At 63.8% G+C, this 226414-nt stretch carries 214 protein-coding genes, 2 tRNA genes, 1 other RNA gene, 1 pseudogene and 1 riboswitch (2 of these 219 only partly in view); of the genes and pseudogenes, 132 read left to right on the top strand and 86 right to left on the bottom strand.

From position 1 onward, the window contains the following. On the bottom strand, nt 1–495 hold the 5' portion of the coding sequence (gene tolQ / locus O3300_RS16520) for a protein TolQ (RefSeq protein WP_034759183.1). The gene continues 195 nt to the left of window position 1, outside the view; 495 of the gene's 690 nt are visible here — the first part of the coding sequence; its start codon is at nt 493–495; its stop codon lies beyond the left edge, outside the window. A 47-nt stretch (nt 496–542) separates the two neighbouring features. Further along, complete coding sequence (gene ybgC, locus O3300_RS16515) at nt 543–944, bottom strand: tol-pal system-associated acyl-CoA thioesterase (RefSeq protein WP_046682324.1); 402 nt, start codon at nt 942–944, stop codon at nt 543–545. A 314-nt stretch (nt 945–1258) separates the two neighbouring features. After that, nucleotides 1259–1383, top strand: a riboswitch (ZMP/ZTP riboswitch). Nucleotides 1384–1494: 111 nt separating this feature from the next. On the opposite strand from ybgC, the gene glyA reads away from it, so the two are divergent. The 11 genes from glyA (at nt 1495) to O3300_RS16460 (ending at nt 14263) form a co-directional block, all read left to right on the top strand. Further along, nucleotides 1495–2742 (top strand): serine hydroxymethyltransferase, encoded by a 1248-nt coding sequence (gene glyA / locus O3300_RS16510; protein ID WP_034786580.1) that lies wholly within the window; start codon nt 1495–1497, stop codon nt 2740–2742. 144 nt (nt 2743–2886) lie between these two features. Then, entirely contained in the window at nt 2887–3348 is a 462-nt protein-coding gene (gene nrdR / locus O3300_RS16505; RefSeq protein WP_077401309.1) for a transcriptional regulator NrdR, read from the top strand. Nucleotides 3349–3590: 242 nt separating this feature from the next. Next, the gene (gene pilV / locus O3300_RS16500; RefSeq protein WP_305053544.1) at nt 3591–4160 is read left to right on the top strand and encodes a type IV pilus modification protein PilV; all 570 of its coding nucleotides are present in this window, start codon (nt 3591–3593) and stop codon (nt 4158–4160) included. After that, nucleotides 4157–5116 carry a PilW family protein gene (locus tag O3300_RS16495; RefSeq protein ID WP_305053543.1) on the top strand — a complete coding sequence of 320 codons (960 nt, stop codon included), beginning with the start codon at nt 4157–4159 and terminating at the stop codon, nt 5114–5116. Before pilV ends, O3300_RS16495 begins: the two co-directional genes overlap by 4 nt. 98 nt (nt 5117–5214) lie before the next feature. Further along, nucleotides 5215–5778 carry a PilX N-terminal domain-containing pilus assembly protein gene (locus O3300_RS16490; RefSeq protein WP_305053542.1) on the top strand — a complete coding sequence of 188 codons (564 nt, stop codon included), beginning with the start codon at nt 5215–5217 and terminating at the stop codon, nt 5776–5778. A 92-nt stretch (nt 5779–5870) separates the two neighbouring features. Next, a complete protein-coding gene (locus O3300_RS16485) occupies nt 5871–9737 on the top strand; it encodes a PilC/PilY family type IV pilus protein (RefSeq protein ID WP_305053541.1) in 3867 nt (1288 codons plus the stop codon). 58 nt (nt 9738–9795) lie between these two features. Beyond that, on the top strand, nt 9796–10299 hold the full coding sequence (locus tag O3300_RS16480) for a type IV pilin protein (protein ID WP_305053540.1): 504 nt from the start codon (nt 9796–9798) through the stop codon (nt 10297–10299). Between the two features lie 42 nt (nt 10300–10341). Further along, nucleotides 10342–10953, top strand: a complete 612-nt coding sequence (locus O3300_RS16475; RefSeq protein WP_369812301.1) for a GspH/FimT family protein — start codon at nt 10342–10344, stop codon at nt 10951–10953. Nucleotides 10954–11029: 76 nt separating this feature from the next. Then, nucleotides 11030–12103: a bifunctional diaminohydroxyphosphoribosylaminopyrimidine deaminase/5-amino-6-(5-phosphoribosylamino)uracil reductase RibD gene (gene ribD, locus O3300_RS16470; RefSeq protein ID WP_369812300.1), complete on the top strand. Its 1074-nt coding sequence runs from the start codon at nt 11030–11032 to the stop codon at nt 12101–12103. Nucleotides 12104–12133: 30 nt separating this feature from the next. Further along, nucleotides 12134–12769: a riboflavin synthase gene (locus tag O3300_RS16465; RefSeq protein ID WP_034786589.1), complete on the top strand. Its 636-nt coding sequence runs from the start codon at nt 12134–12136 to the stop codon at nt 12767–12769. Between the two features lie 99 nt (nt 12770–12868). Beyond that, complete coding sequence (locus tag O3300_RS16460; protein ID WP_305053538.1) at nt 12869–14263, top strand: hypothetical protein; 1395 nt, start codon at nt 12869–12871, stop codon at nt 14261–14263. Here the strand turns inward: O3300_RS16460 and O3300_RS16455 are convergent. Next, complete coding sequence (locus tag O3300_RS16455) at nt 14260–14685, bottom strand: OsmC family protein (protein ID WP_099664963.1); 426 nt, start codon at nt 14683–14685, stop codon at nt 14260–14262. The two genes, O3300_RS16460 and O3300_RS16455, sit on opposite strands and share 4 nt — an antisense overlap. 432 nt (nt 14686–15117) lie before the next feature. Between O3300_RS16455 and ribBA the strand changes: the two genes are divergently transcribed. From ribBA to nusB, 3 genes are all read left to right on the top strand, one after another. Further along, nucleotides 15118–16236, top strand: a complete 1119-nt coding sequence (gene ribBA, locus O3300_RS16450) for a bifunctional 3,4-dihydroxy-2-butanone-4-phosphate synthase/GTP cyclohydrolase II (RefSeq protein ID WP_289899303.1) — start codon at nt 15118–15120, stop codon at nt 16234–16236. 176 nt (nt 16237–16412) lie between these two features. After that, nucleotides 16413–16895: a 6,7-dimethyl-8-ribityllumazine synthase gene (gene ribH, locus O3300_RS16445; RefSeq protein ID WP_034759563.1), complete on the top strand. Its 483-nt coding sequence runs from the start codon at nt 16413–16415 to the stop codon at nt 16893–16895. 188 nt (nt 16896–17083) lie between these two features. Next, a complete protein-coding gene (gene nusB, locus O3300_RS16440) occupies nt 17084–17554 on the top strand; it encodes a transcription antitermination factor NusB (protein ID WP_034786595.1) in 471 nt (156 codons plus the stop codon). Nucleotides 17555–17675: 121 nt separating this feature from the next. On the opposite strand, the gene O3300_RS16435 is transcribed toward nusB, so the two are convergent. Continuing rightward, a complete protein-coding gene (locus O3300_RS16435; RefSeq protein ID WP_180278601.1) occupies nt 17676–18593 on the bottom strand; it encodes a lytic transglycosylase domain-containing protein in 918 nt (305 codons plus the stop codon). 479 nt (nt 18594–19072) lie between these two features. Here O3300_RS16435 and ubiD point away from each other — a divergent pair, with 479 nt between their 5' ends. Further along, nucleotides 19073–20557 carry a 4-hydroxy-3-polyprenylbenzoate decarboxylase gene (gene ubiD, locus O3300_RS16430; RefSeq protein WP_305053537.1) on the top strand — a complete coding sequence of 495 codons (1485 nt, stop codon included), beginning with the start codon at nt 19073–19075 and terminating at the stop codon, nt 20555–20557. Nucleotides 20558–20679: 122 nt separating this feature from the next. After that, nucleotides 20680–20778: signal recognition particle sRNA small type (ffs, locus tag O3300_RS16425), an RNA gene on the top strand. Nucleotides 20779–20806: 28 nt separating this feature from the next. On the opposite strand, the gene O3300_RS16420 is transcribed toward ffs, so the two are convergent. Then, on the bottom strand, nt 20807–20959 hold the full coding sequence (locus O3300_RS16420) for a hypothetical protein (RefSeq protein ID WP_161789605.1): 153 nt from the start codon (nt 20957–20959) through the stop codon (nt 20807–20809). A 56-nt stretch (nt 20960–21015) separates the two neighbouring features. On the opposite strand from O3300_RS16420, the gene O3300_RS16415 reads away from it, so the two are divergent. The 5 genes from O3300_RS16415 to O3300_RS16395 all read left to right on the top strand — a co-directional run bounded on the left by O3300_RS16415 (nt 21016) and on the right by O3300_RS16395 (nt 26781). Next, nucleotides 21016–23325, top strand: coding sequence for a DNA polymerase III subunit gamma/tau (locus O3300_RS16415; protein WP_305053536.1), 2310 nt, complete (start codon nt 21016–21018; stop codon nt 23323–23325). A gap of 41 nt (nt 23326–23366) precedes the next feature. After that, entirely contained in the window at nt 23367–23693 is a 327-nt protein-coding gene (locus O3300_RS16410; RefSeq protein WP_034759121.1) for a YbaB/EbfC family nucleoid-associated protein, read from the top strand. Nucleotides 23694–23740: 47 nt separating this feature from the next. Continuing rightward, on the top strand, nt 23741–24331 hold the full coding sequence (gene recR / locus O3300_RS16405; protein ID WP_034786598.1) for a recombination mediator RecR: 591 nt from the start codon (nt 23741–23743) through the stop codon (nt 24329–24331). A gap of 7 nt (nt 24332–24338) precedes the next feature. Further along, nucleotides 24339–25559, top strand: coding sequence for a CaiB/BaiF CoA-transferase family protein (locus O3300_RS16400; protein WP_305053535.1), 1221 nt, complete (start codon nt 24339–24341; stop codon nt 25557–25559). 88 nt (nt 25560–25647) lie between these two features. Continuing rightward, nucleotides 25648–26781, top strand: a complete 1134-nt coding sequence (locus O3300_RS16395) for an esterase-like activity of phytase family protein (RefSeq protein ID WP_305053534.1) — start codon at nt 25648–25650, stop codon at nt 26779–26781. On the opposite strand, the gene O3300_RS16390 is transcribed toward O3300_RS16395, so the two are convergent. The 4 genes from O3300_RS16390 to O3300_RS16375 form a co-directional block, all read right to left on the bottom strand. Beyond that, nucleotides 26750–28909: a bifunctional diguanylate cyclase/phosphodiesterase gene (locus O3300_RS16390; protein WP_099664956.1), complete on the bottom strand. Its 2160-nt coding sequence runs from the start codon at nt 28907–28909 to the stop codon at nt 26750–26752. The genes O3300_RS16395 and O3300_RS16390 overlap by 32 nt on opposite strands. 1 nt (nt 28910) lies before the next feature. Further along, entirely contained in the window at nt 28911–31769 is a 2859-nt protein-coding gene (locus tag O3300_RS16385; RefSeq protein WP_099664955.1) for a response regulator, read from the bottom strand. Nucleotides 31770–32089: 320 nt separating this feature from the next. Next, nucleotides 32090–32290 carry a YbdD/YjiX family protein gene (locus tag O3300_RS16380; RefSeq protein ID WP_100876906.1) on the bottom strand — a complete coding sequence of 67 codons (201 nt, stop codon included), beginning with the start codon at nt 32288–32290 and terminating at the stop codon, nt 32090–32092. Continuing rightward, nucleotides 32290–34350: a carbon starvation CstA family protein gene (locus O3300_RS16375; protein WP_251350882.1), complete on the bottom strand. Its 2061-nt coding sequence runs from the start codon at nt 34348–34350 to the stop codon at nt 32290–32292. Before O3300_RS16375 ends, O3300_RS16380 begins: the two co-directional genes overlap by 1 nt. 241 nt (nt 34351–34591) lie before the next feature. Between O3300_RS16375 and O3300_RS16370 the strand changes: the two genes are divergently transcribed. From O3300_RS16370 to O3300_RS16310, 13 genes are all read left to right on the top strand, one after another. Further along, nucleotides 34592–35962 (top strand): cache domain-containing protein, encoded by a 1371-nt coding sequence (locus O3300_RS16370; protein ID WP_099664953.1) that lies wholly within the window; start codon nt 34592–34594, stop codon nt 35960–35962. Nucleotides 35963–35976: 14 nt separating this feature from the next. Next, nucleotides 35977–36606, top strand: coding sequence for a response regulator transcription factor (locus O3300_RS16365; RefSeq protein ID WP_099664952.1), 630 nt, complete (start codon nt 35977–35979; stop codon nt 36604–36606). Nucleotides 36607–36908: 302 nt separating this feature from the next. Then, nucleotides 36909–37997: an EAL and HDOD domain-containing protein gene (locus O3300_RS16360; RefSeq protein ID WP_369812296.1), complete on the top strand. Its 1089-nt coding sequence runs from the start codon at nt 36909–36911 to the stop codon at nt 37995–37997. 1 nt (nt 37998) lies between these two features. Beyond that, entirely contained in the window at nt 37999–40044 is a 2046-nt protein-coding gene (locus O3300_RS16355; RefSeq protein WP_305053532.1) for a bifunctional diguanylate cyclase/phosphodiesterase, read from the top strand. Between the two features lie 121 nt (nt 40045–40165). After that, nucleotides 40166–40255 (top strand) — tRNA-Ser (locus O3300_RS16350). Nucleotides 40256–40564: 309 nt separating this feature from the next. After that, nucleotides 40565–40747: a hypothetical protein gene (locus O3300_RS16345; protein ID WP_369812295.1), complete on the top strand. Its 183-nt coding sequence runs from the start codon at nt 40565–40567 to the stop codon at nt 40745–40747. Next, complete coding sequence (locus O3300_RS16340; RefSeq protein ID WP_305053531.1) at nt 40744–40950, top strand: hypothetical protein; 207 nt, start codon at nt 40744–40746, stop codon at nt 40948–40950. Before O3300_RS16345 ends, O3300_RS16340 begins: the two co-directional genes overlap by 4 nt. Before the next feature lie 464 nt (nt 40951–41414). After that, on the top strand, nt 41415–41831 hold the full coding sequence (locus O3300_RS16335) for a PAAR domain-containing protein (protein ID WP_099668180.1): 417 nt from the start codon (nt 41415–41417) through the stop codon (nt 41829–41831). Next, nucleotides 41828–42337 carry a DUF4123 domain-containing protein gene (locus O3300_RS16330; RefSeq protein ID WP_099664948.1) on the top strand — a complete coding sequence of 170 codons (510 nt, stop codon included), beginning with the start codon at nt 41828–41830 and terminating at the stop codon, nt 42335–42337. The genes O3300_RS16335 and O3300_RS16330 overlap by 4 nt, the downstream gene beginning before the upstream one ends. Then, on the top strand, nt 42321–42668 hold the full coding sequence (locus O3300_RS16325; RefSeq protein WP_305053530.1) for a hypothetical protein: 348 nt from the start codon (nt 42321–42323) through the stop codon (nt 42666–42668). Before O3300_RS16330 ends, O3300_RS16325 begins: the two co-directional genes overlap by 17 nt. After that, nucleotides 42668–43267, top strand: a complete 600-nt coding sequence (locus O3300_RS16320; RefSeq protein WP_099664946.1) for a Tox-REase-5 domain-containing protein — start codon at nt 42668–42670, stop codon at nt 43265–43267. Before O3300_RS16325 ends, O3300_RS16320 begins: the two co-directional genes overlap by 1 nt. 4 nt (nt 43268–43271) lie before the next feature. Then, nucleotides 43272–44009, top strand: a complete 738-nt coding sequence (locus O3300_RS16315) for an immunity 52 family protein (RefSeq protein WP_099664945.1) — start codon at nt 43272–43274, stop codon at nt 44007–44009. A 119-nt stretch (nt 44010–44128) separates the two neighbouring features. Next, nucleotides 44129–44220, top strand: a tRNA-OTHER gene (locus O3300_RS16310). A gap of 137 nt (nt 44221–44357) precedes the next feature. Here O3300_RS16310 and O3300_RS16305 read toward each other — a convergent pair. Then, the gene (locus O3300_RS16305; RefSeq protein ID WP_305053529.1) at nt 44358–45473 is read right to left on the bottom strand and encodes a DUF3667 domain-containing protein; all 1116 of its coding nucleotides are present in this window, start codon (nt 45471–45473) and stop codon (nt 44358–44360) included. 101 nt (nt 45474–45574) lie between these two features. On the opposite strand from O3300_RS16305, the gene O3300_RS16300 reads away from it, so the two are divergent. The 3 genes from O3300_RS16300 (at nt 45575) to O3300_RS16285 (ending at nt 48137) form a co-directional block, all read left to right on the top strand. Further along, nucleotides 45575–46885, top strand: coding sequence for a serine hydrolase (locus tag O3300_RS16300; RefSeq protein WP_305053528.1), 1311 nt, complete (start codon nt 45575–45577; stop codon nt 46883–46885). A 467-nt stretch (nt 46886–47352) separates the two neighbouring features. Next, nucleotides 47353–47592, top strand: coding sequence for a hypothetical protein (locus O3300_RS16290; RefSeq protein ID WP_077401383.1), 240 nt, complete (start codon nt 47353–47355; stop codon nt 47590–47592). A 152-nt stretch (nt 47593–47744) separates the two neighbouring features. Next, nucleotides 47745–48137: a GFA family protein gene (locus O3300_RS16285; RefSeq protein ID WP_305053527.1), complete on the top strand. Its 393-nt coding sequence runs from the start codon at nt 47745–47747 to the stop codon at nt 48135–48137. Between the two features lie 237 nt (nt 48138–48374). Here O3300_RS16285 and O3300_RS16280 read toward each other — a convergent pair whose 3' ends face one another. Continuing rightward, the gene (locus O3300_RS16280) at nt 48375–48752 is read right to left on the bottom strand and encodes a hypothetical protein (protein ID WP_305053526.1); all 378 of its coding nucleotides are present in this window, start codon (nt 48750–48752) and stop codon (nt 48375–48377) included. Nucleotides 48753–48921: 169 nt separating this feature from the next. On the opposite strand from O3300_RS16280, the gene O3300_RS16275 reads away from it, so the two are divergent. From O3300_RS16275 to O3300_RS16255, 5 genes are all read left to right on the top strand, one after another. Further along, nucleotides 48922–49383 (top strand): GNAT family N-acetyltransferase, encoded by a 462-nt coding sequence (locus tag O3300_RS16275; protein ID WP_305053525.1) that lies wholly within the window; start codon nt 48922–48924, stop codon nt 49381–49383. A 136-nt stretch (nt 49384–49519) separates the two neighbouring features. Next, on the top strand, nt 49520–49927 hold the full coding sequence (locus O3300_RS16270; protein ID WP_289906434.1) for a GNAT family N-acetyltransferase: 408 nt from the start codon (nt 49520–49522) through the stop codon (nt 49925–49927). Nucleotides 49928–49956: 29 nt separating this feature from the next. Then, nucleotides 49957–50415: a hypothetical protein gene (locus O3300_RS16265; protein WP_305053524.1), complete on the top strand. Its 459-nt coding sequence runs from the start codon at nt 49957–49959 to the stop codon at nt 50413–50415. 137 nt (nt 50416–50552) lie between these two features. After that, nucleotides 50553–50753 (top strand): DUF3079 domain-containing protein, encoded by a 201-nt coding sequence (locus tag O3300_RS16260; RefSeq protein WP_070255230.1) that lies wholly within the window; start codon nt 50553–50555, stop codon nt 50751–50753. A gap of 64 nt (nt 50754–50817) precedes the next feature. After that, nucleotides 50818–50988 carry a hypothetical protein gene (locus tag O3300_RS16255; RefSeq protein WP_305053523.1) on the top strand — a complete coding sequence of 57 codons (171 nt, stop codon included), beginning with the start codon at nt 50818–50820 and terminating at the stop codon, nt 50986–50988. A gap of 3 nt (nt 50989–50991) precedes the next feature. On the opposite strand, the gene O3300_RS16250 is transcribed toward O3300_RS16255, so the two are convergent. Next, nucleotides 50992–52137: an MFS transporter gene (locus O3300_RS16250; RefSeq protein WP_305053599.1), complete on the bottom strand. Its 1146-nt coding sequence runs from the start codon at nt 52135–52137 to the stop codon at nt 50992–50994. Nucleotides 52138–52394: 257 nt separating this feature from the next. Here O3300_RS16250 and O3300_RS16245 point away from each other — a divergent pair, with 257 nt between their 5' ends. Continuing rightward, nucleotides 52395–53012: a TetR/AcrR family transcriptional regulator gene (locus tag O3300_RS16245; protein WP_305053522.1), complete on the top strand. Its 618-nt coding sequence runs from the start codon at nt 52395–52397 to the stop codon at nt 53010–53012. A gap of 3 nt (nt 53013–53015) precedes the next feature. Here the strand turns inward: O3300_RS16245 and O3300_RS16240 are convergent, their stop codons facing one another. Both O3300_RS16240 and O3300_RS16235 read right to left on the bottom strand, forming a co-directional pair. Further along, nucleotides 53016–53492: a GNAT family N-acetyltransferase gene (locus O3300_RS16240; protein ID WP_305053521.1), complete on the bottom strand. Its 477-nt coding sequence runs from the start codon at nt 53490–53492 to the stop codon at nt 53016–53018. A 51-nt stretch (nt 53493–53543) separates the two neighbouring features. Next, nucleotides 53544–54203 (bottom strand): hypothetical protein, encoded by a 660-nt coding sequence (locus O3300_RS16235; protein WP_305053520.1) that lies wholly within the window; start codon nt 54201–54203, stop codon nt 53544–53546. Between the two features lie 165 nt (nt 54204–54368). Here O3300_RS16235 and O3300_RS16230 point away from each other — a divergent pair, with 165 nt between their 5' ends. Beyond that, the gene (locus tag O3300_RS16230) at nt 54369–55025 is read left to right on the top strand and encodes a tetratricopeptide repeat protein (protein ID WP_305053519.1); all 657 of its coding nucleotides are present in this window, start codon (nt 54369–54371) and stop codon (nt 55023–55025) included. On the opposite strand, the gene O3300_RS16225 is transcribed toward O3300_RS16230, so the two are convergent. The 7 genes from O3300_RS16225 to O3300_RS16195 all read right to left on the bottom strand — a co-directional run bounded on the left by O3300_RS16225 (nt 55012) and on the right by O3300_RS16195 (nt 64334). Continuing rightward, the gene (locus tag O3300_RS16225) at nt 55012–55992 is read right to left on the bottom strand and encodes a ribonuclease Z (RefSeq protein WP_305053518.1); all 981 of its coding nucleotides are present in this window, start codon (nt 55990–55992) and stop codon (nt 55012–55014) included. The two genes, O3300_RS16230 and O3300_RS16225, sit on opposite strands and share 14 nt — an antisense overlap. A 46-nt stretch (nt 55993–56038) precedes the next feature. Beyond that, complete coding sequence (locus tag O3300_RS16220; protein WP_305053517.1) at nt 56039–57532, bottom strand: amidohydrolase family protein; 1494 nt, start codon at nt 57530–57532, stop codon at nt 56039–56041. Nucleotides 57533–57686: 154 nt separating this feature from the next. After that, complete coding sequence (fdhD, locus tag O3300_RS16215) at nt 57687–58532, bottom strand: formate dehydrogenase accessory sulfurtransferase FdhD (protein WP_099664928.1); 846 nt, start codon at nt 58530–58532, stop codon at nt 57687–57689. A gap of 137 nt (nt 58533–58669) precedes the next feature. Then, nucleotides 58670–59590, bottom strand: a complete 921-nt coding sequence (locus O3300_RS16210) for a bestrophin family protein (RefSeq protein WP_305053516.1) — start codon at nt 59588–59590, stop codon at nt 58670–58672. A gap of 27 nt (nt 59591–59617) precedes the next feature. Then, nucleotides 59618–60598, bottom strand: a complete 981-nt coding sequence (locus O3300_RS16205; RefSeq protein ID WP_289919071.1) for a cytochrome d ubiquinol oxidase subunit II — start codon at nt 60596–60598, stop codon at nt 59618–59620. Between the two features lie 30 nt (nt 60599–60628). After that, nucleotides 60629–62008 carry a cytochrome ubiquinol oxidase subunit I gene (locus tag O3300_RS16200; RefSeq protein WP_305053515.1) on the bottom strand — a complete coding sequence of 460 codons (1380 nt, stop codon included), beginning with the start codon at nt 62006–62008 and terminating at the stop codon, nt 60629–60631. Between the two features lie 13 nt (nt 62009–62021). Then, nucleotides 62022–64334: an FdhF/YdeP family oxidoreductase gene (locus tag O3300_RS16195; protein ID WP_305053514.1), complete on the bottom strand. Its 2313-nt coding sequence runs from the start codon at nt 64332–64334 to the stop codon at nt 62022–62024. 166 nt (nt 64335–64500) lie between these two features. Here O3300_RS16195 and O3300_RS16190 point away from each other — a divergent pair, with 166 nt between their 5' ends. Together O3300_RS16190 and moaA are read left to right on the top strand one after the other, a co-directional pair. Next, nucleotides 64501–64785 carry a helix-turn-helix domain-containing protein gene (locus O3300_RS16190; RefSeq protein ID WP_305053513.1) on the top strand — a complete coding sequence of 95 codons (285 nt, stop codon included), beginning with the start codon at nt 64501–64503 and terminating at the stop codon, nt 64783–64785. A 103-nt stretch (nt 64786–64888) separates the two neighbouring features. Continuing rightward, entirely contained in the window at nt 64889–65971 is a 1083-nt protein-coding gene (gene moaA / locus O3300_RS16185) for a GTP 3',8-cyclase MoaA (RefSeq protein ID WP_305053512.1), read from the top strand. 18 nt (nt 65972–65989) lie between these two features. On the opposite strand, the gene O3300_RS16180 is transcribed toward moaA, so the two are convergent. Continuing rightward, on the bottom strand, nt 65990–67411 hold the full coding sequence (locus O3300_RS16180; RefSeq protein WP_305053511.1) for a PLP-dependent aminotransferase family protein: 1422 nt from the start codon (nt 67409–67411) through the stop codon (nt 65990–65992). 158 nt (nt 67412–67569) lie between these two features. Here O3300_RS16180 and O3300_RS16175 point away from each other — a divergent pair, with 158 nt between their 5' ends. Further along, nucleotides 67570–68532, top strand: coding sequence for a Dyp-type peroxidase (locus O3300_RS16175; protein ID WP_305053510.1), 963 nt, complete (start codon nt 67570–67572; stop codon nt 68530–68532). Between the two features lie 44 nt (nt 68533–68576). Then, nucleotides 68577–68960 (top strand): hypothetical protein, encoded by a 384-nt coding sequence (locus O3300_RS16170; RefSeq protein ID WP_251350810.1) that lies wholly within the window; start codon nt 68577–68579, stop codon nt 68958–68960. 72 nt (nt 68961–69032) lie between these two features. Here the strand turns inward: O3300_RS16170 and O3300_RS16165 are convergent, their stop codons facing one another. Then, nucleotides 69033–69395, bottom strand: coding sequence for a hypothetical protein (locus tag O3300_RS16165; RefSeq protein ID WP_305053509.1), 363 nt, complete (start codon nt 69393–69395; stop codon nt 69033–69035). Between the two features lie 226 nt (nt 69396–69621). Between O3300_RS16165 and msbA the strand changes: the two genes are divergently transcribed. Then, complete coding sequence (gene msbA, locus O3300_RS16160; RefSeq protein ID WP_251350808.1) at nt 69622–71457, top strand: lipid A export permease/ATP-binding protein MsbA; 1836 nt, start codon at nt 69622–69624, stop codon at nt 71455–71457. A 4-nt stretch (nt 71458–71461) separates the two neighbouring features. On the opposite strand, the gene O3300_RS16155 is transcribed toward msbA, so the two are convergent. Continuing rightward, nucleotides 71462–71869, bottom strand: coding sequence for a hypothetical protein (locus O3300_RS16155; RefSeq protein ID WP_305053508.1), 408 nt, complete (start codon nt 71867–71869; stop codon nt 71462–71464). Between the two features lie 77 nt (nt 71870–71946). On the opposite strand from O3300_RS16155, the gene O3300_RS16150 reads away from it, so the two are divergent. The 3 genes from O3300_RS16150 (at nt 71947) to O3300_RS16140 (ending at nt 74852) form a co-directional block, all read left to right on the top strand. Further along, nucleotides 71947–73074: a toxin-antitoxin system YwqK family antitoxin gene (locus O3300_RS16150; protein ID WP_305053507.1), complete on the top strand. Its 1128-nt coding sequence runs from the start codon at nt 71947–71949 to the stop codon at nt 73072–73074. A 79-nt stretch (nt 73075–73153) separates the two neighbouring features. Further along, a complete protein-coding gene (locus O3300_RS16145) occupies nt 73154–73648 on the top strand; it encodes a MarR family winged helix-turn-helix transcriptional regulator (RefSeq protein ID WP_099664914.1) in 495 nt (164 codons plus the stop codon). A gap of 76 nt (nt 73649–73724) precedes the next feature. Further along, nucleotides 73725–74852, top strand: a complete 1128-nt coding sequence (locus O3300_RS16140; RefSeq protein ID WP_305053506.1) for a toxin-antitoxin system YwqK family antitoxin — start codon at nt 73725–73727, stop codon at nt 74850–74852. Here O3300_RS16140 and O3300_RS16135 read toward each other — a convergent pair. Then, nucleotides 74849–76171, bottom strand: a complete 1323-nt coding sequence (locus O3300_RS16135) for a chloride channel protein (protein WP_305053505.1) — start codon at nt 76169–76171, stop codon at nt 74849–74851. The two genes, O3300_RS16140 and O3300_RS16135, sit on opposite strands and share 4 nt — an antisense overlap. Nucleotides 76172–76257: 86 nt before the next feature. Beyond that, complete coding sequence (locus O3300_RS16130) at nt 76258–77181, bottom strand: LysR family transcriptional regulator (protein ID WP_305053504.1); 924 nt, start codon at nt 77179–77181, stop codon at nt 76258–76260. 97 nt (nt 77182–77278) lie between these two features. On the opposite strand from O3300_RS16130, the pseudogene O3300_RS16125 reads away from it, so the two are divergent. After that, nucleotides 77279–78171: pseudogene (locus tag O3300_RS16125) on the top strand (zinc-binding alcohol dehydrogenase family protein). A gap of 19 nt (nt 78172–78190) precedes the next feature. On the opposite strand, the gene nhaR reads toward O3300_RS16125, so the two are convergent. Then, nucleotides 78191–79090 carry a transcriptional activator NhaR gene (nhaR, locus tag O3300_RS16120; protein WP_305053503.1) on the bottom strand — a complete coding sequence of 300 codons (900 nt, stop codon included), beginning with the start codon at nt 79088–79090 and terminating at the stop codon, nt 78191–78193. A gap of 159 nt (nt 79091–79249) precedes the next feature. Here nhaR and O3300_RS16115 point away from each other — a divergent pair, with 159 nt between their 5' ends. Together O3300_RS16115 and O3300_RS16110 are read left to right on the top strand one after the other, a co-directional pair. Beyond that, the gene (locus O3300_RS16115; RefSeq protein WP_034759011.1) at nt 79250–80212 is read left to right on the top strand and encodes a TerC family protein; all 963 of its coding nucleotides are present in this window, start codon (nt 79250–79252) and stop codon (nt 80210–80212) included. A gap of 69 nt (nt 80213–80281) precedes the next feature. Next, on the top strand, nt 80282–80683 hold the full coding sequence (locus O3300_RS16110; RefSeq protein ID WP_077401482.1) for a TerB family tellurite resistance protein: 402 nt from the start codon (nt 80282–80284) through the stop codon (nt 80681–80683). A gap of 6 nt (nt 80684–80689) precedes the next feature. Here the strand turns inward: O3300_RS16110 and O3300_RS16105 are convergent, their stop codons facing one another. Both O3300_RS16105 and O3300_RS16100 read right to left on the bottom strand, forming a co-directional pair. Then, the gene (locus O3300_RS16105; protein ID WP_099664910.1) at nt 80690–81043 is read right to left on the bottom strand and encodes a YnfA family protein; all 354 of its coding nucleotides are present in this window, start codon (nt 81041–81043) and stop codon (nt 80690–80692) included. Between the two features lie 45 nt (nt 81044–81088). Next, nucleotides 81089–82252 (bottom strand): sugar diacid recognition domain-containing protein, encoded by a 1164-nt coding sequence (locus O3300_RS16100; RefSeq protein WP_289912025.1) that lies wholly within the window; start codon nt 82250–82252, stop codon nt 81089–81091. Nucleotides 82253–82398: 146 nt separating this feature from the next. On the opposite strand from O3300_RS16100, the gene O3300_RS16095 reads away from it, so the two are divergent. Together O3300_RS16095 and O3300_RS16090 are read left to right on the top strand one after the other, a co-directional pair. Continuing rightward, the gene (locus O3300_RS16095) at nt 82399–83730 is read left to right on the top strand and encodes an MFS transporter (RefSeq protein WP_289906458.1); all 1332 of its coding nucleotides are present in this window, start codon (nt 82399–82401) and stop codon (nt 83728–83730) included. Between the two features lie 32 nt (nt 83731–83762). Next, nucleotides 83763–85031: a glycerate kinase gene (locus O3300_RS16090; protein ID WP_305053502.1), complete on the top strand. Its 1269-nt coding sequence runs from the start codon at nt 83763–83765 to the stop codon at nt 85029–85031. Between the two features lie 2 nt (nt 85032–85033). Here the strand turns inward: O3300_RS16090 and O3300_RS16085 are convergent, their stop codons facing one another. Then, nucleotides 85034–86047 (bottom strand): zinc-binding alcohol dehydrogenase family protein, encoded by a 1014-nt coding sequence (locus O3300_RS16085; RefSeq protein ID WP_305053501.1) that lies wholly within the window; start codon nt 86045–86047, stop codon nt 85034–85036. Between the two features lie 95 nt (nt 86048–86142). Here O3300_RS16085 and O3300_RS16080 point away from each other — a divergent pair, with 95 nt between their 5' ends. Continuing rightward, the gene (locus tag O3300_RS16080; protein ID WP_305053500.1) at nt 86143–87057 is read left to right on the top strand and encodes a LysR family transcriptional regulator; all 915 of its coding nucleotides are present in this window, start codon (nt 86143–86145) and stop codon (nt 87055–87057) included. Nucleotides 87058–87101: 44 nt separating this feature from the next. Here O3300_RS16080 and O3300_RS16075 read toward each other — a convergent pair whose 3' ends face one another. Then, the gene (locus tag O3300_RS16075) at nt 87102–87479 is read right to left on the bottom strand and encodes a cytochrome c (RefSeq protein ID WP_077401501.1); all 378 of its coding nucleotides are present in this window, start codon (nt 87477–87479) and stop codon (nt 87102–87104) included. A 249-nt stretch (nt 87480–87728) separates the two neighbouring features. Here O3300_RS16075 and O3300_RS16070 point away from each other — a divergent pair, with 249 nt between their 5' ends. The 3 genes from O3300_RS16070 (at nt 87729) to O3300_RS16060 (ending at nt 91752) form a co-directional block, all read left to right on the top strand. Continuing rightward, entirely contained in the window at nt 87729–89279 is a 1551-nt protein-coding gene (locus tag O3300_RS16070; protein WP_305053499.1) for a DUF1800 domain-containing protein, read from the top strand. A 20-nt stretch (nt 89280–89299) separates the two neighbouring features. Then, a complete protein-coding gene (locus O3300_RS16065) occupies nt 89300–90490 on the top strand; it encodes a DUF1501 domain-containing protein (RefSeq protein WP_289899257.1) in 1191 nt (396 codons plus the stop codon). A gap of 89 nt (nt 90491–90579) precedes the next feature. After that, the gene (locus O3300_RS16060; protein WP_305053498.1) at nt 90580–91752 is read left to right on the top strand and encodes an AI-2E family transporter; all 1173 of its coding nucleotides are present in this window, start codon (nt 90580–90582) and stop codon (nt 91750–91752) included. Between the two features lie 106 nt (nt 91753–91858). Here the strand turns inward: O3300_RS16060 and O3300_RS16055 are convergent, their stop codons facing one another. Next, nucleotides 91859–92083: a hypothetical protein gene (locus O3300_RS16055; RefSeq protein ID WP_010396348.1), complete on the bottom strand. Its 225-nt coding sequence runs from the start codon at nt 92081–92083 to the stop codon at nt 91859–91861. 165 nt (nt 92084–92248) lie between these two features. On the opposite strand from O3300_RS16055, the gene O3300_RS16050 reads away from it, so the two are divergent. Genes O3300_RS16050 through O3300_RS16040 form a run of 3 tightly spaced genes read left to right on the top strand, consistent with a single transcriptional unit; the run spans nt 92249 to nt 94727 of the window. After that, complete coding sequence (locus O3300_RS16050) at nt 92249–92983, top strand: phosphatase PAP2 family protein (RefSeq protein WP_305053497.1); 735 nt, start codon at nt 92249–92251, stop codon at nt 92981–92983. A 12-nt stretch (nt 92984–92995) separates the two neighbouring features. Continuing rightward, on the top strand, nt 92996–93904 hold the full coding sequence (locus O3300_RS16045; protein ID WP_289899372.1) for a diacylglycerol kinase family protein: 909 nt from the start codon (nt 92996–92998) through the stop codon (nt 93902–93904). A gap of 4 nt (nt 93905–93908) precedes the next feature. Then, the gene (locus tag O3300_RS16040) at nt 93909–94727 is read left to right on the top strand and encodes a metallophosphoesterase (RefSeq protein ID WP_305053496.1); all 819 of its coding nucleotides are present in this window, start codon (nt 93909–93911) and stop codon (nt 94725–94727) included. Nucleotides 94728–94866: 139 nt separating this feature from the next. Here the strand turns inward: O3300_RS16040 and cls are convergent, their stop codons facing one another. Both cls and O3300_RS16030 read right to left on the bottom strand, forming a co-directional pair. After that, complete coding sequence (gene cls / locus O3300_RS16035; protein WP_369812294.1) at nt 94867–96243, bottom strand: cardiolipin synthase; 1377 nt, start codon at nt 96241–96243, stop codon at nt 94867–94869. 11 nt (nt 96244–96254) lie between these two features. Continuing rightward, complete coding sequence (locus O3300_RS16030) at nt 96255–98366, bottom strand: site-specific recombinase (protein WP_305053494.1); 2112 nt, start codon at nt 98364–98366, stop codon at nt 96255–96257. 367 nt (nt 98367–98733) lie between these two features. On the opposite strand from O3300_RS16030, the gene O3300_RS16025 reads away from it, so the two are divergent. Then, a complete protein-coding gene (locus tag O3300_RS16025; RefSeq protein WP_305053493.1) occupies nt 98734–99795 on the top strand; it encodes a porin in 1062 nt (353 codons plus the stop codon). Here O3300_RS16025 and O3300_RS16020 read toward each other — a convergent pair. The 3 genes from O3300_RS16020 to O3300_RS16010 all read right to left on the bottom strand — a co-directional run bounded on the left by O3300_RS16020 (nt 99783) and on the right by O3300_RS16010 (nt 102340). After that, on the bottom strand, nt 99783–100367 hold the full coding sequence (locus tag O3300_RS16020; RefSeq protein ID WP_305053492.1) for a DUF3617 domain-containing protein: 585 nt from the start codon (nt 100365–100367) through the stop codon (nt 99783–99785). The genes O3300_RS16025 and O3300_RS16020 overlap by 13 nt on opposite strands. Before the next feature lie 67 nt (nt 100368–100434). Next, complete coding sequence (locus tag O3300_RS16015; RefSeq protein ID WP_251350785.1) at nt 100435–101982, bottom strand: TerC family protein; 1548 nt, start codon at nt 101980–101982, stop codon at nt 100435–100437. Nucleotides 101983–102064: 82 nt separating this feature from the next. Next, the gene (locus O3300_RS16010) at nt 102065–102340 is read right to left on the bottom strand and encodes a hypothetical protein (protein ID WP_251350784.1); all 276 of its coding nucleotides are present in this window, start codon (nt 102338–102340) and stop codon (nt 102065–102067) included. Nucleotides 102341–102622: 282 nt separating this feature from the next. Here O3300_RS16010 and O3300_RS16005 point away from each other — a divergent pair, with 282 nt between their 5' ends. Then, nucleotides 102623–105466, top strand: coding sequence for a pitrilysin family protein (locus tag O3300_RS16005; protein WP_305053491.1), 2844 nt, complete (start codon nt 102623–102625; stop codon nt 105464–105466). 216 nt (nt 105467–105682) lie between these two features. Here O3300_RS16005 and O3300_RS16000 read toward each other — a convergent pair whose 3' ends face one another. The 4 genes from O3300_RS16000 to O3300_RS15985 all read right to left on the bottom strand — a co-directional run bounded on the left by O3300_RS16000 (nt 105683) and on the right by O3300_RS15985 (nt 107929). Next, entirely contained in the window at nt 105683–106321 is a 639-nt protein-coding gene (locus tag O3300_RS16000) for an OmpA family protein (RefSeq protein ID WP_099668175.1), read from the bottom strand. Between the two features lie 214 nt (nt 106322–106535). Continuing rightward, nucleotides 106536–106682, bottom strand: a complete 147-nt coding sequence (locus O3300_RS15995; RefSeq protein WP_010396376.1) for a lmo0937 family membrane protein — start codon at nt 106680–106682, stop codon at nt 106536–106538. A 183-nt stretch (nt 106683–106865) separates the two neighbouring features. Continuing rightward, nucleotides 106866–107108, bottom strand: a complete 243-nt coding sequence (locus O3300_RS15990) for a hypothetical protein (RefSeq protein ID WP_099664894.1) — start codon at nt 107106–107108, stop codon at nt 106866–106868. 164 nt (nt 107109–107272) lie between these two features. Continuing rightward, the gene (locus tag O3300_RS15985; protein ID WP_251350780.1) at nt 107273–107929 is read right to left on the bottom strand and encodes a glycine zipper 2TM domain-containing protein; all 657 of its coding nucleotides are present in this window, start codon (nt 107927–107929) and stop codon (nt 107273–107275) included. 186 nt (nt 107930–108115) lie between these two features. Between O3300_RS15985 and O3300_RS15980 the strand changes: the two genes are divergently transcribed. Beyond that, nucleotides 108116–108892, top strand: a complete 777-nt coding sequence (locus tag O3300_RS15980) for a Crp/Fnr family transcriptional regulator (protein WP_099664892.1) — start codon at nt 108116–108118, stop codon at nt 108890–108892. Between the two features lie 96 nt (nt 108893–108988). Here the strand turns inward: O3300_RS15980 and O3300_RS15975 are convergent, their stop codons facing one another. Together O3300_RS15975 and O3300_RS15970 are read right to left on the bottom strand one after the other, a co-directional pair. After that, on the bottom strand, nt 108989–109207 hold the full coding sequence (locus tag O3300_RS15975) for a glycine zipper 2TM domain-containing protein (protein ID WP_010396384.1): 219 nt from the start codon (nt 109205–109207) through the stop codon (nt 108989–108991). Between the two features lie 177 nt (nt 109208–109384). Next, the gene (locus O3300_RS15970; RefSeq protein WP_305053490.1) at nt 109385–111421 is read right to left on the bottom strand and encodes an AsmA family protein; all 2037 of its coding nucleotides are present in this window, start codon (nt 111419–111421) and stop codon (nt 109385–109387) included. Nucleotides 111422–111674: 253 nt separating this feature from the next. Here O3300_RS15970 and O3300_RS15965 point away from each other — a divergent pair, with 253 nt between their 5' ends. From O3300_RS15965 to O3300_RS15930, 8 genes are all read left to right on the top strand, one after another. Beyond that, nucleotides 111675–112079, top strand: a complete 405-nt coding sequence (locus tag O3300_RS15965; protein ID WP_099664890.1) for a DUF4398 domain-containing protein — start codon at nt 111675–111677, stop codon at nt 112077–112079. A gap of 25 nt (nt 112080–112104) precedes the next feature. After that, the gene (locus tag O3300_RS15960) at nt 112105–113004 is read left to right on the top strand and encodes an OmpA family protein (protein ID WP_099664889.1); all 900 of its coding nucleotides are present in this window, start codon (nt 112105–112107) and stop codon (nt 113002–113004) included. Between the two features lie 87 nt (nt 113005–113091). Next, a complete protein-coding gene (locus tag O3300_RS15955; RefSeq protein ID WP_070224913.1) occupies nt 113092–113628 on the top strand; it encodes a ferritin-like domain-containing protein in 537 nt (178 codons plus the stop codon). Between the two features lie 58 nt (nt 113629–113686). Next, nucleotides 113687–113989: a YqjD family protein gene (locus tag O3300_RS15950; protein WP_035826246.1), complete on the top strand. Its 303-nt coding sequence runs from the start codon at nt 113687–113689 to the stop codon at nt 113987–113989. Nucleotides 113990–114007: 18 nt separating this feature from the next. Continuing rightward, nucleotides 114008–114394, top strand: a complete 387-nt coding sequence (locus O3300_RS15945; protein ID WP_034758936.1) for a phage holin family protein — start codon at nt 114008–114010, stop codon at nt 114392–114394. A 21-nt stretch (nt 114395–114415) separates the two neighbouring features. Next, on the top strand, nt 114416–114754 hold the full coding sequence (locus tag O3300_RS15940; protein ID WP_035826249.1) for a hypothetical protein: 339 nt from the start codon (nt 114416–114418) through the stop codon (nt 114752–114754). Between the two features lie 138 nt (nt 114755–114892). Then, nucleotides 114893–115861 carry an IS1595 family transposase gene (locus O3300_RS15935; protein ID WP_099664888.1) on the top strand — a complete coding sequence of 323 codons (969 nt, stop codon included), beginning with the start codon at nt 114893–114895 and terminating at the stop codon, nt 115859–115861. Nucleotides 115862–115957: 96 nt separating this feature from the next. Continuing rightward, nucleotides 115958–117112 carry a patatin-like phospholipase family protein gene (locus O3300_RS15930; RefSeq protein ID WP_305053489.1) on the top strand — a complete coding sequence of 385 codons (1155 nt, stop codon included), beginning with the start codon at nt 115958–115960 and terminating at the stop codon, nt 117110–117112. A 28-nt stretch (nt 117113–117140) separates the two neighbouring features. Here O3300_RS15930 and O3300_RS15925 read toward each other — a convergent pair whose 3' ends face one another. Genes O3300_RS15925 through O3300_RS15915 form a run of 3 tightly spaced genes read right to left on the bottom strand, consistent with a single transcriptional unit; the run spans nt 117141 to nt 118152 of the window. Next, nucleotides 117141–117443 (bottom strand): hypothetical protein, encoded by a 303-nt coding sequence (locus tag O3300_RS15925; protein WP_305053488.1) that lies wholly within the window; start codon nt 117441–117443, stop codon nt 117141–117143. Nucleotides 117444–117487: 44 nt separating this feature from the next. Beyond that, nucleotides 117488–117640, bottom strand: a complete 153-nt coding sequence (locus tag O3300_RS15920; protein ID WP_010396415.1) for a DUF3309 family protein — start codon at nt 117638–117640, stop codon at nt 117488–117490. Between the two features lie 59 nt (nt 117641–117699). After that, nucleotides 117700–118152 carry a glycine zipper 2TM domain-containing protein gene (locus O3300_RS15915; RefSeq protein ID WP_077401560.1) on the bottom strand — a complete coding sequence of 151 codons (453 nt, stop codon included), beginning with the start codon at nt 118150–118152 and terminating at the stop codon, nt 117700–117702. A gap of 265 nt (nt 118153–118417) precedes the next feature. On the opposite strand from O3300_RS15915, the gene O3300_RS15910 reads away from it, so the two are divergent. The 3 genes from O3300_RS15910 to O3300_RS15900 all read left to right on the top strand — a co-directional run bounded on the left by O3300_RS15910 (nt 118418) and on the right by O3300_RS15900 (nt 120635). Next, a complete protein-coding gene (locus O3300_RS15910; protein WP_071078642.1) occupies nt 118418–118972 on the top strand; it encodes a hypothetical protein in 555 nt (184 codons plus the stop codon). A gap of 82 nt (nt 118973–119054) precedes the next feature. Next, on the top strand, nt 119055–119366 hold the full coding sequence (locus O3300_RS15905; protein ID WP_046682432.1) for a BON domain-containing protein: 312 nt from the start codon (nt 119055–119057) through the stop codon (nt 119364–119366). 72 nt (nt 119367–119438) lie between these two features. After that, nucleotides 119439–120635 carry an AI-2E family transporter gene (locus tag O3300_RS15900; RefSeq protein WP_369812293.1) on the top strand — a complete coding sequence of 399 codons (1197 nt, stop codon included), beginning with the start codon at nt 119439–119441 and terminating at the stop codon, nt 120633–120635. Nucleotides 120636–120695: 60 nt separating this feature from the next. Here the strand turns inward: O3300_RS15900 and O3300_RS15895 are convergent, their stop codons facing one another. Both O3300_RS15895 and O3300_RS15890 read right to left on the bottom strand, forming a co-directional pair. Beyond that, nucleotides 120696–121643, bottom strand: a complete 948-nt coding sequence (locus O3300_RS15895) for a YihY/virulence factor BrkB family protein (RefSeq protein WP_251350776.1) — start codon at nt 121641–121643, stop codon at nt 120696–120698. Between the two features lie 70 nt (nt 121644–121713). Beyond that, on the bottom strand, nt 121714–122739 hold the full coding sequence (locus O3300_RS15890) for an OmpA family protein (RefSeq protein WP_099664883.1): 1026 nt from the start codon (nt 122737–122739) through the stop codon (nt 121714–121716). A 471-nt stretch (nt 122740–123210) separates the two neighbouring features. Here O3300_RS15890 and O3300_RS15885 point away from each other — a divergent pair, with 471 nt between their 5' ends. Beyond that, nucleotides 123211–128958: an alpha-2-macroglobulin gene (locus tag O3300_RS15885; RefSeq protein WP_305053487.1), complete on the top strand. Its 5748-nt coding sequence runs from the start codon at nt 123211–123213 to the stop codon at nt 128956–128958. A 5-nt stretch (nt 128959–128963) separates the two neighbouring features. Beyond that, nucleotides 128964–131072: a penicillin-binding protein 1C gene (gene pbpC / locus O3300_RS15880; protein WP_305053598.1), complete on the top strand. Its 2109-nt coding sequence runs from the start codon at nt 128964–128966 to the stop codon at nt 131070–131072. Here pbpC and O3300_RS15875 read toward each other — a convergent pair whose 3' ends face one another. The 10 genes from O3300_RS15875 to O3300_RS15830 all read right to left on the bottom strand — a co-directional run bounded on the left by O3300_RS15875 (nt 131073) and on the right by O3300_RS15830 (nt 143128). Then, nucleotides 131073–132695 (bottom strand): DUF2875 family protein, encoded by a 1623-nt coding sequence (locus tag O3300_RS15875; RefSeq protein ID WP_305053486.1) that lies wholly within the window; start codon nt 132693–132695, stop codon nt 131073–131075. It abuts the gene before it with no gap. A gap of 101 nt (nt 132696–132796) precedes the next feature. Next, nucleotides 132797–135115, bottom strand: a complete 2319-nt coding sequence (locus tag O3300_RS15870) for a DUF3274 domain-containing protein (protein ID WP_305053485.1) — start codon at nt 135113–135115, stop codon at nt 132797–132799. A 92-nt stretch (nt 135116–135207) separates the two neighbouring features. Then, nucleotides 135208–135804 carry a hypothetical protein gene (locus tag O3300_RS15865; RefSeq protein WP_305053484.1) on the bottom strand — a complete coding sequence of 199 codons (597 nt, stop codon included), beginning with the start codon at nt 135802–135804 and terminating at the stop codon, nt 135208–135210. 159 nt (nt 135805–135963) lie between these two features. Next, the gene (locus O3300_RS15860; protein WP_305053483.1) at nt 135964–136272 is read right to left on the bottom strand and encodes a hypothetical protein; all 309 of its coding nucleotides are present in this window, start codon (nt 136270–136272) and stop codon (nt 135964–135966) included. Nucleotides 136273–136376: 104 nt separating this feature from the next. Then, the gene (locus tag O3300_RS15855) at nt 136377–137723 is read right to left on the bottom strand and encodes a sigma-54 dependent transcriptional regulator (RefSeq protein ID WP_034758888.1); all 1347 of its coding nucleotides are present in this window, start codon (nt 137721–137723) and stop codon (nt 136377–136379) included. After that, a complete protein-coding gene (locus O3300_RS15850) occupies nt 137710–139617 on the bottom strand; it encodes an ATP-binding protein (RefSeq protein ID WP_099664876.1) in 1908 nt (635 codons plus the stop codon). Before O3300_RS15850 ends, O3300_RS15855 begins: the two co-directional genes overlap by 14 nt. Nucleotides 139618–139851: 234 nt before the next feature. Further along, the gene (locus O3300_RS15845; protein ID WP_077401587.1) at nt 139852–140643 is read right to left on the bottom strand and encodes an ABC transporter ATP-binding protein; all 792 of its coding nucleotides are present in this window, start codon (nt 140641–140643) and stop codon (nt 139852–139854) included. 11 nt (nt 140644–140654) lie between these two features. Further along, complete coding sequence (locus O3300_RS15840) at nt 140655–141464, bottom strand: ABC transporter permease (protein ID WP_369812242.1); 810 nt, start codon at nt 141462–141464, stop codon at nt 140655–140657. A gap of 36 nt (nt 141465–141500) precedes the next feature. Continuing rightward, entirely contained in the window at nt 141501–142502 is a 1002-nt protein-coding gene (locus O3300_RS15835; RefSeq protein ID WP_099664875.1) for an ABC transporter substrate-binding protein, read from the bottom strand. 380 nt (nt 142503–142882) lie between these two features. Then, the gene (locus O3300_RS15830) at nt 142883–143128 is read right to left on the bottom strand and encodes a hypothetical protein (protein WP_305053482.1); all 246 of its coding nucleotides are present in this window, start codon (nt 143126–143128) and stop codon (nt 142883–142885) included. A 478-nt stretch (nt 143129–143606) separates the two neighbouring features. Between O3300_RS15830 and O3300_RS15825 the strand changes: the two genes are divergently transcribed. Together O3300_RS15825 and O3300_RS15820 are read left to right on the top strand one after the other, a co-directional pair. Next, nucleotides 143607–144107, top strand: a complete 501-nt coding sequence (locus tag O3300_RS15825) for a winged helix-turn-helix domain-containing protein (RefSeq protein ID WP_010396453.1) — start codon at nt 143607–143609, stop codon at nt 144105–144107. Nucleotides 144108–144392: 285 nt separating this feature from the next. Continuing rightward, entirely contained in the window at nt 144393–145265 is an 873-nt protein-coding gene (locus tag O3300_RS15820; protein ID WP_305053481.1) for a zinc-dependent peptidase, read from the top strand. A gap of 9 nt (nt 145266–145274) precedes the next feature. Here O3300_RS15820 and O3300_RS15815 read toward each other — a convergent pair whose 3' ends face one another. Both O3300_RS15815 and O3300_RS15810 read right to left on the bottom strand, forming a co-directional pair. Beyond that, nucleotides 145275–145976 (bottom strand): LytTR family DNA-binding domain-containing protein, encoded by a 702-nt coding sequence (locus tag O3300_RS15815; RefSeq protein ID WP_305053480.1) that lies wholly within the window; start codon nt 145974–145976, stop codon nt 145275–145277. After that, a complete protein-coding gene (locus O3300_RS15810; RefSeq protein ID WP_305053479.1) occupies nt 145973–147610 on the bottom strand; it encodes a histidine kinase in 1638 nt (545 codons plus the stop codon). The genes O3300_RS15815 and O3300_RS15810 overlap by 4 nt, the downstream gene beginning before the upstream one ends. 173 nt (nt 147611–147783) lie before the next feature. Between O3300_RS15810 and O3300_RS15805 the strand changes: the two genes are divergently transcribed. The 7 genes from O3300_RS15805 to O3300_RS15775 all read left to right on the top strand — a co-directional run bounded on the left by O3300_RS15805 (nt 147784) and on the right by O3300_RS15775 (nt 154239). Continuing rightward, on the top strand, nt 147784–149910 hold the full coding sequence (locus O3300_RS15805; protein WP_305053478.1) for a serine hydrolase: 2127 nt from the start codon (nt 147784–147786) through the stop codon (nt 149908–149910). 119 nt (nt 149911–150029) lie between these two features. Continuing rightward, nucleotides 150030–150860, top strand: coding sequence for a transporter substrate-binding domain-containing protein (locus tag O3300_RS15800; protein ID WP_289911985.1), 831 nt, complete (start codon nt 150030–150032; stop codon nt 150858–150860). A 20-nt stretch (nt 150861–150880) separates the two neighbouring features. Continuing rightward, on the top strand, nt 150881–151558 hold the full coding sequence (locus tag O3300_RS15795) for an amino acid ABC transporter permease (protein ID WP_305053477.1): 678 nt from the start codon (nt 150881–150883) through the stop codon (nt 151556–151558). Beyond that, on the top strand, nt 151558–152250 hold the full coding sequence (locus O3300_RS15790) for an amino acid ABC transporter permease (protein WP_305053476.1): 693 nt from the start codon (nt 151558–151560) through the stop codon (nt 152248–152250). Before O3300_RS15795 ends, O3300_RS15790 begins: the two co-directional genes overlap by 1 nt. Beyond that, the gene (locus O3300_RS15785; RefSeq protein WP_305053475.1) at nt 152247–152990 is read left to right on the top strand and encodes an amino acid ABC transporter ATP-binding protein; all 744 of its coding nucleotides are present in this window, start codon (nt 152247–152249) and stop codon (nt 152988–152990) included. Before O3300_RS15790 ends, O3300_RS15785 begins: the two co-directional genes overlap by 4 nt. A gap of 126 nt (nt 152991–153116) precedes the next feature. Then, entirely contained in the window at nt 153117–153683 is a 567-nt protein-coding gene (locus O3300_RS15780) for a glycine zipper domain-containing protein (RefSeq protein WP_099664866.1), read from the top strand. A gap of 196 nt (nt 153684–153879) precedes the next feature. Then, nucleotides 153880–154239: a hypothetical protein gene (locus tag O3300_RS15775; RefSeq protein ID WP_305053474.1), complete on the top strand. Its 360-nt coding sequence runs from the start codon at nt 153880–153882 to the stop codon at nt 154237–154239. Between the two features lie 20 nt (nt 154240–154259). On the opposite strand, the gene O3300_RS15770 is transcribed toward O3300_RS15775, so the two are convergent. Beyond that, nucleotides 154260–155126, bottom strand: a complete 867-nt coding sequence (locus O3300_RS15770) for a universal stress protein (protein ID WP_034786273.1) — start codon at nt 155124–155126, stop codon at nt 154260–154262. A gap of 86 nt (nt 155127–155212) precedes the next feature. Continuing rightward, the gene (locus O3300_RS15765; RefSeq protein ID WP_143451346.1) at nt 155213–155533 is read right to left on the bottom strand and encodes a hypothetical protein; all 321 of its coding nucleotides are present in this window, start codon (nt 155531–155533) and stop codon (nt 155213–155215) included. A gap of 232 nt (nt 155534–155765) precedes the next feature. Here O3300_RS15765 and phbB point away from each other — a divergent pair, with 232 nt between their 5' ends. Next, entirely contained in the window at nt 155766–156512 is a 747-nt protein-coding gene (gene phbB / locus O3300_RS15760) for an acetoacetyl-CoA reductase (protein WP_305053473.1), read from the top strand. Nucleotides 156513–156699: 187 nt separating this feature from the next. Here phbB and O3300_RS15755 read toward each other — a convergent pair whose 3' ends face one another. The 6 genes from O3300_RS15755 to O3300_RS15730 form a co-directional block, all read right to left on the bottom strand. Beyond that, nucleotides 156700–157071, bottom strand: a complete 372-nt coding sequence (locus O3300_RS15755; protein WP_251350759.1) for a TraR/DksA family transcriptional regulator — start codon at nt 157069–157071, stop codon at nt 156700–156702. Nucleotides 157072–157180: 109 nt separating this feature from the next. Continuing rightward, complete coding sequence (locus O3300_RS15750; protein ID WP_289899228.1) at nt 157181–157597, bottom strand: VOC family protein; 417 nt, start codon at nt 157595–157597, stop codon at nt 157181–157183. A gap of 83 nt (nt 157598–157680) precedes the next feature. After that, on the bottom strand, nt 157681–158142 hold the full coding sequence (locus O3300_RS15745) for a hypothetical protein (protein WP_099664860.1): 462 nt from the start codon (nt 158140–158142) through the stop codon (nt 157681–157683). Beyond that, on the bottom strand, nt 158127–158945 hold the full coding sequence (locus O3300_RS15740; protein ID WP_305053472.1) for a hypothetical protein: 819 nt from the start codon (nt 158943–158945) through the stop codon (nt 158127–158129). The genes O3300_RS15745 and O3300_RS15740 overlap by 16 nt, the downstream gene beginning before the upstream one ends. Before the next feature lie 88 nt (nt 158946–159033). Then, nucleotides 159034–159834, bottom strand: coding sequence for a 2-oxo-tetronate isomerase (gene otnI, locus O3300_RS15735; protein WP_305053471.1), 801 nt, complete (start codon nt 159832–159834; stop codon nt 159034–159036). A gap of 243 nt (nt 159835–160077) precedes the next feature. Continuing rightward, on the bottom strand, nt 160078–161448 hold the full coding sequence (locus O3300_RS15730; RefSeq protein WP_099664857.1) for a DEAD/DEAH box helicase: 1371 nt from the start codon (nt 161446–161448) through the stop codon (nt 160078–160080). 291 nt (nt 161449–161739) lie between these two features. Between O3300_RS15730 and O3300_RS15725 the strand changes: the two genes are divergently transcribed. From O3300_RS15725 to O3300_RS15710, 4 genes are all read left to right on the top strand, one after another. Continuing rightward, entirely contained in the window at nt 161740–163482 is a 1743-nt protein-coding gene (locus O3300_RS15725) for a methyl-accepting chemotaxis protein (RefSeq protein ID WP_305053470.1), read from the top strand. Between the two features lie 44 nt (nt 163483–163526). Beyond that, on the top strand, nt 163527–163904 hold the full coding sequence (locus O3300_RS15720; RefSeq protein WP_251350755.1) for a BlaI/MecI/CopY family transcriptional regulator: 378 nt from the start codon (nt 163527–163529) through the stop codon (nt 163902–163904). Nucleotides 163905–163907: 3 nt separating this feature from the next. Further along, nucleotides 163908–165335, top strand: a complete 1428-nt coding sequence (locus tag O3300_RS15715; protein WP_305053469.1) for a M23/M56 family metallopeptidase — start codon at nt 163908–163910, stop codon at nt 165333–165335. Nucleotides 165336–165423: 88 nt separating this feature from the next. Beyond that, complete coding sequence (locus tag O3300_RS15710; RefSeq protein ID WP_305053468.1) at nt 165424–167559, top strand: TonB-dependent siderophore receptor; 2136 nt, start codon at nt 165424–165426, stop codon at nt 167557–167559. Nucleotides 167560–167561: 2 nt separating this feature from the next. Here O3300_RS15710 and O3300_RS15705 read toward each other — a convergent pair whose 3' ends face one another. Next, nucleotides 167562–167804, bottom strand: a complete 243-nt coding sequence (locus tag O3300_RS15705) for a hypothetical protein (RefSeq protein WP_251350752.1) — start codon at nt 167802–167804, stop codon at nt 167562–167564. Between the two features lie 215 nt (nt 167805–168019). Between O3300_RS15705 and O3300_RS15700 the strand changes: the two genes are divergently transcribed. The 4 genes from O3300_RS15700 (at nt 168020) to O3300_RS15685 (ending at nt 170956) form a co-directional block, all read left to right on the top strand. Continuing rightward, nucleotides 168020–168673 (top strand): hydrolase, encoded by a 654-nt coding sequence (locus tag O3300_RS15700; RefSeq protein WP_251350751.1) that lies wholly within the window; start codon nt 168020–168022, stop codon nt 168671–168673. Nucleotides 168674–168744: 71 nt separating this feature from the next. Further along, complete coding sequence (locus O3300_RS15695; RefSeq protein WP_305053467.1) at nt 168745–170595, top strand: amidohydrolase; 1851 nt, start codon at nt 168745–168747, stop codon at nt 170593–170595. 14 nt (nt 170596–170609) lie between these two features. Next, entirely contained in the window at nt 170610–170801 is a 192-nt protein-coding gene (locus O3300_RS15690; RefSeq protein ID WP_099664848.1) for a DUF1427 family protein, read from the top strand. Further along, nucleotides 170798–170956, top strand: a complete 159-nt coding sequence (locus tag O3300_RS15685; protein ID WP_077401676.1) for a XapX domain-containing protein — start codon at nt 170798–170800, stop codon at nt 170954–170956. The genes O3300_RS15690 and O3300_RS15685 overlap by 4 nt, the downstream gene beginning before the upstream one ends. A gap of 4 nt (nt 170957–170960) precedes the next feature. Here the strand turns inward: O3300_RS15685 and O3300_RS15680 are convergent, their stop codons facing one another. The 3 genes from O3300_RS15680 to O3300_RS15670 are packed head-to-tail and all read right to left on the bottom strand — an operon-like array spanning nt 170961 to nt 173400. Then, nucleotides 170961–172301, bottom strand: coding sequence for a VWA domain-containing protein (locus O3300_RS15680; protein ID WP_099664847.1), 1341 nt, complete (start codon nt 172299–172301; stop codon nt 170961–170963). Further along, nucleotides 172301–172912: a TadE/TadG family type IV pilus assembly protein gene (locus O3300_RS15675; protein WP_305053466.1), complete on the bottom strand. Its 612-nt coding sequence runs from the start codon at nt 172910–172912 to the stop codon at nt 172301–172303. Before O3300_RS15675 ends, O3300_RS15680 begins: the two co-directional genes overlap by 1 nt. Continuing rightward, nucleotides 172912–173400 carry a TadE family protein gene (locus O3300_RS15670; protein ID WP_099668172.1) on the bottom strand — a complete coding sequence of 163 codons (489 nt, stop codon included), beginning with the start codon at nt 173398–173400 and terminating at the stop codon, nt 172912–172914. Before O3300_RS15670 ends, O3300_RS15675 begins: the two co-directional genes overlap by 1 nt. A gap of 560 nt (nt 173401–173960) precedes the next feature. Here O3300_RS15670 and O3300_RS15665 point away from each other — a divergent pair. The 10 genes from O3300_RS15665 to O3300_RS15620 all read left to right on the top strand — a co-directional run bounded on the left by O3300_RS15665 (nt 173961) and on the right by O3300_RS15620 (nt 182949). Then, entirely contained in the window at nt 173961–174650 is a 690-nt protein-coding gene (locus tag O3300_RS15665; protein ID WP_251351860.1) for a response regulator transcription factor, read from the top strand. A 204-nt stretch (nt 174651–174854) separates the two neighbouring features. After that, nucleotides 174855–175028: a Flp family type IVb pilin gene (locus O3300_RS15660; protein ID WP_071650303.1), complete on the top strand. Its 174-nt coding sequence runs from the start codon at nt 174855–174857 to the stop codon at nt 175026–175028. Nucleotides 175029–175144: 116 nt separating this feature from the next. Continuing rightward, nucleotides 175145–175705 carry a prepilin peptidase gene (locus tag O3300_RS15655; protein WP_305053465.1) on the top strand — a complete coding sequence of 187 codons (561 nt, stop codon included), beginning with the start codon at nt 175145–175147 and terminating at the stop codon, nt 175703–175705. A 42-nt stretch (nt 175706–175747) separates the two neighbouring features. Beyond that, nucleotides 175748–176575: a Flp pilus assembly protein CpaB gene (cpaB, locus tag O3300_RS15650; RefSeq protein ID WP_305053464.1), complete on the top strand. Its 828-nt coding sequence runs from the start codon at nt 175748–175750 to the stop codon at nt 176573–176575. A gap of 31 nt (nt 176576–176606) precedes the next feature. Further along, nucleotides 176607–178118, top strand: coding sequence for a type II and III secretion system protein family protein (locus O3300_RS15645; RefSeq protein WP_305053463.1), 1512 nt, complete (start codon nt 176607–176609; stop codon nt 178116–178118). Nucleotides 178119–178127: 9 nt separating this feature from the next. Then, nucleotides 178128–178406 carry a hypothetical protein gene (locus O3300_RS15640; protein WP_305053462.1) on the top strand — a complete coding sequence of 93 codons (279 nt, stop codon included), beginning with the start codon at nt 178128–178130 and terminating at the stop codon, nt 178404–178406. Between the two features lie 37 nt (nt 178407–178443). Beyond that, on the top strand, nt 178444–179604 hold the full coding sequence (locus tag O3300_RS15635; protein WP_077401700.1) for an AAA family ATPase: 1161 nt from the start codon (nt 178444–178446) through the stop codon (nt 179602–179604). A gap of 63 nt (nt 179605–179667) precedes the next feature. Next, entirely contained in the window at nt 179668–181014 is a 1347-nt protein-coding gene (locus O3300_RS15630; RefSeq protein WP_369812245.1) for a CpaF family protein, read from the top strand. A 6-nt stretch (nt 181015–181020) separates the two neighbouring features. Continuing rightward, the gene (locus tag O3300_RS15625) at nt 181021–181989 is read left to right on the top strand and encodes a type II secretion system F family protein (RefSeq protein ID WP_305053461.1); all 969 of its coding nucleotides are present in this window, start codon (nt 181021–181023) and stop codon (nt 181987–181989) included. 18 nt (nt 181990–182007) lie between these two features. Further along, nucleotides 182008–182949, top strand: a complete 942-nt coding sequence (locus O3300_RS15620; protein WP_305053460.1) for a type II secretion system F family protein — start codon at nt 182008–182010, stop codon at nt 182947–182949. Between the two features lie 75 nt (nt 182950–183024). On the opposite strand, the gene O3300_RS15615 is transcribed toward O3300_RS15620, so the two are convergent. Further along, on the bottom strand, nt 183025–183807 hold the full coding sequence (locus tag O3300_RS15615) for an inositol monophosphatase family protein (protein WP_035826389.1): 783 nt from the start codon (nt 183805–183807) through the stop codon (nt 183025–183027). A 195-nt stretch (nt 183808–184002) separates the two neighbouring features. Between O3300_RS15615 and O3300_RS15610 the strand changes: the two genes are divergently transcribed. From O3300_RS15610 to O3300_RS15555, 12 genes are all read left to right on the top strand, one after another. Further along, complete coding sequence (locus O3300_RS15610; protein WP_070254993.1) at nt 184003–184767, top strand: RNA methyltransferase; 765 nt, start codon at nt 184003–184005, stop codon at nt 184765–184767. Continuing rightward, nucleotides 184764–185666, top strand: a complete 903-nt coding sequence (locus O3300_RS15605) for a LysR substrate-binding domain-containing protein (protein WP_305053459.1) — start codon at nt 184764–184766, stop codon at nt 185664–185666. Before O3300_RS15610 ends, O3300_RS15605 begins: the two co-directional genes overlap by 4 nt. 90 nt (nt 185667–185756) lie before the next feature. Then, complete coding sequence (locus O3300_RS15600) at nt 185757–186962, top strand: MFS transporter (protein WP_305053458.1); 1206 nt, start codon at nt 185757–185759, stop codon at nt 186960–186962. Between the two features lie 86 nt (nt 186963–187048). Continuing rightward, complete coding sequence (locus O3300_RS15595) at nt 187049–187576, top strand: hypothetical protein (protein ID WP_305053457.1); 528 nt, start codon at nt 187049–187051, stop codon at nt 187574–187576. 7 nt (nt 187577–187583) lie between these two features. Continuing rightward, on the top strand, nt 187584–189218 hold the full coding sequence (locus O3300_RS15590; RefSeq protein WP_305053456.1) for a GMC family oxidoreductase: 1635 nt from the start codon (nt 187584–187586) through the stop codon (nt 189216–189218). Continuing rightward, nucleotides 189215–190171 carry a triacylglycerol lipase gene (locus O3300_RS15585; RefSeq protein ID WP_305053455.1) on the top strand — a complete coding sequence of 319 codons (957 nt, stop codon included), beginning with the start codon at nt 189215–189217 and terminating at the stop codon, nt 190169–190171. Before O3300_RS15590 ends, O3300_RS15585 begins: the two co-directional genes overlap by 4 nt. Nucleotides 190172–190473: 302 nt before the next feature. Continuing rightward, the gene (locus tag O3300_RS15580) at nt 190474–194112 is read left to right on the top strand and encodes an EAL domain-containing protein (protein ID WP_251351850.1); all 3639 of its coding nucleotides are present in this window, start codon (nt 190474–190476) and stop codon (nt 194110–194112) included. Nucleotides 194113–194247: 135 nt separating this feature from the next. Beyond that, entirely contained in the window at nt 194248–194877 is a 630-nt protein-coding gene (locus tag O3300_RS15575) for a phasin family protein (protein ID WP_305053454.1), read from the top strand. A gap of 138 nt (nt 194878–195015) precedes the next feature. Then, nucleotides 195016–195687, top strand: coding sequence for a TetR/AcrR family transcriptional regulator (locus O3300_RS15570; RefSeq protein ID WP_034758777.1), 672 nt, complete (start codon nt 195016–195018; stop codon nt 195685–195687). Between the two features lie 41 nt (nt 195688–195728). Further along, on the top strand, nt 195729–196502 hold the full coding sequence (locus O3300_RS15565) for a hypothetical protein (RefSeq protein WP_099664834.1): 774 nt from the start codon (nt 195729–195731) through the stop codon (nt 196500–196502). 11 nt (nt 196503–196513) lie between these two features. Continuing rightward, the gene (locus O3300_RS15560; RefSeq protein ID WP_180278808.1) at nt 196514–197059 is read left to right on the top strand and encodes a TIGR00730 family Rossman fold protein; all 546 of its coding nucleotides are present in this window, start codon (nt 196514–196516) and stop codon (nt 197057–197059) included. 312 nt (nt 197060–197371) lie between these two features. Next, on the top strand, nt 197372–197965 hold the full coding sequence (locus O3300_RS15555) for a PEP-CTERM sorting domain-containing protein (protein ID WP_305053596.1): 594 nt from the start codon (nt 197372–197374) through the stop codon (nt 197963–197965). A gap of 126 nt (nt 197966–198091) precedes the next feature. On the opposite strand, the gene O3300_RS15550 is transcribed toward O3300_RS15555, so the two are convergent. From O3300_RS15550 to O3300_RS15540, 3 genes are all read right to left on the bottom strand, one after another. Further along, nucleotides 198092–198604 (bottom strand): YgjP-like metallopeptidase domain-containing protein, encoded by a 513-nt coding sequence (locus O3300_RS15550; RefSeq protein ID WP_034758768.1) that lies wholly within the window; start codon nt 198602–198604, stop codon nt 198092–198094. A 170-nt stretch (nt 198605–198774) separates the two neighbouring features. Continuing rightward, on the bottom strand, nt 198775–199191 hold the full coding sequence (locus O3300_RS15545) for a KGG domain-containing protein (protein ID WP_305053453.1): 417 nt from the start codon (nt 199189–199191) through the stop codon (nt 198775–198777). A gap of 47 nt (nt 199192–199238) precedes the next feature. After that, nucleotides 199239–199751, bottom strand: coding sequence for a phasin family protein (locus O3300_RS15540; protein WP_099664830.1), 513 nt, complete (start codon nt 199749–199751; stop codon nt 199239–199241). Nucleotides 199752–200096: 345 nt separating this feature from the next. On the opposite strand from O3300_RS15540, the gene purU reads away from it, so the two are divergent. Both purU and O3300_RS15530 read left to right on the top strand, forming a co-directional pair. Beyond that, a complete protein-coding gene (purU, locus tag O3300_RS15535; protein WP_077401742.1) occupies nt 200097–200978 on the top strand; it encodes a formyltetrahydrofolate deformylase in 882 nt (293 codons plus the stop codon). A gap of 39 nt (nt 200979–201017) precedes the next feature. Then, nucleotides 201018–201560: a YaeQ family protein gene (locus O3300_RS15530; RefSeq protein WP_070291303.1), complete on the top strand. Its 543-nt coding sequence runs from the start codon at nt 201018–201020 to the stop codon at nt 201558–201560. Between the two features lie 60 nt (nt 201561–201620). On the opposite strand, the gene O3300_RS15525 is transcribed toward O3300_RS15530, so the two are convergent. Next, on the bottom strand, nt 201621–202406 hold the full coding sequence (locus O3300_RS15525; RefSeq protein WP_099664828.1) for a head GIN domain-containing protein: 786 nt from the start codon (nt 202404–202406) through the stop codon (nt 201621–201623). A 188-nt stretch (nt 202407–202594) separates the two neighbouring features. Here O3300_RS15525 and O3300_RS15520 point away from each other — a divergent pair, with 188 nt between their 5' ends. Continuing rightward, the gene (locus tag O3300_RS15520; protein ID WP_077409040.1) at nt 202595–203230 is read left to right on the top strand and encodes an SAM-dependent methyltransferase; all 636 of its coding nucleotides are present in this window, start codon (nt 202595–202597) and stop codon (nt 203228–203230) included. Between the two features lie 62 nt (nt 203231–203292). Here O3300_RS15520 and O3300_RS15515 read toward each other — a convergent pair whose 3' ends face one another. Beyond that, on the bottom strand, nt 203293–204567 hold the full coding sequence (locus O3300_RS15515) for a cytochrome c (RefSeq protein WP_305053452.1): 1275 nt from the start codon (nt 204565–204567) through the stop codon (nt 203293–203295). After that, nucleotides 204564–205286 carry a c-type cytochrome gene (locus O3300_RS15510; protein ID WP_305053451.1) on the bottom strand — a complete coding sequence of 241 codons (723 nt, stop codon included), beginning with the start codon at nt 205284–205286 and terminating at the stop codon, nt 204564–204566. The genes O3300_RS15515 and O3300_RS15510 overlap by 4 nt, the downstream gene beginning before the upstream one ends. A gap of 153 nt (nt 205287–205439) precedes the next feature. On the opposite strand from O3300_RS15510, the gene O3300_RS15505 reads away from it, so the two are divergent. Both O3300_RS15505 and O3300_RS15500 read left to right on the top strand, forming a co-directional pair. Continuing rightward, on the top strand, nt 205440–206852 hold the full coding sequence (locus tag O3300_RS15505; RefSeq protein WP_305053450.1) for a PLP-dependent aminotransferase family protein: 1413 nt from the start codon (nt 205440–205442) through the stop codon (nt 206850–206852). Nucleotides 206853–206949: 97 nt separating this feature from the next. Further along, nucleotides 206950–207297, top strand: coding sequence for a DUF4870 domain-containing protein (locus O3300_RS15500; RefSeq protein ID WP_034786172.1), 348 nt, complete (start codon nt 206950–206952; stop codon nt 207295–207297). Nucleotides 207298–207318: 21 nt separating this feature from the next. On the opposite strand, the gene O3300_RS15495 is transcribed toward O3300_RS15500, so the two are convergent. The 3 genes from O3300_RS15495 to O3300_RS15485 are packed head-to-tail and all read right to left on the bottom strand — an operon-like array spanning nt 207319 to nt 208932. After that, entirely contained in the window at nt 207319–207744 is a 426-nt protein-coding gene (locus O3300_RS15495) for an SMI1/KNR4 family protein (RefSeq protein ID WP_305053449.1), read from the bottom strand. 21 nt (nt 207745–207765) lie between these two features. Beyond that, nucleotides 207766–208413 (bottom strand): 3'-5' exonuclease, encoded by a 648-nt coding sequence (locus O3300_RS15490; protein WP_077401767.1) that lies wholly within the window; start codon nt 208411–208413, stop codon nt 207766–207768. A gap of 9 nt (nt 208414–208422) precedes the next feature. Further along, complete coding sequence (locus tag O3300_RS15485; protein WP_034758713.1) at nt 208423–208932, bottom strand: ProQ/FINO family protein; 510 nt, start codon at nt 208930–208932, stop codon at nt 208423–208425. 566 nt (nt 208933–209498) lie between these two features. Between O3300_RS15485 and rpoD the strand changes: the two genes are divergently transcribed. Further along, complete coding sequence (gene rpoD, locus O3300_RS15480) at nt 209499–212045, top strand: RNA polymerase sigma factor RpoD (RefSeq protein ID WP_099664823.1); 2547 nt, start codon at nt 209499–209501, stop codon at nt 212043–212045. 59 nt (nt 212046–212104) lie between these two features. Here the strand turns inward: rpoD and O3300_RS15475 are convergent, their stop codons facing one another. Both O3300_RS15475 and ppc read right to left on the bottom strand, forming a co-directional pair. Next, the gene (locus O3300_RS15475) at nt 212105–213862 is read right to left on the bottom strand and encodes a PAS domain S-box protein (RefSeq protein WP_305053448.1); all 1758 of its coding nucleotides are present in this window, start codon (nt 213860–213862) and stop codon (nt 212105–212107) included. 176 nt (nt 213863–214038) lie between these two features. Next, nucleotides 214039–216879, bottom strand: a complete 2841-nt coding sequence (ppc, locus tag O3300_RS15470) for a phosphoenolpyruvate carboxylase (protein WP_305053447.1) — start codon at nt 216877–216879, stop codon at nt 214039–214041. A gap of 243 nt (nt 216880–217122) precedes the next feature. Here ppc and hemC point away from each other — a divergent pair, with 243 nt between their 5' ends. The 4 genes from hemC to O3300_RS15450 are packed head-to-tail and all read left to right on the top strand — an operon-like array spanning nt 217123 to nt 221248. Next, nucleotides 217123–218127, top strand: a complete 1005-nt coding sequence (gene hemC, locus O3300_RS15465; RefSeq protein WP_099664820.1) for a hydroxymethylbilane synthase — start codon at nt 217123–217125, stop codon at nt 218125–218127. Then, nucleotides 218120–218902 (top strand): uroporphyrinogen-III synthase, encoded by a 783-nt coding sequence (locus tag O3300_RS15460; RefSeq protein ID WP_305053446.1) that lies wholly within the window; start codon nt 218120–218122, stop codon nt 218900–218902. The genes hemC and O3300_RS15460 overlap by 8 nt, the downstream gene beginning before the upstream one ends. Beyond that, nucleotides 218899–220047: a uroporphyrinogen-III C-methyltransferase gene (locus tag O3300_RS15455; RefSeq protein ID WP_305053445.1), complete on the top strand. Its 1149-nt coding sequence runs from the start codon at nt 218899–218901 to the stop codon at nt 220045–220047. The genes O3300_RS15460 and O3300_RS15455 overlap by 4 nt, the downstream gene beginning before the upstream one ends. A gap of 4 nt (nt 220048–220051) precedes the next feature. Then, nucleotides 220052–221248, top strand: coding sequence for a heme biosynthesis protein HemY (locus O3300_RS15450; RefSeq protein WP_071653290.1), 1197 nt, complete (start codon nt 220052–220054; stop codon nt 221246–221248). Between the two features lie 87 nt (nt 221249–221335). On the opposite strand, the gene O3300_RS15445 is transcribed toward O3300_RS15450, so the two are convergent. Then, nucleotides 221336–223765, bottom strand: a complete 2430-nt coding sequence (locus tag O3300_RS15445; protein WP_305053444.1) for a membrane-bound PQQ-dependent dehydrogenase, glucose/quinate/shikimate family — start codon at nt 223763–223765, stop codon at nt 221336–221338. Nucleotides 223766–224389: 624 nt separating this feature from the next. Here O3300_RS15445 and ppa point away from each other — a divergent pair. After that, the gene (ppa, locus tag O3300_RS15440; RefSeq protein WP_034786159.1) at nt 224390–224932 is read left to right on the top strand and encodes an inorganic diphosphatase; all 543 of its coding nucleotides are present in this window, start codon (nt 224390–224392) and stop codon (nt 224930–224932) included. A 52-nt stretch (nt 224933–224984) separates the two neighbouring features. On the opposite strand, the gene O3300_RS15435 is transcribed toward ppa, so the two are convergent. Next, complete coding sequence (locus O3300_RS15435; RefSeq protein ID WP_305053595.1) at nt 224985–226118, bottom strand: GNAT family N-acetyltransferase; 1134 nt, start codon at nt 226116–226118, stop codon at nt 224985–224987. 90 nt (nt 226119–226208) lie between these two features. Between O3300_RS15435 and O3300_RS15430 the strand changes: the two genes are divergently transcribed. Further along, nucleotides 226209–226414, top strand: partial view of an NAD+ synthase gene (locus tag O3300_RS15430; RefSeq protein WP_305053443.1) — the beginning only. 1411 nt of this gene lie beyond the right edge of the window; the window shows 206 of its 1617 coding nt (coding positions 1–206); it begins with the start codon at nt 226209–226211; its stop codon lies off the right edge, out of view.

Here is a 226414-nt window from a genome sequence, read left to right as displayed (position 1 = left end):
GTTGGCCAGGCCGCGGAAGGCGTTCATGATGCCCCAGACGGTACCGAGCAGGCCGATGTACGGCGAGACGGAGCCGACGGACGCGAGGAAGGCCAGGTGCGATTCGAGCACGTCCATTTCACGCTGGAAGGCGGCGCGCATGGCGCGGCGTGCGCCGTCGAGCACGGCGCCGACGTCCAGCGCTTCGCGCGAACCGTAGGAAGCCTTGCCCTTGATGAATTCGCCCATGCCGGCGTCGAAGATGCGGGCCAGCGCGCCGCTCTGGTCGCGGTTGCCGCTGGCGTTCTGGTGCAGCGCATGCAGGTTGCCGCCGGCCCAGAAGCTGCGTTCGAATTCGATGGTTTGCTTGCGCGCCTGGCGCACGGCAAACATCTTGCGGAAAATGTAGGTCCAGCTGGTCAGGGAAATCAGCAGCAGCAGGGCCATGATCAGTTGCACGATCAAATGGGCATTGGAGATGAGCGCGAGGAAAGAAAGATCTTGTGTAACGTTCATTGGCTGGCAGTCTGTTGGGTGAATTGTCCGGAGGTGGCGGGTAGGGCTCAGGCGGCGCGCATGCGGGCCGCTACTGCATCAGGCACGGCGCGCGGGCGCAGTGCCGAATCGACGCAGCCGATCTTGACGCGGGCCGTGTTGAGCAGGCGGTCGCCGCACCAGGCTTGTTGCAGGAAAACGATGGAGGCACGCCCCATTTTTTCTATGCTTAAGGTTAATCTTACCGTGTCATCGAGCCTGGCTGGCGCATGATAGTCGGCGTTGACGCTTTTGACAACGAACATCGCGTCATGCTGTTCCAGCAATTCCTGCTGGCCCACGTCGATGGCGCGCAGCCATTCGGTGCGCGCGCGCTCGAAGAATTTCAGGTAGTTAGCGTAATAGACGATGCCGCCGGCGTCGGTGTCTTCATAGTAGACACGTACGTTCCAGGTAAAGACTGAAGGCATGTTTATTGCGCCAGTAGTGAGATTGAGCAACATTTTACGCGATTTTTCTTCTTGTGACTGTGGGCGCTTGCTGGAAAGCCATGCAAAAGCTGCATATAAGTTGCACCGCAGCATTGTAAATCCGGCGTGTGCAATGGCAAGCTTCGTAACATACGCTTACATGCCATGGCCAGGTTTAAGCCCAGCTTAAAAGCCGCGGCCATCCCCGGGGCGGCCTGTGGCCGCGCCCGGGCGGCGATGGCGCGCGGCGATTATAGCCGCACGGTTGCATTCCTTGCTCAATTTGGGTACTTAACTTACAATTTGACTTCCATTACGTCTCACGTGACTGGCGAAAAGTCGGGCGATCTCCATGAATGGCGGTCGGCAAACCGGCGAAAGGTGGGCACCCACCGGGAAACGTGAGATTTTTCATCAGCCGTTCGCCTGGGTAGCCACTATGGAAAAGCACGAAGAGGCTGCCTGTCCAATGTTGTTATTCACTTAACGCCGGCTCCCCTCATTCGATCCAACCTGCCAGTACAAGCACCCTCATACTTGGAGTTTTTACATGTTTGCAAAAGATCACAACCTCGCCAACGTCGATCCTGAATTGTTCGCCGTCATTCAAAAAGAGAACACGCGCCAGCACGACCACATCGAACTGATCGCGTCGGAAAACTACACGTCGCCAGCCGTAATGGAAGCGCAAGGCTCGCAGCTGACGAACAAGTACGCCGAAGGCTACCCGGGCAAGCGTTACTACGGCGGCTGCGAATACGTCGACGTGGCCGAGCAACTGGCCATCGACCGCGTGAAACAGCTGTTTGGCGCCGAATGCGCGAACGTGCAGCCGAACTCCGGCTCGCAGGCGAACCAGGGCGTGTTCTTCGCCATGTTGAAACCAGGCGACCTGATCATGGGTATGTCGCTGGCCGAAGGCGGTCACCTGACCCACGGCATGCCGCTGAACATGTCCGGCAAATGGTTTGACGTCGTTTCCTACGGCTTGACGGCGGAAGAAGACATCGACTACGAGGCAATGGAGCGCCTGGCCCGCGAACGCAAGCCCAAGCTGATCATCGCCGGCGCGTCGGCATTCTCGAAAAAGATCGACTTCGAACGCTTCAGCAAGATCGCCAAGGAAGTGGGCGCCTACTTCATGGTCGACATGGCCCACTACGCCGGCCTGATCGCCGCCGGCCTGTACCCGAATCCGGTGCCGTTCGCCGACTTCGTCACCTCGACCACGCACAAATCGTTGCGCGGCCCGCGCGGCGGCATCATCCTGATGAAGGCCGAACACGAAAAAGCCATCAACTCGGCCATCTTCCCAGGTATCCAGGGCGGCCCGCTGATGCACGTCATCGCCGGCAAGGCCGTCGCCTTCAAGGAAGCGCTGAGCCCTGAATTCGTCGAATACCAGAAGCAAGTGATCAAGAACGCCGACGTGCTGGCGAAAACCCTGATCAAGCGCGGCTTGCGCATCGTTTCCGGCGGCACCGAATCGCACGTCATGCTGGTCGACCTGCGCGCCAAGAACCTGACGGGCAAGGAAGCCGAAGCCATCCTCGGTTCCGCGCACATCACCTGCAACAAGAACGGCATCCCGAACGACCCGCAAAAACCCTTCGTCACCTCGGGCATCCGCCTGGGCAGCCCGGCGATGACGACGCGCGGTTTCAAGGAAGCGCAAGCGGAAGAAGTGGGCAACCTGATCGCCGACGTGCTGGACAATCCGCATGACGCCGCCACCATCGAGCGCGTGAAAGCGGCCGTGAAAGTACTGGCCGACGCGCACCCAGTGTACGCAGCATAATTATTTGTCCAGAATGTGTCATACGGAGTAAGATTCTGTATGACACATTCCAGTCGTGCCCAAGGGCGCCCGGAGTGATTCGGGCGCCCTTTGTACAAGGGCGGCGATTTCCCGTAATTATTACTATAAAGTTGTAGCCAGCCCATGAAATGTCCATTTTGCCAGCACGGCGACACCCAGGTTCTCGATACGCGCGTATCGGAGGAAGGGGATGCCATTCGGCGCCGCCGCCGCTGCGGCAAATGCGACAAGCGTTTTACCACGTACGAACGCATTGAACTTATCATGCCGGCCGTCGTCAAAAAGAATGGCAGCCGGACGGAGTTCGCTGCGGATAAGTTGCGCGGCAGTTTGATGCTGGCCTTGCGTAAGCGTCCCGTCGCGGCCGCCTCTGTGGATACGGCCATCGCGTCCATCCAGGAAAAGCTGCTCACCAGCGGCTTGCGCGAAGTCGAATCCGGCTATATCGGCGAACTCGTCATGCAGGAACTCAAGCGCCTGGACAAGATCGCCTACATCCGCTTTGCCTCCGTCTACAAGAATTTCGAAGACCTGGCCGAGTTCCAGGACGCGATCGCCGAAGTGGGCCAGGCGCGCAAGCCCTGACGCTCACCTGGATATTCACTTTGCCGGCAACGGGGCCGCTCATGCGCCCCGTGTTCACCATGCCAGCGCTTGCCTGGCAAGCGGTCTGATCAATCCCACCGCCGTTCTTCTCGACTTATCATCGTCCTGTTTGCGCTAGCGCAGACGCGGTTTTTTGCGCGCGCCTATCTTGTAGCTGGGCCGCCTGTTCCTGCGGCTCTTTCTGCGGAAGGGAGTAGCGCATGCGCAAGGACGGTCGCACTATGTTTCCTGCGGGTGGCAGCAGCCTCGTGGAAGTGCTGGTGTCGCTGCTGCTGTTGGCGCTGGGCCTGCTGGGCGCCAGCGTCCTGCAATTGAACGCCCTGCGCGCGCGCCACGAGTCGGCGCTGTTGTCGGCGGGCGTGCAACTGGCCGCCGGCATGGCCGAGCGCATGCGCGCGAACAACGTGCTCATGAATGGCCCCGATGCGGGCAATCCCTACCTGAACGTGGCCTACGCGGCGGCGGACGGCGCCGAAGCTGGCGGTGGCGCGCCGGACTGTCTTGGCGCTGCCGCCTGCAGCGCGGCCGAGCTGGCGCAATTCGACGTCGCCGAATGGAAGCAAGGGCTGCATGCGGCCTTGCCCGGCGCGCGCCTGCGCATCTGCCGCGACCTTGCCGCGTGGGACGCCGCCGCCCAGGGCTTGCAGTGGGCGTGCAGCGGCGGCAAGGGGGCGCCCATCGTTATCAAGCTGGGCTGGCGCGGCCGCCTGCCCGATGGCTCGCCCGCCGTGAATGCGGCAGGCGAGTCGCTGCCCAGGCTGGCATTCCAGCTGGGCGGGGGCGGCGCATGAACGGCGGGCATCGTGGCATGAGCCTGGTCGAATTGCTGGTGGCCCTGTCGCTCGGTGCGCTGTTGATGCTGGCCGCCAGTAGCGTGCTGCTGGCGGCCAGCGGCAGCTATGGCGACCAGTCCGCCAGCGCGCGCCTGGATGACAACGCCCGCTATGCGCTCGACGCCATCGCCCGCGCCGTGCGCCAGACGGCGTATGTGAATTGGGACAGCAGCGCCGCGCCAGTCGCCCATGCGGATTACGACAGCGCGAATATCGCCGGGCTCGACGCGCGCAGCCTGGGCAAGAACAGCGACGGCATCAGCGGCGCGCTGCCCGGCGCCCTGCATGGCAGCGACGTGCTGGCCCTGCGCTATTACGGCGTCGGCAAGGAAGAGGGCGGCGACGGTTCCGTGCTCAATTGCGCCGGCTTTGGCGTGGGCGCCGCGCAAACGGAGGCGCAGCGGGGCTGGAGCATTTTCTACGTGGCGCAGGGCGCCGATGGCGAAGGCGAGCTGCGCTGCAAGTACCGCGGCGCGAACGGCTGGGGCGCGGACGCCGTCATCCGTGGCGTCGATGTTTTCCAGGTGCTGTATGGCCTCGACACGGATACGCCGCCTGACGGCGTGGCGAACCGCTATGTCAACGCCAGCGCGCTCGACGCCTACGATGCGGCGCTGCTGCTGGAAGGGGCGGACGCGGCCGCGCGCCAGCGCGATTTTCACCGACGCACGCACTGGAAACGCGTGGCCAGCGTGCGCGTGGCGCTGTTGCTGCATGGCGAGGCGGAACAGGCCGACAAGATGGCGGAACTGGGGCCGGCGCAGTTCGACCTGTTCGGCAAGGCGTATGCCGAGGCGCATGGCGCCGGCGACACTGGCGTGCGCATTGCGCGCGCATCCTTGCCTGCCGCGACGCGTTCGCGGCTGCGGCAACTGGTGCAGACGAGCATCATGCTGCGCAACGGGCCGGCCTAGGCGGGCGGCGCGATGGCTGGCGCGGGCGTCCGCTGTTGCGTGCCTTGGCGCCCACCTCGTGCGCGATGCGGCGGCGCCACCCTCGTGTATGTGCTCTGGTGATCATCTTGTTGCTGGGCATATCGGCGGCGCAGATGGCCTTGCAGGGAGAAAAGGCGGCGCGCGGCGAGCGCGACCGGCAGATCGCGTTTCAGGCTGCGGAGGAGGCACTGGTGGATGCGCAAAACGATATCGAAGGCTTGCCCGGCGCGCCGGGACGCAGCAGCCTCTTCGCGCCAGGCAGTGCGGCCGGGTTCGCGGAGGGTTGTGGTGAGGGCGGCGCGCTGGGCCTGTGCCTGCCCGCGGCCCCGGAGGCGCCGGCCCTCTGGCTGAGTACGGACCTCGATGGCGCCGAAGCCAGCAGCCGCACCGTGCCATACGGCCAGTTTACGGGCGCCGTCATGCAGACGGGGCAGGGATTCCTGCCGTCGCGCCGGCCCCGCTACCTTATCGAACTGCTGCCGTTTCACCCGCCCGGCGCGCAGGCCACGGCAGCGGCCGGTGGTCTGGCCACGGAAAGCTATGTGTACCGCATCACGGCCATCGGTTTTGGCGCGCAGGAAAGCACGCAAGTCGTGCTGCAAAGCTATTACCGCAAACAGGCGGCGGGAGCGGGGCCATGAGGGCGCCGCGGTTCATCTTGCCACCCACTTTGCCGTCCACTTTGTGGCCTGCTTTGCGGTCTGCCCGGCGGCATGCCGGCTGCGTCTGGCTGATGCTGTTGGCCTGTCTGGCCAGCCTCTGTTGCGGCGGCGCCCTTGCCGCCGCCGTCCCGCCGGTGACGCTGGCGCGGGCCGACGCGGGCTTGCACGGCGCCAGGGTGCCGCCGAATCTGCTGCTCAACCTGTCCCTCACGCATGCGGCGGCCGCTGCCGCATATGGCGGCGAGTATGCGCCGCAGCGCGAGTACGCAGGGTATTTTCATGCGCGCATGTGCTACAGCTATCCGTATCGCAGCAAGGATGGCGTCATGCTGCCGGACTTGCGCGTAGCGACCGCTTACTTCTCCGTGCTGAAACCGGCCGATGCGCTGCACGGTTGCGGCGGCGATAGTTTCAGCGGCAACTTTCTCAACTGGGCCAGCACCAGCATGCTCGACCTCGTCCGCTATGCGCTGACGGGCGGCGACCGCGTCATCGACGAAGTGCGCAAGACGGTGCTGCAGCGCGCCCACCTGCCTGACGCCGACAGCCCCATCGACTTTTTTGCCCACCCCGTCTTTTTCCCGCGCAAGGTCTTGCAGGCCGGCGTGGTGGCGGCGACGCCATTTGCGCTGGCGCAACTGGCCATCGTGTCCTGCCGCAACCGCCTGCTGTTCGGCGACGCCAGCCTTGGCCAGTCTGCGGGCGGCACTTGCGATGCGCCTAGCCTTGCTGCTACGCACGGGGTGTTCCTCGCGCGCGTGCGCGTGTGCGACGCTGATGAGGGACCGCTGCGCGACGACTTGTGCCTGGCGTATGGCAAGAACTACAAGCCGGTGGGCGCCGTGCAGCGCCATGGCGGCAGGGTGCGCGTGGGCGTGTTTGGTCATTTGAACGGCATGCCCGCCAGCGCCGGCCCCGCGTATGGCGGCGTGCTGCGCGCGCCGCTGGCCCACGTGGGCAGGCAGCGCTGGACGGCGCCCGACTATTTGCCGCAAGACAATGCCGGCGCCGAGTGGAATCCCGCCACCGGCGTGTATCTGGCCGAAGCTGCGGCCCAGGGCGCGGGCCTTGGCGGCGGGGTGACCGCTTACATCAATGGCCTGGGCCGCGGCAATGCGGGGCATCCTGGCGCGTACGCCAGGGCGGCGCCGCTGGCCGAATTGCTGTACGAATCGCTGCGCTACCTGCAGGGACGGCAAGCGAGCGCCCCGGTGCCGCCTGCCACGGCCCCGCCTGCCATCGACGACGGCTTGCCGGTCGTGACCCAATGGAGCGACCCGCAAACGGCCAGTTGCCAGCGCCACATCGTCGTCAGCCTCGGCGATGCGGGCATGGCGGGCGACCGTTACGTGCCCGGCAATGTCCCGGTCCCTCCTGCCGCATCCGGCGACCGCGCCCGCGCGCCGGACAGTTTTGCGCCGCCGCCGTTCGATGCGATGGCCTGGACGCATGCGGTGGGCAGCCTGGAAAGCGGTGGTACGCCCGGCAATCCCGCGCCGCGGCCGGAACTGGCGGCGCTGGAATGGCTGGCCGACGGAGCGGGCGGCGCCAGCTACCATGCGGCGGGCCTGGCCTACTGGTCGCACGTGCAGGCCTTGCGTCCCGGCGGCAAGAACGACGGCGGTGCAAAGGTCGAGCACTATGCGGGCGACTTGCGCCAGGGCGACCCGGCCGGCGAATCTGCCGCCACTCCCGCCTCTACACCCTTGCTGCTGGCGTCCAAGTATGGCGGCTTTCTCGATGCGAATGGCGACGCCAACCCCTTCAAGAGCGCGACGGGCGGCGCGCTGGATGAATGGAGCCTGGATGGCCGCTGGCCCGGTCATTACTTGCCCGGCAGCGATCCGGCCGCCCTGATCGCGGGACTGCGCGCAGCCTTCGCAGCAGCCGATAAGGGCACCTTGCCGGCGGCGCTCGCAGGGCCGGCCCTGATGGCGCTGGCCACCGGCACGGAAGAGGCATACTGGTTCCAGACGCAGCTGCGCCTGGCCGACGGCGGCATGACCTTGTCGCGCACCGCGTTTGCCGTGGGAGCCGATGGCGCATTGCTTCCCGGCAAGCCATGGTGGATTGCCGGTGGACAGGACAAGCCCGTGCCGGATGGCGCGCCTGCGTCCTTGCGTCCCGTCTACACGCTCGACGCCCAGGGCAGCCTGATGCCGCTGGCCTGGAACCGCCTCGACGCAGCGCAGCGCGGCGCATTCGACAGTGGCGATGGCCGGGGCGAGGCGCGCCTGGCGTACCTGCTGGGCCAGCGCACGCACGAGGTGGGCCAGCCAGGCGGTTTCCTGCGGCGCAGGTCAGGCAGCCTGGGCGCAGCACCCTATGGCAATCTCGTGTACGTGGGCGCGCCCGGGCTGGGCATGCCGGGTACCGGCTATGGCTTGCACCGCCAGGCGCTGCTGCAGCGGCGCAAAATGCTGTACCTGGGCGCCAGCGACGGCTTGCTGCATGCCTTCGATGCGCGCACGGGCAGCGAATTGTTTGCCTATCTGCCGCAAGCGCTGCTGCACCTTGCGCCAGCCGCTGCAAGCACTCACTACAGCTCCGGCCCGCTGCTCGACGGTGCGGCGGCCACGGCGGAAGTGCTGGCGCTGGGACATTGGAAGACGGTGCTGGTGTCGGGCATGGGCGGCGGGGCGCAGGGTGTGTTTGCGCTCGACATCACCGACCCGGCGCGCTTCGGGCAAGACGGGGCGCTGTGGGAATTTACGGACCGCGACGACAGGCTGATGGGCAATGTGCGCGCGCCGCCCGCCTTCGCCCGCATCAATATGGGCGGCAAGGAGGCCGCGCCGGCCTACCGCGACTTTGCCATCGTCGCCAGCGGCTACAACAATCATGTGAACGATGGCAAGGACACGACGGCGCCCGCATCGGCCGCCGCCATCTTCCTGCTGGCGCTGGACAAGGCGCCCGGCACGCCATGGGTGTTGGGAAGTAATTACTTCCGCCTCAAGGTGCCCGTGGCCAGCGGTGGTGGGGGCGGCCATGACGCTGATGCGGACGCGAACGTTGATGCGGATGTGGACGCCATGCCCCGGGCGCTGGGTCCGCCCGCCGTGGTGCCGGGCAGCGACGGCGCGCTGGCGTATATGTATGCAGGCGATTTGCAGGGCAATATCTGGCGCCTCGACATGGCTGGCGGGCCGCCGTGGAAGGAGGGGCAGGGACGCAAGCTCGTCTTTGTCGCGCGCGATGCGCAGGGCCGGCGCCAGCCCGTGACGCAGCAACTGAGCGTGGCCTACGCGCCCGGAGGCGGCTATGTGCTGCTGTTCGGCACGGGCAAGCTGGTCGAAGCGGCCGATACCTGGCCTTCCGCCTTCCTGTCGCAATCGTTTTATGCCGTGCACGACGATGTGCGGGAATCATCTTCCACGCGCAGCCGGGCCGACCTGGAGCAGCGCAGCCTGGGCGAGGCGGCGGGCGGCGTGCGCGTCGACGGCGCCGAATTGCGCTACACGGGCAGCGACGCCATGCGCGGCTGGTACCTCGATTTCCTCAATACCGGGCAAACGGGCGAACGCAGCGTCAGCAGTCCCGTATTGGCCGCCGGCAAGGTGATCTTCAACACCGTCTTGCCGGGGCGCGACCCTTGCGCCAAGCCGGCCACGCGCCTGTACGTGCTCGATGTGCTGAGCGGTTTTGCCGCCGATGGCGCCGGTGTCGTGCAGGCGGGCGCGCAGACGGGGCGTTTGTTCGATGGCCTGGCGCGCGCGCCGCCGCTGGCGCTCGAACTGAACAGCACGGTGGGCGCCCCGACGGCGGCAGGGCGGGCCGAGGGGCGCAAGGAACTGGCCGTGCTGCAACCGGGCTTGCCCGGCGCAGGCAGCGGGGCGGCGCTCAAGGTCGTCAGCGCATCGCTGCCGGCACGGCGCCTCAGCTGGCGTGAAGTGGCGAACTGGCGCGAATTGCACGAGGCGGCCAAGAAAAAATAGGCGTGGGCAAGGCCGGCGCAGCGTATCGGCTGGCGCTTTTTGGAAAGGGGGAAATCGCATGGGGACGTTGGCAAGGCGGAACTGGTGCACTGCAAACGGAGGCGCTCCTGCTGCCAACCCGCCGGGCTTCAGCCTGATCGAACTGCTGGCCGTGCTGGCGATCGTGAGCCTGTTGCTGGCGCTGGCCGCGCCCGCTTACCACGGCCATGTCGTGCGCGCCAAGCGGGTGCAGGGGCAGGCGGCCCTGCTGCGCCTGATGCAGCAGCAGGAGCGCTATTATTCGCAAAACAATCACTATCTGGCCTTTTCCTCGGCGTCGCCCGCGCTGCAGGCGCAGCAGTTTCCCTGGTGGTCCGGCGAAGGACCGGCTGCCGGCAGCGCGTATGAAATCGAGGCGCTGGCCTGCCCCGGCGCGACTATCGGGCAATGCGTGCTGTTGCGGGCCATGCCGGGCACGGCCAAGGTCGATGCGCAATTCCAGGATGCCGATTGCGGCGTCCTGTCCTTGAACAGCACGGGCCAGCGCGGCAGCAGCGGTCCCGCCAGCCATTGCTGGCCCTAGGCCATGGTTGCGCTGGCGCGGGCACGAGGCAGGGGGGATTTACTGTCATGCCGCCTTTCGCCTTCCTGCGGCCGGCCCTGGTTTGTCCGTTCGCGCAAGCAGCCACGCCGGGCGGGGCATACCTTGCTCGAATTGCTGGCCGTGCTGGCGATTGCCGCGCTGCTGGCGGCCGCCGCCATGCCCAGTCTGCAGCAGGTGCTGGCGCGCCAGCAGGTGCGGGCGGCGGCCACGGACTTGTTCTCGGCCATCGAATTGACGCGGGCGCAGGCGATGGCGCGGGGGCAGCGCGTGCTGCTGATGCCGGCCGGGCCCGGTGGCGTGGATTGGCGCACGGGCTGGCTGGCATTCATCGACCGCAATGCCAACCTGGCGTTCGATGGCGATGACGAATTGCTGTTCCGCCAGGGGCCGCTGCCGGAGGGCATCACGGCCCAGTTCGCGTTTTCGTCGGCCACGGCGCCGTTTTATATCGCCTACAATGGCGCAGGCCGTAGTTGCAGCGCGACCAATAGCCTGGCGGCGCGCTGGGGTACCCTGTCCCTGGCTTTGGGAAAGCAGGTGCGCCATATTAAAATCAATATGCTGGGCAGGGTGCGCGTGTGCGACCCGCAGCAGCAAGCGGCCAATTGCAGCGGCGTGGCCGACAGTTCGTAATCCGACTCATCTAATCCGACTCATTTATCACTCACTATCAAAGAAGCCCGTGGAAATACTCAACGATATCGATGGCATGCGCCTGGCGCTGGAATGGGCGGCGCGCGGTTTGTACACGACCTCGCCCAATCCCCGCATCGGCTGCGTGATCGTCAAGGATGGCCAGGTGATCGGCGCCGGCGTGACGCAGGCGGCCGGGCAGGATCATGCCGAGGTGCAAGCCTTGGCCAATGCGGCGGCGCGCGGCAACGACGTGCGCGGCGCCACGGCCTATGTCACCCTGGAGCCGTGCAACCACCATGGCCGCACGCCGCCATGCTCCGATGCGCTCGTGCGCGCGGGGCTGGGCCGAGTCGTGGCCGCCATGACGGATCCGAATCCGCTGGTGGCAGGGCAGGGGCTGGCCAAGCTGGAAGCGGCCGGCATTGCCGTCACGACGGATGTGCTGGCCGACGAGGCGCATGAAATGAATATCGGTTTCTTTTCGCGCATGCAGCGCGGCAAGCCGTGGGTGCGCTTGAAAACGGCGGCCAGCCTGGACGGCATGACGGCCTTGCACAATGGCCAGAGCCAGTGGATCACGGGGCCGGCAGCGCGCGCCGACGGCCACGCCTGGCGCGCGCGCGCCTGCGCCATCCTGACGGGCATCGGCACGGTCAAGGCGGACGACCCGCAACTGAACGTGCGCGCCGTCGAGACGCCGCGCCAGCCGCGCCGCATCGTCGTCGACAGCCGGCTCGACATCAGCCTCGACGCGCGCATCCTGCAGGGCGGCGGCACGTGGATCGTGGCGGCCGTCGCCAACCCGGAGAAACAGGCGCAACTGCAGGCGCTGGGTGCCGAAGTCATCCTGTTGCCGAACGCGGCCGGCAAGGTCGACCTGGCCGCGCTGATGCTGGAACTGGGACGCCGGCAATGCAATGAAGTCCACGTCGAGGCAGGCGCCAAACTGAACGGTTCGCTGATCCGCGAAGGTTGCGTCGACGAGTTGCTGGTCTACCTGGCGCCCACCTTGCTGGGCGATGCGCAAGGCATGTTTACCTTGCCCGCCTTGACGGATATCAAGCAGCAGCGCACTTTGCAATTTCACCAGGTTCAGCAAGTGGGCGAAGATGTGCGTATCCTTGCAAGATTCGCCCAGCGTACTTAATAGATTTACACTTTTTATAAGGTTAGCTCCATGTTTACAGGAATTGTTGCCGCCATCGGCAAGATTGAAACCGTGCAACCGCTCGACGGCGGCCTCGATGCAGGCGTGCGCCTGAATATTCACGCGGGCGGTTTGCCGCTGGCCGACGTGGCCCTGGGCGATTCGATCGCCATCAATGGCGCCTGCATGACGGTGGTGGAAAAGTCGGACACGGGTTTTGCCGTCGATGTCTCGCGTGAAAGCCTCAATTGCACCGTGGGCCTCGATACCACCACGGAAGTGAACCTGGAAAAAGCCCTGACCCTGGCCGAGCGCCTGGGCGGCCATCTGGTGTCTGGCCACGTCGACGGCCTGGGCATCGTGCGCAAGTTCGAAGCCGTGGGCGAATCGTGGGAACTGGTGATCGAAGCGCCGCACGAACTGGCGAAATACCTGGCCTTCAAGGGTTCCGTCGTCGTCAATGGCGTGTCGCTGACCGTCAACCGCGTGGAGGACCTGGGCGCGGGCGCCGTCAACGGCTGCCGCTTCTCGATCAACCTGATCCCGCACACGATCGCCATGACGACCTTGAAACATTTGACGGTGGATGGCAAGGTCAACCTGGAAATCGACCTGATCGCCCGCTATGTCGAGCGCATGCTGTCGCTGGACAAGGCCGCCGCCTGATATAAGAACTGAACACGGCAACACAGCCGCCTTGCCAGGCGTGTGTTGCTTTTCTTGCAGACGCGCATACTATGAAGCTTTCCGCAGTGGAGGCTAGCCATGGACCCGATTTCGCGCGCAACCGTGCCCAACACCATCCCGGCCACGTCCCGCGTGGGCGCAACGGCAGCTCTGGCGCCGGCGCAGCCCGTGCCGGCATCCGGCGCGGCGGCTGCCCTTGCAATACTTTCCTCGACGCAGGTAGACATCTCCCCGCTGGGCCAGTTCCTGTCCGGCGTGGCCTTATCGCGCCGGCAACTGCTGGCCTTGCAGGGCGCCACGGAAGAGGCCAGGGCGGCCAATACCACCGTGAATGTCAATGACGACTTGCTGGCGCTGGCGCGGCAACTGACGGAATCGTTCGCCCAGCTGCAAACGAGCGGCATCGACGCCAGCCAGCTGGCCACGGCCGGCGACACGCCGGGCAGCCTGGCGCAGCGCTACGATTTATTGTCGGGCGACGGCACGACGGATGCAGCCACGGCGCTGGCGCAGGACGGCAGCTTGCTTACGCAAGCACAACTGGCCCGCATCGGCATCGACTTGCGCAATGAAGATGTCGATGCGGCAACGTTGCAAGCAGCGTATGCGGCCGACAGCAATGCCACCCTGGACGCATTGCAACAGGGAACGGAGGTGCTGGCGCAAGTGGGCGCCGTGCTGGCCCGGCAGCAGGGCGCACCGCTGGCGGCCGGTGTCGAAGCGGATTTGACGGGAGAAACACTGCCGTCCGGCGCCGTACAGGCGTCGCAGGCCGCGCTGCAGCCCGTCGACGCGGCGCCGCCGCAGACGGCCGCCATTGCGCAGCGGCAACTGGAACTGCAGCGGCAACTGGAAGCGGAAGAACTGAACCTGGACTTGCAGGAGCTGCGGCCCCAGCCGCCAGCGCAACAGGCCGACAATGCCGCGGACTTGCTGCAGACGCAGCGCACGGACAACCTGCGCATCGATGCCCAGCGCCTGGATGCCGAACGCATGAATACAGATCAGCAGGCGCAGCAACAGGACGCTGCGCGCGTGGATGAGCTGCGCCAGGGGCAAGTACGGCAGCAGGGCTTGCAGCAGCAGGCGCAAGCGGCGGCGGACGATGCGGTACGGGCGCAGCTGGCCGCCAGCGACGCGCAGATGGCGGCCCAGGCGGCATCCGACCGGGCCCAGTCGCTGGCGCGCGCAGCGCAGGGACAAGCCGATGCGGGCCTGGCGACGGCGCAAGCCCAGCTGGCCCAGCAAAATGCGCAGGCGCAAGAGCTGGCCGCGCAAAACGCGGGCATGGCCGTGCCGCCGCCTTCCTCGCAAGACCCGTCCGTGGCGGCGGCCATCGCCGCGTATAACCTGAACAATGCAGCCCTGAATCCCGGCTTGATGAACCGGCCACTGCCGGCCAGCGACTCGCGCCTGCCGCTGGTGGCGCCCGTCGCTGCCGTGGAGCCCGTCAAGCCCGTAACGAAAATCTAGGGCAGCAGGGTGGCGTCCAGCGTGATATTGGCTTTCAGTAGCTTCGACACGGGGCAGCCGGCCTTGGCCTTGGCCGTCAATTCCTCGAATTGAGCCTGGCTGGCGCCGGGGATTTTCGCTTTCAGGATCAAATGGACGGCCGTGATGGCAAAGCCGTCGTCCACCTTGTCGAGGGTCACTTCGGCCGTCGTTTCCATCTTTTCCGCCGTCAGGCCCGCTTCGCCGAGGATCAGCGACAGGGCCATGGTGAAGCAACCCGCGTGGGCGGCGCCGATCAGTTCCTCGGGATTCGTGCCCGGCTTGCCTTCGAAGCGGCTGGCAAAGCCATAGGGGTATTCCTGCAAGGCGCCGCTGCGCGTGCTGATGGCGCCCTTGCCATCCTTGATGCCGCCTGACCAGATGGCCGATCCGTTGGTTTTCATAGTGCCGCTCCTGTGTGGGGTGTCGCTGCGAATGGGGCGTCAGCGCCGTGGCGGTGACGGGTTGATCTTATGCTCTTTGCAAGGCCGGCGGCGCGCGTCTTGCCGCCGCCGTGTGCGCTGGATCAGGGAATTGGCGCTTTGCGGGGCAGGCGGTGGCATCCGTGCCGCAAAGCTGTCTTATTTCAGGTCTGCAAGCGCTAAATCCTTTAAAATAGCAGGTTATAAGAAAATTCCCGGAAATTCCCGGAAATTCGCGGAATTTTCGCGCTCGATATTTCAGTTTTTAGTTTCATTAACAACGCCAGGCAAAACCGTCGCGAGCGGAAGGAAGAGGTGGCTGAGAAGCGCAACCGTACGAAGGTACGGTGAGCATCGCAAGCCGCCTATACCGACGCGCAGCAGGTTTTGCCAGGTGTCTTCAGAGGATGAATAATGTCAATATCCAGCACCGAAGAGATCGTCGCTGAATTGCGCGCCGGCCGCATGGTGATACTGGTCGATGAAGAAGACCGGGAAAATGAAGGCGATCTGGTGCTTGCCGCCGATTTCGTGACGCCTGAAGCCATCAATTTCATGATCACGCATGCGCGTGGCCTGGTCTGCCTGACCCTGACGGAAGAGCGTTGCGACGAGCTGAACCTGTCGATGATGACATCGCGCAACGGCACCGCCTACGGCACCAATTTTACCGTGTCCATCGAAGCGGCCGAAGGCGTGACGACGGGCATTTCCGCCGCCGACCGCGCCAAGACCATCCAGGTCGCGGTTGCCAAGGGCACGCAGCCTAGCGATATCGTCCAGCCTGGCCATATCTTCCCGCTGAAAGCGCAAAAAGGCGGCGTGCTGATGCGCGCAGGCCATACGGAAGCCGGTTGCGACCTGACGGCCATGGCCGGCTTGACGCCCGCGTCCGTGATTTGCGAAATCATGAAGGACGACGGCACCATGGCGCGCTTGCCGGACTTGCTGTTGTTTGCCGAGCAACATGGCTTGAAAATCGGCACGATTGCCGACCTGATCCATTACCGCAGCCAGACGGAGTCCCTGGTCGAGCGCGTTGCCGAGCGCACCCTGCATACGGCGCATGGCGAATTCCGTTTGATCGCCTTCCGCGACAAGCCGAGCGCGTCGGCCCATTTGGCCCTCGTGCATGGCGACCTGGCCCCCGGCCTGGAAGCGCTGGTGCGCGTTCACCAGCCCGTTTCCCTGCTGGACGTGCTGGAAAGCGAAGCGACTACCCACTCGTGGACGGTGGCCGCCTCGATGGCCGCCATCAAGCAGGCCGAGCGGGGCGTGATGGTCTTGCTGAACTGCGGCGAGACGTCGGGCGAGCTGTTTGCCCAGTTCGCTGCGCTCGATACGCCGCAAGCCAAGCCGAAAGGCCGCGCCGCCAGCATGGACTTGCGCAGCTACGGCATCGGCGCGCAAATCCTGCGCGACCTGGGCGTGAGCAAGATGCAATTGCTGGCCAGCCCACGCAAGATGCCGTCGATGGTCGGTTTCGACCTGGAAGTAACAGGTTTTCAGTGCCACCCAGGCCAGGACACCTGACTAAATCTACTGCGCGTCGCGATTTGCGGCCTGTGATGCTCACTGTACCTTCGTACAGTTGCGCTTCTCGACCACAACTCGCTGCCGCTCGCTACGATTTTGTCAGGCGTCGATGTAGAGTAAACGATGGCGACATGTGCATGTCGCCCTGAACCACCAGATTAAAGAGGCATATGATGACCGTAGGAGCATACGAAACTAATTTTGCCGGCGAAGGTTTGCGCGTCGGTATCGTCCAGGCACGATTCAATGAAATCGTCGGTGGTGGCTTGCTGTCGGCATGCCTGGAAGAGTTGAGCAAGCTGGGCGTGGCCGATGAAGATATCCTGCACGTGACCGTGCCGGGCGCCCTGGAAATCCCACTGATTCTGCAAAAAATGGCGGAAACCGAGCAATTCGATGCCCTGATCGCACTGGGCGCCGTGATTCGCGGTGAAACCTACCACTTCGAGCTGGTATCGAACGAATCGGGCGCGGGCATCACGCGCGTCGGTCTCGATTACGGCATCCCCATCGCCAACGCAGTGTTGACGACTGAAAACGACGAGCAAGCGGAAGTACGCATGCTGGTCAAGGGAGCAGAAGCGGCACGCGTGGCAGTGGAAATGGCTAATCTGGCGCAAGCGCTGGAAGAGTTGCAGGACACCGACGAAGACTAAGCGCGTGTGATAAGAATGCCATGGCTGCGTTGCAAGGCCTCGCCGTACTTTCGTACTGTCTTCGGCCTCGCGCCTGGCCCTGACATCCTTCTCACGCACGCTTGAGCCGCGGCTGCGCTGCCTAAAAGCGCACTGCGGTGTCTCGCCGGAATTTGTAGTGAACACGTATTTAAGAACAGGTAACAATCATGACTGAGAAAAATTTGCTCGCCAATCCCAGCAAAAACCGCACGCCGCGTCACCGCGCGCGCGAGTTTGCGCTGCAGGGCTTGTACCAGTGGCTGCTGAACAATGAAGACGCGACTACCGTCGTGAACAATATTCGCGCCGCGCATGGTTTCGACAAGGCCGATGGCGATCATTTCACGGTGTTGCTGTACGGCGCCATCAAGGATTCGCTGGCGCTGCGCGAAAGCATGGCACCCTTGATCGACCGCAATATCGCGGAACTGTCGCCCATCGAACACGGCATCCTGCTGATCGGCGCTTTCGAGCTGAAGAACAACATGGAAATCCCGTACCGCGTCGTCATCAACGAAGCGGTCGAGCTGGCCAAGTCGTTTGGCGGTATCGATGGCCACAAGTATGTGAACGGCGTGCTGGATAAATTGGCAGTGAAATTCCGCGAGGAAGAAGTGGGCGCCAACAAGCGCAAGTAATATAGAGAGCAGTTCCTGCGGCCAGTGCCGCAGGGCAATAAAAAAGCCACCGGCACTTGCGTGCGGTGGCTTTTTTACTGGGTGCTGCTTTTTGGATGCCCCTGTGAGGGCTTTTAAAGGGTCACAGGCCGGCGATCTCGTTGTGGGGCAGTACTTTGATGGTGATGCCGCTTTCCGCTGCCGGCGCCTTGGCTGGCGCTGGCGTGTTCGATGCCATCACCGGCGTCGTCGTCGGCACACGCTGGCCGGCCGACACTTGTTTCAGGCGGCGGTATTCGGCCAGCACGCGCGAGCCGTAGCCCGAGTCGGTGGCGAAGTTGGCGGCGCCCACGTAGGTTTTGAGGCCCGCTTCGACGGAACCGCCACGCGTGACGTAATCCTTCAGGATCAGCGAACCGACGCGGATATTGGCGACCGGGTTCAGCGCTGCTTGCACGCCGCCCATTTCCTGGAAGCGCTCGTGGTGCACTTTCGACATGACTTGCATCAAGCCTTGCGCGCCGACGGGGCTTTCCGCGAACGGGTTCAAGCCCGATTCGATGGCCATCACGGCCAGGATCAGCAGCGGGTCCAGCTTGATTTCGCGGGCCGTCAGGTAAGCCGTCGAGACGAGCATATTGGTCGCGTCGTTGGCCACGCGGTAGCGCTTGGAGAGCCAGTTGGTAACCCATTGCTGCTGCTTTTGCGTGCCCAGCAAGGCTTTTTCTTCCTTGGTCAGCGGGGTATCGCTGGCGGCGGCCGTTTGCACGGAAGCAGGCGCTTCCATCAGTGCGGACAGGGCCGGTGCTTCAACGGCTTGCGCCTCTGCCATCGGCAGCGGGAACAGGCTGTGCGTCAGTTGCTTGCCCAGGTCAGGGCGGAACATCAGCAGGGCGATCAGTGCCAGGGCGGAAATGCCGAAGACTGTCAGTGTGTGTTGTGCCGTGGTCAAAACGCCACGTGCCGAAATGGCCTGTGCGCGGGCGCGCAAGCGCGCCAACGCTGGCTGGCCAGCCACGGTTGAAGCAGGCAATGCTGCTTCAGTGCTACGATGAGTCATAGAGTTCCCCGAAATGTCGCGTCAACAGGCAGTCCCTCCGCGGTCTCGCGGTGTTGTGGGTACTGCCAATGCCGTGCATCAGAAATATCATCGTTTCCGCCGCGTATGGATGCGTGCGAGAAACGCCGTCATTGCTTGCTTGAGCTGATCGGTCCCGTTTTTGGTATTGGATCAGTCGCAATACAACTTTTACCGGGGGTAAGGCAGACGCCTTTTGAAAACACTCCTTAAAATGTCATGTGGAGCCCCGACTCCGTGAATGAAAGAGAAACGCTAAAATCAAGCTCTGGGCCGGCGTGCTCTTTCAAGTTGGGCGAATTGTAGAAGCCGTTTTATATCAAGTCAATACTAACGAATCGTTTCTTTATTACTTTTATGTCTTACTTTTTGACTTGCATTGTGCCAAAAGCCAATAAAATCAATTACTTGGCATAGATCCTTCAGCAACGGCGTCCGACGTCAAAAAAAATTAAAAACACATGAAATATTCAGATTTGCGAGATTTTATTTCTCAACTGCAACAAATGGGTGAACTTAAGCTCATTTCGACCCCCATTTCACCGATTTTGGAGATGACGGAAGTTTGCGACCGCACCTTGCGCGCAGGCGGACCGGCCTTGCTGTTCAATAACCCGACGGGATACGACATGCCGGTGCTGGGCAATCTGTTCGGCACCACGCGTCGCGTGGCGCTGGGCATGGGCGCGGAAGATGTCAGTGAACTGCGCAAGATCGGCCATGTGCTGGCGCGGCTGAAGGAGCCGGAGCCGCCGAAGGATTTCAAGGACTTGCTGGGCCTCGGTTCCCTGGTGAAATCCGTGTGGGACATGTCGCCGAAGGAGTTGCGCGGCGCGAAGTGCCAGGAAATCGTCTGGGAAGGCAGCGACGTCGACCTGGCGCGCCTGCCGATCCAGCATTGCTGGCCCGGCGACGTCGCTCCCCTGATCACGTGGGGCCTGGTGATCACCAAGGGCCCGAACAAGAAGCGGCAAAACCTGGGCATTTACCGCCAGCAAGTGCTGGGGCGTAATAAAGTCATCATGCGCTGGCTGGCGCACCGGGGCGGGGCGCTGGACTTCCGCGAGCACGCGATCCAGAGCAAGGGCAAGCCGTATCCGATCGCCGTCGCGCTGGGCGCCGATCCCGCTACTATATTAGGGGCCGTCACGCCGGTGCCGGACAGCCTGTCCGAATACCAGTTCGCCGGCTTGCTGCGCGGCAGCCGCACGGAGCTGGTGAAAGCCATCGGCAGCGAGCTGCGCGTGCCCGCGTCCGCCGAAATCGTGCTCGAAGGCCATATCTATCCGGATGAAAACCATCCGAGCGGCTACGAGCACGCGCTGGAAGGGCCGTATGGCGACCACACGGGCTACTATAATGAGCAGGACAGTTTCCCTGTGTTTACCATCGACCGCATCACCATGCGCCGCGACCCGATCTACCACTCCACGTATACAGGCAAACCGCCGGACGAACCGGCCGTGCTGGGTCTGGCCCTGAATGAAGTGTTCGTGCCCCTGCTGCAAAAGCAGTTCAGCGAAATCACCGACTTCTATCTGCCGCCCGAAGGCTGCAGCTACCGCATGGCCGTGGTGCAGATCAAGAAACAGTACGCGGGCCACGCCAAGCGCGTGATGTTCGGCGTGTGGAGCTTCCTGCGCCAGTTCATGTATACCAAGTTCATCGTGGTGGTCGACGAAGACGTGAATATCCGCGACTGGAAAGAGGTCATCTGGGCCATCACGACGCGGGTCGACCCCATCCGCGACACGACCCTGGTCGACAACACGCCCATCGATTACCTGGACTTCGCCTCGCCGGTCAGCGGCCTGGGCAGCAAGATGGGCATCGATGCGACGAATAAATGGCCGGGCGAAACGACGCGCGAATGGGGCACGACGATCGCCATGACGCCGGAAGTGAAGGCGAAGGTGGATGGCATCTGGCAAGAGCTGGGGCTGTAGAACGGCTGGGGTCAGACCCTCAACACCGCTGACGCAATGGTCATTGCCAACTTGACCGGGGGGCTGACCCCGGATTTCAGCTTGCTTCCCCAATCGGGCGCAGGTCGGTTATAATTGTCCCCGGCGGGCCCCTGCGCATCGTGGCATGGCTAACCTGGTCAGGTCGGGAACGAAGCAGCCACGGCTATTAACCATGAGTGCCGCAGATCAGGCTCGCCTCCTTCGGGAATGTTTTATCAGGATCGACAATCAAGCTGCCATGGGCAGCTTTTTTGCTTTTACGGCGCCATTTTCTTGCCGGCCCGCAGCATTGCCGGGCTTGCCGTGTTTTCCATATTTCCAGCTGGCCATGTTATACAATTGCTGCTTTGCCGCGTTTGCCATTTTGAATGGCCCGGCCATGAGGCTTGCGCCCGCCGCGCAGGATCACCCGCAAAATCGCATGGTAAAATCTCAGCATGTCCTATCAAGTCCTCGCCCGTAAATACCGCCCCAAGAATTTCGAGACGCTCGTCGGCCAGGAGCACGTCGTGCGCGCGCTCACGCATGCCTTGCACAGCGGCCGATTGCATCACGCCTACCTGTTCACGGGCACGCGCGGCGTCGGCAAGACGACCCTGTCGCGCATCTTGGCCAAGTCGCTCAATTGCATCGGCCCCGATGGCACGGGCGGCATCACGGCCCAGCCGTGCGGCGTGTGCGAAGCGTGCACGGCGATCGACGCGGGACGCTTTGTCGACTATATAGAGATGGATGCGGCGTCGAACCGCGGCGTCGATGAAATGGCGCAGTTGCTGGAACAAGCCGTGTATGCGCCGAGCAATGCCCGCTTCAAGGTCTATATGATCGATGAGGTGCACATGCTGACGAACCACGCGTTCAATTCCATGCTGAAAACGCTGGAAGAGCCGCCCGAGCACGTCAAATTCATCCTGGCCACGACGGACCCGCAAAAGATACCCGTGACCGTGCTGTCGCGCTGCTTGCAGTTCAATCTCAAGCAGATGCCGCCCGGCCACATCATCAGCCACCTGGACAATATCCTGGGACAGGAAGGCATCGCCTTCGAACAGCCGGCCTTGCGCCTGCTGGCCCAGGGCGCCCACGGTTCCATGCGCGACGCGCTGTCGCTGACGGACCAGGCCATCGCGTATGCGGCCGGCGAAGTCACGTTAGATGCCGTGCAGGGCATGCTGGGCGCGCTCGACCAGTCGTACCTGGTGCGCCTGCTCGACGCGCTGGCGCAGCAGGATGGCGCCGATTTGCTGGCCGTGGCCGACGAAATGGCCTCGCGCAGCCTGTCCTACAACGGCGCCCTGCAGGATCTGGGCACTTTATTGCACCGCATTGCGCTGGCGCAAACCGTGCCGGCCGCCTTGCCGCAAGATTTGCCTGAATACGCGGATATCGTGCGCCTGGCTGGCGCGTTTGACGCGGAAGAAGTGCAGCTGTTTTACCAGATCGCCGTGCATGGCCGCAATGAACTGGGCCTGGCGCCCGATGAGTATGCGGGCTTTACCATGACCCTGCTGCGCATGCTGGCCTTTCGGCCCGGCATAGGCGGCGCCGATGGCGTGCCGGCGGCTCCTGCCGCGGCCACGGGCAACCGTCCCGCCGCCGTGGCCGCCGCGCGCGCCGCGGCAGGCGCATCTGCCCCGGCGGCCCGCGCCGCCACGAACAGCGTGGCCAGCCATGCCGCCGTGACCCCGCCCGCCGTCGTGGCCGCCGCTGCCGCCAGCATGGCGCGCAGCGAAGCGCCGCCGCCGCGCGCGGCTGCTCCGGCACCGGCGCCTGTCGCCGCCCCGGCACCGCCACCAGCGGCGCCGCCGGCGGCTGCTCCGGCCGCAGCTGCCCCGGCCGCATCGGGCGCCCCGATCAGTTCCGCCCGCGCCGCCATCAATGCGGCGCTGGAAGCGGCCCGCGCCGCCTCGAAAGGCCGTCCCGGCAGCGCGCCGTCGGCGCCATCGTCGGCGCCCAAGCCGGCTGCACCCGCACCGGAGCCGGTCGCCGCGGCGCCAGCCCCGGCCGCACCCGTCCAGGCCGCGCCACCGCCGCCGCCCGCCGCCGCGAAAGCGCCTGCGCCGTGGGACGATGCGCCCCCAGTTGCCGTGATGGAAGCACCGGCGGCCGCTGCGGCGCCCGTGCAGCAGGCGCGTCCTGCCGCGCCGCCGCCAGCGCAGCCGGATGACGACTTGCCGCCGTGGGTCACCGAATTTTCCGACGACAGCGCGTCCGCCGCCGTGTCGGCGCCCGCCGCGCCAAGCAGCGAGCAGCCGGCCGTCGTCATGCCGCAGCGCGCCGCCAAGCAAGCCGCGCCCAGCGGGCCGTATGTGATCACGCCCGTGCCGGGCCTGGATTGGGACGGCAACTGGCCGGCCGTGGCCGCCGTGCTGCCCTTGCGCGGCGTGGCCCAGCAGCTGGCCGTGCAGGCCGAGCTGATCGAATGCCTGCACGACGGCCACAGCACCACGTTCCGCCTGCGCGTGCCCATCGACACGTGGCGCAGTCCCGCCAACGTGGAAAAACTGGCGGCCGCACTCACCGAACGCTTCGGCCGCAAGGTCGCGGTCGACACGGAACTGGGCGCCGTCTGGTACACGGCCAGCGCGGAAGCGCAGGCTCACCGCGAGGCGTGCCAGCTGCAAGCGGAAGCAACCATCGCCAGCGATCCCTTCGTGCTCGACATGAAGCGTGTATTCGACGCTTTTGTTGTGCCGGGAACGATTACCCCTGCACCGGCCGGCTCCGCCGCGCCGACCCTGCATTGATGATTAACACACTCACAAACTGAATTGAACGGAGCATTCTCATGATGAAAAATCAACTGGCTGGCCTGATGAAGCAGGCGCAAGCAATGCAAGACAACATGAAAAAGGCCCAGGAACAACTGGCGCTGGTGGAAGTGGAAGGCCAGTCCGGCGCCGGCCTCGTGAAAATCGTCATGACGTGCAAGAACGACGTCAAGCGCGTGTCCATCGACCCGTCGCTGCTGGCTGACGACAAGGACATGCTGGAAGACCTGGTGGCCGCCGCCTTCAACGACGCCGTGCGCAAGGCGGAAGCGACGTCCGCGGAAAAAATGGCAGGCTTGACTGGCGGCATGAACTTGCCAGCCGGCTTCAAAATGCCATTCTGATGCACTGCCGCATGCGCTCGATCTATGGCACGGGGCAAGGTTGATCCATGTCCAAGTCGCTTGAATTCCTGACCGAGGCGCTGCGGCGCCTGCCCGGCGTCGGCCCCAAGTCGGCGCAGCGGATGGCATTTCATTTGTTGCAGCACGATAGGGAAGGCGCGGCCATGCTGTCGCGCGCCCTGTTCCAGGCCGTCGATGCCGTGCATCACTGCGGCCTGTGCAACACCTTTACCGAACACGAAGTGTGCGAGACCTGTCTCGACGAAGAGCGCGACAAGCGCTTGCTGTGCGTGGTGGAAACGCCTGCCGACCAGCTGATGATCGAGCAGACGCTCACCTACAAGGGCCTGTATTTCGTCCTCATGGGGAGATTGTCTCCGCTGGACGGCATCGGCCCGAAAGACATCCACCTGGAAAAATTGCTGAACCGCGCCAACGATGGCGTGGTCGGCGAAGTAGTGCTGGCCACCAATTTCACGAATGAAGGCGAAGCGACGGCCCACTACATCAGCGAAATGCTGAAGGCGCGGGGCTTGCGCGTGAGCCGTCTGGCCCGCGGCGTGCCCGTGGGCGGCGAACTGGAATACGTCGACGCGGGCACGATTGCCCGCGCGATGCTCGACCGCAGGGCAACCTGACTACAACATGACAGACGCTTCCGCATCTTCCGGCCCCCTCCAGGGCATCAAAGTCCTGGAACTGGGCACCCTGATCGCGGGGCCGTTCTGCGCCCGCATGCTGGCCGAATTCGGCGCCGACGTGATCAAGATCGAGTCGCCCGATGGCGGCGACCCCATCCGTACCTGGAGAGTGCTGAAAGACGGCACCTCGCTGTGGTGGTCGGTGCAGGCGCGCAACAAGAAAAGTTTAACGCTGAACCTGAAAACGCCCGAGGGCCGGGCCATCGCGCGCCAGCTGGCCCTGGAAGCGGACATCATCATCGAGAATTACCGCCCCGGCGTGCTGGAAAAGTGGGATCTCGGCTACGAGCAGCTCAAGCAGGTCAAACCGTCCCTCGTCATGGTGCGCCTGTCCGGCTTTGGTCAGACGGGACCGATGAAGGACTTGCCCGGCTTCGGCGCCATCGGCGAATCCATGGGCGGCTTGCGCTATGTGTCCGGCTTTGCCGACCGTCCGCCCGTGCGCGTGGGCGTGTCCATCGGCGACTCCGTGGCGGCCCTGCACGGCGTGATCGGCGCCATGATGGCGCTGCGCCACCGCGACGTGACGGGTGGCCGGGATGGCGGCGAAGGGCAGATGGTCGACGTGGCCCTGTACGAATCCGTGTTCAACCTGATGGAGTCGCTGGTGCCCGAATACGACCAGGCGGGCGTGGTGCGCGAGCGCACGGGCGGTTCCTTGCCCGGCATCGTGCCCTCGAATACCTACACGACGGGCGACGGCGAAAACATCGTCATCGCGGGCAACGGCGACGCCATCTTCAAGCGGCTGATGCTGGCCATGGGCCGCATCGACATGGCGGGCGACCTGCAGCTGGCGCGCAACGACGGCCGGGTGGCGCGCACACAGGAAATCGACGACGCCATCGGCGCCTGGTGCGCCACGCACACGATCGACAGCGCGCTGGCCGTGTTGAAGGCGGCAGACGTACCGGCCGGCAAAATCTACTCGGTGCGCGACATGCTGAGCGACCCGCAATTCCTCGCCCGCGACATGTTCGAACAGCACCATTTCGCCGACGGCACGCCCGTCAAATTGCCCGCCATCAGCCCGAAACTGTCCGCCACGCCGGGCAAGACGCAGTGGCTGGGGCCCACCCTGGGCCAGCACAACGACGAGGTGCTGGCGTCGCTCGGCTATGATGCGGCCGCCATCGCGCGGCTGAAGACCGATGGCGTGGTGTAATTCGCTATTAACCCACAGAATTAAAGCTGGGGTCAGACCCGGCGGGTCTGACCCCGGAAATTGCTTCCCGACTTATTTGATACCGATCATGCCTCCATTGTTCCGTACCGCGCTTGCCCTGGCGTCCGCCGCCATCCTCCTCTCCGCCTGCGCCAGCTTCTCTTACGACGCACCGATCGCGGGCTTGCGCCTGATCGGCGAACAGCGCATCGCCTTGAAATACCCGTTCGAGGGCACGACGGTGGGCGGCCTGTCCGGCATCGATTACGATGCGGCCAATAACAGCTGGGTGATGGAAAGCGATGACCGCTCGGAAATCAATCCGGCCCGCTTCTACCGCGCCGCGCTCGACTACGACAGCCGCGCATTTGCCGGCGTGACCTTCAACAGCGTGCATTTCTTCACGCAGCCCGATGGCAGCCGCTATCCGAACCTGGCCCATGCCAGGCTGGAGCAGGGCGACCAGGTGGCCGACATCGAAACCATCCGCGTCGATCCGCAGGATGGCAGCCTGTGGTACGGCAGCGAAGGCAACCGCAAGGTGGGTTTGCACCCGTTCGTGCGCCACGCCGATAGCGGCGGCCACTACCTGGCCACCTTGCCCACGCCCGCCATGTTCAAGGTGGCGAAGGATGAAACGGGATCGCGCAACAACATGAGCTTTGAAGCGCTGTCGTTTGCCAGCGATGGCAAGAGCTTGTGGCTGGGCATGGAAGCGGCCCTGTACCAGGATGGCCCGCTGGCCACGCCCGATAACGGCTCGGTGGTGCGCATCACGCGCCTGGACCGCGCGGGCACCGTGCTGGGCCAGTACGCGTATCCGATCGAGCCGGTGGCCTCGCGGCCCGCGCCGGGGAAGGAAGCGGACAATGGCGTGTCGGAAATCCTCGCCGTCAACGATCACCAGGTGCTGGTGGTGGAGCGGGCCGGCGTGGAACACGCCGACGGCATCTACACGAATCACGTGCGCATCTACGAAATGGATACGCAGGGCGCCACCGATATCCAGGCCATCCCGGCCCTGGCGGGTGCAAGCTACGTGCCGGCGCGCAAGCGCCTGCTGCTGGACCTGGAAAAGATCGGTTTGCCGCGGGTCGACAATATCGAAGGCATCAGCTGGGGCCCGCGCCTGGAAAACGGCCGCCGCAGCCTGGTGATGATTTCCGACGATAATTTCAACGCCCAGCAAGTCACGCAAATCCTTGCCTTCGAAGTGCTCTAGTTTCCACGCTGGCCAGCTGGCCCCGTTGCCTGGCCAGCATGGCCGTGATCGTGTCGTGCGGCGACGGGTGGCCTAAAAAATATCCCTGCGCCATGTCGCAGCCGTATTCTTCCAGCATCAGCAGCTGCTCGTCCGTTTCCACGCCCTCGGCCACCACCACCATTTTCAAGCCATGCGCCATGGCGATGATGGCGCGTGTGATGGCCGCGTTTTCCGTATCCTGCGGCAAGCCGGCGATAAAGCTCTTGTCGATTTTCAAGGCCCGCACGTCGAAGCGTTTCAGGTAATTCATGGACGAATAGCCCGTGCCGAAGTCGTCGATGGACAGGTACACGCCGATGCCGCGCAATTGCTCCAGGGTCACCATGGTGGCGCGCGCATCGTCCATCAGGGTTCCCTCCGTCAATTCCAGCTCCAGCAGGCGCGCATCGAGGCCCGTGTCGGCCAGGACCGACAGCACGATCTGCATCAGGTTTTCATCCTTGAATTGCTTGGCCGACAGGTTGACGGCCATGCGGATGGCGCGCCCGCCGTCGCTTTGCCACGCCTTGGCCTGGTTGCACGCCGTGCGCAGCACCCATTCGCCGATGGGCACGATCAACCCCGTCTCTTCGGCCAGCGGGATGAATTCCGTGGGCGAGATGATGCCCCGTTCGGGATGGCGCCAGCGCACCAGCGCTTCCACGCCGACGATCTGCGTGCTGGGCACGTCGATCTGCGGCTGGTACAGCAGGTACAGCTCGTTGTTTTGCAAGGCCTTGCGCAGCCCCACTTCCATCTTGACGTGGCTCATGATTTCCATCGTCAGCGAAGAGCTGTACAGCTTGGCGTTGTTCTTGCCGCAGTTCTTCGCGTGGTACATGGCCGTGTCCGCATATTTCAATAGCGAGTTGCAATCCTCGCCATCTTCCGGATACAGCGAGATGCCGATGCTGGCCGTGACGAAAATCTCGTGTCCTTCGATCATGAAGGGCCGGCGCATGGCTTCCTTGACGCGGTGCGCCACGTTGAGCGCGTCTTCTACCCGCTCCAGGTCGGGAATCAGGATCGTGAATTCATCGCCGCCCAGGCGCGCCAGGTTGCTGCCGCCGAAGGTGGTTTCAAACTCGTGTTCGGCGCGCAGCACCAGGTCGCTGGGGCGGATGGTTTCGCGCAGGCGCTCGGACACCACCTTGAGCAAATGGTCGCCCACGTCGTGGCCCAGGGTGTCGTTGATGCGCTTGAAGGCGTCCAGGTCCATGAACAGCACGGCGAATTTCTTGTCGTGCTCTTTCGAGCGCAGCAGTTCGCGCTCCAGGGTTTCCAGGAACGCTTGCCGGTTGGGGATGCCCGTCAGGCTGTCGCAATAGGCGAGGCGGCGGATCTGTTCTTCCGTGCGCTTGCGTTCGCTGATGTCGCGCACCAGGCCCAGCACCTCGTCGGCCCCCGTCGCCACCAGGCGCGCCTCGAAATGGCGCGTGCTGTCTTCGTGCGTGAGCGTGTAGTCGACCGAGCCGATATGCTGCGTGGCCAGCACGGCGTGCGCCTTGTCGAGCAGGCGCGCGGCGATTTCGGGCGGCAGCACGTCGCGGATATGGCTGCCCACGCAGTCGCTGAGGGAAAATCCCGCGCTGGCGTCGTGGCCCTGTTCATAGTCGAGATAAAAGCCTTCGCGGTTCAGGCGAAAGAAGGTGTCGGGGATGGCGGCCAGCACGGCGCGGTTGTGCGCGTCGGCGATGCGCAGGCGGGCGATGGCGTCGCTGGCGCGCAGCACGTACAGCACGCGGTGGCCGAGGATGGGCCAGTTGATGGGCTTGGAAATGAAGTCGGTGGCGCCTACCTCGTAGGCGCGCGTGACGGCTTCCAGCTCGTCGCCGCCCGTGACCATGATGATGGGCACCGTGCCGCCCACTTCCTGGTGGCGGATTTCGCGGCACACGGCAAAGCCGTCCATGGCGGGCATGTCGACGTCGAGCATGACCAGGTCCGGCCCGCTGTGCTTGTAGCTGGCCAGCGCCTGCACGCCGTCCTCGGCCTCGATCACGTCCAGGCCCACCTGCGTGAGCATTTGCCGCATCAGCAAGCGCATCACGGGATCGTCGTCGGCCACCAGCACCAGGCCGCGGGGAGGGGAGAGGGGCGCTGTCATGTCAGTGTTCCTTCACGAGGATGGCGTTCAGCGATTCGCGTACGGCCAGGAAGGCTTGCTGCATCTGCTGCAGCAGGGGAGCCGCGCCCTCGGTGCTGCCGGCGCGGCCCAGTTTTTCCATTTCCTTGCACAGCTGCGCCAGGCCGTCGGCGCCCACGTTGGCGCTGCCCGACTTGAGGCTGTGCGCCACCTTGCGCAGCGCTTCCGCATCCGTTTTCGCGATGGCTTCGCGCATGGCGCCCAGCTGGCGCGGCGTCTCGCCGGTGAACGCGAGGATGACCCGCTCGAGCAGCGCATCGCCATCCGTGCCGGACAGCGCGCGGATGTTTTCCAGCGCCTGCCGGTTCAGCGGCGGGGCCGATGCCGGGGATGCAGGCGCCGGCGGCGTCGCCACGGGCGGCGGCTCGGCAGGCGCCTCCTGCGGCGCTTCGCTGTGGTGCACGGTGGCCGCGCGCGGCAGGGTGATCCAGCGGGCAATCGTGTGGCCCAGGTCTTGCTGCGTAAAAGGTTTACTCAGGTAATCGTCCATGCCGGCCGCCAGGCACGCTTCGCGGTCGCCCTGCAGCGCATTGGCCGTGATGGCGACGATGGGCAGCACGCGCGCGTGGCCGCAGTGCTGTTCATGGCGGCGGATTTCCGCCGTGGCGGCAAAGCCATCCATCACGGGCATCTGGCAATCCATCAGGATCAGGTCGAAATCCTCGGCTTGCGCCGCCTGCAAGGCTTCTTCGCCGTTGCGCGCGCAGACGACATCGAGGCCCAGGCTGTCGAGCATGGCCAGCGCCACTTCCACGTTGACGGGATTGTCCTCGGCCAGCAGCACGCGGCGGCGCTGGCGCCGGCCCACCTGGCGCGCCGTGTGCGGCGGATGGATGCGCAGGCTGTCGCTGGCGCGCGGCGGCGTGACGATGCAGTCGAACAGGTCGCATTCGCGGGCCGGCTTGATCAGCTGGTAGGCCACGCCCGCCTCGCGCCGCTGCACGGGGTCGGCCGCCGCCTGTTCCGTGCTCAGCAGCAAAAGCTTGAGGTCGGCCAGCAGCGGGTCGCTCTTGATGTTGGCGGCCAGGGCCAGGCCGCTGGTGCGCGGCAATTCCATGTCGAGCAGGGCCACGGCATACGGCGTGCCCGCCTGGGCGGCCGCGCGCAGCTTGCCCAGGCAATCGCTGGCCGTGCCGGCGCTGTCGCTGACGATGTGCCAGCTGGCCAGTTGCCGCTCCAGCACGGCGCGCGTGGCGGGTGTGTGGTCGACGATCAAGGCGCGTAACCCTCGCGTGGTTTTCAGGTTGAAGGACGGGTCGTCGCTGTCGACCCGCCGCTTATCGAAATTTACTTCGAACCAGAAGATCGAGCCTTGCGTTAAAGCATTATCAACGCCGATAGTGCCGCCCATCAGCTCCACCAGCTGTTTCGAGATCGTCAGCCCCAGGCCCGTGCCGCCGTGCTTGCGCGTGGTCGAGCCGTCCGCCTGCGAGAACGATTCGAAGATACGCGTCTGCGCCTCGTTCGACACGCCGATGCCCGTGTCGTGCACCTCGAAGCGCAAGCCCACGCTGGGCGCGTCTTCGCTGCACACGGTCACTTTCACCGTGACCTTGCCCGTTTCCGTGAACTTGATGGCGTTGCCCAGCAGATTGACGATGATCTGGCGCAAACGGTTCGGGTCGCCGCAGATGGCGATCGGGATGTCGTAGGCGATGTCGAATTCCAGGCTGATGTTTTTCGCTTCCGCCTGCGGCGCGAACACGTGTTCTATATCGTCGAGCAATTCGCGGAAATTGAAGCGGATGTATTCGACGCTCAGCTTGCCCGCCTCGATCTTGGAAAAGTCGAGGATGTCGTTGATGATCACCAGCAAATTCTGTCCCGAGCGCTGCACCATGCTCGTGTAGTGGCGCTGCTGCGGGCTCAAAGGGCTGGCCAGCAGCAGTTCCGTCATGCCCAGCACGCCATTCATCGGCGTGCGGATTTCATGGCTCATGGTGGCGAGGAAGGCGCTCTTCGCCTGGCTGGCCGCCTCGGCCGCATCCTTGGCCTTTTCCAGCTGCGCCGTGCGCACGCCCACCTGGCGCTCCAGCTGGTCGCGGTAATTGGCCAGGGTGCTGTCGCGGCTGTCGATCTGCGCCAGCATGTCGTTGAAACTGTCGATCAGCACGCCCAGCTCGTCGCTGCGCTGGTGCGCGATGCGGTGGCTGTAGGTCTGGCTGCTCGACACTTTCTGCGCCGTATCGATCAGCTTGGTGATCGGTTCGGCGATCACGCTCTTGAAGCGCCGCGCGAGGAATACGGCGACCAGGAAGGACAGCACGGTGGCGCCGCCGATGGCGCTCACGTGGCGGCCGATGTCGCGCCACATGTGGTTCAGGTCCGCCTCGATCAGCACGGCGCCGATGATCTGTTGCGGCTCGCCCGGCCGGTAGACGGGGCGGTACAGGCGCATGGCGGGCGCCAGGGTCGTGCCCGAACCTTGCGTGACGGGCTGCACGGCCATGTCGGCCAGCAAGGCCGGGTCCATGTCTTCCGGCGCCGGCAGGCCGTCCGCATGCTGCGGCGCGCGGTACAGGGCGAACAGGCGCCCGCCCTTGTCGAACAGGGCTGCCTGGGCCACCTCGTTGCGCGCGGACAAGGCCGCCAGCACCTGTTCCGCCTGCCCCTGCGCCGATTTTCCCGCCAGCAAAGGCACCGCGCCAGCCGCGCCGATCACGCCCGCCAGCGACAGCAGTTGCTTGCCTTCATCATTTTTGTGGCTGAGCACGGACGTCAGCGCAAACGCCACGAACACCAGCAGCAGCGCGCAGCCCGACGACAGTACCGAGATCATGGTCAGCTTCTGGCTGATGCTGGAGCGTTGGAAATTGAACATGCGTCGCTGCTTCCCCGGTCGCCCGTTGACTGTTATTTAATTCCTATTGGAAAAATATAGACGCGAAGACACACCCTGATATTGATGTGGGTCTAATGGACGAAAGGGGAGGGGAACTTATAAGAGGGGAAATGAAAAGGGCGGTCTCACAAGACCGCCCTCAAATTATTGCTGAGCAACAACACCTGACTTAGCCGTAGCGAGCGGAAGGGAGAGGTGGCCGAGAAGCGCAACCGTACTTTGTACGGGGCCGCCGAGGCGGTGAGCATCGCAAGCCGCCTAGCCTATACCGACGCGCAGTAGGCTGGGTCAGGTGTCCGCTAACAGCAACCGCCACGCTTGCCGGCGCCGCCGTAACGCGCTTCCTGCCGTTCGCGGAAAAACTCTTCATACGTCATCATCGGCTCGCCGGGATGGGTCACTTCCCGGTGCGCCACGTAGGTGTCGTACTCGGGCAAGCCGCACATCAGCCGCATGCTTTGCCCCAGATACCGTCCAGCCTTGATGATTTCTTCTATCATCATTGCACCGTGGGCATGGCCTGGAACGGCGTTTCCTTGGTGCTCGGGCGGCTGTCGGCGCGCGCCTTCAGAATCGTGCGGATACCGAAGAACAGCACGCTGACGACGACGATGACGAAGAAGGCGGCCAGGCCGGCGTCCAGGTAGTCGTTGAAGATGATCTGTTGCATCTGCGCCACCGACTTGGCCGGTGCCAGCAGGGTGCCTTCATCCAGGGCCGCCGAGTATTTCCTGGCGTGCGCGAGGAAGCCGACGCGCGGGTTGGCGTCGAAAATCTTTTGCCAGCCCGCCGTCAGGGTGCACAGCAGCAGCCAGATGGTCGGCGTGATCGTCACCCATGCATATTGGCCACGTTTCATCTTGAACAGCACGCAGGTGCCGAGGATCAGCGCGATGGCCGCCAGCATCTGGTTGGCGATGCCGAACAGCGGCCACAGGGTGTTGATGCCGCCCAATGGATCGACCACGCCCTGGTACAGGAAGTAGCCCCAGGCCGCCACGCACAAGCCCGTGGCCAGCAGGTTGGCGATGACGTTTTCCGTCTTTTTCAGGCTAGGCACGAAGCTGCCCAGCAAGTCTTGCAGCATGAAGCGGCCGGCACGCGTGCCCGCATCGACGGCCGTCAGGATGAACAGCGCTTCGAACAGGATGGCGAAGTGGTACCAGAAGGCCATCATGGCCTTGCCGCCGATGGCGCCGGACAGAATCTGCGCCATGCCGACGGCCAGGGTTGGTGCGCCGCCGGCGCGCGAGATGATGCTGTGCTCGCCAACGTCCTTGGCCGTCTGCGTCAGCATGTCCGGCGTGACATAGAAGCCCCATTGCGAGATCGCCTGTGCGGCGGATTCTGCCGTGGTGCCGATCAGGGCGGCCGGGCTGTTCATGGCGAAATAGATGCCTGGCTCGATGGTCGAGGCGGCCACCAGGGCCATGATGGCGACGAACGATTCCATCAGCATGGCGCCATAGCCGATGAAGCGGGCGTGGCTTTCGTTTTCAATCATCTTCGGCGTGGTGCCCGAGGAAATCAGGGCGTGGAAGCCGGACACGGCGCCGCAGGCGATGGTGATGAACAGGAAGGGGAACAGATTGCCCGACCAGACGGGGCCGGAGCCGTCGATGAACTTGGTCATGGCCGGCATTTTCAGGTAAGGCGCGACGACGATGATGCCGATGGCCAGGCCGAGAATCGTGCCGATTTTCAGGAAAGTCGACAGGTAGTCGCGCGGCGCCAGCAGCAGCCACACGGGCAGCACGGAAGCGATGAAGCCGTAGCCGATCAGCATCCATGTCAGTTCCGTGCCCGTGAACGTGAACATCGGACCGAGCACCGCGTGTTCCTGCACGTACTGGCCGCCGATGATGGCCAGCATCAGCAGCACGAAGCCGATGATGGAAATCTCGCCGATGCGGCCCACGCGGATGAAGCGCGAATACACGCCCATGAACAGGGCGATGGGAATCGTCGCCATCACGGTGAAGCTGCCCCATGGGGAACCCGTCAGCGCCTTGACGACGATCAATGCCAGTACGGCCAGGATGATGACCATGATCATGAAGCAGCCCAGGAGCGCAATCATGCCGGGAATTTCGCCCAGTTCAGCCTTGATCAGGTCGCCCAGGGAGCGGCCGTCGCGGCGCATGGAAATGAACAGCACGATGAAATCCTGCACGGCGCCCGCAAACACGACGCCGGCCAGTATCCACAGCATGCCGGGCAGATAGCCCATCTGCGCGGCCAGCACGGGGCCGACCAGCGGACCGGCGCCGGCGATCGCCGCGAAATGGTGGCCGAACAGCACATATTTATTCGTCGGCACATGGTCGAGGCCATCGTTGTGCTTGAAGGCGGGCGTCATGCGGCGCGCGTCCAGGCCCAGCACCTTGTCGGCGATGAACAGGCTGTAGAAACGGTAGGCGATCAGGTAGACGCAGACGGCGGCGATGACGATCCAGATTGCGCTGATCGGTTCGCCGCGTTGCAGGGCGACGACGCCCAGGGACCCGGCGCCTGCCAGCGCAAGCGCTGCCCAGCCGAGCTGTTTGAAAATGCGGTTCATGCTTCCTCCAGAGATTGACGGGCGCTGTGCCGTGCGATGATGTGTGCTGCCGAGCCTGGTCGTTGCCAGTTTGGTATGAATTGGTGTATCTGCAGCTTATGGCGAGTATTCAGGAATCGTATAATTGCCGCAAGCGCACGACTACGCAGTAACGCTCAGTATTACTACGCAGACCGATCGCGCCGCCGCGACGTAAAATCACGCATTCCCACCAGCATCGACGCCGCCGGAGCGCCAGGCCATGAAACTCAGACAGAAAGTCATCTTCCTGGCCCTCACGCCGCTGATCCTCGCCCTGTGCGCCATCGCATTTGCCGTGCGGCACCAGGCCATCACCCTGGCCGAGCAGCAGCGCGCCACCATCCAGCAGGCGTACCTGGCCAGCAAGGAAGCCGAACTCAAGCATTACGTGACCCTGGCCAGCCATTCCATCGCTTCCCTGTACCAGTCGGGGCGCAAGGATGCCGCCACGCAAGAGGAAGCCAAGCGCATCTTGTCCGCCCTCAGCTATGGCGACGATGGCTATTTCTTCATCTATGATTTGCAGGGCAAGTCGCTGATGCATCCGCGCCAGCCCGAACTGGTGGGGCAGAATCTGTGGCAGTTGCGCGACGCCGAGGGCAATCTGACCATCCAGCGCCTGATGCAGCGGGCGAAGGGCGGCGGCGGTTTCGAGCGCTACAACTGGATCAAGCCGTCGAGCAACAAGTCCGCGCCCAAGCTCGGTTATGTGATCCTGATGCCGGAATGGGGCTGGATGATGGGTACCGGTATTTATATGGATGACGTGGACCAGGCGCTGGCCAAGGTCGATGCCCAGCAGTCGCGCAATATCCGCTCGACCATGGAATTGATCGCCGCCATCGCCATCCTCGGCTCCCTGCTGGTGGCCGCCTGCGGCCTGGTGCTGAATTTGCGCGAATTGCGGGTGGCCGACGCCAAGCTGAAAGTGCTGGCGCAGCGCGTGGTCGAGTCGCAGGAAGAGGAGCGGGCGCGGCTGTCGCGCGACTTGCATGACGGCATCAGCCAGTGGCTGGTGTCGATCAAACTGCAGATCGAGGCGGGCATCGCGCGCCTGGCCGGCAATGCCGAACAGAAAGACAAGGCGCCCGCCACGTTCGAGCGGGCCGCCGAGCAGCTGAACAAGGTGCTGGGCGAGGTGCGGCGCATTTCGCACAACCTGCGCCCGGCCATCCTCGACGACCTGGGCCTGGCCGCCGCGCTCGACCACCTGGTGCATGAATTTAACGACAGCAGCAGCGCGCAAGCCAGTTTCACGGCCAGCCCGGCGGCGGCGGGCGAGGGCTTGCCCGACATGGTCAATACCGTGTTGTTCCGCATCGCCCAGGAAGCGCTGACCAATTGCGAGCGCCATGCGCACGCCAGCGGCGTGGAAGTGAGCCTGCACGAGGCGGGCAAGGCGGTGGAATTGCGCATCCAGGATAATGGCGGCGGCTTCGATTTCGACGGCATCGCCCTGCATCCGCAGCGCGGCATCGGCTTGCGCAACATGACGGAGCGCATGGAAGCCATCGGCGGCAGCCTGCACATCACCTCGTCTCCGGCCGGCACCCTGGTGCTGGCGCGGCTCGGCCTTCCATCCACACACTAAATAGATACGCAACCATGACCGAGAAGATCAACATCCTGCTGGTGGACGACCACCCCCTCGTGCGCGACGGCTTGCGCGCGCGCCTGGAAGCGGTGGCGCATTTCGACGTGGTGGCCGAGGCGGGCGGCGCCGACGAGGCGTTGAGCCAGGCGCGCGCACACCAGGTGGACCTCGTGTTGATGGATATCAATATGCGCGGCACGAATGGCATCGAGGCGACGGCGCTGTTCAAGCAGGCGTTTCCGCAGATTGCCGTGCTGATCCTGTCCATGCACGACAAGCTCGAATACGTGTCGCAAGCGATCGCCGCCGGCGCGCGCGGCTATGTGCTCAAAGATGCCCCTGGGAAAGATATCGTCTTCGCCATCGAGACGGTGATGTCCGGCGGCATTTATTACAGCGCCGCGCTGGCGCGGCAGCTGTCGCGTCCGCAAGTGCATGATTCCTTCCTCACCACGCGCGAGCAGCAAGTGCTGCAGCATATCGCGGCGGGCCAGTCGAACAAGCAGATCGCCCGCGACCTCGACCTGAGCGTGCGCACGGTGGAGACGCACCGGCTGAACATCAAGCGCAAGCTCGGTATCGAAGGGCAGGCCGAATTGATCAAATATGCGGTCGAGCACGCGCATGGCGGCAGCGCCTGAGCAGGCGTGCGCGGTGCCGTGGTTTTGTCAAACCCGCATGACAGGCGGGTCTCCCGGTGGAATGTTTTTTTTGAATATTTATTGCCAAAATTAAACTGTTTCGTGGGTGAGATTCGGATAGAATGATTCTCGCTGTCGAAATGGCATCCCTGTCGGGCCAGGGTTGCCAATGCTGGTCAGTTTATTTACTATGGCGCCCTACCCACACTGAGATACCGATGTCAGCGTCTGAATCAAACCTGTTTCCGTTGGTGGGATTACAAGCAGTTGCCAATGCTCATAACGAGTGGGTCGCTGTCACCTTGCATGTACCGCAGGCCTCGACGGCGCCGCTGCTGGCAGCGCTGGCCGCCGCCGATGCGTATGCCTTCCTGGCGCCGCTCGACTGCATCATTCCCCTGGCCGACCCGCATGACGTGGACGAGGCCGTGCTGGCGCAACTGGCGCCGCAACGCACCATCTTCCGTTTGCCGGCCCATCTTGCCGGCGACAAGCACATCCAGAAAAAATGCCAGCAATGGCGCGATGCCGGCTATCGCCTCATTCTCGATGGCGCCGAAGCCGGTCCCGTGACGGCGGCGCAAGTCGACGCGCGCGCGCTGAGCTTTGACGCGTCCGGCGCCCGTCCGGCCCTGCACCAGTTGCTGCCCCTGGCGGGGCCGCACCTGGCCTACAACATCGCCGACGCGGGGCAGTTTGCCGCCTTGCAAGAACTTGGCGTCAGCTGGTTTGCCGGCGATTACGCGCTGCACCATGCGCGCCAGCAAAGCGAGCCGGAAGACGCCACGTCGCGGCGCCGTTTGCTGGCGCTGCTGGGCTTGCTGGCCCGCGATGCCGACGCGCACGAGCTGGAAGTGCCGCTCAAGCAAGATCCATCGCTCAGCTATCATTTATTAAAACTGGTCAATTCAGCCGCCTTCGGTTTCACGGCGCCGATTACCAGCTTCAGCCAGGCCATCACGTTGCTGGGCCGGCGCCAGCTGCAGCGCTGGCTGCAACTGCTGCTGTATGCGCGGCAACAGGACGATGGCAAGATCCACGCGCTGCTGCCGCTGGCGGCCGTGCGCGCGGCGCAGATGGAAGCGCTGTGCCAGCTGCGCGGCGGCGACCGCGACGCGCAAGACCTGGCCTTCATGGCGGGCGTGTTCTCGCTGCTCGACGTCCTGCTGGGCATGCCGATGGAAGAGATCATCGCCACCCTGAACCTGGCGCCGGAAGTGAGCGCCGCCTTGCTCGAACGCAAGGGCGAGCTGGGCACCTTGCTGGCGCTGGTCGAAAGCGCCACGCCGCCGCCCGAGGGCTTGCGCCGCGCCGGCATCGATGGAGAAACCTATTGGCGCAGCCTGCTGCAGGCCTACCAATGGGCCATCCAGGTCAGCCGGAACCTCTAGCATGACCCTGTTTCCGGTGTCGGATTTCCTCGGTGACAGCGCCGCCCTGTGCGACGCCGTCGTGCGCTTGCGCGGCCCCGCACTGGTGGCAGAGCTGGGCCGCATCGCCAGCGCCGTGATGGCCAGCCCGCACGGCCAGTTCCTGCCCGCGGCCAGCCTGGACGCCGCTGCGCCGCCCGCGCCGTTTCCCCGCGATACGCCCGCCTTGCTGCAGGAAATCAGTTTTGATGGCCACTGTTTCGGCCATTACAGCGTGGCCGGACGCAGCCTGTACAGCGACGCCGACCGCCGCCACCTGGCCAGCCTGGCATCCTTGACGGCGGGCGTCTTGCAAGTGCATTCGCTGGCGCAACGTTCCACGCACGCCTATGCGCAAGTCGAAGCCTTGCTGGCGCAGCAGACGCAAATCCTCGACCAGTTGCACGAATCCGTGCTGACGATGGACTTGACGGGCTACATCACCAGCTGGAACAAGGGCGCCGAGCGCCTGTTCGGCTACACCTCGGTGGAAGCCGTGGGGCGCAACATCCTGTTCCTGTACGACGATGAAGACACGGGTTTCCACGACGCCTTCCTGGAGCAGGGAGGACGCCTGATGGAGGTGCGTCGCCGAAAGAAGTCAGGCGAGATCTTCTGGGCCAGCCTGTCCTTGTCGCCGCTGCAAGACCTGGACGACAAGCCCATCGGACTCATCGCCTACCTGACGGACATCACGGAGCGCAAGCTGGCCGAAGAGCGCTTGCACCACCTGGCGTATTACGACCCGCTGACCAGCCTGCCCAACCGCACCTTGCTGGCCAAGCTGGTCGACCAGGCCCTCTCCGTGGCGCAGCGCAGCAAGATGCTCGGCTGCGTGCTGTTCATCGACCTGAACCGCTTTAAACTGATCAACGACACCCTGGGCCGGCGCATCGGCGACGAACTGCTGCGGCAAGTCTCGCTGCGTTTCCGCCATGCCTTGCGCGACCAGGACCTGGTGGCGCGCTTGGGCGGCGACGAGTTCGCCGTCGGCCTGTTCGACATCGGCCAGCATTTCGAGGCCAGCATGGTGGCGCAAAAGCTGTTGGGCTCGCTGGTGGAACCGTTCCTGATCGAAGGCCACGACCTGCGCGTGGGCGCCAGCATCGGCATCAGCGTGTATCCGCAGGACGGGCAGGATGCGGAAACCCTGCTGCGCCTGGCCGATATCGCCATGTACCGCGCCAAGCAGGACAGCGGCGGAGAAGGGGAAAGCGTGGCTTTCTACAGCCAGGACATGAACCTGGGCATGCAGGCGCGCATGCGCCTGGAAACAGGCTTGCGCCAGGCTTTGTCCGAGCAGCAACTGCTGCTGCACTACCAGCCGAAATACGCGCTGGGCAGCGGCCGCATCATCGGCGCCGAAGCCCTGGTGCGCTGGCACCACCCGCAGCATGGCATGATCCCGCCGGCCGAATTCATCCCCCTGGCCGAATCGACGGGCCTGGTCGTGCAAGTGGGTGAATGGGTGCTGGAAGCGGCCTGCGCCCAGGCGCAGGCATGGAAACTGGCCGGCCTGCCGCCGATCCGCCTGGCCGTGAACGTCTCCGCCCGCGAATTCACGGCAGCCTTGCCCGCAAGGGTGGCGGCGACCCTGGCCCGCTATGGCCTGGAAGCGGCCTGGCTGGAGCTGGAAATCACGGAAAGCACCCTGATGCACAACATCGAGCGCGTGATCGGCATCATGGACCGCATCACGGCCCTGGGCGTGGCCCTGTCGCTGGACGACTTCGGCACCGGCTATTCAAGCTTGTCCTATTTGAAACGCTTCCCCATCGACACCCTGAAGATCGACCGGTCTTTTACCACCGGCATCCCCACCGACGCAAGCGACTGCGCCATCGCCAGCACCATCATCAGCATCGCCCAGCAGTTGCACCACAAGGTGATCGCGGAAGGCGTGGAAACGACGGAACAGCTGGCTTTCCTGAAGAGTTCTGGCTGCGACGAGGTGCAGGGCTACCTGTTCTCGCGCCCGCTGCCGGCAGCGGAGTTCGAGAAGGCGCTGCGGGAAAACTGGGGCGTGTAGGCATTCCGTTGGCGTACCGGCGCAGCTCACTGACCCCAGAGGCCGCTTTGGGGCTTAAATGCGCCCCACCGACTACTCGCCATTGGTAAGCCACGGACCTTTATGTATAATGCTGCCATCTGGAAGCGTGGCCGAGTGGTTGAAGGCACCAGTCTTGAAAACTGGCGACGGGTTAAACTGTTCGTGAGTTCGAATCTCACCGCTTCCGCCAGGAAATAAAGAAACCGCCTTCGGGCGGTTTTTTATTGCCTGACGGAAACGAGCAGGGCGCCTGCGCGCCCTGCGTGTGAGATTCGAAGGGCTGGGCCTACCGGCCCAGCCCGCCCCGAATCCTCCACCTGCTGCCGCTGCGCGGCAGCTCCGCGCGCCGAGGGCGCGCGTTTGTGGTTCTAATTAGGTCTTCAACTGAGCCAGCTTCCCCAGCACCCAATGCATCAGTCCGTGTTCGAATAGCCGACCTGACCCTCTTGCCTCGACGACCAACTGGCCGCGCACCGCGCACCGTGCGCCGCAGCAGCTCATGGGCATCCTGCCGAACAATGCCGGCGGCTTCGGCGCCGTGGAACCGGCCGCGCGCGTCTTCGCGCGCAATGAACTGGTGCCGCTGCAGGCGCAGTTCGAAGCGATCAACGAGTGGGCTGGCGTGGAAGTGGTGCGCTTCGCCCCGTATGGCCTGGGCCTGGGCAAGGAGGGCGCAGCATGAGCGACCACATCGACAAGATCATCTTTGCCGAAGTGGCGCGCGTCCTGGCCGCTGTATGCGGCCGGCCCTCCCTGGTGACGCACGGCTGCTGCCATTACTGCGACGAGCCGCTGGCGCCCGCGCTGCTATTCTGCGATGCGGACTGCCGCGACGACTACGATAAGGAGCAGGCGGCCAAGGCACGCGCCGGCCGCCCAGGATGAGCGCTACGCCGCGATAGCTGGCGGGGCAGGGCCGCGACAGCCCAGCCGCGCCGGAGAGTCCTAGCCACTCCACAGGCCGCCCATGAGGCGGCTTTTTCACGTTCCGACGAAAGATGTTGCGCCAGAAGCAAGACCCCCCCCCCGTTTCGGCCCGGCGCGCGCAGTTGTCCCCCCTCCACACCTGCCCGCTAGTTAGGGGGCTTTTGACTCAAATGTGCGCCATGGCCGAAGGCGCATGAGGACTGGCGTGGCGGGGCGAAGAGGGGGAGTGCGATTTGACGCACTTTGAGCAGTTTTTCGTGCGGTGCGGCGTTCGAGTAGATATCGGCTTTAACGCGCTGAATCATTGAGCTTCGATTCGCGAGCCAGTTCTATGAGTTTTGAATCGTGCTTATCAGGCATATTTAAAAAGTATGCTATAAATGCAACTTATCGCGTGGCGGCATCCCATACAGGAGCATCATTTGAACAGACCCCTCATCGTCTTGGGCGACAAGACCAGTCACGGCGGCACAGTCATCAGCGCCGATCTCACCGTCGATATCAACGGCAAGTATGTCGCGCGCGTGGGTGACATGACAGTGTGTCCCAAGTGTAAGGGGGCTTTCGCCATCAAGTCAGGTCCGAGCGACCTGGTGGATGGCAGCGGCAACGGCTATGCGCGTCACATGGATATGACCGCTTGCGGTGCGAAACTGATTTCCGGCCAAATAACCACGAGCTGGTCGGACGAATCGTCAATGGGCGACCCGGCAGCCGAAGACAAGATCGCAGCTCTGGAGGCCACGCCTCAGATCGCGGCCGTCACATCGTCGGGCATCTGTCTTGATTGCCTGCTCAAGGCTGCCCACGTTGGCAGTCCCGTGGTGATCCGCGAATGACGATGCTTGACGTCAGAATTCGGTGGGAACAGCGACGCGACGCGATGCCCGAGCTACACTTATACGCCTTGGTGGATGGTGCTCAGTACCAAACCCAACGCAACAAGCGGCTACTGGCCGGCACCGGACTTTTTCCCCTATTCAGAGGCACCCCGGACGCTGCGCTCAGGCATGCCGGGCCTTGGCTGGTCGATGTGGCCAGCGTGGCGGAGTCTTTTGTCGAAGAGCTGACTGCGCTTGAGCGCGATACTCCTTCTCTGTCTTGGCTGATCTCGCCACAAGACTTGGATGGACTCGCGCAACTGTTGCAACTGAGGCTGGAGGTGCGCCTGCCGGATGGTCGTAGCGCCTTGCTGCGTTTTTGGGACCCACGCGTCTTGGCCAACCTTGCTCAGACGCTCGATGCCGGGCAGCGGGAGGAATTTTTCAGCCATATTTACGAGTGGCACCTGCTGCACAACGGGCAGCGTGTTTGGGTCGGGAGGCAACATGCTGACGCTCACTGAGGAACAGTGGCAGGCCCTGCAGCAAGGCGAAGCCCGCCAGTTCGTCTCAATGGTATGCGATGAGTTCCTTGCTAACCGGCCTGACATGCTTGTACAGCCCGGCCGGGAGGCCGTTCTGGCACGTATGCAGAATGCGCATGACTATGCTGCCCGTGTGGGTTTCACCAGTACACCGCACATTATGCGATTGATGTACCTGTCTGCTGATGCCGTACGCATTCATGATGACCCGTTGGTCAATGACTATCTATGTAAACGCGGCGCGACTCCGGAGCAGCGCCTAGATGAAATCGATGCAATTATGCGCAACAAATTACAGGGAATGAACTGATGCCAGCAATTTTCATTCCTGTCGTCATTCCTGTCGTTGAGGCCGTTGCAGTGCGTGTACTGGCTGCACTCGGTGTCGGCCTCGCCGCCGGCGCTGCGGGCGAAGCGGCGCTTGAGCAGGCACGCAAACGCCAGGAAGAGGCCGATAAGGCTAAATCAGGCGCGATTGCGCGCACGGAGGCCACAACGAAAGAAAAAGAAAAGTGCAAAGAGTGCCCGCCGGACCGTGGTGCTCTTATGCCTGTCAATCACCACATGTCGCAAAACTCGATGGAGTATCAGGCCAGAATAACGGGATTTCCTACAGGCATGGAATGGTTATTTGAAGGAAAAGACTTCGACGGCTTTAAATCTGGCATGTGCTTGTTGCAAGAGGCAAAAGCAGAATACGATCAGTTTTTTAATAGAGAAGGTGAGTTTCTATACCCCTTTCAAGAAAAAATTTTCGTTGACATGGGGAAACAGGCCCTGGCCCAATCAATAATCGTAGGCAGAAACAAACCGGCCGCATTAACGTATTACTTCCAAACCGCGATGGCTTGCAGATATATGAAGCCAAAGTTACTCAGTTTGGGAATATCCGTCCTTCACATTCCATAATATTATGACCATAATAAAAGCCGCATTCAAAAAACTGACACCCGGCACATCGTTAGCCTTCCGGTCCAATGTCGAACAGATTGGGCCTATCGTCCGATTTCTGCAAAAAACTGATCCCCTGGGAAAACAGTGGTTCCTGATGGGGGATACCGAAGAGGAGTCGCTTCGATACCCAGCTTTCGACGCCCTGGGAGAACTCACCCCTGCAGCCGAGGCGGTACTCGAAACAGAGTTTAAAGGCGACAATATTCGTTATTTTGCTGCATGGAATGGAGAACTTAAGCAAGGCGATGGAGCGACTATTACTTTTCAGTTTCACGATGAGGACTGGCCTGCCTGGAGCCTTGAGATTAATTATCAAGGCGAAGGTATTCAACGTCTTGGGGGGCTTGATGGCGTGATAGAGCTTCTCTCAATGATTGCCGGTAGTCTTCAACCTAGCATCATCAATGTCGCACGCTATCAGTATTTTGAGAAGCAGGTATTCCAGGATCGGCCTGGCGTAGGCTGGATGCTCTACCTTCCGCGCGTGCTGGCGGTCCAGCAAGTGCCAGAGGCCCGCGCGCTTGTGCCTGTGATGATCACGGACGAGAAGGATAACGATAAACAAATCGGCACCATCATTGTCAGTGTCACCGACGTGCCGTTCTCGGACGAGAACCCTGAGCACGTCAAGATAGCCAACGCCATCGAAATCCGTTTGGTCGATCAAGACTTACTACCTCCTTTCGCGGACCACTAAGCGCTGGCTGTACAGACCACACTTGCACAAAAAAACGTTTCCGCATCGTCCGTGTGGGGCGGTGAAAACAGTGCGTTGCAAGGTGGTGGAAAAACATTGCGTGCGGAACAAAATTACGCGTAAGCATTTGAACTGTATGAAGTATTTTGAAGACTTGAAAACTAGCGGCGGATTAAACTGTTCGTGAGTTCGAATCTCACCGCTTCCGCCAGGAAATAAAGAAACCGCCTTCGGGCGGTTTTTTATTGTCTGGCGGAAACGAGCAGGGCGGCGCCCTGCGTGTGAGATTCGAAGGGCTGGGCCTACCTGCCCAGCCCGCCCCGAATCCTCCCCCCTGTTTTTGTGACCCTAATGCACACTCTTCATCAACACCAGCACAATGAACACGCAAAACACGATGTTGGCCACTACCAGCAGCATGCAGGTGCGCCACAGCGCGCCCCATTTGCCCAGGTTGTAGGTGCCGCGTAGCTGCAGAAACATGTGCAGGGGCGGCGCCAGGCATACCAGCAATCCGATCAGCCAGCCCTGGTTGAGTATCGATAGCGGTATCAGCACGGTCAACAGCAAGGACATGAAGCACAGCGAGTACAGCACGAAGACCGCATGCTCGTACATGGTCACGCCAGGCTTCCAGAAAAACATCAGCCACATGAAGGGCAGCGAGATCGGGATCAGCAGGAACGAGAACTTGTAGATCGTGTTTTTGAGCTTGTAAAACGCCAACTCGGGATTCTCTGCGGCGTGATGAAAGCTTTTTTCCAGCTCCGGAAAAGTGGCGTCGGGATTGGGCGGGCTGGACGCGATCCTGGAGACAGTCTTGTCGAACCAACCGGGCTCTCTCAGCTCAACTGCCTCCTCACTGTTCACTTTTTCGGGTGATGCGACGTACAGCAGGCGTTGCTCGGCTTCGTGTTGCAGCTTGCGCGAAACGGCCAGCGCCTTCTCGACACCGGCGACCCCGGTATTGGCCTTGCGGGCCTCCTCCAGCGCCTGCTCATTGCGCTCGACGCGGAGCTTGGCGGACGCGGCGTGGTTGGTCAGCGAGGCGATATTGGCGTCGCGGCTGAGAAGCTGGCCGCTGCCGAACGAGGTGACGAAGAAGGTCAGGAAGACCATGAACAGGAACAGCGCCAGCGGCGAAACATAGTTCTTGCGCTGGCCGTCGATGTAGCGGCGCGTCAGACGGCCCGGAAAGGCCACCAGCAGCGGGAGCGTCTTCCAAGCTTTGGCGTCGAAGTGCAGGATGCCGTGCACGACTTCTTCGGCCAGGTGCAGCAGCGAATGGTGGATGTGGGCCGGCTGGCCGCAGGCCTGGCAAAATGCGCCGCCCAGCGGCGCCTGGCAGTTGGCGCAGTTCGCCAAGTGCGCGGCACTGGCCGGCTGCGGCGTTTGATCGCCCGCGATCTCGCTGGCCGTCACATCTGCCATCGGCAGGGCGCCGGCCGCTTTCTGCTCACTCATCGTGCATCTCCCACCAGGAAAATGGCTGATTGTGCAACAAGGCGCCTGTATGTTCAAGTAAATACTGGCAAAAACGGCTATCCGTTCGACCAGCCCGGTGCGTGCTAAAAAAACGACGTTTTTCTTCCGCTTGTCCGCCGAAAACGCAATTCGTCGCAAGCCGCTGGTTCTTTGCCGTCATCCTCTTTATCTTCCTTACTGAGCTGGCGCGAACGGTCGCGCTGCCGAGCCACTTTCAACGGGATATCCATATGTCGAAACTTTACTCGCGTCGCCTCGCCTCACCGCTGCTGCTGACACTGCTTTTGGTGCTGCAAGCTCCCGCCAGCCATGCTGACTCCGCCTCCACCACCGCTCCTGCAAGCGTCACTGGGGCCAGCGAAGAAGTGGCGCTGGCCGCACGTATCGACAGCGAGATCGCGCCCCTGTTCAAGGCAAACGAGCCTGGCGCCACCGTCATTGTCACGCAGGCCGGCCTTACCGTGTTTCGCAAGGCGTATGGCATGGCCGATGTGGCCAAGGGCCTGCCCATGACCCCGGACACCGTGATGCGCATCGCTTCAATCAGCAAACAGTTCACCGCCACCGGCATCCTGATGCTGGCGGATGAAGGCAAGCTGGCTTTGGACGACGACATCCAGAAGTTCCTTCCCGACTACCCCAGCGGTGGCAAGCGCATTACGATCGAGCATCTGCTGACGCATACCTCGGGCATCGCAAACTTTACCAACAAGCCGACCTTTGAGGCGGGAATGAATACGGATCAGACGGTGAGTCAGATGATAGACAGCTTCAAGAACGATGCGCTCCAGTTCGAGCCAGGCACGCGCTATGCGTACAGTAATTCGGGTTACTTCTTGCTGGGTGCAATTATCGAAAAGGTCTCAGGCCTGTCGTATGCCAAATTCGTCGAGCAGCGCATCTTCGTGCCGCTCGGTATGCACAACAGCGCGTACGAAGGCCATGAGCGTGGCAGTGCGATGCGCGCCAGGGGCTATACGCGCAGCAGTACCGGCTCCGCCTTCGAGCCAGGCAAGGCGGTCAGCATGACGCTGCCGTACGCGGCCGGAGCGCTCGTGTCCACGGTGGACGACCTGGCGCGCTGGGATGCCGCCGTCAGCGCCGGCACACTGCTTAAGCCTTCCAGCCAGCAGAAAGCGTTTACCGCCCATGTCCTGGCCGACGGCAAAAGTGTTCCCTATGGCTATGGATGGAGCGTGCGCAAGATGCGCGGCATGCCAATGCAGTCACATGGCGGCGGCATTCCCGGCTTTTCCACCTACGCATTGCGTCTGCCCGAGAAACAGCTGTATGTGGCGGTGCTGACCAATGCTGACAGGGGCCTCCCCGGGGCCGAAATGATTGCGGTGAAGGCGGCGACTATTGCAGTTGGCAATGGTTTTCCCGAGTAATTCGAGGGGGACGCACACGTGCCGCCAACCGGCGCTGCAGAGGCAGGCGGTCACCCGGTGTCAGCGATCCTGCTGCCACCGCCGCCTGCAACGCCTCCGCAACCCGCAAAAAAACGCGGCCCATTATTCCCGGCCAGGCGCGGCAAGCAGATGGTCAGGTTTCAATCTTGTATGGTTTGCAACTGGGACATTTTGTCTCAATGTATGGATATTGTTTTAAAGTAGTATGTGTCAGAACCTGCAGCAACACCATCCTTGCATGGCCGTCGCTGACGTTTTCACCTCGCTCATCCGCATTCGGCAAATCACGGCGCTCGGTGCTCTTGATATTTCATAGCTGGCTATAATGAAAGAGTCGCGCAGGATGCCCTGGGGGATGGTTTGAACCGTAGTTGCGGAAGCGGCGTTTTGGGGATGTGCTCCTCACGATAGACAGTATCAAGTAATAACACCTGGAAATACTCAAAATGATGGATTGGACCCCTATAGTCTTCGTTACGTTCAAGGCTCTCGTGCTTTGCACGGGCATGTTCTTCGCCATCAAGTGGCATTACGATCAAGGGAAGAAGGGGAAAGAGCAAGAGGCGCGCGCGGTGCTGCGCGCGGGCGGCAAGGTGGCCGCACTCTTCGTGCTCACGCTCCTGGGCCTGGGGCTCGTCACCTTTTTCGTCGTCAAGATGGTCGGTCTGGAGATGATCTGGCCCTGATGGCCAAGAATAGTCTGCCGGTATCCGGTGATGCGGCAGCAATGCCCCGCTGCGCGGCAGCCCCGCGCGCGGTGTTTTCTGAATCATGTGTGCCTTGTCTGTTTGGAAATACTGTGTAAAAATACAGTGTCAACTTTCAAAAAGGACTCCTCATGATCAAAGGCAGTTGCTGCTGTGGCTCGGTAAAGTTTGAATTGGCATCCCCCCCGGGCATGATGGGCATGTGCCACTGTTCCCGTTGTCGGAAGGCCGGAGCGAACACCCTGGCCTTCGTTGATAAAAATTCATTTACCTTGCTGGCGGGACGGGAATTCATTCAACGCTATGAGCCGGAGCCTCCGTTTACATATGCAAGAACTTTTTGCAAAAAATGCGGAACTTCTTTAGGGGAAATTGGCTCAGAGAATGATTCATTTCCCATCTCAGTCAATTGCCTGGATGATGACCCTGAGGCAAGAATACAATTCCATGTGCATGTTGGCTCCAAGCCTGCATGGTATGAGATTTGTGATAGTGCAAAACAGTTTCAGGAAAGTCCGACATAATAAGAAAAGCCAGTCATTTGACTGGCTTTTTTATCGCATGTTGTCAGGTCCGGTGCGGGAGGATTGCTTTTATTTGCCCATGGCCCTGTTGCCTTGATATCTATTTCGTGGCTTGCGTTTCAATTGAGCCGGCATCGACGACGTCCAACGCCTTTGTCCATGCGCCAATGGCGGAACTGGCCCTCGCGCCCATTCGACCTTGGCTTGCCAAGCGATCATTTATGCGCGATGCCCCCTTTATCGGCTAACTGGCACGAACACTTCCCATTTATGCTGTATCGCGGGATTGACGGTCTTGGCGCAACTCACGGCAACATTCGGCCCAGACAGGCCGTGGCTTTGCGGAACCCATTTCACGCTCAAAGCTGCCGCGCATTTTGTCACCAGAATCTTCCGGTTCGGCTCCAGGACTTGCCAACTTGTGCCATTTTTGGAGTTTTCTGCTGTAATGAACTGTACTGCGGCCTCCCTGATTTCAAACAAGCCATGGATGTCGCCGCGTGTCCGGTCTTCGTCAAGCGTGGCCGCGAGTGCCGATGAGACGCCAGCAATAAGAAAAACGGCGACGACCAAGGAAGCGTACATGCATCTATTCAAACGTAACGGTGCCAACATATTTACATTCCTTGCCAAGTCTGTTCGATATCAGATAGAGATATGAAAGGTTTTGCATTCTACAGTCTGCAATCCCGGATCCGCCGTTTTTGTTCTCCGTTGGCGAGTACGTACTTTTCGTGGCACGATGATAAGTTCATCGGCTTTTCATTCAACTGACTGAACGCACATGGCTTTTACTTTTCACCCGTTTTCCGATATTCCCCACGAAGAATGGCTCCTTCTGTTGAATCACCCGGACGTCATCCGCCATATGCCACTGGCCACCGAACGTTGGACGGATGGCGCTATTGCGGAATGGGCGAAAGGCAAGGACGCGCAGTGGCAAGCGAATGGCTATGGACCGTGGGCTATCCGGGTGGATGGCGCGTTTGCCGGCTGGGGCGGTTTTCAGAATGAAGGGGACGAAGCAGACCTGGCACTGGTATTGCTCCCCGGGTTCTGGGGACATGGGCCGGCGCTGGCGCGCCATTTCATGCACCGCCGGCTGGAACTGGGCATTGGCCCGGTCAGCATCCTGCTGCCGCCCAGCCGCACTCGCGTCAAGGGGCTGGCAAGAATCGGCTTCCTATTTGATCGCGAGGTGGAGTATGAAGGCCAACGCTTTTTGAAGTTCCGGACATCGGAATGAGCGTCACAGGCGCGGTGGGGACGGGAACAGCCTTTCTCTCCCGCAACTGGCATACTATTCAATGCATATGCGAATCTGAGTAAAGTTTGCAGAAACAAGCTATTCCCATGCGCGATCACTTTCCACTTTTGAATCCATGAAAAACAGCACTGTCGAATATCGCCATAACTTCCCCCTCGATCCGCTCGATGTCGTCCGTGTCTTCGATCAATCCGGCATCAAGCGCCCGACCGCCAATCTCCCGAGAATCGCGCGCATGTTCGCCGCGCCTTGCCTCTCGCTGTCGGCCTGGGTGGATAATGAGCTGGTGGGATTGGCCCGCTCGCTGACCGATTATGCGTATTGCTGCTATCTGTCGGACCTGGCCGTCGACCAGCGGTACCAGGGCCTGGGTATCGGCAAGGAACTTGTCAAGCGCACCCAGGCCATCATCGGCGACGACGTGTCTTTGATACTGCTCTCCGCCCCGGACGCCATGTCCTACTATCCGACGCTCGGTTTCGAGCCTGCCGGCAACGCTTACGTCATCCGGCGCAAACATTGAGCGACTGTTTTTAACAATTCCCGCAGCTGATGAAACCCGTCTATACCCTCGCTGAAGCCCTGGCAAAAGATCCCGGCCGCGTCGCCAAAACCCAGGCCCTCACCCTCGACAGTGCCAGGCCCCACATGGGCCTGAAAGGCAGGCATGGCTTGTTCGCTTCCGTAGCCTGGTGGGAAAGCATCGAGGCCCAGCGCCTCCCGACGCAAACCTTGACGGGCATCATCGAACGCACGTATTTCGCGGGCCAGGACAGCCGCCGTGGCGATCAGGTCAACAGCTTCACCTTGCGCCTGGCGAATGGCTCGACAGTGGACGAAAGCATCTACATAAACCACAAGCAAGACATCAGCCTGTTCGTGCCTGGCGCCATGGTGACGATGGTCTACGCGCAAGATGAGCTGAAGGCACAGCCGGCCGCCGACGGCGGTGTCAATGTGGCGCGTATCGTGCTGGAAGTGGCCATATCCGTCAGAAAAGATAAAGAGTAGGGGACGGGGCCATGCCGATGCTCCACGATCTGCACAAGCTTGATATTGGACAAGTTTCTAGCTGAAATTGGTTTGACCTCCCCCCGCGCCAGGTCTAGAGTCGACAAGGAACCCTCAACGGACCACGATCGCCTCCCATGGCCAAGCCCTTTCCCTTAAACCCGAAGAACCCCGAACGCATCTGCTGGGGTTGCGACAAGTATTGTCCGCCGGATGCCATGCGCTGCGGCAATGGTTCCGAACGCACGCAGCATCCGATCGAGCTGTTTGGCGAAGGCTGGAATGACTGGGGGCTGGCGGCGGCCGACAAGGCCGACAAGGACGAGAACCCGCCTTGACGGCAAGCGCAGCATGCGGCGCGCCGCTACAATCTCTTCATCGCGTCCGCGCTGAGGAGCCTCCATGCAAGAAACCCTGTCCCGCTGGCTGGCAAGCAGCGCCGGCGATGTCCGGTTCGTCGAGCACCCGCTGCGCAACACGGCCACGGTGGCGCTGCCGTATGCCACCCTGGTCCGTTTCCTCGCGCAGACGGGACACGTGCCCCTCATCATGAGTGTCCCTGCGGCTCCCTGATGCTCAATGCCCGGCCACGGGCGCGCCGCCGCTGCGCCGTCCCGGCCGGAAACCATGCGCGCGGGCAGACCAGGCGATGGCAAAGGCCAGCACCAGCAAGCTGACCATGGCCCATGGGAAGGCGCCCGCGCCCCAGGTTTCCAGCAAGGCGCCGCCTGCCACGCCCGCTGCCGCGATGGCCCCATTCCACGCCACTACATTCATCGACAAGGCCACGTCGGCGCCGCTGCCGGCCGTGTCGGCCAGCGCCGTCTGCAACAGCGTTGCCGCGCCGCCAAAAGACAAGCCCCAGACGGCCATGCCCAGGTAAATGACAATGGGAAACTGTGACGCGATGCCCAGCACGAGGGCCGTCGCGGCGAACACGGCCAGGCTGGCCAGCACGGTGGCGCGCAGGTGGCGCTCGACCAGCTTGCCCGTGATCCAGATGCCGGCCATGGCGGCGGCGCCGAAGACGAGCAAGACCAGGTCCACCCGTTCCCTCAATCCGGCCGGCGCCACGAACGGGGCGATGTAGGTATAGAGAATGTTGTGCGCCAGCATCCAGGCGATGACGACAGCGAGCACGGGGCGCACGCCCGGCGTCGTGAAGACGCGGCGCAGGGGCAGGCGTTCATGGACGGACTGGCCCGGGTAGTCCGGCACCTTCGCCAGCACCCAGGCGATCAGGATCAATGTCAGGGCGGAAATGATCCAGAACGCGGCGCGCCAGCCGACGAGCGAACCGAGCAAGGTGCCCAGCGGCACGCCCAGGGACAGGGCGACGGGCGCGCCCACCATGGCCAGCGCCAGGGCGCGGCCTTGCTGATGCGGCGCCACCATGCGCCGTGCGTAGCCCGCCAGCAAGCTCCACGCCAGTCCGGCCGCCATGCCGGCAAAGAAACGGGCCGCCAGGGTCAGCCAGTAGTGGGACGACAGCGCCGTGACGGTATTAAACACGAGAAAGCCGATGATGGTCAGCAACAGCACGTTGCGGCGGCGCCAGCCGCGCGTGGCGATGGTGAGCGGAATGGCTGCCAGCAGGGAGCCGAGGGCATAGGCCGTGACCATTTGTCCGGCCAGCGCGGCGCTGATGCCGAGTCCCGTACTGATCTGCGGCAACAAGCCGGCGGGCAAGGTTTCCGTGACGATGCAGATAAAACCCGTCATGGCCAGGGCCAGCAAGCCGGCGACGGGGAGGCGGTCGGCCAGCGCAGGGCTGGCTCCTGTGGTGAGCGTAGCGTGATTCAAAGCGAAATTTCCTTGGAAGTGTGACGAGTGGGCCGGGCGCAGGAGTGCCCCTGAGCGTCGTTGCGGTACATATGTATCGATCGGTACAAATATAGGCGATGGCGTGCCGCGTTGTCAACGACTTCTGTATCGAGTAGTATGTAAGTAGCATACGGGTAGATGAAAAGGAACGATGGATGGCGCAAATGGGACGGCCGCGCACGTTCGACCGGCAAGCGGCGGTCGAGCAGGCCATGTTTTTATTCTGGCAACAGGGATATGAATCGACGTCCTTGAGTCAGCTCAAGGCGAGCCTGGGCGGCGGCATTTCCGCGCCCAGCTTTTATGCGGCGTTCGGCTCGAAGGAAGCGTTGTTCCGCGAAGCGGCGCAATGCTATCTGGACACGTTTGCGCGCGTGACGGAATGCCTGTGGGACGATGGCTTGGCGCCGCGCGCGGCCATCGAGCTGGCCTTGCGCCAGTCGGCCAGCATGCAGTCCGATGCGGGCCACCCGCCCGGCTGCATGGTGGCGCTCGGTTGCATGAGCGCGCCGACGGCCGAGCATGCGGCCGTGGCCGCGCCCCTCACGCAATCGCGCGCCCGCACGCGTGCCGGCTTCGTGCACTGCGTCGAGCGGGGCATGGCTGGCGGCGAATTGCCTGGTGATATGGATGCCGTGGCGCTGGCGTCCGTCTTCGACAGCTTTCTGTCGGGCGTGGCTATCCAGACCCGCGATGGCGTGGGCTACGCCGTGCTGGATGGCGCCATCACGCAGATGCTGCGCGTGTGGGATGCCAGCCGCGTGCCAGGCTAGACGCTAGGCCTGGGCCGCAAAGCGAAACTCCAGCACGTCGTCGCCATATTTGTCCGTCTCGCCCGTCGAGGTCCAGCCCAGGTAGCGGTAAAAGCCGTAGGAACGCGAAGCGGGGTCGTCGGAGCAGCCGAGGAACAGTCGTTGATGACCGTGCGCGCGCAGTTCCGTCATCACCAGTTCCAGCAAGGTCTTGCCGATGCCGAGCCCCTCGAATTCCGGCAGCAGCGCCAGGACGATGATTTCGCCCGTGTCGCGCTCGCCAAAGCAGTAGCCAGCCAGCTGGCCGTCATGATGGCAGACGTGGCCAGGCAGGCTGCCCGAATGCATCATTTCCGCCCAGGTGTCGGCCGTGATGCCCACTTCCGCCAGGCGTTCCGCGGACACGGCGTTTTGCCGCGTCCTGCCCCGCAAGTCGATAAAGGCCGGAGTGTCTTCCGCCTTGGCGGGATGGAAGGTAATGGAAGCTGGATGTGTCGTCATGTCATTACTCGCTGGTGTCGTGTCTGTGGCGAAAATGAGGCTGGATAAACCTCATTCCCAGGGTTTGCGCATGGTTTGCGCATGGCGCTGCCAGTCAAAGATTTTCGTATTCTCGATTGCCTGCTGGCCGGGATTGCCGCTATCGATGATTTCATCCTTGACGATAATCAAATGGTTTTTGTCATTCAAGCGGTATTCCCGATAGCGTTCGCAATCCTGTGCGCGCCGGGCGATGGCGATTAATGTGTTGCCCCGCCACGCATAGCTGTCTTCATAAAAGCATTGCGCCGCGCAGCCGCAATTGGGAATGCCCCCTTCGATTCTTTGCTCGGCCATGTTGATGTTCAGATTCGGAATGGCTGACAAGGGTTGATTGAAACGGTATTGCTGCGCTGGCGCATCCCATAACCATACATCGGAACAGCGGATGCGTCCCTGGCTATCCGTGTATCCGGTGACCCACAGGTCGGCATGGCCGTCGAAATTCATGTCCAGCAGCAGCGCGTGCAAATTGCCCGTGCCGCTGCTGCTGCAACTGCCATTCATCCACTGCTTTCCGATTTTCAGCCGATACGTCTGTTTTTCATCGTGATTCGCATAGCGGATATCTGCGGCTTGCCGCACTTTGCCTGTCGCGGCTTTATCCAGATGCAAGGTACCAGCATAGACCGAGGTGGAAATCAGGGATAAAAGCAGAGCGATCAGTTTCATGGCGATATTTATGGTCGGGCACGAGTGCACAATGCGTGGATTACATCAGGCGGAGAATGATCATACTGCATGAATCCGGCAATGCGCCACACGATTTCCTATCGTGCATTCTGCGCGGAACAGTGCTGTGTACAATGCCAAAAAATCCCCGAATAAGGAATCTTTATGAGCCCCTCTCCTGAATCTTTGAATGAAGCGGGCATCCTCGCTTATAACGACGGTCATTATGCCGAGGCCTTCAAGCAATTCGATGCGGCGGCGCGCACGGGCGACCCGGCCGGCCAGCATTTATTGGCCAGCCTGTATTACCAGGGCCATGGCGTGACGCAGGATTTGCCGAAAGCGGTGGAATTGTTCACGGCGGCCGCGCAAGCGGGGTTCCCGCCATCGCTGGCGAATCTGGCCCTGATGTATGCGGGCGGCGATGGCGTCGCGCAAGACATGGCGCAATCGCTCGCGTATGGCCGCCAGGCGGCCGAGGCGGGCGATGGCCAGTCGCAATTCAACCTGGCGCAGGCTTACCGCAAGGGAATTGATGTACCGCAAGACTATGCCGAGGCGGCGTTCTGGTACAAGCAGGCGGCCGAAGCCGGTTCCCTGTCGGCGCAGAATGAATACGGCTTGCTGTACGCGCAGGGGCAGGGCGTGGAACTCGATTACGTGCAGGCGTATGCGTGGATCGCCATGCCGGCCGAGGCGGGCAGCGCGCAATCGATCAAGAACCGCGACCAGTTGCTGGAAATTCTCACGCCGTCACAGCAGCAGGCGGCGCGCGCGCTGGCCGCGGAGTATGCGGCGCAGTATGGCGTCAATCCCCACTGAGCGACGATTTTGCCGGCAGCTTGGTCAGCACGCCGGCCGCGTCGAGTTCATAGCTGTCGAAGTCGCGCGCGAGGAATAGTTCGCCCGAGTAATGCAGCCGCGCTTCCGTTTCCAGCTCGGCCATGCCTTCCGCATGGTGATAGCGGGCGCTGAAGTGGGTGAGGATCAGGTTCGGCAAGCGGACCGCTTCGGCGAACTGCGCCACGCGCTGCACGGAACTGTGCGTGGGGCCGGGCCCCACTTTCTGCAGCATGGCTTCCGTGTAGGTGGCTTCATGCACGAGCAGTTGCGCATCTGCGCAAGCGTCGGCCAGCAAGGCCGGCGTGTCGTTGTCGCCGCCGACCACCACCGTGGCGCGCTGCGTTTCCGTCTGGCGGAAAGCGACGGCGCGCAAGACCGTGCCATCGTCGAGCAGCGCATCCTGGCCAGCCTGCAAGAGTCCCCAGGCGGGACCGGGCGGCACGCCGGCCGCTTGCAGGGCCGCCTTGTCCAGCTTCCACCTGCTCGTTTCCAGCGCGAAACGGTAGCCGACGCTCGGTGCGCGGTGCGACAGCGCGTGGCGCGAGACGGTCAAGCCGGCTTCTTCGTGCACCACTGGCGCGCTGTCCACGTCGATGTGGATCAGCGGATACGTCAGGAACAGTTCCGTGTGCAGCAAGGTCGCGTCGATCCAGGCCTTGATGGCGGCCGGGGCGATCAGCAGCAAGGGCTTCTTGCGCCCAGTCATCGAGGCGCTGGCCAGCAAGCCCGGCAGCCCATAACTGTGGTCGCCGTGCACGTGGGTGATGCAAATGCCCACCAGGTCGTGCACGGACAGGGGCAGGCGCTGCAGCCGGTGCTGCGTGGCTTCGCCGCAATCGATCATCCACCAGTCGCGGTTGTGCGTGGTTTGCAGGGCCAGCGAGGTGACGTTGCGGTAGCGCGTGGGCACGCCGGAAGACGTGCCGAGAAAAGTCAGTTTGAACATGCGCGCATTATGCGGCAAGCCAACGCCGTTGCCAACGCGCCAGTCTTCAGCTTGCCAATGGCGCGCGCAATTTGTCCTTGTAGATGCGCCCGTTCTTCATGATCAGCAGCAGGTTTTCTTCCGGCTGGGCGAGGAAATCGAGGTTTTTCGCAGGGTCGCCATCGGCCACCAGCAAGTCGGCCAGCGCGCCCGCGGCCAGCTTGCCCAGGGTGCCCGGGTAGGGCGAGCGCTGGCCGGACAGGGCCAGCAGTTCGCCATTTTGCCCCGTCGCCTGCGCCAGCAAGGTCAAGGGGTCGTAAAAGCGCGTGAGTTTCGCCAGCTGGCGGCCTTGCGTGGGCGTGTTTTTCGCGTTGAACAGGATATCCGTGCCCCAGCCCGTCTTGATGCCGTACTTTTGCGCCAGCGCATACGCCCTCACCGTGCCTTCTGATACGATCCTCTGGCTGGCCTTGCGCGCCGCATCGGGATACACATTTGCATCCGCGTCTTGCAGGAACGGTTGCAGGCTCCACCACGTGCCCGTGTCGCGCATCAGGCGCGCGGAGTCGTCGTCCGCCAGCTGGCCGTGCTCGATGCTGCGCACGCCTGCGCGGATGGCCCGCTGTATGCCTTTCGGCGTGTAGACGTGGGTCATCACATACGTGCCCCAGTCGGCCGCCGCTTCCACGCCGGCGCGCAGTTCGCGCTCCGAATACTGCGTGCTGTCGAGCGGGTCGTACATGGAGGCGACGCCGCCGCCCGCCATCATCTTGATTTGCGTCGCGCCCAGCATCAATTGCTCGCGCACGCGGCGCAGCACTTCCGCTTCGCCATCGGCGATCATGGCCATGCCCGCCGTTTCCGCCATGCCCAGCGGCGCATTCGCCGCGCGGGGGATGTCGGAGCGCAAACGGAAGTCGCCATGGCCAGAGGTTTGCGAAATCATGGCGCCCGATGGAAAGATGCGGGGGCCGTCGACGATGCCTTCATCGATGGCGCGCTGTAATGCAAACGCGGGGCCGCCCGGATCGCGCACGGACGTAAAGCCCCGCAGCAAGGTGCGCTGCGCTTCCTGCGCCGCCACCAGGTACAGATAGCCGATATCTGACGTCATGGCCGTCACCTGGTTGATGGCGGCCAGCATGGTGTGCCAGTGGGCGTCGATCAGGCCCGGCATCACCAGCTTGCCCTGGCAATCGATCACTTGCGCGCCGTCCACCTTTTCGCCGGCCGGCAACAGGGCGGTAATGGTCGGGCCCGTCACCAGCACGTGGATGCCGGAACGGGGCGCCTTGCCCGTGCCGTCGAACAGGCGCAGATTGGTCAGCAGCAGGGGACGCTGGGGCGTTTGCGGCTGCTGGGCGATGGCGTTGCTGGTGGATAATCCGATGAAGGGCGCCAGAATGGCGGCCGCGCCGCCGAGAAATTGCCGGCGCCGCATGTCCGCCATCACCCGCTGGTGCAGGATGGTGAAGACGGTGCCGCCGCAGTCGCAGGCGCGCGGCTTCAAGCCGCCCGTTTGCCAAGTGTCCGCCAGATGCTGCTCCTGTGCCAGGGCCATCGCGTCTTCCTTTCATCGCTGCCGCGCCGTGTGCTGGCACGCGGACAAAGTTAATTAATGGAAACAATGACCATTGAAAGCCCGCAGCGATGGCAAGTCAAGCGTGCACTTGCTTTACAGCAAAGAATGCAGCATTTGCCGTTCAAGGTGCATGCTAAGGTGCATGCTGGCCGCTATCTTCGCCCGCCGTGTAATCGACAAAGCCGTCGCGCCGGCAAAAGCTGGCCAGCTGCATGCCGGCCTGGCGCGCGATGCGGATGGCCAGCGAGGTGGGCGCCGAGATGGTGGCGACGAGTCCGATATGCATGCGTGCCGACTTGCGCACCAGTTCATAGCTGGCGCGGCTGGACAGGAAGACGAAGCCGTCGTGCATGGCGATGCGGTGCAGGGCCAGGTAGCCGATAAGCTTGTCGAGGCCGTTATGCCGGCCCACGTCCTCGAACACTTTCACGATGGCGCCCTCGGCCGTGCACCAGGCGGCCGCATGCACGCCGCCCGTCTTGTGCATCAGCTCCTGGTAGGGCAGCAGTTCGCGCGCGGCGCGGCCGAGGATGGCGCTGCTGGCCACCAGCGGCGGCAGGGGACGCGTGATCTTTTCCGGCACCAGGTCCAGCAGGGCCAGGCTTTCGATGCCGCACACGCCGCAGCCCGTGCGCCCGGTCAGCGCGCGGCGGCGGGCCTTGAGCTTGATCAAATCTGGCTGCGCGATGGTCAGCCGCACTTCCGCGCTATCCTCGCCGCAGCACACGTCGAGGTCGTAGATGTCGCGCACGCTGCCGACGATGCCTTCGGTCAAGGTAAAGCCGACGGCGAATTCCTCGAGGTCGCGCGGCGTGGCCATCATCACGGCGTGGGCGATGCCGTTGTAGACGAGGGCCACGGGATACTCCTCGGCCACCATGTCGCGGCCCGCCGTGGCCACGCCCCCCTGGTGGCGCACCATGGGAACGTCCAGGTAGCCGTCGCGCTCGATGGTGGTGATGTCGATATCGCATTCCATGATTTTTTCCTCCTATACCTAACCAAACCTACTGCGCGTCGCGATTTGCGGCCTGCGATGCTCACTGTGCATTCGCACAGCTACGCTTCTCAGCCACAACTCACATCCGCTCGCTACGGTTTTGTTAGGCATATAAATTAGTTGATCTGATAGCGCGGGCAGGGCCGTATCGACGGCGGCAGCGGGTCGCCATGCAATTCCAGCAGCGAGCGTTCCGTTTCCCGCGTCATGGCGTTCAGGGCCAGGCAGTTGGGCGCCAGGCCGAACGGTTCGGCGATCTGCTGCGCGATGGCTTCCAGCGCAAACAGGGTGTAGGCGACGAAGACGGAAATGAGGGGCGTGGCCACACCGATGGCGTCCACCAGGCCCAGCGGCAACAGGAAGCAATACATGTAGACGGTGCGGTGCACCAGCACGCCGTACGGATACGGTATCGGCGTGTTCTTGATGCGCTCGCAGCCGGCCACGGTGGCGGCCAGGTCGTTGAGCTGGGTGTCGAGCATCCACAGCAGCTGCGTCTGGCCCGGCTGGCGCTGCACGGCGTCGTGCAGCATGGCGCGCACCGCATGCAGTATGGCGACGGGCTTGAAGTTGACGCCCTGCAAGCGCTGCACGTCCTCGGCCGGCAGGTAGCGCAGCAGGTCTTCCTGCGGGTCCGTCTGGCGCAACTGGTGCTTGAGCGCGTAGACGAAGGCGACCAGGCGACGCAGCAGCAACTCGTGGTCCAGGCCGCTCGTTTCCTGCGGCAGATACGTGAGCGCCTGCGAAGCGAGGGCCCGCGCGGCGATCAGCAATTGCCCCCAGATATGCCGCGCCTCGACGAAGCGCGCATAGCTGGCGTTGTTGCGAAAGCCGAGAAAGATCGCCAGGCTGATGCCGACCATGGGAAACGGCGCCGTATCGAGCGGAATCTTGACGCCGAAGATACGGCCATCCGTCAGCAAGGCCAGCGAACTGACGACCAGCATCAGCAGCAATTGCGGGATGATGGCTTGCAGCACCGAGCCATCCCAGACAAACAGCATGCGGAACCAGTTGGTGGTGGGGCGAATGATCATGATGGAAGACGCATGCTGTGATGTGAATCAATGTTTCCGGGGCACGACTTTGCCCTCGAAGACGTAATATTGGAACAGGTTGTAGCCGATCATGATCGGCAGCATCGTGCCCATGCCGATCAGCATGAAGATCAGGGTCGGTTCATCGGACGCGGCCGCCGCGATGCTCAGCTTGCCCGGCACCAGATCCGGGAAAAAGCTGATGGCCAGGCCCGCGAACGACGCCAGGAACAGCACGATGGCGCCGCGGAAGGGGCCGCGCACGCCGTTCACGTGCACGGCCCACAGGATGTAGATGAAGGCGCTGGCGGCGATGGCGGCCAGGGCCAGCAGCACGCCGAACACGCCCGGCTGCGCCCAGCGGTCGTGGCCGATGGCGCTGAAGACCATGGTGCCGGCCGACAGCACGATGGCGGCCGCGACCGTCGCCAGCACGCTGGTGGTCGCGTAGCGGCGCGCCGCCGCTTCCAGCAGGCCGCCCGTCTTCTTGATCAGATACGTGCTGCCCAGCAAGCAATAGCCGGCCACCACGCCCAGCGCCGTGCAGGCCGTGAAGACCGCACTCAGCGGGCCCGGCTGCAAGCCCGTGATGACCTCGCCCAGCACCACGCCCTGCGCCACGGCGGCCAGCAGGCTGCCCACGCCGAAGACCACGTCCCACAGGCGCTTGTTGCCGGCCGCATGGCGGAACTCGATCGAGGCGCCGCGCATGATCAGGCTGGCGATCAGCAGCATGATGGGAATGTACAGCTGTTCCAGCAAGGTGGCGTAAGCGCTGGGAAAGGCGCCGAACAGGGCGCCGCCCACCACCACCAGCCAGGTTTCGTTGGCGTCCCACACGTGGGCGATCGATTGGAAGATCAGGTTGCGTTCCTGCTCGCGGCGGGTGAACAGGCTGAGGATGCCCACGCCCAGGTCGAAGCCGTCCGTGACGACGTAAAAGATCAGCATCAGGCCGATCAAGCCGAACCAGGCATTGCCCAGCATGGCATGCGAATTCATATCCATTACATACTCCTAGTCAGATGGCGGCGCATTTCAATACCCCACGGCATGGGCGGCGTCCGGCAGCGGCAGCGCCACGTCCGGGCCTTGTTGCAGCCATTTCTTGGCGAACACAAAGAAGGTGAGGAACAGCACGACGTAAAACACGGCAAACATCAGCATGCTGCCGGCCACGGCGTGGGCCGCCACGTCGGAGACTGCGTCGCGCGTGCGCAGCAAGCCGTACACGACCCACGGCTGGCGTCCCACTTCGCGCACGATCCAGCCGCACTCGACGGCGATGTAGGGCAGCGGAATCGTCAGCACCCAGGCCAGCAGCAGCTTGCGGTTGCGCACGAACTCCTGCACCCGTCCGCCCACCTTGCGCCAGGCCACGAAGGTCCAGAACGACAGCAGCACGAACCACATGCCGATGCCGGCCATGGCGCGGAAGGCGTAGTACAGCAGCGGCAGCATGGGCGGCTGGTCTGCGCGGGCGATGTCGGCCAGGCCCGTGATCTTGCCCGTGGCGCTATGCGTGGCGATCACGCTGAGCATGCCGGGCACTTCGACGGACCAGTCATTCTTTTGCTCCGCCTGGTTGGGCCAGGCCAGCAAGGACCAGGCGGCCCCTTCGCCATCGCGGTTCGTGTGCCAGTGGCCTTCGATGGCCGCGCCCTTGGCGGGCTGGGTCTTGAAGACGTCGACGCCGCTGGAATCGCCGAGCCACACTTGCAACGGTGCGATGACCAGCAGCAACATCAGCGCCAGCTTGAACGAGCGGGCGAAGAAGGCCGGTTCGCGGCGCTTGAACATATACCAGGCGGAAATGCCGGCGATGACGAACAAGCCCGTTTCCACGGCGGCCACCCACATGTGGCCCACGGCCCAGGCCATGTCGGGATTGAAGATGGCGGCCACGTAATCGGTGACGATGATCTTGCCGTCCGCCACGCGCACGCCGGCCGGCGTCTGCATCCAGGAATTGGCGACCATGATCCAGAACGAGGAAATGCTGGACCCCAGCGCCACCATGCCGGTGGCAAACAGGTGCACGCCCTTCGGTACACGGCCCCAGCCGAACATCATGACGCCGATGAAGCCCGCTTCCAGCATGAAGGCCATGGCGCCTTCGAAGCCGAGGATGTTGCCGATGAACTGGCCGGAATGGTGCGAAAACGGCGCCCAGTTGGTGCCGAACTGGAATTCCAGGGGAATCCCGCTGACGACGCCGACGGCGAAGTTGAGCACCAGCAACTTGCTCCAGAAGCGTGCGTGGCGGTAGTAGACGGGGTCGCTGGTGCGCAGCCACAGCGCCTCGACGACGAACAGGAACAGCGACAGGCTGATCGTCAAGATGGGCCACAGGATGTGGAAGATGGCCGTCATCGCAAATTGCGCGCGCGACAGGTCCAGGGTATCGAAACCGAACATGGCGTTCTCCTGTTCAGCTGACTGCGGCCGAAGGCGACAGCAGCACGGGGATGGATTTGAAGGTCGGCGTGCGCGAACCGTAGCCGACGCTGTCGAGCGGCACCAGCGGATTGGTTTCCGGATAGTAGGCGCCGATGCAGCCGCGCGGGATGTCGTACTCGACCAGCAGGAAACGGTCGGCGCGGCGTGCTATGCCGTCGTGCCACACGCCGATCAGGTCGACCCAGTCGCCGGCCGCAAAGCCCAGCATGGCCAGGTCGTCCTTGTTGATGAAGACGACGCGGCGCTGGCCGAAGACGCCACGGTAGCGGTCGTCCATGGCGTAGATGGTCGTGTTGTACTGGTCGTGCGAACGTGTTGTCATCAGCACCATCAGGCGCTCGCCATATTGCTGGCGTGCACGGTGGATCGGCGTGTCCAGTTCCACTGCGTTGACGAGGAATTGCGCCTTGCCGCTTTCCGTCTTCCATACCCGTTCGCGCGAGGCGATTTCCAGGTGAAAACCACCCGGCTTGGCCACGCGCAAGTTGTAGTCGAAAAAGTCATCGAACACTTGCTCGATGGAATCGCGCAGCAAGGCATAGTTGCCGGAATAGCGCAGCCAGTCGATCTTCTCGCTGCCCAGGGTCGCTTGCGCCATGCCGGCCACGATGGCGATTTCCGAACGCAGATTGGGCGAGGCGGGCTGGTTCATGCCGAACGAGATATGCACCATGCTCATCGAGTCTTCCACCGTCACGCCTTGCGCCACGCCCGACTGCACGTCGATTTCCGTGCGTCCCAGGGTGGGCAGGATCAGCGCATCCTTGCCGTGCACGAGGTGGCTGCGGTTGAGCTTGGTGGCGATGTGCACGGTCAGGTCGCAGGAGCGCAGCGCGTCCCAGGTGCGCGGCGTGTCCGGCGTGGCCATGGAGAAATTGCCGCCCAGGGCGACGAACACTTTCACCTTCTTCTCCAGCATCGCTTCGATGGTGCCGACGGCGTCGTAGCCGTGGTGGCGCGGCGGCTCGAAGTTGAAGACGAGGCCCAGGCGGTCGAGGAATTCCTTGGTCGGCTGTTCCTCGATGCCCATGGTGCGGTCGCCCTGCACGTTCGAATGGCCGCGCACGGGGCACAGTCCCGCGCCCCGCTTGCCGATATTGCCGCGCATCATCATCAAGTTCGACAGGATTTGCACGGTGGCCAGCGAATTCTTGTGCTGCGTCACGCCCATGCCCCAGGTCGAAATGACGGCCTTGCCCTTGACATAGATCTGCGTCAATTCTTCGATCTTGTCGCGCGCCACGCCCGATTCGGCCAGCAGCAAGTCCCAGCTTTCCGCGCGCAGGTCGGCGGCGAAGGCGTCGAAGCCGCTCGTGTGTTCGGCGATGAAATCGCAGTCGAGCACGCGCTCCTGGCCATGGGCGATGGCTTCATCATCGAGTTCGACGACGCGCTTGGCCATGGCCTTGATCAGCGCGAAGTCGCCGCCCAGGGTGGGGCAGATGAACAGCGAGCAGATGTTCGTGCTGCCGCCCGTCAGCATTTCCAGCGGATGCTGGGGGCTGGTGAAGCGCTCCAGGCCCCGCTCGTGCAGCGGATTGATGGAAACGATGGTGGCGCCGCGGCGCGACGCTTCGCGCAATTCGCCCAGCATGCGCGGGTGGTTGGTGGCCGGGTTCTGGCCGAACAGCAGCAGGGTGTCCGCATGCTCGAAGTCGTCCAGCAGCACCGTGCCCTTGCCGATGCCGACCGTTTCCGGCAAGCCGCGGCTCGTCGCTTCGTGGCACAGGTTGGAACAGTCGGGGAAGTTGTTCGTGCCGTAGGCGCGCACGAACAGTTGATACAGGAAAGCCGCTTCGTTGCTGGCGCGGCCCGACGTGTAGAAGGCGGCCTGGTTCGGGTCGTCCAGCGCGTGCAGGTGGTGCGCCACGAGGGCGAAGGCGTTGTCCCAGGAAATGGCCTGGTATTTGTCGCTGGCCGCGTCGTACACCATGGGGTCCGTCAGGCGGCCATGTTGTTCCAGATCATAGTCCGACTGTTCCATCAATGCGGTGACCGTGTGCTCTTCAAAAAACTCGGGGCGCACGCGCTTGCTCGTCGATTCGGCGGCCACGGCCTTGACGCCGTTTTCGCAGAATTCGAACGTGGACGCGTGTTCGCGGTCGGGCCAGGCGCAGCCGGGACAGTCGAAGCCGTCGGGCTGGTTTTGCTCGAACAGCGAACGGTAATTGCCCGCGCTGACTTTTTCCTTGAACAGGTTGATGGCCACGTACTTGAGGGCACCCCAACCGGCCGCGGCATGGGTGTAGGGCGCGATGCGCGCGTCGGACTTTGGCTTGCTCATGATGACTCTCCTGGTGATATGCGATGGGACAATCACATGGTAGGGGCGGCGGCTTGCCCCGTAGGCGCACAGTTCCGGACAAAAAAACAGAGTACAGATGGCAAGATGACGATGCCGGTCGCGCCGGCGCCGGCCGTGATCTATGATGTGGACAAGGAGAAAAAACATGCACAAGGAAGACAAGGAAGACGGCATCGACGCGGCCCTGATAGCGCTGCTGGCGCTGCTGTGGGAAGCGCGGCAGGAGGCGCCGGAGAAGCCGTGGTCGCTGGCCAAGCTGGCCAAGCGGGCGGGGGTACAGATGAGCACTTTGTTGCGCCAGCTCAATGCGTTGTCCAGCGCGGGACTGGTGAGCGTGACGACGGCGGAGAGCGGCGGCGGCAGCGCGCTGCTCAGCGCGGCGGGCGCGGAACTGTGCGCCAGCGTCTTTGCTCCACCGCAAGAGGAGTAGCGGCGCGTCTGTACTCTATCGGCCGGAGCCGGACTGTACCTCTTTGCCTGCCCCCATTCGTCCTATGCTACTTCCAGACGAATGCCTATCGAGGGGAAGCACCATGAACACCATCCTGTATCCGCAGCCGGCGCTCCGGCAGCCAAGCCATATCGAACCGTGCGTGGATATGCTGGGCCGCCCCCTGACGGATTTGCGCATTTCCGTGATCGACCAGTGCAACTTCCGTTGCACCTATTGCATGCCGGCCGAGCTGTACCCCAGCGACTACCCGTTTCTTCCATCGAGCGAACGCCTGTCCTTCGCGCAGATCGAGACGATGGCGCGCGCCTTCGTGCGCCTCGGCGTCGACAAGATACGCATCACGGGCGGCGAGCCGCTGCTGCGCAAGAACCTGGAACAGCTGATCGAAGCGCTGGCGAAACTGACCACGCCGGACGGGCGCGCCGTGAGCATCGCGCTGACGACGAATGGCAGCTTGCTGGCGGCCAAGGCGCGTTCGCTCAAGGATGCGGGCCTGGAGCGGGTCACCGTGAGTCTCGACAGCCTCGATAACGGCATTTTCCAGCGCATGAATGGCGTCGACTTTCCCGTCGAAAAAGTGCTGCACGGCATTGAGGTGGCGCAAGCCGTGGGCTTGACTCCCGTGAAGGTCAACATGGTGGTGCAGAAAGGCGTCAACGACAGCCAGATCGTGCCGCTGGCGCGCCATTTCCGCCACACGGGCGTGGTGCTGCGCCTGATCGAATTCATGGACGTGGGCGGCATCGGCGCCTGGTCGCGCACGCATGTCGTCACGTCCGAGGCGGCGCGCGCGCTGATCGCCGCCGAGTTCCCCCTCGTGTCGCTGGGCGAAGGCAAGCCTGTCTCGCACGAAACGGCCAGCCGCTACCGTTATCTGGATGGCGGCGGCGAAGTGGGCTTCATTTCCAGCGTGTCGCAGCCGTTCTGCGGCGACTGCAGCCGCGTGCGCGTGTCGTCGGACGGCAAGCTGTTTACGTGCTTGTTCGCCCAGGACGGCCTCGACCTGCGGCCCCGGCTTGATTCCGCGCAAGGTCTGGAAAGCCTGCTGCGCCAGCACTGGCAGCGCCGCGGCGACCGCTATTCGGAAGTGCGCGGCGCACTGGCCCAGCTTGGCGGGCGCAAGCAGTATCCCACCGTGCGCATGTCGCTGGTGGGCGGGTGACGGGACTGCGTGAAATGCCTACAGGAATTCGGTGATGAGTTTGCCGAGAAGAATAATGGCTTGTTCCACGCCCACGCTCCACGGATAGCTGTAGTTGAGGCGGATGCAATGTTTGTAAGCCTGGCTGACGGAAAACATGCGCCCCGGACCCACGGTGATCTTGCATTCCAGCGCGCGCCGGTACAGCTGCATGGAGTCTATGTCGCCAGGCAATTCCACCCACAGCACGTAGCCGCCCTGCGGGTGCGAGATTTTCGTGCCAGCAGGAAAGAAACGCTGCACGGCGGCCGCCATGATGCGCGCCTGCTGGGCATACGCCTTGCGGGTGCGGCGCAGATGCTGTTCGTAGCCATCGTTTTGCAGGTATTCGGCGATGGCCAGCTGGGGAAACGAGGACGTGGCCAGGGTGTTGAGGAATTTGAGTTCCTCCACCTTGCCCCGGTAGCGTCCGGCCAGGGCCCAGCCCACGCGCTGCGCGGAACTGAGGCTCTTGGAAAACGAGGAGCAATGCAGCACCAGGCCCTTGCGGTCGTAGGACTTGAGCGAGGTTGGGTGGGCGTCGCCGTAATACAGCTCGTTGTAGACGCCGTTTTCGATGGCCGGCACGTCGTGCTGCTCCAGCAACTGGTACAAGGCCCGCTTGCGCTGGTCGGACATCTGGAATCCCAGCGGATTCTGGAAGTTCGGCATCACCATGACGGCGGCGATCGGCTGCCGGGCCATGATGTCGGCCAGCGCTTCGATGCTGATGCCTTCATACGGGTCGGTGGACACTTCCACCACCTTCATGCCCAGCCGTTCGACGGCCATCAGCATGGCGTAGAAGGTGGGCGACTCGACGGCGATGGTGTCGCCCGGCTTGGCCACCGCTTGCAGGCACAGGTTGATCGCTTCCGTGGCGCCCACGGTGACGATGATTTCGTCGGGATCGACGGCCAGGCCGTTTTCCATGTAGCGGCGGGCGATTTCGCGGATCAGTTGCGGGTTGCCCGGCGGCAGGTCGTCCGTCACGTTCCAGGCGCGGTTGCGGCGCGCCACCGCGCCCGCATACTGGTTGATGCGTTCCCAGGGAAACAGCGATGGGTCGGGGTAGGGCGAGCCCAGCGGGATGGCGTCATGCAAGCCGATCGAGCGCAGGGTCGACAGCACCAGGCGGCTCACGTGCACTTCCGCCGGCACGGGGCTGGGGTGCGATGCCTGCATGCAGATGGACGGCGCGGCGGTGTCGCCGGCCCGCTGGCGCACGAAGTAGCCGGACTGGGGCCGGCTTTCGATCACGCCCATGCCCTCCAGCTTGACGTAGGCGCGCAGCACCGTGGTGATGCTCAGCTTGTGCTGCTGGCTGGTCTGGCGCACGGACGGAATGCGTTCGCCGGGCAAGAGCACGCCCTTGGCCACCAGTTGCTCGATGTCGCTGACGAGCTTTTCATACAATTTCATGCAATGGTATCCATTCTTATTCTTGCTCTACGTCATTGCATTATCGTCCAATTCATGACTACCTATAGTTACAGTTATCGCATGTTGCCAAAATGAAACTGCCATCCGGCACTTCTGGTTTAAGATCCACATAGAAACGAAAAAGAGGAACCTCTGTCATGGCAATTCCACAAAGCATGCTGTCTGTCGTCGCGCGCGACGAAGTGCATTTGCAGTTCAAGGTGAAGGCCGGCGTCGACATGCGGCAGCTGTTCCAGCGGCTGGGCAAGCTGTGGGAATCCGACGTCACGGGCATCCTGGACCCCACCCTGAACCGCCACCATCAGTTGACGGGCGGCACGGCCAATGTGGTGCTGGGATTTAAGCCCGAACTGTGGCGCGCCGCGTGCCCAGGCTGCGTGCCGGACAATATGGCATCGTTCGCGCACGACCTGGTGGGCGCCAACGGCAAGACGGCGCCGGCCACCCAGCACGATTTCTGGGTCTGGATCACGCAGTCGAACGCGGCCACCCTGTACGACAGCATGCGCACGACGCTCACCTTGCTGAGTCCCTTCGCCGAGCTGGCCAGCGAACAGGTGTGTTTTCCGTATCACAACAATGTGACGTTTGACGGCTTTGCCGACGGCGTCGCCAACCCGAATCCATTCCGCGCCAACGGCGTGGCCATCATTCCGGACGGTGAAGCGGGCGCGGGCGGTTCCACCGTGTTGCTGCAGAAATGGCGCATGGACGTGGAGCGCCTGCGCGCCTTGCCCGTGCACGCGGCGGAGCAGGTGTGGGGCCGCACCAAGGCCGGCAGCCATGAATTGTCGCCGCTGCCCGTCGATTCCCACGTGGGCCGCAACCAGTTCATCCGCGATGGCGAGGAAGTCGATATCGTGCGCCGCAACGCCAATTACGCCAATGCAACCGAGGCGGGCGTCATGTTTGTCGGTTTTTGCAAGGACATCACCGTGACCATGGGCATGCTGCGGCAAATGTACGGCGTAGGCTATGATGGCGTCACCAAGACGGACCGGCTGCTGGATTTTTCCACGGCGCTGTCGTCGGCGATCTATTTCGTGCCCAGCATCGATGCCTTGCTGGCCGCGGGCATTTCGCCGGCGGACCCCGGCTGAGGGCCGCCCCGGCGGTCCCTATTTCTACTTTAAAGGAGTTTTCCATGCGTATACGTCCCGCCACACTGCTGTCCGCCCTGATCTTCGGCAGCGTCGTCTTCAGCGCTTCCGCTTCCGCCGTCGGCCTGGGTTTCCTGGCCGATACGCCGATGGCTTACCTGAACAAGAACGACAAGCCCGTCTTCGTCAAGGCCGTCACCGACGTGCTCAATGACAAGAAAGATGGCGAAACCGTGCAATGGAGCAATGAAGGCTTGCGCAATTCCGTGCGCATCGCCGCCGACATCACGGCCAGCGACACGCAAAAGACGGATGAGCAAACCTGCCGCAAGGTACAGGTGGGCTTGAGCGCCAAGGGCCAGGAACAGACCCTCAAGCTGACGGTCTGCAAGGCCGGCACGGCCGCCTGGAAAGTGAAAAAACAATAAGCACCGGCCGCCGCCCTGCCTTGCCGGGAGGACGGCGTCGCGATGACTGCCCGCAGCGTGCGCTGCGGCTGCCTAGTCGTGGTTGATGGCTGCCACCTGGTGCAAGCATGCCTCGTCGGTGAGCAAGGTGACCACCGCATTGGTTCTGGCATGGACGCGCACGCCCTTGAGCCAGTCCGGCAGGGCAAGGACGGCGCCTGCCACGATGGGCAGGATGACCTGGATCACGGACTCGCTGCCCCTGGGCGGCGTCGCCCCGAAGTCCAGGTCCTGGATGCCGTCCTGCGGCGGCTTGAGGTAGACGCGCGGTGCGAGGGGGATCGCCTGCCAGCCGCCGGAGCTGACTTCGCCGATCGCGCTCACATGCAAATGCGGGGGAAGGCTCTTGTCGATGGCGAGGTGCACGGCCTTTACTTTGTAGATGGGAACGCTCATGGTATCTCCAGGAAGGATGGGGTGCGCCGCCAGGCCCGCGGCGTGTAGGGCCAGTCCCGATGTCTCGGCATCGTTAAGCTAGCTCAGCAAGTGTAGGTCGTATTTTCACCATCACCATCTCCAATTGTCACCATGGCCAGGCGCGCAAGCCATGCTGCTCTACTTTCTTGGGGGAAAGCCACCCGCAACGGTTAGAATCACGTTTTACCTTCTTTTTCCCATCTGCATGCAGCAAAGTCGCCTCCTGTTCTTCCGCCTGGCCGGCCAGTTTCGCCGCTATGGCGCCATCGTTGCCGCCACCTTGCTGGCCGTGGGCGTGGCGTCCGCCACCGATGTGTTATTAATCAGGCAACTGCAAAACGTCGTCGACGCCATGCGCGCGACGGCCAGCACGCAGGCCGCGCCCGCGTCCGGCGTGATGGGCATGCTGCAGGGCTGGGTCGACCGTTTCTTGCCGGCACAGGCAGGGCAGGTGGACTTGTGGGTGATTCCCGCCACCATCCTGGGCCTGGCCGTGTTGCGCATGGTGTCGAGCTTTGCCGGCGATTACGGTTCCGTCTGGTTATCGAGCCGGGTGCAGGCGGATTTGCGCGAAAAGATGTTCGCCACCATCATGCGCCTGCCCAGCCGCTTTTTCGACACCACCACCACCAGCCTGACGCAGTCGCGCGTGGCCTTCGACGCCAGCCAGGTGTCGCAGGCGGGCTTGAACGTGCTCAACGTGATGGTGCGCGATTCCGTCGCCACCGTCGGCTACCTGATTTTATTGTTCAGCATCGACGTGAAACTGGCCCTGTTCTGCATGGCGTCGATGCCCATCGTGGCCATCGTCGTGACCCTGGCGGGCCGCCGCATGCGCCACCTGAGCAAGAGTTCGCAGCAAGCCGTGGGCGAGCTGACGTCCGTGCTGGACGAAAGCATCGGCGGCCAGCGCGTGGTGAAAATCTTCGGCGGCCAGGATTATGAACAGGCGCGCTTCGTCAACGTCGTCAAGCGCAACCGCCAGCTGGCCGTCAAGCATGCCGCCACCTCGGCCATGAATTCCGGCTTCATCATGATGCTCGTCGGCATTACCCTGTCGTCCGTGATCTATTTCGCCATGCTGCGCGCGCAAAGCGGCGCCATCACGCCGGGCGCCTTCGTCGCCTTCATGGGCGCGCTGATGGCGATGCAGTCGCCGATCAAGAATTTGACGAAGATCAACGAGCCGCTGCAGCGGGGCCTGGCGGCGGCCGAGTCCGTCTTCGGCTTGATCGACACGCCGCTGGAACCGGACCCGGGCACCATCGCGCCGGTCACGGTGCAGGGCAATCTGTCCTTGCAGAACGTCAACTTCCGCTACAACAGCGACGATCCCGATGCGCCCACGGCCTTGAGCGATATCACGCTCGACATCCGCGCCGGCGAAACGGTGGCCCTGGTGGGCGGCTCCGGCGGCGGCAAGACGACCTTGCTGGGCTTGCTGCCGCGCTTTTACGACGTCAGCGGCGGCCAGATCCTGCTCGATGGCGTGGACCTGCGCGATTACGCCTTGCTGGCCCTGCGGCGCCAGTTCGCCCTCGTCAGCCAGGATGTGATTTTGTTCAACGACACGATGGCGGCGAATATCGCGTATGGCGACCCGGCCCCGGACCAGGCCCGCATCGAAGCGTCGGCGCGCGCCGCGTATGCGCACGATTTCATCATGCAGTTGCCGCAAGGCTACGAAACCCAGGCGGGGCAGAACGGTTCGCGCCTGTCGGGCGGGCAACGCCAGCGCCTGGCCATCGCGCGCGCCCTGTACAAGGACGCGCCGATTCTCTTGCTGGACGAAGCGACCAGCGCGCTGGACACGGAGTCGGAACGTTCCGTGCAGGCGGCGCTGGAAGTGCTGATGCGCAACCGCACCACCATCGTCATCGCCCACCGCCTGTCGACCATCGAAAGCGCCGACCGCATCGTCGTCATGCAGGGCGGGCGCCTGGTGGAATCGGGCAGCCACGCCACCTTGCTGCAGCAGGGCGGCGCGTATGCGCGCCTGCATGCGAGCCAGTTGTCGCCCGTCAAGGATGGCGCGGCCTAGAACCTCAGAACACGTGAATTTCCTGTAATACCAGCATGGCGCCAGCCGCCGTGCCTTCCACGCGGAAGGTGGCGGTCAGGTCCGACCAGGCGCCGTTCAGTGGCAGGGCGTGGCGCGCTTCGGCGATCGCCACGCCGCCATCCTCGCTTGCCGGGCGCTCGACGCAGCGTTCGTGCGGCGCGCCGCTGGCCAGCGCCGCTGGCGTGACGCGATACACGCTGCCATCCGCATACGGCTGCGGCGAACCATAACCCTCGATCACGGCGCGCAGCAGCGCCGGCGTCCAGCCGTAATACGCGTCGTGCGCCGTGCGCGCATGGGCGCACGCGTAATCGCCGCGCGCCAGGTCGGCGATCCAGGCGTCGATGATGTCCAGTATCTGTGTGTCGCTGGGGGCGGAGGGCAAGTGCATGGATTTCTTTCGTGACGGGGAAAAACGTTGCTTTCCATTATGATGGCCGCCGCACGATAACATTGCAACGGAACACAATGCACACACGACAGAAGACACGCGTGGCCCTGGCCGCCTTGCTGGGCATGGTCCTGGCCTTGCCGCTGGCGGCACAGGCACAGCCCGCAGGGCAAACGCCGACGCCAACGCTACAGGAGGAAGACCGGACCATGTATTTGGATGAAAATTTCATGCCCAGCAATCAGCGTGGCGCCGTGTATGCGCTGCGCACGCCGCCCGTGCGCGACGAGGCGCTGGGCGCCTGGCATGTGCGGCTGGAATTTCCCGACACGCCGGGCGTGCCGGCCTTTGAAACCTATGCCACGGACCTGGACTTGAGCCAGGTCAAGTTCGTGAAGTTTCGCAAGTATTACCATGAAAATGGCCAGCTGCTGCGCGAAACCTACTTCGATGCCCAGGGCGAGGAACTGCTCGGCGGCAGCGTGTACTTCGAGAATGGCCAGGTCCAGCAGCGGGTGACCGCGTTGCCGAACGGGCGCGACAGCATCTCGGAAACGTATCACCAGAATGGCCAGCTGATGAGCCGCACGCTGTATCACGGCGACGAGATGGCCGATGGCGAGCAAGTGTCGTATGGCGCGAATGGGGCCGTCAGCAACCGCTCGTATCGACGCCATGGCCAGATGGATGGCGTGGAGGAATCGTTTTATGCGGATGGCAAGCTGTTCCGGAAGGGGCGCTACGTCGATGGCCAGCGCGAGGGCGAGTTCGTCATGTACGCGCAGGATGGCAAGGTGCTGGCCAGCACCGTGTGGGTGCACGGCCAGCCCGACGGCTGGTCGTTTGAAAGCCATGGCAATGGCGTCGTGTCGAACAAGACCCTGTACCAGAAGGGTGCCGTGCTCAGCTTGCAAACGTGGGCCCCGAATGGCCGGCCCAATTTTGCATGGCAGAAAGACGCGCAGGGGCGTGACCACGGCGACACGACGGATTGGCATGCCAACGGCGCGCGCGCCAGCGTGACCCCGTTTGTCGAAGGCCAGCGCCACGGCTTGCTGCAGGCCTGGTACGACGACGGCAGCCTGCGGCAGATCGTGCCGTACGAACACGGCAAGAAGCACGGCATCGAGCGCCACTGGGACCAGGCCGGCAAGCTGGTGCTGGAGCAGGCGTGGCAAGCCGGAGAGCCAGTTTCCATGCGCTAGGAGTCGTCCGCCTTTGCAGGTATCATGCAGGGATTCCGGCCCGCCAGCAGGCGCGAAGCCGGCAGGATAACTGGAGGCAATGGTGGTGGAAGCGGAAGTTTCGGCGATGGCCAGGGCGCAAGGCATGGCCTTGCAAAACATGCGCGTCGTCATGCGCGCGGCGCAGCGCCACTCGGCGCAAATCGAAAAGCAATGCGGCGTGTCGGGCGCGCAATTGTGGGTGATGCAGGAATTGCTGGAACGGCCGGGCTTGCGCATGGGTGAGCTGGCCAGCAAGATGTCGATCCACCAGACGACGGCCAGCAACCTGGTCGAGGCGCTGGTCAAAAAAACCTATGTGCGCAAGGCGCGCGACCAGCCAGACCAGCGCGTGGTCACCCTGACCCTGACGGCGGAAGGGCAAGCCGTCATCGCCGGTGCGCCGCAGCCGGCGCGCGGCTTGCTGCCCAGTGCGCTGGCCCAGCTGGACCCCGACAGCCTGGCGCACCTGAACCAGGGCTTGAACGCCTTGCTGGCCGTCGTCGCTCCCGATGACCGGCAGGCGGGTATGCAGCCGTTTCCGTTCACCATGTAGTCACGCGCAAGCGTGTGGCGCACCGCCCCGCTTGCCCGTATCATCGGCGCCGTCGCACCGTTGATGAAAGCATGCATTGAAGATATACACTTCCGTTTTGCTGGCCGCTGTCCTGGCCGGTTCCCCGCCCGTTTCCATGGCCAACGCCCTGGACAATGCCCCGGCCACCCCGGCCGTGGCTGCCGAACCGTCGCCGGCGTCCCTATATTTTGACGGGGATTACCAGCCTGTGGCGCCCGCCGCGGCCGTGTATGAGCAGCGCGCACCGCTGCGCCACGATGCGGCCCGCCAGGCCTGGCATTGGCAGCTGCATTTCGCGCAGCCGTCGGGCAAGCTGCACATGGATGCCTGGCTGCTGGGCACCGACGTGGCGTCGCCGCGCTACACCGGCCAGCGCAGCGTGTATTTTGCCGATGGCCAGCTGGGCCTGCAGGAAGAGCGCAACGGGGAGGGCGATTTCAATGGCGTGAACGTGGAATACTATGCAGACGGGACGGTGAAGAGCCGCAAGGCGTACCGCGACGGCGAGTACGACGGCTTGCACAGCCACTTTCATGCGAATGGCCAGCTGAGGCATGCCTTGCTGTACCAGGCGGGCCAGCCCGCCGATGGCGAATTCCTGAGCTTTGACGAGCATGGCCAGGTCAGCAACCGCGCGCATTTCGCCGATGGCGTGCTGACCGGTGAAGTGACGGCGTTTCATGCGGATGGCCGGCTGGCCGAGCGGGGACCGTATCTGGACGGCCAGCGCAACGGCTTGCACCAGGCCTGGTGGCCGGACGGCCGAGAAATGTCGCGCCTCAATTTCCTGCATGGCAAGCCGCAGGGCTGGTCGCTGCTGTATTTCGCGAATGGCCAGCTGGACCAGAAAAACCTGTTCGACGATGGCGTCATGCTGAGCACGCAAAGCTGGCGCGACGATGGCACGCCGCTGCGCCAGCGCCGGCAGGATGCGCAGGGCCGCGCGCAGGGCGAGGACAGGCAATGGCATGCGAACGGCACGCTGGCCCGGCTCGCTTCCTACCGCGATGGCGAGCCGCATGGCGCGTGGCGCGAATGGCATGCGGACGGCTCGCCCCGCCACGCCGTGGACTATGCGCGCGGGCGCAAGCAGGGCCTGGAGCGGGCCTGGGCCGGCGACGGCACGCGCACCATCTGCGAGTGGCAGGATGGCCGCCTGTTGCGCGCCTGCCGCAATTTCTAGTGCGGTGGCGCGGGCAGCCGTTGCAGCTGCAACTGCGCCAGCGCCCCGTACAGCGGTTCGCTGAGCACGCGCGACACCGTGCTGGCGACGACGGCGCAAGCCATCAGGCTGAGCACCATGCCGTGGCCGTCGACCATTTCCATGACAATGATAAACGCCGTCAGCGGCGCCTGCGTGGCGGCGGCCAGGAAGCCCACCATGCCCAGCGCGATCAGGGCGGGCGCGTGCGGGTAGTGCAGCAATTGCGCAATGTCATGCCCGATGCCGGCGCCGATGGCCAGGGAGGGCGCGAAGATGCCGGCCGGCACGCCCGACCACACGGTCAGCCACGTCGCCACATATTTGAAGGCAACGAAGGCGGGCGCCACGTCGGACGAACCTTCCAGCATGGCGCGCGTGGCCACGGTGCCGCTGCCGAACGTGGCGCCATGGCTGGCGATGCCGATGGCCGCCACCAGCACACCGCAGACGGCGGCGAACAGCACGGGCCGGCCTTTTCTCCACGCGGATAATTTCCCCAGCGGATTGCCCCGGGCGGACGCCAAGAGCAGCCGGGCGAACAGGCCGCCGGCCACGCCCGCGACCAGGGTCACCAGCAAACCCGGCAAGGCCAGCGCCAGGCCGATGGGGCCGGGGTGGATGATGCCGAAGTGGGTGGCGTTGCCGTGGATGGACACGGCCATCATGCCGGCCAGCACGATGCCGGCCACGATGAGGCCGCTGTTGCGCTGCTCGGGCGAGCGCGACAGTTCCTCGATGGCAAACATGACGCCCGCCAGCGGCGTATTGAAGGCGGCCGCGATGCCGGCCGCGCCGCCCGCCACCAGCAGGGAATGGGCGCTCACCTGCGAGTGGCGGGGCAGCCAGCGGCGCGCGGCCAGCATCACGCCGGCGGCGATTTGCACGGACGGGCCTTCGCGTCCCAGCGAGAGTCCCCCCAGCAAGCCGCCCGCCGTCAGGCCGATCTTCGCGGCGCTCAGTTTCAACGAGACAAACAGCGAGCGCTGTTCGGGCGCCACGGCCGGGTCCAGTGTCGCCATCACTTGCGGGATGCCGGAGCCAGCCGCGCCCATGGCGTAGCGGCGCGTCAGCCACACGAGCAGGGCGGCGCAGACGGGCGTCCACAGCAGGGCGAACCACCAGGCCTTGCCGTTAAAAAACAGGAACAGGTCCAGCGCTTCCTCGGCCAGCCACGTAAAGCCCACGACGACGAGACCGGCGATGGCGGCCATGCCGACGACGACGGCGCGCGACCACCACAGGCGCGGGTTGGCAAATTCATGCTTGAAGGCAGAGGGAATATCGTGCAAGTGCTTCATTGCGGCAAGTCCAGGAAGGGGCGCGCAGGGCGTCGGGAAGACTTGCCATTATAAAGATATATTTGTCCGAATGTTTTTCCTCTGCCTTATTTGTGGGCAATTGACGACAACAGCTGCGCCTCGGCCAGGAAATCGACGAGCGCCCGCACTTTTGGCGCCAGGTGCGGCCCGGACGGCCACAGCAGCCAGCAACCGTGGGCAGGATGGTCGTTGATGGCGTAATCCTTCAGCACCTCGATGAGGCTGCCGTCAGCGAGTGCCGGGCGCACATGAAAGTCGGGCAGCCAGGCGATGCCCAGGCCTTGCCGGGCAAAGTGCAGCCGCGCTTCCACATTGTTGCAGATCATGGATTGCGGCAAGTCCGGCGCAGCCTCGCCTTCGTCCTGGCGCAAGCGCCACTGCTCCACCTTGCCGCTGTGGCGGAAGCGGTAGTGCAGGCAAGCATGTTGTTGCAGCTCAAGGGGATGCTGCGGCGTGCCGTGGCGCGCCAGATAGGCGGGGGAAGCCACGAGGCAGGAGCGGAACTGGCCCAGCTTGCGCGCGGCCAGGCGCGAATCGCGCGGTGCGCCGATGCGGATGACGGCGTCGAAGCCGTCGCCGACGACGTCGGCCAGCGCGTCGGAAAAGTCCAGCTCCAGCGCGATGGCGGGGTGCTGCGCGGCAAAATCGGCCAGCGCGGGCAGGAATGCGCCGCCCAGTTCCGGCAAGCCCAGGTGCAGGCGTCCCCGCGGCGCGCGCGCTCCCGCCAGCTCTTCCTGCGCCGCCTGCATTTCCGCCAGGATGCGTTCACTGCGCGTCAAAAACAGCTGGCCTTCCGCTGTCAGGCTCAGCTGGCGCGTGCTGCGCTGGAACAGGCGCGCGCCCAGCCGCTGCTCCAGCCGGGCCAGGCTCTTGCTGACGGCCGACGGCGAAATGCCGGCCTGGCGCGCGGCGGCGACAAAGCTGCCCGCCTGGGCCAGTTGCACGAACAGGGCCACGCCGGAGAGATTATCTGTTTCCTGGTTTTGCATGATTCATGACAGTTTTGTCAGCAGTGAAACGCATTGAAGCATATTTTTCTTTGTTGCATGGCTGCTTACCATGGGCTTTTATCTACAGGGGGTGGCAATGAAGACGATCGGTTTCAACAAGGGCAGCGGCGTGGGCGACGAACATGGCTTGTTCGACGTGGAGGGGGCGATGCCCGTGCCCGGCCCGCGCGACGTGCTGGTGCGGGTGCGGGCAATGGGCGTCAACCCGCTCGACACCAAGGTGCGCGCCGGGCGGGTCACAGTGCCGGACAATGTTGTCAGCCTGGGCTGGGATGCGGCCGGCACCGTGCATGCGGTGGGCAGCGAAGTCACCCTGTTTGCGCCGGGTCAAGCCGTGTATTACGCGGGGTCGTTCGACCGCGCGGGCGCCAATGCGCAATACCATCTGGTCGATGAGCGCATCGCGGGGGCCATGCCGGCGTCGCTGGACTTTGCGCAGGCGGCCAGCGTGCCATTGGCGGCGCTGACGGCGTGGCAATTGCTGTTCGAGCGCTTTGCCATCACGCCCGGCGACATGCAGCCGCGGGGCAGCTTGCTGGTGCTGGGCGGCGCGGGCGGCGTCGGTTCCATGCTGATCCAGTTGGCGCGCCAGCTGACGGGTTTTACGGTGATCGCCACGTCGCCGCCCTGTCGCACACGGCGCAGCATGTCGCGGCGCTGGTGGAGCTGATCGCGCCGCACGGCAAGCTGGCCGTCATCGATGACCACGATGTTTTCGACGCGGCGCCGCTGAAGGGCAAGAGCATCTCGCTGCACTGGGAAATGGTGTTTACGCGGCCGTTGTTTGCCACCGACGATATGCTGGAGCAGCACCGCATTTTGCAGCGCGTGGCGCGGCTGCTGGACGACGGCGTGCTGCGCCACACGGTGCGGCAGCGCCTGTCGCCCATGGATGCGGCCACCTTGCGGCGCGCCCACGCGCTGCTGGAGCGGGGCGGGCAGCCGGGCAAGATCGTCGTAGGCGACTGAACCGGCTTGCACGGCACGCTTACACGAACAGCTCGCGCCGCGCGCTCTGGCTGATGGCGATGGTGGCCGGGTGGCTCAGGCGCCGTTCCGTGGTGATCGCATACACTTGCTCGACGAGGCTGTCGACCCGGCCCAGCGCCACCACGGCGTATTGTTCGCAGACTTGGGGCGCGATGACGGTGGGCGCGAAGAACAGGCCGGCGCCGGACTGACCGAAGGCTTTCATCATGGCGCTGTCGTCGAACTCGCCGACGATGCGCGGGTGCAGCTTGTTGTCGCCCAGCCACTGCAGCAAGCGTCCGTAGATGGCGAAGTCTTCGCCGGGCAGCAGCAGCGGCGCGCCATCGAGGCATTGCGGGAAGCTCCCCGTCAGGGTGGCGGCCAGCGCTGGCGTGCCGAACAGGGTCATGCCGCTTTCGCCCAGCAAATGGTTAAAGCCGCGCACGCTCAAGTGGGCCGGCATGGGACGGTCAGCCATGATCAGGTCGAGCCGGTGCACGGCCAGGTCCGCCAGCAGGCTGGCCAGCCGGCCTTCGCGGCAAATGATGCGCAGCGGTTCGGCCAGTCCCAGCGCCGGCGCGACGAGGCGGCAGGCGATCAGTTTTGAGACGGAATCGGCGCAACCGACGCGGAAGGTCGTCGTCGTCGTACGCGACTGGTCGCGCACGATTTCCAGCAATTCATCGCCCGTGCTGAAAATGCTTTCGGCATGGCTGAGGATGCGCCTGCCCGTGTCCGTCAATTCCAGCTGGCGCCCGCTGCGGCGGAACAGTTCCACACCCAGGGTGTCGGCAAATTCGCTGAGCTGGCCGGAAATCGATTGCGGCGTCAGGTGCAGCTGCTCGGCCGCGCGGGCGATGCTGCCCGTCTTGGCCACCATCCAGAAATAGCGCAAGTGCTTGAAGTTGAGTGTGGACATGGTGTTTCCCGGAAAATAAATACATCGAATTTTTCGATGTATTCTTAAATTATATTCGATTTGTTCGATGTTTATAAGAAGGCTATGATGGCTGCTCAATTCATGCAAGGAGAGTGCCATGGACTTCAGAATACAAACAGAGCATTGCGGAGGCCGCCGATGAACGGCCTGGAAAGTATTGCAACGGCACCCATGTGGGCCGGTTTCATCGCCTTCGTCCTGGTGATGCTGGCGCTGGACTTGTTCGTCTTCGGCGGCAACAAGGCGCACAAGGTGGGCGTCAAGGAAGCGGCGACGTGGTCGCTCGTGTGGGTCAGCCTGGCCCTGCTGTTCAACGGCGGACTGTGGTGGTATCTGAACGGCACGGCCGGTCCCGAGATCGCCAACCAGAAGGCCTTGGAATTTTTCTCCGGCTACCTGATCGAAAAAGCCTTGTCGGTCGATAACGTGTTCGTCTTTCTGCTGATCTTCAGCGCCTTCCAGGTGCCGATCCAGTACCAGCGCCGCGTGCTGATCTATGGCGTGCTGGGCGCGATCGTCATGCGCGCCGTGATGATCATGGCCGGTGCGTGGGTGGTGAGCGAGTTCAGCTGGGTGCTGTACCTGTTCGGCGCCTTCCTGCTGGTGACGGGCATGCGCATGCTGGTGGCGGCCGATGCGGAGCCGGACGTGGCGAACAACCCGGTGCTGCGCTTTGCCCGCCGCCACTTGCGGGTGGCCGATGGCGACCATGGCGAACGTTTCTTCGTGGCAAAGGGCGGTTTGCGCTATGTCACGCCGCTGTTCCTCGTGCTGATCCTGATCGAGGTGACGGACCTGGTGTTCGCGGTCGATTCGATCCCGGCGATCTTCGCCATCACGACGGACCCGTTCATCGTCTTCACGTCGAACCTGTTCGCCATCATGGGCTTGCGGGCACTGTATTTCTTGCTGGTGGATGTGGCGGACCGCTTCCACATGCTCAAGTATGGCCTGGCGATGGTGCTGGTGTTCATCGGCGCCAAGATGCTGATCATGCCGTGGTACCACGTGCCGGTGGAAGCGTCCTTGCTGGTGGTGGCGGTACTGATCGTGTCGAGCTGCGTAGCCAGCGTGTTCATCACCCGCAGCGACAAGAAGTAAATGCTGTACGGCGCGCCCCGCCTGGCGGTGGCGTGCCTTTTAATTGACTAATAGAAAGAGTAGAAAATCATGCGTACCTATGAAGCGAACAGTCCCCAGGCAGCGGGACGTATCCTGGCCCTGATGATGGTGGTCGACGGCAACCTGGCCAGCGCCGAGCTGCAAGCCATGCATCGCAGCAAGATCCTCGAGCATATCGACCTGGAGCCGGCCGCCTTCCAGCAACTGCTGCAAGACTTGTGCGACGACATGCTGACGTCGACCGTGCATGGCGCCGTGCAACTGGCCCATGGCGTGATCGACAGCCTGCTCGATGAAATCACGGACCCGGACTTGCGCCGCAAGCTGCTGCAAGCCATGTGGAAGATCGCCGATGCGGACGACTGGCTGGCCGATGGCGAAGCCGTCCTGCTGGCCCGCGCCAGCGCGGCATGGTCGGCGGAAACAAACTTCCGCGCGCATGCCGCTTGAGGAAAATCAAGCCGCTTTGTGCCCCATGGCAATGACGGCGGCGCCGGCCAGGGCCAGGCCCACGCCGGCGATGTCGGTCCAGGCGGGCGTGACGCCGTCCACCAGCCACAGCCATCCCAAGGCCGTGGCGATATAGATGGCGCCATACGTGGCATACACCCGGCCGCTGGCGGCCGGATGCAGGGTCAGCAGCCAGACGAAGATCAGCAGGCTGACGGCGGCCGGCAACAGCAGCCAGGCGCTGCCCTTGTTGCTCAGCCATAGCATGGGCAGGTAGCAACCCAGCAGTTCGGCCACGGCCGTGACGGTAAACAGCCCGAAAGTGCGGGCAAGGCTGGTCCATTCGAAGGCGTCGTTCATGCTATTCCTGTTGTGCGGTCAGCCGCCATTGTAGACGGGCCTGCGTCAATTCAGTTGCAGGGCGACATACAGCAGCAGGCGGTCATCCGTGTCGTCCAGGTCCAGCCCCGTCAGTTCGGCGATCTTTTGCAGCCGGTAATCGAGCGTGTTGCGGTGGATGTGCAGGGCCCTGGCCGTGGCCATCGGGTGGCTGTGGTGGCGGAACCAGGCGGCCAGGGTGCGCATCAGGGTGCCGGACTTGCGGTCGTGCGCCTGCAGGCGCGCCAGGGTCTGGCGCAATTGCTCCGCCTGCCAACCGGCTTGCAGGCCGGACAGCAGCACGGGCAGGCTCAGTTCCAGGTAGGAAAAAGTGGTTTGCGCGCCATCGCGGGCGCGCCCCACGCGCGCCGTCTGCTTCGCCGATTCATACGACGCCGTCGCGCCATCGAGGCCCGGCAAGGCCACGCCCATGGACAGGGTGGCGGGCGGCGTGAGCGCCTGCTGCGCCACCTGGTGCAGTTCGAGCAGGCGCTGCCTTGCCTGCGCCGCGCGCGCCTGCTGCGGGCCGCTGGCGGGAAAGGCGTCGAGCAGCACCAGTTCGCCCGGCGAGACGACGGCCATCAGCAGGGCGGGCCAGCGCGCCGACAGGTCGGACTGCACTTGCTGCAGCTGCGTCAGCACCTGGTCCAGCCGCTCGCCCGGACCTTCTCCCGCATCGGGTATTTCCAGCACGAACATGGCGCGCGGCACGCGCAAGTCCAGCGCCAGGCGCGCCGCCCACGCTTGCATGCTGGCATCGGAAATGCCCGTGCGATACACGAGCTGGAACACGAATTCCTCGCGGTAGCGCTTTTCATGCTGCAACTCGCTGACCAGCCGCGCCTGCTCCAGCATCATTTCCGCCATGGCCCGCACCAGTTCGCCGAACTGGCGCACGGCGTCCGGCTCGCCCGTCAGGCCCAGCACGCCGCAAATCTCGCCGCGCACCGTCAGGGGCAGGTTGATGCCGGCCCGCGTGCCCGGCAGCCTGGCCATGTCGGCCGCGCCGATTTCCACGCTGGCGTGCCGGGCCAGCGCCAGTTGCGCGCCCGGATGCAGGTCGCCCACGCGCTGCGGGTCGCCGCTGGCCAGGATCACGCCGCGCGCATCGATCACGTTGACGCTGAAGGGAATGATGTGCATGGTGCGCCGGACGATGTCCTGCGCCAATGGGGGATCGATGCTCGGCATGGTGTTCACCTTCTGGTTTTGTGCATTTGCATGGAATCATCGGATTCAACAATATGTTTCTTCATGCATCCGCACGATGACTGTTTCTGTGGGCAATTGTACGATGGGCTGGTCGCATCCCATAAAAAAATAGTCAGGAGACACCCATGACCACCCATCCAGGCGCCAGCCTGTCCGCCGGCGCGTCCGCGCAGGACCGCGTGCGCGAAGGCGCCTACCGCAAGGTCACCTTGCATCTGATCCCCTTCATCTTCATCTGCTACCTGTTCAATTACCTGGACCGGGTGAATGTCGGCTTTGCCAAGCTGCAAATGCTCGATGCGCTGCAGTGGAGCGAAAGCGTGTACGGCCTGGGCGCCGGCATTTTCTTCATCGGCTACGTGGCCAGCGGCGTGCCCAGCAATCTGCTGCTGCACCGCCTGGGCGCGCGCAAGGTCATCGGCACCCTGATGATCGCCTGGGGCATCGCCTCGGCCTGCCTGATGTTCGTCACCACGCCGGCCGCGTTTTACTCGCTGCGCTTCATCACGGGCGTGTTCGAGGCGGGTTTCTTCCCCGGCATCGTGCTGTACTTTACGAACTGGTATCCCGCTTCGCGCCGGGGCCGCATCATGGGCTTGTTCATGTCGGCCATTCCCATTTCCGGCTTGCTGGGCAGCCCCCTGTCGGGCTGGATGATGCAATCGTTCGCCGGCCACGGCGGCCTGGCCGGCTGGCAATGGATGTTCTTGCTGCAAGGCATCCCCACCGTGCTGCTGGGCTTTCTCGTGTATGTGCTGCTGAACGACGGCATCGCCCAGGCGAAGTGGCTGAATGCGGAAGAAAAGCAGCTGCTGCGCGCCGACCTCGACGAGGACGAACGCCAGCGCCGCAACAGCGCGAATACGGCCGACACCTTCGCCAGCGTGCTGCGCAACAAGCACGTGTGGATGCTGGGCCTCGTGTATTTCTGCATCCAGATGGGCGTGTACGCGATCAATTTCTGGCTGCCCACCATCGTCAAGTCGCTGGGTTTCGCCAGCCCCGTGGCTGTGGGCTGGGTCAGCGCCATTCCCTACCTGTGCGCCAGCATCTTCATGATCTGGGTGGGCCGTTCGGCCGACAAGCACAAGGAACGCCGCTGGCATTTGAGCGGCCCCCTGCTGATGGCGCTGTGCGGCTTGCTGCTGGCCACCCAGGCACACGGCAACGTGGTCGTCGCCCTCATCGGCCTGTCGCTGGCGACCATGGGCGCGCTGTCCGGCCTGCCCATGTTCTGGCCCTTGCCGACGGCGTTTCTCGGCAGCGCGGCGGCGGCCGGCGGCCTGGCGCTGATCAATTCGCTGGGTCAGGTAGCGGGCTTCGTCAGCCCCTTCCTCGTCGGCTGGATCAAGGATGCGACGGGCGGCACCGACGTGGCCCTGTATATTCTTTCCGCAGTCATGCTGCTGGGCGCCATACTGGTGCTGCGCGTTCCCGCGCGCATCGTGAACCGTTGAACGAAGCTGCCATCGAACCGGAGGAATTGACAATGACGACTACCCCGGCGCCGCGCGCCTTGCTGCAAGCCATGTTCCAGGCCGCCATCGAAGCGGCCCAGCCATCGCACTGCATACCGCCCCATCTGCCGCCAGCGCTCAAGGGCCGTTTGATCGTCATCGGCGCCGGCAAGGCGTCGGCCGCCATGGCGCACGCCGTGGAACGGCACTGGCCGGGGCCGCTGTCCGGGCTGGTCGTCACGCGCTACGGCTATGCCGTGCCCTGCGAACGCATCGAGATCGTGGAAGCGTCGCACCCCGTGCCGGACCAGGCCGGCATGGATGCGGCGCGCCGCATGCTGGAACTGGTCGGCAACCTGCAGGCGGACGATACGGTGCTGTGCCTGATTTCGGGCGGCGGCTCGTCCCTGCTGGCCTTGCCGCTCGATGGCATCACTTTGGCCGACAAGCAAGCCTTGAACCGCGCGCTGCTGGCGTCCGGCGCCACCATCGGCGAAATGAATTGCGTGCGCCGCCATTTGTCCGCCATCAAGGGCGGGCGCCTGGCAGCCGCCTGCCATCCGGCGCAGGTCATCACTTTGGCGATTTCCGACGTGCCCGGCGACAAGCTGGGCGACATCGCGTCCGGCCCCACGGTGGGCGACGCGACGACATGCGAGGATGCGCTGGCCATCGTGCGCCGCTATGGCATGGACTTGCCTGACAGCATACGCGCCACCTTGGAAAGCGGGCGCGGCGAATCCGTGAAACCCGATGATCCCCGCCTGGCGCGCACGCGCACGACCCTGATCGCCACGCCGCAGATGGCGCTGGAAGCGGCGGCGCAGGTGGCGCGCGCGGCCGGCGTCACGCCGTATATATTGGGCGACAGCCTGGAAGGCGAGGCGAGGGACGTGGGCAAGGTGATGGCCGGCATCGCGCTGCAAACGGCGCAGCGGGGCCAGCCGTTTCCCGCACCGTGCGTGCTGCTGTCGGGCGGCGAAACGACGGTCACCGTGCGCGGCAACGGGCGCGGCGGGCGTAACGTGGAATTCCTGCTGGCGCTGGGCATCGCGCTCGATGGCCACGCGGGCATCCACGCGCTGGCCGGCGACACGGATGGCGTCGACGGCCAGGAAGACATCGCCGGCGCGGTCCTGGCGCCGGACACCCTGCAACGGGCCTGGGCGCTGGGCATCAAGCCCCGCGACAGCCTGGACAACAACGATGGCCACGGCTTCTTCCAGGCGCTGGGAGACAGCGTGGTCACGGGCCCGACATTGACGAATGTCAATGATTTCCGGGCCATCCTGATTACCTGAATTTAGAACCCTTCCAGCACGATCTTCCCTTTTGCCGTATTGCTTTCCAACAGGGCATGCGCGCGTTTCAGGTTTTGCGCGTTGATCGTGCCGAAGCGCTCTGCCAGGGTCGTCCTGATGACGCCGGCGTCCACCAGCTGCGCCAGCTCTTCCAGTAGTTCATGCTGTTTGACCATGTCTGGCGTCTGGAACAGCGAACGGGTAAACATCAGTTCCCAGTGCAGCGACACGCTCTTGCCCTTGAACTTGCGCACGTCGATGTGCTCGGGGTCGTCGATCAGGGCGAACTTGCCTTGCGGCGCGATCAATTCCACGATCTGGTCGAAATGCCGGTCGGTCTGGTTCAGGCTGATCACATAGTCGACGGGCGGCAAACCCAGGCGCGTGATTTCCCCCGCCAGCGGCAGGCTGTGATCGATCACGTGGTGCGCGCCCAATCCCTTCACCCAGTCCGCCGTTTCCGCGCGCGAGGCCGTGCCGATGATGGTGACACCCGTCAATTGCCGCGCCAGCTGCACCAGCACGGAGCCGACGCCGCCGGCCGCGCCGATCACCAGCAGCGACTTGCCCGTCAAACTCTTGTCGCGGCTGAGCTGCAGGCGGTCGAACAGCAATTCCCAGGCCGTAATGGCCGTCAGCGGCAGGGCGGCGGCCGGAGCGAAATCGAGGCTGGCTGGCATGTGGCCGACGATGCGCTCGTCGACCAGCTGGAATTCGCTGTTGCTGCCGGGGCGGTTGATGGCGCCCGCGTACCAGACCCTGTCGCCCACATGGAACAGGGTGGCGTCGGGGCCGGCGGCCGTGACGATGCCGGCCGCATCCCAGCCCAGCACTTCCGGCTGGCCCTCTTTCGGTGCGCGGTTCTTGCGCACCTTGGTGTCGACGGGATTGACGGAAATGGCCTTGACGGCGACGAGCAGGTCGCGCCCCGTGGCGACGGGCACGGGCAGCTCGATGTCGAGCAGGGCGTCGGCGTCCGTGATGGGCAGGCTGTGGTGGTAGGCGATGGCTTTCATGTGCTTCCTCGTTGAGTGGATACCGTATGATGGTGGCAATGCCGCCCTGGAAACAGGGGGCGCGTACCGAAACACTTTCAAAGGAATGTTGAAAATTGCTGCGACTCGATGACTTGCAGGTATTTGTGCGCACGGCCGACCGGGGCAGTTTGTCGGCGGCCGCGCGCGAGATCGGCATCTCGCCCGCGCTGGCCAGCGCCGCCGTCAAGCGCCTGGAAGGCGTGTTGGGCTTGCGCCTGCTGGCCCGCACGACGCGCTCGCTGAGCCTGACGCCGGAAGGCACGCAATACCTGGAACATGCGCGGGAAGCCTTGCGCCTGCTGCGCGCAGGCCACGATGCACTGTTGGCCGGCAAGGACAGTTTCGGCGGAACCTTGAAAATTGCCATGCCCTCCGACCTGGGCCGCAACCTGATGCTGGGCTGGCTGGACGAATTTCAGCTGCGCCATCCGACACTGCATTACCAGCTCAGCGTCAGCGACCGGGTGGCCGACATGGTGCGCCAGCAAGTCGACGTGGCCATCCGCTATGGCCAGCAAGACGATTCGAGCCTGATCGCCATGCCGATCGCACCCGCCAACGACCGGGTGCTGGTGGCGTCGCCCGCCTACCTGCGCGAATACGGCCCCCTGCTGGCGCTGGAAGAGTTGTCGCAGCGCAATTGCCTGCGCTTCGCGCTGGAAGACGGCTTGCACGACCGCTGGACTTTTTACCGCCTGCCCCAGCGCGAGCAAGTGACGGTGTCCGTGAGCGGCAACCGCAGCGCCGACGACGCCGACCTGGTGCGGCGCTGGGCCGTGGCGGGACTGGGCATCGCCTATAAGTCGCGGCTCGACGTGGCGGGCGACCTGGACGCCGGCCGCCTGCAAGCGCTGTTGCCCGACGTGGCGGGCGAGGCCACGCCCTTGCACCTGGTCTGCACGCACCGGGCGCAGGTGACGCCGCTGGTGCTGCAGTTGCGCGATTTCCTGCGCGATAAATGTGCGCAGTTATTAAAACAGCATGACTGACCGGCGATCGTTCATTCGCGACGTGGCCGCCGCTTATTTCCCTGTCATCGATTTTTTAAAATCACATCGCTCATGTATTGATTCAAATCGCGAAAATCCTTTACCCGCCAGGCATATGGCGCAATCTTGACGCCATTCTCTTTCAAGGTCTTGGGAATCAGATCGCCATTCGGACGAAGGATGACCGACGATACGATCACGCCCGGATAATCCTTCAGGCGTTTTTTGAATGCGGCGGTGGTCAGGTCGGGCGTGGGCGGATTGCTTTTATTCGCCAATGGCCCCGTTCCCTTGATCTCCGCGCCATGACACACGGCACAGCGCTGTACATACAGGGTTTTTCCATTCAGATTCTCCGCCAAGGCTGACGGCGCTTGAATCAGCGATAACGTTCCTAATGCAGCGATAAATAATATTTTCATTTCTTTTTAATGTGGATGTATTGTATGGATAATGTCTGGTTCGGGAGAAAATACGCAGCTGCCATTGCAATACGCCATTCTCCCGATAACATTTTATCCGAGATGATTCATCATAATGTGCTCATGCCGGCGAGAGATTGGCTGGCAAACCATCGTGCTTGATTACAACTCGTTGCAAATGGCAATCATGCGCGGGTCAACCTGGGCGTACCCTCAAGCATTCTGCATGAAACCGCTTGAAGGACCGCCATGACCCCGCACCGACTATTGCCGACGACCTTGATTTCCCTGCTCTTGCTGGCCGGCTGCGCCGCCACCGGACCAGGACCGGCCGCCCAGGCCGATCATCGCGCGCAGAGCAGTCCCGCGCAAGACATCGCCATGCTGGAGCGGGTCAGCTGGGGCGTGAACGGGGGCAGCGTGCGCCAGGTGCAGGACAAAGGCTGGAGCGCCTGGCTGCGGACGCAGTTGCATCCAGGAAAAGCGGCCTTGCCGCCAGCCATCGCCGCGCAAATCGACGCCATGACCATCAGCCAGGTGCCGCTGGAGCAATTGGTGATTTCTATGGAGCAAAAGCGCAAGGAGTCGGCCGGCGTCATGGACGACATGGCGAAGCAGCAGGCGCAAAAGGATTACCAGCAAGAACTTAACCGCCTGGCGCGCGAAGCGGCCACGCGCTCCTTGTTGCTGGACGTGTATTCGCCGAACCAGTTGCAGCAGCAGCTGAGCTGGTTTTGGCTCAACCATTTCAGCGTGCACCAAGGCAAGCACAACTTGCGCGCCATGGTGGGCGATTACGAGGCGAACGCCATCGCGCCACACGCGCTGGGGAAATTCCGTGACTTGCTGGGCGCCACCGTCCACCATCCAGCCATGCTGCGCTACCTGGACAATGAAGCCAACGCCGCCAAGCGCATCAATGAAAACTATGCGCGCGAGCTGATGGAACTGCATACGCTGGGCGTGAACGGCGGCTATAGCCAGATGGACGTGCAGGAACTGGCGCGCATCCTGACGGGCGTGGGCGTGAACCTGGGAGCGGACACGCCGAAGGTGAAACCGGCGCTGCAGTCGCAATACGTGCGCCGGGGCTTGTTCGAGTTCAATCCCAACCGCCACGATTACGGCGACAAGCAATTCCTCGGGCAAACGGTGAAGGGCAGGGGCCTGGCGGAACTCGACGAAGCGCTGGACCGCCTGAGCCGCAGTCCCGCCACCGCGCACTTTATCAGTGGCAAGCTGGCCCAGTATTTCGTCGGCGACAACCCGCCCGCACCGCTGGTGGCGCGCATGGCGGCCACCTTCCAGCGCAGTGACGGCTTGATCGCCGACGTGCTGCAAACCATGTTCGACAGCCCCGAATTCAAGCAGTCGCTGGGCAAGAAATTCAAGGATCCCATGCATTATGTCGTATCGGCCGTGCGCCTCAGCTATGACGACAAGCCCATCCTGAATGCGGGACCCATGCTGAACTGGCTTTCGCGCATGGGCCAGCCCCTGTACGGACGCCAGACGCCCGATGGCTATCCGCTGACGGACGCTTCCTGGGCCAGTCCGGGGCAAATGACGACGCGCTTCGACATCGCCCGCACCATCGGTTCGGGCAGCGCCGGCCTGTTCAAGACGGATGGCCCGCAGCCGCAGGAAAAAGTAGCGTTCCCGCAACTGGCCAGCGCCCTGTATTACCAGTCGCTGCAGCCAGGCTTGAGCCCGGCCACGCGCCAGGCACTGGATCAGGCCGCTTCGCCGCAGGAGTGGAATACTTTTCTTCTTTCCTCGCCGGAAATGATGCACCGCTAAGTTGAAATCGGAGGATTGCCATGAATCGTCGTGACCTGTTGAAAGCCCTGGCCGCCGCACCCTTGTTCACTCACGCGGGCAGCCTGCTGGCCGCACCCGCCACGGATGCGAAGCTGCTGTTCGTCTTCCTGCGCGGCGGCTATGACGCGAATAACTTGCTGGTGCCGGTCGGCAGCGATTTTTACTACGCGGCGCGGCCGAATATCGCCATCGCGAAACCGGGCGAGGAAAACGGCGCGCTGGCCTTGAACGCCGACTGGGCCTTGCATCCGGCCTTGCGCGAGAGCATTTATCCCATGTTCACGGGCGGCGAGGCGGCCTTCATCCCGTTCGCGGGCACGACGGATTTGACGCGCAGCCATTTCGAGACGCAGGATACCATCGAGCTGGGGCAAGAGATCAACACGCGGCGCGACTTCCGTTCGGGTTTCCTGAACCGCCTCGTGCAGACCTTGAATGGCAGCAAGGCCGGCCCCGCCATCGCTTTCACCGACCAGCTGCCGCTGATCTTCCAGGGCGGCGTGCAAGTGCCGAACATGGCGCTGCGCTCCGTGGGCAAGTCCGGCATTGATGCGCGTCAAAGCCAGATCATCGCCGCCATGTACCGGGGCACGCCCCTGCAGCAACCCGTCAGCGCGGGCTTTGTCGTGCGCGACGACGTGACGAAGGAATTGACGGGGGAAATGCAGGCGGCCAACCGCAACGCCATCAGTACCAAGGGTTTTGAGCTGGAAGCGCAGCGCATCGCCCGCTTGATGAAGGACAAGTACAACCTCGGCTTCGTCGACGTGGGCGGCTGGGATACGCACGTGGGGCAGGGCGGCGCCAGCGGCTACCTGGCGGGGCGCTTCGATGAACTGGGACGGGGACTGGCCGCGTTTTCGCAGGAAATGGGCAGCGCCTGGCGCAATACCGTCGTCGTTGTCGTCAGCGAATTTGGCCGCACCTTCCGCGAAAACGGCAACCGCGGCACGGATCACGGCCACGGCAGCGTGTTCTGGGTGCTGGGTGGCGGGATCAAGGGCAAGCAGGTGGCGGGCGAGCAAGTGGCGATGTCGCAGGCAAACCTGTTCCAGAACCGCGACATGCCCGTGCTGAATGAATACCGGGCCGTACTGGGCGGCTTGCTGCGCCGTACCTTCGGCTTGACGCCGGCGCAACTCGACCACGTGTTTGCCGGCGTGAAACCGGCGGAACTGGGCCTCGTGTAAATCGGCGAATCTCCGTGTTACGCTACGCCTGCGCATGTGGCGCATAGCGAATACTGGCGGCCCATGGCGCCGGGCACGAATGGAGCAGCATGAACGATACCCAGCGCGACATTGTCAGCGCAGGCTTTTCCCTGGCCCTGATCGCCGTGACGGCCTTCGTCATGCAGCGTTTCTTTTTGCCGCTCGTGTGGGCCGGCATCCTGTGCGTGGCCACCTGGCCTTTGTATGTGCGCGTGCGCGCGGCGCTGGGCCAGCGCACCATCGTCGCGGCAGCCGTGCTGACCCTGGCGTTTGCCTGCATCTTCATCATTCCCGTGCTGTTCGGCGTGGCGCAGGCGGCGCGTGAAGTGCCCGTGCTGGCCAATTTCGTCGTGCATGCGAATGCCGACGGCTTGCCCGTGCCGGACTGGGTGGCGCATGTCCCGCTGGCCGGCAGCGCCATCGGCGACTGGTGGCAAGCCACCCTGAGCCAGCCGCATGGCCTGGGCCACTTCTTTGCGGGCAGCGCCGTGGGCGGCTTTCATTCCGCGCGCGACATGCTCAAGGTGCTGGGCGCGGACGTGTTTCACCGCCTGGTCGACTTCGGCCTGGCGTTTTTATGCCTGTTTTTCTTTTACAAGGATGGCGAAGCGCTGACGCGCCAGATCACGGCCGTCGGCAGCCATTTTTTGCGTCCCGAACGGTGGGGCCGCTATGCGCAAAAGATCCCTACGGCCATCCGCGCCACCGTCAACGGCCTGGTGCTGGTGGGCCTGGCCGAAGGCGTGCTGATCGGCATCGCCTATGCCATCGCCGGCTTGCCGTCACCGGCCCTGTGGGCGTTTGCCACGGGCATCCTGGCCATCATCCCGTTTGGTGCGCCGCTCGCGTATGGATGCGCGGCCGCCTTGCTGGTGTTTCAGGGCAATGTGGGCGCCGCCATCGGCGTGGGCGCCTGGGGCACCGTGGTGCTGTTTGTCGCCGACCACTTCGTGCGCCCTGGCATGATCGGCAACGCCACCCGCTTGCCCTTCCTGGCCGTGCTGTTCGGCATCCTGGGGGGCGTGGAAACCCTGGGCCTCGTGGGCTTGTTCATCGGCCCTGTCGTGATGGTGCTGTTTGTTACCTTGTGGTACGAAGCGAATGCGACTGACCGCGTACCGCCGGCCACCATGCCTTCCAGCACAGCTGCCGATGCAGGTGCCGACGCACTTGCCGGTACAGTTGCCGGCACTGCTGCCGAAACACCTGCCAGCCCGGCCGCGCCGGAACGCACACAGTAGTGAGGGGTCGGTCAGCGTGCTGCTGGCCGGTACTGAGGCGTTCCCGGCGTGGCCGGACGGAGCTGACTTGATAACAGGGTGCGAACACCTTGTTTTAAAGTCATTCTTAATGTGCCTTGGATAGAATAAGCAACCAACGGCGCATCAGCAGCACTTCAACATAGCCCGGCTCGATGCCCGTACCGCACTCGATCAAGGGATTGACGGTGTAGTAGCGCTTGCGGAAGTCGCGGCAGACGAGGATTTCGCGCTTGCCCATGCGGACGAGGAAAGAGCTTGGGGCGTATTCCAGGCCGAACCGTGAGCCAAAACCGCTATTCAATGTTGCCATGACAATTCCTTTGAGGGAGATGTGTTGAACGAGTCATCAGAATAGCATAACTACTGTATGAATACACAGCTACTGTATGAATAAACAGTATTTTTTTACTGGTGTGGTTTTTTTGATCAGTACCGGGAACATGAAAGAGAGATGAGTTTGCAAGAGAAAAATGACATGGGCATGACTACGGGCTGGACCACGAGACTGCGCCGCTTCGTCGAGGCGCGCCTGTCGCCCGAAGGCGAGCTGGGCCTGCATATGACGGTGGGCGTGGCCCTGATGCTCGTCGCCATCGTGGTCTTCCACGAGATCGCCGAAGCCGTCATGGGCATGCAGCAAATTACCGTGATCGACTTGCAGGTGGCGCAGTGGTTCAACCAGCATGCCGTGCCGTGGATCACCAGTTGCCTGCTGGTCGTCACGCACATGCATGGCGTGATCGGCGCCATCACCCTGGCCGTCTTGCTGGGCTGGTATCTGCACCGCAAGGGCGCCAGCTACTGGCTGTTTACCCTGGTCATTACCATGCCGGGCGTCATGTTTTTGAACCTGCTGCTAAAGTACATTTTTGTGCGCGCGCGGCCCAGCTTTGACGAGCCCATCCTGCAGACGGCCCTGAGCACGTACAGCTTTCCCAGCGGTCATACGGCCACCTCGACGGCCCTGTACGGCTTGCTGGCCGCCTACCTGATTTGCCAGACGGCGCCGGGCGCGTGGGGCAAGCGCATCGCCATCGCGCTGGGCGCCTTCCTGATGGCCTCACTCGTGGGTTTCAGCCGCATTTACCTGGGCGCGCATTACCTGAGCGATGTGCTGGCGGCCATGGCGGAAAGCTATGGCTGGCTGGCCATCTGCATCGCCGGCGTGTCGACCCTGCGCCGCCGCCGGCATATCCGGCAAACCAGATAAGGGGAAACCATCCTGAGCAAGATTGCAGTCATCATCAATGCGGGCGCCGGTTGCGGCTATGCGCCCGACTGGGCGCAGCAGCTCGAAGCGAAATTCGCCGCCGTGGGGCTCGACGCCGCCATCACCCTGGCCGCCAGCGGCGCCGACATGATCGCCACGGCCGGGCAAGCGCTGCGCGATGGCGCGCCCATCGTCGTGGCCGGTGGCGGGGACGGCACCATCAATGCTGTCGCGTCCGTCGTCGTCGGCAGCGGCACGCCGTTTGGCGTCTTGCCGCTGGGTACCCTGAACCATTTCGCCAAGGATTTGAACATTCCGCTCGAACTCGATGCGGCGATTGCCAACGTGGCGCAGGGCGTGCCGCACCAGGTCGACGTGGGTGAAGTCAATGGCCGCATCTTCCTGAACAATTCCAGCCTGGGCTTGTATCCCGACATCGTGCGCGACCGCGAAAAGCAGCAGCGCCGGCTGGGACGGGGCAAGTGGCTGGCGTTCAGCTGGGCGCTGGTGGCGGCCTTGCGCCGCTATCCCTTCCTCAGCGTGCAATTGAAACTGAAGGACGCCGTGCATGCGCGGCGCACGCCGTTTGTCTTTATCGGTAACAATGAATACCTGATGGAAGGCTTGAATATCGGCGAGCGCGAACGGCTCGATGGCGGCCAGCTGAGCCTGTACGTGGCGCAGCGTCCGGGCCGTCTGGGATTGCTGAAGCTGGCCTTGCACGCGCTGTTCGGCAAGTTGTCGCAGGCCAAGGATTTCGACGTGCTGACGGCGACCGACCTGGAAATCGCCACGAAGCACCGGCGCCTGCGCGTGGCCACGGATGGCGAAGTGACCGTCATGAATACGCCGCTGCAGTACCGCATCCGCCCCGCCGCGCTGACGGTGCTGGTGCCTGCGCCGGCACCTTCCGGGGAGTAAGGCCATGCGTACCATCGTGCATTTGTCCGACTTGCATTTTGGCAAGGTCGACGCGGACTTGCTGGCGCCCTTGCGCGCGCTCGTCGAACGCCTGGAACCGGACGTGGTGGTGGTGTCGGGCGATTTGACGCAACGGGCCCGCAGCGCCCAGTTCCAGCAAGCGCGGCAGTTTCTCGACAGCTTGCCGGGGCCGCAGATCGTGGTGCCGGGCAACCATGACGTGCCTCTGTATAACGTCGTTTCCCGCTTCCTGACGCCGCTGGTGAAATACCGGCGCCATGTGACGGACGATTTGTCGCCCGAATATGTGGACGAGGAAATCGCCGTGCTGGGCATTAATACGGCCCGCTCGCTGACCTTCAAGGATGGCCGCATCAGCCACGAGCAGATCGATTTCCTGCGCGAACGCCTGGGCCGTTTGCCGCCCGGTTTGACGCGCATCATCGTCACGCATCATCCATTTGACTTGCCCGAGCACTTCGACGACGATGATCTGGTCGACCGTGCGCCGCTGGCGCTGCAAATGTTTTCCGAATGCGGCGTGGATCTATTGCTGGCCGGGCACTTGCATGCGAGCGTGGCGGGCAACACGGCCGAGCGCTACAAGATCGCCGGCTACGCTGCCCTGATGGTGCAGGCGGGCACGGCCACGTCCACGCGGGGCAGGGGCGAATCGAATTCCTTCAACGTGCTGCGCGTGGAAAACAGTTGTATTCGCGTCGAGCGCTACAGCTGGAATGACGACAGCGCCGACTTTGAAAAAGTCAGCACGGAAGCGTTCGCGCGCCAGGGCGGCGTGTGGGCCAGCTTGCGGCCGCTGTAGCCAGAATTAATGGGGTAGGCGGCAACCGGCATCAGGAGTGGCCGGCAAAATGGCCAGGGCTAGGCGCGTTGCCGAAGACAGTACGAATAGTACGGCGAGGCAATGCAACAACGCCCTGGACTTTTTGATGGCTACTCCGCTACAGCCAGTAATTCATGAAGCGGGCCGCCCACTCCTTCATGCGGTCGGCAATCGGCCGGGTTTCCCATTTCGCCCTGGTGATCTCTTCCGAGTCGCGCAAGTCTTCCTGGAAGGCGTTTTCCATTTCGCGGCCGAAACTGTCGCCCAGCACGATCACGTTCAGTTCGCTGTTGTGCAGGAAGCTGCGCATGTCGATGTTGGTCGAGCCGACCGTCGACCAGGCGCCGTCGATGACGGCCGTCTTGGCGTGCAGCACGGCCAGTTTCAAGTGGAAGATGCGGATGCCGCCGGCCAGCAGTTGGTCGTACAGCGCATGTCCCGCATGGAATACGAGACCGCTGTCGGACACGCCCGGCAGCACCACGGTGACGTCCACGCCCCGTTTCGCGGCGGCCACCAGCGCGTCGACCGTCTGCTGGTCGGGCACGAAATAGGCGGACGTGATGTGGATGGTTTTTTTTGCTTCCTGGATGGCCAGGATATACGCCTTGTAGATTTCGAAGCCGCCGTCCGGCTCGCTGGCCACGACGCGCACCAGCTTGTCGCCCACTTCTGACAAGGTGGGAAAATAATTCGCGTCCGGCAAGTCGGCCTGGTCTTGCTGGGCCCAGGTGCGGATGAATAGCCACTGGAAGGCGGCCACGGCTGGGCCTTCCACTTTCACGTGGGTATCGCGCCAGCCCACGTCGCTCTTGTCGGCGGACTTGTTCTTGGAGCGGAACAGCGAGCTTTTCGCATAGGTGTCGCTGATGTTGACGCCGCCCGTAAATGCCGTCTTGCCATCGACGATCAGCACCTTGCGGTGGTCGCGGTTGTTGATCTTCCAGTCGTCGCCCTTGAGCTTGGCGGGATTGACGGGGTTGAAGGCCACCAGGTGCACGCCGGCCGCGCGCATGCGCTCGAAGAACGCCTGCGGCACGCCGAGGGTGCCCACGCTGTCGTAGATGACGTTGACCGTCACGCCCGCCTGCTGCTTTTCGATGAGCATGTCGGCAAACTTCAGGCCCAGCGGGTCCTGGTCGAAGATATACGTTTCCAGGTTGATGCTGTTCTTCGCTTCGCTGATGGCCTGGAACATGGCTTCCATCGTTTGCGGGCCGTCAAACAGCAGCGTCACCTTGTTGCCCTTGATCAAAGGTACGCCCGTGGCCGCCTCTTCCAGCGCGGCCTGGGCTTTCAAGTCCATGCCGGACTTCGCCCAGCGCTTGTTGAGCAGGGCGGCGCGGCTGTTGACGTTCAGCACGGCGCCCTTGCCCGTGATGACCTTGGGCTTGGCCACCGGTTCCAGGGTGGTGTTGAGATTCTTGACGTTGGGCAGCGAGGCGCATGCAGCCAGGGTCCAGCACAGCAGTAGGGCGGTGAGGCAGGGTTGCATGCGCCTGGCGGTCATTTTTGAGCCTTGGTCGTGGGTGACAGGTTTGCCGTATCATCGGCCAGTGCCAAAGGTGGCGGGTTTTTCGAGCCGAAGAAGAAGACGATGGGCGAGCGCAGGAAGCGCTTGCCCAGGATCTTCAGCAATTGCATGCCGTGCTTGAAGCGCACCTGGCGCGAACGCAGGGCCACCCACAGGGCCAGACCGAAGCTCACCAGCAGGTTGGCCGTGCCGATGGCGAAGATGCCCGACAGCGACTTGACGGCCAGTTGCCAGCTCATGTTGTGGTCCAGGCCCACCAGCGCCGTGGCGAAGTTGGCGGCCGAGAAGGTGATGTGGCGGATATCGATCGGCAAGCCGATCAGGAAACCCAGGGTGCCGATGGAACCGAGCAGGATACCGAAATAGAAGTTACCCATCAGGCCGCCCAGGTTGTTTTCCAGGTACAAACCCAGGCGCTGCAGGCGTTCCTGGCCGATGACGCGGCCCAGGCCGCGCAATTGCGCGATGCGCTGCGCCCAGCGCGTGTACAGGGCCTGGTTGTCGTAGTAGCCGGAAATCAGGCCGGCCACGAACAGGCACACGCCGGCGATCATGGCGTAAAAGATGGCGGGGCTGCCGATGGGGTCGATATCGTGCAGCAAGCGCATGGCTTTCTCGGGCGTCACCAGGTTGTGCCCGGTGATCGCCTTGTAGCCGAGCGCGATCAGCCAGGCCGTGGGGATGGCCGTGGCCAGGTTGCCCAGCACGGCCATGTTTTGCGTGCGGAACACTTTATTGATCAATTCCGCCATGCTGTCGAGGTCGATATTCCGCCCATCCTTGCTGTGCAGGCCGGCGGCGATGCGCGACGCCGTCATGGCCGGCTGCTTGGTGGCCACCGTGAAATGCAGCAAGTGGATGAACATGAAGCCGATCGAGTAATTCATGCTGAACATGAACGCTTCGACCAGCGGCGCCGAGCGCAGGTAGGACATCAATATCTTGAACAGGGCCATGAAGCCGATGATCACGCCCGCGCCCGCGGACGAGAGGAACATGGCGCCCATCTCGCGGCGGTTTTCCGCGATGTAATGCTCGCCCGTGCGGCTGGCGTTTTCCGTCACATTGCGCGCCAGCAAGTTGATATTGTCGGAAAACAGGTCGCTGACCTTGTATTTGTTGTTGTGCGCCTGAATCAGTTCCAGCGCCAGCCCGACGGCGCCCGCGCGGCGGCGGCTGACGGGTTGCGGGTGCAGCAAGTCTTGCGTGGCGTCCACCGTGATGGCGGCGATGTCCACGTTGTTCGAGGCCGGCAATTCGCCGCTCGTGTCGACGAGGAACAGCAGCTTGCGCAGGCGCTCGATGCTTTGCGCCAGCGCCACCAATAAATACGTAAGGGGGATGCTGGTGCCCTGGTACAGCGCCTTCTTGCGGATCTTGGCGATGACGGCGTCGCACTGGTCCAGCATCACCAGCAAATGGCGCGCATCCTCGATGTGCTCGAGATCGCCGTGCAGCAGATTCGTGTAGGCGTCCAGGTAGGCGTTCACTTCCGTGTTTTGCACCATGAACGGCGACTGGAACACTTCAATTTCGCTATGGAAACGCGTCAATTCCGGTTCCAGGCCCATGGCGCAGACGCGGTAGGACAGGGTGCGGATGGCGTCGAGCATGCCTGGCAGCATGATATTACCGTCGCCGACGGCCAGTTCGATGTCGTCGCTGGTGAGCACGTCGAACAGTTCCAGCCAGTCCGTGGCGGGCACGTTGCTGATCCACAAATAATCGGTCTTCAGGTACAGCACCTGGTCGAGCGCGTCGTTCAGGTATTCGTCGCCGAGGGCGGGCGGCAGCATGCGGTAGGCGATGCGGCGTTTCAATTCCGTGAAAAAGCCGCTGTTCGACAGCACGCCGATATCGGTGTACAGGCTGGCGTGGCGGCGCGCGGCCAGCACGCGCAGCACGTATTCGTGCAGGGCGCGCGCTTGCGCGGGGTTACCTTTGAGAAGCTGGCGCAGGGTGCGCACGTTGGCAATCGCGGTAGCGCTGTCGTGGGGGCGCTTGGGACGCAGTGAGTTGAATAGTTCCACCAGCAAGTTGATATTGCTGGAGTTGGGGTCAATGCGTTCGAGGATAGCTAGCATGCAGAAAAAACGGGCGAGCCGCTGTCGGTAAAACCAGTAGTGTACCGCCTGCGTCAATTCTCGCAACGTTCGCCACCGAACATTGCTTTACGGCAGGGCCTGCATTTAACGCCATTTTGCCGCAAATTGGCATAATCATGCTCACTCTTGCGTGTTGTCAGTACGCGACGTGGTTTCATGGCCTAAGCTGAAGTTTCTGTTGTACAACGCACGGATGGCTGGACAAAAAGCGAGGATAAGGTAACACTGAGATCAGACACACAGCGCATGTCCTGATCAATACCGGGAAGTTTCAATTCACGTTACCGAGATATTTATCATGCAGACCTCGTATTTTGCGCTTGCTGTGATAGGGATGGGGCCGTGGATGCTTTTTGCACCGGCCCAGGCTGCCGATGGCGCAGGCAGTGCCGCATCCACTAACGTTGCCGTGTACGGCGTGCTTGACGCGGGCATCGTGGCCGAGCGGGGCTGCGCCGCCAATTGCGCCAACACCAAGGTATCCGGCGGTGTCGCGTCCGGTTCGCGCCTGGGCGTGCAGGGCCGCGAAGCGCTGGGTAATGACGTGTCCGCCGTATTTACCCTGGAAGCGGGCGTGCAGAACGACACGGGCCAGTCGGAAGAGGGCCGTCTGTTCGGCCGCCAGGCCTACGTGGGCCTCGACAGCCGCCTGGGCGCGCTGACCCTGGGGCGCCAGTACAACCCGCACTACCTGGCCCTGACCGACGTGGCCGACCCGTTCAAGGGCGGCATGGCCGGCAGCGCCGGCAACCTGGCCGGCTACAGCGTGAAACGCTACGACAATACCGTCAAGTACGTGACGCCCGCCTTGCGCGGCGTGACTGCCAGCGCCATCTACAGCTTTGGCGAGTCGCCGTACAGCAACGCCAGCAACCGCGCGTATGGCGCCACCCTCGGCTATTCGGCCGGCGCCGTGAATGTCAGCGTGTCGCACCAGCGCAAGAATAACCTCATTCTCGCATCCGGCACCTTGCCCGCCATCGACATGTCGGCCCGCAATACCCTGATCGCGGCGAATGTCGACCTGAAAGTGGCCACCGTCTTTGCCGCCGTGGGCGTGAACAAGGGCTATGGCAGCTCGCCGTGGGACCCGAACAACGCCTACAGCGCGCTGGCCCTGTCGATGTCGTCGTCGGACAGCCGCGACACCTTGCTGGGCGTGTCCGTGCCCGTGGGCGGCTTCAAGCTGCTGGCGTCCTGGGTGCGCAAGGATGACCGCGACCTGGCCAACCGCGACGCCAGCCAGATGGCCGTCGGCCTCACGTATTCCCTGTCAAAGCGCAGCGATTTCTACGCGTCCTACGCGAAGATCCACAACAAGAACGGCGCCCGCTACACGGTGGGCAATGCCAGCGACAGCGGCCGCGGCGATGCTGCCTTCAACCTGGGCTTCCGTCACGGTTTCTGAATTGATGCCGCGGCAGGGGCCGGGGCAGGGCAGCTGGCGCCCAGCCACTTGCCGCTGCTCGTCACATTCACCTGTTCCGGCGCGCCGCGCGCGCTGGTCGTCACGGCCAGCTGCATGTTGAAAGCCTGGTCGCCCGTAAACATGACCTTGCCTTCGCCGCTCGATTTCGGGTTGGCGCAAGTGAACGATACCTGCATGCCGCCCGCGATGTCCGTGTTTTTCGACTTGCAATCGCCGGGCTGGCCCGTGGGAATCTGCTTGCGCGCCGCCATGTCCGGCGTCACGCACGCCGTCACGCGCACGGCGCCGTCGGCGCCCACGGTGGGCATGGCCATGCCGCGGCTGGCCGCCATGCTTTCCAGCTGCTTGCGTTGATCGGGAGGAAGGCTGCCCAGTTGTTGCAGCACCATGGACATGGCGTTGTCGGTGGCGGCGTCCGGCGACGCCATCTTGCTGTCGACTTGCCACAGGCCCGGCTTGATGGTGGGCGATGGCGCGGCGGCCTGGGCGCCGGCGTGGCTGCCTAAGGCGGCGCAAGCCAGCAGGGTCAGGCGTAGCAGGGATTTTTTCATCGTGGGGTCTCCGGTATGGGCAGACCCCAGCATACGGCATGGCAAGCGGGGCACGCTTGCCATTGTGTTACAAACTGTGATCGGGCTCGATGCGGCGCACGTCCACGCAGGCGATGCGGCGCTCGTCGGCCTCGATGATTTCATAGCGTAAATCATCGAGTTCCAGCACTTCGCCCACGGCCGGCATGTTCTCGAAATGCGCCAGCAGGAAGCCGGCCAGCGAGTTGTATTCGCCATCTTCGCTGACCAGGGTTTCCGTCTCGAACACTTGCTCCAGGTAATGCAGATCCGTCGCGCCATCGATGCGCCAGTGGCCGGGGCCCAGCACTTCCACGTCCGGCTGCTCGTCCTCGTCGGGGAATTCGCCGGCGATGGCTTCCAGGATGTCGATGGGTGTGAGCACACCCTGCACGGTGCCGAACTCGTCGACCACCAGCACCAGCTGGCCGCGCGAGCGCTTTAACGTTTCCATGGCTTTCAGCACGCCGGCCGCTTCCGGCACGACGACGGCTTCGCGCATGCTGTCCGGGTCGATCTTGCCGCGCGACACCAGGTCCTCGATCAGGTCCTTGCTGCGCGCGATGCCGACCACGTTGTCCAGGTCGTCATTGCAGACAGGAATCATACTGTGCGGCGTTTCGCGCAGTAATTGCAGCATCTTTTCGCTGCTGTCGTTCAGGTTGACCCACGACACGTCGCCGCGCGGCGTCATGACGGAGCGGATCGAGCGTTCGGCCAGGGTCAGCACGCCGCTGACCATGTTGCGCTCTTCCACGCCGAAGGCGGAAACGTCGGGCAGTTCCTTGACTTCGTGCTCTTCCACGGCTTCGCGGCCCTTGCGTCCGCCCAGCAGGCTCAACACGGCTTGCGCCGTGCGGTCGCGCAGCGGGGCGTTCGACTGCAGCTTGAGGAAGTTGCGGCGCGCCAGCTGATTGAAGAATTCGATGACAATCGAGAAACCGATAGCGGCGTACAAATACCCTTTCGGAATGTGGAAGCCCAGGCCTTCGGCCACCAGCGACAGGCCGATCATCAGCAGGAAGCTCAGGCACAGCACGACGACGGTGGGGTGGGCGTTGACGAAGCGCGTCAGCACTTTCGACGCGAGCATCATGACGACGATGGAAATGACGACGGCCGCCATCATCACGTACAGGTTTTCCACCATGCCGACGGCCGTGATGACGGCGTCGAGCGAAAAGACGGCGTCGAGCACGACGATCTGCGCCACCACGAGGCCGAAGCCGGCGTAGACTTTCGGGCCCGTCTGGGCGTGCGTGACCCCTTCGAGGCGCTCGTGCAGCTCGCTGGTGGCCTTGAACAGCAGGAACAGGCCGCCGACGAGCAGGATCAGGTCGCGTCCCGAAAACGAGAATGTCAGTATGGAAAACAATGGCGTGGTCAGGGTGACCAGCCAGGAAATCAGCGAGAGCAGGCCCAGGCGCATGACGAGGGCCAGGGTCAGGCCCAGCACCCTGGCCTTGTCGCGCTGGTGCGGCGGCAATTTCTCGGCCAGGATGGCGATGAAAATCAGGTTGTCGATCCCCAGTACGATTTCCAGTACGACCAGCGTCAGCAGGCCGACCCAGATTGTCGGGTCAAATAACCATTCCATGTGTATAACCTTGTAAAGTCGATCAGTGTAAAGCGTGCCTGGTGGCTAAAGCCCCGGGCGCGTGGGTGCTGCATGCATGTCTTCAGGGGCGGACGCGCGGCGGCCGGGTGGCCAGCCGCACGTCCGCTTCGGCAAGTGCGCCCGGTCCCGCTTGCCAAATGATGGCGCAAAACGGCGCCCCCTGGCGCGAGCTCGGGTACAGCGTGATGGGGTCGTTGTCGCATTCTTCGGTATCGCAGCTGTCGCCAGGCAGGCCTGCATGGAGGCTGGCGTCGGCACAATCGATGCCGAAGGCGGGCGTGGCGGCAGCGCCGGCCGCGATTGCATGCTGGAATGGGGAAGGACTGGCGTAGGCCATGCTGGCGAACGCCTGGGGTAACGCGATGAAAACAAAAAGGCAGAGCAGGACGAGAGCTCGTCTCATATACAGGCAGATAGTTCTGGAACCAGGGAGTATAACACGGGCACATAACAGCTCGATGACAGGACTTGCGTAAGTGATAAGTATGCCGTAAATTGCGAGAGCAATGATTTCCCTGGGCGGCGAAGACGCAGCGCGGGTCCATGGCAATTCTTGCGTTTGCATTCCATGGCGCCGCTTGTGCGCTTGTCTAAAACGTAGTGTTACCAGGACTCTGCCTTGAAACCCATTACCGCCCTCCTGCTTGCCGCCGGCATCCTCTCGCCTTCGTTCATCCTTGCCGCCACCCCGGTGGAAGCGGCGCCGACCCAGAAAGCCGGCAAGGCTGCGCCCAGCCGCGCCGCCGTCAAAGTCACGTCCGTCGAAGGCATCACGGAATACCGCCTGGCCAACGGCTTGCGCGTGCTGCTGTTCCCCGACGCCAGCAAGCCCACTTTGACCACCAACATCGTCTACCTGGTCGGTTCGCGCCATGAAAACTATGGCGAAACGGGCATGGCCCACTTGCTCGAGCACTTGCTGTTCAAGCCCAGCGCCAATTTCGGCGTCAAGAAGGGCACGAAAACCCCGGTCGAGATCCTGAACTCGACGGGCGCCCAGTTCAACGGCACCACCTGGTACGACCGCACCAATTACTACGCCACCTTCCCCGCCAACGACGACAACCTGCGCCAGATGCTGGCCATGGAAGCGGACCGCATGGTGAACGCGGCCATCGACCAGAACGACCTGTGGAATCCGAAGACGCAGAAGGGCGAAATGACCGTCGTGCGCAACGAGTTCGAGATGGGCGAAAGCGACCCGATCGGCGTGACGAGCGAACGCATCCAGGCCGTCGCCTACGACTGGCACAACTATGGCAAATCGACCATCGGCGCCCGTTCCGACATCGAACAGGTGAATATTCCCCGCCTGCGCGCGTTTTACCATAAATATTATCAGCCGGATAACGCCGTGCTGATGGTGGCAGGCCGCTTCGACGAAGCCAAGGTCTTGAAGCAGATCAATGAGCTGTTCGGCAAGATCCCGAAACCGACGCGCGTGATCGAGCCGACCTACACGGCCGAACCCGTGCAGGATGGCGAGCGCGCCGTGACGGTGCGCCGCAGCGGCGGCACGCAGTTCGTCGGCGCCGGCTACCACGTGGCGCCGTCCGGCAACCCGGACGCCGTCGCCATCGAGGTGCTGGGCCACGTGCTGACGGACGCGCCGGCCGGCCGCCTGCACAAGGCGCTGGTGGAAACCAAGCTGGCCAGCAAGATCGAATACAACTCCGTGAGCAACCTGGAGCCCGGCTACAACCTGTTCGGCGCGCTGGTGCCCGTCGATGGCAACCTTGATGCGGCGCAAGCTGCCATGCTGAAAGTGCTGGAAGACTTGAAATCGCAGCCGGTCACGGACGCGGAAGTGGCGCGCGTGAAACAGCAGCTGAACAAGCAGATCGAACTGGCCACCTCGAACACGGCGAGCCTGACGATCGCCCTGACGGAATCGCTGGCGGCCGGCGACTGGCGTTTGTTCTTCCTGCAGCGCGACCAGCTCGACAAGCTGACGACGGCGCAAGTGCAGGCGGCGGCCGAGAAATACCTGAAGAGCTCGAACCGCACCCTGGGCCGCTTCATCCCGACCGATGCGCCGGACCGCACCGTCGTGCCGGCCTACGCCGACGTGGCGCCGCAACTGGCCGGTTACACGGGCCGCGCCGTCGTGGCGCAGGGCGAAGCGTTCGACCCCAGCCCCGACAATATCGAAGCGCGCACCACGCGCTTCACCTTGCCGAACGGCTTGAAGGGCGCCTTGCTGCCGAAGAAAACCAAGGGCAGCACGGTCAGCGTCGTGTTGAAACTGCGGATCGGCAGCGAAGAGAGCTTGCGCGGCAAGGGGCAAGTGGGCAGCTACACGGCGAATCTGTTGTCGCGCGGCACGGACAAACTGTCGCGCCAGGAAGTGAAGGACAAGTTCGACCAGCTGGGCATGCAGGTCGCCATCACGGGCGGCGCCGAGGGCGTCACCGCCATGCTGACAGGCAAGCGCGAAAACTTGCCTGCTGCCATGGACTTGCTGGCGCAAGTGCTGCAAAAGCCGGCCTTGAACGAAACGGAATTTCTGGAATTGCAGCGCGAGCGCGTCGGCCGCGCGGAGCAGGAATTGCCTGAACCGCAACCGCTGGCCGTGAACGCCTTCCGCCGCCTGCTCGACGCCACGCCGGAAGGCCATGTGCGCCATGTGGCCACCTTGCCGGCCGAGCTGGCGCAATGGAAAGCCATCCAGGTGGCCGACGTGAAAGCCTTCCATGGCGCCTTTTATGGCGCGTCGAACGCGACTTTCGCTGCCGTGGGCGACTTCGACCCGGCCGCGCTGAAGGCGCAAGTGGCCAGCCTGTACGGCAGCTGGAAGGCGCTGCAGCCGTATGTGCGCATTCTTGACACCGTCAAGCCCGTCAGCGGCGAGAAAGTCAAATTGGAAACGCCGGACAAGGCGAACAGCGTGCTGTTCGCCATCCAGCCTATCCCCCTCAAGGATGATGCCGCCAGCTATCCCGCCTTGCTGATCGCCAATCACATGCTCGGCGGCGGCGCCTTGCGCAGCCGCCTGGCCGACCGCATCCGCCAGAAGGAAGGCCTGTCGTACGGCGTCGGCTCGCAAGTGAGCATTCCGTCGCGCGAACCGGCCGGTTACTGGATGGCGTATGCCATCAGCGCGCCGCAAAACACGGTCAAGGTGGAAGCGGCCCTGCGCGAGGAAATCGCCAAGGTGCTGGCCGACGGTTTCACGCAAGACGAATTGACGGAAGCGAAAAAGGGCTGGCTGCAATCGGAAGAAGTGGAGCGCACGCAGGATGCGGGCCTGGCGCGCGAACTGGCCGGCTATCTGGCGCAAGACCGCACCATGGCGTACAACAAGGACCTGGAAGCCAAAGTGGCCGCCTTGACCCTGGCGCAGGTGAACCAGGGCTTGCGCGACTACCTGAAGCCTTCGGCCGTGTCGATCGTGACGGCGGGCGACTTCGCCAAGGTGGCGAAAGAGGGTGAAAGCGGCGCCAAGGCAACGACGTCGAAATAAGCTGCTTCAAAATAAGCTGCTTTAAATGGAAAAAAACCGTTGGCAAGTGACCTTGCCAGCGGGTTTTTTTACGATCTTGATTTTGATGTCAACATCCCGACACCGAACAAAACCGTAGCGAGCGGAAGGGAGAGGTGGCCGAGAAGCGCAACCGTACTAAAGTACGGTGAGCATCGCAAGCCGCCTATACCGACGCGCAGTAGGTTTGGTTCGGTGTTACCCCCGTGGAGCCATTTCGGCTACGTAGATTTCCACGCGGCGATTGCGTGCGCGTCCCGAGGCATCCGCATTCGAAGCGATCGGCTCGCGGGCGCCGCGGCCTTCCGTGACGACGCGGGTCGGCGAAACGCCGCGCATGGACAGGTAGTCGCGCGTGTGGGCCGCGCGTTCCACCGACAGCGGTTCATTGATGGAATCGCTGCCCGTGCTGTCCGTATGGCCGATGATGCTGACCGTCGTGTTCGGGTTTTCATTCAGGGTGGCGGCAAAGCGGTCGAGAATCGGGCGGAAGTTGCCCTTGATGTCGGCGCGGTTGGTGTCGAAGGAAATGTCGCTTGGAATTTCCATTTTCAGGCGGTTATCGGCCGTCTGCGACACTTGCACACCAGTACCCTGTGTCGCCTGTTCCATCGCGCGCTTCTGGTTTTCCATGCGGTTCGACCAGATATTGCCGACCACGGCGCCAGCTGCCGCACCCAGCAGGGCGCCGCCGGCCGTGCGGCCGCTGCTGCCGCCACCGGTGGTGCCGCCGATCAAGGCGCCCAGGCCCGCGCCGATGCCGGCGCCCGTGGCCGTGCCACGTTGCGTCGAGGACATGTCCGCGCAGCCGGTGGCGGCCAATGCGATCACCAGCATGCCGATCAGGGATTTGGCGCCAGGGCCTTTTTTGAATGTTTCTTTCATGGATTTTCTCCTTGTTTTGTTATGGGGACATACCCAGGACTACCCGTACACGTTACTGCAAAACGACGCCGCTTGCCAGTGCGCGCACACCGTGCGAAAAATACGGCAAAAGGCGACGCCCGTTTGCACGCGCGCCGCTCTTGTCAGACCTGGCTAAGGGCCTGGGCTATAAACCGCGCCCGCTGATCAGGCGCAGCAGCACCATGATCACGGCGACCACCAGCAGGATGTGAATGAAGCCGCCAATGGTATAGGAAGTTACCAGGCCCAGCAGCCAAAGAATGATGAGTACGACGGCGATTGTATACAGCATGATGTGTCCTCCGAGAGTAATGTGTGGATGACGGCGACTGCCGTGGCCTTGCAGGCGCTGGCGCGTGGTGCCGTCATCGGTTCTTGTCATTGCGCGGCGACCGGGTCGCTGAACGCTGATGCCATGACTAAGTGTCTACTTTGTTTCCCTTGCGTTCTGTACGCTGTCGTACACAAGGCTCAACTATCGGGGGCGGTCCGCGTGTTCATCGGCCATGCCCGGCACCCACGCCAGCATGCCGGCCATGCCGACTGCGCCAGCCAGGCAGCTGACCATGCCGCCCGTGAGCAGCAGCATGACGCCGAATACGGGGCTGCCCGCCGGCGGCGCCAGGTCCAGCGCGCAAAAGCCCAGTGCGGTGGCCAGCAGGCCGCCGCCAATAAAGCCCAGCCAGATCCTGTTGCTGCCTGTCTTGTCGTCTTCCATGGCGTCTCCTTTGACATTCCGTTGAACTTTCCTGAATGCATCATCTCGCGGGACTGCAAGCTCATCTGTACGCCAGCGAACATTGCTAAAAAGAAAACGCCCGGACAAGCCGGGCGTGTGTTTAATTTACAACTAATCGCGGCAGCGGCGCCGCCGCGGTTCGCTTAGCCCATGGCGCGCAAGCCGCCGTTGACGACGCGCACGCGGTCGCCCTGGCGCCAGTTCGGCGCGGCGCTCTGGTGCACGGTGCGCGTCTTGCCGTTATCGAGGCGCACGACGATGTTGTAGCTGCGCGTGGCGCGCACGCTGCCTTCGATCTGGTTGCCGGCCACGGCGCCGCCGACGGCGCCCAGCACGGTGGCCAATTGCCTGCCGTGGCCGCCGCCCACCTGGTTGCCCAGCAAGCCGCCGACGACGGCGCCGCCGGCCGCACCCACGCCGCTGCCTTCGGCGCGCGTATTGACTTCATGGATGGCTTCGATCACGCCGCAATTGGCGCATACCTGCGGCGCCGGGGCAGCCGCGTATTGCGGCTGTGGCTGCGGCTGGCGCACGGGTTGCTGCTGTGGTTGCTGTGGCTGCTGCTGCGGTGGCAGGGCGGCCAGCGGCAAGGCGCCGGCAGGCTGCAGGTTCGCTGGCGGCTGGTTCGCCTGCAGGTTGGCCATTTGCTCGGCCGAGGTGCTGGCCGCCAGCGGCTGGGTGTCGCCCTGGGAGGAGGGCAGCCAGCCCATCAGGGCAGCCGTGCCCACGCCGCAAAACAGCAGGACGGCGACGGCGGCGGCAAGCACCAGCGGATGGAGGGATTTGGTGGTGGTAGTCATGGAAGGCTCCTTGGTTTTTTTAAAATAGTAAAAAGGGTAGTGCGTGTTTTGCGTGTTATGTGCGTCTGTTGCCAGTGTGCTGTGCCGCTTGCTCCGCTTCCGTGCGTCACCGTACATACAGGGCCGGTACTGCACCGTAGGCTAGGTAAAAATTATGTCGAGTTGTAACGACACCGAGGAAAAGCAATGCCACCAACGACTGCCAGCATGACCCTGCCCCGCGATGCAGGCCGATCCGGCCTGGGTTCGCCCGTGGGTGCGCCAGACGCCGGCAACCGCTTGCTGGCCAGCCTGCCCGAGCACGACTTGCGGCACCTGACGGCGCTGTTCGACACCGTCACGGTCGAGGTGGGCGAGGTGTTGTACGAACCGGGCCAGCCTATCGGTCACATCTATTTCCCCGGCGATTGCCTGATCTCGCTGCTGGCCGTGGCGGAAGGGCGGATGACCTTGGAAGTGGGCTCCGTCGGCCGCGAAGGCGTGCTGGGCGCGTCCGTCGCGCTCGGTCATGACCTGGCGCAAGTACGTGCCGTGGTGCAACGTTCCGGTACGGCCAGCCGCATCGCGCGCGCGGAGTTCTGCGCCGAGTTCGCCCAGCTCGAATCCCTGCAGCGTTTGCTGTACCGCTACACGGACACCTTGCTGGCGCAAGCCATCCAGATTGCCGTGTGCAGCCGCTTCCACGTGCTCGAGGCGCGCCTGGCCCGTTCGCTGCTGATCACGCGCGACCGCCTGCAGTCGGAAAAATTTCACCTTACGCATGAATTCCTTGCCCACACCCTGGGCGTGCGGCGGGTCGGCGTGACCAAGGCGGCCAGCGCGCTGCAACAGCAAAAACTCATCACCTACAGCCGCGGCAATATCGAGATCCTCGATTCGGCGGGCCTGGAAGCCGTTTCCTGCCGCTGCTACGAGCTGGTCAAGGATAGCGGCGCCATCGGCATGGCCAACGTCTTCGTCTAATTTCCTCAGAATAACTTTTCAATTTCGTCAACGGAAGCCGGACGCAAAAAAGCGGGGCGGGCGCCTGGGCACCCACCCCGCTTTTTTGATCAACGATTACTTCGGCTTGACCTGGTTGCCGATCACGCCGCCGACGGCGGCGCCGCCGACTGCGCCGACAGCGCTGCCGCCCGTCAGCACGGAGCCGGCAACGGCGCCGATGCCGGCGCCGATGGCCGTGTTCTTATCCTGGCCGGACATGTTGGCGCAAGCCGTCAGGCTCAGCAGCAGGGCGGCAACGGAAGTGGTGGCGGCGATTTTTTTAATGATTTGCATGATAGTTCTCCTATGAATTCGGACCTCGTGGCGCCGGCATGGTATGGGCCGGTGGGACTTCGTATCGCCACGTCTTGGGTGTTTCAGGCACGATCACAGAATAGATTTGCGGCAAGGCAGGGTCTGTTCGGCAACGCACATAGGGGTGTAACAATTGTAAAAGCACACACGCCGCGCTTAACGTGCCTTGCGCACGGGCTTGCCCGGCTTGGGCGCCACCGGTTTCACGCGCGCCTGGGCCAGCAAGGCCGCGCATTCGCTATCCTCGACGGGGCCGGTGTTGACCAGCGGCAGCAGCGCCGCCACGGGCGCCACCACGGCCAGCGCCAGTGCGCCGCCGGCGCGCAGGGCCAGCACGCCCTTGTCGACGCTCACGTCGGGTTTGCTGAAGGTGCCATGCACATACAGGGGCGAGCGCAGCGAAAAGATGCGCAAGCCCTTGCTGTCCGGCCGCAGGGTGAGGTCCAGCCGTTCATCGGCCAGGTTCACCGTGCCATCGATATGCAGGATGGCGTCATCCGTGTCGACGATGAACTGGCGCGTGCGCATCAGCCCCTTGGTGACGGCGAAGTCGGCCGCCATGCAGTTCAGCTTGACCTGCTTGTCGCCTGCCAGCTTGGCCAGCACGACGCTGCCGATATTCAAGCCCATTTCTTCCAATAACAGCTTGCTGATGCTGCCCCGGTTGATCAGCGCGCGCACTTCGCCGTTCGAGCTGCCCAGCAGGGTGGCGACGGAATTGCCCGTGGCCGACAGCGACGCATCGCCATTGATTTCGCCCACGCTCGCTTGCAGGGCCGGCAGGCGGGGGAACAGTTGCTGGATGTGCAGATGGCGGGCGCTGGCCTTGAGTTCGGCCGCGATGCCGTTGGCGATGACCTTGCCGCTGCCGTCGAGCTTGATCTGCGACGTCAGGGTGCCGCCGGCCACGTTGAAGTTGAGCGGCGTCAAGGACAGCACGCCGTCCGTCAGCACCACATGCGTGTCGAGCTTGCTGATTGGCAATTCGGCATCGCGCGTGATCTTCTCGGCCGTGTAGCGCACGTCGGCGTCCAGGCTGGTCCAGCGCTCCGTCTTGAAGGTTTCCACCGGCAAGACCCGGCCGGCCGGCTGCGTCGACGGCACGCCCCGTTCCTTCTTGCTGGCGCTGGAATCGGCGCCCACCAGCGGACCCAGGTCGGAAAATTGCAGCAGGCGCGAGTGGACTTCGCCCGTCAGGCGCTTGCGCGGCGTGCTGGCGGAAAAGGCCAGCTTGCCGTTGATGTCGCTGGACCCCACCTTGCCGCTGAACTGGTCGTACACCCATTCGCCGCCGCGCGGCGCCAGGGTGCCCGTCAAATGGCCTTCCGTGCTGAAGTGCGGCGTTTCCGGCAGCAGCACGCCCGTCAACGGATACAGGCGCGCCATGCTGGGTCCGGATAGCTTCAGGCGCACGTCGAGCGCGGCCAAGTCCGTCGGGCGGGTCAGTGTGCCTTCGATGGCCACGCTGCTGCCGCTGGCGCGCATGTCGGCCTGGATGGGGAAGGGCGTGCCTTGCCGCTGCAGCGACAGCACGCCGCCCGCCTTGCCGCCGCCCTTGACGGTTTCGCCGCGGTAGGTGCCGGACAGTGTCCAGGCGATGCCGTAGCGCGCATCGTCCGCGATGGTGTCGACATCGGCGCGCATCGCCGTCTTGCTGACGCCATCGTCCAGGGTCACGCTGCCCTTGCTGAAGACCACGCTTTGCAATTCCAGCTGCCATGGCGATGGCTGGTCCTGCTTGTCGAAGGTCCAGTTGTTCTTGCCATCCTTGCTGCGCAGCAAGCGCACCTGCGGCGTGTCGAAGCGCAATTGCGGGATGATGATTTTCTTGTCCAGCAGGGCCAGCGGATTGAGCGAGAACGCCAGCTGGCTCACGGTGGCCAGTTGCCTCTGCTCACCCGTGTCCGCCATGGCGCTCGGGTTGCCCAGGCGCACGTCCTTTGCCTGCAGGTGCGGCCAGGGCAGATAGTCGCGCCAGGTTTTTGGCCCCGCAGTGGCTGGCTGCTGCCACGTCAGCACCAGGTCGCCCTCGATGGCAAACGGCCGCCCCAGCGCATCGCTGGCGCGCGCATTGAGCCAGGGCTTGGCGCGGTTCCAATCCATGTTCAGCAGGACGACGGCGGCCGTGACGGGCAGGGCGATCAGCACGGCGGTACTGGCGAGGGCGATTTTTTGACGGCGGGAGAGCGGCATGAGCTGATTCTTTCTGGACAAGTAGTCACGATGCTACAGGAATCGCTCCAAAGCCGGGCCTGTTTCAGGTTTTGCTGGCGGACACGTGCGCTGGCGCACGTTGCCCATGCAAGTATTGTCGATTTCCTACCCTATGTGCGGCACCGAACGGATATGCGGGGATGCGGGGCCTATAACGTCATACATCAAACGCAGTTCCTGATTCGTTCCATGTATGACTTATATCGTTACCTCACTCTCCAGGAGAAGAAAAATGACAAACCGAGATTCCATCAAAACCCCCTTGACCGCCCTTGCTGCCTGCATCAGCGCCGTCGTCCTGATGACGGGCTGTTCCAGCCTGAAAACGCCCGCCACGGCCGATGTCGCCGTGTCGCGCGCCGCCGTCGATAACGCCGCCAGCGCCGGCGCCGCCGACCTGGCTCCCGATGAAATGCGTTCGGCCCGCGAAAAAATGCGCATGGCTAACCAGGCCTTGAAAGACCGCGACTACAAGACGGCGCGCGACCTGGCCGACCAGGCGCAAGCGGACGCCAAGCTGGCGCAAAGCAAGGCCAACTCGGCCAAGGCGACATCGGCCGCCGATGAAATCAACGAAAACATCCGCGTCATGCGCGAAGAGCTCGACCGTGCCAATCAGCAAGCCCCAAAACAATAAGCAACAACAATAACAGGACTCCATCATGAAAAAAGCCACCTACACCACCATTCCCGGCCTGCTGGCCATGGCCGCCCTGGTTGCCGCCTGCAGCTCCGCACCGACCACCACCAGCCTGCTCGACCAGACGCGCGGCGACTACATGGCGGCGCAATCGAATCCGATCGTGTCGACCTATGCGCCACGCGAATTCCGTGAAGCGAGCGCAGCCCTGGAAGCGGCAAACGCGGCCGCCACGCGCCAGGAAGATAGCGAAAAGGTCGACAAGCTGGCTTACCTGGCCAAGCAAAAGATAGCCACGGCGCAAGAAGTTGCCAAGCAAAAGGCGGCGGAAGCCGATATCGCCAACGCCGGTAAGCAGCGCGACCAGTTGCGCCTCGATGCGCGCACGCAGCAGGCTGACCAGGCCACGGCCCGCGCCCAGTCGGCGCAAGCGGATGCGGAAGCGGCCAAGGCCCAGGCGCAAGCGGCCGAAGCATCGGCCCGCGATGCGCAAGCGCGCGCCGCCGGTCTGGAAGCGCAGCTGGCCGACCTGGCCGCCAAGAAAACCGAGCGCGGCATGGTCATCACCCTGGGCGACGTGCTGTTTGGCACGGACAAGGCGAACCTGACGGCCGATGGCGCGAATACGGCGCGCAAGCTGGCCGACGTGCTGAAAAACAACCCGCAGCGCACCGTGCTGATCGAAGGCTTTACGGATAGCACGGGCGGTTCCGCGCACAACCTGGAATTGTCGCAACGCCGCGCCGAGTCCGTGCGCAATGCGCTGCTGGAGCAAGGCATCAGCCGCGACCGCATCGCCACGAAAGGCTATGGCGCCGCTTACCCGGCCGCCGGCAACGATACGGCGGCGAACCGCCAGCTGAATCGCCGGGTGGAAATTGTCCTGTCTGAGGACAACACGGCCATTCCCGCCCGCCGTTAAGCCGCGCTGACTGGCGCGGCAATAAAAAGGCAGCACCGGCCGAATGTTGGCCGGTGGATACCCATGCAAGACTTGAAAGGAAACATCATGACCCAAACATCTGTTGAGATTCCAGCTGGCATCGATACGGCCGCCATCCGCGCCGCCGCGAAAAACCTGGACGACGGCGCCGTGACGGCCGGCTACCAGGGCGACCGCCAGGAGTTGATCACCCTGTTGAATGGGGCGCTGGCCACCGAATTGGTGTGTATTGCGCGCTATAAACGCCATTACTACACCGTGAGCGGACGCGACAACGGCACCATCAAGGCCGAGTTCCTGGAACATGCGCAGCAGGAACAGGAACACGCCGACTGGCTGGCCGAGCGCATCGTGCAATTGAATGGCAAGCCAGATTTTAATCCTGCAACATTGCTTGCGCGTAGCCATGCCGAGTATGATGACTCCGAAGACGTGCAAAGCATGGTGCGTGCCAATCTGATCGCGGAACGGGTGGCGATCGAGTCGTATCGCCAGATGATCGTGAAAATCGGCGACAAAGACCCGACCACACGCCATTTGTTGATCAAAATCATGGCTGTCGAGGAAGAGCACGCCGATGATATGCGCGATCTAATGGAATAGTGTTTTTGAGTAAAGTAGGTATAGTAACTACATTCATCCACAGCTAAGGAGCTAAACCATGTTGGAAAACAATATCACCACCGTCAATAACGATGTCAAAACCCTGGTCAAGGATGCCCAGGCCCTGTTCAGCGCTGCTGCCGCCCTGACCGGCGAAAAAGCCGACGAAGTGCGCGTCAAGGGCATGAAAACCCTGGATGCCGCGCTGGCCAAGGCGCATGAAGCGCAAGCATCGGCCATCGTTGCCACCAAGCAGATGGCTGCCCAGGCAGACGGTTATGTCAAGGAAAACCCATGGCGTACCGTGGCCGTCGCCGCTGGCGTCGGCGTGCTGGTTGGCTTCATCCTGGGCCGCAAGTAATCCACTGTCAGGAGCGATATGGACAAGTCTGCTTCGTCTCACCAGGGGCCGGGATTGATCGGCTCGGTCGCCGGCCTGGCCAAAAACGCCGTCGGACTGATGTTGTCGCGGCTGGAACTGGCCACCATCGAACTGTCGGAAGTGCGCAATCACATGCTGCAGCTGATTGTCATTTTCGCGTTGGCGACCGTGGCGGGCTTGTTTGCCATTGCTTACGGCAGCGTGCTGATCGTCTTCCTGGCCTGGGATAGCCTGGGCTGGAAGATCCTGGCGATCATGACGGTCGTGTTCGTACTGCTGGCGATCGCCCTGGTCATGTATGCGCGCGCCATGTTGCGTCAAGGAAAGCTGTCCATGCCGGCCACCATGGCGGAATTGAAGGCCGACCGCGACATGCTGATGTAAGCGGCCTTACGAGGAGAATTCATGTCGGAAAACGACAAACTGGCGGCGCAAGCCGCCCGCAAGCGCCTGCTGATCGCCCAGGGTGAAATGTACCGCGTGGGCATCGTGCATGCGCGCGCCAACGTGGGCTACGCATTGCGTCCCGAATCGATGCTGCAGGGCGTGGTCGAAACGGCCGTCGGCTTTGCCGGCCACCGCGTCGAGTCCCTGCTGGCGCCGGGCGGCATGCGTTTGCAAGGCGCCATGCCTTACGTGCTGACGGCGCTGTCCTTTATCGGACGCAAGAAGCTGGTCAAGCCGGCCCTGGTCCTCGTGGCCGTGGCCGCCGTTGCCGCCAGCTGGCTGCGCCGCAAGCGCTGAACGCCAGCCGTGTTGCACAGGAACGCCGTCATCGACGGCGTTTTTTTTGGCTCTGTCCTCGGCAAGTAGGGGAAATGCCGGAATCTTCCGTTGGCTGCGCTGTCTGACTCTGCATATTCACCACGCAGGGAGCAGATCATGCAGCCAGCCGACTGGATCAGCTTTATCGCACAGTTTGCTTACCTGAACCGGCGCCAGCGGCAGGCAGGCATAACCTTGCTGCGTGGCAACGCGCCACATGACGCGACCGTCGCGCTGCTGGAAAGCGTGGCGCAGCCGCGCTTGGCCTGTCCCGCCTGCCACTCGCATCAGCTGCACCGGCATGGCCATGCGCATGGCTTGCAGCGCTACCGTTGTGTACCGTGCGGGCGCACTTTCAATGCCTTGACGGGCACGCCGCTGTCCCGCTTGCGCCATAAATCGTTGTGGATCGCCTATGCCGATTGCCTGCTCGATTCCAGGTCGGTACGCCAGGCCGCTCAGCAGTTGGGACTGCACCGCAACACCACGTTTCGCTGGCGCCACCGTTTTCTCCGCGTCGCCAGGACGGATCGGCCGCATGGCCTGCATGGCATTGCCGAGGCAGACGAGTTATATGTGCTGGAATCGGAAAAAGGATCCAGGCAGATGACGCGTCCGGCCCGCCGCCGGGGCGGCCATGCCCGCCAGCGCGGTATTTCCGGTGAGCAGGTCTGTATCCTGGTGGCGCGCGACCGTACAGGCCAGACCCTCGATTTCGTCACAGGCAAAGGGGCGTTGACGAAGGCACAGCTGCACCGCTGTTTGTTGCCCGTCATCGATAAGGATGTCCTGCTGGTAACGGATGGCCATGCCGCCTACCGGGCGTTTGCCAGGGAAGCGGGCATCAGCCACCAGGCCGTCAACTTGCGCGCCGGCATCCGTGTGCAGGGCGCCGCGCATGTGCAGAACGTCAATGCGTATCACAGCCGTCTGCGGGACTGGCTGCGGCCCTTTCGCGGCGTGGCGACGCGCTACCTGCCGAATTACCTGGGCTGGCGCTGGATACTCGACGCCAGGCGCATCCGCTCACCAGAAACGTTATTGAAAGCAACGCTGGGAGCATTCCCACATTTGACGGTGACATAGCCTTTTTTTTGCCCGTACCCAACGTCCGGCACGTGCCGGCGCAATCCCTTACAATGATTCACGCCGCACCCGCGCGGCGGACAGAGGGCCATCTCGATGACGAATTCAAAGACACCGATCAATCAGTTAAATCCCTCGCGCCTGCGCATCGTGCTGGTGCTGCAAGGCGGCGGCGCACTGGGCGCCTACCAGGCTGGCGTCTACCACGCGCTGCACGAACATGGCCTGGCGCCCGACTGGGTGGTGGGCACCTCGATCGGCGCCATCAATGCCGCCATTCTTGCCGGCAACAAGCACGAAGACCGGCTCGTGCGCTTGAAACAGTTCTGGCAGCGCGTGGCGCACCGCGACAGCATCGACATGAACCTGGTATCGGACCAGCAGCGCCGCTCGAACATCTGGCTGGCCACGCTCGATACGGTGCTGCGGGGCGTGCCCGGCTTCTTCAAGCCGCGTTCGTTCAGCATGTTTCCGGCAGGAATCGCCGTCAAGCCGGAAGAGGCCAGCTTCTATGACACCAGCGAACTGGCCAGCACCCTCGAGGATCTGGTCGATTTCGATTACCTGAACCAGCCCGGCGGCATGCGCCTGACGGTCAACGCCCTGCGGGTCAAATGCGGCAGCCTCACCAGTTTCGACAGCCAGCAGCAGCCCCTGACGGCGGACCATATCCGCGCCAGCGGCGCCTTGCCGCCCGGCTTTGCCGGCGTGCGCGTCGATGGCGACTTATATTGGGATGGCGGCCTGTACTCGAACACGCCGCTGGAAACCGTGCTCGACGACACGCCCCACGTGGACACCCTCGTCTTCATGGTCGACCTGTGGAGCTCGGAAGGACCGGAACCGACCACCCTCGACGAAGTGCAGACGCGGCAAAAGGATGTCACCTTCGCGTCGCGCTCGAAGCGGCATATCGCCGATTATGTCAATACGCATACCTTGCAGCGCAAATTGCGCGAACTGTACGCCGGGTTGCCCGACACCAAGCACAACCGCCAGCAGACGGAAGAGCTGGTCGCGCTGGGCTGCGACAGCACCATGCACATCGTGCGCCTGCCGTACGCGGGGCGCGACTGGCACATGGCGGCCAAGGACATCAATTTTTCCAAGGGCTCCATCGAGTGGCGCTGGGAGCAGGGCTACCAGGATGGCTTGCGCGCGATCAAGGCGGCCGGCTGGCTCGCCTTTGTCACGGAAGATACGCCGCTCGTGGTGCACGAACTGCCGCCCTACGAGCGCGACGCCGCCTGATCAGGCCGAGTCGCAAGAGTACGCTTCACTACTGCGGATGGGCCGCTTCGCGCAGTTTTTCCGCGTTCGCCATGTCTTGCCGGTAAGTGTCTTGCGCCTCCTTCAGGCAGGTGGCGCGCGCGGCGGACGGTTCCGAGCGGCAGGCTTTCTTGGCTTCGGCCAGGGCGGCGGCGATTTCCTTGCGCAGGGTGCGCAGCTGGGCTTGCGCCGTGCTGTCTTCCTGGTACCAGCGTTGCGGGTCGCCCGGCTGCGGCGCGGCTGTCTGGGCCAGTGCCAGCGGTGTCAGGCTGCAGGCGAACAGGGTAGCCAACAGTGTGTTGTGGATAGTCATGATATTTCCTCCTTGAAATAAAAAAGGCGCCGTAGCGCCTTTTTTTACAACCTGCCCGTCAGTAATAGCAGGATCAGTATCACTACGACGAGGCCGGCGATGCCGCTGGGGCCGTAACCCCAGTTGCGGCTATGCGGCCAGGTAGGCAGGACGCCGACCAGGGCCAGGATCAAGATGATCAGAATGATGGTGCCCATGGTATCTCCTAGTTGGTGCATGGTCCGGCGCAGGCTTGCGGGCAAGCCTGGCCAGCGGATTAATAGCGGTAGACGCGGCCGTCAACGATGCGCACGCGATTGCCTGGGCGCAAGTCATTCGCGTTGTCCTGCACCACGGTGCGGTATTCGCCGTTATCGAGGCGCACGCTGATCTGGTAGCCCTGCGCTTGCTGCCTGCGGCCTTCCACCTGGTTGCCCACGACGCCGCCGGCGACGGCGCCCGCCACGGTGGCGGCCGTGCGTCCGCCGCCCGAGCCGATGGTGTTGCCCAGCAGGGCGCCCGCGATGCCGCCCACGACGGCGCCGGCGCCGCTGGTCTGTCCGCCGCCCTGCACGAGCTGGATGGAATCGACGGTGCCGTACATGGCGGACTCAGGCTGGTTGGCTGGATAGTATGGTTGTTGTGACTGGTAAGACGGGCCGGTGGCGCAACCGCTCAGTACGGCGGTGGCGGCGAGCATCAGTGCAGCCATGGTGGCGTTGGTTTTCATTTTATTCTCCTGACGAGGTGAGGGTGTAGTGCCATCTTAGTCATGCCCCCGTCCCCGGTCTGTACGCTGCCGCACGTACTTATTTCGTGTCGAAATGGTATTTTTTACCACGGCGATCCCGCAAAACGTTGTTATTTCTCCCTGTCTGCCTCCCGCTTTCAAAATAAATTACTTGTGTACGGCAGCGTACAGAAGAGAGGCGGCGATCCACGTAAAACGGTAGTCATGCCAGGCAGACATGCTTGCTACCACCAGGGAGAAATAGATGAACAAGAATAAGCTTTTCACCGCCATCGTCGTCAGCCTGGCGTGCGCCGCCTGGGGCGGCCAGGCAGTGGCTGCCACGCCGGAAGCGAAAGCAGCGTACAAGGCGGCCAACGAGCAGGCGGGCCTCAATTACAAGCTGGCGCATGCGGAATGCGAAAAAATCACGGGCAACCCGAAGGATGTCTGCATCGCCGAAGCGAAGGCCGTGCGCGCCTACGATGAAGCCGTGGCCCAGGCGCAATACACGAATACCCTGCGTGCCTACACCAAGGCGCGCATCAAGATTGCCGATGCCAACTACGACGTCGACCTGGCGCGCTGCAATGCGCTGACGGGCAACGACAAGGATGTCTGCGTCAAGCTGGCCAAGTCCACCAAGGTGGCGGCCCTGGCCGACGCCAAGGCGGACAAGAAAGTGATCGAAGCGCGCAGCGATGCGCGCGAAGCAAAAAGAAAAGCCGAGTACAAGGTCGCGACAGAAAAATGCGATGCATTAGCCGGCGCAGCCAAGGATGACTGTATCAAGGCTGCAAAAACCCAGTTCGGCTACTGAGCTCCCTCCGGCGCGCAGTCACCAGACTGGTATAAGAAGCTCATTGTGAGCACATTGATTGACCACTCCTAAGGAAACCACCATGAAATTCACTAAATCTATCGCTACTGGCCTTTTCGTCGCTTCCCTGTTCGCCGTTGCAGGCTGCGCTTCGACCCCGACCAAGGAAGGCACGGGCGAGTACATCGACGACGCGGCCATCACCACCAAGGTGAAAGCCAGCATCTTCAACGAGCCTACCCTGAAATCGACGGAAATCAACGTTGAAACCTTCAAGGGCGTGGTTCAGCTGAGCGGCTTCGTGGCCCAGCCGTCGGATGCCGCCAAAGCAGGCGAAGTCGCCCGCGGCGTCAAGGGCGTGAAGTCGGTGAAAAACGACATCCGCGTCAAGTAATGGCCTGACCTGCCGCAGCGGCCCGCCCCACGGCTGGCCCTGCGGCCCACCACCGACCGTCGTGGGAATCGCATGCATATCCAGCCTACAGATACCCCGCCCGAGCCGGTGGCGGCCGCCTCCACCGAGCCTGCCGGGCCACCTCCCGGCGCGCCCGTGGAGAATCCGGACGCATCCCTGCGTTTGCCGCTGCATGTCAATGCGCGCGGCATGGCGCTGGGCATCATCGCCACCGTCAGCTTCATTTATGCGCTGCAGTGGGCACAGAAATTCCTCATTCCCGTCATTTTCGGCATTTTCATTGCCTATACCCTCAATCCCGTCGTCGCCTGGCTGGAAAAGCTGCGCCTGCCGCGCGCCATCGCCGCCACCGCCGTGACGGCCCTGATCCTGTTCGGCTCCATCGTCGTCGTCGAGCGCGTGCAGGGCGAATTCGAATCCATCGTGGAAGAGTTGCCGGCCGCCACGCATAAACTGTCGCGTCTGATCGCCGCCAATACGGGCGGCAAGAACAGCACCTTCCAGAAGATGCAGGCCGTGGCCAATGAAATCGAGCAAGTGGCCGCCGGCGCCGAGGCGCGCCGCAACAACCGCCGCGCCGCCGCGGCCGAGGCGCCCAACTTCAAGATCATGGACTGGGTCTGGGCCGGCTCGCTGGGCCTGGTGGGCTTCCTCAGCCAGGCCACCATGGTCATCTTCCTCGTGTTTTTCCTGCTGCTGTCGGGCGATACCTTCAAGCGCAAGCTCGTCAAGCTGACGGGGCCGTCGCTGAGCCGCAAGAAAGTCACCGTGCACATCCTGGAAGACATCAATACCTCGATCCAGAACTATATGTTCATGCTGCTCGTCACGAATGGCTTGCTGGCCGTCCTGATGTGGATCGCCCTGCGCGTGATCGGCCTGGAAAACGCGGGCGCCTGGGCCATCGTGGCCGGCTTGCTGCACATCATGCCGTATTTCGGCCCCTTGCTCATCACCATCGCCACGGGCCTGGTGGCCTTTTTGCAGTTCGAATCGCTGGAAATGGTCTTGCTGGTAACGGGCACGTCGATGGCGATTGCCACCCTGGTGGGCACCTTTGTCACTACCTGGATGACGGGGCGCATCGCCCGCATGAATCCCACGGCTGTGTTCATCAGCCTGCTGTTCTGGGGCTGGCTGTGGGGCGTCTGGGGCCTGCTGCTGGGCGTGCCCATCATCGTCATCGTGAAGGTCGTGGCCGAGCGCGTGCAGGGCATGGAAGTGGTGGCCGAGCTGCTGGGCGAATAGCTTGCGGTAACTCAAGAAAAACGGCGCCCGCGGGCGCCGTTTTGACTTGCCGCAGCCGGCTCAGGATTGGTGGCGTTTCAATATCTTGACTTGCACGTCGCCATCGTCCGTCTTCGGCATATCCTTCATGCTGCCCAGCTGCAGGGCGAACTGGCGCGTGAATTCGGCACCCAGGAAGAAGATTTGCGCCGAGTAATACACCCACAACAGCAGGGCCACGAGCGAACCGGCCGCGCCATAGCTGCTGGCCACGCCGCTATTGCCGATATACACGCCAATTGCATATTTCCCCAAGGAAAACATGAAAGCCGTGCCCACGGCGCCGATCACCACGTCGCGCCAGGACAGGCGCACGCGCGGCAGCATTTTATAGATGACGGCAAACAGGCTGGCGATGACGGCAAAGCCGATCAGGTTCGACAGGATGGTAAACAGCACGGCCGTGTCTTTCCACACGCCTTCCCAGAAATTGGCGAGGATGGCCATGGCTGCATTGACCACCAGCGACACCATCAGCAGGAAGGCCAGCACCAGCACCAGGCCGAAGGACAGCAGGCGCGTGCGCAGCATGTCCCAGGCGCCCGCTTCCTTCAGCGGCGGCACTTGCCAGATTTCATCCAGGCTGGCTTTCAGTTCGGCAAACACGCTGGTGGCGCCAAACAGCAGCAGGGCGCTGGCGATGAGGGTGGCGATGCGGCCCTGCTCATGATTCTTCGCGCCGGCCAGCACCAGCTGGATGGCTTCGGCGCCCTGCGTGCCCAGTAAGCCCTGCAATTGCCCCATCAGCTCGCCGCGCGCGGCGGCCGGACCATAGAAAAAGCCGGCGATGGCGATCACCAGCACGAGGATGGGGGCGATGGAAAACAGGGTGTAATAGGCGAGGGCGGCGCCCTTGCTCGAGGCGCGGTGTTCCAGCCATTCGGTGACGGAACAGACGATGACGCTGCGCATCTGCTTGCTGAGCGGCGCCAGGCCGGCCAGTCTGGGATAGCGGGGGGAAATATTCATGATGGCTTTCAATGCAAAAAAGGGGCGCGAGCCCCTTTTTCTATTCACGAGTGGCGTACCACTGTTGAGCTTACTGCACGCGGCGTTCGATGGTGATCTGTTCCACTTCAACGCGGCGGTTTGGTTCCAGGCACTTGATCAGGTCGGCACGTTTCTTGTTATCGCAGGTGACGACAGGATTGGTGGAGCCCTTGCCTTCGGCCGTCAGGCGGTTGGCGGCGACACCGTGAGCGACCAGGTATTCCTTGACTGCATCAGCGCGCTGCTGCGACAGTTTCAGGTTGTACTTGGGCGAACCGATGCGGTCGGCATAACCGCTGATGACGACGTTGTTGACGTCCGGCGCTGCGTTCAGCACGCGGGCGATTTCGTCGAGCTTGGTCTGTGTCGGACCCAGCTTGGCGCTGTCGAACGCGAACAGTTCCGTTGCCGCCATCGTCACTTTTTCAAAGCGTGGCGGCGGTGGTGGCGGCGGTGGCGGCACGACCACGACGACTTCTTCACGCACTGGCGGCGGTGGCGGTGGTGGCGGCGGTGCAGGCGGTTTGTCGAACGCGTAGTTCAGGCCCACGGTGACATAGTAATTGTTGGACTTGCTGCTCGGGTCGAAGGTGTTGCCGCGCAGGAAGCCGTGCACATTGCGCACGTCAGCCTGGACGGACAACTGATCCGTGATGCTGGACTGGAAACCCAGACCCACGCTGGCGTATGGCGAGCTCTTGCTGCGTTCACCGAAGGCGGAGCTGGTGTCCTTGTCGCGCTGCATGCCGGCACCGACCAGCAGGAAGGGACGGAAGGCTTTGCGCGAGAACATGTACAGGCCGTCTACGCCCAGCGTATTTTGCTGGTAGCGCTGACCGCCATCCTTGGAGCGGGCATACGTGGTGCCCAGCTGGATATCCCAGTCCGGCGAAACGGGTTTACCGAAACGCAAGCCCGCGCCATAGCCGGTTTTATCCGTGGCGAAGTCGGAATCTGGTTTGAGTGCGTTGATGCTAGGTTGAATGTACCAGGAGGGATTGATTTCCTGGGCCTGTGCGCCGAGGGCGGAGCACAGTACTGCGGCGGCGACGGCGATTTTTTTTAGATTATTCACAAGTAACTCCCAACGTTGATAAGAGATTTTCTCTACTGCATCAATGCGACAACTGCCAGACATGCTATTGCTAGAGGTAGACAACAATTCCAGGTGCGCTTTCTTGCGATAAATGCACTGCTGTTGGACTAGAGAATACGGTTGCAGGTTCAAGTGGTCGGTGCGTTGGCGCACAAAGCATTGTTGTATATCAATGGTGTTGCAGATTCACGACAAAGACTTCGGTGTTGAAAAAAACTAATTCGCCTCGGGAAACTTTTGCAATCACGGCCACTTCCTGGCGCCGCGACCAGAGGCAATCGTACGACTTGTTACCAGCGTGCCACTGTATATTAGCAACAATGATGAGCTTGATAACTAATATTACATTGATGTTGTATTCCTGCCGCGTTCTGTTGCCTTGCCGGGCTTCTTTCAGGCAACTTTTACGCGCCGCAGCCAGCTCCGCCACTTTTCATCAAGGAGTCACCCGTGCCTGATCACCCCCGTGTTGTTTCTTCCCCGCTGTCTGGCAAACTGGGTCCGCTATGTCTGCTGGGTCTGCTGCTGTCGCCGGGTCTGGCCATGCCGGCCTGGGCCGATAGCGGCGTGTCCCTGTTTTCGCCCAGCGGCACGGTCAAGGCCGTGCGCCAGGTGCGGGCCCAGTTCGCCACGCCGATGGTGCCGTTCGGCGACATGGGCTTGCCCGCGCCGTTCGCCATCGATTGCGGCAAGGCCGAGCCTGCCGTCGTGGCGGGCGCGGGACGCTGGGCCGACGAGCGCAACTGGAACTACGATTTCGAGCGCGACTTGCCGGCCGGCGTGGCGTGCAGCTTCACCTTGAAAGCGGGGTTGAAGGACGTGGCGGGCCAGGCCTTGCAGGGCACTGGCGCTTACCGCTTTTCCACGGGCGGGCCGGCCATCGTCGAGGCCGTACCATATGACGGCCAGCCGTATATCGATGAAAACCAGGTCTTCGTGCTGGGCCTGGACGCCGCGCCGAACGAGGCCAGCGTGGCCGCCAACGCGTATTGCCGCGCCGATGGCATCAATGAAAAGATTCCCGTGCGCTTGCTCAAAGGCAAGGAACTGGAGCAGGTATTGACCCTGCGCAAGAGTTTTCTCGACCGTTACCTGACCGTGTACTTCAAGAAGCGGGGCACGCTGTGGAAGGTGGGCATGCCCGTCGCCAGCAAGGGCGCGCCGCCGCTGCCCGTCACCGTGCTGCAATGCAAGCGCAGCTTCCCCGCCAACACCAAGGTGTCGCTCGTGTGGGGCGAGGGCATTGCCAGCGCCAGCGGCATCGCCACGGACAAGGCGCAAACCCTGCAGTTCAAGACGCGGCCCGACTTCACGGCCAAGTTCAGCTGCGAGCGCAGCAATCCGAAGGAGCAGTGCATTCCCTTCCTGCCCATGCGCGTGCAGTTTTCCGCGCCCGTGAGCGCGGCGCAGGTGCGCGCCATGACCCTGAAGGGCGGCGGCAAGACGTATGCGCCGACGATTTCAAAAGACGAGGAAAAGGCGGAATTCCTGTACGGCGCCACCTTCAACGGTCCGTTTCCCGTGCAAGCCAGCTTCGTGCTGAATTTGCCGCCGAAATTGACGGATGACGCGGGCCGCGCCTTGCTCAACCGCGCGCGCTTCCCCATGACGGTGCGCACGGGCGAACAGCCGCCGCTGCTCAAATTCCCGGCCCCGTTCGGCATCATCGAAGCGAAGGGCGACGGCTTGCTGCCCGTGACGGTGCGCAATATCGAGCCCGTGCTGTCTGGCAAGGAAATCGCCCAGCCAGCCGCCGCCACGGGCGCCACCTTGCGCGTGCCCGACAATGACGACAAGTTCATCATCGAGTGGATGCAGCGCCTAGCCGGCAATGGCGACGGGGGCGAATACTGGCAGCCGTACGCCCAATATGCGGGCAACATGAGCAAATCCGTGTTGGCGGACGCGGCCGGTACGCGCCCCATCAGCCTGCCGCGCCCCGATGGCAAGAAAACCTTTGAAGTGATCGGCATCCCGTTGCAGAAGCCGGGCTTTTACGTGGTGGAGCTGGCCAGCCCCATCCTGGGCAAAGTGCTGCTGGGCAAACCGACGACGGCCTACATCCGCACGGCCGCGCTGGTGACCAACCTGGCGGCCCACTTCAAGCATGGCGCGCAATCGTCGCTCGTGTGGGTGACGTCGCTGGACAAGGGCGCGCCTGTTGCTAAAGCGCAAGTGGCCGTGCGCGACTGCGCCGGCAAGCTGCTGTGGCAAGGCGCCACGGGTGCGGACGGCGTGGCGCACATCCCCGGCGAGCTGGCCAATTCCAGCTGCAAGAACAATGGCCGCTACTTTATCAGTGCGCGCAGCGGCGGCGACATGACGTTCACCCTGTCGGACTGGGTGGGCGGCATCGAAGCCTGGCGCTTCAATTTGCCCACGGACGACACGCGCGCCGACAACACCCTGCTGGCCACGGTATTCGACCGCACCTTGCTGCGCGCCGGCGAAACCGTGCACATGAAGCATTTCATCCGCAAGCACACGGGCGAAGGCATGAGCCTGGTCGACAAGAACAATGGCCCCGGCAGCGCGACGTCCATCGTCATCACGCACCAGGGCAGCGACCAGAACTACCAGTTGCCCCTGCGCTGGTCTGCCGGCGGCACGGCGGAAAGCGACTGGCTCATTCCCGCCGACGCCAAGCAGGGCGAGTACAGCGTGACGATGGCGGGCCGTCCTTCCGGCAGTTTCCGCGTAGAAGCGTTCCGCGTGCCGACCATGAAAGCCGTGCTGCAGGGACCGAAAGCCCCCGCCGTGCAGGCGAAGCAGCTGGCCCTGGATGCGCAAATCACGTATCTGGCCGGCGGCGCCGCCACGAATGCGCCCGTCAAGCTGCGCACGGTGCTGCAAGACAAGAGCGTGACGTTTGCCGACTATCCCGATTACAGCTTCAGCAATGGCGACGTGAAGGAAGGCCTGGTGAAACAGGGCACGGGCTACGACGACGATGAGGGCGAATGGCAGGACGAAGGCCATGGCGCAGCCGGCGCCGGCGCGGCGGCCGCGCGCACGCAAAGCTTGACCCTGGACAAGGCGGGCGGCGCGCGCATCGTCATCGACCAGCTGCCGCAGCTGTCCACGCCGCGCGACCTGGTGGCGGAAATGGCCTTCCAGGATGCGAATGGCGAGACGGCCTCGGTGGCTGCGCGGGTGCCGCTGTGGCCGTCCAACTATGTGATCGGTATCAAGCCCGACGCCTGGGCCCTGAGCAAGGATGCGTTCAAGTTCACGGTGGCCGTGCTGGGCACCAATGGCAAGCCCGTGGCGAACGCCCCGGTCGCCGTGGACTTCTTCCAGCGCAACAGCTATTCGCACCGCCGGCGCCTGATCGGCGGCTTCTACGCGTATGAAAACAGCAGCGAAGTGGTCAAGCTGGGCCCCGCGTGCTCGGGCAAGACGGACAGCAAAGGTTTGCTGATCTGTGACGTGAAGGCACCCGCCAGCGGCAATCTGATACTGCGCGCCCGCACGCAGGACAGTGCCGGCAATGCGGCCGTCGCCAACCGCGAAACCTGGGTGGCCGGCAGCGGCGACTGGTGGTTCAACGCCAGCGACAATGACCGCATCGATGTGTTGCCTGAAAAGAAACGCTATGAGCCGGGCCAGGAAGCGAGCTTGCAGGTACGCATGCCCTTCCGCTCGGGCACGGCCCTGATCACGGTCGAGCGCGAAGGTATCCTCGACACCTATGTGCGCCAGCTCAATGGCCGGGAACCGGTGGTGGCTATCCCGGTCAAACCGAACTACGCGCCGAATGTGTATGTATCCGTGTTTGTCGTGCGGGGCAGGGTCGACGGCGTGCAGCCGACGGCCCTGGTCGACCTGGGCAAGCCGGCTTACAAGATGGGCATCGCACCGCTGAACGTGGGGTGGCAGGCGCATGAACTGAACGTGATGGTGGTGTCCGACAAGGAGGTGTACAAGACGCGCGACAAGGCGGAGGTGTCCGTGCGCGTGCGCCGCGCCGACGGTAAAGCCTTGCCGGCCGGCGCGGAAGTGGCGCTGGCGGCCGTCGACACGGGGCTGCTGGAATTGATGCCCAACGATAGCTGGAAGTTGCTCGATACCATGATGGCGCAGCGCAGCTTGCAGGTGGAAACGGCGACGGCGCAGATGCAGGTGATTGGCAAGCGCCACTTCGGCCGCAAGGCCTTCCCGGCCGGCGGTGGTGGCGGCAAGGGCGCCAGCCGCGAATTGTTCGACACCCTGCTGTTCTGGAAGGGCACCGTCAAGCTCGACGCCAAGGGCGAAGCGACGGTACAAGTGCCGCTCAACGATTCGCTGACGGGCTTCCGCATCGTCGCCATCGCCAGTGCCGGCAAGGAATTGTTTGGCACGGGCAGCACGGACATCCGCAGCTCGCAAGACTTGATCCTGCTGTCGGGCTTGCCGACCCTCGTGCGCGAAGGCGACCAGTTGCGCGCCGGCTTTACGGTGCGCAACACTTCGGCCGCATCCTTGAGCGTGGACCTCAACGCCACGGCGGCCGGCAAGGCCTTGCCGCGCCAGAGTGTGACCCTGGCGGCGGGCGAGGCGCGCGAAGTGGGCTGGGATTATCAGGTGCCGCTCGGTGCGCAAACGGTCGTGTGGGAGATCGGCGCGAAGGCGGGTAGCCATACGGATAAACTGAAAATCACGCAAAAAGTGGGCCAGGCCACGCCCGTGCGCACCTATCAAGCCACCTTGCAGCAGATCGACAAGCCCGTCAATATGTCCGTGCAAATGCCGGCCGGCGCCTTGCCGGGCCGGGGCGGCATCCAGACGAGCTTTGTCGCCAAACTGGGCGGCGAGCTGCCCGGCGTGCGCGAGTACATGGCAGCGTATCCGTACACCTGCTTCGAGCAAAACACGTCGAAAGCCATCGCCCTGCAAGACCAGGAGGCGTGGAACAAGCTGGCCGCCAGCCTGCCTGCCTACCTGGACAGTGATGGCATGCTGAAATATTTCCCCATCATGGAGCAGGGCAGCGACAGCTTGACGGCGTATGTACTGTCGGCAACGAGGGAGGCGGGCTATGCGATTCCCGAACAGACGAAGAACCGCATGGAAGAAGCCTTGACGGCCTTCGTGCAGGGCCGCATCGTGCGCCGTTCCGCGCTGGACACGACCGACCTGGCCGTGCGCAAGCTGGCCGCGCTGGAAGCGCTGTCGCGTTCCAACAAGGTGCCGCCCGACGCCCTGGAGAGCATCAGCATCAACCCGAACCTGTGGCCGACGTCCGCCGTCATCGACTGGAGCTTGTTGCTGCAACGCACGCCAAGCCTGGCGCGCCGCGATGCATTGCTGGCCGAGGCGCAGCAGATCCTGCGTTCGCGCCTGAACTTCCAGGGCACGACCATGGGCTTTTCCACCGAGCGCAAGGATAACTGGTGGTGGCTGATGGTGTCCGGCGACGTCAATGCCAACCGCCTGCTGCTGGCCGTGCTGGACAATCCCGCGTGGAAAGACGACATCGGCCGCCTCGTGCGCGGCAGCATGGGACGCCAGAAGAAGGGTCGCTGGGATACGACGGTGGCCAACGCCTGGGGCACCCTGGCGATTGCCAAGTTCTCGGCCAAATTCGAATCCACCCCCGTGACGGGCGCCAGCGCCGTCAAGCTGGGCGGCGATACGCAAGCGCTCGTGTGGAATGGCGCGGCGAAAGTGGGCCCCGTGCTGCAAGCGTGGCCGAAGGGTACGGACACCCTGGGCCTGGCGCACAGCGGCACGGGCAAGCCGTGGGCCACCGTGCAAAGCCTGGCCGCCATCCCGCTCAAGGCGCCCGTGTCCAGCGGCTACACGATCAAGAAAACCATTACGCCAGTGGAACAGAAGACAGCGGGCGCCTGGTCGCGCGGCGATGTCTACCGCGTGCGCCTGGATCTGTCCGCGCAGGCGGACATGAGCTGGGTGGTGGTCGACGACCCGATCCCCGCCAGCGCCACGGTGCTGGGCAATGGCCTGGGCCGCGATTCGCAGCTGCTGACGGCCGGCGAAAAATCCACGGGCTGGGTCTGGCCCACGTTCGAGGAGCGGGCCTTCGACGCCTTCCGCGCCTATTACGCCTTCGTGCCGAAGGGTAACTGGAGCGTGGAATACACGGTGCGCCTGAACAATGCCGGGGATTTCAGCCTGCCCGCCACGCGCATCGAAGCGATGTATTCGCCGGAAATGTTTGGCGAGTCGCCGAACGCGAATGTGAAGGTGGGACAGTGAAGAGTTTGATTTTTTTCACGGGCTGCCTGCTGGCCGGCCAGGTTTTCGCCGAGGTGGTCCTGACGCCGGCCCAGGTGCAGGCCGCCTACCGCAGTTCGGAAGCGCAATTGCTGGACCGCAGCGGCGCGCCCCTGCAATCCTTGCGCGTGGACATGAAGGTGCGGCGTTTGCCGTGGGTGCCGCTGGCCGACATCTCTCCCGCCGTGCAGCAAGCCGTGCTGCTGGCGGAAGACCAGCGCTTCATGCGCCACGGCGGCGTGGATGTGTCCGCGCTGGCCACGGCCGCCTGGGACAATCTGTTTTCCAAGAAACCCCGGGGCGCTTCCACCATCACCATGCAGCTGGCGGGCCAGCTGGATGCGGACTTGCAGGCGTCCTCGGGCGGACGCAGCCTGCGCCAGAAGTGGGACCAGATGCGCGCGGCCCAGGCGATCGAGGATAGCTGGAGCAAGGCGCAGATTTTCGAAGCGTATTTGAACCTCGTGTCGTTCCGCGGCGAATTGCAGGGCATCGCGTCCGCCTCGTACAGCTTGTTCGGCAAGGCGCCGTCGGGCCTGAACCAGACGGATGGCATCATTTTGGCCAGCCTCGTGCGGGCGCCGAACGCGCCGCCGGCCACCGTCACGCGCCGCGCCTGCGCGCTGGCGAAGGAATGGCGCATGGACAGCAGTTGCCAGCTGATCGGCCAGCGCGTGCAGACGGCCTTGCAGCGCAACGCGCTGTACGCGGACCTGGCGCCGGCGCCGCAAGTGGCGCAGCAACTGTTGAAACAGCCGGGCGCGCAAGTGGCCAGCACGCTCGACGGTCCCTTGCAGCGTTTCGCGCAGGAAAACCTGCGCCAGCAACTGGCATCCTTGCGCGAGCGCAATGTCAACGATGGCGCCATCATCGTGCTCGACAACCGCAGCGGAGACATTCTCGCCTATGTCGGCAATGCGGGCGGCAGTCATGTCGATGGCGTGGCGGCCTTGCGCCAGGCTGGTTCCACCTTGAAACCATTCCTGTATGAACTGGCCATCGAGCGCCGGCTGATGACGGCCGCGTCCGTCATGGACGACTCGCCGCTCGACGTCGCCACGGCGTCCGGCATGTATGCGCCGCAAAACTATGACCGCAATTTCAAAGGGTATGTCAGCGCCCGCACCAGCCTGGCCAGTTCGCTCAATATTCCCGCCGTGCGCACGGTATTGCTGACGGGGCAGGACGGCTTCTACAACCGCCTGAAGGACGTGGGCCTGTCCAGCCTGACGGAACCGGCCGAATACTACGGCCCTTCGCTGGCGCTGGGTTCGTCCGAAGTGACCTTGCTGGAACTGGCCAACGCCTACCGCGCGCTGGCGAATGGCGGGCTGTACAGCACGGCCAGCCTGCAGCCGGGCCAGGCGGGCAAGGACAAACGCCGCGTCATGGAAGCGGGCGCCGCCTTCATCGTGGGCGACATCCTGGCCGACCGCGCCGCGCGCAGCATGACCTTTGGCTTGCGCAACGAACTGGGGACGAATTTCTGGAGCGCCGTCAAGACGGGCACGAGCAAGGATATGCGCGACAACTGGTGCATGGGCTATTCGGCGCGCTACACGGTGGGCGTGTGGGTGGGCAACTTCGACGGCAAGCCCATGTGGGACGTGTCGGGCGTGACGGGCGCCGCGCCCGTGTGGCGCGACGTGATGGATTATCTGCACAGGAACGTGCCCAGCCATGCGCCGAAAGCGCCGCCCGGCGTGCTGCAGCAAATGGTGGCGTACCAACCCGCGCTGGAAGCGCCGCGCCGCGAATGGTTTATTGCCGGCACGGAAAGCCCCGTCATCGCCGTCGTGGGCGACACCGTGAAGCCGCCCGCCATCGTGTATCCGGCCGACGACAGCATCCTCGCCATCGATCCCGACATCCCGCCCGCCCTGCAGCGCGTGTTCTTCCAGGCCCAGGGCAGCCGCGACTTGCGCTGGGTGCTCGACGGCAAGGACATGGGCGGCGCGGCGGAGAGCATCAGCTGGCGCCCCGTGCCCGGCAAGCACGCGCTGGCCCTCGTCGACGACGCCGGCAAGACGGTGGCGCAGGTGGCGTTCCAAGTGCGGGGGAATGCGCTGGCGCAGCTTGCCGCACAGGGTAAGTAATCAGTTCGATGGATAGTTCGCTGGGTCGATGGCTGGCGTGACGTAATGCCGCAATACATCGCCGCCGTGCGGGTGTTTTTGCGTGCGGCGTCTTTCGTCCGATGGCGGACTGACCAGCACGATGGTCGCTTCTTCCGGATTACGCAGATTCACCACGGCGCTGACGCCGCCGTCGCGGTAGCTGCCCATCACGCCGACGGCCATTTGCACGAACAGAGTGGCCGCGCCCGTGTTGCCCAGGCGCTGGTCCGTATCGATCCACTGCTGCGGCTTGCCGCTGTCGAGTTCCGTGCCGCCATCTTCCGCATGCTTGAGCAAGGTCTTGTGCAACGCCACCAGCTGTGCCTGATTGCCGCCCGTGGCGGCGACCAGGCGCGCCGGCGCGGCGGGACGTTCGCTTTCCGGCAAGCTGTGCAGGGCCTCCTGCCAGCCCGCCTGCAAGGCCTGTTCGCGCTGGTCGCGGCGCGTGAGCGGCTTGCCGTGTTCATCCGTCATCCTGACGAACGTGGGCCTGTGGATGAAGCCGAAGGTCGGCAGGCGGTCCAGTTGCGCCAACTGTTCCTTGTTGAAGGGCACAGGAAACCAGGGCGTGGGCTGCCACTCTTTCGGCGGGTGATAGGTCTTGTGCTGGAGCTTGTCGAGCATGCTGAAGCTGCCCGTGCCACGGATGTCGGGACGCCGGGCGAATTGTGCGGCGACGGGCAGCCATTCGGCGATTGAGGGCTGGCGCCGGGTGGTGGCTGCCGGGTCGCTTTCCAGACGTTCCTGGGGCACGGTGCCCATCAAGTCATAGTAGGCCAGATACAGGCGCCGCGCCACGCCGTAGGTATTCAAGTCATCGACGCTATCCTCGGGCGGTGCATCGTCGTAGGCGAACTTTCGCACGGCATCGATGCGTTCGCGCCGGGCCAGCACGAACAGGGCGGAGGCGTCGGGCATTTCGGGAATGTAGCGGCCGTCATGTGTGAGCGGCGGAGAGTTGTCCGGGCTGTACAGGTTGCGCGTGGGCATGCTGTCTTCGGAATTGAGCACGATGTAAGGCACGTCGGGATGGGCATCGAAAAAGGCGAACACGTCTTCCAGGATGCGGTCCGGATGTTCGCTCAGGCGGCGTGGACCACTGGCGAACAGATGCCAGTGCAGACCGGATGACGCGGCGCCACCGGCCAGGCCTATGGCTGGCGAGTCGGGGCTGTCCAGCATGCGCGAATTAAAGATTGGTGGCTCAGCATTGAAAACGGGGACGCCAAAATACATGGGAGTATCCCTCGCCCCATTCTCCAGTGTGTCGCCACCGCGGCCACCTGCTATTCCAGCTCTTTGCATGGCATCCCAGGTGTACTTTTCCTTGTCCTGTTCGCGGATGCTGGCATAGGCGTTTCCCTGCTGCAGCGCTTCCCACAGTTTTCCCTGCCGGTATTTGTCCAGGGTGACGCCGAGACCGATCACTTCCAGCACATATTCCCGCTTGTCCTGTTCGCTAGGCGCCGCCTGCTGCACTTGCGGCTTTGCGACGGCCACGGGCTTGGGCGAATGCAGCCAGCGAGAGCCGAGCAATGTAGCTGCCACGATGGGGGGGATCAGCAAGAACCATCGCAGGTGCTTCCATATTTTTCTGCTCATTGTGAACTCCAGCAAGAAAGGGGATGGAATGAACAGTAGTAGCAGTGCCAACACGATGGCAGCTGCACCAATCGAATACTGCCAGCGTGGGAATAAATTTTTCATCTTGGAATATCGTCGCTTGATTTATGGACGACCGGAGTGATGAGCGACTCAGTGCACCTACCGTTGACTATTTCACAAATGACGGTAGACGGCAGGCCTGCTTGCAATGCGGGCACAAAGGCTGGTAACTCTCCCGAACTGTAATAATGGGCATTACCTTCAATGATTTGCTTGCGTTGTAGAGGTTCTGCAGCCCAATAGGCTGCAAATTTTTTCATGAAATCCTCCCATCTCAGGATGGATTGTCTTATAGGATTTTTTTTGTCGTTTTGCAGCCGCCAATCCGCCACCGCACACAAATACCGGTAAAACCTCGGATCGCTGCTGGCCTTGCCCCCGCCGATGGCCACGTCATACGCCGTCACGTTGCGGTGGTTTTCTGCGTTACCGATGATGGCGCCGTGGAAGGATTTGGGGCTGACCTCGTTCTGCCAGCGCTGGCGCGCCTCGTTCGGGGTTTCTTCGCGGTCCACGCGCAGCCTGTCGCCGCCGCCCGGGTGGCGCGAGACGCGGTCGAGCTTGCATTGGTCGCCCGCTTCCTTGCCCAGGTTCAGGGCCTTTTCCACTTGCTCGCGCTCGCCCGCGCCGAACATGCCGGCGCCGTACTCGGGAATGCGATGCTTGAGCGGCCGCGGATCGGCGATGATTTCCTGCTTGCGGATGCGCAAACCTTTCTTGCTGGTCACCGCGATGGCCGCGTCGATCGGGTCGACTTCCTCGCACGGTCCTTGCTGGTCGCGCGGCAGCCTGGCCTGGTCGGAATCCTTCGGGAATTGCCCAGGGCGGATCTCGCCGCCGTCCAACACGGCCTTCGTGGGTACGCGCAGCGCTTCGCCATTGATCGTGCGCAAGCCTTCGCGCCTTCCCGCTGCCGTGGAAAAGACATTCCATTTGCTGGGCTTGACGGGCGGCCAGGGCGCTTCGTCATGGCTGGCGCGGTGACCCCGGTTGGCGCCCGCCACGTGGGCATGGTCATCCTCGCCTTCCACGCGCAGGGCGAAGTCGTGCGGCGGCAGGCCCACCGGCACCGGCCCGCGGTTCTTGCCGGCCGCATCGGGGCGTTGTTTGTTGGTAAATACGCGCTGGTGAAACCCTTTGCCCAGTTCCGCCAGCGGCTGGCGGCGCTGGAATTCCTTTTCCCAGTAGGTGGGGCCGTCGCCCCAGATGCTTTTGTTCGTCTTGCCCTTGGTTTTGGACAGGCCATGGCCATCGATGTGGTCGGGTATGCCTTGCCAGCCTATGCCCTGCATATTATCCAGCGCCACAGTCATGTCTTCGGGGCAAAAGTACAGGTAAACCTTGCCCCGGTTGTCGCGGTCCGCTTCCGCGCGCCATGCGGCGCCCGCCATGCCATGGCAGATAGTGTGATCCTTGATGTGCGCAAAGGCGGGCGTGGCGTGCTTTTTTGCCACCACGCCCTGCACGATCTGTACGAGGGTTTGCAGGCGTGCATGCAGGGTCTGGCGGTTGTCGATGGCGTCGTACTGGCTTTCCATCGCCGCATCGCGGCCGCCGCCGAAGATGCGGCTCGCCTCCGCCGCGCCGAAAAACATCGTCGTGTCTTCCACCAGGCTGTAGGGAGGATGCGTGAGGATCAGGGTGTCGGCGGGGCGCTTGCCCTCATCGAGCAGGAAGGCTTGCGCCAGCAGCGAGATCAGACAGCCCTGGCTGTGCGCGACGATGGATACCACGTCGTTGCTGTCGTAGTCGCGGATCATGGCGATCAGCGCGGCCAGGCGCTTGGCCGCCAGCACCATGTACATGCGGCCTGGCGCCGTCATCAGTGGACGCACGGGGTCGCCGCCCACATCGTAGGGTGAAAACAGCCCCTTGTTCCACATGTCGGGCAGGGTGTTGGTGGCATTGCCGAACGGACCGCCGTTCTTCGACATGTCCTTGTCCAGGCGGTTGCCGTAGCGGTCAGTGTTTTGGCCGTTGACCACTTTGCTGGCGTTGCCGCGTTCGCGAAAGCCCCAGTAAAACGGAATGATGGGGCTGTACGTCGCCTCATCAGGCTTGCGCTTGAAATACACATCGTCCGGGTCGGCGATGGTTTTACGCTTGTCGGCCTCTTGCGGCAGGCGGTAGGCGGCTGGGGTGAAAACGTGGCCGCCGCCGTACATGCGCGCGTCGAGTCCCTGGCACAGCCCCTTTTCCACGGCACTGAAACTCGTGCCCACGTCATTGACGCCATGGATGACGATGACGTTGCCCGGCAGTTCGGGGCGGATGCGCACGATGGCTTCCTGCATGCGGTCGCAGTGCAGCAGGGCGGTGCTCTTGCCGCTGATATACGGAAGTTTGGGATACGCCATCGCCGCTCCAGGCTGACCAGACAGGTCAGTGTAGAGGGGCGGGATGACTGATTAATTGCGTTTCCGCAAGCATTGCGGAAAAGAAGGCGTCCTTACGGCGCGCTGATGATCTTCGTCAGCGCGATGCGGTACGCGGGCTGCACGTCGCCATCCTTGTCCAGCTTGTCCATCATGATCGCGCCATAACCTTGCGCGTACCATACGTATTCACCGCTTTTACCACGGCTCTTGCCGCCGACGTCGCGCAGTTCGAACTTGCAGGCGTCGGGGAAGCGGCGGCCGCCCAGTTCCAGGCGTTCCCAGCCGAGGAAGGTGATCGAGAAATCGCGTTTATCCGTGCGCGTGGAGGTGGTGATCTTGTCCGACAGGCCCGCCAGCGGGTAGTGGGTGTCCGTTCGCGTGTCCGTGAATTGCACGCGCACTTCCTGGCCGGGGCGCATGTTGGCGGGGATGGCGGACTGCGGCGTGTAGACGTTCTTGCTGCGCACGGTGCCGTCTTCGTTGTAATGGATGGCGCCCGTCAGGAAGACCTGACCGTCGCGGATATCCTGGTAGGACGTGGCCAGCAGCACGCCGCCGTCGAGGATCAGCTGCGTGCCCTTTTGTTTCTTGCCCTCGAACATCTCCTCGACGTTGACTTGCGCGTCGCCATTGTTCTTGCTGAATTTGATGCCTGTCGTCAATTCCATGCATTCGCCCACCGTGGGCGCCGCCTGTACGCTCGCGGCCGCGAATATGCTGGCCGCCGCCATTCCACACCATGCTGCTTTCATTGTCATCCTGGATATATTGCAAAGGCGCGATGATAACGTGCCTTGGAGCAATGTGGCGCAGCGCTGGAGGCAGACTTAGCGGGCCGGCGCGACTGGCGTCGCTGGCGGCGCGGTGGCCGGTCCGCTGGCGGCCGGGGTGCCCGGCGTGGCCACGGGCTTGCCGCGCCGCGTGCGCTTGTCCGTGCGCGTCTTGGCGGGCTTGGCGTCGTGGATCGGCTTGCCCTTGTTATCGAGCTTGTCGGACTGGTCCGATTGCTGGCCCGGGTCCCTGGCATTGTTGGTGTGATTGCCCGTCTGGTTCACATTCGTCGTCGACTGGGCTTGCACCCAGGCGCCGCCGACGGTCATCAGGGTGGCTGCCAGCAAGAGAGCGGCGGTTTTCATGGCGGTATCCTGTGAGAAATGAGGTTGAGCCTGCATTCTCACACAGGAGTCCGCCCGCACGGGTAGGACGCCGCCTCATGGCCGTGTCGGCTATTTGCTTCAGATCAACGGAACTGTTCCGTCGAGATATCGAAGCGCTTGAGCTTGTCATACAGGGTTTTCTTCGGGATATTCAGGCTGGCGGCCGCGTCGATGACGTTGCCGTTGTGGCGGCGCAAGGCTTCCTCGATGATGGAAATTTCGAAGGTGTCCACTTGTTCGGCCAAGGATGCTTCGCGGCAGCCGGCCGGGCTCAGGGTGTCGTCGAGCAGGCCCAGCACGAAGCGGTCGGCCACATTGTGCAGCTCGCGCACATTGCCGGCCCAGCGCTGCGCCATCAGCGAGGCGATCAGTTCGCCGCTGACGAGGGCGGCCGGCTGGCCGTAGCGCAAGGCTGCTTGCAGCACGAAGAATTCGAACAGCAGCGGGATATCCTCGCGCCGGTTGCGCAGCGCGGGCAGGGTCAGGCTGGCCACGTTCAGGCGGTAATACAGGTCGGGCCGGAATTTCCCTTGTTCGGCCAGCACATTCAAGTCTTCCTTGGCGGCGGCGATGACACGGAAATTGACGGAAATCAATTTGTTGGAACCAAGCCGTTCCACTTGGCGTTCCTGCAGCACGCGCAGCAGTTTCACTTGCAGGGCCAGCGGCATGCTTTCGATTTCATCGAGGAACAAGGTGCCGCCGTTCGCGTACTCGATCTTGCCGATGCGCTGGCGCTGCGCGCCCGTGAATGCCCCTTCTTCGTGGCCGAACAGTTCCGATTCGAAGATCGATTCGGGCAGGGCGCCGCAATTGATGGCCACGAACGGGTGGTCGCGCCGCTCGCTGAAATCGTGCAGGCAGCGGGCGATGAGTTCCTTGCCGGTCCCCGTTTCGCCGAGGATGATGATGTCGGCCGATTTCGGCGCCAGGTTCAGCACCAGCTGGCGCACCTTGGCCATGGCCGCGCTGCGCCCGACGATGCGCGCCTCGATGCCGACCCGCTGTTCGAGCTGGCGGCGCAAGTTCATGTTTTCCAGCACCAAATGGCGTTTATCCAGGGCGCGGCGGCACACTTCCACCAGCAAGTCGGCGGAAAACGGTTTTTCGATGAAATCGTAGGCGCCACGGCGCATGGCGCCCACGGCCATCGACACGTCGCCGTGGCCCGTGACGAGGATGACGGGCAGGCTGGCATCCTGCGCCACGGCGATATCGAGCAGTTTCAAGCCATCCATGCCGGGCAGCTTGATATCGCTCAATAAAATGCCCGCAAATTCCGGCACTAGGTAGGGCAGCGCTTCTTCGGCCGTGGCGACGGCGGTCACTTGCAAGCCCGCCAGTTCCAGCGATTGCCGCGCGCCCTTGCGCACGACCGCGTCGTCTTCCACCAGCAGCACTTGCATGCCTTCAAAATTATTCTCGTGCATCGGGTGTTTCCTCTGTCTCTTTATTCTTTTCCCCCGGGGCGCAGCTCAGGGTGATGGTAAATTGCGCGCCGCCCCCTTCCTGCGCGCTGCGGTTGCGCACGGCCAATGCGCTGCCGGCCGCGCGCAGTATGCCAGCGCTGATCGACAATCCCAAGCCCAGCCCGTGTTCCTTGGTGGTATAGAAGGGGTCGAAAATCTTGTCCAGCGAAGCGAGCGGGATGCCGGGGCCATTATCGGTGATATGCAGCACGGCGAGGTCGCCTTCGCGGCGCACCTGGAACCAGATTTGCACGGGCTCGTTTTCCGGCACGGCATCCATGGCGTTCGTGATCAGATTGGTAAACACCTGTTCCAGGCCGATGGCGTTGCACAGGACGATGATGTCGTCCTCCAGCCAGCTTTCATGCAGGGTCAGGCGTTGCGAATGCTTGCGGGTGCGGATTTGCAGCATGGTTTGCGCAAACGCCTGGCGCACGCTGACGGGTTTGCGGGCATCGTCGCTGCGCCGGGCAAAGCCTTTTAGTTGTGACGTCACGTAGCCGAGACGCTTGACGAGGTCGGAAATGGTCGACAGGTTGTCGAGCGCATCGTCGATGCGCCCGCGCGCCAGGAAGACCTTGGCATTGTCGGAAAACGTCTGCAGGGCGGCCAGCGGCTGGTTCAGCTCGTGCGTGACGCCGGCCGCCATCTGGCCGATGGCGGCCAGCTTGCCGCTTTGCACCAATTCCGCCTGGGCATAGCGCAGGGTCTGCTCGGCCCGCTCGCGCTCGGCCACTTCCGCCTGCAGGCGGCCATTCGCGTGCACGAGGTCGGCCGTGCGCTGCTCGACCTTGATTTCCAGCTGTTCATAGGCGCGTGCCAGCGTCTGTTGCGCATTGAGCTTGTCGGCGATGCGGCGCCGGCGCTGACGCGCATACATCAGGGCCAGCAACAGTAAGGCCCAGCCCAGCGCGGCGGCGATGGCCGCGTTGCGCGCCGCCTCGTCGACCTGGTCGAGCTCGGCCAGCACGGTGATCTGCCATTGCAGCGGGCCCAGAGCGCGGTTCACGGCCAGATAGTCGGCGCTGCCGGACAGGGCGGGCGTATCGCCCGTCTGCGGACGTTCCAGCGTCATCACGCTGGCGCCGTCGGCAAACTGGCGCCGCAACCGGTGCGGCAAGATGGGCAGATTTTCCTGCAGGAACTGGCGCTGCGCGCTGATATCGTTCTTCGCGGCCGGCGACAGGGGCGCCAGGGTCTTGAACTTGAAGGCGGGCGTGGTAGCCAGGATCAGCACGCCATTTGCATCCTTGACCCAGATCTGTTCGCCGGCGCCGGGCGTGCGCCACGATTGCTCGATCCAGTCCAGGTTGACCTTGGCGGCGACGATGCCGATGATGCGCCCGTTGCGCTGCACGGGCTGCGAAATGAAATAGCCGGCCTCGAAGGTGGAGGCGCCGATGCCGTAGAAGCGGCCGATGCCGCCCGCGATCGCATCCTTGAAGTAGGGCCGGAAACCGTAGTTGACGCCCACGTACGAGCTGCGGTCTTGCCAGTTGCTGGACGCCAGGGTCGTGCCCTTGTCGTCGAGCACGTAGACGGCAAAGGCGCCCGCGCGGCGGTTCATGTCGACCAGGTAGGCGTTGATCTGCGTGACCTTGTCGGCGCTGGGCTGTTCCAGTAGTTGCGCCACGGCATCGCTCTGGGCCACGGCCAGGGGCAGGAATTCGTACTTGTTGAGGGCGCCGCCGATGGACGCCGCATACAGTTCCGCGCGCGAATCGAGGGTGCGGTGCAATTCATCGAGCTGGCGCTGCTTGACCCAGGCATACGACGCCCACGTCAGCACGACCAGCGATCCCACGGCCAGCAGGGGGCCGAGCGCGGGTCTCAGGGTCCATTTGCCGAATGCCATGGTGCTCCGTGTGTCGGGTTAAGCTTGCGTGTGCCGCAAAGAAGGAATGGTAGTGTACGGCGGGATTCACCCGAATGGGTGAATCCTGATTTACGACTGACATGCAAAGTTGCAGTGTCTGACAAAACCGTAGCGAGCGGAAGGGAGAGGTGGCCGAGAAGCGGAACCGTACTCTAGTACGGTGAGCATCGCAGGCCGCCTATACCGACGCGCAGTAGGTTTGGTCAGACACCACTAATCAGCGGTGCTGGCCATGGTCTCGGCGTTGTGATGGCGCTGTTGCTCTTCCATCACCATCTCGCCCAGCATGCGCTTGAGGCGGTTGAACTCCGGGTCGCTCGGGTCGCGTGGGCGGGGCAGTTCGATGGCCACGTCGCGCTTGATGGTGCCGGGACGGTAGGTCATGACGATGGTGCGGTCGGCCAGGTAGATCGATTCCTCGATCGAGTGCGTGACGAACACGATGGTGGTGCCGAAGACTTTCCAGATTTTCAGCAATTCATCTTGCAGGTTGCGCCGCGTCAAGGCGTCCAGCGCGCCGAACGGTTCATCCATCAGCATGATGGGCGAATCGAGGGCCAGCACGCGGGCAATCGCCACGCGCTGGCGCATGCCGCCCGACAAGTCTTTCGGGTAGCGGGCACGGAATTCCGTCAAGCCCAGCATGCTCAGCAGCATGTCGACCCGTTCCTTGATTTCGGCCGGCGTCTTGCCGGCGATTTCCAGGCCGAAAGCAATATTGCTCTCGATGGTCATCCACGGGAACAGCGCATATTCCTGGAACACCATGCCGCGGTCGGGACCGGGTTCGGTGATCAGCTTGCCGCCGGCCAGGATCTGGCCGGACGTCGGCTGCGAAAAGCCGGCGATGGCGTTGAGCAGGGTCGACTTGCCGCAGCCGGACGGTCCCAGCAGGCAGATGAATTCGCCGCTGGCGATTTCCAGGTTGATATCCTTCAGGGCGATGACGTCCGCGCCGCCCGTGGTGAAGATTTTATTGACTGCATTGATATTGATCGTGGTCATGGCCGTTCCTCTCAGTGTTCCAGGCCGCGGTGCCACTGCAGCAAATGATTATTCAGGGCATTCATGGCCATGTCGATGGCCAGGCCGAACAGGCCGATGGTGAACATGCCGGCGATAATCTTGTCAGACCAGAAATATTCGCGCGCTTCCAGGATGCGGAAACCGAGGCCGCTATTGACGGCGATCATTTCCGCCACGATCACGACGATGAAGGCCGTGCCCATGCCGATGCGCGCGCCCGCCAGGATGTAGGGCGTGGCGGCCGGCAGGATGACGCGGCGGAACATGGTCATCTGGCTGGCGCCCAGGTTGCGCGCGGCGCGGATATAGATGCCGTCGACCTGGCGCACGCCGGCGATGGTATTCATCAGCACGGGGAAGAAGGAACCGATGCTGATCAGGAAGAAGGCGGGCGGGTTGCCCAGGCCGAACCACAAAATGGCCAGCGGAATGTAGGCGATCGGCGGAATCGGGCGCAGCACCTGCACCAGCGGGTCGAACAGTTTATAGATGGTCTTGTTGGTGCCCATTAGCAAGCCCAGCGGCAAGGCCAGGCCGGCGCCGATGGCGAAGCCGCCCAGCACGCGCGACAGGCTGGCCCAGGCGTCGTGCGGCAGTTCGCCGGAGAACATCCACACCAGGTAATTGCCCGTTTCGGGCGTGTAGGCTTCCATCGGCACCAGGTATTCATACCATTTCACCAGCACGGCCACGGGCGAGGGCAGGATTTGCGGGTTGATCCAGCCGAACGTCGACATGGCTTGCCACAGCAGCAGCACGGCCACGGGCACGGCGGCACCGTGCGCGAAGCGTTTCATCATTTGAATATTCATCGTGATACTTTCAGATTAGCGTGGTTAGCGTGGTGCGTAGGATTTCTTGGCTTTTTCCAGCAGGTCCAGCTTGACCCAATCCTGTGCCGCAGGCGGTTTGGCCATGCGGCCCACGCCGAATTTCACCATGTAATCGGTGGTCAGCTGCACGTGGCTTTGCGTGATGTCTTCCGTGAAGATGGCGTTGTCGATGGCGTCGCGGTAATCCTCGGTCGTGATCTGGTTCTTGAACATCGATTCGCGCACGTATTTTTCCGCCAGTTTCGGGTCGGCCAGGAAGGCGCGCGTGGCGGCGACGAAGCAATCCATGAAGCGCTGGGCCACGGCAGGTTTCTCTTTGTACATCTTTTCCGTCATCACGAGGGCGCGCACGGGTTCGCCCAGCGGCGTGTCGTAAGGCTTGATGATGGCCGCGCCGTATTTCTTGTGGATGGCCTGGGTCGAGTACGGCTCGGACTGGCTCATGACGTCGATATCCTTGGTCAGCAGCGCCTGGTTCAAGTCCGGGTAGCCCATGTACAGGATCTGCACGTCCTTGCCCGGCTTGTCGGACCAGGTCAGCTTGGCCTTGGTCAATTCGGCAAACAGCAGGATTTCCTGCGGGCCGCCGCGCGTGACGCCGACTTTCTTGCCTTTCAGGTCGGCAATGCCCTTGATGTTCAGGTCGGGACGGCCGACGATCTGCACGCCGCCCTTGGCGAAGCCGCCCACCAGGTACACGGGCAAGCCTGTGGCGCGGCCCGTGATGGCCGCTTCCAGCGCGCTGGCGGATACGTCGATTTCACCGGCAATCATGGCCGGCACGATGTCGAGGCCCTTGGCGAAGATGCGCTCTTCAATTTTCAAGTCGTATTTGGGCGCGATTTCCTTCATGTAGGCGACGGCGCCGTAATGGGCGAATTTCAGGTTGCCCAGGCGGACCAGGTCGGCTGCATGGACGGCCAGCGGGAATTGCGCGGCCAGTGCGACGGCGACGGTCAGTGCCTTGGTGTTCAGGAAGGACGAGATGCGGAAGGTGCGTGCCATGCTGTTGTCTCCAAAAGGTAGATGGTTTTATATAGTGGGTCGGGCTGCCGCTCTGACGGCGGTTATGAAAATATAAAAGCATCTTCCGTGCCAGTGGAGCGCATTTTGACGTTTATTGCAAGTGATTGTTTATAAAGGTTTAATTTGAATCTAGTGAAAATGGGAAATGGCGAGATTCCGTCTTTCCGCACGAGGAGGGGAAAGGCTGTGCGGATTGCCGCATTTTCGGGGCGGCTTGCCGGTGAACCTTCAGGGCGTGGCCGACTCCAATCGTAAAAAAACGCGTTGCAAACAGGCTGGCAACGCGTAACTCCCCCGTGGAGTAGGGATGGCGCCGCGCGGGCGCCCGTCTGAGGCCGTGCCGGCCTCGACTGTAGGCTTTACTTCGGCGCCGTGGCCGGCGGCAGGGCGGGCGCGGTGGCGGGATCGGTCAGCGGCGCAGGCGGCGCAGGCGGCGTCGTGCTGCCGGCACCCGCTTCCGGCATGGCTGGCGCGACGGGGGCAGGCATCACTTGTGGGGTGGAAGCGGGATTGGGCGCCGTTTCGGGCAGGGGCGGCTCGGCCGGTTTTTTACAGGCGGACAGGGTGACAAGCAAGGCGGCGGCCAACAGGGCGGGCATTTTCATGATATTTCCTTTGCAAGAGTCGAAGATTCGCGATGCGGGCGGCAGGCGCCGCGCGCGAAGCTTGAATTTATTGCAATGGCGTTTCCGCTTCTGTTCGCTATTTCACTTTGCGCCACGAATGGCGGCACAGGGTCATCCTGCCGGTTTTTAGATGTCTTTTTTAGATGCCACGAGAGAAAGAATTCAATAGGGCAATATTTTTCACTTTCTTGCTTCTAATGTTCGTTAACGCACAGACCGCAGCCGCCGACACGGGCATTCTGTGCCCAGACGCTCAGGATTCGTGGTGTTCTGGTATAAAAATTGCCAAGAACTTAACAATCCGGGCTACCGGCAATCGTTTAAAAGGAGTATTCAAATGCATGCAATGACTCAGTCTCACGTGAAGAGCGAATTAAAGGCAGCGCACCAGGAACTTCGTAGCCCCGAAAAAGGCTCGCAAATGGTAGAACGCGCAGCACCTATCCCCCCGGAACGCATGAATCCCATTTCCATGGCACCGATCGAGCGCGTGCGTTCGACGTCCGCCACCCTGCGCCGCATCGAAAACATGCAAAAGCTGATCGGCGAATTGTCGCTGCACGAGATGCTGGCCGACGAAATCGCCTGGTTCCTCAAGTTTTCGCCATCGGGCGCCCGCAAATACATCCGCGACCTGCGCGAAGCGGGCGTGATCGAACTGGCCCGTTACATCGAAGGCACCGCCACCTACCTGGGCAAGGCAGTGTACCAGCTGACGCCAGACCCTGAGCGCGTGCGCGCCTTCCTGGCCGCCATCGTCCAGCCAAAACGCGAAGGCGCGCCACCGCGCAAGGATCGTCCAGGCTTGCGCGAGCAAAGCATGGCAGGCAGCGGCCGTCACTTCCACATCCTGGCCGATGACACGCATTACGCCATCCGCGTCAACCGTGGTCCCGTGACGCGCGATCCGCTGGTCGCTGCCCTGTTTGGTGCGCCGCAGCAAAAGGCTGCCGAGTAATAGTTGTTACGGCGCCTGAACGGCCGCCTGGCGGCTGGCGGGCATCGCTTGTGGTTCGTATTATCAGACGCATGTCGAAAGCCGGGTTGCGACCCGGCTTTTGGCGTTGCGCCGAACCATCCGAGGTGAGTCGATTGAACGTGGTCTGATTGAAAAGACTGCAAGCATCCCCATGTGGGCTGGACTGCTGCCCGCGCCGTGCGGGTTCACTTGAAGGAGCTTGTCCTTGTCTGCCTACGCCGTGTTCTCCTGCATTGCTCCCATTGTCCTGAAACGGGCCGCCGCATGAACCCGCTGCTGTGGATCGCCCTCGTCACGGCGGCCATCGTCTTTTCGCTGTGGTTCCCCCGCTGGCGCCTGCAGCGGGCCCTGGCCAGGCCCTTGCCGGCCGCAGGCCTGGCCGTGCTGGAAAACAATATCCCCGTCTATCAGCATATGCCGGCGCCGCTGCAGGAGCAGTTGCGCCGCCTCGTCGTGCAATTCCTGTATCAAAAGAAATTCGTCGGTTGCGGCGGCCTGGAAATCACGGACGAGATGCGCTACACCATCGCCGGCCAGGCTTGTTTGCTGCTGCTGAACCGTCAGACGCAGGTGTATCCCGAACTCGACACCATCCTCGTGTATCCCACGGAATTCATCGTCACGCGCAATGAAGTGGGGCCGGGCGGCGTGGTGACGCCGTCGGCGAATGGCTTATTGGGCGAATCCTGGGGCGATGGCCGCGTGGTGCTGGCCTGGGACCACGTGCAGCGGGGCGCGGCCGACTGGAGCGATGGCCACAATGTCGTGCTGCATGAATTCGCCCACCAGCTCGACAGTGAATCGGGCGCCGCGAATGGCGCGCCCTACCTGCCCAGCGTGTCGAGCTACCGCAGCTGGGCCACCGTGCTGTCGCGCGACTTCGACAACCTGCGCCACGACGCCATGTACCAGCAGCAAAGCGTGATGGACCATTACGGCGCCACCAATCCCGCCGAATTCTTTGCCGTGGCCACGGAAACCTTCTTTGAAAAGCCGTACCAGATGGCTGAACACCATGAAGAACTGTATGCGCAATTCTTGCAGTACTACAAGGTCGACCCGCGCGACTGGATGGCGCCGCCCGTGGAACCCGAACACATGACCTCGCCATTCCCCAATTACGCCCCGCACTGGTAAGCGGGGACGTCAGCCCAGCAACCGCTGTTTCAGCGCGGGATAGCTGCTGCGCGACACGGGGATGCCCGTGCTCGTCTGCGTGTCGAGCGCGTATTTGCCGCCCGCGCCGATCTGCAGCCGCTTGAAACCCAGGCTGTTGACGATGTAGGAGCGGTGCACGCGCAGGAAGTGGGGCGGCAGCAGGGCCATGAGCTTGTCGATAGGCAAGTCGTGAAAGCACTGCTCGCCGCTGCACAGCACGATATTGCTGTAGTGGCCATCGGCTTGCACGTGGTCGATGTCGGCCATGGCGATCCATTCCAGCGCCCCCCGTTTCTTGACGGACAGCGAAGCCGCTTCCGTGTGCCGCCCCGTGTAGCGTTGCAGCGCCTTGTGCAGGCGTTCGCGGCTGAACGGCTTGGCGACGAAGTCGAGCACGCCGAATTCGAAGGCCGTGATCGAGCGTTCCGCGTGAGCCGAGACGATGATGGTCTGGAAGCGCGCATCGGCGGCCAGGCGCAGCAAATCATAGCCGTCCGCGCCGTGCAGGTGCAAATCCAGCAGCAGCAGGTCGACATGCTCCTGCCCTTGCTCCTGCATCAGGGCGGCCAGCGCTTGCGGCACATTGTCATGCAGTACGAGATTGCGGAGGCGCGCGCCGAAATGCGCGCGCACTTCGCGTTCGAGGCCTTGCGCGATCAGCGGTTCATCTTCCAGTATCAACACATTCATGGCGCCGCCGGCAAGGTAAAGGTGAGGCGCCAGCCTGCCGGATGCTGTGCGCGGGCATAGTTGGCCGCATCGCCGAACACGGCGTGCAGGCTGGCGCGGATGTACTGTTCGCCCACGCCGCTGCCCGCATGGGGGCGCGCCTCGCCTTCGGGCAGCTGCAAGGTAAGTATTTGCGTTTGCGCATGTTGTGCGATGCGCAGGATAAAGGCCGCGCCGTGGCGGTAGCGGTTGTGGCTGAACGCATTTTCCAGCGCCGTCAGCAACAGGGCGGGCGGCACGGTGATGCCCGCCGCCTCGCCGTCGAGCTGCAAGCGGCACGGCTGCTGCAGCCGCGTGCCCATGATGCTCAGGTAATTCTCGCACAGGGCCAGTTCCTGCGTCAGGGCAATGCTGGGCTGCTGTGCGAATTCGTTGAGCATGCGCAATTCGGCCCCCAGCGCCTCGATGAAGGTTTCCGCCGCCTGCGGCGATTGCGCGTTGAGTTCGCTGATCAGGCTGAGGGAATTCATCAGGAAGTGCGGTTGCATGCTTTTGCGCAAGAGCTGGTTTTCCAGCTGCTGGGCGCGCGCTGCCTTGCTGCGTTCGCGCAATAGCTGCGCCAGCAATTGCGCGCATACAGGCAGCAGCAGGAAGCACACGACGAGGGCGAAGCCGCCTTCGGCAAACTGGCTGCCCGTCAGCAGGAACAGGATGCACGACGCCAGCGCGATCAAGGTGCCGCCGCGGCTGCCCGGCAGGCGGCGCCACAGGGCGACCAGGTTGAGCGCCAAGCTCGCCGCCAGGCCCGTCAGAAACATCAGCCAGCAGCGCGCGTCGAAATGCGTGGGCAGCGCGCCGGCCAGCGCGATGCCCGCCAGCAGCACCGCCGCCGCCAGCGGCCAGCGGGGCAGGCGGTAAGCCGTATAAAAATACAGGGGCAGCAAGGCGGAAAACAGCCAGGTCAGGGCGCTGACGGCGTACAGGCGCGGCATGTGCGAGGGATAGGCATAGCCGGCAAAGCTGCGCCACAGTTCCGCCACCAGCAGCAGCGCCGCCGCCAGGCAAAGCGCCGCAAACATGGCCCAGTGCCGCTGCCGCTGGTACAGTACCGTCAAGGCGAGAAACAGCAGGGCGACGGCGCCCAGCGCCCCGGCCAGCAGCAGTGGCGGCAACCGGTACCAGGCCAGCGCCGCGCGGTAATCTTGCCGGTCGACCAGGTACAGCGCATAGAATGGCGATGCCAGGTGGGCCGGCACCTGCTGCGTCGACAGCAGCAGGCGCAGGTGGTGCGTGCCCATGGCCAATTGCTGCGGCCTCAGGTGGAGGGCGAAATCGACGTCGCCCGCGCGTTCCCCGCTGGCCTGGCGGGCCGGCTGGCCATTGCTGCCGATCAAGACCCCATCGAGCCACAGCTCGCTGGCAGCCAGCGCCGACAGCACCAGCAATTGCGTCGATGACGGCGTGGCGGCCAGGGCGACATCGCGCTCGACGCACAGCAGCTGGCCCGGCCGGACCAGCTGCTGCAGCGAGGCGGGTGCGGATGCCGTGTTGCCGCAGGTGCGCCAGCCGTCGTCCAGCGAGAGCGGATGCATGGCGCAGGCGAAAGAGGGCAAGGCCAGGCAGCACAGCAACAGGTAGCGGAAGAGGGAGGGCATGGCGGGCATTGTAGCTGCTCATGTGCTACTCCTTTGCAACATTTTCATCGACGCCGGTGCCGTTCGTGCGGGCCACGTGCATTTCGTGCACGGCCCGCCAACGGCGTGTGAAAGACACTTACCATGCATCAGCGCCGTGCTGTGCACACGGCCCTCACCATGGAATCATGACTATGCAAAGCAGCAAATACTACGGTTTCGCCGGCGCGCTGGCGCTGTTCTGCGGCGTGGCGCAGGCCGCCTCCGCCCCATCCTCTGTTTCACCCGCTGCTCCGCCCGCAGCGTTGGCAGCGCGCCTGGCCGATTTCGACGGCTGGGCGGCCCGGCGCATGGGCGCGGAGCGCATCCCGGGCGTCACCGTCGGTTTCAGCCAGGGCGACGTGGAATGGGTAAAAGGCTATGGCTATGCGGACCTGGAAAACCGCGTGCCGGCCACGGCCCAGTCCAGCTACCGGATGGCGTCCGTCACCAAGCCCATGACGGCGGTGGCCATTTTGCAACTGGTCGAACAGGGCAAGATCGACCTGGATGCGCCCGTGCAAACCTATGTGCCGTATTTCCCCGTCAAGCCGTTTCCCGTGACGGTGCGCCAGCTGCTGGGCCACCTGGGCGGCATCGACGCCTACCGCGACAGCAGGGTGGAACAGCATTTCAAGGAGCACAAGGATACGCGCCAGTCCATCGCCGTCTTCGAGCAGTTCGACCTGATCGCCGAACCGGGCACGCGCTTCCGCTATACCAGCTATGGCTACAACTTGCTGGGCGCCGTCATCGAGGCCGCCTCGGGCGAAAGCTATGGCGGCTACATGCGGCGCCATGTGTGGGGGCCGCTGGGCATGGACGCCACCGTGATGGACGACCCCGACGCCGTGATCGCCCACCGCGTGCGCGGCTACCGGCTGGCCGGCAAGGAGTTGAAGAATTCGGAATTCGTCGACATCAGCAGCCGCTTTTCGGCCGGCGGCACGCGCGCCAGCGTGCCCGACATGCTGGCCTTCGGCCGGGGCGTTCACGCAGGCAAGATCCTGTCGGCGGCCAGCGTGGCCGCCATGGTGCAGCCGATGGCCACGCGCGCGGGCCGCTTGACGAATTACGGCATGGGCTGGGAAATCTTGCCGACGGGCGGGCGCTACGCCATCGCCCACAGCGGCCAGCAGCCGGAAACCGTTACCTACCTGTACAGCTTTCCTTCGCGCAAGCTCACCATCGCCGTCGCCGCCAATCTCGAGCGCGTCAATCCCGAAGCCTTCGTGCAGCGCCTGTTCGAAGCCGTCACGGGCGAACCGTGGCAGCTGAACACGTATATCGCCGACGCGGGCGCGCAGCGCGCCTACCAGGTGGCGCAAGGCCTGTTCGAAGAGGGTCGGGCCTACGCCGAACGCACGGATCAGGCGTATGCCGATGCGGCCGCCACGCGCGCAGCCTTCACGCACATCAACCGGCAAGCGCTGGCGCCCGACGCCCAGGCGGCGCGCGCCTACATCGAGGCGGCCCGCCATCCCGCGGGCGGCCGCGTGTTTCTCGTGGCCGGCGCCAGCATGGCCCGGGCATTGCGCGAATCGGGCGTCGACCTGAATACCTACTCGCGCGGCGGCGCGCTGGCGTTTGCGCGCGACTATGTACGGTTGTCGCAAGATGCAAAGGCCGGCACCGTGCCCCGTTTCGACCCCGCCTTCGAGCAAGCCATCGTGGCCCTGGCCGCCAGCTGGGACCGCACGGCCGCCATCGCCTGGCCGGCCGCGTCCGTCTCCATCGCCGCCCTGGATAGCCAGTTGCGCACGGCCTTCCGCGGCCAGCGCGCCTATCCCGATTTCGTGCCCGAGCTGCTTGATCTGGCGCAAGCGTCGGCCGCGCGCGGCGAGGCGGATGCGGCGCTGGCGGCCAGCCGCCTGGCCGTGGAACTGTATCCGCTCAGCAACCGCGCGCATGCGCTGCAGGGCTTGACCTTGTTGCGCGCCGGAAAGACGGAACCCGCCCTCGCGGCCCTGCGCCTGGCGCTGGCCCGCGACCCGCTGGGCGCGGCCAGTCCGGCGGCGCTGAACCTGGAAGCGTACCGCCTGAAAGGCAGCGGCGCCGTGGCGCAAGGCATGGCCGTGCTGCAGGCGGCCGCCAGCCTGCATCCGCGCGACGCGAATCTGCAGGACAGCCTGGCCGAGTTTTATGTGGAACAAGGCTTGCGCCCGCAGGCGGTCGAGGCGTACCGCCAGGCGCTGCAGCTCGACCCCCGCTATCCGGGCGCCGTGGGGGCCAAGGCGGCGATCATCCGCCTCGGCGGCGAGACGAAGGCGCTGGCGCCTTAGTTGATGTCTTCGTTGATGCCTTAGATGAATTCTTCATAAGCAAGGGTGAAAAGATTCCTTTTTGGAAATAAGAGCGCTGCGGTCTAATGGCGGCATTCATTGTCCACCAGAGGAATTTCATGCAGACCCGCCTACACTTCGCCGCGCTTCTTTTCACCTCCATCGCCTTCACGCAGGTGGCGCAAGCGGACCAGCTGGCCGCCATCAAGGCGAAGGGCGAGCTGGTCTGCGGCACCCTGGGCACGGACGAGCCGAACAGTTTTATCGACGCCAAGTCGCGCCAGCTGGTCGGCTATGAAGTGGACCTGTGCCGCGCCATCGCCCAGGGCCTGGGCGTCAAGCCGGTGATCAAGCAGCTGGCCGTGGCTGCCCGCATTCCCGAACTGCAGCAGGGCCGCATCGATATCCTGACGGCATCCTTGACGCACAACAAGGAACGCGAAGCGCTGGTCGATTTTTCCCTGTCCACGTTTTACACGGGCCAGCGCGTGCTGGTGAAAAAAAGCAGCAATATCACGACGGTCGCGGGCCTGGCCGGCAAGAAAGTGCTGACCGTCAAGGGCGGCACGCAGGAACCGAATATCCGCAAGGCCGTGCCCGGCGTGGACGTGGTGACGTTCGAGACGGCGGGCCAGGCCTATCTCGGCTTGCAGCAAGGCAAGGGCGTCGGCTATGTCGACGATGAAGTCTCGCTGCTCAACAATTACGCTAAGCTGGGCGCCGCGCAAAAGGATTACATTGTGCTGCCGCAAAACATTAGCCAGGAAGTGTTTGCCTTCGGCATCCGCAAGGGCGAGACGGGCGTGAAAACCGCCGTCGACAAGGTGCTGCGGGAACTGGAAAAGTCGGGCGAGGCGGAAAAACTGTTCTTCAAATGGTATGGCCCGACGAGCAATGTGAAATTCCAGAAACGCACATTTAAAATTGAATCGGACAAGATCGACGCCTGAACCTTGCCTGACTCTTCCGCATGTTTGATCTGAACTTTTTGCTGGCCGGCGACTACCGAGACTGGTTGCTGTCCGGCTTGCTGCTGTCATTGCGCCTGATGGGCATCACCTTGCTGTTGTCCTTGCCGCTGGCGTGCGGCGTGGCCATGCTGCGCCTGGCGCCGTCGCGCCTGCTCAACGGGCTGGGCGCCGCGTATGTCGAGCTGATCCGCAACGTGCCCTTGCTGGCCCACTTCCTGTTCTGGTATTTCGGCGCGCCCGAACTGTTGCCCGACGCCTGGAAGGAGCGCTTGTATGCCGGCAATATCGAAGCCTTCAGCGCCGTCACGGCCCTGACTTTATATACGGCCGCCTACATGGCGGAAGACATCCGCAGCGGCATCCGCGCCATTCCTGCCCAGCAATTTGAGGCGGGCCGGGCGCTGGGTTTCGGCTTTCTCGCCACCATGCGCCTGTGCATCGTGCCGCAAGCCTTGCGCCTGGCCGCGCCGCCGCTGCTGTCGCAAACCCTGAACCTGTGGCAAAACACCAGCATCGCCACCGTCATCGGCGTGGCCGAGCTGATGTACCAGACGCAGCGCGTGGAAGCGGCCTCGTTCCGCAGCGTGGAAGCGTTCGTCTTCGCCAGCGCGGCCTATCTGGCCGTTTCCCTGGTGATCGCGGGCCTGGCGGCCTTGCTGCAAAAGAAGGTGTCCTGATGCTGGAACTGATCCACGATTACTGGCTGTATTTCCTTGTGGGACGCTATCCCGAGGGGCCGCTGGGCGGCCTGGCGCTGACGGTGCTGCTGGCCAGCCTGGCGCTGGTGCTCAGCCTGCCATTCGGCTTGCTGCTGGGGCTGGCGCGCCTGAGTCCCTGGCGCCTGCTGCGCTGGCCCGTCGCCGCGCTGATCCACGTGGTGCGGGGCATCCCCTTGCTGCTTGTCATCTTCTGGGCGTATTTCTTCCTGCCCAGCCTCACCGGCCATGAAAGCGGGCAATTCGGCACCATGCTGGCGGCCCTCGTCATCTTCGACGGCATTTATCTGGCGGAAATCGTGCGCGCCGGCGTGCAAGCCGTGCCGCGCGGACAGGTGGAGGCGGCCCGTTCGCTGGGCTTGAACTATCTGGACAGCATGCGCACGGTGGTGTTGCCGCAGGCGCTGCGCCACATGCTGCCGTCCCTGGTGAACCAGTTCGTCTCGACCATCAAGGAAACCTCGCTCGGCACCATCATCGGCCTGGCCGAAGTGTCGTTCATCGCCTCGCAAGTCAATGGCCTGGTGCTGACGAAACCCGTGCAAGTGTATTTCTTGCTGGGCATGACGTACTTTGTTTTATGTTTCAGCCTGTCGCGCGCCGCCTTCTGGCTCGAGCGGCGCCAGGCGCGACTCTTGAAAGCGGCTGCATGATTACCTTTGACAACGTCAACAAATACTATGGCGAGTATCACGCCTTGAGCGGCATCAATGAACACGTCGCCAAGGGCGAAGTGCTGGTCGTGTGCGGCCCGTCCGGTTCCGGCAAGTCCACCCTGATCCGCACCATCAACCGGCTGGAGCCTATCGCCTCGGGCCGCATCACGGTGGCGGGCCAGGACATCCACGCGCCGGGGCTGGACGTGAACGCCTTCCGTTCGCATATCGGTTTTGTCTTCCAGCAATTCAACCTGTTTCCGCACCTTTCCGTGCTGGACAATTGCGCGCTGGCGCCGCAGCGCTTGCGCGGCCTGAGCCGCAAGCAAGCGGAAGAGCGGGCGCTGGCCCTGCTGGAACGGGTGGGCCTCGCGCACAAGGCGCGCGCCATGCCGGCGGCCCTGTCGGGCGGGCAGCAGCAGCGCGTGGCCATCGCCCGCGCGCTGGCCATGCAGCCGCCGCTGATGCTGTTCGATGAACCGACCAGCGCCCTGGACCCGGAAATGGTGGGCGAAGTGTTGCAAGTGATGCGCGACCTGGCGCAGGGCGGCATGACGATGGTGTGCGTGACGCATGAAATGGGCTTTGCGCGCGAAGTGGCGGACCGCGTCTGGTTCATGGATCACGGGCAAGTGCTGGAACGGGCCGCGCCCGAGGATTTCTTTGCGCGGCCTCAACATGCGCGCGCGCAACAATTCCTGTCGGATATCCGCAGCTCCTTCAGCGCGTCTGCTTGAGTGAGCATATGATTGGGCATGGGAGTAAGCGGCTGTGTGCGTAAGCGAACGGTATCCTGGTGTTGTCTGGCGCACGCTATCGAGGCGGCGCATGGTGCGCCAGCAGCCGACGAGGAGGGCCGTATCATGTCACGCATCATCGCAGGTCATTTTCAGTTGCAGGAACAGATCGACGTCGCGCGCGCCGCGCTGAACCAGGCGGGCTTTTCCGACAGCCGCATCAGCGCTTTTTTTGTCAACCAGCCGGGGCAGCATGATCTGCACGCGCTGGGCGGCGACCGCGACATGTCGCCGGGCGCGAAGGAAACGCCGGAGGGCGTGGTGGAAGGTGTGGCCGTCGGGGCCGCCTTGGGCGCGGGCATCGGCGCGGCCACCGCCCTGGCGACAGGGCCGCTGGGGCCGGTCGTCGGGGCGCTGGTGGGCGCCCACGTGGGCTCGCTCTACAGTTTCAACAAGATGAAGGAAGCGGGCGAAGCCGAGAAGAATGGCGAAGACAACGGTGAAAACCGCCGCCAGCCACGCCATCCGGGCATGCTGATCGCCGTCGCGCTGGGCGGCCTCGACGAGCGCGAACGGGCGCTCGAGGCGCTGCACCGGCTGGGCGCCGAGCATATCGAGGAAGCGGAAGGCACGATCGCCAATGGCGACTGGCATGATTTCGATCCGCTCAGCATTCCCGTGCTGGTGGCGTGAATTGGCGCTTCTGTGGCGCAAGATGCATAAATTCCGCGCTGCATGAAATTTAGGTATGATCCTTGTTAGTATGAGTAATTATTGGTAAACAATGCCGACAGGGATAGTTTCCGCGCGCCCGAAGTGACACTGGACCAAGGTGACTGCCCGTAGTACTTGCCTCGCATGCTAACGAGTATGGATAGGAGGGCGCGTCATGACACAGGCATGGTTCATTCTGACACGGGCCGATGGGCGCGACATCTGCGCGCCCTCGCCGGCACAGCTGGCCGATGCGCTGGCCGAGGTGTACCGCGGCGGCGCCGTCACGCCGGACGGCAGCCCGGCCGCCGTCCTGTTGCGCTTTGGCTACGACGATGGCTTGATGTATCAGGTCGAAGTCGCTAGCGGAGGCGAAGTCACTTTCGAGGAATGGTCGGACCGCGATTGCGAAATCGCCCTCGCCAGTCCGCGCCACATGTCGGCCCTGCCGCAGGGCGACGCCCTGCAGCTGTGGCAGTGGCTGGCGCAGCGCCAGGTGGCGAAGATCCGCAGCCTGCCATGGCAGGGCGGCTAGCCCGCCGCTTTCACTCGTCCCTAGTGCGCCATCAGCACGGGGATGGTCATGCTTTGCAGGATCGTGCGCGTGACGCCGCCGAGAATGGTTTCGCGCAGGCGCGAATGGCCATATGCTCCCATCACCAGCAAGTCGGCCGACAGGTCGGCTGCCTGCGACAGCAGCGCTTCGCCGATATCGCCGCGCCGCACGCCCCCGCCATCGAGCAAATGCAGCCGCGCTTCCACGCCGTGTCGCGCCAGGTAGTGCGTCAGTTCCGCGCCCGGCTGTTCGCCGTGTTCGGCCGCGTGCACCTGGGCATCGAAGATGGCCACGTGGACTTGTCCGGCGCGTTGCAGCAGGGGCAGGGCGGCGCTCACGGCGCGGCTCGCTTCCTTGCTGGCATTCCAGGAAATGAGTACATTGCGCGCCGCTGCCGGCGGCGCCAGCAGGGGCAGCGGCGGCGCATACGGCACGATCAGCACGGGACGGCCCGAATGCAGCAGCACATAGGCGGGAAAGTCGCGCATCACGGATGGAGATTTATCCTTGGCATTGTATTGGCTGATGACGACCAGGTCCGCATAGCGGGCCAGCAGGCTGATGCCGCCCGCCGCCTCGTCGTCGAGCACGCGCTGTTCGAACGAGGCGACGCCGGCCGCGCGCACCTGCGCCTCGAAACCGTCGAGGGCGCGCGTCGCCCGTTCCCGCAGGAAATTCAAATGCAAGCTCAGGTTCGGATCCGCATCGAGGTCGGGCTGGTTCTGGTACAGCAGGCGCGACACGCCCGTCAGCGCCACGCCCGTCAGGTGGCCGCCGCACGCCTGGGCGATGCTGGCGGCCGCCTCGATGCGGGCGGCGCGCCCGGCGCTGTCGTCGATGTGGAGCAATACGGTCTTGTACGTCATGGCCTGTCCTCTCGCTGTGCAGTAGTGGCCATTCTGGCACAGTCCCGGGTGCCGGCCGCGCACGACTGCGGCCGGTGCTTGTTGCCTCAGCTCATGGCGATGATGATGATGTCGGCGTCGCAGTTGCGGTAATGAATCACGATGACGACGACGCGCCGCAATTGCGCCGCCTTTTGCGCCACCTCCGGCATGGCGCGGCTGGCGCGGTTCTTCATCGTCACCTGCACTTGCGAGGCATCGCTGACGGGGATGCCCATGGCTTTCAGCGCCGCTTTCGGATTGGCCATCAGGGCCAGCGCATGCTGTGGATCGAGCTCCGCCTGATGCACGGATTCCACGTCGCTCATGCCGGGATTGATATCGTTGAACAAGTCCCTCAATGCTTCTGTGTCGTCCTGGATTTCCATCGCGTTCTCCCTGTGAGTCTTACCGTCAAGCAAGGTTTGCACGACCTGCCTGTCGAGGTGCCATCACCTCTTTGAGGAGTATAATTTTGATAATTGTCTCTGCATGGATGCAGCGCAGACGGACGCTGCAATACGCAGGCTCAGCCTTTGATCTGGCGCAATGCCCGCTTCAAAAGTGCCACCTACACTTGATCCCACGCAGAACAACCATAACAAGCGGGGAGAGACAGCAATGAAGGAACAAAAGGTAGCACTGGTCACGGGCGGCATGGGCGGCCTGGGCACGGCATTGTGCCGGCGCCTGCATGCGGCGGGCTTTGCCGTCGTGGCGGCGCATACGCCGGGCAATGCGCGGGTGGGCAGCTGGCTCGACGAGCAACAGGCGCAGCAGTATTATTTCCACCCGCTGGCCGTCGACGTGGGCGATTTCGATGCCTGCAGCGAGGCCGTGGCAAGCGTGCTGGCAAAGTTCGGTCGGATCGACGTGCTGGTCAACAACGCCGGCATCACGCGCGACCAGAGCATGCGCAAGATGGAATTGCCGCACTGGGCCGAGGTGATGCGCACCAATCTCGACAGCCTGTTCAACATGAGCAAGCAAGTGCTCGAACCGATGCTGGCCAACCGCTGGGGCCGCATAATCAATATCTCGTCCGTCAATGGCCAGAAGGGCGCGTTTGGCCAGTGCAACTATGCGGCCGCCAAGGCGGGCGTGCACGGCTTCAGCAAGGCGCTGGCGCTGGAAGTGGCGCGCCACGGCATCACCGTCAACACGGTCTCGCCCGGCTACCTGCGCACGCAAATGGTGACGGCCGTGCCGGCCGATATCCTGGAAACGAAGATCCTGCCGCAGATTCCCCTGGGCCGCCTGGGCGAGCCGGACGAGGTGGCGGCCCTGGTCGCTTACCTGGCGTCCGACGAGGCGGCCTTCGTCACGGGCGCGAATATCGCCATCAATGGCGGGCAGCACATGAGTTGATCCGGCATGCAGCCGGATACTTGAAGCAGGGCAATGGCAGTAGAGGAGACCCGTCCACCCAGCCGGCGCACAGAAGCTGGCGGGGGACGCAAGGCAGCAGCAAGGAAGGAAAGCAGGGGGCAGGGCAGCGATGCCTTGCCCTTTGTCATGCTGCAACGGCTGGTGACATGCGGCGCCGCTGCCCGGCCTAGCGCTGGGCTTTTTCCAGCCGTGTCTGGCAATCGATGCACAGGCGCGCTTCGGGGCGCGCATTCAGGCGCGACAGGCCGATGGCTTCGCCGCAGTTGTCGCACAGGCCGTAGCTGCCGTCGGCAAACTTGGCCAGCGCGTGCTTGATGATGGCCAGCTGCGCCACGTTGTGTTCGGCCGCTTCGCTGACGAGGGCGTTCAAGGTGCGCACGCTGGCGTTGTCGGCCGGCGAGGCTTCGATTTCATTGAGCAGCGAGGCGCGCGCGTCCGCTTCGGCCGCTTCATTCTCGATTTGTTCCAGCAACGCCAGCTTGCGTTGCTCCAGCACGCCCTGCAGGCGCTGCAGCTGGTCTTGCGGCAATCCATTCATGGCCATCACCCGTTAAGAGTCTGTCCTATATGGTAGTCCAGGATGGGCGACTCTGCTTGCGCTACCACCCGCGCCGCGTTTGACGCGGCGCAGGCTGGCAGCGGCCGTTCTATGCTGGTTCTTTCAGGCAGTTGATCATCCAGGCGACGCCGAACTGGTCTTTCAGCATGCCGAAGCGCTTGGCCCAGAATGTTTCCGCCAGGGGCATCTGGATGGTGCCGTCGCGCGCCAGCGCGTCGAAGGCCCGTTCCGCCTCCTCCGGCGTGTCGACGGTCAGGCAGATCGCACTGCCGCTCATGCCCTTGGCGCCCTCGTCGCAGCCGCCGTCCGAGCCCATCAGCATGGTCGGCCCCAGTTGCACGGAGCCGTGCATGATCTTGTCGTACCAGTCTTCCTTGACTTGTTCCTGGGCTGGCGAGCCCCGATACGGCATCAGGCACAGGTCGCTGCCATGCAGGTGCTGGCGGTAATATTCCAGCGCTTGCGCGCAGTTTCCATCGAATTGCAAATACGGTTCGATACGCATGTTGGTCTCCTCTGGTCATCGCCCCGCAGGCACGATTGCCAGGCGGGGACGTCCCAGTATAGGCGCTTGCCAGCCGATTTCAATCAGTCCGGCGCCATCTCTTGCAGCCGCTCACGCACCTTGCCCAGGGCGCCGAGGATGCGCTCGGGATTGCCGGCGAGAACGGCGCTGCCCAGGTGCAACAAGCTCGTCGCCAGGCTGATCCAGTGCCGCACGTCGTCGTTGCGGGCGATGCGCAAGCGCACCGTGTCGAGCAGGCCGCTGAGCTGGCGCTGCGCCGTTTCCAGGCCCGCCACCGTGTGCCCGGCCGCATCGGCATACAGCTGGTTGGCTTGCTGGCGCAAGGCCACTTCCAGGGCGAAGACGGCTTGCGCCTGGCTCAGGCTGATGCCGTTTCCCCCCTGGCTGGCGCGCTTGCGGATGGCGCGCATGACGGCGCCGTGCAAGGTGACGGCCGCCTGCGACAGGCTGTCGGCCAATTGCTCGACGCGCATGGCGCTGCTGAGAGCCGCTTCGCGGCGTTCGCTGCCTACCGATCCGTCCATCTTGCCTCCGTGGTGGTGAGGGCGGCGGCGAGCTGGGCGTGTTCACGCCCCAGTGCCGCCAGTTGCCGGCGTGCCAGGGTATGGCGCAGGCCAGCCAGGCGATATTCCTCGGTCTTGCTTTGCTGCATGTTTTTCGCCAGCACGGCCAGCAGGCGCTGCTGCGGCGTGTCCGCATACGCGATTTCCACGTCGAGCAAGCCGAGCACCATGTCGCGCTCGTTGTCGCCGCTCTTGTCGTACAGCGCCAGCAAGCTGTCGAGCGCGGCCAGCAGGGCTTGCAGCGGCGCATCGCCCTCGTGCAGTACTTGCGCCAGGTGCGCCTGCTGGCTGGCCGCGCCGCCCAGGCGCGATAGTTGCTGCAGCAACAAGGTGTAGGCGCTGACATGGCGGTCGTCGATGCCGCTGCCCGGCCAGGCGCGGATGGCGGCGCCGGCGCCGGCCAGTTCGGGCCGCACGTCATACGCATCGGCATCGGCCAGCCGGCCCAGCGCCTGCAGGTACAGGCGCACGGCTTGCGCCAGGCGCGCCACGTCCGCCTGCGCGGCGCGGCGCTGCGCATCGAGCAGGCGTTCGCGCGCGTCTTCGGTCGGCGACAGATAGGGGCGGGCGCGCTGGTAAGTGTCCACGTGGCGCTGCGCCAGTTCGTTGAAGGCGGTCAAGGCATCGGCGCCGGCCGCCAGGGCGCGCACTTGCGCCAGCTCGGGGCGCGCGGTGGCGCAGCCGCACAGCACGGCAGTCAGGAAGAGGCTCAGGCACAGCTTCAGGCAAAGGGCGCGGCGATGGCGGGCGGGCAGGGTGGACACGGCACCTCTCGACAGGAAATACTGTATGGAAAGGTATTGTCGTGCCGGCTTGCGCCGGCCGCCTTGTGCGGGCGCAAGCGCGCTGCGATCAGGCGCCCAGCGTGCCCGCTGTGCCCGTCAATTGCTCGCGCCAGCCCAGTCCCGCGACGGTATCGCTGGCGGGGCGGTATTCGCAGCCGACCCAGCCTGCGTAGCCGACCTGGTCCAGCAGTTTGAACAGATGGCGGTAGTTGATCTCGCCCGTGCCCGGTTCGTGGCGGCCCGGCGTGTCGGCGATCTGGATGTGGCGGATCAGGGGCAGCAGGGCGCGGATGGTGTTGCTCAGTTCCCCCTCCATGCGCTGCATGTGATAAATGTCGTATTGCAGGAAGACATTGCCGCGCTGGCAGTCGGCGATGATGTCGGCCGCCTGCTGGCTATGGTTCAGGAAGTAACCGGGCATCTCGTAGCGGTTGATGGGCTCGATCAGCACGTTGATGCCATGCGGACGGCAGGCGTCGGCCGCATATTGCAGATTGGCAATCAGGCTTTGCCGCGCCCGCTCCAGGCTCATGCCGGGCGGCACGATGCCGGCCATGCAGTGCAACTGCTTCGCGCCCAGCGCCAGCGCGTAATTGAGCGCCAGTTGCACGTTGCCGCGGAATTCCTCGCCGCGGCGCGGATCGCAGGCGATGCCCCGCTCGCCGTGTTCCCAGTCGCCGGGCGGGAAGTTGAAGAGGGCCAGATGCAGCTGGTGGCGTTCCAGCCGCATGGCGATCTGCCGCGCCTCGACGGCATAGGGGAAAAGAAATTCGACGGCATCGAAGCCCGCTTCCCTGGCGGCGGCAAAGCGGTCCAGGAAGGGCAGTTCGGTAAACATCATGCTGAGGTTGGCAGCGAAGTTCGGCATGGCAGCACGCAGGTGAGGATGATGGGCACTATCCTAGCCCAAATCGGCAAATGGTGGCGTGCATAAAAAAACCGTCCCAGGAGCAAGTCCTGGAACGGTTTTATTGTATTTTTAATACAGGTAAACGGGGCCTGAAAGCGTAGCGAGCGGGAGTGATATTGCGTCGAGTCGCGCAGCCGTACAAGAGTACGGCGAGCAACGCAAACGCCATAGCGCCCCGCGCAGTAGCTTTAAGGCCGCGTTTTAGCGGCCGCGGCCGCCGGAGCGATGGTTCGCCGCCGAACGCGGCGCATTGCCCGAACGGTTGCCGCCGCCACCGCCGCCCGATGGGCCGGCGCTGCGTGGCTTGGCGCCGCTGCCGCCCGTTTTCACGCGCACCACGGCGCCCGCTGGCGCGCGGCTGTTGTTGCGGTGACCGCCGGTGCCGCTGCGCAGTTGCACAGGCTGGGCGCGGGCGTTCAGGTCCGGCTCGAAGCCTTCGATGACTTCGCGCGGCAGGGTTTGCTTGATCAGCTTTTCGATGTCTTTCAACATTTCGTGCTCATCCACGCAAACCAGCGACACGGCTTCGCCCTTGGCGCCGGCACGGCCCGTGCGGCCGATACGGTGCACATAGTCTTCCGGAATGTTCGGCAAGTCGTAGTTGACGACGTGCGGCAACTGGTCGATATCGATACCGCGCGCGGCGATGTCGGTGGCGACCAGCACTTGCAGGGTGCCATCCTTGAACTCGGACAGCGCGCGCGTGCGTGCCGACTGGCTCTTGTTGCCGTGGATGGCCAGGGCGCCGATGCCGTCCGCGCCCAGCTGCTCGACCAGTTTATTCGCGCCATGCTTGGTGCGCGTAAATACCAGCACTTGCGTCCAGTTGTTCGACTTGATCAGGTAGGACAGCATCGGGTGCTTCTTGTCGCGGTCGACGGGATGGATCTTTTGCTTGATCACTTCCACGGTCGAATTGCGGCGCGCCACTTCGATCATGGCCGGCTTGTTCAGCAAGCCGTCGGCCAGGGCCTTGATCTCTTCCGAGAACGTGGCCGAGAACAGCAGGTTCTGGCGTTTTGGCGGCAGCACGGCCAGCACTTTCTTGATGTCGCGGATGAAACCCATGTCCAGCATGCGGTCGGCTTCGTCTAGGATCAGGATTTCCACTTTCGACAGGTCGACGGTGCCCTGGCCCATGTGGTCCAGCAAGCGGCCCGGCGTGGCGACGAGGATGTCGACGCCGTGTTTCAGTTGCTTGATCTGCGGGTTGATGCCGACGCCGCCGAAGATCACGGCCGAGTTCAATTTCGTGTACTTGCTGTAGGCGCGCACGCTTTCCTCGACCTGCGCGGCGAGTTCGCGCGTCGGTGCAAGGATCAGGGCGCGGATCGGGCGCGTCGAAGTGTTGCTGGTGATGGCCGCGCCATTGGCGTCGGTCGACAGGCGGTGCAGCACGGGCAGGGTGAAGCCGGCCGTCTTGCCGGTACCGGTTTGTGCGCCGGCCAGCAAGTCGCCGCCAGCCAGCACGGCGGGAATCGCCTGCGACTGGATCGGGGTCGGCACGGTGTAGCCGTGTTCGGTAACGGCACGTACGATAGCGTCGGACAATCCGAGGGAGGAAAAGGACATGGTAACTTTATTGTGAGATCGGCCTGTCGCCATCGTGGGGCGCCAGTCGCAGGCAATCAGATTAGGGGTCGAAAGACAGCGGCAAGGGGACTGGTCATATGTGCCGCACACGCGAAGTATAACAGCATGGCAAAAACGCGCCTGTTTTGTTTCAGGTTTGCAATGCCGCAAGTAAAGAAATATGCGGCAAAGGCGCGCTGCCCCGGCGTAAATCTGGGTAGAATTCCCGCCTGCACCCCTTGCGCGGGGGGATCGCCGCGCTGCCGGGGTTCTTGTTCCTGGAGGAATACCATGCGCATTGCCGACCTTCGCATCGCCACCCGCCTGTACGGCGGCTTCGGCGCCATTGTCTTGCTGCTGGCCGTCCTGGTCGCAGTGGCCACCTTGAATTTCTCGAAACTGGCCGACGCCAACGCCATCAATACCCACACCTACCAGGTGCTCGGTGAAAATGATGCCATCCTGGAAAGCCTGATCAATATGGAAACGGGGCAGCGCGGCTACGTGATCACGGGCGCGGAGGCGTCGCTGGAACCCTACACCGTGGGCAAGACTTCGTTTCGCAGCCACCTCGACAGGACGCGCGCCTTGACCAGCGACAATCCTGTCCAGCAGCAACGCCTGGCGAAACTCGATGCCGCCCAGCAAGCCTGGCTGGCCGGCGCGCTCGACCCCGTGATCGCACTACGGCGCGCCGTGGCGCAGGGCACGGCCCCCATCGAGCCTGTGCTGGCGCTGGAAAAAGAGGGTCGGGGCAAGCAGGGCATGGACGCCATGCGCGCGTTGCTGAAGGAAGTGGGCGACGCGGAAACGGCGCTGCTGGCGCAGCGTTCGCAGGCGCTGGCGGGCTTGCAGGCGCAGACGCGCTGGGTCTTGCTGGGCGGCGGCGCGGTGGCCGTGTTGCTGGCCGGCATGATTGCCATGTGGCTGGCCAGAAATATCAGCCGGCCCCTGCGTTCGGCCATCGAGGTGGCCAGGCAGGTGGCGCAAGGCGACTTGACGGTGCCGGTGGCGGTGGGCTCGAAGGATGAGACGGGCGAGCTGATGCAGGCCTTGCAGGACATGACGGCCAGCCTGCTGCGCATCGTCACCGAGGTGCGCAGCGGCACGCAAACCATCGCCACGGCCTCGCGCCAGATCGCTTCGGGCAACCTCGACCTGTCGGCGCGCACGGAACAGCAAGCCAGTTCGCTGGAAGAGACGGCGTCGTCGATGGAAGAACTGACGGGCACGGTCCAGCAGAATGCGCAGAACGCCCACGAAGCCAATGGCCTGGCCGCGTCGGCCGAGTCCGTGGCGGGCAAGGGCGGCGCGGTGGTGGCGCAAGTGGTCGACACCATGGGTTCGATCAACGATTCCTCGCGCAAGATCGTCGACATCATCGGCGTGATCGACGGCATCGCCTTCCAGACGAATATCCTGGCCTTGAACGCGGCCGTGGAAGCGGCCCGGGCGGGCGAGCAGGGGCGCGGCTTTGCCGTCGTCGCCACGGAAGTGCGCAACCTGGCACAACGCTCGGCCAGTGCCGCCAGGGAAATCAAGGCCCTCATCAACGATTCCGTGGCGCAGGTGGAGAGCGGCGCGCGCCTGGTCGACGAGGCGGGCCGCACGATGCACGAGATCGTCGACAGCGTGCACAAGGTCAGCAGCATCGTCGGGGACATCTCCGCCGCCAGCGACGAGCAGCGCTACGGCATCGAGCAAGTCAACCGGGCCATCGGCCAGATGGACCAGGTGACGCAGCAAAACGCTGCGCTGGTGGAAGAGGCGGCCGCGGCGGCCGAAGCCATGCAGGAGCAGGCGGCCCGCCTGGCCGACGCCGTGGCCGTGTTCAAGACGGCGCAGGCGGCCGCCACGCCGGCGCTGGCGTCCCGGCCCGACGCGCGCCGCCGCCCGCCTGCCCGCCAAGGGGGCGCAGCCCCATGCGCCGCAAGTTTCGACCAAGAAACAGCGTCCGGAGGACGATGCGTGGGACGAGTTCTAGGGCGCCAGTGCATGCGACAGGTGTCGCAAATAGCGCTTGCGTGCGTGTGACTGTTGTCGCATAATTGTGTCAACAGTCACTAGAAGGAATCGCCATGAGCACGCCCTCCGTCACCGAACTATCGTTATTGAAAGCCCTGTGGAAAGAGCAGCCGCTGTCCGCGCGTGAATTGCACGCCCGCGTGGAAGAGGAGCTGGGCTGGTCGTTTTCGTCCACGCGCAAGACCGTGGAGCGCATGCTGGACAAGGGCATGTTGCTGCAGCGCAGCGTGCATGGCGTGCTCGTGTATGAAGCCAACGCGGACAAGGTGGCCACCCTGGCCGCGTTCGCCCATGACTTCGGCCGCCGCGTGATGGAAATCGACAGCCCCTTGCCGGTCAGTATGTTTACAGGCAGCAAGCTGGTGGACCAGCAGGAGCTGGCGGCGCTGGAGCAGTTGCTGCACGACTGGCCTCTGGACGGCAAGGAGTAAGCGATGAGCTTGTTCCCCCTGACCTTGCTGCAGGCGACGGCCGCCTGCCTGCTGAGCGGCTGGCTGCTGCAAGGCTTGCTGTACCTGGCGCAACGGCGCTGGCCCGCGCTGGCGGCCCAGCGCAGCGTGTGGCTGGGCGCCCAGCTGGTGCTGGCTGCCGCGTTCGTGCTGCCGTTGCTGCCTGACGCGCGGCAACTGAGCGTGGTGCCCGAGCTGAGCGTGCCCGTTTCCCTGGCCAGTACAGCGTCAGGCGTGCCGCCGGCCGTGGATGCGCCAGCGGCCGGGCTGCCATCCGGCGCTTCCTGGCTGTCCCTGGTGCCGGCTGCCTGGGTCCTCGTCTATCTGCTGGGCGTCGCTTGCACGGCCTGGCGCTGGCAGCGCGGCCGCGCCACGTTGCGCACCTTGCTGCAGCTGGCGCAGCGGCGCCGCCTGCATGGCACGGATGTGCTGGAAGTGGACGCGCCGATCTCGCCGATGCTGGTGGGCGTGTGGCGGCCGCGTTTGCTGCTGCCGGCGCACCTGGCGCAATTTACGCCGGAACAGCAGCAGATGGTGATTGCCCATGAGCTGACCCATGCACGCCGCCGCGATCCCATGCTATTGCTGCTGGCCACCATGCTGCAGGCGTTGCTGTGGTTTCATCCGGCCGCGCGCTGGCTGGCCGGCAAGCTGGCCTGGGCGCAGGAGCTCGGTTGCGACCGCCAGGTACTGGCCGGCCGCCCCGCGCGCCAGCGCCAGCAATATGCGGCGGCGCTGGTGAAGCAGCTGGGTTTGCAGGCCCAGCCGCTGCCGGGACTGGCGTTTGGCGGCGGCGGCATGGCCGAGCGCCTGCTGCGCATGCGCGACGGGCAGGAGCGGCTGCCTCCTGCCTTGCGGGTGCTGACGGTGCTGCTGTTGTGCGCTATCGGCGCGGCCAGCCTGGCGCTGCAGCCGGCACTGGCGTGGACGGCGGCTGCCGCGCCGGCAGCCATGCCCGCCGCGCCAGCCCCGGCGCCCACCGCCTGGCGCAATCCCCTGGATACCATGCGCGTGACGGGCTTCTTTGGCGTGGTGCGCGAGATCACGCCACAAGGCCATGGCGGCATCGATCTGGGCGCCAGGCGGGGCACGCCCGTGCATGCGGCGGCCGACGGCATCGCCAGCGTCAGCGAGGATGCGCGCCTCGGCAAGGCCGTCCGCATCGACCATGGCGGCGGCGTCGAATCGCTGTATGCCCATCTCGACCGGGTCACGCTCACCACCGGCATGGCCGTCACGGCGGGGCAGCCTATCGGCACGGTGGGCGCGACGGGCCTGGCGACGGGGCCGCACCTGCATTTCCAGGTCACCCGCAACGGGCGCCTGCAGGATCCGCAGCAGTGGCTCGCGGGCCTCGACGCCAACGCCAGCGCGCGGGCCCTGCGCATGCGCAAGCAGCAGTTCGGCCGCTGACGCCTGTTTTTGACTGCAGGCCGGGCGGGTGCGGCGCGCCTGGCCCGGCAACCATTCATCCGGCAACCGCCATCTTTCTGGAATTCCCATGCGATTGAGTATTTTCCTGTGCAGCCTTGCGCTGCCGTTGACGGCGCACGTCCGTGCCGAAGACACCGTTCCTTCCGTGACGGTCAATGCGGGCAAGCTGGAGCAGCGCCGCAACAATACCGTCGCCGGCATCGTCGTCGGCCACGATGAGCTGATACGCCAGGGCGACCGCGTCCTGTCCGATGCCTTGAAGCGCCTGCCGGGCATTACCATCGGCGCGCCGGCCGGCACGGGGCAGGGTGGGCAGCTCCAGCTGCGGGGGCTGGGACAGGGCTACACCCTCGTCATGCTCGACGGCGACCCCGTGCCGGCCGGTTTTTCGCTGGACGCGCTGGACCCGGAACTGGTCGAGCGCGTGGAAATCATGCGCGCCGCCACGGCCGAATTTTCCGCCCAGGCGATCGCCGGCTCCATCAATATCGTGCTGAAGAAATCCGCCAAGCGGCGCGAGCGCACCTACAAGCTGGGCGGCTCGGCCAGCAACGGCATGCCCGCCGGCAGCGCCACCGCGCAATGGTCCAGCCAAGACGGGCGCCTGTCGTACGCGCTGGCCGGCACGCTTGGCCACACGGGGCGCCGCGGATTGCTCGATGAATGGAACCGCGAATATGCGGCCGGCGGCACGCCCACCGTGGTGCGCCACATGCCGCTGACCGAGCGCGTGACCAGCGACACGTTCGAGCTGGCGCCCCGCCTGCAATGGGCGCTGGCGGGCGAAGACAGCCTGGCCTGGCAAAGCCTGCTCAATGTGCGTCGCCTGGCCAGCCGCCGCCATGTGGTGGAAACGGCTTACCTGGGCGGCCACACCGGCTATCCGGACAACGACGCCACCTTCGACCAGGACAGCAGCACCGTGCGCAGCGACCTGCGCTGGCTGCGCAAGCTGGAAGCTGGCGCCAGCCTCGATGTGAAGCTGGGTGTCGATGTCAACCACCGCGGCAGCGATTACCTGTTCCGGGGCGTGGGCGCTCTGCCTGGGCCGGCGAATGTGCGCCTGGTCGACGCGGGCGTGGACGATGTGGGCGTGCAGGCCAGCGGCACCTACCGCCGGGCGCTGGGCGAGGGGCACGCGCTGGCGGCGGGCTGGGACGGGGGCCGCCGGCGGCGCGCGGAGTATCGCCGCGAGCGCCAGCTGGAGCCGGGCGGGCCGCCCGTCCTGCCGGACGCGGACTACGCGGTCACGGTGCGGCGCCTGGCCCTGTTCGCGCAGGATGAGTGGGATGTCTCCGCGCGCTGGTCGCTGTACCTGGGCCTGCGCTGGGAAACCTGGCGCACGGCCAGCGCCACCGGTGGCGCGAACCCCGTCGACGTGCGCGCGCAGGTGTGGAGTCCCGTGCTGCAAAGCCTGTGGAAGTTCGCCGGCAAGGACCAGGTGCGCCTGGCCGTCACGCGCACGTACAAGGCGCCGCAGATTTTCCAGCTGATCCCGCGCCCGTACGCGGTCGATAACGGCAATAGTCCCACGAATCCCGACAACCAGGGCAACCCCGCGCTGCGCCCGGAAATGGCGTGGGGCCTGGACGCGGCCTATGAGTACTATCTGGGCGAGGGCGCCATGCTCAGTGCCAGCGCCACCTGGCGCCGCATCCGCGACGTGATGCTGGACCGGCTGTACCAGGACAACGGGCGCTGGGTGGCCACGCCCGCCAACAATGGCAGGGCGCAGGTGCGCGGCATCGAACTGGAAGCGAAGCTGCCGCTGGCGGTGCTGTTCCCCCGTGCCCCCGCGCTGGACCTGCGGGCGAATCTGGCGCGCAACTGGTCGGCGGTGGATGCCGTTCCCGGCCCGTACAACCGCCTCGATGGCCAGCCGCCGTGGAGCGCCAACCTGGGCGCGGACTACCAGCTGGCCAGCCGGCCGCTGACCGTGGGCGGCAACCTGCATTACCAGGCGGGAGGGCCGTCGCGCGAGTCAAGCCAGCTGCTGGCCTGGCAAGGCGCCCGGCGCGAACTCGATATGTATGCGCTGTGGAAGGTCAGCGGCACGCTGCGCCTGCGCGTGTCGGGCGCCAACCTGCTGCGGCAGGCGGACCGCACGCGCAGCCTGTACGCGGATGGCGGGGGCAGCGCGCTGCGCACGGTCGATACGGGCACCTACCGTAGCTGGCGGGTGATGCTGGAAGGCGGCCTGTAGCGTCAGTCGTCGACCTCCGCAACGGCGTAGTCCACGCCCTGCGCATCGAGCCAGGCGCGCACGGCGTCCAGGCCGTGCCACGGTTCCGGGCGCAGGTACTGGCATACATACAGGCCGGCCTCCGTCAGCCTGGCGTCCGTGCCGGGCATGCCGTCGGCCGCCTGCGGCAGCGCCGCCAGCAGTTGTTCGATGTGCTGGCGCTGGCCGGCCGTCAGGCTGGCCGCGATCCTGAATTCAAACCCCATGTTTTCCTCCGTGCGATTGGTTGCGGTGCGCTTATTTTATATCATCGAAAAAATCGAATATAGCTTGGCATTCTTTCCGTTTTTGTTTTCCTTTTTGTGCGTGCATACTGCCTATCACTGACACGCAACATGGCAGCGCAAGAAGGAAAGCGCAAGATTGTGCGGGCCGGATACCACTACTTTGATATTCAATTATTTTCACTGAGGAAAACATCATGCCTATCGCTACCGCCCAAGCCGCCCAAAAACTGCTGACCCCGAACGACCATACCCTGATCATGATCGACCACCAGTCGCAGATGGCGTTCGCCACGCGCTCCATCGACCTGGCATTGCTGCGCAACAATGCGGCCCTGGTCGCCAAGGCGGCCGCGGAATTCAAGGTGCCGACGATCCTGACGACGGTGGCGGCCAAATCGTTCTCCGGCCCTATTTTTGACGAAATCCAGTCCGTCTTCCCGGAGCAGGCGCCGATCGACCGCACCAGCATGAATACCTGGGAAGATGCGCGCATCGCCGACAAGGTGAATGGCTACGGCAAGGGCAAGATCGTGCTGGCCGGCCTGTGGACGTCCGTGTGCATCGTCGGCCCCGCGCTGTCGGCGCTGGAACAGGGTTTTGACGTGTACGTGATCGCCGACGCCAGCGGCGACGTCTCCGACGAAGCGCATGCGATGGCCATGCAGCGAATGATACAGGCGGGCGCGCAGCCGATGACGTCCGTGCAATACTTGCTGGAACTGCAGCGCGACTGGGCCCGCGGCGAGACCTACAACGAGACGGTGGCGACGGCCGTGGCGCACGGCGGCGGCTATGGCCTGGGCTTGATCTACGCCAAATCCATGTTCAATGCCAGCGAAGGCCATTGAGATTTTATTGATATCGCGCCACCGCCGCCCGCCGGCGGGGGGCGTATCCTTCACCTGAATCGGGAGTTCCCATGCATGCACACACGATCTTGCTCAATGGCCGTTTCCACACGGTCGACAGGGCGCAGCCGCTGGCGTCCGCCGTCGCCATCGCCGATGGCAAATTTCTCGCCGTGGGCGACGTCGAGGACGTGATGCGTCATCGCGGCCCCGCCACGCAAGTGATCGACCTGGCTGGCCGCACCGTCATTCCCGGCCTGAACGACTCGCATTTGCACCTGATCCGCGGCGGCTTGAACTACAACCTGGAATTGCGCTGGGAAGGCGTGCCTTCGCTGGCCGACGCCTTGCGCATGCTCAAGGAACAGGCGCTGCGTACGCCGAACCCGCAATGGGTGCGCGTGGTGGGCGGCTGGACGGAATTCCAGTTCGCGGAAAAGCGCATGCCCACCCTCGATGAAATCAACGCGGCCGCGCCCGACACGCCCGTCTTCATCCTGCACCTGTACGACCGCGCCCTGCTGAACCGCGCCGCCCTGCGCGCCGTCGGCTACGACAAGAACACGCCGAACCCGCCCGGCGGCGAAATCGTGCGCGACGCGGCCGGCAACCCGACCGGCTTGCTGATCGCCCGTCCGAACGCCATGATTTTATATGCGACCCTGGCGAAAGGCCCGACCCTGCCGCGCGAATTGCAAGTCAATTCCACGCGCCAGTTCATGCGCGAATTGAACCGTTTGGGCATCACCAGCGCCATCGACGCGGGCGGCGGCTTCCAGAACTATCCCGAGGATTACGCCGTCGTCGACGAGCTGGCGCAAAAAGAGCAGCTGACCATCCGCATCGCCTACAACCTGTTTACGCAGAACAAGGGCGCCGAATTGCAGGACTTCCAGAAGTGGACGGGCATGGTCAAGCCCGGCGACGGCACGGACTTTTATCGTCACAACGGCGCCGGAGAGATGCTGGTGTTTTCCGCCGCCGACTTCGAGGATTTCCTCGAGCCGCGCCCGGAGCTGGCGGCCGGCATGGAAGACGAGCTGGAAAAGGTGGTGCGCCACCTGGTCGAGCAGCGCTGGCCGTTCCGCCTGCACGCCACCTATGACGAATCGATCGGCCGCATGCTCGACGTATTCGAAAAGGTCAACCGCGACACGCCGTTCGGCGGCTTGCACTGGCTGTTCGACCACGCGGAAACCATCAGCCCGAAAAATATCGACCGGGTCAAGGCGCTGGGCGGCGGCCTGGCCATCCAGCACCGCATGGCTTTCCAGGGCGAGTACTTCGTCGAGCGCTATGGCGCCGAGGCGGCGAAGGCCACGCCGCCCGTGCAGCGCATGCTGGACGCGGGCGTGCCCGTGGGCGGCGGCACGGACGCCACGCGCGTGGCAAGCTACAACCCGTGGACGGCGCTGTACTGGCTCGTGTCGGGGCGCACCGTGGGCGGCCTGGCCCTGACGGATGCGGCGGGGCGATTGTCGCGCGACACGGCGCTGGAACTGTGGACGGCGGGCAGCGCCTGGTTTTCCAGCGAGCAAGGCAAGAAGGGGCGCATCCGCGAGGGCATGCTGGCCGACCTGTCCGTGCTGTCGGCCGATTATTTCGCGGTGCCGGAAGAGGCGATCAAGTCCATCGAATCCGTGCTCACCATCGTCGGCGGCAAGGTCGTCTACGGCCAGGCGGAATTCACGACCCTGGCGCCGCCCCCGATTCCCGTGCTGCCCGAGTGGTCGCCCGTGCGCGCGGTGCCGGGCCATTACCGGCCCGTAGCCAGGCCGGCGCAGGCGGCCATGCCGCACCAGTGCGCGGGCGCCTGCGGCGTGCACGCCCACGCCCACGACCGGGCGCGCAAGTCGGCCGTGCCGATCAGCGATTTTTCCGGCTTCTGGGGCACGCTGGGTTGCAGCTGCTTCGCTTTCTAGTAGAGGACAGAGCCATGCGCTATAAGAAAGTCATCCTGGGCCTGCTGCTGGCCTTTGTCGTGGGATTCGTCTGCCAGCTGGCGCACATCCCCGTGCCGGCGCCGCCCGTGCTGGGCGCCGCGCTGCTGGTGTTCCTGACCAGCTGCGGCTACTGGCTCACGGGCCTGTATTTGCAGCGCCGTGAAACGCAAGGGGAGGCGCCATGAACGTCATGCTGGCAGGATCGGTACTGGGATTGCTGGTGGGGGCCGTGTGCCGCTGGTTCGACCTGCCGTCGCCCACGCCGCCTACGCCCACCGGCGCGGCGATGGTGGTGGCCATGACCCTGGGTTTTGTCGTGGCGGGGCAGTGGCAGGGTTAGGCGCTTATTTGGACAGGCGCAAAATGGCCGAGGCGAGCCGGGTGAAGCAGGGACTCAGGTCGCTGTCGCTGGCCGCATAGCAATACAGGCCCACGGGTTCGGCCGGCTTGCGGCAAGCCGCTTTCGCATCGGTGGTATTGGCCAGGCAGCGCAGCAAGTCTTCGCCCAGCTCGTTGTCCGGCCCTTCCTTGGTTTTCAGCGACGCGCCCATGCCCAGGGTAAAGACGAAAATGCCTTCCTGGCGCGCCTTGGCCGCCATCGCTTCGACCAGGTTGCGCGAGGCGCGGTGTACATTCGTCCATTGCGCCTGCGCCGTAGCGGTGGATGCGGTCACGACGCGGGGCGAGTTGGTGACGATGGGAAACTCGCGCAGCGCCGCGTCATTCGTCGCGTTGTACCATGCGGGAAGCGCGGTGATCTGGCTGGCGGCGCAATCGCCGTATTGGAGCGAGTCGCTCACTTTCATCCTGTACAGGCCCGCCAATGCCGGGTTTTGCAGTTTCGGAAAGGTGGCGAGGCCGCCTGCGTCCTTGCATTTGTTGTCCTTGTTGGGGAAGTACGAGGAAAACGCCGCCGGCGAACCGTCGGAGAAAAACACGATGACGCGCAGGCTGGAGCGGTCGACCTGCGCGATATCGTTCAGCTGCTTGCGCGCCTGGAACATGCCGGCGGACGAGTTGGTGCCGCCGACGAAGGCGAATTGATCGATCTTTCCACCTTTCATGGTCATGCCGCCGCGGTCGAAACCGCGGTCGGTCTGCCTGATCGGGACGTCGATTTGCGCTTCCGAAGCGAAGTGCAGCAAGCCGACCCGGTCGACCGTGGCGTTGAACTTGTTCAGGAAGGACTTGCCCGCCGCCCGCACGGCGTCCGCATTGTGTTCCAGCGAACGCGACGTATCCATCACCAGCACCATGTCCAGGTCCTTGCGGATGGTTTGCGCGCTGGCGGCCACGTCCAGGGTCTTGAAGCCCAGTACGCCCATCAGCGAGACGGGCAGCGAGGCGCTGGCCGAGACGTCGATAGTGACGGTACCCTTGTCGAACGTGACGTCGACGGGATGGAGGGTCGGCGTCGACAGCAGGAAGTGGTCCGGATAATTGACGTCAAAAAAATCCTTTGCGGACTGGCGCGCCCTGGTCCGCTGTTCCTCTTCCGAGTTGCCCGCAGTGACGCCGCGCGCCGCCGCCAGGCTGGCCGAGTCGACGGCCGCGTTGAGCTTGGCCTTGACGAAGTAGCCGAGGGCCGAATCGATGGCCAGGCCCACGGAGGCGATCAGGACGACGGCCGACAGCGCCACCATGACCAGGACTTGCCCGCCTTGCCGCTTGTGTGGAATGCGCATCAGAATACCGTCATCGAAGTCAGGTTGGGCGCCAGCACGGGCGTCGTGCTGTTGCCAAATTTCAATGTGCCGAACAGCATGTCGAAATTGTAGAAAGTTTCCACGGCGTAAATCAGTTCGCCGTCGGCCAGCTGGTTCTGCATCAATGACACCGTGGGGGCGTATTCGTCCTTGGCGATGCCGGTGCACGTGCCATCGCGCCAGCTGCCGCATTGCCACACCTGGCTGGCGGGCAGGTAGCCGCTGGCCTTCGCGCCGGCGTCCCAGCGGTACTGTTCCAGCACGATATTGCGCAAGCCGCTCTGCGCCGTGTAACCCATGATCTTGGTGATGTAGATCATGCCGCGCCCGTGCATGTCCAGCGGCGGCGTGCTGGCGGCCAGCGCATTCATGATGCCCTGGCTGGAGCCGCTCAGGTCGGACGTGGCGCGCGCGGACAGGTTGGCGCCTTCGCGGCTGATATTGAGCAGGATGGTCTTGGCCTGGATGGCGCGCGACAGGTCGGCCAGCATGAACAGCAGCAAGGCCAGCAAGGGCAGCACGATGGCAAATTCGATGGCGGCGATGCCGCGCGCGGTGCGGCGCGGAAAACGGGGAGCGGGTGCACGCATCACAGGCCGCCAAAGCTTTCATTGCGCATGGTGGCCGCCACGACGAAATGCGCCTGGCCATCGCGGAACAGGGCACGGATCATGGGCGTGGCGAACGCCCAGCGGCAATCGACGGAAATGACGACGATATCGCCGGCCTGGCCGAACATGGCGGCGCCCACCGCATCGCTGCCGTTGACGGAGATCACGGGGCTGACCTTGTCATACATGCCCATGGAACTGTCGCGTATTTTTTGCATGACGGCGTGGTAGCGCTGCTGGTTGGCGCTGTCGGGGTCGAGGTCCTTGGCCCCCGTGACGGCATAGCGCGCGCCTTCGCGCACCGCGTGCTGCATGGTCATATTGGCAAAATAAGCCATGCTCAATTCAATGATGCCGATTATCAGCATGAGAAAGACCGGTGTTATCAGGGCCAATTCGACCAGGGTGGCGCCAGCCTGTCCGCTTTGCTTGCGGAATATGCGGGAATCGGCCTGTTTTAAGCGCATGGGAATAATCCGGTTAAGTTCCGCGATGACGAATGTCGGGCGGATGGCATTGCGCCATTTGACTGGCAATTATTCTATATCGATTTTCAAGGGCGTGTCCGCCATTTAAATTATTACAGGTCAAGATAATCGCAATTAACTGCGTTATTTCAAACGTGCCGGCCCCGTCGCTACAGGGCCGGGAGTAATATGCGCGGGTATGAAAACAGGCCTGGTGTCAGGATTGTCCTGCGTGCAGGCAAGGACTTGTTTTGCAAGGTGATGCAACAAAAATGCTGCAATGTAAGCAACAGCAGCGGTGGCAGCAGCGATGGCGCGCCCGTGGCGCACCCGCCCCGGCCACGCTGCCCATCCATCGGTTCACGCCCGGCATGCGGCGACCGCTGCCCTGGGGCACGCACCGCGTTGGCGCGTGCCGGCCCAAGGCCTCTTCCTTTGTGCCCCCATGACTTCTTTCCCCCGCGTGCGGCAGCAGAAGGCGCGCGCGGACGAGGCAGGCAAGCCGATTCGGATCAACAGCATTCCCCGATGGGAGTGGGCTACAAGTAAAGAGGTAAAGCATGTCAACAAACAATGTCATACGCGTCATGCTGGTGTCGGACCACAAGACCTGGCTGTGGGGCCTGGAGCAGTTGCTCGCCGGCGCCCAGCCGCCGATGCAGGTGGTGGCCAGTTCCACCGAGATCGACAGCGCGCTGCTGCTGGCGCGCACCCTGTGTCCCGACGTCATCGTGCTCGACGCCGATCTTGGCTGCGGCGGCGCTTGCGCCATCGATTATCTGCCGCAGCTGCTGGGCAATGGCGTGTCGCGCGCATTGCTGTTCAGCGGCACGCAGGACCAGGCCGCCTGCGGGCGCGCCGTGCGCAGCGGCGCGCGCGCCGTGGTGGGCAAGGAAACGCCCGTCAAGCAAATGGTCGACGCCATCGCCCGCCTGCATCACGGCGAATTGTGCCTGGACCCGGCGCTGCTCGACAGCATGCTGGGCGTGCTGAACAAGCCGGAAGCGGCGCCCGACCCGGAAGAGCAGCGCATCGCCAGGCTGACGCTGAAGGAGCGCAAGATCGTGGCCATGATGGTGGAAGGAAATGGCGCGCTGAACCGTGCGATCGCCCAGCGCGCTTTTATCTCGGAGCAAACCTTGCGTAATCATTTGACATCGATCTACAGCAAGCTCGATGTCACCAACCGCCTGGAATTATATGTGTACGCCACCCGCAACCGGCTGGCCGAACCCGTCCATGCGGAGTGACAGTACATATGTCCTGATTATAGACAAAAAATTAAGATGGTTTGTACTGCGCATAAAATGACTTTTCTCTGATTCGATTTAATGTTTGTTTATATAAAATACACGCATCAGAAATTGGCAAATAAAAACAAAGAGAATGTTTTTATTTTCAGACTGTATTTTCAGTTTTTATCATGTTTAAAACTTGACCTAAAAGGGAATAATATGAATTTCATTAAAAACTTTATCGCCGAAGAAGATGGCGTGACGGCCATCGAATATGCGCTGATCGCTGCGCTGGTGGCTGCGGCGCTGGTCACGGCCGTCGGCTATTTCACCACCGGCCTCGATGGCGCCTTCAAGGCGATCGGCACCAAGCTGACGGGCGCGGCGATCTAAGGCGCCTGCCCACCGCGCTGCACCCCGACAGGCCGGCTGCCCCTGCGCACCGGCCTGTCGACTTCCCGCCCAACGATGCGCATGCCGTCATGCCATCGGCTTGCATCAGGTACACGATGGACCCTCATTCTTTCTGGACGTTCAGCCCCGCCATGGTCTTGTGGGGGCTGCTTGCCGCGGCTGTCTGGCATGACGTGCGCCGCCGGCGCATTCCCAACCGGCTGGTGTTTTCCGGCGCCTTGCTTGGCGTGCTGCTCAACAGCGTGGCCTTGCCCGGGGTGACGCCGGCCGGGCCGTGGCTGGCGCTGGGCGGCCTGGCCGTCGGCCTGGGCTTGCTGCTGCCCATGTATGCGATGAAGGCGCTGGGCGCGGGCGACGTCAAGCTGATGGCGATGGTGGGGGCTTTTCTTGGCCCGCGCCCCGCCGTGTTTGCCGTGCTGTGCAGCCTGCTGGCGGGCGGCGTGCTGGCGCTGGCCGTCGCCCTGTGCCAGGGCACGTTGCGCCAGGCGATGAGCAATGCCCGGCAATTGCTGCTGCAAGGCTGGCTGCGCGCCGCCGCAGGTGAAGTGCCGCGGGTCGATGCGCCCGCCGTGCCGGGCGGCAAACTGCCGTACGCGATCGCCATTGCCGCCGGCACCGCCATCTGGCTGGCCCTGGCGGCCGGCGGCTATGCATGATGTGCCCGTCCGGAAACCCAAGTTTTACCAAGAGGAAAAATCATGAGAAATAGCCGCGTTGCGATCGTGCTGCTGCTGGCGCTGCTGATGGCGGGGGGCGCCGTGCTGGCGGCGGCCCGCTGGATGTCGGGACAAGGCGCGCCGGCCAGCCAGACGGTGATGGTCGCGCTGGTCGATATCGGCGTGGGCGCGAAGGTGACGCCGGCCATGCTGCGCGGCATGGACTGGCCGGCGGGCGCCATGCCGCCGGGGGCGTTTGGCGAGGCCGGCGCGCTGGACGGGCGCATCACGCGCACGGCCGTCAGCAAGGGCGAGCCTGTGCTGGAAAGCAAGCTCGCGCCGCCCGGCGCCACGGGCGGCCTGTCGGCCATCGTGGCTGCCGGCAAGCGCGCCATGACCGTGCGCGTCAACGACGTGGTGGGCGTGGCCGGCTTCGCCCTGCCGGGCAACTTCGTCGACATTCTCGTGCATACGCAGGATGACCGCGCCAGGCCGGCGGGCGGCGGGCCGCTGGCCATTTCCAAGATCGTGCTGGAACGCATCCTGGTGCTGGCCGTGGCGCAAGAGTCCGGCCGCGACGACAACAAGCCCAAGGTGGTCAATGCCGTGACCCTGGAGCTGACGCCTGAGCAGGTGGAAAAGCTGGACCTGGCGCGCAGCGTGGGCAGTCTGTCGCTGGTGCTGCGCAACCAGGTCGATCCGGCGCCCGTCACCACGGGCGGCGCCACCAAGGAGTCGCTGCTGGAACTGAAGGCGCCGGCGGCCGCGCCGGTGCGCACGGCGCGGCGCCAGGCGGCCCCCCCACGCGCTCCCGCGCGCGACAGCATCACCGTCATCAAGGGCATGGATACGAGCGTCCAGCAATTTTAAAAATCAGCAGGCAAGCGAGCAAGGATGATCGATGAACAAATTTCGTAAGCACGCCGCGAGTGCGGGCATGCGCCTGGCCCTGACGCTGGGCGGCGCGGCGGCAAGCCTGGCCTGGCCAAGCGGCGCCAGCGCGGCGGCGCCGGCCAGGCAGGCCGTCATGTCGCCCGTCGCGGCGCCGGCCATGTCGCTGGGCGCCGATATCGCCCGCCTGGGCGCGCCCGTGCGCATCGCCGTGGGCAAGTCCACCTTGCGCAGCCTGAGCCTGCCGGTGTCGCAGATCGCCGTCAACGATCCGCGGGTGGCCGGCGCCAGGATGTTGGGTTCGTCCAGCCAGCTGTTCGTCTGGGGCCTGGCCCCGGGCAGCACCAACCTGATCCTGTGGGACCGGCAGCAGCGCCCCGTGATCGTCGATATCGAAGTCGAGATCGATGTCGAGGGCTTGCAGGCGCAGCTGGCCTATGTCTTCCCCGGCGAGCGCGCCGTCAAGGCCGGCGCGGCCGGCGGCAGCATCGTGCTGTCGGGGCAGGTGAGCGACAGCGTCAAGGCCAGCCAGATCCTGGACATGGCGCAAGCCTATGCGCAGCGCGGCGCCGGCGAAGCGGCAGCGCCGGCCGACGGCGCCGCCAGCGCGGCCGGCGGCGTCAAGGTCATCAACATGCTGACGATTGCGGCGCCGCAACAGGTCATGCTGGAAGTGAAAATCGCCGAAGTGTCGAAGACCCTGGTCGACCAGCTGGGCGCCAGCGTGGGCATCAGCGGCACGCGCGGCAACTGGAGCTACGGCTTGCTGTCGAACCTGCTCAGCGGCAACCCCAGCCAGCTGGGCGCCGTGCACGGCAAGAATGGCAACGGGCTGACGCTCGACGCGCAAAAGCGCGACGGCCTGGTGAAGGTGCTGGCCGAACCGAACATCATGGCCATCAGTGGCCAGGAAGCCAGTTTCCTGGCGGGCGGCAAGATTTTCATTCCGGTCGCGCAAGACAGCACCACCAACAAGATCACGCTGGAAGAAAAGGAATTCGGCATCGCCGTCAAGTTCACGCCCACCGTGCTGGAGGGCGGGCGCATCAACCTGAAGGTGGCGCCGGAAGTATCGGAGCTGAACCGCGAAGGCATCGGCATCACCACCGGCGGGGGCGCCGCCGCCAATGCCGTGTTGCCGGCCTTTACCACGCGGCGCACCACCACCACGGTGCAGCTGTTCGACGGCCAGAGTTTTGCCGTGGGCGGTTTGATCAAGAACAATGTGACGACCAATATCAAGGCCTTGCCCTTCCTGGGCGAGATTCCCGTGCTGGGCGCGCTGTTCCGCAGCAGCGATTTCCAGACCGACCGTACCGAGCTGGTGTTCATCATCACGCCGCACCTGGTCAAGCCGCTTGACGGCACGCTTGACGGCGATATCGTCTTGCCGACCGACGCCTATGTGGCGCCCAGCCGCAGCGAGTTCTTCTTGCAAGGAAAAATGGAAGGCGCTGGCGCGCCACGGCCACGGCAGGAAGCGGCCACGCAGACGGCGCCCGCCGGCCCGGACACTCACTAGGAGCACCTCATGCAGCATTCCCTTTCCCTTTTCCGATCTGTGCTGCTGGCCGCCCTGGCCGCCAGCGGCTGCGCCGCCACGCCGAACCTGGACCGCCAGTTCGGCCACAGCGTCGAGCAGCTGCGCCTGCGGCAAGTGCTGTCGCCGCAGGCGGGCGCGAACCGCGATCCCGTGGCCGGCATGGACGGCAAGGCCGCCCAGGCCGCCTACGCGGCGTACCAGAAAAGCTTTGCCGCACCCGCGCCGCAAGGGGCCGCCTTCACCATCGGCGTCGGGGCGCGCCAGTGAAGCTGGCACCGTCACCACAGAACCAGCAAGGCATATCGTGAAAATCGCCATCCATTCCACGGATCAAAAAACGCTGTCCGAACTGGGGCGGCTGCTGCGCAGCCGCAACCGGCTCGACGAGATCAACGCGGGCGGCGAAACGCTGGAACCGCTGCAGGCGGCGCAATCGCTGCCCGACGTGCTGATCTTCGACCGCCCGTCGAACGACGGCGCCGACCTGGCCGCCATCGAACGCCTCAGCAACCAGCATCCGCGCATGGCCTTCATCGTGCTGTGCCACCAGCAGGCGCCTGAATTCCTGCTGCAGGCCATGCGTGCAGGCGTGCGCGACGTGCTGCCGTTTCCCGCCGCGCCGGCCAGCCTGTATGCGGCGCTCGAACGCATCGAGGAAAAGCTGGAGCGGCGCGAGCATGGCAACGGCAAGGTGCTGGCCTTCATCTCCTGCAAGGGCGGCAGCGGCGCCACCTTCATCGCCAGCAATCTCGGTTATGCGCTGGCCGCCGGCGGCCAGCAGCGCGTTGCCCTGATCGACATGAACCTGCATTTTGGCGACGCCTCGCTCTTCGTGTCCGAGAACAAGCCGCTGGCCACGCTGTCCGACGTCACGCGCGACATCCACCGGCTCGACGCCTCGTTCCTGGCATCGAGCATGCTGCACATCCTGCCCAACTACAGCGTGCTGGCCGCGCCCGAGGATCCGGCGCACGCCAGCGAAGTGGCGCCCGAGCACATCGACGCCGTCATCCGGCAAGCCAGGCGCCAGTACGATTTCATCGTGCTCGACGTGGGCCGCAACCTCGACGCCGTCAGCGTGCGCGCGCTGGACCACGCCGACATGATCTTCCCCGTCCTGCAGGCGACCTTGCCGTACATCCGCGACGGCAAGCGCCTGCTGGGCATGTTCCGCTCGCTCGAATACGCGAAGGACAAGGTGCATATCATCGTCAACCGCCACGACAAGGGCGGCGAAATCCGCCTGCGCGACCTGGAAGCGGCGTACGGCACGGCGGTCTACCGCACGGTGCCGAATCACTACGCCTCGGCGGCCGCCTCGGTCAACCAGGGCGTGCCTATCCTGCAGCTCGACAAGGCCAGCCCGATCACCCGCTCGCTGCAGGAGTTCGCCGCCAGCCTGGCCGGCGGCGCGGCCAGCACGGCGCGCCAGGGCTGGCTCGGCCGCGTCCTGCGGCGCGCCTGATCCACGCGCTTGATCCCCATCCCAGAACAGGAGCATTTCATGGCCACTTCCCCCATCGCCGCCTTGTCCATCCGCGAACGGCTTGGCAGCGCCAAGATCGCCGCGCTCGCGCCGCAACGCATGGCCGTCATCGACAACCACGGCTACCGCGACCTCAAGCTGCGCATCCATGGGCTGCTGCTCGAACGGGTCGACCTGGAAAGCATGCAGCGCCTGTCGCAGGAGCGCATCCGCGAAGAATTGCGCGGCCTGGTCGAGCGCCTGCTGGACGAAGAGGCGGTGGTCATCAACGACGCCGAGCGCCGTAGCCTGACGCGCGACATCCAGCACGAGATGCTGGGCTTCGGGCCGCTCGAAACGCTGCTCGCCGATGCCAGCGTGTCGGACATCCTCGTCAACGGCCACAAGCAGGTGTATGTGGAGCGGGGCGGCCGCCTGGAGCTGACCGACGTCAGCTTCGACGACGACGCCCATCTGATGAAGATCATCGACAAGATCGTCTCGCGCGTGGGCCGCCGCATCGACGAATCGAGCCCCATGGTCGATGCGCGCCTGCCCGACGGTTCGCGCGTCAACGCCATCATCCCGCCGCTGGCCATCGACGGCCCCGTGATGTCGATCCGGCGGTTTTCCGTCGATCCGCTGCGCCTGGCCGACCTGGTCGCCTACCACAGCATGACGGCCGAGATGGCCGAGGTGCTGCAGGGCCTGGGCAAGGCGAAGATGAATATCCTCATTTCCGGCGGCACGGGCAGCGGCAAGACCACCATGCTCAATGTGATTTCCGGCTTTATCGGCCAGACGGAACGCATCGTCACGGTGGAAGACGCGGCCGAGCTGCAATTGCAGCAGCCGCACGTGGTGCGCCTGGAAACGCGGCCCGCGAACATCGAAGGCAAGGGGGAGGTGAGCCAGCGCGCGCTGGTGCGCAATGCGCTGCGCATGCGCCCGGACCGCATCATCCTGGGCGAGGTGCGCGGCGCCGAGGCGCTCGACATGCTGGGGGCGATGAACACGGGCCACGAAGGCTCGATGGCCACCATCCACGCCAACACGCCGCGCGACGCCATCACGCGGCTGGAAAACATGATCAGCATGGCGGCGGCCAACCTGCCCAGCAAGGCCATCCGGCAGCAGATCAGCTCGGCCGTGTCGGTGGTGGTGCAAGTGTCGCGCCTGATCGACGGCAAGCGCAAGGTCACGTCGATCCAGGAAATCACTGGCATGGAAGGGGAAGTCATCACGATGCAGGAAATCTTCAGTTTCCGGCAGACGGGCGTGGCCGAGGGCGGCGCGGTGGTCGGGCATTTCTCGGCCAGCGGCATCCGCCCGCGCTTCCTCGATCGCCTGAACAGCTTTGGCATCGGCGTGTCGGCCGCCCTGTTCGAACCCACCGCGGCGGGGCGCTGACCGGCCATGCTTTCCTACCTTGTCTATCTGTTCCTTTTCCTGGCCGTGCTGCTGCTGGTGGCTGGCGCCTGGCTGGCGTGGCAAGCGGCGCGGGGAGCGGGCGCGGCGCGGGTGGCGCGGCGCCTGCAAGCCATGTACACGGCCAGCGATGGCGAACAGGCGCTGTCGATCACCAAGCAGCGCCCGCTGAGCGCCCATCCCTTGCTGCACGGCGTGCTGCAAGGCTTGCCCGGCGCGCGGCGCCTCGACCAGCTGCTGCTGCAGGCGGGCATGCGCTGGTTCGTGGCCACTTTTCTGGGCTATTGCCTGCTGGGCGGGACGGCCGGCCTGCTGCTGGCCGGCGCGCTGCCGCTGCCATGGTATGTGCGCCTGGGCCTGGCCGCGGGCGGCGCCGCGCTGCCGTATCTGCTGGTGCGCCGCGCCAGGAGCAAGCGGCTGGTGCGCATCGAGCAGCAACTGCCGGACGCGCTCGACCTGATGAGCCGCGCCATGCGCGCCGGCCATGCCTTTCCCACCGCGCTGAAAATGGTGGGCGAGGAAATGACGGGGCCGCTGGCCGACGAATTCCGCGCCGTGTTCGACGAAGTCAGTTTCGGCGTCGCCATGGCCGATGCGCTGGGCAACCTGGCCGCGCGCGTGCCCAGCACGGACTTGCGCTATTTCGTCATCGCCGTGCTGATCCAGCGCGAAACGGGCGGCAACCTGACTGAATTGCTGAGCAGCATCAGCGCCATCATCCGCGACCGCCTGAAATTGCTGGGCCAGGTGCGCGTGCTGTCGGCCGAAGGGCGCATGTCGGCCTGGGTCCTGGGTTTGTTGCCATTTGGCGCGGCGCTGATGATGCATTTGATGAATCCGCAGTTTATTGCCGTGCTGTACACGGATGGGGGCGGGCGCAAGATGGTTGGAGTATCGCTGGGCTTGCTGATGCTGGGTGTGATCTGCATCAGAAAAATTATCAATATCCGGGTGTAAGATGAAAGAACAGACACGATGAGCACGATGAGTGCGGCGCAGCTGGCCTTGCTGGGCCTGCTGTTCCTGATTGTTTTCGCGCTGGCCTTGCTGGTGTTGCGTCTGTGCACGGGCAGTGCCGTGCAGGAGCGGCTGCAGGCGCTGGGCGATGCGGGCGCCGGCGGCGATGGCGGGCGCCATGCCAGGCGGCGCTGGCTGGCGCACGCCGTCAGCCTGACGCGCCCGCTGGCCAGGCTGTCGCTGCCGGACGAGGGCTGGGAAAGTTCGCCCATCCGCAGCCGCTTCGTCCATGCCGGCTGGCGCAGCCAGGCCGCACCTGCGCTGTTTTACGCGGCCAAGACAGGCTTGTTCGTGGGCTTGCCGCTGCTGGCGTATTTTCTGCTGCGCCAGGGCGGACACAATATGCTGTTGTGGCTGGTCGCGGCGGCCGCCCTCGGTTACTACCTGCCCAATGCCTGGCTGTCGCACTGCCTGAAACAGCGTCAGCGCGAAGTGTTCGAGACCTTTCCCGATGCGCTGGACCTGATGACGGTGTGTGTCGAAGCGGGGCTGGCGATGGATGCGGCACTGGCGCGCGTGGCGCAGGAAATCGGCCTGAAAAGCGCCGTCCTGGCCGAAGAGCTGCAACTGGTGACGCTGGAATTGCGCGCCGGCAGCGCCAAGGACAAGGCCTTGCGCAATCTGGCCTTGCGCACGGGAGTGGAGGATGTGGACGCGCTGGTGACCCTGCTGATCCAGGCCGAGCGCTTCGGCACGAGCATCGCCGCGTCGCTGCGTGTGCAGTCCGACCAGCTGCGCACCAAGCGGCGCCAGCGGGCCGAGGAAACGGCGGCCAGGATCGCCCTCAAGCTACTGTTTCCGCTGATCTTTTTTATCTTCCCATCGCTGATGGTCGTGCTGATGGGGCCGGCGTTCCTGCAGATCTACCGCGTGCTGCTGCCGGCCATGCGGGGCAGCTGACGACTGGCCGGGGCGAAAAAAAAGCTGCCGGAGTCGCCTCCGGCAGCTTTTGTTACATCAGCGCGGGCCCGGCAATCAGGCGAATGGCGTCAGCAGGGTGATCATCTGGCCAAAGATCTTCGGGCTGGCGGCGATGACGTCGCCCTTGTACAGGTAGTCCGATTCGCCGGAAAATTCACCGACGATGCCGCCCGATTCCGTGATCATCAGGGCGCCGGCGGCGATATCCCAAGGCTTCAAGCCTTTTTCGTAGAAGCCGTCCAGGCGGCCGCAAGCGACGTAAGCCAGGTCCAGCGCGGCCGAGCCGGCGCGGCGCACGCCCTGGCTGCGTTCGCCCATGATCGCGTACATCTTCAGGTATTCGTCCAGCGCGCGGGCGCTGCCGGCCACGTAGCCGGTGCCCAGCAGGGCGTTCGAGATGCGGTCCAGCTTGGTGACGCGGATGCGTTTTTCGTTTAGGTAGGCGCCGGCACCCTTGGTGGCCGTGAACAGGTCGTTGCGGACCGGATCGTAGATGACGGCTTGCGTGACGACGCCGCGATGCGCGAGGGCGATCGAGATGCAGTATTGCGGGAAACCGTGGATGAAGTTGGTGGTGCCATCGATCGGGTCGATGATCCACTGATATTCATTCTCGTCGTGCGAGTTGGCGGAAGCTCCCGATTCCTCAGCCAGGAACGCGTGGTCCGGGTAGGCTTTGGACAGCACCTCGATGATGGCTTGTTCGGCCGCCTGGTCGACGTCGGTGACGAAATCGTTATGTTGTTTTTCCGTGACGACGACGCGGTCGAGGTCAAAAGAGGCGCGATTGATGACGGCGGCGCCGCGGCGGGCGGCTTTGATCGCCGTGTTGAGCATTGGGTGCATGTGAGCTTCCGTTAAAAGCACGCGACCGCCCAGCGTCGCCTTTCGGCGCCGGTACGATAGAGTGCAAGAATGAATTAAAGAGCGGAGCGGTGCCGAAGTGGTTAAAATCCCGGCCTGGAGTCAGCGTTTTGTGACTCCGTTTCCCGAAATTTCCTGTATCGATACCGCGCAATAGCGCTATTTTAAATGAATCTGCCCGAAATCAACACGTCTCTTTTCAAACGCCTGCGATTTATTCTTGTCGAAACTAGTCGATCCGGCAACATTGGCGCCGTCGCGCGGGCCATGAAAACGATGGGTTTTTCCGATCTGGTGCTGGTCAACCCCCGCTTTCCCGACGCCTTGACGGACGCGGAAGCGGTGGCTTTCGCCAGCGGCGCGCAGGATATCCTGTCCGGCGCGCGCATCGTCGGCTCCATCGCCGAGGCGCTCGAAGGCTGCAATTACGCGGCGGCCGTCTCGGCCCGGCTGCGCGAATTTTCGCCGCCCGTCACGGCGCCGCGCGCCATCGCCGCGCAGCTGGCGGCCAGCGAGGACTTGCACGCGGCCGTCATCTTCGGCAACGAGCGCTTCGGCTTGCCCAACGAGATCGTCGAGCAGTGCAATGTGCTGATCAACATCCCCGCCAATCCCGAGTATTCCTCGCTGAACCTGTCGCAGGCGGCGCAGGTCGTCGCCTACGAATGCCGCGTGGCGGCCCTCGGCGACGGGCAAATCGCCAGTCCCGTCGGCTTTCACGGCGACGCGGCCAGCCTGGCGCAGGTCGACGGCATGTATGCGCACTTGGAACAGGCGCTGGTGGCCATCGATTTTCTCGACGCCGACAACCCGAAAAAGCTCATGCCACGGCTGAAACGCCTGTTTTCGCGCACGGGGCTGGAAACGGAAGAAGTCAATATCCTGCGCGGCATCGCCCGGCATATCCTGGCGGTGGCGAAAAAAGGCCCATGATAGAAACCCGGCTGCTGCGCCAGTTCATCGCCGTCGCCGAGGAACTCAATTTCCGCCGCGCGGCCGAACGGCTGCACATGGCGCAGCCGCCGTTGTCGCAGGCGATATTGCGGCTGGAAGAAGCGCTCGGCTATCCCGTCTTCGAGCGCACCAACCGCAAGGTCAGCCTGACGCCGGCCGGCACGGCTTTCCTGGCCACGGCCCGCCAGGTGCTGGCCAGCCTGGAAGAGGGCGTGGCGGCCACGCGCCGCGTGGCGCAGGGCATCGAGGGCCACGTGCGCCTCAGTTTCATCCACATCACGCCCTACGCCCACGTATTGAATGCCTTGCGCGCGTTCCGCGCCGCTTCGCCCGCCGTGCAATTCACCTTGCGCGAAGCGTCGACGCAGCAGCAGGTCGAGTGGCTGGAAAAAGGCGAGGTCGATGTCGCCCTGCTGCGCGCGCCGGGGCGCAGCACGCCGGGCCTGCGCTTCGAGCGCCTGTCCGGCGAAGACATCGTTGTTGCGCTGCCGTTGAACCACCGCTGCGCGGGCCAGGCGCGGGTGGACTTGGCGGATTTGGCCGGTGACGATTTCGTCGCCTCGCCGCGCGAACTGGGCCAGGGTTTCCACGACCAGCTGGCCAGCCTGTGCCTGCACGCGGGCTTCGTGCCGCAGGTGGCGCAGCAGGCGCGCCGCTTGCAAACGGTGCTGGGATTGGTGGCGGCCGGTTTTGGTGCGGCCCTGCTGCCGGCCAGCCTGGCGGCGTCCATGCCGGCGGGCGTCGTCATGCTGCCGCTGGCAAGCAGCGCGCCCGCGCCGCTGCGCCAGCTCGACCTGTACATGGCGTGGGACCCGCGGCGCACATCCCCCGTGCGCGAGCGGCTGCTGGCGCAATTGCGGCACTTTTCCCCGTATTGAGACTTTGAACGTCTCGTTTCAAGATAAATAAGATATTTTACAGATGGTCATCGCGGGGCCAGCATGGCGTTTTGATTGTCAGGAACTGCCATGTCCACCATGTCCTCGCGCACTGCGCTGCCGTCCGCCGCGCTGCCACTCTCCATCTATCTGCTTTCCCTGTGCAGCTTTGCCTTCGGCTTGTGCGAATTCATCGCCGCCGGCCTGTTGACGCCCATGGCGCGCGACTTGCACGCCAGCGTGGCGGCGGCCGGCGGCGCCATCGCCGCGTATGCGCTGGGGGCGGCCATCGGCGCGCCCGTGCTGACGGCCTTGCTGGCGCGCCGGCCCGTGCGCCAGGTGCTGGTGGCCACCATGCTCGTGCTGGCGGCCGGCAGCGTGGCCATGGCGGCCGCGCCGGCGCTGGGCGCGCTGCTGGGGGTGCGCTTTGCCGTCGGCCTCGCGCATGGCGTGTTCATGGCCATCGCCTCGCATGCGGCCACCAGCCTGGTCGACCCGTCGCGCGCGGGCCGGGCGCTGTCCATCGTCTGGCTGGGCCTGACCCTGGCGCTGGCGGGCGGCGTGCCGCTGGGGACGTGGCTGGGCGCCGTCGCGTCGTGGCGCTGGGTATTTGCGGTGATCGGCGTGCTGGCCCTGTGCGGCGGCGCGGGCTTGCGCCTCGCCATGCCGGCCGCGCGCCAGCAGACCGGCGCCACATCGGCCCTGGCCAGCCTGCGCGCCATCCTGCAACCGCCCCTGCTGCTGGCGGCCGGCGTGGCGGCGCTGGTCAGCGTGGCCACCTTCAGTTTTTTCACGTATGTCTCGCCCTTCCTGCTGCAGCTGGGCGGGCTCGATGCGGGCTGGCTGGGCGCCGCCATGCTGTGCTTTGGCGCGTGCGCCATCGGCGGCAACCTGCTGGGCGGCTGGTGCGCGGACCGTCCCCACGCGCTGCGCGCCACCATGCTGGCCCTGGCCGCGCTGGCGCTCAATCTGCTGGCCTTTTATCTGCTGCGCGCCCATCCCCTGGCCATGCTGGCCCTGTGCGGCACTTTGGGCTTGCTGTTCTTTGCTCTCGTCACCCTGTCGACCATGGGTTTACTGCGCCTGGCGCGGCGGCATTGCCCGGGCAGCGACGCCGTGGCGGCGGGCTTGAATATCGCCGCCTTCAATGGGGGCACGGCGCTTGGCGGCGCACTGGGCGGCGCGCTGATCGTCGCCTGCGGCTTGCCCAGCATCGCCATCGGCGGCGCGCTGGCGGCGCTGCTAGCCATGCTGCTGCTGTGGTTTCAGTCGCAAAAACTAGACTCTCCGCTCTAGTTTTTGCGTTCAAACGCCCACTGCCTTTGGCGTACACTGGCTTGCAAAAGGCGGTATAAAACAAGGGGAGACATGGCAATGGAGACATGCTGATGCGACGCAGATCGTTTCTGAAACTGGGTGTGCTCGGCGCCTGCGCGCTGGCCGCCGGCGGCGCCGCGTACCGGCTGGTGCGCGGACCGTCGCCTCCCGGCCGCTTCGTGCTCGATGGCGCGGCGCGCGGGGCGCTGGCGGCCATCGTGCCGGCCATGCTGGGCAGCGCGCTGCCGCGGGAAGCCCCCGCGCGGGCCGCGGCGCTCGATGGCGCCATCGCCGGCGTCGACACGGCTATCCGCGGCTTGCCGCTGGCGGCGCAGCAGGAAGTGCAGGATTTGTTCGGCCTGCTGGCGCTGGCGCCCGCGCGGCGCTTCGTCGCCGGCGTCAAAGATGGCTGGCGCGAAGCCGACCCCGCCCAGGTGGCCGCCTTTCTGCAATCGTGGCGCACGCACCGCCTGGCCATCTTGCAGACGGCCTACCTGGCCCTGCACGACCTGATCCTCGGCGCCTGGTATGCCGATGCCGCCCACTGGGCCGCCATCGGCTATCCGGGACCGCTGCCCGAACTGAGCGCATAAGGCATCCATGAGCACATCCCCCATTCCCGACCCCATCGCCATCGGCGTGGCCGGCGGCTGGAACGTCACCGACGCCAGCACCCTGAATGCCGACCGCACCCTGGAGGCGGATGTCGTCGTCATCGGCAGCGGCGCCGGCGGCGGCGTGACGGCGGAAATCCTCGCGCTGGCCGGCCTGAAGGTCTTGATCGTCGAAGAGGGCGGCTTGAAGTCTTCGCGCGACTTCAAGATGCGCGAAGCGGACGCCTATCCCGCGCTGTACCAGGAATCGGCCGCGCGCAAGACGCGCGACAAGGCCATCAACATTTTGCAGGGGCGCACCGTGGGCGGTTCGACCACCGTCAACTGGACGTCGAGCTTCCGCACGCCGCCCGGCACCCTCGATTACTGGCGCAAGCATTTTGGCTTGTCCGGCTATTCCGTGGACGCCATGGCGCCGTGGTTCGCCATGATGGAAAAACGCCTGCACGTGAGCGACTGGGCCGCGCCGCCGAATGAAAACAACGACTTATTGCGGCGTGGCGCCACGGCGCTGGGCATCCCCACGGCCGCCATCCGGCGCAATGTGAACGGCTGCTGGAACCTCGGCTACTGCGGCATGGGTTGCCCGACCAACGCCAAGCAATCGATGCTGGTGACGACGATCCCCTCGGCGCTGGCGCTGGGCGCGGGCTTGCTCGTGCATGCGCGCGCGGAACGCTTCAGCTTCAAGGGCGAGCGCATCGACAGCCTGCAGGTGACGGCGCTCGATGCTGCCGGTCAGGCGCCCACGGGCATGCGCCTCACCTTGCGCGCCAGGCACTTCGTGCTGGCCGGCGGCGCCATCAATTCGCCCGCGCTGCTGCTGCGCTCGCAGGCGCCCGATCCGCACGGCTTGCTGGGGCGGCGCACCTTCTTGCATCCGACGGTGATTTCGGCGGGCTTGTTCAAGCAGCGCGTCGACGCCTATGCGGGCGCACCGCAGACGATTTATTCCGACCATTTCCTGCACACGGCGCCCATCGATGGCCCCATCGGCTACAAGCTCGAAGCGCCGCCCCTGCATCCGCTGCTGATGGCCACCACCATGGGCGGCTTCGGCGACGAGCATGCGCGCACCATGCGCGACTTCCCCCATGCGCACGCCTTGCTGGCGCTGCTGCGCGACGGCTTTCACCATGAAGCGGCGGGCGGCAGCGTATCGATCGACAGCTTCGGCGCGCCCGTGCTCGACTATCCGCTCACGCCCTTCATCTGGGATGGCGTGCGGCGCGCGCTGCTGTCGATGGCGGAAATCCAGTTCGCGGCCGGCGCGCGGAGCGTGTATCCCGTGCACGAGCTGGCCAGCCACTACACCAGCTGGACGCAGGCGAAACAGGCCATCGGCGATTTGCCGATGAAGGCGCTGCTGGCGCGCGTGGTATCGGCCCACGTGATGGGCGGCTGCGCCATGTCGGACGATGCGCGCCTGGGCGTGACGGGCGCCGACGGCCGCTACCACGGCGTGCGCAACTTGTCCGTGCACGACGGCTCGCTGTTCCCCACCTCGATAGGCGCCAATCCGCAATTGACGCTGTATGCGCTGGCCGCGCGCCTGGCCAGCGGCCTGGCGCGGGAACTGACGGGCAAGCCGGCGCCCGTTCCCGTTGCAGGCACGGCATGATCGCGCGCGTCCTCAAGTGGCTGATGCTGCTGCAAGTACTGGCCGTGCTGGCGGTGGCGTACCTGGCCATGCATGTCTGGGGCGTGGCGTCGCCGGTGCTGGCCTTGCTGCTGGCGGGCGCCATGCTGCTGGCCGTGCGCGCGCTGGTCGTGGCGCGCAATTTCCGGGAAAGCCGGTATCTTGGCAGCCCCGTGCCGCCGGAACATCAGTTGGGTGTGCGGGGCGCCGCGCGGCTGTTCCTGGGCGAGTTGCGCGCTACGCTGTGGACCTCGTCGTGGGGCATGCTGCGTCCGCGCCTGCATGCGGCCGACACCGTCGCTGGCCAGGGCTTGCCGGTGCTGCTGATCCACGGCTATGTGTGCAACCGCGGCTACTGGGCGCAGCTGAGCCGGCAGCTGGCGCGGGCCGGCATCGCGCACGACGGCGTCGACCTGGAACCGATAGGCGCCGATATCGAGGAGTTCGTGCCGCAGGTCGAGCAAGCCATCGCGGCGCTGTGCGCCCGCACGGGCAGCGACCGCGCCATCATCGTCGCCCACAGCATGGGCGGCCTGGTGGCGCGCGCGTGGCTGCGCCATTATGGCGCGGCCCGCGTGGCGCGCGTCGTCACCATCGGCACGCCGCACCACGGCACGGCGCTGGCCAATGTGGCGGCGGGCGCCAATGCGCGCCAGATGAGCCGTATCCATGGCGCGCCCAGCGGTTGGCTGGCGCAGCTGGCCGCCAGCGAGACGCCGGAAACGCGCGCCCTGATCACCTCGATTTACTCGCACCACGATAATATTGTCGCGCCGCAATCTTCCGCGCATTTGCCCGGCGCGCGCAATCTTGCCTTCGGCGGCATCGGCCACGTGGCGCTGGCCAGCGATGCGCGCGTGCTGCGTCAGCTGTTGGCGGAAATTACTATCAAGACCGAAGTCGCCCAGCCCCCATCTTCCCCCCGTTTTGCCTGAATCCTGTTGTGTTTTATCTGCATGGCAAGACTGTCTCTTTTGACTCTGCTGTTGCCCGTGTTTAACAGCGTCACGGGCAGAAAATGCTGTTTTCCACTGGCGTACTGTATTAAGCTAACGTCAGAAGACGGCTGGCGGAAATTTGTTCCCGAGGCCGCTTGCGAAGCTCTGCAGGTACCCTGCGCACAGATATTTTTCTGGATGTATGGCAAGATGTTATAGGATTGTTATGTTAGCCGCGCATGCGGAAAGTTGAACGCAGGCGGAAAATGAGTCCATGCAGTTTTTATTGGGGGCGCTAATTGTCCGCACGTATCCTGATTATTGAAGATAACGCCACCAATATGGAATTGATGGTGTATTTGCTGCGCGCCTTCGGGTACACGCCGCTGGCAGCCTATGACGGCGAAGAGGGCGTGCGCATGGCGCGCAGCGAATTGCCGGACTTGATCATTTGCGACGTGCATTTGCCCAAGCTCGACGGCTACGGCGTGGTGGCGGAGCTGAAGAAAGACCCGCGGCTGCGCGCGATCCCGGCCCTGGCCGTGACGGCGCTGGCCATGGTGGGCGACCGCGAACGCCTGCTGGAGGCGGGTTTCAATGGCTACATCGGCAAACCTATCGAGCCCGACCTTTTCGTTGCGGAGCTGGAGTCTTTTTTACCCGGGGCGCCGTCGACGCCAGTTAAAAACGACATAGCCACCATCCTGATCGTCGATGATCATGTGCTGAACCGCGAGTTCCTGACCGCGCTGCTGGGTTACGGCGGCCACCGCCTGCTGGAAGCGGCGAATGGCGCCGACGCGCTGGAAATCCTGCGCACCGAGCGGCCCGACCTGATCATTTCCGACATCCTTATGCCGAACATGGACGGCTACGAATTCGTCACGCGCGTGCATGCCGACCCCGCGCTGACCGACGTGCCCATCATCTTCTATACGGCCACCTACCGGGAGCAGGAAGCGATCTTGCTGGCGCAGGCCTGCGGCGTGCGCTGGGTGCTGCCCAAGCCGTCCGACCCCGAGGTCATCGTGCGCACCGTCAACGAGGCGCTGGGGCTGATGCCGGCGGCGGCACAGGTGCCGGGTGCGCCGGGCGCCGGCGGCGGCGCGGCGCTTCCCGCCGCAGGCAAGCTGGCCGGCATCGAGCACCAGGTCAGCGGCTACCTCGATGAACTGGAATCGAGCAGCCAGCAGATTTCGCAGCTGGCCAGCCAGCGCGAGGGTCAGGCCGCCATCCCCGAAGACCTGGGCGTCATGACGGAGCGCCTGTCGCGTTCCCTGTCGAGCCTGCAGGCGGTCAGCCTGCGCCTGACGGCCTTGATCGAGCTGGGCATCGAGCTGGGCGCCGAACGCGATCCGCGCGCCCTGATCGAGGCGGGCTGCAAGGTGGCGCAGAATATCTGCGTCTCGAAGTACGCCTGCATCGGCGTGCTGGAAGAGGGCGCCGAAAAGCTCAGCTATTTTTCTTCGTGCGGCGCCGAGAAAAACCTCGAGCGCATCGCCAGCGCGCCGCGCACGGGCATCCTGAACCGCTTGCTGGAGCAGCGCCAGCCCTACCGGGTCAATGGCTTGAAGGGCGACCCCGGCGCGCTGGGCCTGCCCGACACGCACCCGCCCGTGCACTCCTTCCTGGGCGTGGCCATCGCCTCGCGTGAACGCAGCCACGGCTGGCTGTACCTGGTCGACAAGCTGGGGGCGACTGAGTTTTCCGAAGTCGACGAGCGGGTCGCCGCCACGGTGGCGGCGCAGATCGCCGTCGCCTACGACAACCTGCTGCTGTACGACGAGATCAAGCGCCATCACGAGCAGCTGACCCTGGACATGGCGGCGCGCATCCGCCTCGATGAAGACTTGCGCCGCTTCCGCCTGGCGATGGACGCCACGGCCGACGCGATTTTCCTCGTCGACCGCGCCGGCATGTGCTTCGTCGACGTCAACCAGACGGCTTGCCGCATGCTCGGTTTCGAGCGCGAGGATTTCCTGCGCGTGGGGCCTGGCCGCGCGCACGACGGCGAATCCCAGCTGGAAGAGCTGTACAACAAGCTGCTGGCCGGCGACCAGGGCGGGCCGATGACGGAATTGCAGTTGCAGCGCAAGGACGGCTCGCCGCTGTCGGTGGAAGTGCAGCGGCGCACCCTGCGCTCGGGGCAGAGCTGGATCCTGGTGGCCGTGGCGCGCGACATCACCGAGCGCAAGGATGCCGAGCAGCGCCTGATGAAGCTGGCCCATTTCGACACCTTGACGGGCTTGCCGAACCGCAGCCAGTTTTACGTCTCGCTGACCCATTCCCTGGCCCAGGCGGCCGAACACCAGTGGGCCGTGGCCGTGCTGTTCATGGATATCGACCGCTTCAAGAATATCAACGACACCCTGGGCCACACCATCGGCGACGACCTGCTGCGCCAGTTTTCCAGCCGCCTGGTCGATTGCCTGCGCGTGCGCGATACCATCGGCCGCTTTGGCGGCGACGAATTTGCCACCATCCTGGTGCTGCCCGACGGCGCCCAGCATGCCGTGGGCGTGGTCCACAAGGTGCGCGAGGCGATGCGCAAGCCCTTCGACTTGCAGGGCCATGAAGTGACGGTGACGGTCAGCATCGGCATTTCCGTGTACCCCGACGATGGCGTCGATGCGGACACGCTGATCCAATATGCCGACACGGCCATGTACCGCGCCAAGGAGGCGGGCCGCGACGCCTTCCGCTTCTTCACGGCGGAAATGAATGCGCAGTCGATGGCGCGGCTGGACATGGAAAACGCCCTGCGGCGCGCCATCGACAACGAGGAATTCGTGCTGTTCTTCCAGCCCAAGGTGAATATCATCTCGGGGCGCATCAGCGGCGCCGAAGCGCTGATACGCTGGCGCCGCCCCGGTCACGGCATGGTTTCGCCGGCCCTGTTCATCCCCCTGCTGGAAGAAACGGGACTCATCGTGCGCGTCGGTAACTGGGTGCTCGACGAAGCGTGCAAGAAGATCAGCGAGTGGGGCGCCAGCAGCATCGGGCCGGTGCACCTGTCGGTGAACGTCTCGGGCATCCAGTTTTTCGTCGGCGGCCTGGAAGAGGAGGTGCTCAAGGCCATCCGCAAATACGAGATCGCGCCCGAACTGCTGGAGCTGGAACTGACGGAAAGCTCGCTGATGTCGAACGCCGAGGAAACCATCGCCGTGCTGCGCAACCTGAAGGCGCTGGGCATCCAGATTTCCATCGACGATTTCGGCACCGGCTATTCCAGCCTGGCCTACCTGAAGCGCTTCCCCATCGACAAGCTGAAGATCGACATCGCCTTCGTGCGCGAAGTCACCAGCAATCCGGACGACGCGGCCATCGTGCTGGCCATCATCAGCATGGCGCACAGCATGAAGCTGGAAGTGATCGCCGAAGGCGTGGAAAACGACGCGCAGCTGGCCTATTTGCGGCGCCACGGCTGCGACGAGATGCAGGGGTATTATTTCAGCCGCCCCGTGCCGCACGAGGAATTCGAGCAGATGTTGATGGGCGGCAAGTTGCTGCAGGCGCCTGAGGATGCCGCCGGCGAAGAGCAGCAAACTTTGCTGATCGTCGACGACGATGTGTTCATGCTCGACGTGCTCAGCGACTTCCTGGCGCAGGACGGCTACCGCATCCTCACGGCGCAGACGGCCGCCGAAGGTTTCGACATCCTGGCGCGCCACAAGGTGCAGGTGATCCTGTGCGACCAGTGCATGCCGCTCATGAGCGGCACCGAATTCATGGAACGGGTCAAGCACCTGTGTCCCGACACTTTCCGCATCATGCTGTCGGCCTTTGCCGACCTGACGCCCATCATGGCGGCCATCAACCGCGGCGCCGTCGACCGCTTCTACACGAAACCGTGGAAAGGCGCCGTACTGCGCGAGAATATCCGCGAAGGCTTCCGCCTGCACAAGCTGCTGCATGGCCAGGTGAAGGCGGCGGCCTAGGCGCTGGCCGCTGCGTGCGCTGGCGCACCTTCCGAGGCAGCTTTCTATCGGATTAGACTCCCGTCTCTAGTTTTGCTCACTAGAATAAAAAGTATCCATGAAGTGGCATGGCCTTTCATATGACGGGAGCTGGCGATGGTGAAGAAATTGAAGGAATTGGCGGAAGACAAGGAATTGGCGAACGCCGTGCGCTCGTCCGCGCAGCAGATCTGGCAAGCGGGCCTGGGCGCCTTCGCCAAGGCGCAGGAAGAGGGTGGACGCGTGTTTTCCCGGCTGGTGAAGGAAGGCACGGAATTCCAGAAGCGCGCCGAAGACAAGGTTTCCGGCGTCAGCGACAGTGTCAGCAAGCTGGCCGATGGCGTGGGCAAGCAGGCCAGCGGCTCCTGGGACAAGCTGGAACAGGTGTTTGAAGAGCGTGTCGCGCGCGCCCTGGCCACCATCGGCGTGCCCACGCAACAGGATATTTCCGCACTGCATGCGCAGATCGAGGCCTTGAGCCGGCAAGTGGCGGCGCTGTCGGCCCAGGCCGCGCCGGTGCCCAAGCCGAAGGCCGCGGCCAAGCCCGCGGCCAAGCCCGCCGTGAAGGCGGCGCCGAAAGTTGCACCGAAAACCGCGCCGAAAGCGGTCGTCGCCAAGGCCCCGGCCAAGCCGGCAGCCCGGAGCGCGCCGCGCGCCGCGGCCAAGCCGGCGAGCAAAGCGGTGAGCAAGCAGGCAAGCAAGCCGGCGGCGAAACCGGCGGCGAAGAAAAAAGCACCGGCCGCCTGAGCCGGTGCCGCATCCCTCCAGCCTGCGCGAGCAGGCTTTTTCTTGCCCGGGCTTTTCGCCGGCGCCCGGGGGCGGAGTGTTTCATTACAGCTATCTTAGGTGGTATGCTTGAGGCAGAACACAGAGAGATTGCCCGCCATGCTACAAAAAGCACCACGCCGTACCCGCGAACGCATCCTGGAGTTGTCGCTGCGCCTGTTCAATGAGTTTGGTGAGCCGAATATCACGACGACCGTGATTGCGGAAGAGATGAACATTTCGCCCGGCAACCTGTATTACCACTTCCGTAACAAGGACGACATCGTCAATTCCATCTTCGTCCAGTTCGAGGCGGAAATCGAACGCATCCTGACCGTGCCCGACGGGCGCCGCTCGAATATCGAGGATGTCTGGCTGTATTTGCACCTGATGTTCGAACTGATCTGGCGCTACCGCTTCTTCTATCGCGACCTCAACGATTTGCTGTCGCGCAACCGCAAGCTGGAATTGCACTTCAAGCTGATCCTGGCGCACAAGATCAAGGTGGCCACGCAGCTGTGCGAAGACTTGCGCAGCGAACAGTCGCTGGAAGCGTCGGACATGGAAGTGGCCGCGATGGCGACGAATATGGTGGTCGTCGCCACCTACTGGCTGTCGTACGAATATGTGCGCAACCCGCGCAAGTACAGCGAGCAGCAATCGATGTCCGACGCGCTGGCGCGCGGCTGTTACCAGGTGCTGTCCCTGATCGGGCCGTATTTACGCAATGAAACGCATTTGCTGTTTCGCAAACTGTCGGAAGAGTATGTGACAAAACTCAAGAACGACTGACGCGACTGCTGGCGCCACGTCGTCATTTACAGGAGAGATATATGGCTTGGAAACAATTTCCTTATCCGGACGAAGCATATGTCTACACCCCGCAAACCCTGGAAGCGGCCTGGGCGCGCCTGCATGCGGGCGATGTGGAACCCTTTCCCACGCACCCGGCGCTGGTGCAGGCGTGGCTGGCCTTCCATGCGGGCGACTTCGAGCGGGCCGTGAAACTGGGCCTGGCTGTCGGCGTGCCCGGCTATGCGGTGGCGCACAAGGCGACCTGCATCTATGCCACGCACCTGGAAGTGGATGACAGCCGGAAACTCGACATGTACGAGGAAGTGGCGGAGCGCTGCGAGCGCCAGCAGAGCGAGCAGCCGGACAATCCGGCCGGCTACTACTGGCACGCCTACAGCCTGGGCCGCTATGCGCTGGGCACGTCCGTCGTCAAGGCCCTGGCGCAGGGCATGGGCGCGCGCGTGCGCAATAGCCTGGACCGCACGATGACGGTGGCGCCCATGCATGCGGAAGCGCATATCGCGTTTGGGATTTATCATACGGAAATTATCGACAAGGTCGGCGCCATGATAGGCGGCCTGACCTACGGCGCCAACAAGGAAGATGGCTACCAGCACTTCAAGACGGCGCTGGCCCTGACGCCGTATTCGGCGCTGGCGCACAGCGAATATGCGCGCGCCTTGAATATGCTGGACGGAAAGAAAAAGCTGGCGGAAGCGCTGGCCCTGTATGAAAAGGCGGCCGAGTGCGTGGCACTGGACGCCAAGGAGCGCCTCGAGGTCGAGGCGGCGATCGATGAATTGAAAGGGTAGGGAATACTGTGATCAAGGCTTTATGTGTGTATTGCGGCGCCAACGCGGGCGTCTCGCCGGACTATGCCGTGGCGGCGCGCGAACTGGCGCGCGTGCTGGTGGCGGAAAATATCTCGCTCGTGTATGGCGGCGGCAAGGTGGGACTGATGGGCGTGATCGCCGATGAAGTGCTGCGCCTGGGCGGCGAGGTGACGGGCGTGATTCCCACCCAGCTGGTCGAGCGCGAAGTGGGCCACACGGGCTTGACGCGGCAGTTCATCGTGAAGGACATGCACGAGCGCAAGGCGATGATGGCCAGCCTGTCCGACGCCTTCATCGCCATGCCCGGCGGCTATGGCACCCTGGAAGAGCTGTTCGAGATGCTCACCTGGGCCCAGCTGGGCTTGCACGCCAAGCCCATCGGCTTGCTCAATGTCGACCGTTTTTATGACGGCTTGATCGCTTTCGTGCAAAACGGCAAGGAACAGGGCTTCATCCGCCCGCAGCACGCGGCGTTCCTGAACGCCGATGCCGATCCTGCGGCCCTGGTGCAGCGGTTGAAGGATAGTGCGCCGTAAATCTTCTTTGTGAAGTCTCATCCAGAGCCATGCATTGTGAAATGCATGGCTTTTTTATTTCTGTGCGGGAAAATTGATCAAGATCAATTAATTAATTAATATAAATATAGCTAGAATATTTCCACGTAGGCATGTTTTTTTGAAAATGAAGATGCTTTTTATGCATGAATGTGTTCTACTGCAATTGTTCAAAAGACAGGCATGTCGGACACCCAGCGAGGCGCCTCCCGTTTCCCGCTACGACGCCTAGATATTGCAAGTTGCCACAACCTCGCTACTTCATCATCTTGAAAGGATACTATTGTGAAACCAATGACTCTCTTGCGCGCGACTGCCGTCGCCGCCATTCTCGCCGCCGGCGGCGCCCACGCACAAACCACCGTCATCGGCTTCGATGCGCTGGAGCAACCCGGCATTCTCGGATCCGTCTTCGATTCCTATTCCGAAGGCGGCTACGATTTCGACAGCAGCTTCTTGGGCTTGCTCAGTTCTGCCCATCAAAGCAACTTTGCCTATGCCGGCTCGGCCGGTCTTGGCGCCACCGTGCTGACGACGACAACCTTGAGCCGTACCGATGGCGCCGCTTTCTCGCTGAGCTCGATCCGTCTGGCTGACTTCGTGAGCTTGCCTGGCCCTTACGACGTGACGTTCTTCGGCCATCAGGTGGGCGGCGGCACGGTGACCCAGACCTTCAGCCTCGATGGCAGCCATAACTTCAGCGATTACACGTTCACGGGTTTCAACAACCTGCTGTCGGCAACGTGGCAGGAGGGCGCCTTGCACACCTTCCAGGTCGATAATATCGCCGCCAGCGTGAGCGCCGTGCCGGAACCGGCCACCTACGGCATGATGCTGGGCGGACTGGGCTTGCTGGCCTTCCTGCGCCGCCGCAAAAACGCCGCCTGAGCCTGAGCACGCTGCCGGTCCCGCCGGCACATGCGTCAAGAGCCGCCCGTCTTGCCGGGTGGCTACTCTGACCCACGCCAACAATGCCGCCCAATGGATGCCCGGGGCGGCATTGTTACATGGATGTCATGACCACAGGCGCTGGCCGGACAGGTCGAGCTGGGTCAGGTACAGGCGCACGTCGAATTCGTACTGGTGGTATTGCGGTTCCATATACGTGCACAGCTTGTAGAACGCCTTGTCATGCTGCTTTTCCTTCACGTGCGCCAGTTCGTGCACGGCGATCATGCGCAGGAATTCCAGCGGCACTTCCTTGAACATGGTGGCCACGCGGATTTCATGCTTGGCCTTGAGCTTGCCGCCCTGCACGCGCGAGATCGAGGTATGCAAGCCCAGCGCGTGCTGGATCACATGGATCTTGCTGTCGAACGCCACCTTGTTGATGGGTTCGGCATTGCGCAGGAATTCATTCTTCAAGTCCTGCACATACTGGTATAAAGCCTTGTCGTTGCGTACATCGTGCGCGTTCGGATAGCGTTTCAACAGGACATCGCCCAGCTTGTCTTGCGCGATCAGTTGCTGCACTTGCGCTTGCGTTTGTTCGGAATAGGCGCTCAGGTATTTCAGGGATGGCTGCATGCGGGGAAGGGCGGGGCGTGGCGCGGAGGTGTCGGTAAGGCGAGAATGTACCATACCGCCGCCCCCGCGCTGCGCCAGCCCTTGCACGGGGCTGCCAGGGCTGCCAGGGCCGCCCCTGCCTACCTGCATCAGGCCGCGCGCCGCAGGGGCAGCCCGGCGGCCGGCCCCGCTCAGCCCGCTCCGCCTGCTCCGCCCTTGTCGTCCTCGTCCTTGCCGCCTTGCCGGCCGGGGCGGCCCTGCTCGGTGCCGCCGCTGCGCGTGGCCGTGCCGCTGCGGCTTTCATTGGCGCGCTGGGCCGACTGCCGGCTTTCGCCGCCTTTGCGGCCGATTTCCGCCATGTGTTCGCGGTTGCGGCTGACGGCTTCGCCGCCTTTCTGTCCGGCCCGGCGCGCTTCTTCCGAGTCGAATTCATGCGCCGTGCCCTTTTGATGGGCTGCCTGGCCGCCCTTGCTGGCGATTTCGCGTTGCTGTTCCTCGTTCATGGCGGCGAAACCGCGCTTGCTCGGGCCTTTGCCGCTGCCCGATTCGCCGGCTTTCTGGCTGCTGCCAGCGCCTTTGCCCTGTTCATTACCTTGATTGCTAGCCATGTCGCTCTCCTTGCTGTCGAGTGGGGTCAAGTGGTCAATTCAAGTGCTCAATGCGCCTGATCGGATTGCCTGCCGGTATCGCGGCTGCGGCCGGCGCCATTGCTGGGGGCCGTGGCGTGCATCTTTTCGATCATTTCACGCTGGCGCTGCGTGGCTTTTTCCGTTTCCTCGGCCGTCTTGCGCACCACTTCGTCAGCGAAGGCCACGGCCGTGCGCCTCGCTTCGGGCAGGTGGTTCTCTGCCGTGCGGTTCATTTCGACATTGGCGTTGGCGACGAGGTTGCCGAGCTGCTGCTGGTACTGCTGCAGCTTGTTGCTGCTCGGCTGCAACTGGGCTGCGGCCAGCGACATGAACTCGCCCGTGTCGCGCGCGCACAGCAGTTGCTGGCTGGCGCTGCTCCATTCCTGCAGCAAGTCTTGCGCCAGCCGCAGATGCAGCTCGCTCAGTTGCTGCGCCGTATCGACCAGCTTGCGTGATAGTTCCGTGGCGAAATTGCACTGGGCCTCCAGGTGGGACTTCAGGGCGGGGCTGAAACTGGGGGAAATACTGTTTGTGAACATGTTCTACCTCAATGAAAAACGGATCCAGGAAACACCCGGTGCACCGGATGCGGCGTATGGTGAAACAAGCAAAGGGATAGACGCCGGATGGCGTGCCAGGTTCCACGCCAGTGGCCCGTTTGGCGTGGGAATGGCGCCTGGCAGGCGGAAAAATGCGATGACTTTGTGTTAGATCAAATGAACGTGAATCGGCTTGCCGCCGCCGGCAGCCATGCTGCTTGTGTGGAAAATGCGGGTTGACTGGCCCGGCCGTGCGACAATAGCCGGCTCGCGGCAGCGCAGCCGATGGCCGGCGCGCGTGGCTGAGCCGAGCATAGCCCACTTTTTTTGCTTTATTCCGCGACCATGACGCATCCCGAATACATCCTGACCCTGTCCTGCCTGGACCAGCGCGGCATCGTGCACCGCGTGTCCGGCTTCCTGGCCGAACGCGGCTGCAACATCCTCGATTCCGCCCAGTTCGGCGACCAGGAATCCCAGCTGTTCTTCATGCGCGTGCATTTCGCGCTGGAAGACGGCGCCGTCAGCGACGCCCAGTTGCGCAGCGACTTCGCCGACCTGTCGCAAGCCATGCAGTTGAACGGCCCCTTCCACGGCCAGCTGCACGATGCGCGCGTCAAGCCGCGCGTCATGCTGATGGTGTCGAAGATCGGCCATTGCCTGAACGATTTGCTGTTCCGCTACAAGAGCGGCTTGCTGAACGTGGAAATTCCCGCCATCGTGTCGAACCACATGGAGTTCTACCAGCTGGCGGCCAGCTACAATATTCCGTTCCACCACCTGCCGCTGGCCACCGGCGCGCCGGAAGCGGCCAAGCTGGCGCAGGAAGCGAAGATCATCGACTTGATGGACACGCACAAGATCGACCTGGTGGTGCTGGCGCGCTACATGCAGATCCTGTCGCCCGGCCTGTGCCAGGCGCTCGACGGCCGCGCCATCAATATCCACCATTCCTTCCTGCCCAGCTTCAAGGGCGCCAAGCCGTATGCGCAGGCGCATCACCGCGGCGTCAAGCTGATCGGCGCGACGGCCCATTTCGTCACGGGCGACCTGGATGAAGGCCCGATCATCGAGCAGGACGTCGAGCGCGTCGACCATGCGATGGATGCGGAAACCCTGACGGCCATCGGCCGCGACGTCGAGTGCGTGGTGCTGGCGCGCGCCGTGAAATGGTTCGTCGAGCACCGCATCCTGAAAAATGGCGACAAGACCGTGGTTTTCCGCTGATACCGACTTCACTATTCACTTTACCGAGACAGAAACACGATGGCCCTCAAAGCAACAATTTTCAAAGCCGATCTGCAGATCGCCGACATGGACCGCAATTACTACCAGGATCACGCGCTGACCCTGGCGCGCCATCCGTCCGAAACGGACGAGCGCATGATGGTGCGCCTGCTGGCGTTCGCCATCCACGCCGACGAGGCGCTGACGTTTACCAAGGGCCTGTTCGACACGGAAGAGCCCGACCTGTGGCAGAAAGACTTGACGGGCGCCATCCAGCTGTGGATCGAAGTGGGCCAGCCGGACGAAAAGCGCATCCTGAAGGCGTGCGGCCGTTCGGAACAGGTCATCGTCTACAGCTATGGCGCAACCAGCCACATCTGGTGGAAGCAGATCGCGAACAAGCTGGAACGGGCGAAGAACTTGACCGTGATCAACTTGCCGTCGGAAGCGGCGCAAGACATGAGCAAGCTGGCGCAGCGCACGATGCAGCTGCAATGCACGATCCAGGATGGCCAGATCTGGCTGACGGACAGCGTCAACACGGTCCTGATCGACCGCGAACCGGTGAAGCCGGCCCGCTGATGTAGCCTGTCTGAAACGCAAAAAGCCCGGATCGCTCCGGGCTTTTGTCATTGCGGGGGCTTAATTCGGCGCCGCGCCCAGCCGCTTGATGCTGCTCGAACGCTGCATGCTGCGGCTGATGCGCGGGTCGCCGTAGTAGCTCACTTCGCCCGAGCCGCCGATGCTGATGGTCAAGTCATCCTTGGCCCACACTTGCGCCTCGCCCGAGCCGCCGATGCTCACCTGCACGTCGCGCGCGGCCAGCTTGCCCGCCTGGATATTGCCCGAGCCGCCGATCGAGGCCGTCAGTTGCTCCGTCTTGCCGCTGGCCTTGAAGTTGCCGCTGCCGCCGATGGCGATGGAGACCTGGCGGCTGTCGAGGTCGCGCGCGTGGATGGAGCCGGAGCCGCCCACGTCGAAGCGCAGATTCTCGGCGCGCAAGCCCGTGGCCGTGATGTTGCCCGAGCCGCCCACGCTGATGCGTTCCACCTGGCGCGCCTGGATGACGATGTTCAGGCTGCTCTGGCGGAAGTTGGCGTTGCGCTTGGCGGGGCGGATGCGCAAGGTGCCGTTTTCCACCGCCGTCTCGATCAGCGGCAAAATGTTGTCGTCGGCCTCGATGGTGATGCTGTCCGTGTTGCCGATACGCAATTCGACCGTGCCCGGCACGTTCAGCGCCACGGCATGGAAACTGCCGACTTCGCGCGTCTGCTTTTGCAGCTTGCCGCTGCCCTGGATGCTGTTGCCGGAAATCCAGTCGAGCGGCGAGGCCAACGCCGGCGCGGCCGGGAGGGCCAGCGCGCAGGCGGCCAGCAGCAGGACGGTGGCGGCGCGGGCACGGCGTGGGTGGAAAAGTGTCGGTGTCATTCTTGCTCCCTGTTTGGAATTGGTATACTTGCATGGTATGCCAGCCGGCCGCGCCTGCGTAGTGCGCTGCGACAGACTGCACCGGCAGCGGCATGGAATGCAGGAGGATGCGACAGGATGGCATGAGGTATCATGCCGGTATTGGACATACGACGACCGGCACGCGCCGGTCACACTACTGGAATTACATGCTGATCATCACCATCAAACAGGGCAAGGAAAAGAGCTTGCTGGGCCAATCCTGGATTTACGCGTCCGCGATTGAAAAAGTCGAAGGCAAGCCGCAGGAAAAAATGAAGCCCGGCTCGACGGCCATCGTGCAAAGCTCATCGAAGCAATTCATCGCCCGCGCCGCCTACAATTCGAAGTCGCAGATCCGCGCGCGCATCTGGAGCTTCAAGGAAGACGAACCGGTCGACCACGCGCTGATCAAGCGCCGCGTCAAGGCCGCCATCGAGAAAAAATTATCTGCCATCAAGAAAGCGGGCGAAAACCAGCTGTTGACCCTGATCAAGGGCGAAGACGAGGGCTTGCCCGGCCTGGTGGTGCAGCTGTTCGGCGGCGTGCAAGGCTATCTGATCTGCGAATTCAATGCGGGCGGCGTGGATGCGTGGAAAGTGGCCATCGTGCAATCGCTGATGGCGTCCACGGGGTGCGTCAACGTGTACGAGCGCTGCGACGACCTGATGCGCAAGGGCGAAGGCTTGCCCCTGATCGACGGCGCCCTGGCCGGCGAAGAGCCGCCCGATGAAGTCATGCTGACGGACAACGGCGTGCGTTATGCGCTGGACCTGAAGACTGGGCACAAGAGCAAGTTCCGCTGAGGACTGCTGCTTGAGATAAAAAAAACCGGCGCTGGCCGGTTTTTTTTATTTCCGCAGGCGCGCTACTCCAGCGGCACGCTGCGGTATTTATTGACTTCCAGGGCCGACACGGCCGGTGCATCATTGCCCCACGACGCACGCAGGTACGTGACCACGGCCGCCACTTCCGCATCATCCATGACGGGGCCGAACGGCGGCATGCCGTAGGGGCGCGGGTTGCCTTTTGTTCCGGGCGCGAAGCCGCCGTTGAGCACGAGCCGGATGGCGTTGACGGCCGACGCCGTCGTCAGCGCGCGGTTGCCGGCCAGCGGCGGGTAGCCGGGCGGCACGCCCTTGCCGTCGGCCTGGTGGCAGCTTGCGCATTGCGCCTCATACAGTTTCGCGCCCAGCGCCAGTTGCTGCCGGGCTTGCTCGGACGTGTCGCGCGGCGCCCGTTGCGCGGGCTGCGCAGGACCGGGCAGGCTTTTCAGGTAGACGGCCATCGCTTGCACGTCGGCATTGCTCATGTGCTGCAAGCTTTGCCGCACGACTTCCGCCATGGGGCCGAAGACGGTGGCGCGCGGCGACACGCCCGTTTGCAGCAATTCCACGATATGCGCCGTGTCCCAGTCGCCCAGGCCCGCTTCCGCATCCGACGTCAGCGACGGCGCATACCAGCCCAGCACGGGAATCAGGCCGCCCGACAGGCCGTCGTCGCTGCCGCCCAGGGTCGTGCGGCTGCTATGGCAGGCGCTGCAGTGGCCCAGGCCCTGCACCAGGTAGGCGCCGCGGTTCCATTCCATGCTTTTGCCCGTCAGCGGCTGGTACACGCCCGGTTTGAAATACAGGGCGCGCCAGGCTGCCAGCGCGATCTGCTGGTTATAGGGGAAGCGCAGCGCGTGCGGCTGGTTGGCTTGCCGGTGCGGCGGCACGCTCTGGAAGTAGGCGTACAGAGCGTCGCTATCCTCGCGCCGCACCTTGGTGTAGCTGGTGTAGGGAAAGGCCGGATACAGCAGCCGGCCATCCTTCGATTTGCCGTTGTGGATTGCGCGCCAGAAATCGTCGGCCGTCCAGCTGCCGATGCCCGTTTCCCTGTCGGCCGTGATGTTGGGCGAGAGCACCTTGCCGAACGGCGTCTGCAAGGCACGGCCGCCCGCGTAGGGCACGCCGCCGCGCGTCGTGTGGCAAGCCATGCAGTCGCCCGCCTTGGCCAGGTAGGCGCCGCGCGCGACCAGCTGTTCCTGGCTCAGGGTGCTGGCGGTGGCCGGCGGTCCCACGTCGTCCGCCGGCCACAGCAGGAATTTGGCACCGGCTGCACCGATGGCGACGATGGCCGCCGCGAGCATCCATTTTTTCATGGCGCCACCTGTGCGCCGGAGCCGGGCACGCCGCCGCAATGCAGCGGCAAGGGCAGGGCGATACTGGCGGCCGGACGCGCGTCGGCGCTGGCCACTTGCGTGCCCAGCCAGGCCGAGACGGCGCCCACGTCCGCGTCGGACAGGCGCTGCGCCACTTGCGCCATGCAGTCGGGCGCGTGGGCGCGGCGGATGCCGTTCTTCCACGCGCCCAGCTGGGCGTTGATATAGTCGCGCGGCAAGCCCAGCAAGCCGGGGATGGCGGGTGCCACGCCGGCCAGCTGCTGGCCGTGGCAGGCGATACAGGCGGGAATTTTCTTGCCGGCATCGCCATGCAGCACCAGCTGCTTGCCGCGCGCCAGGGCCGTCGTGCCGGCGCCGCTGGGCTGGGCCGGCGGCGGGGCAGGGTGCTGCGCCGCAAAATAGTCGGCAATCTCGCGCAGGTAATCGTCAGGCAAGTGTTCCACCATATAGTTCATCATCGGATACTGGCGCCGTCCCTCGCGAAAGTTCAGCAACTGGTTGTACAGGTAGCCGGCCGGCTTGCCCGCGATGCGGGGAAAGAAGGCGTCGTGGCGTTCCTTTTGCGCATGACAGGCCGTGCACGCCTTGATGCGCTGTTCCAGGCTGTCGTGGCTGGCGGAAATGCTGGCGGGCGCGGCCAGCGCCGTGGCGGGCAAGGCAATGGCCAGCAACAGCACGAGGGGGGAATGCAGTAGCATGGAGAGTTGCATGGAAAAGTAACCTGTCTCGTCGGTCGATTATGGCGTCCCGGTGTTGCTGCCCGGATGTTGTTACCCTAGCATATAACGGGTGCTGTCACTGTGACAGGATCAGTTGTGCAATAAAACTACGGATCAGTTTGAGGAGCAGGGTTGAAACGATATGAGGAATTGGCGGAAGAAGTCGCCGCCATGATCAGCACGCAGCTGTTGTTGCCTGGTGATAAGTTGCCTTCCGTGCGCCAGCAGCATGCGCGCAGGGGCGTGAGCCCGTCGACGGTGTTCCAGGCCTATTATTTGCTCGAAGCGCGCGGCATGATCGTCTCGCGGCCCCGCTCCGGTTACTACGTGGCGCCGCAGCGCGCCGCGCTGGCGCCCGAACCGGACAGTTCCCGCCCGCTCGACGCCAGCACCACGGTCGATGTCAGCGACCTCGTGTTCGAAGTGCTGGGCGCCGTGGGCGCGCGCGATATCGTGCCCTTCGGCTCGGCGTTTCCCAGCCCGCATCTGTTTCCGATGGAAAAGTTGGCGCGGGCCGTGTCGGCCAGCATGCGCCGCCTCGACCCGTGGAGCACGGTCACGGATTTATCGCTGGGCAATGCCGAACTGCGCCGCCAGATCGCCCTGCGCTACCAGCTCGACGGGGTGCTGGTGTCCAGCGACGACATCGTCATCACGAATGGCGCGCTGGAAGCGCTGAACCTGTGCCTGCAAGCCGTCACGCGGCCCGGCGACACGGTGCTGATCGAGTCGCCCAGCTTCTATGCGTGCCTGCAGGCGCTGGAGCGGCTGGAACTCAAGGCCGTGGAAATTGCCACCAGCCCCCGCGACGGCGTCGACCTGGCGGCGCTCGAGGAATTGCTGCTGCGCCACCAGCCCAAGGCGTGCTGGCTGATGACGAATTTCCAGAATCCCCTGGGCAGCCTGATGTCGCCGGAAAAGAAGCGCGCGCTGGCCGAACTGCTGGCGCGCCATGGCGTGCCGCTGATCGAGGATGACGTGTATGGCGAGTTGTATTTCGGCAAGCAGCGCCCCGGCTTGACGAAAAGCCATGACAGCGCGGGTCTGGTGATGCATTGCAGTTCGTTTTCCAAGACCCTGGCGCCCGGCTTTCGCCTGGGCTGGGCCGTGGCGGGCCGCTATGCGCGCCAGGTCGAGCGCCTGAAGCTGACGACCAGCCTGTCGGCGCCCATCCCGCTGCAGATGGCGCTGGCCGATTACCTGGCGGCAGGCGGCTACGACCGCCATTTGCGCCAGCTGCGCCTGACCCTGGCGGCGCAGCAAAATACCATGCTGCAAGCCATCGCCGTGCATTTTCCGCCCGGCACAAGGGTCACGCGGCCGCAGGGTGGTTATTTCGTCTGGGTGGAGATGCCTGCCGGTATCGATGCGCTGGCCTTGCACCGCAGCGCGCTGGCGGCCGGCATCAGCATCGCGCCCGGCCCCATTTTTTCCGCCACGCGCGCGTTTCGCCACTGCATCCGCCTCAATTACGGCCACCCGTGGAACGCGCAACTGGAAGAAGCCATCGCCACCCTGGGGCGGCTGGCGCTGGCGGCGGCATAGCGGCGAAAAAAAAGTCCCTTGCGGCAGCAAGTGTTCCATTCCAAAAAGAAATATTACTGTTATATTGATGTATCTATAACTAATGATGGGAATCATAATGGATAACACGCAGCCGGAAGTGGGTCGTACACAAGATACGACGATCGCCATTCTGTCCCACGTTGGCGGCCTGTTCACCAGCTGGGTGGCGCCGCTGATCATTTATTTGATCAAGAAAGATGATGCGGATAAATTCTCGGCCGAGAACGCCCGCGAAGCGCTGAATTTCCAGATCACCCTGATCATCTGGTATTTCGCCTGCTTCATCCTGTCGTTCGTGCTGATCGGCCTGTTCCTGTTCTGGATCGTGGCGCTGGCCAACCTGGTGTGCTCGATCGTCGCGGCCGTCAAGGCCAGCAATGGCGTCACTTACCGCTATCCCTTGACCTTGCGCCTCGTCAAATAGGGCTGTGCCGGCCGCCGGGTGTCAGCCCGGACGGCCGGGCAGCGCGAGGAATGCGGCAAAGCCGGGCGCCACCGCGGTGGTGGCGCCTGTTTCGTGCGACCACAGCACGACCACGGGTTCGCCCGATGGCCCCGTTTGCGCATAGTCAAAACAGTAGTAATCGCCCGTGCCGAACTGGGCGAAGGGCAGCAGGCTGCCGGCCTCGTCGCCTGTCCCCGCATTCTCCAGCCATTCCTGCCAGCCTTCGCGGTAATGGCGTGCTATCGATTCCCACGTCTTGCGCGCATTGGCCGCGTCGTAGACGGGAAACACGCTCAAGGCGCCCAGCGCGCGGCCATTGTTCTCCAATAACCATTGCACATGGGATGCGGGCAGCTGCCGCCCCAGCGCCTGTTCGGCGGCGGCGATCGCGTCACGCGTGGTGCCGATGGACTTGCTCTTGCTCATGCTGCAGGAAGGCGCACCGGCTCAGGCGGCGATAGGCGGCGGGGCTGGCGGCGTGCTGGCGCGCGGGGCTTTTTGCGGCGCGACCTTGCCGCCGTCGGCGATCCAGCGGCGGTACACGCGCAGGGCCACTTGTGCATCGTCGGCCGCATACAGGATCTGCTTTTCCGTCAGGCGCGACGTGGCCCAGTTGGTGGTGGAAATCTTTTTCGATTTCTGCAGGTGCAGGCCGAAGAACTTGGCCACGGCCGTCTTCGCGCCCAGGTCGTTGCGCTGGCCGCCGCGCAGGGCGACGGACAGGTCGAGCACCTGGGCCGGGGCGATGCCCAGCTTGTTGCGCAGGCGCTTGACGTCGTCGGACAGGCCGAAGCCCACCTTCAGGGTGGTGGTCGATTCGAGGATGGCCTTGAGTTCGGCCAGGGCCGGCGCCGGCGTGCTGCCCACCTGGAACAGGTAGGCGATGTCGTCGGTGGCCAGCTGGATCAGGTGCGGTCCCGTGGAGGATTCGCCCTTCACAAAAGTCGGCTTCGATTCCGTATCGAAGCCGATGGCGTCCGCTGCCAGCAGGGCGGCCATGGCCGCCTGTGCATCGTCGCTGGTGCGTACCAGCTTGACGTGGTCGAGTGCAATGCCTTGATAGGGGGGCAGTGGCGGTGCGGCAGCTGTGTCCATGAAACCGGATCAGCCTTTGCGCGAGAATTTCGCGGTCAGCTGATTCAGTTTTTCCAGGCGCAAACGGTTCGCTTCTTCGGCGGCCGCGGCATCGCGCTCGGCTTTCTTGCGCTCGGCTTCCTTCTTGAAGCGTTGCTGCAATACTTGCGTGGCGTGGTCGCGGTGGGTTTGCGTCACTTCCGCGCCGGCGGTGCCGTCGAGGTCGTAGCGTACCTTGGCTTTTTCCATCACGCGCAGGTAACGCAGCGAACCCGTGTGGATGCCCAGCGCCGTGCGCATCAGCTTGCGGTCCAGGTCCGGCAGGCGCGCGAGGATCTGCTTGTCGATACCGATCGACAAGGGCAGGCAATCGCGGAATGGCGGGAATTGCTCCTGGAACTGTTTCAGCAGCGCGCGCGCGGTCAGGCCGGCAGGCGCCGGCGTGGTCGCTGCGGCCGGTGCCGCCGCTGGGGCTGCATCGACTGGCGTGTCAGGAGTGGTGGCTTGCTGGTCTGGCGTGGAGCTGGTCATCGACATCATTGGTTGGGCTATAAAAGGGGAGCATAGCACGCGCCACAGGCAAGTGCATTGTCTTTTTTGGCAACTTGACCTGCGATAAGCGGGTTCGCACTACAGCCGGCACAGCGCGAAATACGGGAAATGTGTATAATGTCGGCTTGCGCTGATGACTGGACCCTGTTTTTGAAGGTCTGGCTCAGGTGTGCAGGGGATAGGAGCAGTGCGGCGCAGGGCCACCATTATTGATATTTTTGATATCGGTTATTCCACTTATCAATTATTCAGATAACGGGCCTTCGTGCATAATCTTGCTCTCCGCTGTGTCTTCACTGAACAACAATAGATTCAAGCCCGTTCTGGTACGGGCTTTTTTTCATTCCGCAATGTACATCGCTTATTTATCTGACCCGGCTTCGGCCCCGCGCTCCTCATGCCGGATGCGCGGGCTATGAACGTCACGATAGACAGGCGCCGCTGCCCTTGACGGCAGCCGCAACAATACGCTCCATCGAGTCCGGTTTCGCAGGCTTAGGTGGAATCATTCACTTCGCGCCGACACCATCTGGTCTCGCATTAAGAGATATCTCATGAAGAATACGCCAAAAACTTTAACGTTGTCCGCCAAGGCTCCACGCCCAGCCGCGGCGCCGCTTGCCGTACCCAAAACGACTTTATCTTACTTCATCGATAATGCGCAAGCGAATCCGGAAGCCACGGTGACGACGGCGCCGACCGTCGTCACCGTGGTGAAGAAAAGCCGCTCGCGCCTGGCTGCCGTGCCGCCGGCCGAAACGGTAGCGGAAGCAGCGGTTGCCGCGCCCGTGGCCGACGCCGCCGACGCCGTGGAAGCGGCGCCCGTCAAGACGCCGAGCGTCAAGGTGGCGCCAAGCGCCAAGGCGGCGCCTGCGCCGCGCAAGGTCAGCGAAAGCGCCGCCACGAACAAGGTGGTGACGGCAGCCCGTTCGAAAGTCGTGCGCGCCAAGCCTGAAGCGGCTCCCGTGACCATCATCACCGGCGCGCAAGTGGTCAGCAAGACCACGGACGCCGACGCCCTGGCCGCCATCGATACCTCGAATTACTTCTTGCCGACCGTCAAGGTACCTGGCCGCCGTGGCCGCAAACCGAGCGAATTCACGCCGGAAAACGACGAAGTGGCAGCACTGAACGCCGTCGAGCGCGCCGAACTGAAGGCCGTGTCGAAAGCGCGCGACCGCAAGGCCAAGGGCGGCCTGGCCGACGCGCTGGGCGATCCGGAAGCATCGGCAGCGGACCTGGAACGCCGCCGCAAGCAGATCACGGGCTTGATCAACATGGGCAAGGAACGCGGTTTCCTCACCTATGCCGAGATCAATGACCAATTGCCGGAAAACATCATCGATCCGGAAGCCATCGAAGGCATCATCGCCACCTTCAACGACATGGGCATCGCCGTCTACGAGCGCGCCCCTGACGCGGAAAGCCTGTTGTTGACCGACAACGTCGCCACCGTCACCAGCGACGATGAAGTGGAAGCGGCTGCCGCGACGGCCCTGTCGACGGTCGATTCCGACTTCGGCCGCACCACCGACCCCGTGCGCATGTACATGCGTGAAATGGGCGCCGTGGCGCTGCTGACGCGCGAAGGCGAGATCGAGATCGCCAAGCGCATCGAAGGCGGCTTGAAGGACATGATCCAGGCGATTTCCGCCTGCCCGACCACCATCGGCGAAATCGTTGCGCTGTCGCAAAAAATCGCGCGCGACGAAATCAAGGTCGATGAAGTGGTCGACGGCTTCGTCGATTTGAACGAAAGCAATGCCCCGGCGCCTGCCGCTGCCGCCGCGCCCGCCGCCGCCAGCGGTGACGACGAGGAAGAGGAAGAAGAAGCCGAGGAAGAAGACGGCGACGCCAATGGCGGCGCGGCCGGTTTCTCCAGCGAGCAATTGGCCCAGCTGAAAAAGAATGCGTTGGAGAAATTCAACGTCATTTCGACGCAGTACGACAAGATGCGCAAGGCGCCCGAGGGTTACAACTCGAAAGCCTACGTCAAGGCGCAGGAAGCCATTTCGCAGGAATTGCTGGGCATCCGCTTCACGGCCAAGGTCGTCGAAAAGCTGTGCGACACCCTGCGCGGCCAGATGGAAGAAGTGCGCCACATCGAGCGCGCCGTGCTGGAACTGTGCGTGAACAAATGCGGCATGCCGCGCGCCCACTTCATCAAGGTGTTCCCGGGCAATGAATGCGACCTGGAATGGGTCGACCGCGAAGTCGATTGCAAGTATCCGTACAGCGCCATCCTCAGCCGCAACGTGCCTGCCGTCAAGGAACTGCAAAAGAAGATGATCGACCTGCAAGCCCGCGTGGCCCTGCCGCTGGCAGACTTGCGCAAGATCAACAAGCAGATGGCTGCCGGCGAAAAGCGCGCCCGTCACGCGAAACGCGAAATGACGGTCGCCAACTTGCGTCTGGTTATTTCGATCGCCAAGAAATACATCAACCGCGGCTTGCAATTCCTCGACCTGATCCAGGAAGGCAACATCGGCTTGCTGAAGGCTGTCGATAAATTCGAATACCGCCGCGGCTACAAGTTCTCGACCTACGCCACGTGGTGGATCCGCCAGGCCATCACGCGTTCGATCGCCGACATGGCCCGCACCATCCGCGTGCCGGTGCACATGATCGAAACGATCAACAAGATGAACCGCATCTCGCGCCAGATCATGCAGGAAACGGGCAGCGAGCCGGATCTGGCGACCCTGGCCGTCAAGATGGAAATGCCGGAAAACAAGGTGCGCGAGATCATGAAGATCGCGAAAGAGCCGATTTCCATGGAAACGCCGATGGGCGAAGATGGCGATTCGCAACTGGGCGACTTCATCGAAGACAACACGACCCTGGCGCCGCTGGACGCCGCGCTGCACGCGTCGATGCGCAACGTGATCAAGGAAGTGCTGGACTCCCTGACGCCGCGCGAAGCGAAAGTGCTGCGCATGCGTTACGGCGTGGAAATGTCGAACGACCACACGCTGGAAGAAGTGGGCAAGCAGTTCGACGTGACACGCGAGCGCATCCGCCAGATCGAAGCGAAAGCCATGAGCAAGCTGCGCCAGCCTTCGCGTTCGGACAAGCTGAAAACCTTCTTGACGCAAAATTAAGTAGTCAGCAGGCAATAAAAAAGAGGCGCAAGCCTCTTTTTTTTCGCCCTGGAATTGTCCTAGGCTTCGACGGCCTGGCTTTTGGCGATAGGCAGGCGGATGGCCAGCGCCGTGCCCTGGCCCTCCTGGCTGTCGATGCGCAGTTCGCCGCCCAGCGCGTGGACACGTTCGCGTATGCTCTTCAGGCCGAAGGCGGCCTTCTTGCCGTGGGCGTCCGGCTGCATGCCGATGCCGTTGTCGCTGATGCGCAGCACGATGGCATCCGTATCTTGCGCCAGCGCCACTTCCACCTCGCTGGCCTGGGCGTGGCGCACGATGTTCGACAGCGATTCCTGCAGCACGCGGAAGATGGCCGACGTCTGGCGCTGGTCCAGGCCCAGGTCGGGCGCCTCGCTGTCGAGCGAGAGCTGGTAGCGGATGGCGCCGCGGCTTTCCATCTGGCGTATCAGCCATTCGGCTGCCGGGCCCAGGCCCAGCTCCAGGGTACTGGGATGCAAGTCATTGATGATGGTGCGCACCGAGCGGATGGTGGCGTCGATGGTGTCGAGCACGCGCTGGGCGTGGCGGTGCAGGCGCGGGTGGGTCCTGGCCGTGCGCGCGTGCAGCAGCGACACGTCGATGCGCAGCACCATCAGGTTCTGGCCCAGGTCGTCATGAATGTCGAGCGCGATGCGACGCCTTTCCTCTTCCTTGATGGTCTGCTGGTGGTCGGTCAGTTCGCGCAGCTGGGCCAGGGTGCGCTGCAGGTTCTCCTCGTTGCGCTTGCTTTCCGTGATGTCGATGCCCATGGCGATGATCATCTGCGGCCGGCCTTGCGCATCGAAGATGGGTTTTTTATGCGTCTGCAGCAGGCGGTTTTCCTGCAGCCGCGCATTCCACACGAGTTCTTCGCGGATCACCACCTGGCGGCTGGCAAACGCTTCCTGGTCCGCCGCGTGGAATGCCTGGGTCTGGTCCGAAGGAAAGTGCTGCACGTCGCGTCCCTCGGCGATATCCTGGAACAGCACGCCCCATTGCTGCTCGCAAGCCTGGTTCATCAGCAGCATGCGCGAATCGGCGTCTTTCAGGAACAGCGACAGGGGCATCATGGAAATGATGTCCTGCAGTCGCTCTTCGCTGCGCGCCAGGGCCGCTTCCGTCTGCGCGCGCATGGCGATTTCCGCAGAGAGCTGGAGATTGACGTCGAGCAGCTGGGCCGTGCGCAAGGCCACGCGGCTTTCCAGCTCCGCATGGGCGACGGTCAGCGCGTGTTCGGCCCGCTTGTGTTCCGTGATGTCGCTGGCCATGACCAGCGCTCCCGTCAGGGTGCCGCGCTGGTCGTACAGGCGGCGTCCGCTGAGCATGGCCCAGCGTTCCGAGCCGTCGCCATGCTGGTAATGCAGTTCTCCCATGCAACTATCCGTCGCCGTCTGGCGCAGCGGACACAGGCGCAGCAAGGTGGCTTCGTCGTGGAATTCGTCCATCGAGTGTTCCAGCAGTTGTTCCGAGGGGACGCCCAGCATGTCGCACAGGCGCTGGTTGACGTGCAGGATGCGGCCGTGCGCATCCGTTTGCCACATGCCGTCCTGCGCCGTTTCGCTCAGGTGCTGGTAGCGCATCAGGCTATCGTCGAGCTGTGCGCGCGTCAGGGCCAGGTGGCTGCGCAGCTTGCGCATCAGCCAGAGGACGGCGACGGCGGCGGCCAGCAGCAGCAGGGCCAGCCAGACATGCTGCCAGAAATCGAGTTCTTGCCAGGCTGCGCCGGCGAACCAGCCCAGCATGATCAGGATGAGGGCGCCGCAAGCGCCACTCAGGGTTTCAATCGACCATTTGCTCATCCGCGTCCCTGGCGTCGTGGTTGGCCGCTGCCGTGCGCCTGGCGCCGGAGAGGGGAAGGTATCCGACGCTAGTGTAATACCAATTGTTGTTTTCTTGAGAATATTTTTCCATTGGGCAAGCAAAAGGGCCGGCCCTTGCGGTGCCGGCCCTGTTTGCCGATGGCAAGGCGGTGCGATCAGCCCGTGTTGCGCAGGCCGGCCGCCACGCCATTGATCGACAGCTGGATGCCGCGGTGCACCCTTTCGTCGATCCGGCTTTCCGCCGACAGGGCGCGGTTGCGCTTGATCAACTCCACCTGCAAGTGGTTCAGCGGGTCGAGATAGGCGAAGCGGTTCTGGATCGAACGGGCCAGCAGCGGATTGCCCGCCAGGCGTTCCGTGTTGCCGGTGATCAGCTCCAGGCAGCGCAGGGTGTTGCCGTGCTCGTCAGTGATGCGCTTGTAGATGCGTTCGCGCAAGCCCTGGTCCGCCACCAGTTCCGCATAGCGCGAGGCGATCGCCAGGTCCGTCTTGGCCAGCACCATGTCCATGTTCGACAGCAGGGTAGCGAAGAATGGCCATTCGGCGTACATGGCGCGCAGGGTGGCGATCTTGTCATCTTTCGCGGCCCCGTCGGCTTGATTGATCCACGTTTCGATGGCGCTGCCGAAGCCGAACCAGCCCGGCAGCAGCAAGCGGCACTGGCCCCAGGAAAAGCCCCAGGGAATGGCGCGCAAGTCTTCGATGCGCTGGTTGGCCTTGCGCGAGGCGGGGCGGGAACCGAGGTTCAGCTCGGCGATTTCCGCGATCGGTGTAGCCGAGAAGAAATACTCCGTAAAACCCGGCGTTTCATACACGAGGTGGCGGTAGGCGTGATAGGCGAGGTCCGACAGTTGCGCCATCACGGCTTCGAACTGCGCCAGCTGGCCGTTGCGGGCCGGATTGGCTTCCTGCGGCGCCAGGCTCGCTTCCAGGGTGGCGGCCACCAGCAATTCCAAGTTGCGCCGGCCGATTTCCGCGTTGGAAAACTTCGAGGCGATGATCTCGCCTTGCTCCGTCAGGCGGATCTGGCCGTTGACGGTGCCCGGCGGCTGGGCCAGGATGGCTTCGTAGCTGGGTCCGCCGCCACGGCCCACCGTGCCGCCGCGGCCATGGAACAGGCGCAGCTTGACGCCGGCCTTCTGGAAGTCGGCGACCAGCGCCAGTTCCGCCTTGTACAGTTCCCAGTTGGACGTGAGGAAGCCGCCATCCTTGTTCGAATCGGAATAGCCGAGCATGACTTCCTGCAACTGTCCCTGCTTGGCGATCAATTGCTTGACCAAAGGCAAGGCCATGACCTGGCTCATGATGCCGGCCGCGCGCTGCAGGTCGGGTATCGTCTCGAACAGGGGGATGACCATCAGCTCGCAGATGCTGTCGCCAGTTTGCCAGTCGGTGCGCAGCAAGCCCGTTTCCTTTTGCAGCAGCAACACTTCCAGCAAGTCGGACACGGTTTCCGTGTGCGAAATGATGTAGTTGCGGATGGCCCGCGCGCCGTAGCGCTGGCGGATGTCGCGCGCCGCGCGCAGGATCGCCAGTTCGGAATCCGTTTCCGCCGCGTAGGCGATGTAGGGCGAGTACAGCAGGCGCGGCTGGGCCAGTTCGTTCAGCAGCAGCGCTTGCTTATCTTCCTCGGACAGGGCCGTGTAATCGGCGGCCACGCCGCTCTTGGCGAACAGGTCGGCCAGCACGCGCTCGTGCACGTCCGAGGTCTGGCGCATGTCCAGCGACGCCAGGTGGAAACCGAAGATGTCGGCCGCGCGCGCCAGGGTGGCCAGGCGCGGGCGCACGAGGGCGGCGCCGTGGTGCGACTCGAGCGAGGCGACGATGGTGCGCAAGTCGGCCACAAAGGCGGCCGCGTCCGGGTAGGCGGCCGCTGCGCCCACTTCCTTGCGCAGGATGTTGGTGGCGCCCAAGGCGCGGGCCGTGGCGGCCAGGCGCGCATAGATGCCGATCAGGGCGCGGCGGTACGGCTCGTCGCTGCGGTGCGGCGAGGCGTCGGGCGACTGGTCGGCCAGCGCCTGCAGTTCGGCGCTCACGCCCACCATCAGGGTCGAGACGGACAATTCCGCGCCCAGCGCATGCGCTTCGTCGAGGTAAAAGTCGAGGATGGTGGTGGCGTGGCGCGCCAGCGCGTGCTGCATGGTGCCCGCGTTGACGTTCGGGTTGCCGTCGCGGTCGCCGCCGATCCAGCTGCCCATCTGCACGTAGGCGGCGTTGATGGGCTCGATCGTGCCGTCGCCGTTCGGGTATTCGGCGGCGATATCGTCCTCGATGTCGTCATACAGGCCCGGCAGTTCGCGCAGGAAGGTGATGCGGTAGTAGGACAGGGCGTTTTCGATTTCGTCGGCCACCGTCAGCTTCGAGTAGCGCAGCATGCGCGTCTGCCACAGGGTGGCCACGCGCGAGCGCAGCAGCTGCATGTTGGCGTGCCGCTCTTTCGGCGTCTGCGGCAAGTCGCGCTCGGCCAGCAGGCGGGCGATGTCGTGCTCGGCGTCGAGGATGCTCTTGCGCTGCACTTCCGTCGGGTGGGCCGTCAGCACGGGGGCGATCAGGGCGTCCTGGAAGAAGGTGTCGACCGTCTTGCGGGGCACGCCGGCCAGGCGCAGTTTTCTCAGCGCGAAGCTGACGCTGCCCTTTTGCGCCGGCGAGCCGGCCAGCAGGTGGGCGCGGCGGCGGCGGATGTGGTGTTGATCTTCCGCAATGTTGGCCAGGTGCGAAAAGTAGGAAAAGGCGCGCACGACGGAAATCGTCTGTTCGCGGCTCAGTTCCTTGAGCATGGCGTCGAGTTCCAGCGCGGCGCCCGCGTCCGCTTCGCGGCGGAAGCGCACGGACGTCTGGCGTATGGTTTCCACCACATTGAAGACGGCGTCGCCTTCCTGTTCGCGCAGCACGTCGCCCAGCAGGCGGCCCAGCAGGCGGATGTCTTCTTTCAGCGGCGCGTCCTTGTCGGAGCCGGCCGCTGGAACTATTTCTGGTGCTACTGCGTCATTGAGCATAATAAAGAACCAAAGTAAGTGTAAAAGCAAGGGAATGTGGATCGCACCGGGCGTTTGGCCGCAGAGGGGAGGGGGCGCATGATAAAATTTGTGGTCTTCAACATGGACGCTAGCCTGACTTGGCCTTCTAGGCTAAGCGATAACGATTATAGCGACGCCAGGCGCCACCCGATACAAAATTGATATCAGACGGGCGAAATGGCAACGATAATGACAACGACAGCCACAGCGAAAGAACTTGTTTTGAAAGCATCCGAATTGACCCCCAACGAATTGAATATTCCTGCCCGCCTGGTGATCGCCACGCGCGAGAGCCGTCTTGCCATGTGGCAAGCTGAACACGTGCGCGCCCGCCTGGCCGCCCTGTATCCGCAGTGTAGCGTCGAAATTCTCGGCATGACCACACGCGGCGACCAGATTCTGGACCGCGCTTTGTCCAAGGTAGGCGGCAAGGGCCTGTTCGTCAAGGAGCTGGAAGTGGCGATGGAAGAAGGCCGCGCCGACCTGGCCGTGCATTCGCTGAAAGACGTGCCGATGGAGTTGCCGGAAGGCTTTGCCCTGGCCGCCATCCTCGAGCGCGAAGACCCGCGCGATGCGTTCGTGTCGAACGATTACGCCAGCCTGGCCGAGCTGCCGCACGGCGCCGTCGTCGGCACCAGCAGCCTGCGCCGCCAGTCGCTGATCGCCGCGCGCTACCCGCATCTGACGATTCTGCCCCTGCGCGGCAACCTCGATACGCGTTTGGGCAAGCTGGACCGTGGCGACTACGCGGCCATCATCCTGGCCGCCGCCGGCTTGAAACGCCTGGGCCTGGCGTCGCGCATCCGCGCCGTGCTGGCGCCGGAAGACAGCTTGCCGGCCGCAGGCCAGGGCGCCATGGCGATCGAGATCCGCAGCGGGCGCGCGGACGGCGCCGACCTGGTGCGCCTGCTGGCGCCGCTGAACCACACGGCCACGGCGCAAGCCGTCACGGCCGAGCGCAAGGTGTCGAAGATCTTCGGCGGCAGCTGCCAGATTCCGCTGGCCGCGTTCGCCACCGTCGAGGGCGGGCAGATGCGCTTGCGCGCCATGGTCGCCACGCCGGACGGCGCGCGCATGGCCAGCGCCGATGTTAGCGGTGCTGCCGGCGCGCCGGAACAGCTGGGCGAGCAAGTGGCCGAATTGTTGCGCGGGCAAGATGCCGCCGGCATCCTCGCCTCGTGCGCCGTCACGCCCGACAACCATGAAGGCCTGGCGCCGCATGCCTGACACCGTGGTGATCACGCGGCCCGCGGCGCAAGCGGGGCCGCTGGCCGCCCGTATCGCGGCGCTGGGCTTGCCCGTGCAATTGCTGCCGCTGCTGGAAATCCACGCGCTTGACGGCGCAGAGGAATGCGCGCGGCTGCAAGCCGTGCTGGCCCGCCTGAGCGATTACGACCTGGTGGCGTTCGTCTCGCCCAACGCCATCGATTGCGTCTTTGCGCATCTGCCCGCCTGGCCCCCCGGCCTGCCGCTGGCCGTGGTGGGCGAGGGCAGCCGGATGGCCCTGGGCGCGCACGGCGTCACGGACGCCAACGCGACCATCACGAGTCCGCTGGACACGGCGCGCAGCGACTCCGAACATTTATTATTGGCGCTGGACTTGCCGGCCCTGCGCGGCAAGCGCGTGCTGATCGTGCGCGGCGATGGCGGACGCGATTACCTGGCCGACGGCTTGCGCGCGGCGGGAGCCAGTGTCGAGTTCGTTACGGCCTACCGCCGCAAGGTGCCAAGGCTGACGCCAGCCTTGCGGGCGACCCTGGAAAACCTGTTGCAGCATAATAATGACTGGATCATCACCAGCTCGGAAGCGCTGCGCGGCTTGCTGGCGCTGCTGGGCGAAATGGATGCTGAAAAGGCAGCTGTTGTGAAAATGCAACAGCAGCATCTGATCGTGCCGCACGCCCGCATTGCACAAACGGCGGCGGCCCTGGGTTTTGCCCGAGTCACCTTGACAGGATCAGGCGACGCAGGAGTGCTCGCCGCGTTACAATCACGACCATGAACGAAATGCCTACACTCTCCGAACCGAATGCAACGCCTGGCAGCGCCGTGAAGACGGCGCCGCAGGCGGCCGACCAACCTGCCGGCCGCGCGCCGACCCTGCTGGAACAGCTGCAAAAGCCCATGAGCATCGCCGTCATCGTGCTGGCCGTGCTGCTGGCTGCGCAAAGCTGGTCGACCAGCAAGCAGATCCGCAACCTGCGCGAAGAAGTGGCCAAGCGCCTGCAAAAAGGCGATGTCAGCAATGCCGAAACGGGCGTGCTGGCGCGCAACGTGCAAGAAGGCACGAAAGAGCTGCAAATCAAGGTGGGCGCGCTGGAAAACCGCCAGAGCGAAACGCAAAGCCAGCAGCTTGCGCTGGAACAACTGTACAACGACTTGTCGAAGAACCGCGACGAGTGGGCGCTGACGGAAATCGAGCAAGTGCTGTCGACGGCTAGCCAGCAGCTGCAACTGGCCGGCAACGTGCCCGGCGCGCTGATCGCCCTGCAAAACGCGGACCGCAGCCTGTCGCGTTCCGACAAGCCGCAATTCATCACCATCCGCCGCGCCATCGGGCGCGACATGGAAAAATTGAAAGCCCTGCCCAGCGTCGATTCGACGGGCGTGGCCCTGCGCCTCGACGCCGTGATCGCCCAGGTCGATTCGCTGCCGATGCTGTCCGACGAAACGCCGGTCTTGCCGGCCGCACCGGAAAAACCGGGCAAGGCCAAGCCCGTGCGCGATGCGAGCGGCAAGCTGATGGGGCCGCCTGCGCCGGAACCGCTGCTGCAAAAAGTGCGCGACGGCTTCAATACCTGGAGCGGCGACATGTGGGCCGACGTGCGTCAATTGATACGCATCCGCCGCGTCGATACGCCGGAAGCGCTGATGCTGTCGCCGACGCAATCGTATTTCTTGCGTGAAAACGTCAAGTTGCGCCTGCTCAATGCCCGCATGGCCTTGTTGTCGCGCAATGAAACGGCTTTCCGCAACGATTTGATCGCCGCACAGGATGCGCTGGCCAAGTATTTCGATACCCGCGCCAAGAGCACGCAGACGGCGCAAGCCCTGTTGCGCCAGGTGCAGGGCAGCAACCTGGCCATCGAAATGCCAACCTTGTCCGACAGCCTGACGGCTGTGCGCAACTACAAAGCGAAGTCCTGAGCCCATGCGTCTATTTCTCTGGTTACTCGCCCTGATGGCCGCGGCGATCGGTATCGCCGTGACGGCCCGTTTCAATCCCGGCAACGTGGTGCTGTTCTATCCGCCATACCGCATCGATTTGTCGCTGAATTTCTTCCTGTTGCTGCAGGTCGTGCTGTTCGTGCTGCTGTACCTGCTGGTGCGCGCCGTGCGCGCCACCGTGCGCATGCCGGCGCAAGTGGCGGCCTACCGCCAGCGCAAGCGTGAGCGCGACGGCAACAAGGGCTTGCGCGAAGCCTTGAAAGCCCTGTTCGAAGGCCGTTTCGGCCATGCCGAGAAGGCCGCCTTGCGCGCCGCCGAGCTGGAAGAGAACGCCGGCCTGGCCGCGCTGATCGGCGCGCGCGCCGCGCACCGCATGCGCCAGTCCGAACGCCGCGACAGCTGGCTGTCGCGCGTCGAAGGCGATGCCAGCCTGAAGACGGCCCGCTTGATGACGGTGACGGAATTGCTGGTCGACGACCACCAGCCGGAAGCGGCCCTGGCCGCCGTGCGCGAACTCAATGCCAGCGGCACGCGCCACATCCACGCGCTGCAATGGTCGCTGAAAGCCGAGCAGCAGGCGAAGAACTGGCCGGAAGTGCTGCGCCTCGTGCGTTCGCTCGACAAGCACCGCGCCCTGCATCCGGCCCTGTCGTCGCGCCTGCGCGAACTGGCCTACGACCATCTGCTGTCCGACCCCTCGCATGACGCCGAGTCGCTGATGCGCGTGTGGTCCACCGTGCCAAGCGCCGACCGGGTCAAGCCGTATATCGCCTGCCGCGCCGCCACGGCCCTGAATGCGCGCGGCCTGCACGATGAAGCGCGCCTCGTGTGCGAAGAATCGCTGGCCGCCGACTGGGACGAGCGCGTCGTGCGCGCCTACCGCGAAGCGGCGGCGCCAAGCGGCACGCCGGCCCTGCTGCTGCAGATCGAGCATTGCGAGCAATGGATGAAGCAGCGTCCGCTGGATGCGGAACTGGCGCTGACCCTGGGTACCTTGTGCCTCAAGCAAAAACTGTGGGGCAAGGCCCAGCGCCACCTGGAGCAGGCTTTGTCGGATGCCAACGAGCCGCAAATGGTGCGCGACGCCCACCTGAAGCTGGCGCAGATGCACGACGCCTTGCAGCAGACGGAACAGGCTGCCGCCCATTACCGGCAGTGTGCACTGGCTACTATCCTGTAAGCCGCTCGCAGACGCAAAAAAGCCGTTCAGTGCAGACTGAACGGCTTTTTTTATGCGCACTCCATGGCGCAGTGCGCTGTTACCGCTTTATTTCTTCGGTGCTGCAGTGCCTTCCGGCAAGGCATACGCGACCAGGGTGTCGCTCATCTTCGTGCCCAGCGAACCGTGGCCGCCGGCCATGACGACGACGAACTGGCGTCCCGACTTGTTCGACACATAGCTCATCGGCGTAGCCTGGCCGCCGGCTGGCAAGCGGGCCTTCCAGATCACTTTGCCGTTGCTGACATCGTAGCCGCGGATGTAGTAGTCGAGCGTGCTGCTGAGGAAGGTCACGCCACCGCCCGTGGTGACCATGCCGCCCAGGCTGGGCACGCCCAGTGGCAAGGGGATCGGCACGGGGCCGCTGTCGCGCGTGGTGCCGTTCTTGTGCATCCACACTTTCTTCATGGTGCGCAGGTCGACGGCGGCCACATAGCCCCACGGCGGTGCCTGGCATGGGAAGCCCAGCGGCGACAGGAAGGCCTTGATTTCCACGGCGAACGGTACGCCCGTCTGCGGCTGCAAGCCCATTTCGCCACCCGTGCCGCCCTTGGCCGTCGTTTCCGCGCGCGGCACGAGTTTTTCCAGGAAGCCCATGTAGTCTGGGTTGACGATCAACAACTGGCGCACGGGGTCGATGGCTGCGCCACCCCATTCGAAGATGCCGAGCGGGCCCGGCGAGATGACGGCGCCCTTGCCGGCCGTTTGCGGCGTGAACGGGCCTTCATAGCGGCGTTCCTTGAAGATGATGCGGCAAGCGAGCTGGTCGAACGGCGTGGTGCCCCACATGTCCGCTTCGCTGATATTGCGTTCTGGCAAGAAGGTCAGGGCCGAGAACGGCTGCGTGGGCGACAGGGTGTCGCCGGCGGCAGGATTGCTCGTCGGCACGGGTTTTTCCGGCGCCGGCACGACCAGGCTGCCGTCGCGGCGGTCGATCACGTAAATGTCGCCGCGTTTCGTCGTGGCAACAACAGAGGGCACTTTACCTTTCGGCGTGTCGATGTCGACCAAGCTCGGCTGGCCGCCGATGTCCATGTCCCAGATATCGTGGTGCACGGTCTGGTAGACCCAGCGTACTTTACCCGTCGCCAGGTCCAGCGCGACGATGGCGCTGTTGAATTTCTCGCCATTCTTGTTGCGGTTGCCGCCCCAGGTATCGGGGGTTTCATTGCCCATCGGAATGTAAACCATGCCCAGCTTTTCATCGATGCTGGCCACGCCCCACGAGTTGGGCGAGTTGTTGGTGTAGTTCTTGCCTTCAGGGAAAGGCGCCGTGTCTTCTGGCGTGGCCGGGTCCCAGTTCCACATCAGCTTGCCGGTGACGGGATCGTAGCCGCGGATCACGCCCGATGGCTCTTCCGTCGAATGGTTGTCCGTCACGCTGGCGGCGATCACGGCCATTTTCTGCGAGACGGCCGGCGGCGACGTTGGCATCAGGAAACCGCGCTTGATCATGGCCATGTTTTTATACAGGTTGACGACGCCGTTGTTGCCAAAGCTCTTGCACGACTCGCCCGTATCGGCATTGACGGCGATCATGGTGCCATCCATGGTCGGCGCCAGGATGCGGCGCGGGCATTCCATGCCGGCAGCTTCGGGGGCCGGATTGTTCTTCGCGCGGCCCGCGTTCACGTCCCAGTAGGCCACGCCACGGCAGATCATGTGCTGGTAGCTGGCCGCGTCGCGGTTGATCTTCGGATCGTGGCGCCAGATTTCCTTGCCCGTGTCCGGGTTCAGGGCGATGACGATATTGTGCGGCGTGCACAGGTACAGCATGTCATTGACCTTCAGCGGCGTGACTTCGTTGGCGATCTCGCCCGGGTCGTTCGGACCCTTGAAGTCGCCCGTGTGATAGGTCCAGGCTTCTTTCAGGCCGGAAATATTCGCCGGCGTAATCTGCGCGGCCGGGGCATAGCGGTCGCCATAGCCGGAGCGGCCATACGCGGACCAGTCGTTGTGCTCGACGCCGGGCGCCAGGTCGCCTGAGGCCGTGGCGACCATGTTTTCGGCCGGCACGTCGCCATGCAGGTCATGGTAGTCCTGGAACAGGGCGATGACGCCGGCGATGACGGTCAGGGCCACGGCGGCGGAGAGGGCCGTCTTGCCCGCTTGCGGCTGTTTCGCTGCGCCGGCGGGAGGGGCCAGGCGGCGGCTGACGAAGGGCAGCAGCAGCCAGACGGCGGCGGCAAACCAGATGTCCAGGCGCGGCAACAATTGCCACCAGTCGAATTTCACTTCAATGAGGGACCAGATCAGGGTGGCGAGCAGCAGCAGCGCCATGAACGGTTGCGCGCTGCGCTTGCCCTGGAATACCAGCGCGCCGGCGATCAGCATGCCTATACCGGCCAGCAAGTAGTACCAGGAGCCGCCGAGCGTGGCCAGCCAGATGCCGCCGCCCAGCAGGGCGAGGCCAAACAGAATGAAAATAACGCCGGTGACCTTTAATAAAGGACCGGGCCGGAAAGAGGGAATCATCATATTCCTTTTTGCAAGGATTTATCGGTGGCGCGTGATGCGCCATATTGAATTCAGGGAAGGCGTCGATTGCAGAATATACAAAGTTTGGAATCACCAGAATGTGACAGTTTATCAGAATTGATGATTGTCTTCCGGTAGCGCCATTTTTTGGCGGGGCTCTTATTTGAATCAAATAAACGCTTCAAATAAGAACAAATATTATGCTGGATAAGGGTGTTGCGGGGCTGGCAGGCCGCCTGGAGGGGAGAGGGCGGGGTGTCGCGCAATAATGCAGGGGCGCTGCGGAATGAATGAGAATAAAACTGTTGTTATAAGTGGCTGCAAAAAATGCAATGCGGATTATAATAACCATGCCTGGCGTGTGGCGATATTCAAATGAAAATACGCAGATATTCCATTGGCATTGATTCAAGGCGTCGGTAGTATTGCTTAGGTGTTTGTACTTATTATTGCCGATGGTTTGTTTATTCTCTCGATGGCCGGTTGCGCGCGCCGGCGGGCCAGGCACGCCACTGTTGCTGGCTGGACGCGCAAAACGCCGGCGGGCCGCTGCTGCATCGCACAAGCTGCCTGTACTTCGCTATAATTGCGCGGTTAAAACACAATCCGCTAATGAGGAACCCCATGAGTTTGAATAACGTCTCTTCCGGCCGCGATCTGCCGAACGATTTCAACGTCGTCATCGAAATCCCGATGAATGCCGATCCGATCAAGTACGAAGTCGACAAGGAAAGCGGCGCGATTTTCGTCGATCGCTTCATGGGTACCGCCATGCATTACCCGTGCAACTACGGCTACGTGCCGAACACCCTGTCGCCGGACGGCGACCCGGTCGACGTGCTGGTCATCACCCCGTTCCCGCTGATCCCGGGCGTGGTCGTGCGCTGCCGTCCTATCGGCGTGCTGAAAATGACCGACGAGTCGGGCGAAGACGCGAAAGTGCTGGCCGTGCCAGTCGACAAGGTCCTGTCGATCTACAGCCACTGGCAAAAGCCGGAAGACCTGAACGAACTGCGCTTGCGCCAGATCCAGCATTTCTTTGAGCACTACAAGGATCTGGAAAAAGGCAAATGGGTCAAGATCGACGGCTGGTATGGTCCTGAAGTGGCCAAGGAAGAAATCCTGAACGGCGTTGCCGCCTTCAAGACCGACGCCGCCAAAGCCTAAGAACACCCGGTAAGAAAAGCGCTCCCCGCCTGCGATGGCCGGGAGCGTTTTTTTATGCGCGAAACGGGCTGTGCTCGTTCAATTCATCGAGGTAGGCATCGATGCCGCCCCGTTCGCGCTCGAGGAAGCGCTGCACGGCGTCCGCAAAGGCCGGGTGCGCCAGCCAGTGGGCGGACCAGGTCTTTTGCGGCAGGAAGCCGCGCGCCATCTTGTGCTCGCCCTGGGCGCCCCCTTCGAAGGTGGCGATGCCGTTGGCGATGCAAAACTCCAGCGGCTGGTAATACGCCGTCTCGAAATGCAGGCAAGGCACGTGTTCGAGTGCGCCCCAGTAGCGGCCATACAGGGTGTCGGCCGTGTGGATCACCAGCGAGGCGGCAATGGCCCGGCCGTCGCGCTCGGCGATCACCAGGAGTATGTTCTGCGGCATGCTGAAGGCTATGCGCCGGAAGAAGTCCAGGCTCAGGTAAGGCGAGGAGCGGTGTTCCGCATAGGTATTGCTGTAGCAGCGGTGGAACAGTTTCCAGTCGGCATCAAGAGCGTCCACCCCGCGCACCTGGCGCAGGGTGACGCCCGCTTCCCGCACCTTGCGCCGCTCGGCGCGGATATTCTTGCGCTTCTTGTGTTCCAGGGTGGCGAGGAATTGCTCGAAATCCGTGTAGCCCGGATTGAGCCAGTGAAACTGCACGCCACTACGCATCAGGTAGCCGGCTTCCTCCAGCTGGCGCGCTTCGCTTTCCGGCGGGAACAGGATGTGGCAGGACGATACCTCGCTGGCTTGCTGCTGCGCCTGCAGGAAGGCCAGCAGGGCCGCGCGCGCCTGGCCATCGCGGGCCAGCAAGCGCGTGCCGCTGACGGGCGTAAACGGTATCGCGGACAGCAGTTTCGGGTAATATTCGAGACCATGTTGCTGATATGCGTCGGCCCAGGCCCAGTCGAACACGTATTCGCCATACGAGTGCATCTTCAGGTACAGGGGCAGGGCGGCGGCCAGCACCTCGCCTTGCCACAGCACCAGGTAATTCGGTTGCCAGCCCGTGTCCGCGCTGGCGCAGCCGGACTCGTGCAGCGCGTGCAAAAAGGCGTAGGAAAGGAAGGGAGTGGCGTCCGCCTGGCTTGCCAGCAGTTCAGACCAGGCCGCTTCGCCAATTTCAGCCAGGGTAGTGACGATAGCCGTGCGATAATTCATTGTTGTAGTGTGCATTCATCACTCTCGGGGCGTCGCCATCGGCCTGCGCGCCCCTGTCTTGTTTAATAGAACGAAATATCCATCATCATCATGACAGTCAAAGTCGCAATTGCTCAAATGAATAGTACGGTCGGCGATCTGGCCGGCAACCGTGCCAAGATCTTCGACCTTTCCCGCCGCGCGTTCGAGGCGGGCGCCGATATCGTGCTCACGCCGGAACTGTCGCTGGTCGGCTATCCACCCGAGGACCTGTTGCTGCGCAATGCATTCTACGCAAAAACGCAGGAAGCGTTTGC

This window comes from Janthinobacterium sp. SUN206 (assembly GCF_030587305.1).
In the GTDB taxonomy this organism is placed as follows: Bacteria; Pseudomonadota; Gammaproteobacteria; order Burkholderiales; family Burkholderiaceae_D; genus Janthinobacterium; species Janthinobacterium kumbetense.
Note: the sequence above shows the minus strand (reverse complement) of the source record. Positions and strands in the feature narration are given on the sequence as shown.

Bases quoted from the DNA above. Each gene is read 5' to 3' on its own strand.
- O3300_RS16030 (WP_305053494.1), bottom strand. From the start codon at position 98,366: ATGCTAGCTATCCTCGAACGCATTGACCCCAACTCCAGCAATATCAAC.
- O3300_RS15980 (WP_099664892.1), top strand. From the start codon at position 108,116: ATGCCACCAACGACTGCCAGCATGACCCTGCCCCGCGATGCAGGCCGA.
- O3300_RS16095 (WP_289906458.1), top strand. From the start codon at position 82,399: ATGACCACCCATCCAGGCGCCAGCCTGTCCGCCGGCGCGTCCGCGCAG.
- O3300_RS15500 (WP_034786172.1), top strand. From the start codon at position 206,950: ATGGATAACACGCAGCCGGAAGTGGGTCGTACACAAGATACGACGATC.
- O3300_RS16200 (WP_305053515.1), bottom strand. From the start codon at position 62,008: ATGTTCGGTTTCGATACCCTGGACCTGTCGCGCGCGCAATTTGCGATG.
- O3300_RS16245 (WP_305053522.1), top strand. From the start codon at position 52,395: ATGGCGCAAATGGGACGGCCGCGCACGTTCGACCGGCAAGCGGCGGTC.
- O3300_RS15670 (WP_099668172.1), bottom strand. From the start codon at position 173,400: ATGCGCTTAAAACAGGCCGATTCCCGCATATTCCGCAAGCAAAGCGGA.
- O3300_RS15640 (WP_305053462.1), top strand. From the start codon at position 178,128: ATGCAGCATTCCCTTTCCCTTTTCCGATCTGTGCTGCTGGCCGCCCTG.
- O3300_RS15435 (WP_305053595.1), bottom strand. From the start codon at position 226,118: ATGAATTATCGCACGGCTATCGTCACTACCCTGGCTGAAATTGGCGAA.
- O3300_RS15955 (WP_070224913.1), top strand. From the start codon at position 113,092: ATGACCCAAACATCTGTTGAGATTCCAGCTGGCATCGATACGGCCGCC.
- msbA (WP_251350808.1), top strand. From the start codon at position 69,622: ATGCAGCAAAGTCGCCTCCTGTTCTTCCGCCTGGCCGGCCAGTTTCGC.
- O3300_RS16020 (WP_305053492.1), bottom strand. From the start codon at position 100,367: ATGAAAAAATCCCTGCTACGCCTGACCCTGCTGGCTTGCGCCGCCTTA.
- O3300_RS16205 (WP_289919071.1), bottom strand. From the start codon at position 60,598: ATGGATATGAATTCGCATGCCATGCTGGGCAATGCCTGGTTCGGCTTG.
- O3300_RS16135 (WP_305053505.1), bottom strand. From the start codon at position 76,171: ATGAAGCACTTGCACGATATTCCCTCTGCCTTCAAGCATGAATTTGCC.
- O3300_RS16010 (WP_251350784.1), bottom strand. From the start codon at position 102,340: ATGGCCTACGCCAGTCCTTCCCCATTCCAGCATGCAATCGCGGCCGGC.
- O3300_RS15830 (WP_305053482.1), bottom strand. From the start codon at position 143,128: ATGAAAATGCCCGCCCTGTTGGCCGCCGCCTTGCTTGTCACCCTGTCC.
- O3300_RS15655 (WP_305053465.1), top strand. From the start codon at position 175,145: ATGGACCCTCATTCTTTCTGGACGTTCAGCCCCGCCATGGTCTTGTGG.
- O3300_RS15820 (WP_305053481.1), top strand. From the start codon at position 144,393: ATGAACCCGCTGCTGTGGATCGCCCTCGTCACGGCGGCCATCGTCTTT.
- O3300_RS15840 (WP_369812242.1), bottom strand. From the start codon at position 141,464: ATGATGAAACGCTTCGCGCACGGTGCCGCCGTGCCCGTGGCCGTGCTG.
- O3300_RS16375 (WP_251350882.1), bottom strand. From the start codon at position 34,350: ATGAACCGCATTTTCAAACAGCTCGGCTGGGCAGCGCTTGCGCTGGCA.
- O3300_RS15520 (WP_077409040.1), top strand. From the start codon at position 202,595: ATGCTGATCATCACCATCAAACAGGGCAAGGAAAAGAGCTTGCTGGGC.
- O3300_RS15800 (WP_289911985.1), top strand. From the start codon at position 150,030: ATGCAGACCCGCCTACACTTCGCCGCGCTTCTTTTCACCTCCATCGCC.
- O3300_RS15695 (WP_305053467.1), top strand. From the start codon at position 168,745: ATGCATGCACACACGATCTTGCTCAATGGCCGTTTCCACACGGTCGAC.
- O3300_RS15900 (WP_369812293.1), top strand. From the start codon at position 119,439: ATGCATATCCAGCCTACAGATACCCCGCCCGAGCCGGTGGCGGCCGCC.
- O3300_RS15510 (WP_305053451.1), bottom strand. From the start codon at position 205,286: ATGCTACTGCATTCCCCCCTCGTGCTGTTGCTGGCCATTGCCTTGCCC.
- O3300_RS15990 (WP_099664894.1), bottom strand. From the start codon at position 107,108: ATGGAAGACGACAAGACAGGCAGCAACAGGATCTGGCTGGGCTTTATT.
- O3300_RS15680 (WP_099664847.1), bottom strand. From the start codon at position 172,301: ATGCGCATTCCACACAAGCGGCAAGGCGGGCAAGTCCTGGTCATGGTG.
- O3300_RS15550 (WP_034758768.1), bottom strand. From the start codon at position 198,604: ATGCAGCCATCCCTGAAATACCTGAGCGCCTATTCCGAACAAACGCAA.
- O3300_RS16060 (WP_305053498.1), top strand. From the start codon at position 90,580: ATGAACGATACCCAGCGCGACATTGTCAGCGCAGGCTTTTCCCTGGCC.
- O3300_RS16380 (WP_100876906.1), bottom strand. From the start codon at position 32,290: ATGATAGAAGAAATCATCAAGGCTGGACGGTATCTGGGGCAAAGCATG.
- ppa (WP_034786159.1), top strand. From the start codon at position 224,390: ATGAGTTTGAATAACGTCTCTTCCGGCCGCGATCTGCCGAACGATTTC.
- O3300_RS16150 (WP_305053507.1), top strand. From the start codon at position 71,947: ATGCACACACGACAGAAGACACGCGTGGCCCTGGCCGCCTTGCTGGGC.
- O3300_RS16115 (WP_034759011.1), top strand. From the start codon at position 79,250: ATGAACGGCCTGGAAAGTATTGCAACGGCACCCATGTGGGCCGGTTTC.
- O3300_RS16305 (WP_305053529.1), bottom strand. From the start codon at position 45,473: ATGAGTGAGCAGAAAGCGGCCGGCGCCCTGCCGATGGCAGATGTGACG.
- O3300_RS15690 (WP_099664848.1), top strand. From the start codon at position 170,610: ATGCGCTATAAGAAAGTCATCCTGGGCCTGCTGCTGGCCTTTGTCGTG.
- O3300_RS15720 (WP_251350755.1), top strand. From the start codon at position 163,527: ATGAGCACGCCCTCCGTCACCGAACTATCGTTATTGAAAGCCCTGTGG.
- O3300_RS15755 (WP_251350759.1), bottom strand. From the start codon at position 157,071: ATGAATGGATTGCCGCAAGACCAGCTGCAGCGCCTGCAGGGCGTGCTG.
- O3300_RS15750 (WP_289899228.1), bottom strand. From the start codon at position 157,597: ATGCGTATCGAACCGTATTTGCAATTCGATGGAAACTGCGCGCAAGCG.
- O3300_RS16340 (WP_305053531.1), top strand. From the start codon at position 40,744: ATGAGCGACCACATCGACAAGATCATCTTTGCCGAAGTGGCGCGCGTC.
- O3300_RS15715 (WP_305053469.1), top strand. From the start codon at position 163,908: ATGAGCTTGTTCCCCCTGACCTTGCTGCAGGCGACGGCCGCCTGCCTG.
- cls (WP_369812294.1), bottom strand. From the start codon at position 96,243: ATGCAACCCTGCCTCACCGCCCTACTGCTGTGCTGGACCCTGGCTGCA.
- O3300_RS15585 (WP_305053455.1), top strand. From the start codon at position 189,215: ATGATCGCGCGCGTCCTCAAGTGGCTGATGCTGCTGCAAGTACTGGCC.
- O3300_RS15660 (WP_071650303.1), top strand. From the start codon at position 174,855: ATGAATTTCATTAAAAACTTTATCGCCGAAGAAGATGGCGTGACGGCC.
- O3300_RS16355 (WP_305053532.1), top strand. From the start codon at position 37,999: ATGACCCTGTTTCCGGTGTCGGATTTCCTCGGTGACAGCGCCGCCCTG.
- O3300_RS16225 (WP_305053518.1), bottom strand. From the start codon at position 55,992: ATGTTCAAACTGACTTTTCTCGGCACGTCTTCCGGCGTGCCCACGCGC.
- pilV (WP_305053544.1), top strand. From the start codon at position 3,591: ATGTTTCCTGCGGGTGGCAGCAGCCTCGTGGAAGTGCTGGTGTCGCTG.
- ribH (WP_034759563.1), top strand. From the start codon at position 16,413: ATGACCGTAGGAGCATACGAAACTAATTTTGCCGGCGAAGGTTTGCGC.
- O3300_RS15495 (WP_305053449.1), bottom strand. From the start codon at position 207,744: ATGAGCAAGAGCAAGTCCATCGGCACCACGCGTGACGCGATCGCCGCC.
- O3300_RS16275 (WP_305053525.1), top strand. From the start codon at position 48,922: ATGGCTTTTACTTTTCACCCGTTTTCCGATATTCCCCACGAAGAATGG.
- O3300_RS15975 (WP_010396384.1), bottom strand. From the start codon at position 109,207: ATGCAAATCATTAAAAAAATCGCCGCCACCACTTCCGTTGCCGCCCTG.
- O3300_RS16495 (WP_305053543.1), top strand. From the start codon at position 4,157: ATGAACGGCGGGCATCGTGGCATGAGCCTGGTCGAATTGCTGGTGGCC.
- O3300_RS16105 (WP_099664910.1), bottom strand. From the start codon at position 81,043: ATGAACGACGCCTTCGAATGGACCAGCCTTGCCCGCACTTTCGGGCTG.
- O3300_RS16320 (WP_099664946.1), top strand. From the start codon at position 42,668: ATGCCAGCAATTTTCATTCCTGTCGTCATTCCTGTCGTTGAGGCCGTT.
- O3300_RS16145 (WP_099664914.1), top strand. From the start codon at position 73,154: ATGGTGGTGGAAGCGGAAGTTTCGGCGATGGCCAGGGCGCAAGGCATG.
- O3300_RS16165 (WP_305053509.1), bottom strand. From the start codon at position 69,395: ATGAGCGTTCCCATCTACAAAGTAAAGGCCGTGCACCTCGCCATCGAC.
- O3300_RS16415 (WP_305053536.1), top strand. From the start codon at position 21,016: ATGTCCTATCAAGTCCTCGCCCGTAAATACCGCCCCAAGAATTTCGAG.
- moaA (WP_305053512.1), top strand. From the start codon at position 64,889: ATGAACACCATCCTGTATCCGCAGCCGGCGCTCCGGCAGCCAAGCCAT.
- O3300_RS16285 (WP_305053527.1), top strand. From the start codon at position 47,745: ATGATCAAAGGCAGTTGCTGCTGTGGCTCGGTAAAGTTTGAATTGGCA.
- O3300_RS15915 (WP_077401560.1), bottom strand. From the start codon at position 118,152: ATGAAAACCAACGCCACCATGGCTGCACTGATGCTCGCCGCCACCGCC.
- O3300_RS15460 (WP_305053446.1), top strand. From the start codon at position 218,120: ATGCCTGACACCGTGGTGATCACGCGGCCCGCGGCGCAAGCGGGGCCG.
- O3300_RS15455 (WP_305053445.1), top strand. From the start codon at position 218,899: ATGAACGAAATGCCTACACTCTCCGAACCGAATGCAACGCCTGGCAGC.
- O3300_RS16230 (WP_305053519.1), top strand. From the start codon at position 54,369: ATGAGCCCCTCTCCTGAATCTTTGAATGAAGCGGGCATCCTCGCTTAT.
- phbB (WP_305053473.1), top strand. From the start codon at position 155,766: ATGAAGGAACAAAAGGTAGCACTGGTCACGGGCGGCATGGGCGGCCTG.
- O3300_RS15730 (WP_099664857.1), bottom strand. From the start codon at position 161,448: ATGTCCTTTTCCTCCCTCGGATTGTCCGACGCTATCGTACGTGCCGTT.
- O3300_RS15870 (WP_305053485.1), bottom strand. From the start codon at position 135,115: ATGGCGTATCCCAAACTTCCGTATATCAGCGGCAAGAGCACCGCCCTG.
- O3300_RS16210 (WP_305053516.1), bottom strand. From the start codon at position 59,590: ATGATCATTCGCCCCACCACCAACTGGTTCCGCATGCTGTTTGTCTGG.
- otnI (WP_305053471.1), bottom strand. From the start codon at position 159,834: ATGCCGAACTTCGCTGCCAACCTCAGCATGATGTTTACCGAACTGCCC.
- O3300_RS15995 (WP_010396376.1), bottom strand. From the start codon at position 106,682: ATGCTGTATACAATCGCCGTCGTACTCATCATTCTTTGGCTGCTGGGC.
- O3300_RS16040 (WP_305053496.1), top strand. From the start codon at position 93,909: ATGCGTACCATCGTGCATTTGTCCGACTTGCATTTTGGCAAGGTCGAC.
- O3300_RS15810 (WP_305053479.1), bottom strand. From the start codon at position 147,610: ATGCCCTCCCTCTTCCGCTACCTGTTGCTGTGCTGCCTGGCCTTGCCC.
- O3300_RS15620 (WP_305053460.1), top strand. From the start codon at position 182,008: ATGAGCACGATGAGTGCGGCGCAGCTGGCCTTGCTGGGCCTGCTGTTC.
- O3300_RS16065 (WP_289899257.1), top strand. From the start codon at position 89,300: ATGAATCGTCGTGACCTGTTGAAAGCCCTGGCCGCCGCACCCTTGTTC.
- O3300_RS15985 (WP_251350780.1), bottom strand. From the start codon at position 107,929: ATGACTACCACCACCAAATCCCTCCATCCGCTGGTGCTTGCCGCCGCC.
- O3300_RS15570 (WP_034758777.1), top strand. From the start codon at position 195,016: ATGCTACAAAAAGCACCACGCCGTACCCGCGAACGCATCCTGGAGTTG.
- O3300_RS15765 (WP_143451346.1), bottom strand. From the start codon at position 155,533: ATGGAAATCCAGGACGACACAGAAGCATTGAGGGACTTGTTCAACGAT.
- O3300_RS16100 (WP_289912025.1), bottom strand. From the start codon at position 82,252: ATGCCGAGCATCGATCCCCCATTGGCGCAGGACATCGTCCGGCGCACC.
- O3300_RS15665 (WP_251351860.1), top strand. From the start codon at position 173,961: ATGTCAACAAACAATGTCATACGCGTCATGCTGGTGTCGGACCACAAG.
- O3300_RS15935 (WP_099664888.1), top strand. From the start codon at position 114,893: ATGCAGCCAGCCGACTGGATCAGCTTTATCGCACAGTTTGCTTACCTG.
- O3300_RS16195 (WP_305053514.1), bottom strand. From the start codon at position 64,334: ATGAGCAAGCCAAAGTCCGACGCGCGCATCGCGCCCTACACCCATGCC.
- O3300_RS16410 (WP_034759121.1), top strand. From the start codon at position 23,367: ATGATGAAAAATCAACTGGCTGGCCTGATGAAGCAGGCGCAAGCAATG.
- O3300_RS15895 (WP_251350776.1), bottom strand. From the start codon at position 121,643: ATGAATATTTCCCCCCGCTATCCCAGACTGGCCGGCCTGGCGCCGCTC.
- O3300_RS16395 (WP_305053534.1), top strand. From the start codon at position 25,648: ATGCCTCCATTGTTCCGTACCGCGCTTGCCCTGGCGTCCGCCGCCATC.
- O3300_RS16190 (WP_305053513.1), top strand. From the start codon at position 64,501: ATGCACAAGGAAGACAAGGAAGACGGCATCGACGCGGCCCTGATAGCG.
- O3300_RS16130 (WP_305053504.1), bottom strand. From the start codon at position 77,181: ATGCAAAACCAGGAAACAGATAATCTCTCCGGCGTGGCCCTGTTCGTG.
- O3300_RS16290 (WP_077401383.1), top strand. From the start codon at position 47,353: ATGATGGATTGGACCCCTATAGTCTTCGTTACGTTCAAGGCTCTCGTG.
- O3300_RS16015 (WP_251350785.1), bottom strand. From the start codon at position 101,982: ATGGAATGGTTATTTGACCCGACAATCTGGGTCGGCCTGCTGACGCTG.
- O3300_RS15835 (WP_099664875.1), bottom strand. From the start codon at position 142,502: ATGGCACGCACCTTCCGCATCTCGTCCTTCCTGAACACCAAGGCACTG.
- O3300_RS16325 (WP_305053530.1), top strand. From the start codon at position 42,321: ATGCTGACGCTCACTGAGGAACAGTGGCAGGCCCTGCAGCAAGGCGAA.
- O3300_RS16385 (WP_099664955.1), bottom strand. From the start codon at position 31,769: ATGTTCAATTTCCAACGCTCCAGCATCAGCCAGAAGCTGACCATGATC.
- O3300_RS15855 (WP_034758888.1), bottom strand. From the start codon at position 137,723: ATGCACGAGAATAATTTTGAAGGCATGCAAGTGCTGCTGGTGGAAGAC.
- O3300_RS16070 (WP_305053499.1), top strand. From the start codon at position 87,729: ATGACCCCGCACCGACTATTGCCGACGACCTTGATTTCCCTGCTCTTG.
- O3300_RS15475 (WP_305053448.1), bottom strand. From the start codon at position 213,862: ATGAGCAAATGGTCGATTGAAACCCTGAGTGGCGCTTGCGGCGCCCTC.
- O3300_RS16460 (WP_305053538.1), top strand. From the start codon at position 12,869: ATGGACCCGATTTCGCGCGCAACCGTGCCCAACACCATCCCGGCCACG.
- O3300_RS16270 (WP_289906434.1), top strand. From the start codon at position 49,520: ATGAAAAACAGCACTGTCGAATATCGCCATAACTTCCCCCTCGATCCG.
- O3300_RS16170 (WP_251350810.1), top strand. From the start codon at position 68,577: ATGCGTATACGTCCCGCCACACTGCTGTCCGCCCTGATCTTCGGCAGC.
- purU (WP_077401742.1), top strand. From the start codon at position 200,097: ATGACGCATCCCGAATACATCCTGACCCTGTCCTGCCTGGACCAGCGC.
- O3300_RS15905 (WP_046682432.1), top strand. From the start codon at position 119,055: ATGAAATTCACTAAATCTATCGCTACTGGCCTTTTCGTCGCTTCCCTG.
- O3300_RS15545 (WP_305053453.1), bottom strand. From the start codon at position 199,191: ATGGCTAGCAATCAAGGTAATGAACAGGGCAAAGGCGCTGGCAGCAGC.
- O3300_RS15945 (WP_034758936.1), top strand. From the start codon at position 114,008: ATGGACAAGTCTGCTTCGTCTCACCAGGGGCCGGGATTGATCGGCTCG.
- O3300_RS15950 (WP_035826246.1), top strand. From the start codon at position 113,687: ATGTTGGAAAACAATATCACCACCGTCAATAACGATGTCAAAACCCTG.
- nhaR (WP_305053503.1), bottom strand. From the start codon at position 79,090: ATGTCCACACTCAACTTCAAGCACTTGCGCTATTTCTGGATGGTGGCC.
- O3300_RS15540 (WP_099664830.1), bottom strand. From the start codon at position 199,751: ATGTTCACAAACAGTATTTCCCCCAGTTTCAGCCCCGCCCTGAAGTCC.
- O3300_RS15775 (WP_305053474.1), top strand. From the start codon at position 153,880: ATGACACAGGCATGGTTCATTCTGACACGGGCCGATGGGCGCGACATC.
- O3300_RS15805 (WP_305053478.1), top strand. From the start codon at position 147,784: ATGCAAAGCAGCAAATACTACGGTTTCGCCGGCGCGCTGGCGCTGTTC.
- O3300_RS16330 (WP_099664948.1), top strand. From the start codon at position 41,828: ATGACGATGCTTGACGTCAGAATTCGGTGGGAACAGCGACGCGACGCG.
- O3300_RS15860 (WP_305053483.1), bottom strand. From the start codon at position 136,272: ATGAAAACCGCCGCTCTCTTGCTGGCAGCCACCCTGATGACCGTCGGC.
- O3300_RS16345 (WP_369812295.1), top strand. From the start codon at position 40,565: ATGGGCATCCTGCCGAACAATGCCGGCGGCTTCGGCGCCGTGGAACCG.
- O3300_RS16175 (WP_305053510.1), top strand. From the start codon at position 67,570: ATGGCAATTCCACAAAGCATGCTGTCTGTCGTCGCGCGCGACGAAGTG.
- O3300_RS15600 (WP_305053458.1), top strand. From the start codon at position 185,757: ATGTCCACCATGTCCTCGCGCACTGCGCTGCCGTCCGCCGCGCTGCCA.
- O3300_RS15825 (WP_010396453.1), top strand. From the start codon at position 143,607: ATGAATCCCATTTCCATGGCACCGATCGAGCGCGTGCGTTCGACGTCC.
- O3300_RS15725 (WP_305053470.1), top strand. From the start codon at position 161,740: ATGCGCATTGCCGACCTTCGCATCGCCACCCGCCTGTACGGCGGCTTC.
- O3300_RS15575 (WP_305053454.1), top strand. From the start codon at position 194,248: ATGGTGAAGAAATTGAAGGAATTGGCGGAAGACAAGGAATTGGCGAAC.
- O3300_RS16000 (WP_099668175.1), bottom strand. From the start codon at position 106,321: ATGCTGGTGATCGCATTGGCCGCCACCGGCTGCGCGGACATGTCCTCG.
- O3300_RS15780 (WP_099664866.1), top strand. From the start codon at position 153,117: ATGTCACGCATCATCGCAGGTCATTTTCAGTTGCAGGAACAGATCGAC.
- O3300_RS16420 (WP_161789605.1), bottom strand. From the start codon at position 20,959: ATGGCCGGGCCATTCAAAATGGCAAACGCGGCAAAGCAGCAATTGTAT.
- O3300_RS16085 (WP_305053501.1), bottom strand. From the start codon at position 86,047: ATGAAAGCCATCGCCTACCACCACAGCCTGCCCATCACGGACGCCGAC.
- O3300_RS16235 (WP_305053520.1), bottom strand. From the start codon at position 54,203: ATGAAACTGATCGCTCTGCTTTTATCCCTGATTTCCACCTCGGTCTAT.
- O3300_RS16390 (WP_099664956.1), bottom strand. From the start codon at position 28,909: ATGACAGCGCCCCTCTCCCCTCCCCGCGGCCTGGTGCTGGTGGCCGAC.
- O3300_RS15845 (WP_077401587.1), bottom strand. From the start codon at position 140,643: ATGACCACGATCAATATCAATGCAGTCAATAAAATCTTCACCACGGGC.
- O3300_RS15940 (WP_035826249.1), top strand. From the start codon at position 114,416: ATGTCGGAAAACGACAAACTGGCGGCGCAAGCCGCCCGCAAGCGCCTG.
- O3300_RS16240 (WP_305053521.1), bottom strand. From the start codon at position 53,492: ATGACGACACATCCAGCTTCCATTACCTTCCATCCCGCCAAGGCGGAA.
- O3300_RS16480 (WP_305053540.1), top strand. From the start codon at position 9,796: ATGGGGACGTTGGCAAGGCGGAACTGGTGCACTGCAAACGGAGGCGCT.
- O3300_RS15970 (WP_305053490.1), bottom strand. From the start codon at position 111,421: ATGCCGCTCTCCCGCCGTCAAAAAATCGCCCTCGCCAGTACCGCCGTG.
- O3300_RS16055 (WP_010396348.1), bottom strand. From the start codon at position 92,083: ATGGCAACATTGAATAGCGGTTTTGGCTCACGGTTCGGCCTGGAATAC.
- O3300_RS16370 (WP_099664953.1), top strand. From the start codon at position 34,592: ATGAAACTCAGACAGAAAGTCATCTTCCTGGCCCTCACGCCGCTGATC.
- O3300_RS15770 (WP_034786273.1), bottom strand. From the start codon at position 155,126: ATGACGTACAAGACCGTATTGCTCCACATCGACGACAGCGCCGGGCGC.
- ribBA (WP_289899303.1), top strand. From the start codon at position 15,118: ATGTCAATATCCAGCACCGAAGAGATCGTCGCTGAATTGCGCGCCGGC.
- O3300_RS15850 (WP_099664876.1), bottom strand. From the start codon at position 139,617: ATGGCATTCGGCAAATGGACCCTGAGACCCGCGCTCGGCCCCCTGCTG.
- O3300_RS15485 (WP_034758713.1), bottom strand. From the start codon at position 208,932: ATGATGTCGATGACCAGCTCCACGCCAGACCAGCAAGCCACCACTCCT.
- O3300_RS16455 (WP_099664963.1), bottom strand. From the start codon at position 14,685: ATGAAAACCAACGGATCGGCCATCTGGTCAGGCGGCATCAAGGATGGC.
- O3300_RS15875 (WP_305053486.1), bottom strand. From the start codon at position 132,695: ATGAGCAGAAAAATATGGAAGCACCTGCGATGGTTCTTGCTGATCCCC.
- O3300_RS16280 (WP_305053526.1), bottom strand. From the start codon at position 48,752: ATGTTGGCACCGTTACGTTTGAATAGATGCATGTACGCTTCCTTGGTC.
- recR (WP_034786598.1), top strand. From the start codon at position 23,741: ATGTCCAAGTCGCTTGAATTCCTGACCGAGGCGCTGCGGCGCCTGCCC.
- O3300_RS16025 (WP_305053493.1), top strand. From the start codon at position 98,734: ATGCTTTTTGCACCGGCCCAGGCTGCCGATGGCGCAGGCAGTGCCGCA.
- O3300_RS15555 (WP_305053596.1), top strand. From the start codon at position 197,372: ATGACTCTCTTGCGCGCGACTGCCGTCGCCGCCATTCTCGCCGCCGGC.
- O3300_RS15930 (WP_305053489.1), top strand. From the start codon at position 115,958: ATGACGAATTCAAAGACACCGATCAATCAGTTAAATCCCTCGCGCCTG.
- O3300_RS15625 (WP_305053461.1), top strand. From the start codon at position 181,021: ATGCTTTCCTACCTTGTCTATCTGTTCCTTTTCCTGGCCGTGCTGCTG.
- O3300_RS16400 (WP_305053535.1), top strand. From the start codon at position 24,339: ATGACAGACGCTTCCGCATCTTCCGGCCCCCTCCAGGGCATCAAAGTC.
- ppc (WP_305053447.1), bottom strand. From the start codon at position 216,879: ATGCTCAATGACGCAGTAGCACCAGAAATAGTTCCAGCGGCCGGCTCC.
- O3300_RS16485 (WP_305053541.1), top strand. From the start codon at position 5,871: ATGCTGTTGGCCTGTCTGGCCAGCCTCTGTTGCGGCGGCGCCCTTGCC.
- O3300_RS16435 (WP_180278601.1), bottom strand. From the start codon at position 18,593: ATGACTCATCGTAGCACTGAAGCAGCATTGCCTGCTTCAACCGTGGCT.
- O3300_RS15745 (WP_099664860.1), bottom strand. From the start codon at position 158,142: ATGGACGGATCGGTAGGCAGCGAACGCCGCGAAGCGGCTCTCAGCAGC.
- O3300_RS16255 (WP_305053523.1), top strand. From the start codon at position 50,818: ATGCAAGAAACCCTGTCCCGCTGGCTGGCAAGCAGCGCCGGCGATGTC.
- O3300_RS15605 (WP_305053459.1), top strand. From the start codon at position 184,764: ATGATAGAAACCCGGCTGCTGCGCCAGTTCATCGCCGTCGCCGAGGAA.
- O3300_RS15595 (WP_305053457.1), top strand. From the start codon at position 187,049: ATGCTGATGCGACGCAGATCGTTTCTGAAACTGGGTGTGCTCGGCGCC.
- nusB (WP_034786595.1), top strand. From the start codon at position 17,084: ATGACTGAGAAAAATTTGCTCGCCAATCCCAGCAAAAACCGCACGCCG.
- O3300_RS16155 (WP_305053508.1), bottom strand. From the start codon at position 71,869: ATGCACTTGCCCTCCGCCCCCAGCGACACACAGATACTGGACATCATC.
- O3300_RS16220 (WP_305053517.1), bottom strand. From the start codon at position 57,532: ATGGCCCTGGCACAGGAGCAGCATCTGGCGGACACTTGGCAAACGGGC.
- O3300_RS16090 (WP_305053502.1), top strand. From the start codon at position 83,763: ATGACGACTACCCCGGCGCCGCGCGCCTTGCTGCAAGCCATGTTCCAG.
- cpaB (WP_305053464.1), top strand. From the start codon at position 175,748: ATGAGAAATAGCCGCGTTGCGATCGTGCTGCTGCTGGCGCTGCTGATG.
- O3300_RS15565 (WP_099664834.1), top strand. From the start codon at position 195,729: ATGGCTTGGAAACAATTTCCTTATCCGGACGAAGCATATGTCTACACC.
- O3300_RS16075 (WP_077401501.1), bottom strand. From the start codon at position 87,479: ATGAAAATATTATTTATCGCTGCATTAGGAACGTTATCGCTGATTCAA.
- O3300_RS16260 (WP_070255230.1), top strand. From the start codon at position 50,553: ATGGCCAAGCCCTTTCCCTTAAACCCGAAGAACCCCGAACGCATCTGC.
- O3300_RS15920 (WP_010396415.1), bottom strand. From the start codon at position 117,640: ATGGGCACCATCATTCTGATCATCTTGATCCTGGCCCTGGTCGGCGTC.
- O3300_RS15530 (WP_070291303.1), top strand. From the start codon at position 201,018: ATGGCCCTCAAAGCAACAATTTTCAAAGCCGATCTGCAGATCGCCGAC.
- O3300_RS16180 (WP_305053511.1), bottom strand. From the start codon at position 67,411: ATGAAATTGTATGAAAAGCTCGTCAGCGACATCGAGCAACTGGTGGCC.
- fdhD (WP_099664928.1), bottom strand. From the start codon at position 58,532: ATGGAATGCGATATCGACATCACCACCATCGAGCGCGACGGCTACCTG.
- O3300_RS16110 (WP_077401482.1), top strand. From the start codon at position 80,282: ATGCGTACCTATGAAGCGAACAGTCCCCAGGCAGCGGGACGTATCCTG.
- O3300_RS15925 (WP_305053488.1), bottom strand. From the start codon at position 117,443: ATGACTATCCACAACACACTGTTGGCTACCCTGTTCGCCTGCAGCCTG.
- O3300_RS15790 (WP_305053476.1), top strand. From the start codon at position 151,558: ATGCTGGAACTGATCCACGATTACTGGCTGTATTTCCTTGTGGGACGC.
- O3300_RS16250 (WP_305053599.1), bottom strand. From the start codon at position 52,137: ATGACGGGTTTTATCTGCATCGTCACGGAAACCTTGCCCGCCGGCTTG.
- ubiD (WP_305053537.1), top strand. From the start codon at position 19,073: ATGAAATATTCAGATTTGCGAGATTTTATTTCTCAACTGCAACAAATG.
- O3300_RS16365 (WP_099664952.1), top strand. From the start codon at position 35,977: ATGACCGAGAAGATCAACATCCTGCTGGTGGACGACCACCCCCTCGTG.
- ybgC (WP_046682324.1), bottom strand. From the start codon at position 944: ATGCCTTCAGTCTTTACCTGGAACGTACGTGTCTACTATGAAGACACC.
- O3300_RS16315 (WP_099664945.1), top strand. From the start codon at position 43,272: ATGACCATAATAAAAGCCGCATTCAAAAAACTGACACCCGGCACATCG.
- O3300_RS15490 (WP_077401767.1), bottom strand. From the start codon at position 208,413: ATGGACACAGCTGCCGCACCGCCACTGCCCCCCTATCAAGGCATTGCA.
- rpoD (WP_099664823.1), top strand. From the start codon at position 209,499: ATGAAGAATACGCCAAAAACTTTAACGTTGTCCGCCAAGGCTCCACGC.
- O3300_RS15645 (WP_305053463.1), top strand. From the start codon at position 176,607: ATGAACAAATTTCGTAAGCACGCCGCGAGTGCGGGCATGCGCCTGGCC.
- nrdR (WP_077401309.1), top strand. From the start codon at position 2,887: ATGAAATGTCCATTTTGCCAGCACGGCGACACCCAGGTTCTCGATACG.
- O3300_RS15450 (WP_071653290.1), top strand. From the start codon at position 220,052: ATGCGTCTATTTCTCTGGTTACTCGCCCTGATGGCCGCGGCGATCGGT.
- glyA (WP_034786580.1), top strand. From the start codon at position 1,495: ATGTTTGCAAAAGATCACAACCTCGCCAACGTCGATCCTGAATTGTTC.
- O3300_RS16465 (WP_034786589.1), top strand. From the start codon at position 12,134: ATGTTTACAGGAATTGTTGCCGCCATCGGCAAGATTGAAACCGTGCAA.
- O3300_RS15910 (WP_071078642.1), top strand. From the start codon at position 118,418: ATGAACAAGAATAAGCTTTTCACCGCCATCGTCGTCAGCCTGGCGTGC.
- O3300_RS15795 (WP_305053477.1), top strand. From the start codon at position 150,881: ATGTTTGATCTGAACTTTTTGCTGGCCGGCGACTACCGAGACTGGTTG.
- ribD (WP_369812300.1), top strand. From the start codon at position 11,030: ATGCGCCTGGCGCTGGAATGGGCGGCGCGCGGTTTGTACACGACCTCG.
- O3300_RS15685 (WP_077401676.1), top strand. From the start codon at position 170,798: ATGAACGTCATGCTGGCAGGATCGGTACTGGGATTGCTGGTGGGGGCC.
- O3300_RS15705 (WP_251350752.1), bottom strand. From the start codon at position 167,804: ATGGGGTTTGAATTCAGGATCGCGGCCAGCCTGACGGCCGGCCAGCGC.
- O3300_RS16265 (WP_305053524.1), top strand. From the start codon at position 49,957: ATGAAACCCGTCTATACCCTCGCTGAAGCCCTGGCAAAAGATCCCGGC.
- O3300_RS15700 (WP_251350751.1), top strand. From the start codon at position 168,020: ATGCCTATCGCTACCGCCCAAGCCGCCCAAAAACTGCTGACCCCGAAC.
- O3300_RS15445 (WP_305053444.1), bottom strand. From the start codon at position 223,765: ATGATGATTCCCTCTTTCCGGCCCGGTCCTTTATTAAAGGTCACCGGC.
- O3300_RS15525 (WP_099664828.1), bottom strand. From the start codon at position 202,406: ATGACACCGACACTTTTCCACCCACGCCGTGCCCGCGCCGCCACCGTC.
- O3300_RS15965 (WP_099664890.1), top strand. From the start codon at position 111,675: ATGACAAACCGAGATTCCATCAAAACCCCCTTGACCGCCCTTGCTGCC.
- O3300_RS15710 (WP_305053468.1), top strand. From the start codon at position 165,424: ATGCGATTGAGTATTTTCCTGTGCAGCCTTGCGCTGCCGTTGACGGCG.
- O3300_RS15815 (WP_305053480.1), bottom strand. From the start codon at position 145,976: ATGAATGTGTTGATACTGGAAGATGAACCGCTGATCGCGCAAGGCCTC.
- O3300_RS16050 (WP_305053497.1), top strand. From the start codon at position 92,249: ATGGGCATGACTACGGGCTGGACCACGAGACTGCGCCGCTTCGTCGAG.
- O3300_RS15675 (WP_305053466.1), bottom strand. From the start codon at position 172,912: ATGCGTGCACCCGCTCCCCGTTTTCCGCGCCGCACCGCGCGCGGCATC.
- O3300_RS15590 (WP_305053456.1), top strand. From the start codon at position 187,584: ATGAGCACATCCCCCATTCCCGACCCCATCGCCATCGGCGTGGCCGGC.
- O3300_RS15610 (WP_070254993.1), top strand. From the start codon at position 184,003: ATGAATCTGCCCGAAATCAACACGTCTCTTTTCAAACGCCTGCGATTT.
- O3300_RS15865 (WP_305053484.1), bottom strand. From the start codon at position 135,804: ATGGAATTGACGACAGGCATCAAATTCAGCAAGAACAATGGCGACGCG.
- O3300_RS15960 (WP_099664889.1), top strand. From the start codon at position 112,105: ATGAAAAAAGCCACCTACACCACCATTCCCGGCCTGCTGGCCATGGCC.
- O3300_RS15785 (WP_305053475.1), top strand. From the start codon at position 152,247: ATGATTACCTTTGACAACGTCAACAAATACTATGGCGAGTATCACGCC.
- O3300_RS15515 (WP_305053452.1), bottom strand. From the start codon at position 204,567: ATGAAAAAATGGATGCTCGCGGCGGCCATCGTCGCCATCGGTGCAGCC.
- O3300_RS15615 (WP_035826389.1), bottom strand. From the start codon at position 183,807: ATGCTCAACACGGCGATCAAAGCCGCCCGCCGCGGCGCCGCCGTCATC.